The sequence below is a fragment of the Pseudomonas sp. 1L-B-1-E-C1 genome (assembly GCF_057291835.1).
Map to the genome: position 1 here is coordinate 515887 of NZ_JBXAWN010000001.1, position 230038 is coordinate 745924.

Sequence of the window (230038 nt, forward strand, 5' to 3'; positions counted from 1 at the left end):
TCCGTTCGAGAACTACGAACTGATGGCCGACTTCATGCGCCGCTGCAAAGGCAAGGTGATGGTCAGCATCAACGATCACCCTGACATCCGTCGCGTTTTCGAGAGTTTCCATTTCGAAACTTTAGGCATCTGCTACAGCAGCGCTAACACCCGTCATGGCAGATCTCAATTGAGTGGAGAGTTAGTGGTAATGAACTGGGATCCGAAATCGCTCGCCTGCCTATTTTAGTGTGGTAGCGGTATCCTGTCTGATGGCAGGATAGGACTGAAGAGACTCTCCTTAGGAGCCTATATATTTTGGGAGATATTGGTGAATTTCAAAAAAATCACGGTGAATGGCTGGCATGCCTTGGGAAAGATAGATATCGATCTGTCCCGCCGGGTCACTATTCTCACTGGTGCAAATGGAAGTGGTAAGACCTCCTTGCTCCGTATTCTAGCAATGCATGCTCAATGGGGAGGCAGTGACTTTGGAGTTCCCGGGGATAAAGTGGAGAGCGATGCGGAGCCAATTGCTTACAAAACTATAGGTCAGATTGAATATTCCAGTGGTGAAGAAACCACCGTGCTTGTTGGTGGGAAAACCATACGTAAGCATCTAGCTTTGGGAAGTGCTCAAGTTGTTGATAGTTTGTTTGTATCCTCGCATCGCCCGCCACTAAGATATGAGTCGCTATCAAAAGGTATTGATTGGAGCGTGGACTCGCACCCAAAAACTGCTTTGGATCTTTCGAGAGAAGGTCAAAAATCTGCTCTAGAAGGTACGGTGACAAACTTTTGCGGTTCAATAAAGAGGACTCTGTTTGCATGGCTTGTTGCAGGGTATGGTATTAGGACTGCAGAGAAATATTTGCTCAAGCCCTCAAGTGAGCATGTTAAGTACTTCGAAGATTTTCAGGATATTCTACGTATTGCGATTCCCGAACAGTTCAAGTTTGAATCTATTGAGGTTGAAGCTGGTGCTGAGGTGGTTTTCGTTTGTAATGGTGGGCGTGACCGGTTTATTTTAGAGAGCGCGTCCAGTGGACTTGCTGCTGTTATAGAAATTTGTTGGATGCTGTATCTTCAGCAGTTGAACGTAAAAGAAGGTGAGGATTTTACCGCGATAATTGATGAGGTTGAAAATCATCTCCATCCGAGTATACAAAGATCAATTTTGCCCTGTTTGGTCAAGGCCTTCTCACGTGCTCGCTTTGTCGTCAGTACTCATAGTCCTCTCGTTGTTTCCTCGGTTAGTAGTGCTAATGTATATGCGTTGCGTTTTGATAGCGAATCTCGTGTTAATTCAGAATTGCTTGATTTCAAAGAGAAAGCACGAACTGCAGCGCAGATACTCAATGAGGTTTTAGGAGTGTCGGTAACCCTGCCGATATGGGTGGAAGAGCAGCTGTCTAGTATTATAAAAGATTATAGTCAGCGTCCTGTTACTGAAAGCATTTTTTCAGACCTGCGCGAAGAGTTAAGGCTCCGAGGGTTGGAGGATTTTGTGCCTCAGGCTATTTCGGATGTGGTGAAGCTGAAATGATTAGAATTTCTCGCCCTGTATGTCCTCACCCCGTTGCGCTAGTGAACTTTAATTATAAACATCCATCGAATAAGCAGGCATTGTTATGTAGCTCGCATGGTAAATGTATGTACTGCGAGAGTAAAATTTTGGCAGTTGACTATGGTGACGTTGAACATATTCTACCTAAGGCAGAAGGAAGGTTTCCTCATCTTGAGTTCGAGTGGGAGAATTTGGGGGTCGCTTGTGGGAGATGTAATAACTCAAAATCGGATCGCTACAATGCAGAGCTCCCTTATGTTAATCCATATGAAGAGGATCCTGCAGAGTATCTAGTTGCTGAGTATAATTTAATATTTGCCTTTCGGGGTTGCGAGAGGGGTGTGGTGACAATTAACGATATTGAGTTGAATCGGGTCGAACTTATCGAGCGCCGGAAAACTCACGTTGATCGAATTCGAGATACAGTCACAGCTGTTTTTTCTCGACAAGATCCAAACTTGCGCAGATTGGCCCTTGCGGAGTTAGCAAAAGAAGGTAGCCCAGATAAAGAATACTCTTTTTTCGTTAAGTCTTTGCTGCGACAGCACCGAATCATTGAAGCGTGATGTCTGCGCTAACTCCGGCGATTATCTCCCCTTCTTTGGGCCGGTCGTTCCCACCGAATACCACGGTTGAAAAACGACCGCTAGTGATCGGCAAAATAACTTTATGTCAAGATAGTTGCGTAGATGGTTGGTCTGAGTATTTTCATCATCAAATTCTCATCAGTTCTGCTGAGCTAGTTCGCTCCCCTTAAGTAGTGTTGGGGGAGCGTGCGCGGCATATATCAAATGCTGCTCTGTATACCTAGGGCTGTGATGTTACTCGTATTTTTCTACTTGGTGTTTTTCAGATCCTTCGGGGTCGTTCAAGTGCTTTATAAGCTCTTCAAGGATGATAAGGTCGCAGTGCCTTGCTCCAGTTTCTAGGTCTTGAAGAACATGCGTTACGCCATGATATTGGCGTTGCGATGCATTGTCTGAAATTAGTAGCGATGTTATTGCGTATTTTTCTAGATATAGATCGCCTGTTTCCCACGCAATACACAAGTCCACATCTTTTATATTTTTATCGTTGCTTTCGAAGTCCTCAATCAACCCGTCCAGGCTGAACTTGTACTCGAGGATCATTGGGGCGGTAATCATGCCGAATAGGCCATCTACGGTTTCTTGTGAAACTCCCAAAGGATTTTTTTCTTCATCGTATACATATAACGCTTTTTTTAGATCAAAGCCTATTTTAAATAAGCCATCATAAGTGAAGCGCTCATTGGTAGACATGATGCGCAGCCCTCGGATTACACCGCCTGCGATTAATTGATGAAATAAGGCGATAACATCTTGCTCACGGGTTGGGTTGGATGTAATGGAAACCCGCTCGACCGGTAAGAAGAAGTGTTTATTAGTGAGTTCTAAAGGTTTTGCTGCTTCATGCCCTAGCATGTCATTTTTCCAGTCGTTAATCTTCATCCCACGAAGAAGATCTGGAGACACGCCTGTGTTAGGTTTCATTAGGCCGTAATATTTAGATAAATGATTTTCCATTAGCTTCTGACTTACGCTCTTGGCGAAGTCAGACAGTTCTCTGTGAAATCCTTTGCGTCCCAGGTCGGGTGTATAGTTGTCGAAGTGAATTAAAAAGTGAACTTGGTTTTGTCTGCCTGTGTAACGCTTTAATGGGACGATTAGGGTTTCGCCTTGCGGCATGTTATTTGCTGCTAGTTGTATGCCGGTGTTTAGGACTTTGTAGCCGCTTCTAAGCCCTAACGAGTCGTTAAATTGCTGCCATATTTTTGCAGTTGATCCAAATTCTACAGAAACAGAAGGTGAGTAAGTTGTGAGTACGTTGATTTCTTCTTCGTCCAATCTACCTTTGAGTATTTCGCCAAGCTCTGAGGCTGTCCATGTGTCATGCATGAAGTCAAGATTTCTGAATTTGTCTTTTAGCTTTCTATTTGCGCCAAATTTGGCAAATGTTTTATCGGCCTCATCAGCGATGTCTCGAAGTGCAGCGCTTTTACCTGAAGTGTTATGTAGCCAAAGGTAGCCGGTTCCTTTTGTTTCATGGATTGTAGTTACATTGTTTGATTTTACTGTGATGGTTGTGATAACTGTACTATCTGGTTTGACAGATCCAAGACCGGTTTTTATTGAAAGTATTTTATGCCATTGTTCAGCTGTGTCGGTTTTGATCCAATTCAATTTTTTCGGATGTGTAGTGTCATCAAAACGGACATTTATTGAAACGCCTCTCTCAAAAGTCGCGAACTCTGGATCTGAATCGGCTGCTCCTATCGGCTCTACTTTAGGGTTCGCTCCAGAAGAAACACTTTTTATCCAGTTTCGAGCATTTACGATTCTGCCGGATGCTTCGAAGTCAGGAACTTTGGTGGATATGCGCATAAAGTTAAATCCGTAGGCTACATATGTGGCCCCAACACCTTTGTGCCCCCTGGTTTTCCCCGACTTGAATGAGAAGTTCGGCGCCAAAAATTGCTGAAATTTTTCTTTGTCCAAGCCTATCCCGTTGTCAGAAACGGTTAACGTATTTTCGTCTAAGTCGATAATTATGTTTATCTTAGGCGTGTATGAGGCGATGGAACCTGAAGAGGTTTCGAGAGATGTTCTGGCCTCAACCGCGTCGAGTGAGTTTTGTATCAGCTCACAGAAAGGATCGTACCAGCCGACATATGAGCTCAGAATGTTTTCAATTTCTCGCTTGAGCGCCCCCAGGGCAGCCTCGTTCACAGCAGTGTTTTTAAATTCAAGAGGGTCAAATGATTTAAAAGTCATAGAGATCTATCCATAGTTATCGACAATCACCGCACTGGCAAGTGACCTGCTGGTGCCTATTTATAAGCGAATTCTCAGTTTTTTTCGCTGAAAATGTCCTCTTTCTGCCAGAGCTTGTAACGACGAGGGCTCCGTTTGGATGAGCCAGGTACGGTGGCCTCGTTCCATTTGACCAAACTGAGAAGTTGAACTGTTTCCGGAGCAGGCACGGATAGAGCGGATCGCTGGGGAGGCTGGAATCACGGCGAGCCAAGGCTCAAGCGGCGCCAGCAGGAATTGATCGCCGGCTCGCGGCATTCACGCTTGTGCTTGCGCGAAACGAGGACAGGGTAAAACGTTCCGCAACGGCAATGCGAAGCGATGAAAAACGTGGCCTGCAGACCGTTTAAAATCAGTAGCTTGCGGAACACGTTGTGTGCTAACCTATTGTTCTACTTAGCTTTATAGTGTGGATTGCAAATCCACCTACGCCGGTTCGATTCCGACCTCGGCCTCCACTATTGAAAACCCCGTAGATCAATGATCTACGGGGTTTTTTGTTGCCTTCGAAAAAGTGGGGTACTGCGCAGCGTTCGGATAGGGTTAATCAGTCAGGCACGATCCGGTTTTGATATGGCTGGCACCTTCCACTGTCAGATTCGAGAAAAAGATGCAGCCGATCAGCCGTGCGAACAGCGTCAGTGTTTCGGCAAGATCGGGGTTGTCAAATAAAACAGACCTGGAATCCAGAGCACATAGCGCGCCCCACAGTCGCCCATCCGGCAGGAAAACCGGCGCCCCTGCATAACTTTCGATCGAATATTGCTTCACGACAGGACGTGACGAGAGTCTGCCGTCCTGGCTGATTTGTGGAAGGAAGAGGGCTTGAGGATCTCTGCGGAATTCACTGCAAAGCGTGGTTTCCAGATCCAGCGTATCGCCGACGTTTATCCCGAGTTCGATCGGGTCGTACGCCGAGCAGACGATCCACTCGGTTTCTGTAAATTTTGCGATTCCAGCGAAGCGTGTGCCGGTCAAACGGGTGACGAGCTGAAGAATATTGGTCGTCGCTTCGATCTCGGCGATCGCCGAGCGCTCCTCGTGGCTCAAAGACGCTTTGAGAACGGTGTCACTCATTTGCATAGGGTCAAATCTCCTGGTTGCTGTTACATCCCTGAGCTGGGCTCTGGCGACGTGTTGTGGAAGTCAGCGCGTTTGTGGCGGGGTCGTGGTGAAAAGGGGCAGGCTGGTTACGACCAATCGCTGATTCCGGCGTCAACGTTTAGCGTAGACACCTCGGCGAGTTATGGGTTGCTTCTTCATAATCGCCAGCGCAGAAAAATCTCTGGTCCGTAAGGCGATCGTAGAGCTAACCTTCTGATCTTATTGAGTCCTGGCTTGGTTTTCGCGCTAGATACCTCGTTTTTTCTGCGACTTCGGCTCTACTTCAAGCAAGCTCCGTAGCTCAATGATTTAAAAGGTTTTCTGGTTCTCGGTGGTCGGCAAGATTTAGTCTTCAAATAGCCCACTGCGAACTTGCTTCACCGGGACGTGATGTATATATTCCCCGCTCGGCTTTTCAAGCGGCCATCCTGTCAGGATCGCAACCGCCAAGCTGAGCAAAGCAATACCGCGCTACCGCCCGAATGGCGAAACTGGTAGACGCATGGGACTTAAAATCCCCCGCTCGTAAGGGCGTGCCGGTTCGATTCCGGCTTCGGGCACCATCTTTCAACAAAGGCCTGCTAGCGAAAGCTACGCAGGCCTTTGTTCGTTTCCGCATTGCTGATTTTGCTTTTGCCATGTCGATGACTGGGCGATGCTCGAAATCCGGAACCACCAGCCCTCCGCCGATGCCGAAATAGCATCGACAACGAGGGCTGAGCCATGACTGACGAAAAACCTGAAGTGCCGGAAGAAGTACCCGATCAACCGACCCCTGCGCATTCCACTGAAGAAGAGCGCGAGCGCTTGAAGGACTTTAATAAGGACGGCATCCCGCCGGGCAGTTGCTGATCAACTGTCGCCGCGCTGCGTCACCAATTCCCCGCTGATCGCATCCATCATGGCCGGATGCTCTTCAGCGGCCACGCGCAAATCTTCGGTGACCCGCAACTCCGCACCCGTCGGCGAAAAAGTCGCTGCCGCTGCGAAGGGGGCAGGGTTGGCCGGAACCGGGCGTTTGCCGCGGCGCCAGAAGAAAAAACTGACCATGCACAGGTTGACCACTGCGAATACCCAGAACAGGCCGCTCGCGCCGAACGAGTTCATCACCGGCGAGATCATCATCGGGCTGATGGCCGAGCCCAGTGAGTTGATCAGCAGCAAGCCCTGAATCATCGGCACCAGCGCTTCGGCGGGGGCGCGGTCGGCGGCGTGGCTGACGGCGACCGGGTACAGCGCGAATACGCCGCCACCGAGCAGAAACAGCATCGCTGCGAGCATGGTCGAGGACAGCGGCATCAGCACGATCACCAGCGATAACGCGGTGCACGCCACCGCCAGCAGGGTCAGCACTTGCAAGCGATCCGTGCGGTCGGACCAGCGGCCGACCGGGTACTGCAGCAGCATCGCGCCGAGAATCGTCCAGGCCATCATACTGCCGACTTCACCGACATCCAGACCGCTGCGTTGCAGATACAGCGGCAACAAGGTGTAGATCGCTGCGATGGTCACCCCCGAGCCGAAACAGCCAACCAGCCCGGTCGGTGTCACGCCCAGCAGTTGCCGGGGCTTGAGCGGCTCGACCTGATCGAGCAGCGGCGACACCCGTGGCAGGATCACGATCGGCAGCACCGACAATGCAGCGAGCATGCCGGCGACCATGAACGGCGCGCTGTCGCTCATGCCGGTGATGGTTCCCAGCGTGGCCTGTCCGAGAACGCCGGCGCCATAGAGGACGATCATGTACAGCGCGAGCAAGCGTCCGCGAATCTTCTCGTCACCCGCCAGCAGCAGCCAGCTTTCGATCACCAGAAACACACCGACCGTGGCCCAGCCGTTGATCAGGCGCAGGACGAGCCAGCCCCAAGTGTCATAGAACAAGCCTTGCATCAGGATCGTCACGGCGATCAGCGAGGCGAAGCTGCCGTAGGCGCGAATGTGGCCGATGCGAAGGATCAGCCGGTCATTGAACACCGCGCCCAGCGTCAGGCCCATGAAGTAGGCCGATGAAACGATCCCGATCATGGTCGCCGAGGCACCGGCGGCGTCCAGGCGAAGGGTGGTCAGGGAGGAAAGAAAACCGTTGCCCAGAGCAATAATGAACAGCCCGAGCAGGGGCGCCAGCGCCATGGCCAGCAAACGCGGAGACATAAAAACCTCAAGAAATCGAACAGCGCAACGTGCGCCTCTGCGCATGCGGTTGCCAGGCTGGAACAGGTGTTGGGCAAGTGTCTGCCGGTCGGGCAGGGTTGGGGTGTCTGACGACATGGCCGGCCCTGCAATTCGCGTCTGCGACAAGACAGCCGTATGCAGGAGCGCGCGGGATTCTAAGGCTTGTGCAGGATTTGCCAATAGCTGAAGGCTGCGACGTTAGGACGCAGGCCTCAGAGACTGTCGATCCGCCCCAATGGTCGTCGCATCAAGCCTTGAGAAACCTCGCGGCGCAACTGACGAACAGCAACAGCAAAACCACGCCACCCAGCGCGAAGACCAGCGAACTGAAATGGGCGAGCATGCCGATGAACGCCGGCCCCATCAGAATCCCCGCGTAGCCCATGGAAATGATCGCCGGAATGGCCGTGCGCTGCGGCATGCGCTGTTGCCGACCGGCGGCGCTGAACAATACCGGGACGATGTTCGAGCATCCGGCGCCGACCAGCGCGTAGCCCAGCAATGACGCCGGCCAGCCATCGAACACCAGTGAAACCAGCATGCCGACTGCCGCGCAGATGCCGCCCAGCGTCACCACGCGGATGCCGCCCAGTCGGCTGACAATCGCGTCTCCGGTCAGCCGTCCGAGGGTCATTGCCGCGGCGAAACAGGCGTAGCCCAAACCTGCGTAGCTCGCTGGCATATCGCGCTGTGAAGCCAGAAACACCGCGCTCCAATCGAGCATTGCGCCTTCGGTGAGGAACACGATGAAGCAGAGGATCCCCAGCAGCAGGACGATTCCGCGCGGAATCGCGAAGATCGGACCGTCGCGTTCGGTGCCATAAGGCAACAGGTTTGGCGCAGCCTTGTACAGCGAGGCAACGATGATCGCCACCAGGCACAACACCGCCAACAGCGGATCGAGCCCGAGGCTGAGCATCGCCGTCATCGCCCCGGCACCGGCGATCCCGCCCACGCTGTAGAGCCCGTGAAAACCGGATTGCAGGGTTTCGCCGCTGTTCTTTTCGACGATGATCGACTGGATATTGATCGCGCAATCGAGCATGCCCATGCTCGCGCCGAACAACAGTACGGTGAGCGCCAGCCCGGGCAACCACGCCAGATGGCTCAACATCGGCAGCACCACACACAAGATCAGGGTCGACGCGATGATCACCGGGCGGCAGCCAAATCGCGCGGTCAGGTAACCGGCGAACGGCATGGCCACGATCGAGCCGATGCCAAAGCCCAGCAACAACAGGCCCAGACCACCTTCGTCCAGCCCGGTGCGAGCCTTCACCAGCGGAACCAGCGGCGCCCACGCCGACATGACGATGCCGGTGATCAGGAAGACGATCCGCGTGGACGCGCGTTCGCCGTAGTTTTCGCGAATCGCCAGGGATGATGTGCAACCGCTCATGGACTGATGCGCCAATCAACCAACCGACTTCAACGAAATCGGCCCTTTCAGCCGATCCATCATCGTCGCGCAATACCAGTCATCGAACTGACAGACGCCGGTCTCGGCGGTTTCCGAATACGGGCCCGGCTCGTAGGACGGCGAGGTCACCCCGCGCTGGGTGCCTTCGACCAGCGTGCGGTCCTGATCGTTGGTGGCGATCCACACTTTGGTCAGGCGCTCGATGTCGTAATCCACGCCTTCCACCGCCGTGTCGGGCACCAGCCATTTGGTGGTGACCAGTGTTTCGGTAGCGCTGATCGGCAGGACGCGGAAACTCAGCGCGTGGTCGCCGAGGAAGTGGTTCCAGGTCGACGGGTAGTGGAAGTACAGCAGCGCGCCGATGTCGGCTTCGGAGGTTTTGTCGAGTCGACCATTGACCGCTGGTTTGCCGTCCATGGTGTAGCTGACGGCGCCGGATGAAAGCGGGATGCGGGTCATGCGGAACTGGCCATTGATGTCCATTACCAGACGGCTGGGCATTCCGGCCTTTTCGCACTTGGCCCAATACGCCGACAGCTCGGGATCATCTTCACCGCTGATGCCGCCCACCGAAAGATTATCGACAAACGAATGCAACAACTCTGGATGAGAACCGTCGCAGTGGTAGCACTCGCGATTGTTTTCGAAAACCAGTTTCCAATTGCCTTTCTCGACGATGTTCGACTCGAACGCGACTTTGCAGTTCTCGAGGTAGTGCGGCGCGATGAAAGGGCTGACGGCTTTGCGAAAACCGTCGAAGTCCGGCGCCTTGGCGGCAACGCAGACATAAATGTAGGTGTCGACGATTTCGCAGTGCACGCTTTTCAGGTTGTATTGCGACTTGTCGAAGTCCTGGCCCATGTTGCCAGCGAACAACAGGTTGCCATCCAGCTCGTAAGTCCACTTGTGATACGGGCAGACCATCTTCGCCACTTTGCCATGGTCGGCCTCACAGATTTTCGCGCCACGGTGCCGGCAGGCGTTGTGGAAAGCCCTGACCTCACCGTCCTTGCCGCGAACGACAGCAACCGGGTAATCACCAATCTGCAGGGTGAAGTACTGCCCCGGTTTGGTGATTTCGAAGGTGTGGCCGGCGAAGATCCAGTCCTTGTGCCAGATCTGCTCAAGATCCTGACGGTAAACGTCCTCATTGCGGTAGAGCGCGCCCGGCAGCGAATGCCACGGCTTGCGTTGTGCGATCAGGTCATAAACGCTTTGTTTGTTGTGCATTGTTAGCCTCCCAGGACTTCGATCTTGAGCGGTCACCTTTAACCGTGACTTTTTAAATCAGCGAACGATAAGCCGCAGCCTATCGGGCGCAGGACAAACGCCACAACCGACATTTGCTGCGGGCAATTAATGATTTGCGGTTATCAATGGATGGCTCACGGTGACGACGGCAGCGCTTGAAAAACCGGTTCCAGGGCGGTGATCGCGCAGCGGGCCTGGGCGATGTCCCTGATGGCCGTTTTTACAGCGGTACTGCGCTCATGGCCGAGGCCCTGAGCGAACAGATCAAACTTTTGCTCAAGTTCTTCGACGCTCAAAGGCGTGTGCGGATCGCCGCGCGCAGCGGTGATCGGACTCACCAGCACTTGGCCATTCTTCAAGGTAATGCTCAGCCGCGAGAGGATTTCCTCTGGGAATCGGGCCGAGATATCGGCGGCTTCAACGATTTCGATGCGGGCGCTGAGGGCGCGAATATCCGGCGCAGAAATCGCCGAACCGGTGACTTCCTCAGGGCCGACCTTGCCTCTGACAATCAGCGCTGCCAGCGGAAATGCGAGGGCGTATTGCGCTTGATCAGCGTCCTTCGGCGAATGCCCCTGCAGGCACATCGATTCATAAAACGTCTCCACCCGAATGGTTTCGATCGAATCGGCCGCCAGCAGCGGATGTTGTCGTTGCAGCTCAAGCATCGCCGTCAGCGCCGGCTGCGCCCAGCGGCAGACCGGCCAGGGCTTGAAGTACTGGCTGTCGATTTCCCAACGCTGACCGAGGTCGCGCCAGTGTTCCGCGACTGTAAGGTCTTCAATGGTTTCCGCCGGCGCCCCGGTGATGCCTTCCATGGCCATGAACAGCGCGTTCAGACCGACGAATGCGCCCGCGCCGTGGGCATCACGCAGCATCGTCGGCGCCTGCACCACGCGCATCATCGGGCAGCGCGCGCTGAAGTATTCGGCAATGCCCAAGGCGTGGCGAAAGGTGGCCTCATCCAGATCCAACAATCGCGCCCCGGCGCAGACCACCCCCAGCGCGGAAAAGCCACCGGAAGCGTGATAGGTGGGCGAGGTCGCCATCAATGCCGAACCTGCGCGCAATGCGGTTTCGTAACCCATGCACAAAGCGCTCAGCAGCTCATGTCCAGTGATGGATCGGCCCTGATGATGCAGCGCATCGGCGAGCGCAAGCACGGCGGGTACCACGGTCGCCCCGGCGTGGCCCTTGGATTTGAAGTGACCTTCATGGGCATCGAGGCTGTCAGCGCTGAAGCCGCCGGCCCAGGCTGCGCCGAGCACATTGACGCGCTGCCCGGCAAAGATCATGCGACTGCTATAGAGGCCGGCCGGATAGTGCCGTTCGGCAAACCGGCGCATGGCGACAGTGGTGCCATTGCTCGCCGCGCCGGCCATGACACCGATGATATCCAGCAGACTGTTTTGCACGATGGCGCGGGTTTTTGGCGGAGCGTCGAGAAAATCAAAATCGCGAGAGAATTCGAAGAGTGACATGCAGCAAGCCCTTCCTGTGTGTTGAGCGCGACCGTGCGTGGTCGGCGCCGCTTAACAATGGGTCAGGCGAGGGAGCTGCTCCAGCGACATTTTCGTCGGGCTATTGATAACCAAAACGCCCGACGCTGGCGCCGCGCAGATCACCGGCGGGGAAACTTCGCCAGAATCCATTCGCGGAAACGCCGCAATTCATCTTCATTGTCGGAATTTTCGCGGCAGCTCAAGTAGTGCCAACTGTTGCGCAACTGCACCTGTTGCTCGATCGGTCGCACCAGCAGGCCCTGCTGCACCAGCGAGGTGACCAGATGATTCCAGCCCAGCGCGATGCCTTGGTGAGTCAGGACCATGCTGATCAGCAGGTTGTAGTCGTTGGCGTTGAAGATCTGCGGACTGTTGGTCGGGCGGTCGTCGATATCGATCGCCTGAAACGCCAGCCACACGCCCCAGTCGACATGTTCGGCGACTTGCGAGCGGCCGTAAGGGCTGAGGTTGAGCAACGCTGAATCGCGTACGCCCTCGATGGTGGAAATTTCCGGGTGCTGCTCCAGGTACTGCGGCGTGCACACCGGGTAGATCACGTCGTGGCACAGCGGATAGCTTCTATAGCCTTCGCGGATCCGCGAAATCTTGGTGATGAAGATGTCCGGCTGCACGCCGGGCTCCATGGTCAGGAAGTTCTGCGTGGTGATCAGATTGAGTTCGATGTCCGGGCACTGGGCGAAGAATTCCTGCAGATGATTCGACAGCCACAATGCGGAAAAGGCCGGTGAGCAGCAGACCGTGAGCACCTTCTTGCTCGACTGGCTGCTGCGGATACGTTCGGCGGCCTGGGCAATATTGACGAACGACAATTGCGCGGCATCGAAGAACACCGCGCCGGCGGCGGTCAGTTCGACTGCACGACCCACCCGGGTAAACAGTTGCGCGCCGAGATAGCTTTCCAGTTCACGGATCTGCCGGCTGATCGCTGCTTGCGAAACGCACAACGCCTCGGCGGCTCGGGTGAAACTTTCGTACTTGGCGGCCGCGACAAATGCCTTCACAGCCCGCAAGGACGGCATTTTCAACAGGATGGTGTCAGGGTCGACATGCTTGGTCATTCGTACACTCTCCTAACGATACAGCTCCCCAACGAAGCGCGAGGAGGGTAACGGAACGCTCTTCGCAGGGCCACGCCAGCGTCGCTTTGGGAATAGACCCGGTCGCTCACGGTGCGAAGCCGAAGGATCAGCCATGGCCGACCCTGCAACCGATAACCCGACGTTATCGAATTGTCCCTGTAAATGTAGTTGGATTAAGCGAGGCGATGCTAATAGATTTGCAACATCCCCTCTTTCCTGGGCACCCAAAAATAATAAAAGGAAACCCGTCGTGAAGACATTTATTGATTACCGCTGCCGTTCAAACATGGTTTCACTCAATTGCTCGTCGTTTACAGCGATCGAAGTGCGACACGAAGGAGGCATGGTATGACAAGTTCCGACGAGATCATCTGCGTAAAGAATGTTTTCAAAGTCTTCGGCAACCAGCCAGCACTGGCCATGAAGATGATTGAAGAGGGCGCCTCGAAAGCTGAAGTATTCAAAAAGACCGGTCAGGCCATTGGTGTATTCGACGCCAACCTTTCTGTTCGCCGAGGCGAAATCTTCGTGATCATGGGATTGTCCGGGTCCGGTAAATCGACCATGGTCCGCCTGTTCAACCGCTTGATCGAACCGACCTCCGGCAAGATCTTCCTTAATGGCAAGGAAATCACCGGTCTGGCCGACAAGGATCTGCTGCAAGTCCGCCGCAAGGACATGGGCATGGTCTTTCAGTCATTCGCCCTGATGCCGCACATGAGCGTGATCGACAACGTCAGTTTCGGTCTGGAAATCAGCGGCGTCAGCGAGAAAGAGCGCTACTGTCGGGCCATGGGCGCACTCGAGCAAGTCGGGCTTTCCGGCCAGGAACTGAGCTTTCCCCATCAACTTTCCGGCGGCATGCAGCAGCGCGTCGGCCTGGCCCGCGCCCTGGCCAACGACCCGGCGATTCTGCTGATGGACGAAGCGTTCTCTGCACTCGACCCGATGATCCGCAGCGAAATGCAGGGCGAGTTGATCAAGCTGCAGGCCGAGCAGGATCGCACGATCATTTTCATCTCCCACGATATCGAAGAAGCGGTGCGCATCGGCCATCGCATCGCGATCATGGAGGGCGGGCGCGTGGTGCAGATCGGCACGCCGCGTGAACTGCTGTGCAATCCGGTGAATAAATATGTGAGGGACTTCTTCAATGGTTTCGACACCAGTCGAATATTGAAGGCTGGCGATATCGCCCAGCAGGATTCCAATGTTGTTTATTTGCCAGGCAGCCAAGTAACCATCAAGGCTGAAGCCTCATTGCGCGACATCTTTCATATAGTTGCCGCGTCGGCAACTCCGATGCCGGTGGTGGATGAAGTTGGACTTTATAAAGGTTCGATTTCCCAGGGGCATTTACTGAGCTGCCTGAGTAACAGCTGAACTCCGAATACTCAGAATTGATAAAGCAGTTTCTGCGGGCGAGGTAGCACCATGTCAGATTTCAATATTCTGGATCCTTTCCAGAGCATCAATATTCCTTTCGGTTCGTGGGTCGAAACCGCGCTCAAATACTTGGTCGGTAACTTTCGCGAAGTATTCCGCTCGATTCGCTGGCCGGTCGACCAGGTTCTCGACGGCGTGCAGTGGAGCCTGCTGTCGGTGCCGCCCACGGTGTTCATCATCATTGCCGGGCTGATCAGTTGGCAGATCGGCGGCAAACGCATCGCCCTTTTCAGCGTCGCCACGCTCACCGGCCTTGGCCTGATCGGCGTGTGGAATGACGCCATGGTCACTCTGGCTCTGGTGCTGACCTCGCTGTTGTTCTGCGCGGTCATCGGCATCCCGCTGGGCATCCTCTGCGCGCGCAGTGATCGCACGGAAATGATCATCCGCCCGGTACTCGACGCCATGCAGACGCTGCCGGCGTTCGTCTATCTGGTGCCGGTGGTCATGCTCTTCGGCATCGGCAACGTCCCCGGGGTGATCGTCACCATCATCTTCTCGGTCGCGCCACTGGTGCGGTTGACCAACCTCGGTATTCGCCAGGTGCCCGCCGACAAAGTCGAAGCGGCGAGGGCCTTCGGCTGCACGGCCACGCAAATGCTGCTGAAAGTGCAATTGCCACTGGCGGCGCCAACGATGATGGCCGGGCTCAACCAGACGCTGATGTTGTCGCTGTCGATGGTGGTGGTCGCCTCGATGATTTCGGTGGGCGGTCTTGGCTTGATGGTGTTGAGCGGCATCGGTCGCCTCGACATGGGCCTGGCCAGTGTCGGCGGCGCCGGGCTGGTGTTGCTGGCGGTGTTCCTCGATCGATTGACCCAGGCCATGGGTGAACGCAGCAGCGATCTGGCCACCGGTCAGCGCTGGTATGAGAGCGGCCCGGTGGGGCTGCTGATGAAACTGAAGAAAAAGAAGACCGTTGCACGTCCCGTGACCAATTGAGTTTGCCTGCTCACCCATAAACACTTTCAAGCGTGGTGAAACATGAAACTGACAACCCTCAAGAAAAGCCTGATGGCTTCGCTGTTCGCTACATTGCTGTGCTCAGCGGTTCACGCAGCAGATGCCAACAAACCGGGCGCCGGTGTGTCGATCACGCCGATTTTCCCGAGCATCGCCGAAGAGCGTTTTCGCGGTGAGGTGGTGCTCGCCGGACTCAAGGAATTGGGCTACGACGTCAAAGCGCCGAAAGAAGTCGACTACCCGGCGATGTTCCTTGCGCTGTCCTACGGCGATGCGGATTTCACCGTGCATGAATGGGAAAACCTGCATCAGGCGTTTTATGAAAAGGCCGGCGGCGACGATGTGATGGTAAAAGTCGGGCAGGTCATGAAAGGTGTGCTACAGGGCTACATGATCGACAAGAAGACCGCTGACGCCTACCAGATCAAGGACCTCGCCGATCTGAAGAAACCGGAGATCGCCAAACTGTTCGACAGCAACGGCGATGGCAAGGCCGACCTGACCGGCTGCAACCCGGGCTGGGGCTGCGAAATCATGATCGAGCATCATATGAAAGCCTATGGTCTCGGCCCGACCGTGGTGGATAACCGCGGCTCGTATTTCGCCTTGATGGCCGACACCATCGCGCGCTATCAGCAGGGTAAACCGGTGTTGTTCTTTACCTGGGTGCCGCAGTGGATTGCCGGCGTGCTGGTGGAAGGGCGCGATGTGGTCTGGCTGCCAGTGCCGTTCACTTCGTTGCCGGATGGCAAGGAAAGCAAGGACACCTTCCATGACGGCAAGAACCTCGGGTTCCCGGTGGACACGATCAATGCCGTGATGAACAAGGAGTTCGCCGAGAAGAACCCGGTGGCGCGCAAATTCCTCTCCGAAGTCAGCATCCCTCCCAGCGCGGAAAGCGAGCAGAACCTGCGCATGCAGAAGGGTGAAAAATCCCTCGCCGACATCAAGCGCCACGCCGCGGAATGGATCAAGGCCAATCAGCAGGCTTATGACGGTTGGTTGAGCGACGCACGCGCGGCGGCGAAGTAATCGGTTCGAGCGCACTTGGCGGCGGCTCAGCCTGTCGCCCACGTTGCGGTCGCAGGTGTCAGTGAACGGCGAGTGAGTGAGCGAAGATGGAAACCTTTCAGAGTCCGTTGAAGCAGCAAAACATCGGCTTTCGCCAGTCCGCATCGGTCTCCGGAGAAGCGCGCGCGGTGCGAGTGGCGTTCGTATTGCTCGACCATTTCTCCCTGACGACCCTGTCCACGGCAATGGATGCGTTGGCCACTGGCAACCTGATTTGCGGCGAAACGCAGTACAGGATCTCGACCTGGTCGCTTCAGGGCGGACCGGTGGAAAGCGATGTCGGCGTACCGGTGTCGTCGCAACGACTGGTTGCAGAAGGCTTCAACCATGACGCGGTGATCGTGATCGGCGGTCAGCGCGTCAGGCTGGCAGCGCATCCGCTGCTGCGCCGGGTACTGAAGAAAACCGCCGGCAAGGGCATCGTTGCCGGATGCTGGAATGCGGCGTTTCATCTGGCTGATGCGGGGTTGCTCAGCGCCGAGGCGTTCGCCTGTCACAGCGACAGTTGCGGTCTGATCGGCGAGTACTTCCCGCAGTTGAAAGCGTCCAGCCGTGAGTTCATCTTCGCTCAGCGCCGAGCCACTTGCGCCAACGCTCACTCGGCTCTGGATATGACTCTGGCGATCATGCAGGAACTGGGTTCGCGCAACGATGCGACGCTGGTGGAGGAAATCAGACGGGTTCATCAGCCGGTACAGGGCAAGCCTGCGCTGACTGCCGACAGAGTCCGACCCGCAGCGATTCCCAAGCCGCTGAACATCGCCATCGACCTGATGGAAAACAACATCGAGGAGCCGATGGAAATCGATGCCATCGCCAGCCACGTAGGGGTGTCGCGCCGGCAACTGGAGCGGCGGTTCGCGCGCTATCTGAATGCCGCGCCCAATCGCTATTACCTGGAATTGCGCCTGACCCGGGCGCGGCAACTGATTGTGCAAAGTGATCGCTCGATGACCGATGTGGCACTGGCGACCGGATTTGTCAGTTATCCGCACTTCTACAAGCGCTTCAAGGATCTGTTCGGCTTACCGCCGATGACGTTCAGGGATTACTACTACGCCAGTGACCCCGCCAGCAACGGGCGTTATGCCGTAGCCGCCAACTACTGAATCAACCGCGCGAACTTGCTGTTTGCGCCAGAAATGTTTTTTGAAAGTTCCGGATCAACGCCACTGCGTGCGTTCGCTTTGTGCCGCGTGCGTTTTGCAACTTCAACGATTAACGGTTCAACACTATGAAAGTCAGTTCATTACCCGCCGATGATGACAGTTGTGGCTGGTTTCATCTGAGCAAACCGCGCAGCCCCGAGCCAGCGCACCGTGGGCAGCGTTCGGCGCGGTGGGTGATCATCGGCGCCGGCTTCACCGGACTCGCCTGCGCGCGGCAACTGGCGTTGAATTTTCCCGACGACGAAGTGGTACTGGTCGAAGCGCAGGAAGTTGGATTGGGCCCCTCGGGACGCAATGCCGGTTTTGCCATTGATCTGCCGCACGATATTGGCGCCGATGATTACATCGGTGACATCGCGCTGGCCCGGACCAGTCTGAAACTCAATCTGGCCGGCCAATCGATCCTCCGCGATCTGGTCGATCAATACCGCATCGACTGCCAGATGAAGGCGTGCGGCAAATATCAGGCGGCCGTGGAGAATCGCGGTATCGCCGTGCTCGATGCTTATCGCCGCGGCCTGGAAAAACTCGATCAGCCATTTCAGATGATCGACGCCGATGAGTTGCCGGAACATCTCGGTACGCATTTCTATCGCAAGGCGTTGTTCACGCCAGGCGCGGTGTTGCTGCAGCCATCCGGGCTGGTCAAAGGCCTGGCCGATAATCTGCCGGCCAATGTCACGCTGTATGAGCGCACGCCGATTCTGGAAGTGGAGTACGGCACGAAGACTGTGCTCAGACATGCCCACGGCAGCATCACGGCCGACAAACTGATTCTGGCGAACAACTCGTTCGGTATGCGGTTTGGTTTCCTGCAGGGACGCATGTTGCCGATCTACACCTACGCCAGCATCACCCGGCCGTTGACCGATGAAGAGCAGGCGCGCCTGGGCGGCAAACCGTTCTGGGGCGCCATTCCGGCTGACCCGTTCGGCACCACGGTGCGGCGCACGCCGGACAATCGCTTGCTGATCCGCAACAGCTTCACCTTCAACCCCGACGGCCGCAGCAACCGCAAATACAACGAGCGTTTCGTGCGTCGGCACAAAGCCTCGTTCGACCAGCGTTTCCCGATGCTGCCCGACGTCACGTTCGACTACACCTGGGGCGGCGCGCTGGCGATGTCGCGCAATCACAACGGCTTCTTCGGTGAGCTGGCGCCCAACGTCTACGGTGCGCTGGGCTGCAACGGCCTCGGCGTCACCCGCGGCACCGTCACCGGCAAGTTGCTCGCCGACTGGCTGGCCGGGCAGCGCGACGGGCTGATCGATTTCCTCTTGCAGACACCCGGCCCCAACAGCAACCCGCCCGAACCGTTCCTCTCGCTCGGGGTGAACATGAACCTCAAGTGGGGGCAGTACCGCGCCGGCAGAGAAAGCTGAATTACCTGAAGCCCGAAATCCTGAATATTGACCTGGAGAAAACGCGATGAACTTTGATGGAATCTTTACCCCGGCCATTACCCCGTTGTCCGCCGATGGCCAGATCGACTATGCGGCGTTCTCCGAGGTGATCGAATACCTGATCGAGTCCGGGGTGCACGGCATCGTGATCGGCGGGTCGACCGGCGAGTATTACGCGCACACCGCAGAAGAGCGGGTCGCTGTGGCCCGGCGCGCAAAAGAGGTGATTCGCGGGCGCCTGCCACTGGTGGTCGGTACCGGCGGCATCCGTACCGAGGATTCGGTGTACTTCGCCGAGCAGGCCAAGGCATTGCAAGCAGACGCGATCCTGGTCGGCTCACCGCCCTATGCCTTGCCGACCCAGAAGGAGATCGCCGCCCACGTCCTCGCCGTGGACAAGGCCGCCGGTCTGCCGATCATGCTTTACAACTATCCGTCGCGGATGGGCGTCGCGATGGGCGATGAATTCTTCGCTGCCATTGCCGATTGCAAAAACATCGCCGCGATCAAGGAAAGCTCGGGCGAAACCAGCCGCCTGCATCGTCTGGCTCACTCGCACCCCGATATCCAAATGTCCTGCGGCTGGGATGATCAGGCGCTGGAGTTCTTCGCCTGGGGCGCGCGCAGCTGGGTCTGCGCCGGTTCCAACTTCATCCCGCGTGAACACATTGCGCTGTACGAAGCCTGTGTTCTGGAGAAGAACTTCGACAAGGGCCGGCGGATCATGTCGGCGATGTTGCCGCTGATGGACGTCCTCGAAAGTGGCAAGTTCGTGCAGTCGATCAAGCATGGCAGCGAACTCAGCGGCCTGCGTGCCGGCGGTGTTCGCGCGCCGCTGCAAGCGCTGGAACCTGCCGAGAAAGCGCAACTTAAAATCGTGATTGAAACCCTGCAGAAGAACGTCGCACGCATTGTCGAGGAGGCTTGAAATGGCAGACCTGCTGAGTAAAGAGCAATACCGTGAACTGGCGGCGCAGCTGGAGTTTCGCCATCAGGCTTTTATCGATGGTCGCTTTACCCCGGCAAAATCCGGCAAGACCTTCACCACGAGCAATCCGGCCACCGAACAGGTGCTGAGCGAGATTGCCGCCTGTGATGCCGAAGATATCGATCAGGCCGTTGCAGCCGCGAAAGCAGCGTTCGATGACGGCCGCTGGCATTCACTCGCACCCTCGGCGCGCAAGTCGGTGTTGCTGCGCTTTGCCCAATTGCTCGAGGACAACGCCCATGAGCTGGCGGTGCTGGAAAGCCTCGACAGCGGCAAGCCGATCCGTGAATGCCAGACCATCGACGTGCCGGAGACCATCCATACCTTGCGCTGGCACGCCGAGCTGATCGACAAGATCTACGACGCCACGGCGCCAGTCGGTTCCGGCGCGGTGACCATGGTCGTGCGCGAGCCGATCGGCGTGGTCGGTCTGGTGCTGCCGTGGAATTTCCCGCTGCTGATGCTCGCCTGGAAAATCGGCCCGTCGCTGGCCGCAGGCTGTTCGATCGTGGTCAAACCGGCCAAGGAAACCACCCTGAGCACCTTGCGCGTTGCCGAACTGGCGCATCAGGCGGGGATTCCCGCCGGCGTGTTCAACGTCGTGCCCGGCGGCGGTAAAGAGGCGGGCGAGCCGTTGGGTCGCCACCCCGACGTGGCAATGGTCAGCTTCACCGGCTCGACCGATACCGGGCGGCTGTTCCTCAAATACTCCAGCGAATCCAACCTCAAGCGCATCGTGCTGGAGTGCGGCGGCAAGAACCCGGCGGTGGTGATGAATGATGTCGAAGACATCGACGTCGTCGCCCAGCATGTGGTCAATGGCGCGTTCTGGAACATGGGCGAAAACTGCTCGGCCTCGTCGCGGCTGATCGTCCACGCCGACATCAAGGAGGAACTCTTGCAGCGCGTGCAGGCGCACCTCGGCGACTGGAAAATGGGCGATCCGCTTGACCCGGAAAATCGCTTGGGTTCGATGATCAGCAAGGCGCATTTCGACAAGGTGCGCTCGTATCTCGATGTGGCTCGCGACGAAGAGCTCAACGTGCTGGTGGGCGGCCAGACCCGCAACGATATTTTCGTCGAGCCGACCATCGTCGATGGCGTCAGCCGTGACAGTCGCCTGTTCCAGGAAGAGATCTTCGGCCCGGTGCTGAGCGTCACGACCTTTCAGACAATCGATGAAGCCATCGCCCTGGCCAACGACACGGCTTATGGATTGGCCGCTTCGGCGTATACCGGCAACCTGCGCCACGCGCTGAAACTGTCGCGCGGCATTCGCGCCGGGATCGTCACGGTCAATTGCTTCGGCGAGGGGGATGCCTCGACGCCATTCGGCGGGTACAAGGAGTCGGGATTCGGCGGGCGCGACAAGTCGATCTGGGCCCACGACCAATACACTGAACTGAAAACCATCTGGATCGACGCGTCGTAATTGGCGCTGGATCTACACGAGGGCCTGCCAGCGAAAGCTGCGCAGGCCCTTGTGCGTTTGCGCACCTAGGTATGCGATATCAGCAAATCACTGATGATGCAGATCGAGCCATCCTCGGGCGGCGTGGCATCGGTGTAGTCGATCTGGTTGTAGACGCCGCCGTGGAAGTTGAACACCTGCGAGTTCCAGGTTGAGTCGAGCTGCAAATCACCCGAGGTGCCGACAACGCCGTTGTAGTCGACGGTAACTCGGGCCACGCCGGCAGCGTTGGCGCGAAGGGTCACCTTGAACTTCGCGCCCAGCGGCACGCCTTTGAGAACCGTGGTGTTGACCGGGGTCGGCTGGTTGAAGCTCTGGCGGAAGCCCATGGTGATGTTGCCTTTCTGCCAGAACACCTTGATGGCCGGGCTGTCGTCGTTTTTCACATGCATCTGCGAGATAACGACTTTCTGCGCAGAGTTGACCTTGGTCACGGTCATTTCCTGATAGTTGAGGTGGTCAGCGGCGCTGGCCAGCGACCAATAGAAGGACTCTTTCCATTCGCAGCGGGTGCGGTGGGTGCTTTTGCTTGAGGCGCCTTTGGTCGGCGCGGACAGTTGCAGCGAGCCGTCCGGCAGCACCGTGACGATACTGGGGAATTGCGCAATGGCCTCGGCGCCGTTGAGCTCCAGTGCCACGGGGTTGGTTGCCGAGACGGGAACCGGGGTGGAGAGGGTGAGATTGCTGATATTTACGGCCATGGTTTCTACTCCTGACGATAAAAATCATTGGCGCTCCAAGCCTCAGGTCATTCCTGATCCGCACATTTGCTGGCGCGGACTTTCACCACCTCTCGGGCTCAGCAGCATGGCGACGCACGCGGCCGCCGCAAAAACACACAGGGCAACGGTCACGCCAGCAGCCTCCAGCACCGCGCCGAAAATCGGCGTGCCGGCGGTTTGACCGAGGGCCAACAGCAGAAACGGTACGCCCAGTCCCAGGTCCGGGCGATCCGGCAACAGGTTGATGCCTTGCAGCAGATAAACACCTGACGAAACGATATACGCCGCGCCAAACAGGCACATCGCTGCAAGGCCCGATCCGGCTGAAACAGAAGCGGCAGCGAGGCCCAACGTGCCGAGGCCAATGCCGGCCAGCGCCAGATGCTGCATGCGTGCCACGCCAAAGCGGCCCGTGAGCACGCCGGTCATGCAGCCGCTGATTCCCGCAGCGCCCAACACTATCCATGCCCAGGCGATCGACTGATCGCTGAAACCGGCCTGGCTGCGCAGGATGTCGGCACCGAACGTCCAGACAGCCGTGCTCGCCAACCCCATCAGGAAAGCGCTGGCGCACAAGGGCAGCACCCCGGGCCGACGCAGCATGAGCAGAGAAAAACTCTGCGTGGCCTCATGCTGAACCCGGCGCGGTACGGCAAACCACAACCAGACCGTGACGCCGATGCCGATCAGGGCAAACAGCGCATAGAGCTGCCGCCATTGCCCGGCCGCCAATATCGCGGCCAGGCCGGAAAAAACGATACCGACCGCCGTCCCGGCATTGATAAAGCCATTCGCTCGCGGACGATCCGCATCATCCAGACGCGCCGCCACTGCGCTCGCCAGTGGTGGCGAGGTCAGACCCGTGCTCAATCCCGCCAGCGCCACGCCGCAGCCCAACGCCAACCCCGACGAAGCGAAAACCACCAGGCCCATCCCCAGCGTCGCAGCGGCGCCGGCCATCACGGTCAACCCGCGCGGACTGACCTTGCCGTTGCAGACAAACGTCGCAACGATGCCCACACAGTAAGCGGCAAACGCGCTGCCGCCGATCCAGCCGGCAGCGGACACGCTCAGCTCCAGATCCTGACGAATCTGCGGCAGCAACAGGCCATAAGCGAAGCGTGCCAGGCCATAGGACAACGCCGTCAGCGCGAACGCGGCCGCGACCAGATTGAGGCTGCGTCGATCAAGACTCACGGTAAAAGCGGATCGCTGGCGCGGGGGGCGTATAAACAGTCAACGCCGCACTCGCAGGTGCACACCGGGCAGGCGCAATCGGAGGTGGAAGGATCATTAGCCATGAGTGTCCTCGAGGTTGTCTGTTGCTGAAGTCGTTACCGGTTCTGATAACGGACTTGCACCTGCGTTTGATGATTTTCCGCTACACCCGATGGATGGTAGAGCAATGGGCGAGGGCAGCCCTCCATCCAGCGGCTTCAGTGCGCCAGCATGTTGTGGTGGATGCTGCCCATGATCCATAGCGAAAGCCCGACCAGCAGCAGAATGATCACCACCGAAAAGATCAGCGCCCTGAGGTTCCAGCGCTGTTCCTTGGCGGTGTCCAGGTGCAGGAAGTATTTGAGGTGAGCGAAAACCTGCACCACGCCCAGCGCAACCACCACCCACGCGGTGACGCTGCGCGGCAAGGTCGGGTACATGACCAGGCCAAAGGGAATCACCGTCAGGATCACCGAAATGATGAAACCGACCATGTACGAACGACTGGTGCCATGGCTGGTCCCGGCACTGCTATGAATCGGGCTCTGGTTATACATGTCACACCACCCCCAGCAGATAAACCACGGTAAACACACAGATCCACACCACGTCGAGGAAGTGCCAGAACAGGCTCAGGCAACTCAGCCGCGTGGTGTTGGTATTGGTCAGGCCGCGACCGCTGATCTGCGCCATCAATACCGCCATCCACACCAGACCGCTGAGCACGTGCGCGCCGTGGGTGCCGACCAGGGTGAAAAACGCGGTAAGGAAACCGCTGCGATCCGGCCCGTAGCCTTCTTCGATCAGATGATGGAATTCATTGATCTCCATGGCGATGAAGCCGCAACCCAGGACGAAAGTGACGCCGAGCCAGCGCAGCACGTGGGCTTTGTCATTGCGGTTCATCGCCAGCATCGCGTAGCCGTAAGTGATGCTGCTGAGCAGCAGCAACGCGGTTTCGGCGAGGACGTAGGGCAGTTCGAAAATGTCGACGGTCGAAGGCCCGCCAGCCACGCTGTCGCGCGACACGGCATAGCCGGCGAACAGCGTGGCGAAGAGGATGCAGTCGGTCATCAGGTAGATCCAGAAGCCGAAAATGCGCATCGACCCCGCGTCTTCGTGGCCATGTTCATGGCTGTGCGCGATGTCTTTATCCAGAACGATGTTGGACATGTTCAAGCCTCCGCCAGATTTTTGAGACGCGCTTTTTCAATCCGCGCCACTTCCTGTGCCGGGACGAAATAGTCGATGTCTTCGTCGTAGCTGCGCACCACCATCGCCACCACTGACGCGACCAGACCGAAGATCGCCAGCCACCAGATATGCCAGACCAGGGCGAAGCTGCAGATCAGCGCGAACACACTGATCACCAAGCCAGCGGAGGTATTGCGCGGCATATGAATCGCGCGATAGTCGGTGTGGCTGAGGGTGCTGACGCCACGCTCCTTCATGCCCCAGTAGGCGTCGAGGTCGTTGACTTTCGGTTGCTCGGCGAAGTTGTAGAACGGCGGCGGCGAGGCCGTGGCCCATTCCAGCGTGCGGCCATCCCAAGGGTCGCCGGTAAGGTCGCGGTACTTGGCACGGTTGCGGATGCTCACGTAGAGCTGCATCAACTGTGTCGCCACGCCGCAGAGAATAATGCCGACGCCGACCAGCTCCAGCAGCAACCACGGTTGCCACGCCGGGTTGTCGAAATGGTTGAGGCGGCGGGTCATGCCCATGAAACCGAGCACGTAGGACGGCATGAACGCGAAGTAGAAACCGACCAGCCAGCACCAGAACGAGATGCGCCCGAGGCGGTCGTTGAGGCGAAAGCCAAAGGCTTTCGGGAACCAGTAGGTCAGCCCGGCCATGTAGCCGAACACCGCGCCACCGATGATCACGTTATGGAAGTGGGCGATCAGGAACAGGCTGTTGTGCAGCAGGAAGTCGGCACCGGGCACCGCCAGCAGCACGCCGGTCATGCCGCCGATACTGAACGTGACGATAAAGCCCAGCGTCCACAGCATCGGTGTTTCGAAGCGCACGCGGCCGCGATACATGGTGAACAGCCAGGTGAAGATTTTCACCCCGGTCGGCACCGCAATGATCATCGTCATGATGCCGAAGAACGCATTGACGTTGGCCCCGGCGCCCATGGTGAAGAAGTGGTGCAGCCAGACGACGAACGAGAGGATGGTAATCGAGATGGTCGCCCACACCAGCGAGACATAACCAAACAGCCGCTTGCTGCTGAAGGTCGCGGCGATCTCCGAGAAGATCCCGAACGCCGGCAGGATCAGGATGTACACCTCCGGATGGCCCCATGCCCAGATCAGGTTGACGTACATCATCGGGTTGCCGCCGGCCTCGTTGGTAAAGAAATGCATGCCCAGGTAACGATCGAGGGTCAGCATCAGTAGGGTCGCGGTGAGAATCGGGAACGCGGCGAGAATCAGGATCGAGGTGCACAGCGCGTTCCAGGTGAACACCGGCATCTTGAACAGGGTCATGCCCTCGGTACGCATCTTCAGGATGGTCACGAAGAAGTTGACCCCGGTAAGCAACGTCCCTATGCCGGATATCTGTAATGACCAGATGTAGTAATCCACCCCGACGCCGGGGCTGTAGCCAAGTTCGGACAGGGGCGGGTAGGCGACCCAACCGGTGCGGGCGAATTCACCGACGCCGAGGGAGATATTCACCAGCGCCGCACCCACCACGAACAGCCAGAAGCTCAGCGCATTGAGGAACGGATAGGCCACATCACGTGCGCCGATCTGCAGCGGCACGACGATGTTCATCAGGCCGACCACGAACGGCATGGCCATGAAGAAAATCATGATCACGCCGTGGGCGGTGAAGATCTGGTCGTAGTGTTCCGGCGGCAGATAGCCCGGCCCGCCACTGGAGGCCATGGCCTGCTGGGTGCGCATCATGATCGCGTCGGAGAAACCACGCAGGAGCATCACCAGCGCGACGATGATGTACATGCAGCCGATTTTCTTGTGATCGACCGAGGTGAACCACTCGCGCCAGATGTAACCCCACTTGCGTTTCCAGGTGATGGTGCCGACCAGCGCGAAACCCATCAGGCCGACGATGGCCAGGGTGTACATGACGATGGGTTCGTCGAAGGGCACCGCGTCCCAAGAAAGTTTTCCGAACATGATTTAACGCTCCTCGGCCAGCAGACTCGGTTGTTGATTGACGCGTGCGTCGTCGCTGTTGCGTTGCACCTGGGTGTCCTTTTTGCGCGGTGCCTTGTTCATGCCTTCGTACTTGTCGACGATGTCGAGAAACAGTCGCTCCTGCACAGCCGAGTAATAAGTGATCTTGTGTGCCACTGAGGGCTTGGCCAATTCTGCGTAGCTGGTTTGATCCAGCTGGCGAGGAGCTGATTTGACTTTGTTGACCCAGGCTTCGTAGTCCGCGCCGCTGAGTGCCAGGGTGCTGAAGTGCATGTCGGAGAAACCGTGGCCGTTATAGTTGGCGGCGATACCGCGATACTGGCCGATTTCATTGGCGATCAAATGCAACCTGGTCTGCATGCCGGCCATGGCATAGATCTGCCCGCCGAGGGCTGGAATAAAGAACGAAGTCATCGCCGCGTCGGAGGTGACGGTAAAGCTCACCGGCGTGTTCACCGGGATCGCCAGTTCATTGACCGAGGCGATGCCGAGGTCGGGATAGATGAACAGCCATTTCCAGTCGGTCGCCACCACTTGCACTTTTACCGTTGGCACGTCCGAATCCAGCGGTTGATACGGGTCCAGTGCATGGGTGGTTTCCCAGGTCACCCAGCCCAGCACGCAGATGATCAGAAACGGCACGCCCCAGACCACGGCTTCGATTTTGTGCGAACTGGCCCAGCGCGGCGAATAGCGTGCTTTCTTGTTGGTGGCGCGATAGCGGTAAGCGAAGAGGAAGGTCATGACGATGACAGGGATGACCACCAGCAGCATCAGACCGGTGGCGAGGATGATCAGGTCGCGCTCATCACGGGCGACATCACCCTTGGGGTTGAACACCACCAGATTGCAACCGGCGAGCAGAGCGCTGCCAGCGAGATAGACCAGGCAATGGCTGATGATTCGCTTCATACATCCCCCTGTTGTATATCGATCCCTGTTTGTTCGGGCAACACTTGGCCAAGGACAGAAATCACTGTTTCTGAACCGGCTTATCACCTTCGGCTGAATAACGAGTTGTACTTGTGCTCGCCTGGGCCTCGAACTTTTTGAATAGGCATTCGGGCGATGGTTTTACAGAATGTTTCACAAGCTGACGAACGGTTGAACGAGCGAAACGGCGAGGGATTACGGGCGGGCTATGCTGAAAATGCCTTTTCGACAAACCGCGATTCGTGATGTGAGAGGGCGCATTTGAAGAGATCAAGTTCAGGAGTACGCCATGTTCAGACGCGGTGAGATCTTCGAAAAATGGCAGGCCAGGGAAAGGCCTGAGAAATGTCATACGGAAGAAGTCGAAAACGGTTGCCACATCGAAGTCAGGGCGCGGGAGGCTGATGACGGCGACGTGGAAATGTTCATCAGCGTCTACACCGCGACCGGCGAATGCGCCTACGAGCGCATCAGAAAATTGCCCGGCGTCGAGTGGGAAGTCGAAGACGCGCTCAAGCGCGGTATCGACCAGGCAGAACGAATTGCCGGCGGCGAGTCCGGACGATTGACCTGTGCCGACGCGCACGGTCACGACAATGAATGACCGTGCGCAACGTTCAATTGGCCTGGCGCACGTCAACCAGCCCGCGCTGATTGCATTGCCAGCGCCAGGCATCGGCGAGCATGCACGGCAGTGAGCGGCTCGCCTGCCAGCCCAATTCTTCGAGGGCTTTTTGCGGGTCCGCCCAGCAGCGTGCGATGTCGCCCGGACGCCGCGCTTCAATACGCAACGGGATCTTGATGCCAGTGACCTGTTCGAAAGCGCTGACCACCTCGAGCACCGAATAGCCGCGCCCGGTACCGAGGTTCCAGATGCTCATGCCATGGCGATCGCGCAGGGCATCGAGTGCGCACACATGCCCGAGCGCGAGGTCGACCACGTGCAGATAATCGCGAATGCCGGTGCCGTCCGGAGTCGGGTAATCGTTGCCGAACACTGACAGCTGCGCCCGCTGGCCACTGGCAACTTCCAGCAGATAGGGCAGCAGGTTGTTCGGCGTGCTGGTGGGCGCCTCGCCGAGCAGGCCGGAAGGGTGCGCACCGATCGGATTGAAATAGCGCAGCAGGCCGATCGACCAGCGCGGATCGGAGCTGGCGACACTCTTCATGATGTTTTCCGACATCAGTTTCGACATGCCGTAGGGATTGGTCGGCTGACCTGTGGCGCAGTTTTCGTTGATCGGCAGGGTGGCGCAGTCGCCGTAAACAGTGGCCGATGAACTGAACAACAGGTGGAACACCTTGGCCTGAGCCATGGCCTGGCACAAGGTCAGGCTGCCGCCGACATTGGTGTCGAAATAGCGCAGGGGTTCACGCACGCTTTCACCGACGGCTTTCAACCCGGCGCAGTGCACCACGGCATCGATCGGGTAATCGCGGAAAAGGTTATCGAGCAGTCGTCGATTGCGCACATCACCCTGAATGAACTCCGGCCGTTTTCCGGCCAGGGTACTGATGCGCTCGATCGCCGCGCGCTGGCTGTTGCACAAGTTGTCGAGAATCAACACGTCCTCGCCGTTGCCCAGCCATTGCAGTGCGACGTGCGCACCAATGTATCCCGCACCACCGGTAATCAAGATCATGCGCCCGCCCTCACAAGTGCTGCCATCGGCCGATGGCTTTGTGCATGGTTTCGAGGCGCCTGTGCGGCGGCAAAAACCATGTTGTCCTGGACGGTAGGGGATGGATAGTCCGGCGAGTTCAACTTCGTTTGCCGGCCGGTATGTGCAGTTCATCGGCTGCGCTCAAGGTTGGGCTGAACGACGTGTGAAGGCCGCTATTCCAACCTTCAAGAGCCTTACGGCCTCATCGAGAAATGCCCTGCACTTGCAGTGCCGACAAGTGAGACGGCCCGGTGGCTCGGCACTGTGTCGACTTGTTTTCCCCGATGAGGAATTTTCGCCATGAACCTTGCAGAACAACCCGAGGCGCTCGCACTGGCGAGTGCGCAGAATGCTCTCGAAACATCCCTCCAGGTGCGGCCCACGCTGGTGTGCCTCTCGCATCTGCGCTGGGGCTTTGTCTATCAGCGGCCGCAGCACGTGATGTCGCGACTGGCGAAACACTACGACGTGGTGTTTTTCGAAGAGCCGGTATTTATAGAAGACGCCACGCCCAGACTCGAACTGTCGAATCCGGCCGCAGGGATAGAAGTCGCGGTGCCGCAGTTGCCGATCGGCATGAGTGGCGAGGCGATTGCTCAGGCGCAGAGGCAATTGCTCGATGAGCACCTCGCCGGCCACGTTCAGGGCGATCTGCTGCTGTGGTACCTCACGCCGATGAGTCTGCTGTTTACCGAGCACCTCGACGCGCGGGTCACCGTCTATGACTGCATGGATGAACTGTCCGCCTTCATGGGCGCGCCCGCGCAATTGCTAGACATGGAACGGCAACTGCTGGCCCGGGCCGACGTGGTGTTTACCGGCGGCGTCAGTCTGTGGGAGGTCAAGCAGCGCCAGCACGGCAATGCCTATCCGGTGCCGAGCAGCGTCGACATCGCCCATTTCGCCGCGGCGCGGCAGGCATTGCCGGAACCGCCGGATCAGGCCGCGATAGCGCGGCCGCGTCTGGGCTTCTTCGGTGTGATCGACGAACGCTTCGATATCGAACTGATCGAGCGCGTCGCGACGATGCGCCCCGACTGGCAGATCGTGCTGATCGGGCCGGTGGTGAAGATCGACCCGCAAACCCTGCCGCAACGGCCGAACATTCATTATCTTGGTGGCAAGCAATACGCCGAGCTGCCGGACTACCTCGCTGGCTGGGACGTGGCGCTGATGCCGTTCGCCCTCAATGGGTCCACGCGCTACATCAGCCCGACCAAAACCCCGGAATATCTGGCCGGTGGCTGCCCGGTGGTGTCGACGCCGATTCACGACGTGGTCAGCGGCTACGGCGAGAGCGGCGCGGTGTTCATTGCCGCCACTGGCGAGGCTTTTGTCGAGGCGATCGAAAAAGCTTTGCCACTCAAAGGCACCATCGAATTTCTGCAGTGCGCCGATGCCGCCATCGCCGGCATGTCGTGGGACAGCACCAGTCGCTTCATGCAGGAGCAGATCGAATGCCTACGATAAGCCTTGAGGCGGCAAAGTCCTGCCAGTCCTACGACTACCTGATCGTCGGCGCCGGGTTCGCCGGCAGTGTCATCGCCGAGCGTCTGGCCGAAGGATTGGGTCATCGGGTATTGCTGATCGACCGGCGCCCGCACATCGCCGGCAATGCCTACGATCACTACGACGCCGCCGGTGTGCTGGTGCATCGTTATGGCCCGCACATCTTTCACACCAACGCGCAGCGCATCGTCGACTACCTGTCGCGCTTCACTGAATGGCGACCTTACGAGCATCGAGTCCTCGCCCAGGTCGACGGCCAGCTGGTGCCGATCCCGATCAATCTGACCACCCTGAACACGCTGTACGGATTGTCGATGTCCTCCGAGGAAGCCGAGGTGTTCCTTGCCGAACGCGCCGAACCGGTGGCGTCGATTCGCACCTCTGAAGACGTGGTGGTCAATCAGATCGGCCGTGAACTCTACGAGAAATTCTTCCGCGGCTACACGCGCAAGCAATGGGGGCTGGATCCCTCGCAGCTGGACAAATCGGTGACCTCGCGCATTCCGACGCGGACCAGCGAAGACGACCGCTATTTCGGCGACACCTTCCAGATCATGCCCACGGGCGGCTACACGCAAATGTTCGAACGCATGCTCGATCACCCGAACATCGATCTGTTGCTCAGTACGGATTTCAAGGCTGTGCGCGACGAGGTGAAGTACGAGCATCTGATCTACTGCGGTCCGATCGACGAATACTTCGATTTCCAGTTGGGCCGCTTGCCGTACCGGTCCTTGCGCTTCGAGCACCAAACCCTCGAGCAGGAGCACTATCAGCCGGTAGCGGTGGTGAATTATCCGCACCCGGACGTGCCGTACACCCGCATCACTGAATACAAACACCTGACCGGCCAGACGCACCCGTGCACCAGCATTACTTTCGAATACCCGTGTGACGACGGCGACCCGTATTACCCGGTGCCGCGCGCGGAAAACGCTGAGCTGTACAAACGTTATCGCGCACTCGCCGAGCAGGTTCCGAACGTCACTTTTCTCGGGCGACTGGGCACCTACAAGTACTACAACATGGACCAGGTGGTGGGGCAGGCGCTGGCTCTGTATCGGGATATTCAGGCGGCGAACGCACCCACTACTGCTGCAACCGAGACCGATGCTTCATGACCGCGCAGCCGAAAGGCGACGAACCCGAGCCCGGCGCAGGCGCTCATTCGATCTTCAGCAGCTTCGTCATGGCCGGTTTCGAATGTTCCAGTCAGCGCCGCCAGGATGGTCGACGACTTGACCTGCTGGCCGACACCGGACACGCGCGCTGGGTGGACAAGGATTACCGGCGACTGAGCGGGTTGAACATTCGTTGCGCCCGCGACGGCTTGCGCTGGCACCTGATCGAACGCAGCCCCGGTCGCTATGACTGGAGCAGCTTCGTGCCGATGCTCAAAGCCGCGCAAGCGCAGCAGGTGCAAGTGGTCTGGGATCTGTGCCATTACGGTTATCCGGATGATCTGGATTTCTGGCGCCCGGCATTCGTCGAGCGCTTCGCCCGTTTCGCCGCCGCTGCAGCGAAGGTGATGATGGACGAGGGCGTCAGCGTGCCGTTCTACTCGCCGATCAACGAGATGTCGTTCTGGAGTTGGGCGGGGGGCGAGGTCGCGTACTTCAACCCGACCGCCCGCGGGCGCGCGCAGGAACTCAAGCATCAACTGGTGCGGGCGAGCATCGCTGCGATCGAAGCGATTCGCCAACAGGCGCCCTACGCGCGTTTTGTCCAGTGCGATCCGTTGATCCACGTGATCGCCGGCTCCAGGCGCAGCGACGATATCGAAGCGGCCGAAGCCTATCGGCTGTCGCAATTTCAGGCATGGGATCTGCTCACTGGCCGTGAATGGCCCGGTCTGGGCGGGCAGGAGCATTACCTGGATATCATCGGCGCGAATTTCTATGCGCATAACCAATGGTATTACCACGGCCGGCGCATCCTTCGTGGCGAGCGCGATTTTCGACCGTTGTCGGGCATGCTCAAGGAATTGCACCAGCGTTATCAGCGGCCAATACTGATCGCCGAAACCGGCGCCGAAGATGAAGAACGCCTGCCGTGGCTGGCTTACATCCTTGAGCAGACGCTGCTGGCCCTCGAACGCGGTGTGCCGGTGCAGGGGATTTGCTGGTATCCGTTTCTCGATTATCCGGGTTGGGATAACGGCCGGTATTGCCCCACCGGCGTGTTTGGCTACCCCGATGGCGAGGGCGAGCGCGCGGCCTTTCACCCGCTGCACGTCGAGCTGGCGCAGGTGCCCGAGCGGGTTGCTGCCTGTTTGCGCAGGGTCAATGGCGGGCACATCGAGGGGCGCGGGAGATGAACTTCCAGCAAATGCGCGATGAACCCTTGCCGGCGTCAGCCGCGGCATTCTTATGGCGCTATATCAGAATTCGTCCGGCGCACTTCATCGCCATGGTCGCACTGGTGATGGGCGCGGCGTGCTGTGCGGTGGTGGTGCAATACGGCATGAAACTGCTGGTCGACGCCATGGCCGCCGGGTCGGCGGCGGATCAGGTGTGGCACGCGTTCGGCCTGTTCATGGCGTTGATCGTGATGGAAAACCTGCTGTGGCGCCTCGGCGGCTGGGTCGGCTGCCACACCATCGTCGGCAGTTGCGCCGATCTGCGCGTGGACCTGTTTCATCACCTGACCGGGCACCCGATGCGCTATTTCAAGCGGCACTTCTCCGGTTCGCTGGCCAATCGCGTCTCGGCGATCGGCGCCGCTGCCGACAAGGTCTATGGCGGGCTGACCTGGCGCATCGTGCCGCCGTGCGTGGATTTCATCGGCGCCGTGGCTTTGCTGTTGGCGGTGCACGGGGCGATGGCACTGGCCCTGGTCGGCTGCGTGATCGTGGTCGCCGCGCTGATCACCGTGTTCGGCGTGCGCGGCCGCAGCCGGCACATTGCTTTTGCTTCGCAGTCGGCGCGGGTCGGTGGCGAGATCGTCGATCTGGTGTCCAATGTCTGGACGATCAAGGCGTTCTCCGGGCGGCAACGCGAGCGTCTGCGCCTGGAGCGCGAGATCGGCATCGAAGCCGACTCGCACCGCAGCAGCTGGATGTACATGGAGAAGGCGCGGGTGCTGCACGACATCTGCCTGACCGTGATGGCGGGGGGCATGCTCGGCTGGGCGATCGTGCTCTGGCGAGCGGGGCAGGTCACGGCGGGCGATGTGGTGATGGTCAGCGCGTTGACCTTTCGCATTCTGCACGGGTCGCGCGAACTGGCGCTGGCCCTGGTGGAAACCAGCCAGCAGATGGGCGTCATCAGCGAGACACTGGGCATCGTCGCCCAGCCCCACGAACTCAGCGACACCGCGGAGGAACTGGCGCCGACCCGTGGGCACATCAAGATGCTCGACGTCAGTTACGCCTACCCGGACGGGCGTAAGGTCTTCGAGCATTTTTTCCTGGATATCCCGGCGGGACAAAGCGTCGGCATTGCCGGCACTTCGGGCTCGGGAAAATCGACGTTGCTCGGTTTGCTGCAACGCCTGGATGACGTGCGCAGCGGGGTAATTCTGATCGACGACCGCGACATCCGTTCGGTCAGCCAGGACAGTTTGCGCCGACAGATCGCCGTAGTGCCGCAAGAGCCGACGCTGTTCAATCGCAGCATTCTGGAAAACATCGGCTACGGCCAGCCGTACGCCACCGAGCAGCAGATCATCGCAGCGGCGCACCAGGCGTTTTGCGACGAATTCGTCCAGGCGCTACCACAGGGTTATCACACCCCGGTCGGTGAGCGCGGGGTGACCTTGTCCGGTGGGCAGCGCCAGCGTCTGGGGCTGGCGCGGGCGTTTCTGAAGGATGCACCGATCCTGATTCTCGACGAGGCGACCTCGGCACTGGATTCCGATTCCGAAGCGATCATCCAGCGTGCATTGAGCAACCTGATGCGCGGCCGGACCGTCCTCGCGGTGGCGCACCGGCTCTCGACCATCGCCACTTTCGACCGGGTGCTGGTGCTGGAGGACGGTGAGATAGTGCAGGACGGCACGCCGCAGGAGTTGCGCGAAAGTCAGGGACGGTTCCGCACGCTGTGGCAGATGCAGGCGATGGTGCACAACCGTTGAGCGCGGGCCTATTGCGCTGAGCGGGTCCAGACCCTGACGTAATCGATGCGAAATACCGACGGCAGGTCAGCATCGTCGACCACGCCGAACCAGTCCCACATCGCTTCGCTGTCGAAAACGATTTGCATGGGGAAGTGCCAATAGGTGTTCTTCGCCTCCCGAACCAATACGCCGTCGACGTACCAGCGCAAGGTCTCGGGTTGCCAGTCAAAGCCGTAGACATGAAAGGTATTGGCCAGGCGCCACGGTGCGATCCAGGTGCTGCCGGAACTCAGGTGTTGATCATTCTGCGGTCTGGCCCAGACATGGGCGTTCATGTTGTACCGATAGTCGAACGCTTCATTGCGGGTCTTGCCGCCGATTTCGAAGATATCGATTTCCGTGGCGTTGTCCGGCAGCCCGGTCCACGCCAGCCAGAACGCACTGGAACCGGCGGAATTCATCGGTTTTGCCCGGGCTTCGTAGTAGCCGTACATCCCCCGTTCGTTGGTGCGAACCATCGCCGAACTGTAGTCCTTGTAGCCCAAGGCCACGTATTTTTCCGGGAGGGTCTGCTTGCGGAAGGTGATGTTCAGATTACCGCCGCCGATCTTGGCGTTCTCCGGCAAAAACAGCGCCGGTTTGCGCCCGAGGGAATCAGTGCCGGTGGCGTTGTTGACGTGCCAGCGTTGGCCATCGAGCGCGCTGCCGTTGAATTCATCGGACAGCCGCGTATCGAGCTTCCAGCCACCGGCATTGGCCTGATCCGACAATGGCAGATCGGGGCTAACGTGCGTCGGGGTCGGGCCTAACGGGCCAACCCGGGTCCACGCATCGGCCTGCTGCGGAACCACGACCGCCCATTTTTGCGCCAGGTAGTCGAACACACTACGGCGTTCGTCCTGGTTGCTGAATTGACGGTCATACACCAACACTTCGGCGATGTCGCCGCGGAGGATTTCCGAGGTACCCACCACGTTGCGAGCCACCGCGAACGGACCGATCGGCACGTCACTGGTTTCCAGCAGCGCCAGCGCCGGCTCGTACGCGCTGGTCTGCTGCACGCTGATGCCGAAATTCGGCGCGACGTTGTCGTTGTCCGCCAGTTGCGGGCGGGAGCTGAACAGTCGCTGCCAGGCTTTGCCGCCGGCCTGCTCGGGCAAGCGCCGCGAGACGACGAACACCGTCACCGGGCCTTTGCTGGTGCGGATCGCCTGGCCCATGAACGCCGCCGTGCCGCTGAAACGCACCACGCCATGGCCGTTGAGCGCGTTGTCGACCCGCGTCGGCAAAATCGTCGCCGCGCGATTGTCGACGACAACGTCATTGCCCTTGCCGGACTTGTCCAGCCAGCGCACGACCTGGTTTTGCCCCTCCAGTGTCATCGAGGCCGGATCATTGCCGTCCAGCCACAACACCAGTCCTTCAGTCACTGGTCCTGGAATATTGGCGCTGACGCCAGCGCTCAGCAGAAGCCAGACAAACAGTAAATATCGTGATCTGTTCATGAGTCGTCCCTAACGTGAATTTGCGCCGGTTCAAGTACCCACGGCCAGCAGCGGCGCCGGTTGCGGGCGGTAGCCCCATGGGTTGTTGGTTTGCCAGCGCCAACTGTCGATGAGCATTTGCGTCAGCTCGCGTTGCGCGCGCCAGCCCAGCTCGCGCCCGGCCTTGCTCGCATCGGCGCGGCATTCGGCGACATCACCAGCGCGACGCGGGGCGAAGCGGTACGGAATGCGCAGACCGGTGACGTCTTCGAAGGCGCTGATGATCTGCAACACGCTGTAGCCGGTGCCAGTGCCGAGATTCCATATGTGCAGGCCATGCTCGTCGCCCTGCAAAACCTGCAGTGCCTTGAGATGACCAGCGGCCAGATCCAGCACATGGATGTAATCGCGAATACAGGTGCCGTCGACGGTCGGATAGTCGTTGCCATAAACGGTCAACGCCGCGCGCTGGCCGCTGGCAACCTCGGTCAGGCACGGCAGCAGATTGTTCGGCCGACCGTTGGGGGCCTCGCCGATCAGCCCGCTGTCGTGCGCGCCGATCGGATTGAAATAACGCAGCACAGCGATGTTCCAGCGCGCGTCGGCAAGGGTGAGGTCGCTGAGCAACTCTTCGATCACCAGCTTCGAGCGCCCGTAAGGATTGGCCGGTTTGCCGGTGCCGTGCTCTTCGACAATCGGCATCACAGCTGGCTCGCCATAGACAGTGGCCGAGGAACTGAACACCAGATTGAACACATGGGCACGGGCCATCGCCTGACACAGGTTCAACGTGCCGACCACATTGTTGGCGTAGTAATCCATCGGCCGGCGCACGCTCTGCGCAACGGCTTTGAGCCCGGCGAAATGCAGCACAGCGTCAATCGCGTAGGTGCTGAAAATCTCTTCCAGCAGCGCCGCGTCGCGGATATCGCCTTCGATGAAATCGATGTGCGAATGACTCAACAGCTCGAGCCGTGCGATGGCCTCGCGGTTGCTGTTGCACAGGTTGTCGAGGATCAGGACCGAGCGTCCGGACTCGATCAACTGCAATGCCGTGTGCGAACCGATGTAGCCGGCACCGCCCGTGATCAACGTGGTTTTGCGCATGACGACGTGCTCCATTGTGAGGAAATCCGGCTCAGCGGGCGGTGAACACCAACTTGAATTCTTGCGGCCAGCGCGGGTGCAGCAGGCTGTAGGCCAAGGCGTAGGTCAGCGTGCCGATGGCGATGTCGCCGGCCAGGTGCGCGTAACCGGACAGGCCGGTCTGCCGCGACAGCCACAGCACCACGGCGACCATCACCACAGAGGCAAGCAGGCTGCGATAGCTGGACTGGAAGAAGCTGCGCCAGTCGTAACCGATGGCGGCGTGCAGGCCGCGCACCTGCAATGGCGTGATCAGCAGCATGCGCAGCAGCAATGCCAGCGCCGCCGCCATGCCGCCGTAGCTCGCCCCGAGCAGATACACCAGCGCCAGCGCGAGCAGGGTGGTGGCGACTTCGGCCTTCAGTGTCAGATGTGTGCGATTGACCGCTACCAGCGCAGTGGTCGCATACAGCGCCAGATTGCCCAGCGCCGCCGTGCAGGCGAGCACTTGCAGCAACGGAATCGCGTCGGCCCATTTCGCGCCGAAGATCAGCAGGATGATGTCTTCGGCGGTCAGGGCGATACCGAAGAACAGCGGGGTCAGCACGAAGCCGCTGATCGCCGTTGAATCACCAATCACCCCGATCAATCGCACCGGTTCGGCACTGCGTCGGGCAAACACCGGCAGGGCATAACTCATCAAGCCGTTGTAGATCGCCGAGCGCGGCAGGTCGATGATGCGCATCGCCAGGTTGAACATGCCCACCGCGTGCGCCCCGGCAGTCAGGCCCAGAATCAGGTTGACGCCGCGTTGCAGGGTTTGCGAACTCATGACATTGACGCAGACCGGGAGGCCGGCGCGCAGCAATTCGCCCAGCACCTGGCGGTCGATCAGCAAGGGAATGCGCCGACGCTCGCTGCGCATCAGCACCAGCGTGGAGATGCCGTCCATGATCAGCGCCTGAGCGACCACCGCCCATGGGCCGAAACCCAGCAGCGCCACGGCCACACCGCCAACACCGCCCGCGACTTTGCCGAGCAGGGTGCGCGAGGCCAGCGCCTTGAAATTGCCGCTGCGGCGCATCTGCGCTACATACACCCGGGCCATCAGGGTGAAGAGGATTTTCACCGAGGCCACGGCGGTCATCCAGCGCAGCGCAGTGGAAGGCGTATACAGCACCACCGCCAACGAAATCAGCGCAATCGACAACAGACTGACCAGCACGGCAAACCAGAACACGCTGCTGATGTGTTTGTCTTCCATCCGCTGCAGGCGCACCAGCGGATCTTCGAGCATCGACGAGAACAGAATGCCGACTACTTCGACCACGGCAATGATCAGCGTGCCGATGCCCAGCTCGGTCGGCGTCAGCAAATGCGCGTAGACGACAAAGGTAATCATCGACAGGAAAATCAGGCCGAACTTCTCGGTGAAAATCCATACGAGGGTCATCAGGCGACGGTTGGCCATGGCGCGATCCCCGACATTCAGCGGCTGTTGCCCAGGCTCTTCAAGCAGGCGTAGAGGTAGCGCAGGGTCGGTTTGCCCTGGAAGAAAAACAGCGTCTGCCACGAATGCCCGAGCATCTGCCGGAATACCTCGATGACCCGCCGATGATCGCCGCGCCGGGAAAACGCATTGAGAAATTCCGCGTGGTTGGCGAGGACGAAATAGATCCGCTGCTGCTTGTTCAGCCGTGTGCCGTAGCGCGCCAGGTACAGCTGAATGAAACGCAGCTTGTGCGGGTAATACTTGTGCGGTTGCGCAGTAATGTTGGCGGCGTTGACCGCGCGCCAGTGCAGGATCTGCGGCACGCTGTGGATCTCGCTGATTTCCGCGATGCGCGTCCACAAAAGACGATCCTCGGCGAAGCGCAGGCTCTGATCGAAGCCGCCAATGGCGACGATGATTTCGCGCAGGGCGAGTACGCCGGAGGTGCCGTTGATGATGTTTTCGCGCATGAAGTCGGCAAAGTGATCGCCATGTTTGCAGCGATCCTCCAACTGGCGTTTGCCGTCGCTGAATTCGCTCATCTGAAAGCAATCGATCAGACCGACCTTGCGCCCCTGGTAGGTGAGCTCGGCGTGCAGCGCCAGTTGCTTGTGCAGTTTTTCCGGATGCCAGCGGTCGTCGGCGTCGAGGAAGGCGATAAAGGTTTCTTCGGCGCTGAACACACCGCGATTGCGCGCACTGGCCGGGCCTTGGTTGGGCTGCTGCAACAGCACGATGGGAAAGGGCGCGGCGTACTGCTTGACGATCTCTGGCCCGGCATCGCTGGAGCCGTCATCGACGACAATGACTTTGTCCGGCAGCCGGGTTTGTGCACTCACCGAATCCAGCGTGCGCTGGATGCTGGCGGCGGCGTTGTACAGCGGAATCACCACGCACACGGTGACGGCCGACGGATCATTCAGCATGGGCGTTGCTCCCGGAAAGTGGTGCGCATCGGCCGAGCGCTGGCGACTGGCAGCGGCTGCGTACGGGCGACGAGGTGGTGGCGGAAGGTCAGGCTGAGCACGCAGAAAATCAGGAACTCGCCCGAGCGGTAGTTGGGGATCACATAGGCGACGTAATTGGTGACCACGAACAGGCCGATGATCACCAGCGCACAGGCCTGATAGCGCGCCGACTGATCTGCGGTGATTGCCCGGTAGCGCTTGCTCAGGGTCTGGGCAAACATCAGCAGCAGGGCAATCAACTGGATCACGCCGCCGTTGAGCAGGGTTTCGACGTAGCCACTGTGGGCATTGCCGATGTAGCCCCAGCGGGTAATGAACGCATCGGCATCGGCACTGGCCCAGAACGCGCCGAAGCCGTAGCCCTTGAGAAATTGCGCATCGATCAGCGGCTGCAACAGCTCCCAGATCAACGTGCGGTCAGTGAGCGACGGGTCACGGCCGACCAGTTCCAGCAGCATCGCGTAGTTGGCGTAAAGCACTCCACACAAGAGGAAGAACACCAGCGTCGCTGCGGTGAAGGCCAGCAGTGAGCGGTTGATGCGCAAGCGAATCAGGGTGATGAAGTAGGCGTAACTGGCGGTGCCGGCGACGATCAGCGCAATCGCCGTGGCCGACTGCGCCAGGCCGATGGCGATCAGCGCGAACAGTCCGTAGAGGATTGCCATCGGGTTGCGCTGGCGGATCATCGGCAGCAGCAACAGGATTGCAATCGCGTTCAGGCGTGCGCCAGCGTTCTTTTCCGCGAACACCCCGCGAAAGGCACCGTCGCGGATGCCGCCGGAAATAAAGGCTATGTCCGGGCGAATCACGGCGAAGATCAAGCCGACCAACGCCGCCGCACCGATCACGCAACCGAACAGAAAAGCGATCCGCTCGATGCTGTAGCGCCAGGCAATGAAACCGGCAAAGAACACTACGCTGAGCAGCGCGACGAAACGCTTGAAGCTGAGCATCGGCTCGCTCGACCAACTGATCGACGCCGCCACGCAGCCGAGGAACAACAACAAAAACAGGTTCTGCCGGTAGAAACTCTTGCTGAGGAACACCTTGTGGCGAATGAAGAAAAACAGCGGCACCAGCAAGGTCAGCAAGCCACAGACCTGATTGGCCAGATTGCCTTCCAGATCCTGCTGCGCATCGTCCAGCGTGCTGACATTGCCCAGGCGCAGAAAGAAGCCGATCACTTGCGTATAGAACAGCACGCCAAACAGGGTGAAGGCGTCGGCCAGCGTCGAATAACGCACTTGCAGGCGGTTCATCTCAGCGCCTCCCGAGTAACGCCTTGAGGTAGGTCTGCACCGCGCGAGCGCTGACAAAGCGCGCGGCGGCATCGATGCGCCGCTGGCGATGCAGGGCGCGCGGCGCGGACATTTGTGCGCTGATCGCGGCGGCGAGAGCGTCCGGGTCGTCGACCTCGACCAAGGGCGCGACGGCGCCGTCGGCGAGAATTTCCTGCGGGCCATACGGGCAGCGCGTCGCCACCACTGGCGTGCCGGTCGACAAGGCTTCGACCAAGGCGTTGGGGCTGCCCTCGAAACGCGATGACAAGACAAAGCAATCTGCCCGAGCGATCTCGGCGATCGGATCGCTGGCGTAGCCCGGTAGATCGCAACGCTGTGCAACGCCGAGCGCTGCCGCTTGCGCAAGCAGTTCGCTGCGCAATGCGCCTTCGCCGAAGATGATCAGTCGCGCATCGCCTTGCGGCAGGCGGGCGAAGGCGTCGATCAGGGTGTCGAAGCCTTTTTGCTGCGCCAGGCGTCCTACAGCGACGATCACCGGGGTGGTTTTGTCCTTCAACCAGGGATGGCTGGGGGCGGCGGCGGGTTTGTCGCGAAAATCGTTGTCGAGCACCGGGTTGTCGGCGGTGGTCACGTCGCGCGGACGGGCGATGGTGGTGTCGACCAGATCCTCGGCGACGCCTTGCGACACGCAGATCACCGGGTTGGGAATCAGCCGGTACAACCACGGCGCCAGCCAGTAGGCGAGCTTCACCGAAAGCGCCGGGTTGACGTGCTTGTCCCGCGAGAAGGCATTGCGCTCGCTGACATGCAGCCGCGCCAGCGTGCCAGAGAGTGCGGCGGCGGCAATCGCCACGACGTTGACGTGGGTGAGGGCGGCCAGTTGCGCGTCGTACTGATTGCTGCGCAAAAAACGCGTCAGCGCCGGTACAGCCGTTGCGCTGCGCGGACTGTCGAGCAGCACTTGCCTGACCCGAGGATCGAGGGCCGGTTGATTGATGCCGGCACCGGTGAGCATCAGCAACGTGACTTCGTTGCCGGCTTCAACCAACGCCCCGGCGAGGCGCACCATCATTTTCTCCGCGCCGCCGGCGCCGAGGTCCTGGAGGATGATCAGCAGTTTTTTCATCGGTTCCACACCTGGTAATAAGCCTGAGCGGCGTACTGGCTGGTATAGGGCAGGATCGCGTCGCTGACTGAGCGTCGGGGCGGCGTCGCGGGTTCGCGGCTGGCCAGACTGTCGAGCAGCGCCTCGGCCAGGGCCGGAACATCGTTGACCTTGACCAAGCGCCCGAGGCGTCCGTCATCGAGCAACTCCCGTGGCCCGCTGCCGCAGTCAGTGGAAATCACCGCCGTGCCCAGCGCCAGCGCCTCGACCAGCACCGTCGGCAAACCTTCGTGCAATGAGCTGAGCACCAACAGCTGCGCATGGCGGATCAGCGGATAGGGATTGCGCAGATGCCCGGTGAAATGCACCAGACGTTCGATGCCCAGTCGCTGCGCCTGCGCTTCAAGCTGTGCGCGCAACGGGCCGTCGCCGGCAATCACCAGATACGGCAACGTGCGTTGTTGCGCTGCCAGCGCATAGGCTTCCAGCAGCAAATCGAAGCCCTTGGTGTGCACCAGCCGGCCAATCCCCAGCCAGTAATGATGCGGCACGCCACCGGGCAACGGCGTTTGTGCCGCACGCAACAGTTGCTCGCTGATCACCGCGTTCGGGCAATAACGGATGCGCGGCTGGCCCCACGGCATCAACCCGGCGAGCGACTGGCGCAAACCGTGGGACACCGCGACCACCTTGCCGCTGCCGCACAGGTACAGCGCGTACAACAGACGCAGGCTGGCGCGCCCGGTGTTCTGCTCGGCGCAATCCAGCGCGGCATGGCGGGTGTAAATGACTTTGCAAGGACTGCCCAAGGTGGCGAACCAGGTGCAGAGATTGGCCTGCTCCTTGGCGCCGATCAGGTGCGTCACGCCTTCGCGGCGAATCAAGCGGCGCAGCAGCACGATTGATCTCAACCAGCCAGCAATTCCGCTGCCGCCACCGGCCATACTTGGCGCGCCGTCAACGTTGGGCGAGTCGCCGTTCATGACGAAAAAACTCACCCGCCGGCCGTCCGCCAGGAACTGCTCGGCGAGGCGTTGCTGCACGCACTCGACGCCGCCGCCAGTCTGGTAATCCTTGAGCGTGAACAGAATATGCATCGGCACAATCCTCATGGGGCGGTGACATTGATCGCCACTTGCTGGCGCAGAATCAGTTCGGTCAGGCGCAGGGCATTGCTCGGGTAGTCGAGCAGGTAACGCTTGATCGTGTGCGGCTCGCGGTACATGCGGTAGAAGGCGCGCAGGTGCAGGCGGTTGATGGCGTCGGGGTAGTAACGCTCGCTGGCATTGGCCTCCTGACGAATGAAACCGCCGCAGGTGAACGCCACGCCGCTGAAGCCACCGCGCAGCGCATCGAGGACGAAGCGCTCCTGCAGCCCGGCGCCGAGGCCGACCAGCAGCAGATTGGTCCGCTGCCGACGGATGTCAGCCTGCAGCGCCGCGCCTTGCTCGGCGTCGAAGTAACCGTTGTGCGCGCCAACCAGCTGCAGGCGCGGGTACTGCGCGCCGAGCTTTTCCACGAAACGATCAAGCTCCGCCTGTCGCGCGCCGACCACGTAGACGCGCTTGCCGCGCTGCTCGGACTCGCGCAACACCGGATCGGCAATCGAGGTGAAATCGAAACTGACCCGCTCCACCGCGCGCCCGGTGATGCGCGACATGAACCCGGACATCAGCATGCCGTCGCAGAAATACGCCAGCGACGGCGGCGGCTGGCGGATGAAACTGCCGATCGAGGCGAAGTTGAGGAAGGAGAACGCCCGGTTCGATTCCAGCAGCGCCGGCGAATAACGATTCAGCAATTCCAGGCGGATCATGACGCGAGATCCTGTGCTTCGGCGGCGCAGGTCGGCCGGCCTACGCTGATGTAGGTGAAGCCGCGCGCGCTGAGGCGTTGCGGATCGAACAGGTTGCGGCCATCGAAGATCAGCGGGTTTTTCAGCTGGCGCGCGAGCAGCTCGAAATCCGGCGCGCGAAACGATTGCCACTCGGTGACGATCACCAGCGCGTCGGCATTTTTCAGCGCCGCCTCTTTGGTGCCGGCCAGGGTCAGGTCGTCGCGCGGGCCATAAAGCTGCTGCGCCTGCTCCATGGCTTTCGGGTCGAACGCCTGCACGCTGGCGCCGGCACGCCACAACGCCTCCATTAACACGCGGCTGGGGGCTTCGCGCATGTCGTCGGTGTTGGGCTTGAAACTCAGGCCCCACAGCGCGAAGGTTTTGCCTTCCAGCGCACCGTTGAAATGATCGGCGATCTTGTGGAACAGCGTGCTTTTCTGCTCGTTATTGCGCGACTCCACCGCGCGAAGCAGGCGCGCATCGATGTCGACGCCGTGGGCGGCATGGATCAGCGCCCGTACATCCTTGGGAAAACACGAACCACCGTAACCGATGCCGGGATAGATGAACTGGTAGCCGATGCGCGGATCCGAGCCGATGCCATGGCGGACCATTTCGATGTCGGCGCCGAGCTTTTCGGCGAGCCCGGCCATTTCGTTCATGAAGCTGATCTTGGTCGCCAGCATGCAGTTGGCCGCGTACTTGGTCAGCTCGGCGCTGCGCACGTCCATGACGATGATTTTTTCGCGGTTGCGATTGAACGGTTCGTACAGCTCGCGCATCAGCGCTTCGGCGCGCGGGCTGTCGGTGCCGATGATGATCCGGTCGGGGCGCATGCAATCGTCGACCGCGCAGCCTTCCTTGAGAAATTCCGGGTTGGAGACCACATCGAAGGTCAGTGCAGTGCGCCCGCTTTCGGCAAGGATCGCATTGATGCTATCGCGCACCCGGTCCGCCGTGCCCACCGGCACCGTGGATTTGTCGACGATGATCTGCTCGCCGCGCAGGTGTTCGCCGATGGTGCGGGCGACACTGAGGACATGTTTGAGATCCGCCGAGCCGTCCTCGTCCGGCGGTGTGCCGACCGCGATCAGCAACACATCGCCGTGCTTTACCGCAGCGGCCAGATCACTGCCGAATTGCAGACGGCCGCTGTGATGATTGTCCCGCACCAGGCTTTTCAGGCCCGGCTCGTAGATGGGCAGGCTGCCGTCGTTCAAGGCCTGCACCTTGGCTGCGTCGACATCCACACACAGCACGTTGTGGCCGACCTCGGCCAGCGCGGCGCCCTGGACCAGTCCGACATAACCGATACCGAATACACTCACATTCATGGGAAAACCTCATGCGCGGTGGGGTGGGCCAGAGCGCTGGCCGCAGTCAGTAGATGTTTTTCGAGAACAGGGTGAAGGGCGTCTTGAGCAGGATCTTGATGTCCAGCCACAGCGACCATTGATTGATGTAATTGAGGTCCTGGGCGACCCGGCGCTGCATCTTCTCCACGGTCTCGGTTTCGCCGCGGTGCCCGGTGATCTGCGCCAGGCCGGTGATGCCTGGCTTGAGCCGATGGCGCGCCATGTAGGCGCGGACCTTGCCGGTGTAATAGATGTTGTGGGTGACGGCGTGCGGGCGCGGCCCGACCAGCGCCATATGCCCGAACAGCACGTTGAACAGTTGCGGCAGTTCGTCGATGGAGCTGCGCCGCAGAAAGCGTCCCAGCGGTGTGACGCGGTCGTCGTCGCGGGTGGCCTGACGCACTTGCTGATCGTCGTGCACGCGCATCGAGCGAAACTTCCACACGCGAATCACTTCGCCGTCGCAGCCATGGCGGTTCTGCTTGAACAGCACCGGCCCCGGGGACGTCAGCTTGACCGCTATGGCGACGCCGAGCAGCAGCGGGCTGAGCAGAATCAGCGCCACGGCCGCCACGCTGCGTTCGAACAGGTCCTTGCAGAACAGGCTGCCGGGGTGCGAGGTGAGCAGGCTTTCGTTGAGGTAGATCGCCGGCATCCGCTCGATCTCGGAGATCGAATGATTGAGCAAGACCATGCTGCCCAGATCCGGAATCCACACCACATCGACATTCATGTCGAGCAGGTTGATGTACAACGCTTCGATGGTCGCCGCCTCGGCCATCGGCAGCACGATGTACACGCGCCGCGCCTGCAAGCGGGTGATGATTTCGCGAATGTCCTCAACCTCGCCCAGCAGCGGCAGAATGCTTGGCGCCGGGCCGCTGTCGGCCTTCGCCGCAACAAACCCGAGCAGCAACGCGCGATCCGGGTCGAGGAGTTTGCGCGCCAGCTCATGGGCGGTCGGGCAAGTGCCGATGATCACCGCGCGGCGCTCGTTGCAGATCATCTTGGTGTACATGCGCACGAACAGATGCAGTGGCAGAAACGTCGCCGCCTGAGCCAGGAAACCCACCACCGCCCAGACAATCACCACCTGCCGGGAAAACAACGCGCTGGTCTGGGTGACGAAGGCGATGCTCATCAGCAGCCCGAGCAGAATCAGCCAGCCAGCGAGCAAGCGTCCGAGCCCGACCAGCAGGCCATGACGCTTGTGATAGACCTGGACGAGGCTGTATACCGGCATCGAGCCGAGCACGGTGAGGATGATCAGCAGCCGGTATTCACTGGGCAAGGCGCCGATGCGCAACTGCACCAGCACGATCAGCAACAGGTTGACCAGGGTCATTGCACACAACCATTGCCCCCAGAAAGTGAGGCCGCGACGCTGTGCCATTTGCGCGGAATATTGCGAGGTCATCGGCGCGATCTCCGATTCGTCGAACAGGGAAGGGATGGCTGCTGCCGGGCGGCACGGCCCGGAGGATCAGCGCGGGGCGAAGTCGTAGTCGTAGAAGGAACGGGAATGGCCATGGCCGTACTTGCGCGCCTTGCGCAGATCGACTTGGTTGAGCACCACGCCGAACACCGGCGCCTGGCTCTGCTGCAACACGGCAATGCTTTTGCGCACCTGGCCGACCGGCGTGCTCTGCGCCTTGACCACGTAGATCACCGCATCGGAATGCTGGGCCAGCAACAGCGCGTCGCTGACGATTTCCGCCGGCGGCGAATCGATGATGATGTGCCGGTAGCGCGACTTGAGAATCTGCAACAACCGGCCGAGGCGTGGCGAACTGAGCAGATCCTGCGCGGGGGCCACGGCGTTGCTTGAACTGCTCGAGGCTTTCAGTCGTGGTGCGTCGAACGGATCCAGCATCGACGGCGCCAGGCAGCCGGCCGGAAGCATGTCGAGATTGCCGACGCTGCGAATGCAGTCTTCCAGCCGCGCGGTGCCGGCCATGAGGTTGGCGAGGCCGGGGCTCTCTGGCGGGAAATCGAAGTTCAGCGACAGCGTCGGCTGCCGCATGTCGGCATCAATCAGCAGCACTCGCTCCAGCGGCGCCAGCGATGAAGCGAGGTTGTTGGCGATGGTGCTCTTGCCTTCGCCGGACACCGAGGACGTGACCAGCACCACCTGCGCCGGGCGCTCGTTGTTTTGCAGCATCAACCAGGTGCGCAGGTTGCGGATGGTTTCGCAGAAGCGCGGGTGATCGTTGTCTTCGAACAGCCGCGCCAACTGCCGCCGGCTCTTTTTCATCACCAGTGGCACCACGCTGAGCAGCGGCACATTGAGCAGGCTTTCGACGGTGTCGTCGGTCTTGAAGGTGTTGCTCAGCGTATCGAAGAGGAAGGCGAGGGCGACGCCAACCACCGCAGCGACCAGCGCAACGATCGCGAGGATGAGGTTCTTGCGCGGCTTGCTCGCTTCCAGCGGCGCGATCGCCGGGTCGACGATGCGCGCCTTGGCCGAATCCATGTCCGAGGTGGCGGCGGTTTCCTTTAGGCGGGTGACGAAGGTTTCATACAGCGCGCGGGTGCTGTCGACTTCGCGCTGGAATTCGCGCAGCTGGAATTCCTTGCGCGAAATGTCCTGAATCTGCGCCTTGTTGCTGTTGAAGGACTTGCGCAATGCGTCTTCGCTGGCCACCGCCAGTTGATACTGGCGTTCGATGCCGGCGACCACTTGCTGCACCTGCAGCCGCAGGCTGTTGGCCGCCGTACGTTGTTCGGAACGGGCGGAAATCAGCGCCGGGTGCTTGGGCCCGTAGCGGCCCGACAACTCCTCGACTTTGGCCTGGGCCTTGGCCAGATCAGCCTGGAACTGCTGAATCAACGGGTTGCTCAGCACTGCCGGCACACTCGACAAGCGACTGATGTCGCCATTGCTCAAGGATTGCGCCTGACGGAACTGGCTCTCCGCTTCGGCGCGATCGCGGCGTGCATCGATCATGCGGTTGCCGGTCATTTGCAGTTCGTTGGCACTGATCGTCGCGACACCGTCGACATCGACCAGACCCTGTTCTTCGCGATACCCCTGCAGCTTGTTTTCGGCGACGCGCAGGTTGTCGCGCAACTCGACCAGGCGGGTATTCATCCAGCTGGTGTTGTTTTGCGAGGACTTGAGGCTGGTGTCCTGCTGGCTGTCGATGAAGCCTTGGGCAAGGGCGTTGGCCACCGCCGCAGCGAGGGCCGGGTCGGGCAGTTCGACGTCGATTTCCAGCAACTGACTCTTGCCGACAAACTTGACGCTGGTGTGCAGCATCAGGTTCTGCGTGACGTCGTTGAATACCTGTTCTTCAGTCGCTGGCGGCTTGGGCGGCGGCAGCAGATCCAGCCATGGCAGCCATTGGTCACGATTGAGCTCTGCCAGCCATTGGCGCGGGGTAAACCAGCTCTGCGCCTGCTGGCGTGGATCGGTGATCGGATTCGTGGTGAGACCGAGTTTGCGCACGGCGCGCTCGGCCAGTTCCCGCGATTGCAGCAGGGCTTGCTGGGTCTGCAAATAATCGGTGGTGGTGGCGCCGCCTGATTCGGCGGCTTGCTGAAAACTCATGACTGGCGGCGTCTTGTCCTTGATCAGCAACGTCGCACTGCCGACGTACTGCGGCGTGATGAACGACAACACCGCCACGGCCAGCGCGCAACTGAGCAGCACTAGCCAGGCGATGTTCCACTTCGCCGACCAGACCACCCGCCATAGGTGCAGCAGATCAAGGGTGTCCGACTCATCGGCCGCTTGCGTTTGCGAGTGGGCCTGGAGCGGACGTTCGAGGTAAGTGCTTGGGCTGTTGTCCATGATCAGAAAAAGCCTTGTGCAATGGAAATGGTGTCGCCGGGGGCGATGACGGTGGTGCGCGAGATGTTTTCAGTGACCGGCGGGCCACCGCTGCCGCGCAGAATCGTCACGCGTTTCATGGAGGCGCGTTCGGTCAGGCCGCCACCCAGGGCGATGGCTTTTTCCAGGGTCAGTCCGGGCTGGAAGGGGTAGCTGCCGGGCTTCTGCACTTCGCCATTGATGTAGAACGGGCGGTATTCGATCTGGCTGAGGCTGACTTTCGGATCGACCAGATAGCCTTGCTTGAGGCCGTCGACGATCTTCTGTTCGACCTGATTGGGCGTCAGGCCCTTGGCGACGATTTCGCCGAGAAACGGGTAGGAGAAGGTGCCGGCGTCATTGAGGCGGATCTTCTTGAAGCTCAGTTCCGGCTCGCCGAACACGATGATGCGCAAGACATCGCCAGCGGCCAGGCGGTAATTGGTGTCGGTGTCCGCCGCCTCGACCGTGGGCACTGTCCAGAGCAGCAACAACAGTAAAATCAGGCGCGTGTGCATGGCCCAATCCTCCTACAGACTGACGTCGAACGTGATCTGGAAAACATTGCGGGTGAAGCTTTCGTTGTCGGCATCGGAATCGTTGTCGCGGTGGCGGTAGGCGACTTCGACGTCCAGCCAGCGGCGCATTTCGTAATTCACGCCGAGTTTGTAGTCCTGCAAATCGTCGCTGCGGTCCTGGCCTTCGTAGACGTAATGGCCCATGCCGACTTCGGCAACGCTGGTGATGCGCTCGGTCCAGCCGTGACGCCAACCGATCTGGGTGAAGGTGGCTTTCACCGCGTCGGAGCCGTCGTCGCCTTCGGCCATGGCCTGGCGCGCGAGAAAGGTGAAGGTCGAGTAGGTGCGCGGTTTCCACGCCAGATCCACTTGCCAGGTCGGATTGCTCAGGTCGTCGGAACCGCTCTGGTCGAAATTCTTGCGCTCGTAACCGACGCGCAATTTGCCGGTGGTTTTCGCCGTCATATCCCATTCGGCCCCGGCCAGCACTGCATCGGAGCGACTGCTGCGCGGGCTGTTCGATTGCAGGTAGTCGAAGCGGGTGTGGTCGTATTCGAGCAAACCACGGGTTTTGCTGCCGAGGCGGTGATACCAGGTGCTGGTCAGGTTGCTGGTGTCGCGCTCCTTGTCATCGTTGATGCCGTCGGCGTTGTCATAGCGCAGTTGCGCGTAGCTGGCGCCGAGGTCGATCTGGTTCAGCGCACTGCGCGCACCGAAGGTGTAGACGCCGCCGACGCGCTTGCTTTCGATCTTGTCATTGATGCCGTCGACGGCGGTCGAGGTGGTGCGCTCGTATTTGCGCGCCTCGGCTTCGAGTTTCAGCCGGTGCCGATCGGTGAACTCCATGATGCTGTCGGCGCGCAGACGCTGGGCGGTGTTCGAAGCGTCCGAAGCGCTGTGATAGATGTAGCGGGTCGGCTCCCAGATCACCCGCGTGGCGCTGTTGCGATCCTCGGCCTTGAGCTCGAAGGCCGGCGCCAGGCGGGTGACCATGGTCGATTCGACATCGTGTTCGACTTCGCGAAAGTTGTCGTCGTAGCTTTCCGACAAGGCAAAAGTCGGGGTGAAATCGAAGCCGTAGACATTGATCGCTTGCGGCTCAACGCTCCAGGCGGCTTCGGGGGCGCAGCAGGCGACGACTAAAATCAGGGAACAGCGAGGCTTCAGAGCCATGGATCACGCTCCTGATAGAGGGGGTCGGTGTCAGGGCGAAGCGGATCCGGACTATTGTCGCTGGCGTTCGAGGTAGCTCAGCGGGACGCTGACGTGCTGTTGGCGGTTGAGGAAATTGAGCAGGATCATCACGCGCTCATCGCCCTGCATGGACAGGAACACACCTTCGAGCGGGGACAGTGGGCCTTGGACGATTTGCAGAGGTTCGCCGGGCTTGAGCGTCGGCTCGGGAGGAAAGCCGATCGACTCCTGACTGCGTTCTCGCAATTGTGCGATCACGTCTTCATCGACCCGGGCCGGCACGTGGTTGAATTCGACGATGCGGCTGACACCGCGGGTCGAGCGAATCGGCGCCCAATTATCGTCACGGCTCAACTGAATGAACACGTAGCCGGGGAACAGCGATTCCAGGGTTCGTTGGCGTTTGCCACGAATACTGCGCTCGCTCATCAGCTGCGGCCGAAAGGTCGAATAGTTCTGTTGCTGCAGATTGAGTTGTGCCCGTTCATCCTGGCGGGGCTTGCACTGCAATAAATACCAGTTAGAACCGTTGCGGCAAACCGTTAGCATGCTGGAGTACTCCATACATAGCGATCGTTTAAGCAAGGCGGCCGATAACGTGGGACGAGCCGTCATGCTTGCTAGTAGGTAGTAGGCTGATCAAGGCAAAGTGCCGAGCCAGATGCATCAATGTTTATTGGCAGAAGAAGTGTTTCAAAAATGAATCAACTTGGCTGAGTTATTGTTATATCCGTGGCCGTCTTGGCTATAACGAATCGGCTCGCTTTGATTCAGGCAAAGCTACCGCACGGTTCGCAGTTGCGACCTTCAGGATCCAATTACATAACTAACCCGAGAGGCGTAAAGTGCGCAGGGGCGCCGGCGCTTCGGGCAGTGATTAGTTATCGGCCAGTCTTCGCAAGCTGTCAATTAATAACAGTCAAAAAGACTGCCTTTCATCCGCTGATGATGGCCATGCTCTGTAAGTTACTGGTTTGAAAGGATGAAATTTATTCGTCGGATTTTTTAAACTTTTCGAAGTTATTGTAGTCGTCTAGCTTAGATGGCGTGCGTGATAGCAAATTAGTTTCAATCTTACATCTTTCGATTCGTAAGAAGTTCGCGTTTTAACTGCCTTGCGTCGGATGCCGCTGGCCTCGTTAACTATGGTCGTCTATGAATAGTTGCCGTATTTTCAGGTAGATGTTCTGCGGTGCGTAACCCCTTAAATGCAAATCGATGCGCCGAGGCGATCATGAGTGTTCTGGTAACGGGCGCAGCAGGATTTATCGGTTATCACACGGCCATGCGTTTAAGTCGCGAGGGGTTTTCGGTCGTTGGCGTCGACAATCTGAATCCTTACTACGACGTCAAACTTAAACAGGCGCGGTTGCACAGATTGCAAACGCTGACCAATTTCACATTCCAGCAGTTGGACATCGTCGACCAGGCGGCATTGACTGCGCTGTTCGAACAGGGGCGATTCAAACAGGTCATTCACCTCGCCGCGCAGGCCGGAGTCCGCTACTCGCTGGACAATCCCGAGGCCTACGCGCAATCGAATCTGGTCGGGTTTCTCAACGTCCTCGAAGCCTGCCGGCATCACCCGCCGGAGCACTTGGTCTACGCCTCAAGTAGTTCAGTTTATGGCGCCAACACCCGAATGCCGTTTCGCGAAGACGATCAGGTCGACCAGCCGGTGTCGTTGTACGCCGCGACCAAACGCGCCAACGAACTGCTCGCGCACAGCTACTGCCATCTCTACGGATTACAGGCTACCGGCCTGCGCTTTTTCACCGTGTACGGCCCGTGGGGTCGACCGGACATGGCGCTGTTCAAATTCACCGAGGCGATGCTGCAAGGGCGCGCCATCGACCTCTATAACCAAGGCGAAATGGCGCGGGATTTCACCCATATCGACGACATCGTCGAAGCGATTTTCCGCTTGCTCGACAAACCTCCCGCGCTCAGCGACGAGCGCGGCACCAACCGCCTGTTCAATATTGGCCGGGGCAGTCCGGTCGCGCTGATGAGCTTCGTCGAATGTCTGGAGCAGGCATTGGGCATCAAGGCGCAACGTCGCTATTTGCCGATGCAGGAGGGCGATGTGCTGAAAACCTGGGCCGACGTGTCGGCGCTGGCACGCTGCATCGACTTCAGCCCGCAGGTGCCGATCGAGCAGGGCGTGCAGGCGTTCGTGCAGTGGTATCGCGAGTTCTATCAGCTCTGATTCAGTGCAGGGTGACGGCCCTGCGACTTTCCCCGATGCGGATCCGGTCGAGGGCGCGGTTCAGCGCATCCAGTGCATCGAGCAACGCCTTGGCCTCAGCCTCACGACCGTCGCCCCACAGGCGTTCGGCCATTGTGTTCAAGGCCAGAATCGCCCGCTCGATGTCGGCTGCGCTGGCGGTGTCGTTACCGGCTGGTGGTTTCTTCGGCATTCAGGGTTCCTCGGCGGTCGGCAAACCACCATACCGCCAAGGCGCCGAGCAATATAGTCAGCACGGCCAGAATGACGATAACGCCTTGTGTGCCCAACGCTGTGGCAAACACCGCCACCAGCAAACCCGCCAGAGGCTGCGACAGATTATTCAGCAAGGTAATCACGCCAACGGTCTTGCCGAAATCCTTGGGCGGAATCACGCGTTGGCGAATGCTGCGCATGTAGATGTTGAACATCTTGTCGAAGCCGACGATCAACAGAAATCCCAGTACATAGCCACTGAGGTGCGGACTGAGGGCACTGATCAGGGCGCCGACGGCGATCATCGTATAGGCAATGCCGCCAAGCACCCTCTGCGGCAACTCGACCCGGGAGAGAAAAAACAGGATGACGATAGTGGTCACCGCGCCGGCGGCTTGCAGCCCGGCGTAAGCGTCCTTCCCCGCACTGTATTGACCCAACACCATGGCGGCGGAGGTCGCCAGTGTGACGCCGACAATCAGATTGACGCCGACCGCCAGCATGATGATTTTCCTCAGAGCCGCCAGTTCACGTATATGCCCAAACGCAATGCGTATTGGTTGGAGCCAGATGTCCTGATGTTGTTCGAAGGTTTCCAGCGTGATCCGGCTGACGCGTTGCCACACCAGCATGCCCAGGTCGGCCAGAAAAAACAGCCCTGCGACCCACAGCACCACCCAGTGCCACGCCCAGATTTCCAATAGCAGAGCAGCGACCAGCGGCCCGAGCACCAGTCCGGTCTGATCGGCGATTTGCGAATAAGACAACGTCTTGGTGTAGCTGTAGTGCTTGAAGACATATGGCAGCAGCACCTCACGGGCCATGATGCCCTGCGTGGTGAGTACCCCGCACACCGCCGAGAGGACCACCACCCAGGCAATGCCGCCGAACAAGGCATACAAAGCTACCGCCAGCAGACAGAGCACGGCTCGGTAAACCTGGCTGAGGTGAAGGATTCTGATCGGCGAAAATTTGTCGCACAGAGCACCGCAGACCGGGAATGCGAGAAAACGTGGGAGCGATTCGACGAAAAACGCCAGCCCTGCCCAGGACGCGCTGTTGGTGGTCTGGAAAACCACCAGCGGCACGATGAACAGCAGGATCTGATCGGCGAGTCGGGAGAGGAAAAGGGAGGTGAAGAAAGCCAGGTAATCCTTGCGCACGGTGAACTCCTTGTTCGGATCGCGAGCACTTGAGTACGAATTCGAGTCTACTTCGAATTCTTCCAGAACGAGTGGCGTGAATAACCGTGGAAAGTCTGCGAGGAGGCTGTAGGCGGCTTGCTTTAACGACGGACTACTCCGTCGCCAACAGCTTCTTCACCTCAGCCACAATCACCGCAATATCGAACGGCTTGGGCAGCACCACATCGAACAGATCCGAGCGCTGCATGCCGATATGCGCCTGGGCGCCACTCATCAGGATGATCGGCAAGTGCTTGACGGAGGGCTGGGCACGCACGGCTTCGGCGAATTCGAGGCCGTCCATGACCGGCATCATGAAGTCCGTGATGACCAGGGCTGGACGTTCTCTTTCCAGCACCTCGAGAGCCTTCTTGCCGTTGCTCGCGGTCACGGTCATGAAGCCCTCATCCTCAAGCGCAAAGCCAAGAATGTCAGCAATCAGATATTCGTCGTCGACTACCAGAATGGTGGTCATGTTATTTCAACCCGCTTGAAGACTTACGAAATTGAACCAGGCAATGACTCAGCTGCGACTGAAGGTTCATTTTTCAAAGCCTTTTCCAGGAACACATCTTGATCACGGATAACCACCTCGAACCGCGACGGGTTGTAGGAGCTATCACGTATCTTGAGAATGGAAAGCGTCCTGTGAAGTTCAGCGTGATTTTCAAAGAACCGCATGAGCATCAGGTTGTCGACAATACTGGACAGGTCGGAGGTCGGTGCGCTGATTTCGGAACCGAACAAATCGCGCATTTCCCAGGAGGCGAACACCGTGACGCCTCTGGATCGCAGCTCGTTCATCAGTGCACTGAAAAAGTCGGTGATGCGTTCCGGGGTGGTTGAAACCCGCGTCATGCCGCTGAGGCTATCGATGAACAGGCGCTTGATGCCTTTTTCATCGACCAGGCTCAACAGGCGTGCGCCGAGGCCGTCCAGCAAGCCTTCGGTGGTGGGCTGCCAGGCAATGCTCAGCGCACCGCTGTGTTCCATTTGTTCAATATCGATGCCCAGCGAACGGCCTTTGAGCCGCAGCCGCTGCGGGCTTTCATAGAAACCGAAATGCAGGCCCGGCGCTTCGGGCGTCGACTGCGCGATGAACTTCAGACCCAGGGTGGTCTTGCCGATCCCGGAAGGACCCATGACCAGCGTGACGCTGGAACTGTGCAAGCCGCCGCCGAGGATGTCGTCCAGCGAGGCAATGCCGCTTGGGATGCGCGTCATGTCCGCGCTGTCCGGGGCGGACGGGCGTTTGTACAGCGTTTCGAGGCGCGGATAGATCACCAGGCCGTTATCGGTGATTTCACATTCGTGGACACCGGTCAACGCGCCGCTGCCGCGGGTCTTGCGCAAATGAATGCGGCGCACCGAGCGGGTACCGAACAGCTCTTCGCCCATTTCGATGACGCCGTCGACCATGGTGTGCTCGGGGCTGCCGTCATCCAGGCGCGAGCTGGTGAGAAACAGCACGGTGCAACCGGCGAACGCTGCGTGGCCTTGCAGTTCGGAGATGAATTTTTTCGTGTCGATCGGCGAATCGGCTTTGGACCGTGCATTGAGCAGGCCGTCAACGACCATGACGGTCGCCTTCTGGCGGGTAATTTCGCGGCGAAGCAGCTTCACCACCTCATCGAGGCCTTCGTTTTCCAGCGTGTCGAATGCGCTGACAAACTGTATCTCGGCGCCAACACGCGAGGCGTCGAAGAAGCTCATGGTCGACAAAAACTGAAACAGCCGGTCGTGGGACTCGGCCAGCAACGTGGCGACCAGAACACGGCCGCCGTTTCGGGCATGATGAAACCCGAGCTGATTGGCGAGGATGGTCTTGCCGGAACCCGGGCGCCCTTGAATGATGTACGAAGCACCCGCAACCAGGCCTCCCTGAAGCAGCGCGTCGAGCCCTTCGATCCCGCTTTGAAGGCGTTTTAGCTTTTCCACAATGCGACCCTGATCTGAATAAACAGGCTTGTTCAGCCGAATGGGTGAAATGCTAACGCCATTTCCGGTTGAGGGCCATAAAGGCTGGGGAAAAGTAGCGTTTTTGCAACGTGAGCCTGACGAGCGATTGCTCGCGATCAGGGAGTAGGGACACCCGCCGCACGGGAAGATTCGATTTTCACATCCCGGAAACGACAAAGCCCCGAATAACCGGGGCTTTGTCGTTCCGCGTGCTCGATCGGGCCAAGCCTAATAGACCTGAGGCACAATGATTTCCGGTGGTGTGGGAACGCGCGAATAGTCCTCCTGCCTGACGCGTTGCGGCAGTTCGATTACCGGCATTTCCACCTCTTCGTACGGCATCTGCCCGAGCAGGTGATGGATGCAGTTGAGCCGGGCTTTCTTTTTATCGTCAGCTTGTACCACCCACCACGGTGCTTCGGCGATGTGCGTGCGTTCAAGCATGATTTCCTTGGCCTTGGTATAGGCCTCCCAACGCCTGCGGGACTCCAGATCCATGGGGCTGAGTTTCCATTGTTTGAGCGGATCATGGATGCGACTGAGAAAGCGCAGATGCTGTTCATGGTCGGAAATGGAAAACCAGTATTTGATCAACTGGATGCCGGAGCGGGCGAGCATGCGTTCGAATTCCGGTACGGTACGGAAGAATTCCTCGTACTGGTATTCATTGCAAAACCCCATGACTTGTTCCACACCCGCGCGGTTGTACCAGCTACGGTCGAACAACACGATTTCACCCGCCGCCGGCAGGTGCGAGACGTAGCGCTGGAAGTACCACTGAGTGCGTTCGCGGTCGTTGGGAGCGGGCAGGGCGGCGACCCTGCAGACCCTGGGATTCAGGCGTTGGGTGATGCGTTTGATGACACCGCCTTTACCAGCGGCGTCCCGTCCTTCGAACAGGATCACCACTTTGTGGCCGGTCTTGACCACCCAGCTTTGCAGCTTTACCAGTTCGCCCTGCAGGCGGAACAGTTCGCTGAAGTAAGTCCTTCGCGCATCCTTCTCGGAACCCTGCTGCATATGCTCATCGAACAATGCGTTGAGGTCATGGCCGTCTTCGGATAATTCAAGTTCCAGCTCTTCGTCACTGTGATCAAGCAACTCACGGTGGATGCGCTGTATCAGCGTGTCGTCTGTAGGGAACATGGCAGGGCTCGCGCGGTGAGGATGGCAAAGTGTTAGGCACAATTTGTTACGAACCCATTACATCCCCTGTGCGCCGCTGCGGCGGGGGCAGGAGGGTACCGTTTGCCACGTCGCTTTCATGAAAACGTCATAAAACTGCTGCAGAGTTCGGGAGCCCGTAATCACTAGGTGTCATTTAATGAAACGTTCGATGAAGTCTGCTGCGCTCGCCATTGCGGTATCTCTTTGTGCCACCTCGGCCTCCTTTGCAGCAGAAAATGTTCGCCTGACGGGGTCAGGAGCAAGTTTCCCGGCACCGATCTACCTCACCTGGTTCAAGGATTTCAGCAAGAAATCGGATGGCGTCACTGTGGATTACCAATCCAAGGGCAGCGGCGCGGGCGTACAGGACTTCTTGAACAAAACCGTAGATTTCGCCGCCAGTGACTCGGCAATGAAAGACGAAGACATCGCCAAGGTCGCCGAAGGCGTGCAGTTGCTGCCGATGACTGCCGGGGAAATCGTGCTGGCCTACAACCTGCCGGGCAATCCCAAGGGTCTGAAGCTGCCACGCGAGGTGTATTCCAACATTTTCCTGGGCAAGATCACGCGCTGGAACGATCCGCAGATCGTCGCTGCCAACCCGGACCTGAAACTGTCCGATACGCCGATCACGGTTGTCGTGCGTGCAGACTCCAGTGGCACGACCGCGGTATTCACCAAGCACCTGGCAACCGTCAACGCCGAGTTCAAGCAGGCGCTGGGTGAGGGCAACACCGTCAACTGGCCGGCCAGTGACAAGTTCATCAAGTCACCGAAAAACGACGGCGTAACGGCTACCGTGCGCCAGACCCCAGGAGCGATCGGTTACATCGAATATGGCTTCGCCAAGCTCGCCAAGGTCGACTTTGCCCAGTTGCAGAACAAGGCTGGCAATTACGTAGTGCCAAACGCCGAAAGCGGTGCCGAGGCCCTGGCGGCGGTGAAAATGCCAGAAAACCTCGTGGCCTGGCTGCCTGATCCGGACGGTGCCAAGTCCTATCCGATCACCTCTTATACCTGGATGATTTTTCGCAAGGACAATGGCAACCCGGCCAAGGCCAAGGCCATGCGTGAAATGGTCGAATACAGCCTGACCGAGGGGCAGAAGATTGCCGATTCGATGGGGTACATCCCGTTGCCGCAATCGGTCGTCGAACAGGTTCGCAAAGCGTCCGCCAACATTCAGTAACGCCGTGAGGTCTCTCTCGGAGTGCGCGTCCGCGCCACGCCGGGAGAGTTTCCCCCCTGTTCCGGACTTAGCCCATGAACAAACCTTTTGTCGTACCGGTTAATCCCGACTCTGCCTGCCAGCCACCCTCGACGAAGGATTTCCTGGTGGATCGCACCTTTCGCGCCCTGGCGCGAATCGGCGTGGTGCTGATTCTTGCGCTGGTATTTGCGCTGGTGTTCGAAGTCGGACGCAAGGCACTTCCCGGTATGGAGAAGCACGGCTTCGATGTGCTGCTGGGCAGCGTGTGGGACGTCAATCAAGGCAAATACGGCATCCTGCCGGCGATCTGGGGCACGCTTTACAGCGCCTTCATTGCATTGCTGATCGCCGGGATCTTTGGCGTGAGCATGGCGATTTTCCTGACTCAGGATTTCCTGCCGACCAAGCTCGCTGCGCTGTTTCGTACCATCGTCGAACTGCTGGCAGCCATTCCCAGCGTGGTCTATGGCCTGTGGGGGATCTATGTGGTGATCCCGGCGATTCGGCCGCTGACGACCTGGTTGAACAGCGAACTGGGCTGGATTCCCTTTTTCGGCACGTCCCTGAGCGGTCCGGGCCTGCTGCCCGCAGCACTGGTGCTCGCCATCATGATTCTGCCGACGATTGCCGCCGTTTCGCAGGACGCGCTGACGGCTGTGCCGATGAAAACCAAGCAGGCCGCGTACGGCATGGGCACTACCCATTGGGAAGCGATCCTCAAAGTGATGGTGCCTTCGGCCGCCACCGGTATCTTCGGCTCTCTGGTGCTGGGCCTGGGGCGCGCGCTGGGTGAAACGATGGCGCTGGCCATGCTGGTCGGCAACGCCAACAACATTTCCCTCTCGCTGTTTGCACCTGCCAACACCCTTGCCGCTCTGCTGGCGCTGAACTTCCCCGAAGCCGGGCCGAACGAGATCGAGGTGTTGATGTACGCCGCACTGGTGCTGATGCTGATTACGCTGATCGTGAACATTTTCGGTTCGATGATCATGATGTACGCCCAACGGGGTCACAAGTGATGACTGATCTGACCGCAGCAACAGATCTGACGGCGCCAACAGGCGCCATGCCCAGCTTGCAACGCAGGTTCGAAGGCCGCGCGCTGCGCAGCCTGATCCTGACCACCCTGGTCTGGGCAGGTGCTCTGCTGGCCAGCGTGCCGCTGATTTCCGTGCTCTACATGCTGATCACCCGCGGTGGCGCGCGCCTGAACCTGGAAGTCTTTACCGAACTACCACCGACCGGCTTCGAGATGGGCGGCGGTTTTGGCAACGCGATGGCAGGTACCTTTGTAATGGTCGGTATCGCGGCAGCGATCGCGGTGCCGGTCGGGATCATGGCGGCGATCTTCCTGGCGGAGCTGGGGCCGGACAGCAAACTGGGGAACGCCGCGCGTTTCGCCGCCAAAATGCTCACGGGCCTGCCGTCGATCCTGGCGGGGGTATTTGCCTATGCCCTGGTGGTGATGACGACCGGCACGTATTCGGCACCGGCGGGTGGCGTGGCACTGGCGGTTTTGATGCTGCCGATCGTGGTGCTGACCGCGGAAGAATCGATGCGGATGGTGCCCAAGATCATGAAAGATGCCGCTTATGGCATGGGCTGCACCCGCTCGCAGGTCATCTGGAAAATCATCTTGCCGACCGGCATGCCGGCGATCCTGACTGGCGTGATGCTCGCGGTGGCGCGTGCCGCAGGCGAGACGGCACCGCTGTTGTTTACCGCGCTGTTCAGCAACTACTGGATCTACCACCAGGGCAATCTCGATGTCATGAACCCGACTGCCTCGCTGGCGGTGCTGATCTACAACTTCTCCGGCATGCCTTTCGATAACCAGCTCGAGCTCGCATGGGCGGCCTCGTTGGTGCTGGTGATGATCGTGCTGTTCGTGAACATCATCAGCCGTATTTTCGGCAAGCCCAAGTATTAAGAACGGGAGCAACTGATTTTGAACGTATCCACTGCGCTAATAGCCGCTCCGTTTGTCACCCAGGCGCCTGTAGTCATGGACTGCAAACTGGACAAGATTTTCTACGGGAATTTCATGGCGGTACGTGACAGCCACGTGCCGATCGAGAAAAACAAGATCACCGGATTCATCGGGCCCTCAGGCTGCGGCAAGAGCACCGTGCTGCGTAGCCTCAACCGGATGAACGACCTGGTGAAGGGGTTTCGTTTCGAGGGCCATGTGCATTTCCTCGGGCAGGACGTCTACGGCAAGGGTGTCGATCCGGTGGTCGTGCGCCGCTACATCGGCATGGTGTTTCAACAGCCAAATCCGTTTTCGATGAGCATCTTCGACAACGTTGCGTTTGGTCTGCGCCTCAATCGCTACAAGGGCGATATCGGCGACCGCGTCAAGCATGCGCTGCAAGGCGCCGCGCTGTGGGATGAAGTCAAGGACAAGCTCAAGGTCAGCGGCCTGTCGCTCTCCGGTGGCCAGCAGCAACGCCTGTGTATCGCCCGGGCAATCGCCACCGAGCCGGAAGTCCTGCTGCTGGATGAGCCTTGTTCGGCACTCGACCCGATCGCCACCCGACGGGTCGAAGAATTGATGGTCGAGTTGAAGAAGGACTACACCATCGCACTGGTCACTCACAACATGCAGCAAGCCATCCGTGTCGCTGACACCACGGCGTTTTTCTCGGTGGATATTTCCCAGGGCACGCGCACGGGCTATCTGGTCGAGATGGGCCCGACGGCGCAGATCTTCGACAATCCGCGGGAACAGATGACCGGCGATTACATCAGCGGCAAGTTCAGCTAAGTCACAGCACCGGTCACGGCCGCCTACCTGCACAAGCCAAATGGATTTGGCGGGCACCGGCGGACATTTACCAAGCGTTTCCAAGGAGCTCCAATGCCTGCCAAGCACCGTCTTGATTTGCCTGCGATTGAACGCGCACTGCGTAACGTGCAGAGCCGTTTCGCCGAGCTCAGCCGGCACTTCACCGAGCCCCGAGACCCGTTCACTGACGAAGTCCTGAACAATGTGCTTGAAGGTTATGCGTTGGTTGACGAATATGTTGCCCGCGGCGTCGACCTGTTCGATCTGCAGCAACTGAACCTGATGCTGGAGATCAATGCCACGGTGCTGTGTGGCCGGGATCCGGCACGCCGGCTCGAATACGCCCAGCATCTGGCAGCCACCGAAGCGCACTTCTTCAACAATGTTGAGGGAGGCATCAAGGACTTGTACAACTGGTATTGCGCATATCGCAGTGAATCGGTCTGGAAGCGTGCAGCGGGTGTCTATGTGCGCATTCTGAGCAAGCCGCAGCTGTTTATCGAAGGCAATAACCGCAGTGGCTCGCTGATTGTCAGCTACCTGCTGATGCGGGCGGGGCTGCCTCCATTCGTGCTGACGCTTGAAAATGCCGAGGGCTATTTCAACCCGTCCTCGGTCATCCGCAACTCCGCCAAGCATGGCGTCAAGGCGTTGTACGAATTGCCCAAGATCAAGAAAAAATACGCAGCATTTTTAGAAGAACAGGCGCCCGAACCAATGAAGTTCTTTCTCAAAGACAAGCCTCTGCCTGTCTCCCAGGGTGGCCATTGATGAGCGGGGCTCCAGCATTGGCCAAATGCAGAACCTTCGCCAGCCGGGCAGGGCAGGCCATCCGCTGCGCTCTGCCACAGCTGTTCAGGCGTCAGCGCATACGAATTTCGTTCGATATCGATGACACGCTCGCTTGCCAGCTCCACCACTGCGCAGTCGAGAAAAGCCGACTTCCCGCCTGTATTCATCGTTGGCTGGGTGAGCCGTTGCGCATGGGCACGCGATCGCTGATCCGCGAGCTGCGCCGCCAGGACTGCAGCATCTGGGTCTACACCTCATCCGGGCGCACGCCGTCCTATATCAGGCGCTGGTTGGCGCTGTACGGTATCCGCGTCGACGGCGTGGTCAACAGCGTGCTGCACAACCGTGCCCTGACGGCGCACGGGATGTCGAATGCGCCTTCCAAGTATCCGCCAGCGTTCGATATCGACTTGCATGTCGATGATTCGGAAGGCGTGCAGATTGAAGGCAAGGATCATGGCTTCCGGGTGGTCGTGGTGCATCCCGAGGATGATCGCTGGGCGCAGAAAGTGCTGGATTCGGTGGCCAAGGTCCAGGCGCAGCTCGCTTGGCAGCAGATGTTCAGACATAAAAAGCCGGTGCCACAACGGGCGGAGACGTTCTTTGAGCCGCTTGGCTGAGCGAGTACGCGTTGGCTATCTGGACAGCAGCGCTTTTTATCGCTCTACGGCGACGCATTTGATCTCCACGAGAAGGCCAGGTCGAGCCAACTCACTGACACCAATGCAGGTCCACGTGCAAGTGCTTCTCGGAAAGACTTTATCCTTCACGCGTCTGAAAGTTGGCATGTGACGGTGCATATCGACGTGATAAGTTGTCATTTCTACGACATCTTCAAATTTACAGCCACCTGCCTCCAAGACGACCCGGAGATTGTCCCATGCAGCCAAGAACTGCTGCTCAGGGTCTTCGATAACGGATAATTCCGGCGTCCTGCCTACCTGACCCGCGCAGTAGAGAGTTTTTCCTACCTTTACTGCTGGTGCATAACCAGCACGCTCGCACATCAATCTCATGCCATCTGGAACAATGATCTGACGATCAGTCATGATTGCGGAGCCCCAATTCAGAACGGTTACGAAAGCTAACTCAGAGCCCAGAGCGCCGTCTACTGAGTTCACTTTGGCGATTTCATGCGGTTCTGCTCGTTTGTCTGATTGCTTCGATAAGTGGCGCCGGGGTCAGGCCCGAACGGCAGGGTTATTGGCGGGTGCCGGGGCATGCCTGGCGGCGATCTGCCTGTGGCGCTCGACCACTTCGCCAATGACCAACTGCATCAGCCTCTGCACGATGGCCGTATCCAGCTCGGCCTCCTGAGCAAGTGCTGCCAGACGCTGGTATTGCTGCTGCTCTCTGGCCTCGTCTACCGCAGGCAACTGATATCGGGCCTTGAGCAATCCGACCTCATCGGTACAGCGAAACCGTTCCGCGAGCAGGTGGATGAGGGCGGCGTCGATATTGTCGATGGTTTTCCTGAATGTTGAGAGTTGACGCGCGATGTCGGAGTTTTCCATGAATGACCTCGTGACAGGTGTTCGAAAGAGCTTCTCAATGATTCGTCTGCTGAGCAAAAACCGACCAGTCCTTGTCGCCATCTCCCCTGGCTACCGCCGACGTCATTTTCAATCGCACGGCATCCGCCGCTGGCAACTCCAGCCCCTTGAGACGACCCGCATCGATCGCCAGATTCATATCCTTGAGGCCAAGCGACAGTTTGAATCCCGGTTCAAAATTGCTGCTGACGATGTTCTGCCCATAACGTTGATAACTGGGGCAGGCGAACAGGGTCTGGGTCATGAGCTTGATGAAAATCGAAGGGCTCAGTCCGTGGCGTTGAACGAGTCCGCTGGCTTCGCCCAGCGACTGGATGGCTTGGGTGATCATCATGTTGCCGGCGATTTTCGCGATACAGGCCTGTTCAGGTTGGTCGCCCAGATACCAGGTTTTTTTCCCAAGCAGGTCGAACAGCGGTTGGACGGTCGAGACAGCAGCCTGCGATCCGGCCGCCAGGATATTCAACTCGCCCATGGCCGCCACGGCGGGCACGCCGAACACCGGCGCCGCGATCAATGGCATGCCGACGGCTTCATGTTCGCGCTGCAACTCCAACATCAGCGAAGGCGACAAGGTCGACATCACGACATGCACGCAAGCTTTGTCTGCAGTTTCCAGAACAGCGCTGGCGAGCAGCACTTGCCTGACAGCGGCATCATCGGCGAGAAGAGTGATGACCACCTCTTGCTGGAACGCCGAGGCCGGCGATTCGATAACGCTGATGCCTTCGAGATCCTTGATCGCCGCGTGACTGCGGTTCCATGCCGAGACGTGATGGCCTGCGCGGACGAGCAGCGGAATGATCGCTCTGCCCATGCTTCCAACTCCGATAAAACCAATCTTCATTTGCAGTCTCCGGTTGGTATTCGACGACGGTGAATGCAGACAAGTATGTCGGGCACGGGATTGCTACGGCACTGCCATTGCTGCACTCTCACTGTTCATTTTTGTACGGGGGCAGAGCATGGACTGGAGTGATGTGCGGGTCTTTCTCGCGATTGCCCGCAGCGGGTCATTGGGGGCTGCCGCCAAGCTGTTGGGGGTCAGCCATCCGACCGTGGGGCGGCGCTTGCAGGTGCTGGAACAGTTCAGTGGCCAACCCGTTTTCCTGCGTACCAACCAAGGTCTCGTGTTGACCGACAGCGGCGAGAAGCTTTTCAGCCTCGCGCAGGAAATGGAGCAAAGTGCGTTGGCCATCGAAAGGCGCCTCGCGGGGGACAGCGCACAGCCCGAAGGTGTGCTGCGCATTTCCTGCGCTGACTGGTTCGCCTGTTATGTCCTGGCCCCGGTGCTGAGTGAACTGCGCCTTCGTTATCCATTGATCGTGCCCGAGGTCATTGCCGGGCATCGATTGTTTGATCTGGCTCGCCGCGACGCCGACATCGCGTTTCGAATCGTTCCGTTCACCGAACCCGATATCGTGCACCGCAAGCTGATCTCCCTGACTTACGGGTTATACGCAGCCGTTGGATCTGCTGACCCTGAACCACAGGGCGCCGGGCTGGGTCTGATCACCATGAGTGTTGCCCAGTCTCATTATCCCGATGTGCAGTGGCTGCAGCAGCGTTACCCTCTGGCGCGTACCGTGTTTACCAGTAGCAGCCGCACAGTCCAGGCGCAAATGTGTGCGCAGGGGCAGGGCGTCGCGGTATTGCCCCGCGCTTTGGGCGACCAGTTGACGGCGCTGCGTCTGATCGATTCAGATGAACCGCCACCAGGCCGCGACATTTGGATGGGCTACCACCAGGACATGCGCCAGATGGATAGTCTGCGCGCGCTTGCCGACCTGGCCTCCGTCATGATTGGCACTCAGGCAGGCGGTTGATTCACTCTGCCGGGTGCATGGCCGCCGTTTGCAGCTCTGCAGCAGGTTGGCGCGCCAGACTCAGGCTCAGTCCTGCGCCTACGGCCAGACAGGCAGCGATGCACAGTATGGCGACGGTGAAGGCGTGGGTGATGGCCGCCGCGTCCGTGTCCTTGCCCAGAAGCGAGTAAAAAATGCCACCGATGATCGCCACGCTCAGTGCCGTGCTGATTTGCAGGGTGGAACTGGTGATGCCCGCAATCATGCCGGAATACGCCGGTGCCACGCGTCCTGTGATCATGCGCATCAATGTCGGAAGGGCCAGTCCTTGTCCGAAGCCGATCAGAAAGAGAATCACGGCAAGGGACAGCGCAGAGGGCGTGACGGCCGTCGGTGTGTGCGCCACGAGCCAGGCCAATAGCACGAACCCCAGCACTTCGAGTGACATTCCGAAGGGATTCACATAAGACCCCAGCAAACGCCGGAACAGATGGGTGGTGAGCGGCCCGAGCAAAAAACCTGCGCCGAATGGAAGGAAGACCAGACCTGCACTGAGTGGGCTCGTATGCAGCGCGCCCTGTAAATAGATGGAAAACAGCAGGAAGAACACACCGATTGCGTAGAAGGTCAGTGCGACGAGCAATGCACGGCCCAGCCCGGGCGCACGCAGTGCAGCAGGGTTCAGCAACGGCGCGCCTTGCGCTTGATACAAACTGGCTTCGTAGCGCCAGAACAGCCAGGCAAGCAGTGGCGTCGCCGCCAGCGACAGCCAGGCCCACAACGGCCAGCCCGCTTCACGTCCCTCGATCAGCGGAACGATCAGCGCCGCAAGCGTCACCATCGACAACAGCGTTCCACCCAGATCCAGCTTGCTGGTCTGGGGTGCGCGGGTTTCCTTGACCACGGGGATGGCGATCAGAATGACCAGCAACGCAATCGGTAAATTCACCAGAAATATCGTCCGCCAGCCCAGGTTCATCAGGTTGAGCGAGATCAGAATCCCGCCAAGTGCCTGGCCGACTACCGACGCCAAACCAAACACCGCACCGTACAGGCTCAACGCCAAGGGTTTTTCCGACTCAGGGAATATCGCCTGCACTGAAGCGAGTGCCTGCGGCGCCATGACGGCGGCCGTCACGCCTTGCAGCGAGCGTCCGGCGATCAACACCCAGGGTAACTCGGCGACACCGCAGATCAGTGAGGCGACGGCAAAGCCAATCAGGCCAACGAAGAACATTCTCATGCGGCCAAAGATGTCACCAAGCCGTCCGCCGGTGATCAGTGTCACGGCATACAGCGCCGCGTAAGAAGAGATGATCAACTGTTCGGCAGAGGAGGCCGTGCCTAGCGATTGCTGAATCGAAGGCAGCGCTACGTTCACGATGAAGAAATCCAGCGGCGGCAAGAATGCACCGACCAACAGGATGGCGAACATCAGCCAGCGCCGCTGTTCCGGAAGGGCTACTATTTTCTCAGGCATAAGGTCTCCTTTCTGAAACCCTTCGGCTCCAGAATATTTTCGATTGCGGGTCATGCTTTGAATCAGCTGACTTCAATCTAAACGATCAAACCCTGGCTGACGCCTCACATAAATGAACGGCCAATGTTCATTTATGGCAGTGCCGCTGTGCCTTTGCCTCCTCGCACAATGGCCGCACTGTGGTTCCAGTCGAGCCACACAACCGAAATTGAGGAGTCAGTTATGTCAGGTAAATTCGCTGATCAGGTCGCAGTCGTCACCGGCGCGTCCACCGGGATCGGATTTGCGATTGCACAGGGTTTGATTGCCGAGGGCGCCAGGCGCGTTTACATCACCGGGCGTTCTGCAGCCACGCTGGAGGCTGCGGTGGCCAAGCTTGGCGACAGGGCGGTCGCGGTCATTTCCGATGTCGCGCGCCAGGTTGATCTGGACGAGCTCAAGGCGACGATTGAGGCGCACGACGATCAACTGGACTCAGTGTTTGCCAATGCGGGTATTTGTGAAAAGAACCCGCTGGGCGAGACCACCGAGGCCGCCTATTTCAACATGTTCGACATCAACGTAAAGGGAGTCTTTTTTACTGTACAGACGTTGATGCCATTGTTGAAAAATGGCGCTTCGATCGTACTGACGGCCTCTATCTGTTCCAGCAATGGCATGGAAGGACTGAGCCTCTACAACGCGTCCAAAGCCGCGGTACGTTCCTTTGCCAGGACGTGGGCCAACGAACTCAAAGGTCGCAAGATCAGAGCGAATGTCCTGAGCCCTGGCTTCACCCGCACACCGCTGATGGATAACGGCTTGAAGATGAGCGAAACCGACGTCGCCGCGCTGCGTCAGCACGTCGAGCAGATCACGCCATTGGGGTACATGGCCGAGCCTGAGGAAATCGCCTCGTCGGCGCTGTTTCTTGCGTCTGCCGATGCGAAATATGTCAACGGTGTGGAGTTGATGGTCGACGGCGGCCTGTCGCAGATCTGACCACGTGCTCAACCGTAGCGCAGCCCTCGCGCAGGGCTGCCTTCCTCGCTTATGCGCAGCCCCTGCAGGAAACCTCATCATGAACAATGAACAACTGACAGCCCGACTGGACGCCCTGGAAAGTCGCGCCGCCATCGAGTCGCTGATCAGCGCCTACGCCAATGCTTTCGACCGCATCGACGCCTCGCTTCTTAGCTTAATCTGGCACGAAGAGTCGACACTGGATCTACCGGGTTTTGGCCAGGCTGGAAACCGTGACGAAATCTTGGCGATGGCGCAAAACAGCTGGCGCCAGATGCCCCATATGCACCACTGGATGGCCAACCCGCTGATTGAAATCGAGGGTGACAGCGCAGTGGGCACGGTAGCTGCGGATTGCCTGTTTCATGACATTGAAAAAGGCCCGGTGCAAGTCAGCGGTCTTTACCACGACAGGTTTGAACGTCGGGACGGAAAGTGGGCGTTCCTGTCACGTCGTTTTGAACTGCACTTCCTGACGCCGTTAAAAGATTGGGTACCCGCAGCGGGCGAAGAACAGTTTGCAGCGGTCGAGCAGCTCAAGGGAACGACAGCGAAAAACGAATAGTCCCGGCCCTTGGCTGTTCGACACCCACGTGGCCGCCATGCAGTTGCATGATGGCCACGACAATGGCGAGGCCAAGCCCGTAGGAGTCGGAATTCTGGTGCCGAGACGCATCGCCACGGTAAAAGCGGTCGAAGAGTTTGCCCAGGGTTTCGTCGCCCAGCACCGGCCCTTGGTTCTCCACTTCAATCCGGGCACCTCCGTGGGTTTCCAATACCCGTATCAGAATCTCGGTGCCCTCGTAAGCGTAGCGAACAGCGTTCGCCACCAGGTTGCTCAACGCTCTGCGCAGCAGCAAGGGGTCAGCGAGCACGATACCATCGCCCGTTATTTGGAAGCTCATTCGCCGCTCTTCAGCCAAGCCCTCAAAATACTCAGCGATGCGCTGTGATTCGTCATGCAGCGACAGTTGCTGGCGCTCCACTACGGCTTGCGCTTCATCGGCGCGCGCCAGAAACAGAATGCTTTCGACGATGCGCGAGATCCGTTCGAGTTCTTCAAGGTTCGAAGCGATCAGCGCTTGATATTCGTCCTCGCTACGGCGTTGGCGTAGGGCAACCTGACAATGTCCCATCAACGACCCGACCGGCGTGCGGATTTCATGGGCAAGGTCGGCGGAAAATTGCGTCAGTCGCTGATAACCCTGGGCAAGACGATCAAGCATCGCGTTATAGGCGTCACTCAGCTGTTGCAATTCAACCGGCGTATCGGCGCTGTCCATGCGGCTGTGCAGACGCTCAGGCGTTATGGCTGCGGCATGGGCGGCCATTTTGCGCAGCGGACGCAGCCCGCGACGCAATAACAGATAACCCAGCAACGCGGTTGCCAGAAAGGCAAGGGCCACGGCCAGGTAGATGCGCTCGCGATACGCTGCAAGCATCGCCATTTCCTTGCCCATAAGGTGGGCGGCCGTCAATCGGACTACACGGCCACCCGACGTCGTGACTACGGAGGCGGCGCGCAGCCTTGTTCCCGAGTCGGTCACGCCGCTGCGCAGATCACTGACGCTCAGCTTTGTGTCCTGGCCGATCACCGGCAGTTCAGGCAACGTGACGTTGAGTGGATTGACCTGGATGACCGGTGGCTGCCCCGGCTCTTCAATGATGAAGATGTCGTCTTCGCTGTCGAGCATGTTCTTGAAAATCTGCGGGCTGTCGCGCAGCTTTTCGATGGCGAGTTCGTAATGCAGGAGCTTGCGAAAATGCTCCAGACGGCCCATCACCGCGTGATCGCTGTAGACCAATACCGAGGCCTTCATCGTCTGATACAGATAGAAGCCCGCGCCGGCCACGGCCAGCATCGCGACCATGGCAAACGCCACGGTCGATCGCAGCGTCAGCGAGGGTTGGCGTCGGGACCGCATGGCCTCACCTCGCAGACATAGCCGATACCGCGAATGGTATGGATCAGCTTGATCGGGTAGGGCTGGTCGACCTTGTTGCGCAGGCGCTTGACAGCGACGTCCACCACGTTGGTATCGCTGTCGAAATTCATGTCCCAGACTTCCGAAGCGATTTGTGTCCTGGACAACACATCGCCGGCTCGACGGAGAAACAGATGGAGCAGGGCGAACTCCTTGTTGGTCAGCACGATCACCTGTTGTTGGCGGGTCACGCGGCGCCGGACCAGATCCAGTTCGAGATCGGCAAGGTGGAAATGGTCGGCTTCGCGCACGACACCGCGGCGCAGAATAGTGCGGATGCGCAACAGCAGTTCGGTAAACGAAAAAGGTTTGATCAGGTAATCATCGGCGCCCAGTTCCAGACCGCGAATGCGGTCTTGCAACTGGTCGCGCGCGGTGAGGAACAGCACGGGGACATCTTGTCTGGCGCGCAACAGCTCGATGATCTGAAACCCGTCAATCCCGGGCAACATCACGTCCAGCACGATCAGGTCATAGGTCGTATGCAAGGCCATGTGCAGGCCGTCGGCGCCATGCTGGGTCCAGTCGACGTTGTAACCGGACTCACCGAGCCCCTTTTTCAGGTACTCACCTGTTTTGGTGTCATCTTCGATCAGCAGGATATGCATCGTCAGGCGCGCTCGGGTTTCTTCATGACGGGGTTAAGTCCGCGACATCGGTATCTCGGCTGTGCAGTGTAACGGGATGAGCGGGCGCAGTCGGTTACATTTCTGTCATACATGGTCAGGGTTGGCGAATGACAAAAATGTCATTCGACGGTCATCGTGACGTCCCGGTCTGCGGTCGAGGATGGCGACACATCAACCCATGAGGAATCGTCGCCATGCAACTCAAAAACGCCCTGTCTACCACGTTCGGTTTGGTGATGCTCAGCGCTGCCGTCATTGCCACCGCCGCCGACATGCCGGTCATCAAACCACTGCGCGGTACGGTGGAAAGCGTCAGCAACAACACGCTGACCTTCACTGTCCGCTCTGGCGCCCAGCAGACGATCGGACTGACTGACAAGACCGGTATCAGCCGGGTATCGAAGGCCAATATCGACTCGATCAAATCCGACAGCTTCATCGGCTCGGCGGCCATCCCGCAGGCCAACGGAACCTTGAAGGCGCTTGAGGTCACGGTATTCGACGCCAGGCTCAAGGGCAGCGGCGAAGGTCATTACGGTTGGCAGAACGCAGACGGCAGCACTGGCACCATGACCAACGGCACCGTTGGCAAACTGTCCAAAACCGACGGCCGCACGTTGACCGTCAACTACCAGGGCGGCGAGAAACAAATCGTCGTGCCGGATGACGTGCCTATCGCCTACGTCGAGCCAGGCAAAGCCGATGAACTGGTCAAAGGCACCAAAATTGTCGTGTTCCCCGCTGCAGATGGCACCGCACGCGGCATTGCAGTCGGCAAGGATGGCTTCCAGCCACCGATGTAATCATCTGAGAAAGCTTGAGCGTTGCCGTCTCGCAACGCTCCGCTACACGGAAGGCTTGCAAGGGGAACCACGTGAGACAGAAGAAACCGCATCCCTGGCCGGTTCGCCTCACCCATTGGCTCAATGCGGCCTGCATGGTCTGCATGTTCATGAGCGGTTGGGCTATCTACAACGCCTCGCCACTGTTCAGTTTCAGGTTTCCGGTGTCATTGACCGTGGGCGGTTGGCTGGGCGGGGCACTTGCCTGGCATTTTGCGTTCATGTGGCTGCTGCTGATCAACGGCGCGATCTATGTGCTGTACGGGTTGGCCAGTCGTCATTTCAAACGTGAGCTGCTGCCCATCGGCATTGCCGCATTGAAGCATGATCTGACCGATGCCTTGCGCTTTCGGCTGGTGCATGAAAAGGGTGTCTATAACGCAGTACAGCGCCTGATGTACTGGATCGTGCTGGCGGCAGGTGTACTGATCGTGATCTCGGGTGTAGCGATCTGGAAACCGGTTCAACTTCAAGAGCTGGTCGCGTTACTGGGCGGCTATGACGTTGCTCGTTACGTACATTTTGCGGCCATGGCGACGATTGCAGCGTTTGTAGTGATTCACCTGGTCTTGGTGATTCTGGTACCAAAAACCCTGGTGCCAATGATCACGGGTGGAGTGCGGACGCCTGATAACGAGAAAAATGGGTCATGACTGAATTTAAAATAACAACGCGTCAGCGCGTCAGGATTGAACCTGCGCAACAGCTTGAACTGGAAAACATTCAGCGCCGGCATTTTCTTCGGGCCGGCCTGACGGTTGGCGCGATGTCGATGCTGACCGGTTGCAACCTGCAGGACGGCGATCAGGTCGACAAAGTGCTTTGGGCCATGTCGCGTTGGAACGACCGGGTCCAGGCGTGGCTGTTCAGTGGACGGAAACTGGCGCCGACCTTCGCCCGCGCGCAGATCACCAAGCCGTTTCCGTTCAACGCTTTCTATGGTCAGGACGATATCCCTGAAGTAGACCTGACCAGTTACTCGCTCGCCGTCTCCGGCCGGATCAGGGACAAGGCGCCGTGGACACTCGAAAGCTTGCGCAAGCTGCCGCAACGCAGCGATATCACTCGGCTGATCTGTGTTGAGGGCTGGAGCGCGATCGGGCAATGGGGAGGTGTACCGCTGAAAACCTTCCTGGAAAACATCGGCGCCGACACCACAGCGAAATTTGTCGGTTTCAAATGTGCCGATCGTTACTACTCCAGTCTGGACATGCCGACTGCCTTGCACCCGCAGACGCTGTTGGCACTGGATTACGCTGACGTGGCGCTGCCGCCCGAGTACGGCTATCCGCTGAGGGTTCGGGTCCCCACCAAACTGGGCTTCAAAAACCCCAAGCATGTTGTCGAGATTTTCGTCAGCAACGACAACCCGGGCGGGTATTGGGAAGACCAGGGCTACAACTGGTTCAGCGGGATCTGATGAAGCAAAGAACGGAACTGTCACGCCAGGAACACTGGCGAGATTCATGACACCAAGCGTGATATGAGGCATGCCGATGACCGGTATTTCTGCAGTACCGAGAGCACCATCCGTCTTGCCGACATCAGAATCCAGGATGCGGGCAACGAGTGATGGAGCAGATTTCCAATCTCTCTTGCAGGCTCAGTCCAGGCAACCTTTACAACAGTCGGATAAAGCTCGCACTCGGATGCTCTTTGATAATCTTGCCGCATGTACCTTCAATGGCGAAAAAAGAGCTATCTGCTCTGATGTTATCGGCACAGGGGGACTGAATGCGTTCGCCATTGCAGTGGCTCTCTTGCCGCTAACCGTCACCTGGGTACCGACCGAAATTGTTCGAGCGCCACTGCGTTCGCCTGGAATACGGACTTTTCGCCGCCGCAATCCCTCTTCAGCCGAGAGCTCCTTCCTCAACCGGTCAAATTCGGAGGATAGGGGTTACGATTAGACGGGTCTCGAAAGCTTGCTCGCCGTAGGCCAGTATTATTAAGGGAGAAGCAGATACCGCCAATTCTCACCTGTAGCGTTGAATGGTCTTTCGTTCGCCTAAAATAGAAAGCCCGATGGCTTCTCTATCGTGGGTGGTGTTATGAGGCAGCGTCGACTTACAGCCTATTTTTCTACCCCGCTGTCATCCCCCGTTTATTCTGAGCATCAGAGAGTTATAGCCCTCCATCAGGGCTACTTTTGGCCGAAGGTAGTCGTTCGTGAACGGCTGCTTTCGGCCATAAGCGGCCGTTTTGGAATGGCAGGAAACGACCGATAACTCCCTTCGATACGCGAGTTTCGCCCGCCAGCGGCTCGATTGTTAGAATATGGCGGAGAGCTGCAAAACCGCCTACGCTTATAGAATGATTCCTCGAACGCCTTGCCCATCTGGTGGTATAGAGCCGAGAGATCTGACTTCCTTTGACGGTCCGCTTAACACCCACCCGGACCAACCCGCGCCTGTCGCCAGCAACGGCTCCCTGAGTCCGGTCCACACGACCAGCAGTACGGCGCAACGGGTAAAAGCCAGACCCAGTCCCCCCACCTGCCGTTCAAAAGCGACCGATGCTGCAGCACCTCTGGAAACGGGGGCGCTGTTCACGTTCTGCCATGAGGTCAATCCGTATGTATCGGCCGAGCACGATTCCTTACCAGCACCATCGAGGGTTCAGCCGAACCTTCACTCAGGGGCATTTGAGCCTTGGATTATTCTTTCCCATGGAGGCGTTCGACGGGGACACTCCGAGCATGCTCAACCAGGTCACACTGGCTAAACAATCCGAGGCGCTGGGCTTCTGCGCGCTCTGGTTTCGCGACGTGCCGCTTCGCGACCCTGGCTTCGGCGATGTCGGCCAAGTCTTCGACCCCTGGGTTTACCTGGGTTATATGGCCGCCCATACCTCGGAGATTGCACTTGGCACCGCCTCCATCGCCATCCCGCTGCACCATCCCCTGCACACGGCCAAGGCGTCAGCCAGCGTCGATCAGTTGAGCACTGGTCGCTTGATTCTGGGGGTTGCTTCGGGAGATCGGCCAGTGGAGTTTTCGGCGTTTGGCGTCGATCCCGAAAGGCGTGGAGAGATCTTTCGAGAACACTACGAAGTGATTCGCCGCGCCCACAGCACCAGTTTTGAGCCCATCCACTGGAGCACTGGTGAAATGCAAGGCGCAGACCTGATTCCGAAACCTACCACCCAATTCATTCCAATGCTCGTGACCGGCAACAGTCGCCAGTCACTGGATTGGATCGCGCGTGAGAGCAACGGATGGATCAACTATCCACGCATTCCGAACATGCAGCGGCTGGTCGTGGAAGATTGGCGGCTGGAGGTCACGAAACAATGTGGTTCTGTGTATAAACCCTTTACTCAGTCGCTGTACATCGATCTCGATGAGAATCCGTCAACGCCACCCACACTTATCCATTTGGGGTTCAGACTTGGACGTTACCATCTACGATTTTTACTGGAGTCGCTTGAGGAAATCGGCGTGGACCACGTCATTCTCAATCTCAAATACGGCAAGCGCCCTGCGGTGGAAGTTATTGAGGAATTGGGTACGCACATCGTTGCGCAGTTCGGAGTGCAGCCGCGTCAGGCAGCTCATTGAACATCGGTCAGTGCTACGCCGACGAATGCTCACTTGACGAAACCATAAGGTGTCACGGCGCGGATGACCTCCGGTTCTATATCAATGATGGAGATCTTCGCGCCATGAGCGACCGGTGCCCGGCAAACAATCTACCCTACCCAGCCTAAACCCGTGATGAGCACGTTGCCTTGCAGATTCTGTGCGGCTTCCACGCCGTCCCTGGACACGATTTGCGCGCGTATCCTTTCACTTATACCGAGCGCGCAAGCATGGCATGAATCCTGGACACGGCACTTTAGCCATGACATTTATCTTCACAAGTGTTTTGATTGATCATCGCCCGGAACAGCAGCAGGCCCAGGCTATCCTGATTTTCACAAAATACATCGTGGGCCTCCCTGTACTGACTGGAGCTTCCTATTGGGTTTGCTTAGCCGGGTAGCTTGGCCGCAAGGACGTCAACCTTCTCGATTGATGGCGCTTCGGCAAATAGCTCGGCAGCGTTTGCCATAAGCGCCGCCGCGACCTTGCCCGAAAGATGAGCCTGCCGGCCCGCTTCATCCGGGAATGCGTCAAAGATGCCAAAGGTGGACGGCCCCAAGCGGATTCCAAACCAGGCTGTAGTGGCTGGCTCCTCCTCCACTAAAGGAAGGCCGCTCAAGAGAAAGCGCTCCACCTCTTTCTCTTTCCCAGGTTTTGCTTCCAGACGAACCAACAACGCTACTTTGACCATGACGTGGCTCCTGTTGTTACGATGCGGCTGGTGCTATCTGGTCGCAATAGCTAAAAGGGGGCATTCGGCTATTAACTATGGTCGACGACACCAGGATTACAAACCCAAAGAGACCAAGGGTAGCGACGCATGTCGCCCGGACACTGAGAATAACGTTGTGGGCAACGCGCAAGCCGCAGACCAGCCGCTTGATCACTTATCCCGAGCTGTGACCTGATAATCAAGACTCAACGATATCTGAAATTCAGGAGAACATAACAGATCATGGTTACTGTCAGGCCGACCAATATGTACTCGACACGCGGTAGAAATATAACTAACCCACCTAAAGAAAACACGATCAAGGTGTTTTGCAGTATGTATTTCCTTATCCGACTCACGGCTATGAAATAGCCATATTGCTTCCCCAGGAAAAATAATGCCATGCCGATGATCGACATGATCTGGAAATCGCGCATCGCAATGTCATTCAGGATCGCATGCCTGATTAAATTCGCCAGGAGTGCCAGCCCGATAAAAAGAAAAAGGTGCGAGTAGATCAAGGCGTGCCCACTCATACTGCTGTGATGTTTGCTCAGCAGGTAAAAGCTATCAAAATAGATCCACCAGATACTGCAAATCATGATGAATCCGGTGATTGCCGCCGTCACATTATAACGATCCCATTGAATGTTAGATAAACCCCCAGAAAGACTGATCACTGACTCACCCAACAAGATGATGGTGAGCAAGCCTATGCGTTCAACCAAGTGTTCTGTATGGGCTGGCAGTGACTTGAGTTTAGTCCAGAAAAATACAGGAAACAGAATGTCGAGAACAATTCCAACATAAGCGACAAGGTAACGCACAGGCGGGTCAAAAAGAACCGATGAGAGACTAATGACTGCGCTAATTAACAGGGCGAAGCCGAGCCTGGAGGAGAGCTCGCCGCGGGAATCGAATTTACTTATGGACGAAATGTACATGATACTGATGATGGCACGTATGCCAAAATAGCAGGCAATAATAAGCGGGTAGTTCACTTCCAGGTCTTCCCCGATCCGTGCCGATAGCACAATGAGCAGGAGCATTATGAATAATGTTGCCAAACGGTGAAGATTGCTGTCTGTATCAAACCTGTTGGAGTAAATCGTGTGACTGGACCAGATCCACCACAACGGTACAAAAAGCAATAAGAATGTCCATAATTGCTTATGTTCAAAGTGGCCTTCATGAACATGTCCGAGAGTGTGCGTAACCTGGCCTATCGTAACAACGAAAGTCAGGTCGAAAAACAACTCCAACCATGTGGCGTGTCGATTTTTTTCATAATACTTCAAAGATTTCATTAGCTGCCGGCTCCGAGTGCACCTCTTTAATGTAGAAGGAAGCTAACGCTGGTTTGCCCTCGGCTCTGGTGTGGGTGATGCCAGGCCGATGTGGCTATCTAGCGATTTTGTCCGCGAACTAACAGAAGCTCAATTATCTGACTCATCTCGTTGAACTCTGGGGCCCCGTCATAACGAAGCCCGTCAAAGTAAAACGCCGGAGTACCATTCACGCCGCTGCGTACACCGCCATTGAAATCGGATTGTATTTTGGGGATGTAAGTGTCCTCTCGCATGGCAACGTCGAGTTCCTCGCTGGAAAGGCCGTGTTTTAGAACAATGGCGCGATACAGCGGCAGACCCAATCGATCCTGATTTTCATACAATTCGTCGTGAGCCTCCCAGAAGAACCCTCGACTCCCGGCATACTCCGCGGTAACCGCTGCACCCAGCGCATGCGGGTGAGCGGTGGTCAGAGGAAAGTTACGGAACACGAACAGCAAATCATCGCGAAAATGCTGTTGCAGATTCTTGACCATCCAATACGCTTCACCGCAATAGGGACATTCATAGTCGCCAAATTCCACCAAGGTGACCTTGGCATGCGCACTTCCCTGGCGATGGTCGTTGGCACTTACCGGGACTTTGAGAGTGGCCATGTAATCACCTGTTAATTTTTGGTTGGCGTGCTTTGTGGCGAATTTGCCAGAGCATCCAGCGCATCCAGAATGCCGTCCGCCCCAGGGTTAATTGCCATTGGTGAGACGTAGCTCCAGGCGACCACCCCCTCCTTGTCAATCACGAACAGTGCCCTCTTACAAACTCCGAGCTGGGACTCGTACGCTCCATACTGACGTGCCACCGCCCCTTTGGGCTCAAAATCGGCCAGCAGGCTGAAGTGGAAATTTCGATCTTTGGCAAAGGCCTGATGACACCAGGCGCTGTCAACCGAGATACCCAATAGCACCGCACCGTATTCTCTGAAGGTGGGTAACAACTGGTTGTACAAGGTCAGTTGGTCACCACACACCGAAGTCCAGTCAGCGGGATAAAACGCCAGTATCACGGGGTTCCTCTTTAACTCGCGCAGCGACAACTGTTGATCAGGGGTTGCGTGAAGAGTGAAGTCGGGCGCGATAGTGCCGGCCGGCAGCGGACCCTGAACCAGGTCGCCATTGGTTTTTTGTGCATCATCGAACTCTAAAGTATTCATTGCTTGAACCTTGATAGATGGGTGGTTGGGACGTGCTCAGTGGGATGCGACGTGCCCGGCGGGATAACTCCATCCACCATCAAGGGGTTCAAAAAAAGACAACGCTGCCTCGATCTCAGCCTGAGCCTGAGTGATTTCGGCAGCGAAACGTTCACGTTCCGCATCAAGGAACACAAGAAGATCCGCCGTGTAATCGCGGAATTGGATTAGGCCAGATTGGCAGGGGAATGGTCAGATTCGCTCTGGCTCACCAATCACTATAGTCGTTGATGACGCTTACCGTAGTAGCTGAAAGATTTTTCGCTACCCTCCAGTGCCAACAACACTCACGCGCTTATCTTGCTGCCATTTCAGGCGGCGTTTTAACACGATGATTTTGGCAGCTATTTCGCCACTTCAGACAAATTTACATCTGCTTTCTGGACGACAACTGCTGCCCCTTACGACAAGCAGAAATCGACCAGAGGCAGACACTGAAACCGCCTTCAGGTCTACAGAATGAAGGTTGATATGGGAAATGCTCTGGACAAACGAGTCGTTGTCATTAGTGCCGGCATCGTGGGCGCTTCGCTGGCGTATCACCTTGCTGATAAAGGCGCGAATATCACCTTGGTTGAGGCTGAAGGTATTCAAAGATGCGGCTCGTGCAGCGATGGTGCTGTACCTAACGAATAGTCGAGATCGGTCTTCGGGAAGCTGAGCGATAGCCTTTGCGAATATTGTCACTGACCGCTTTTGGCCGGGAGCAGTAGTTCCCGGATGTCCGCTAATGGCCGATTGCTGTCTTTGGGAAGGTCCGCAGTCGACCCATAGCTGTCATTAAATTGAGGTAACGAAGCGGGTTTCGAGGCCTACACTTACTGACGGTAGCGCATTAATCAATACGACGGCATCGTCGCCCTGGTTAAGGTAGATCAACGAGTCACCGGTCTCGAACGTAACTCTGAATCCGGCCAGCCAAGGCTCTTGTCCGTTGAAAGAGTCAAGAATTCCCTCAACTGCGCAAATTTTTGTGTTCTCAAGGTGGGTTGCTGACAGATCCGCAAGCAGGTTTTCCCTCTTCCAGGAGCAGGTCACGTTTGGCTCTATCTCGAAGGGAGTCGGCGTATCAGAAGGAAACAAGTCCGCACCAACTCTCTCGCCATCACTCAAGAGATACATGGATAGAACTTCTCCTTCGCCAAAACGCCACTCTAGAGAACCTGTGTCTCCCAGATCTTTCTCGTCGTTGAAATAGTACTGGTCGTGCAGCAGCACGCTCAGCCGTTTTCCCAAAAGCGAACGTGCGTTTTGCAGGTCTAGGACAGCTCTTGTAGGGGATGGGGAGTGTCGGCTAGACATCGGCATCTCATATAGGATGGAAGAGAGACAGATACTACACAAACGCTATTACGTCCGCTTCTGGCCGATTGCTGCTGGTCGCGACCGTAGGTGATTGGTGCTAGATACGAAGAACCGCGTGAACTTGTATTAATTTCTTAGCCAGTTCAGCCAGAGCATTTCAGGGACTTCGGATCGAATGACACATTGGCCATACTTCGAATGTCAGGTACTGGTTGCCATTCAGCAGTGGTGGAGTCGATTTCGCGCAGAGTCCATTGCTGGGGGCCGGACCAGGACAGTTCTATGTAGGGGTCTTCAAGTACTTCGTTCGCTATTAACATGTCGACTTCGTCGGCAGTTCCCGGGAGCATGCCTCCGACAGCGATGGGCACGCGCTGATGCAAAAGGCTGTTGAGCATGCACAACAACTCGGCACGTGATGTGTAATGCACTCTGTAATCCCCGACTTCTGTGTAGGCAAACACCAGGCTGCCGGAAACGGAGTCGACGGAGCTGATCAAAGTGAGATGCGTCGGTGGCAGGCCTAACCCCTTTGAATACCGTAGTTTGATAACTGCGCCCCTTTATGTAGTTCGCTTTATGAGCTCGACGAGCTTCGCGGCTTCATTGCGCAATTCATCGAATCTTTCGTTTAGCACAACATGACCCAGCTTCCAGCAAAGGACGCCATTCTCATCACTTTGGCCAAGAATGAGATCATTGAATGAGCCCATTCCACCATAGGCTGACTGTAGGTACTCAATTCCGGAGTAATCAGAATCCATTAAGCGTGCTCTTGCCTTACGCATCCACAGGCTCCAGTGAGTATCTCCATCGCTCTCAAGCATTGCTGCAAGCTGATCAAGAACGCAGATCAGCTCTTCGGTTTTAGGTCCCATTTCTTGACATCGTCCAAGGTGAATCACGGTATGGGAAGGAACCCCACCGCCGAGTATTTTTCGTCAGTCTCGCTACATAAGCTACTGTTTTGCAATCAGGTTGTCCAAGGGCCGCTTTTGGCCGAAAGCAGGTGTTCGTGAGCGGCAGCTAATGGACGAAAGCGGTCTACTGAGCATTCAATGCTACCGTCGCGCTGTGCTTAGTTTTGTTGAGCACTTAACGGTGTCAGAAGGGGAGGGTTGCGGAAATGCCCGAAAAGATGCGGAAACGATCCAAAGAGAGAGGAGCAAATTTCCTGAATGCCAGAAACGACAAAGCCCTGAATAATCAGGGCTTTGTTGTACTTAAGATGGCGGAGGCGATGGGATTCGAACTCATGGACCTGTTACAGTCGACGGTTTTCAAGACCGTTGCCTTAAACCACTCGGCCACACCTCCGTTTGCGTTGCGGGCGCCATAATACCTGAATGAAACACACTGTCAAACTCTCTGCATGGCTTGTTACAGAGCGTCTGTTATGATCTTTGCGACTGAACGTTTCAAACCAACAGGAGTGTCGCCATGCGCGAACAGGATTACGCAGTTAATAACAGCGTGCAGGCTGAGCAGCTAGAGGTTAGCCGCGTCCTGCGCAACACTTATGGTCTCTTGGCTCTGACCCTCGCATTCAGCGGTGTGATGGCCTTCGTAGCCCAGCAGATGCGTGTCGGCTACCCGAACATTTTCGTGGTGCTGATCGGCTTCTACGGGCTGTTCTTCCTCACCAACAAACTCCGTGATTCCGCGTGGGGCCTGGTGTCCGCGTTTGCGTTGACCGGTTTCATGGGGTTCCTGCTCGGCCCGATCCTCAACCGTTACCTGGGCATGCAGGGCGGCGCTGAAGTGGTCAGCTCGGCATTCGCCATGACCGCACTGGTGTTCGGTGGCTTGTCGGCCTACGTGCTGATCTCGCGCAAGGACATGAGCTTCCTGAGCGGTTTCATCACCGCCGGTTTCTTCGTGTTGCTGGGTGCGGTAGTCGCCAGCTTCTTCTTCCAGATCAGCGGCCTGCAACTGGCGATCAGCGCCGGCTTCGTGCTGTTCTCGTCGGTCTGCATTCTGTTCCAGACCAGCGCGATCATCCACGGCGGCGAGCGCAACTACATCATGGCGACCATCAGCCTGTATGTATCGATCTACAACCTGTTCGTCAGCCTGCTGCAACTGTTCGGCATCATGAGCCGCGACGACTGATCTTCAAGGCTGCAATAAAAAACCCGCTTCGGCGGGTTTTTTATTGTCTGGAGAAAAGTGGAAGCTCAATTGATGACGATGCTGCCATCTACTTGTTGACGGTAGATTGTGTAGGGCAGCAGCAAGGTGTCGAGTGCGCCGGACACTACAGCGTCCACCAGCACCACGGGAATTGCCGCGTTGCGGTGATCGTCGGGATCGATGCCTGAGGCCAGCGGTGCGTTCAGTGTGCAGAAGTCGTAGGCGAGGCCGCTGTAGATTCTCGGCACCGCCCCGCAATAACTCTTTTTTTCCTTGAGCCCATCCACGGCAGCCTGATCATTGCGCGCCACCGTTTGAATCGTGCCACAGCCGCTGAGCAGCAGGGCCGCCAGCGTCATTGCCTGAATTTTCATACTGCCATTCCATAGCTGCGAAAACCCACAATCTACCCTGATCATGGGCAAAAGGCACCTATGCCATGGGCGGCAGGCGCCGTTTGACCGGGGTTTTCTTGACGATCGCCGTGTTGGTTTCCGCCAGCGTATTGAGCCGATCGAGCAAAGTATCGAGTTGCTCCATTGAACGCACGTGCAAGCGGGCGATAAAGCAGTCCTCACCGGTGACCTTGTCGCACTCGGTGAACTCCGGAATCGACATGATCTGGCGCTCCACCTCCTGCAATTGCCCCGGCAGCGGTCGCACCCGGACGATCGCCTGCAACTGATAACCGAAACATTTCGGATCGATCTCCACCGTGTAGCCTTTGAGCACGCCGCGTTCTTCCAGGCGCCGCAGTCGCTCGGCCACGCTCGGCGAAGACAGGCCACTGATCTGCGCCAGCGCTTTAAGCGAGCATCGCGAATCTTCCATCAGCGCGCCGATGAGAATCTGATCGATATCGTCAGTCATGTGCAAAGTCCCGATTAGGCGAAAGGAGCGAAACGCCCGCGATAAAAAAGGCAAAAATCGAGTTTAGCCTGCTTTATGCGCTGGAGCAGCCCGCCTTGCGATTGGCATACTTTTGCCATGCTTTCGCCACCGTCTCAGGAGATAAATATGGACAACACAACTCGTCGCGGCTCGCTGGAAATGACCGCCGCCATGCTGATATCCGGGACGATCGGCTGGTTTGTGCTGGTGTCCGGGCAACCGGTGCTGGACGTGGTGTTCTGGCGCTGCGTGTTCGGCGCCGGGACCTTGCTCTTGATCTGCGCCGCGTTCGGCTTCCTGCGCCCAGGGATTCTGACCCGCACAACGTTTCTGCTGGCGATACTGAGCGGAATGGCGATTGTCGGTAATTGGGTGTTGCTGTTCGCGTCCTATTCCCGCGCCTCGATTGCGATCGGCACGGCGGTGTATAACGTGCAGCCGTTCATGCTGGTCGGTCTTGCGGCCTTGTTTCTTGGCGAAAAAATCACCTTGCAGAAGCTGTTCTGGCTGGCAGTTTCCTTCATGGGCATGCTGGCAATCGTCAGCGCCCATGGCACTCAAGGGGAGAGCGGCAACGATTATTTGCTGGGGATTGCTCTCGCCTTGGGTGCGGCGTTTCTGTATGCGATTGCCGCACTGATCATCAAGCGCCTGACCGGCACGCCGCCACATCTGATCGCGCTGATTCAAGTCTGCACTGGCGTATTGTTGCTCGCGCCGTTCGCGCATTTCGGTGCGCTGCCGCAAGGTGCCGACGCCTGGGCCAGTCTGGTGACATTGGGTATCGTTCACACCGGTCTGATGTACGTGTTGCTCTACGGCGCCATTCAAAAGTTGCCGACAGCGCTGACCGGCGCGCTGTCGTTCATCTATCCGATTGCGGCGATTTTCGTCGACTGGTTCGCCTTCGGCCACCGCCTGGAACTGCTGCAATGGATCGGAGTGGCGGCGATTCTGCTGGCCGCTGCCGGCATGCAACAAGGCTGGGGCTGGAAAACCCGGCGGCTGGCGGCACAGTAAGGTTCAGATGTTCCAGCGCGGCGCGGTGGCCGCCAGACGTTGGCGCATTTCGCTGATATTGGCTGCCAGTTGTCGCGTCAGCATCCGATAGCCGTCCAGCGTATTGGCAACCGGCGCATCCAGGTCCGCTGCCGGCAGTTCCATCGGACGCTCCAGCCGCTGCGAGGCGCCGGTTTTCAACGCGCGGGCCATGCCGATCAGTTGCACGCGAATCTGCCGGTGTTCAGCCTTCAGTGCCGTTTGCAGATGTGCCGTAGCCTGTGGGTCGCTGACGCTGGGACGGATATTGCCAAGGATTTCCAGGGTGCTGATACACATGCGCAGGTTGCGCTGAATGGCGTCGAGCTCGGTCATGGAAATCTTCACTTCCTTGGACACCGACGGCATCAGCGAGCGCAGTTGCACCATTACCGCACTCACCTTGCTCATCAGCCGCACATGTTCGTCGGCGCTGACCGCTTCACCGTTGATGATGCGCCCGTACACCGTTGCGCAGTCGCGCAAGGCATCGGCGAGGTTGTAGCGCCACGAGTAGACCGCGTACAGCGGCAGGGCGAAGGAAAACGCCAGGGCGAGGGCGATGCCGATCAGGATGTCGACGCCGCGCCACAAGCCATCGGTGATGGGGTTATCGCCATGTCCGGCGACGATGAATACGGTGATGGCCGAGAGCAGGGCGGTGTAACCGCCCTTGCCGATCGCGTGATAAGAGAAAAAACCACAGACCACGGCCATGGAAAAGTAGGTCAGCCACGGCATGCCCAACCAGGCGTGCTGCGCCACCAACGCCAGCCCGACACCCGCGCCAATCAACGTGCCAATGGCGCGCTCGGCGGCTTTTTTGCCGATATTGCCGTGGTGCTGCAGTCCGCCGATCACCACCAGCATGGTCACCGACGCCCATTCGCCATGGGGCAGGTTGATGCCGGTGGTCAGCACAATGGTCGCCAACAACCCCAGCGCCACCCGCACGGAGTGAATCAATCGAGCGTGGCGGTAGCGCCGATACGGGTCCAGCAGCGGGCGCAGGATTCGGCGCAACAGCGGTGGCCATCGGTGGGTGCTGAATCTACTCAGTGCAAGGCCCTCGTCAGAAGATATAGTCGGTGGTCAGGAAGCTCGAATCGCGGCCGCGAATGATCTCGCTGATCAGGTCCTTGTTGCTTTCCTGGAATTTGGTCGCCACCAGGGTACGGATCGAAAACACCCGCAACGCATCGTGTACCGACAGCGTGCCTTCAGCGGAGTTCTTGCGGCCGTTGAACGGATAGGTGTCCGGGCCGCGCTGGCACTGGGCATTGAGGTTGATCCGCCCGACCTGGTTGGCGAAGGTGTCGACCAGCCGCCCGACCGCCACCGGGTTGGTACCGAAAATACTCAACTGCTGACCGAAGTCGGATTCCAGCACGTAGTCGATCACGGTATCCAGGTGACGGTACGGCACGATTGGCACCACCGGGCCGAACTGTTCTTCCTGATAGACGCGCATCTGCGGGTTCACCGGATAGAGCACTGCGGGGTAGAAGAACGAGGCATGGGATTCGCCGCCATTCGGGTTGACCACTTGCGCGCCTTTGCTCTGCGCATCCGCCACCAGACCATGCAGATAATCGACCTTGCCCGATTCCGGCAGCGGCGTCAGCGCCACGCCGCTATCCCACGGCATGCCCGGTTTCAGCGTGGCCAGCCTGGCATTGAATTTGTCGATAAAACTGTCGACCACGTCTTCATGCACGAAGAGGATTTTCAGTGCGGTGCAGCGCTGGCCGTTGAACGACAGCGAGCCGGTGAGCGCTTCGCTGACGGCATTGTCGAGATCGACTTCGGGCAAAACGATGCCCGGGTTCTTCGCATCCAGACCCAGAGCCGCGCGCAAGCGGTGCGGTTTCGGGTGCAGCTTCTTCAGGTCGCTGGCGGCCTTGTTGGTGCCGATGAACGCGAAGATGTCGATCTTGCCGCTGGCCATCAGTGCGCTGACGGTTTCGCGGCCGCTGCCATAGATTACGTTGATCACGCCGCTCGGGAAGCTGTCGCGGAAGGCTTCGAGCAACGGTCGAATCAGCAGCACGCCGAGCTTGGCCGGTTTGAACACCACGGTGTTGCCCATGATCAGCGCCGGGATCAGCGTGGTGAAGGTTTCGTTCAGCGGATAGTTGTAAGGCCCCATGCACAAGGCGACGCCGAGCGGTACGCGGCGGATCTGGCCGAGGGTGTCCTGCTCCAGCTCGAAGCGGCTGGAGCGGCGGTCGAGTTCTTTCAGGGCGTTGATGGTGTCGACGATGTAGTCGCAGGTGCGATCGAACTCTTTTTCCGAATCCTTGAGGTTTTTGCCGATCTCCCACATCAGCAGCTTGACCACGGCTTCGCGCTGCTCACGCATGCGGCCGAGGAACGCTTCGACATGCTGAATACGCTCGGCCACGCGCATGGTCGGCCAGAGGCCCTGGCCACGGTCGTAGGAGCGGACAGCGGCGTCGAGAGCGGTGAGCGCGGTTTCGGCATCGAGCAGCGGCGTGCTGCCGAGGATGACCTGTTCTTCACCGTTTTCGCCTTTCAGATAAACCGGGCTGCGAACCTGCGCGAGCGGGCCGTCCCAGCGGCGTAATTGGCCGTCGACCAGATATTCACGCTGCTCCACCTGACCGTCCAAGCGATATTTTTCCGGGATGTCGCTGGCAGAAGGGAACAGGTTGCCAAGGATATTTGCTGTGGTCATGTCACTACCCTGTGTTGATGTCTGCACGCAGATCAAAAAGTCTCAACAGGTTATACGCCTGAATGCGTCGACATTTAAACCCGCGAATGTCACGCGAATGTCACGCAACGGTGTTCCCACAGTCCACCCTGTGGGAGCGAGCCTGCTCGCGAAGGCGGCGGCACATCCAACATTCTCATTGCCTGACACAGCGCTTTCGCGAGCAGGCTCGCTCCCACGGTCGATCGTGTACATCCGTCAATCCGCCTTCGGTAATGAAGCTTTTATGACAAAAGTTCGGTAGCCCTTTGCCAGTCCGGTCATGCCTGTGTAACGCGCTTGAGGGGCCTTTCGGGGCGCACTTTGCAAGCCGAGGCGGGACGCCGGGAGTGAGGCAATGGGGACTATGGAACGCTATTCGAAAGTGGGCATGCAGGAGCTCGATCAACGTCTGTCGAAGATCGTTGAAGCCGCGCGCAAGAAGCCGGTTTCGGTGTATCGCTACGGCGCGCCGTGGGTCTGGATCGTCTCGCAGGAGGACTGGCAGGGTGCTCTGAAAGAAGTGTCCAGCTACATTCCGCCGGGCCATTCGCTGGTGTTGCTGCGCCCGCAGATCGACGATCTGCTCGACGCCCACCAGGGCCTGCTGCACGACCTCAATGCCGTACCCGGCATGCTCATTCCCGCGCAAACGGTCATGCACATCCTGCTCCTGCAACTGCTGTATTCGGTGCCCAGCGAACAGCAACTCTATGAACAGCTCAACTACAACCTGCTGTTCCGCTGGTTCGTCGGCCTCGGCCTGAACCAGAAAGTCTGGAGTTTCACCGCCCTCAGTCGCGACATCGCCACGTTGCTCAACGAGCCGCGCGCGGTGCTGCTGATTCAGAAAATCATCGGCGAAGTGTTCTGCGGCGCCTTGCTGCAAATGCCCGAGTTCTCGCTGAACTTCGCGCTGTTGCACACCTGGCTGGGCAAGCACGCCTGCGCCACAACGATCAGCAATTGACGCATCACACCGGGCGCTAACGCCCACAGGTCATCGCGAATTTCAGGGGGTAGTGTGGAACGGATTTTCACGTCACGGCTGGCGCTGTGGGGCTGGCTGCTGGTGACGGCAGGCGCGCAGCCGGCGCTGGCCGAGGAGGGCGCAGAAGCGCCCGCCGCGCAGCGTCTGGTCGACGTCAACGAATACTTCGTGCGCGGTAATACCGTGCTCGATGCGCGGGCGATCGAAGAAGCGGTCTACCCGTTTCTCGGCCCGCAGAAAGCCTTGAGCGACATCGAAGGCGCGCGCGATGCGTTGCAGAAGGCCTATCAGGAACGCGGCTATCAATCGGTGTTCGTCGAGCTGCCCGAGCAAGCCGTGGCCGATGGCATCGTCTATCTGCAAGTCAGTGAAACCAAGGTTGGCCGGGTGCGCGTGGTCGGCGCCAAACACTATTCGCCGCTGGACATTCGCGACAACGTCCCGGCGCTGAAGGAAGGCGAGGTGCCGGACTTCGCCAAGGTCCAGGGCGAACTGGCGCAGCTCAATAAAACGCCTGGCCGCCAGGTCATGCCACTGGTGCGCGAAGGTCAGCGCCCCGGCACCATGGATGTCGATCTGCAGGTCGAAGACCAGAATCCGTGGACGGCCAGCGTCGGCCTCAATAACGATTACAGCGCCGACATCGAGAAGCTGCGCAGCGTCACCAGCCTCGGCTACAACAACCTTTGGCAGCTCGGCCACAGCGTCAACCTGACGTTCTTCACCGCACCCCAGGAAACCGACAACGCCAAGGTCTGGTCCGGTTCCTACACTGCGCCGCTGAGCGAACGCTGGAGCGTGCAATTCTCCGGTTACCAGTCCGACAGCAACGTCGCCACCATCGGCGGCAGCAACGTCCTCGGCAAAGGGCATTCCTACGGTGTCGCGGCGATTTACACGCTGCCCTCGAGCGGCAACTGGTCGAACTCGCTGTCGGCCGGCATCGACTTCAAGGACTTCGACGAGCGCCTGAGCCTGTCCGGCGAAAGCGACAAGGTACCGTTGAAATACGCGCCATTCACCTTCGCCTACAACGGCTATCGCTACAGCGAAAAGAGCCAGCTCGGCCTCGGCCTGAGTCTGGTTGCCGCTACCCGCAGCGTATTCGGCTACGGCAGCGACGACGATGATTTCGACTACAAACGCTACCGCGCCAAACCGAGTTTCGCCGTGCTCAAGGGCGACACCAATTACACCTGGACCTTCGACAACGACTGGCAGAGCGCAAGCAAAGCGGCGTTCCAACTGGCCTCGGGTCCACTGGTTTCCAACGAACAATTCTCCGCCGGTGGCGCCACCTCGGTGCGCGGCTACCTCGCTGCCGAGCGCACCGCCGATGACGGCTACCTGCTCAGCCAGGAATTGCGCACGCCGTCGCTGGCGAAGTTCGCCGGCACATGGATGCAGGACTGGCGCTTCTACGCCTTCGCCGAGGGCGCGCAGTTGTACCTGCGCGACGAACTGCCGGACCAGGACGCCAACTACGCCCTGGCCAGCGTCGGCCTCGGCACCCGCGCCAGCCTGAGCAAATGGCTGTCCGGCAGCCTCGACTGGGGCTACCCGCTACTCGAAGGGCCGAACACCTCGAAACAGGAATCGCGCCTGCACTTCAACCTTCAAGCCACTTTCTAACGGAGCACGTCCATGCAACGCCTTCTCCTTTCGTTGTTGATCTGCCTGGGCTTCGTGCTCCCGGCCACGGCCCAGGCCTGGTGGCAGGACGACTGGCATTACCGCAAACAGATCGCCGTCGACACTACCCCGCAAGGCGCGGCGATCAATCAGGCCCTTGGCCGCACCGCGCTGCTGGTGCGCCTGCACACCGGCAACTTCACCTTCGACGGCGTGAAAGAGGACGGCTCGGATCTGCGCTTCGTCGCCGCCGATGACAAGACTGTGCTCAATCACCAGATCGAAAGTTTCGATGCGCTGATGGGCATGGCGCTGATCTGGGTCGATGTGCCGAATGTCGAGGGTGGCCAGCGGCAGGACATCTGGATGTACTACGGCAATCAGAAAGCCCCGGCTACCGGCAACGGCCAACTGACCTTCGATCCGAGTTACACCGCGCTGTATCACTTTGACGGCGCCACCGGCACCCCGGCGAAAGACACCACGGCGTACGGCAACACCGCGCAAAGCGCGACCGGCACAGCGATCGACGGCGTAGTGGGGCGCGCCTTGCAGTTCAGCGGTCAGCCTTTGTTGCTGCCGGCCAGTCCGTCGCTGCAACACAACGTTGGCAGCGCGTTCACCTTCAGTGCCTGGCTGCGACTGGATCAGGCCAGTGGCGAGCAACTGATTCTGGCCCGTCGCGAGGGCACGCAAAGTCTGCTGGTCGGCGTCAACCAAGGCCTGCCGTTCGTGGAGATCGACGGCCAGCGCGCCGCTGCCACCCAAGCGCTGACACCGGCGCAATGGCAACACGTTGCACTGACCGCCGAAGGTTCGAAAGTCACCCTGTACATCAACGGTCGCGAGAGCGCGGTGTTGGCTCAAGCGATGCCGGCGTTCAACTCGGTCATGGCCATCGGCGCCGATCTGCACGAAGGCGCGTTCCAGCCGTTCGCTGGCGCCATCGATGAACTGCGCCTGTCGAAAGTCGCCCGTCCGGCCGCGCTGATGCTGGCCGACGCAACCTCGCAAGGCGCCGAGTCGAAACTGGTGGCTTACGGCGTCGATGAAGAACAGTCCGGGTTCGGTTTCGGCAGTCTCGGCTTCCTGCTCAATGCCGTGCCAATCGACGCCTGGGTGATCATTGCCGTGCTGGTGCTGATGATGTTCCAGTCGTGGATCATCATGCTGCGCAAGAACCGCAGCCTCAGCCGCGTCACTGCTGCCAACGAAGACTTCCGCGTGCAATTCGCCAAGGTCGGCACGCGTCTGGAAATGTTCGCCGACGACGCGCAACTGGCCCAGCGCCTGCAGCACTCGTCGTTGTGGCGCCTGTATCTGGTGGCGGTCAAAGAGATCCGCACTCGCCGCGAGCAGGGCGCGGATACCTCGTCGGTTTCTGCCGCGACAATCGAAGCCATCCGCTGCTCGATGGACGGCGTGCGCACCCGCGAAAACCAGCAGTTGAGTTCGAAACTCTCGACCCTGTCCAACGCCATCGCCGGCGGCCCGTACATCGGCCTGCTCGGCACGGTATTGGGGATCATGGTGGTGTTCCTCGGCACGGCGATGGCCGGCGACGTCAACATCAATGCCATCGCGCCGGGCATGGCCGCCGCGTTGCTCGCCACCGCCATGGGTCTGTTCGTCGCGATCCCGGCGCTGTTTGGCTACAACCGCCTGATCACCCGCAACAAGGAAGTCAGCGCCGACATGCGCGTGTTCGTCGACGAGTTCATCACCCGTCTGGCGGAGATGCACGGCGAGAGCCAGTTCAGTGAGGCGTCGCACCAGCGCGGCCATCACGCCAACCACTCCGTACCGGCCTGAGGAGCACTGTCATGGCGTCCGTAAATGCCTCCCACGACGATGATGACGATGCTGCGGTGGACAGCATCAACATCACTCCGCTGGTCGACGTGCTGATGGTGGTGCTGGTGATGTTCATCCTCACCGCCACCGCGCAGGTCTCCGGAATCCAGATCAACCTGCCCAAGGCCAGCGCTTCGGTGTCGCTGTCGGAGGCCAAGACCAAGGCGATCTCGGTCAACGACGGCGGCCAGGTGTTTCTCGATGCCTATCCCGTGACGTTGGCGGAGCTGGAAGAACGCCTGCGCATCGAGAAAGCGCAGAGCCCGGATTTTCCGGTGATTGTGCGTGGCGATGCGACGGTGCAGTACCAGAAAGTCATCGAAGTGCTCGATCTGCTGCGCCGGCTCGAACTGTCCCAGGTCGGTCTCGTCACCGGCAAACCGAGTCAGGGCTGAGTCATGACCGCACAACTCCCGATCGAGCCGCCGCCCGTGAAAAAGTCGCCGTTGCGCTATGTGAAGTGGGGCGCCGGATTGCTCGTCGGCGCGCTCGCCGCGTGGTTCCTCTGGCAGTGGGCCAACGACATGGCCGGCGTGCGCCGCGAAGCGCCGAAGGTGCCGACGATCATTCCGTTGCCGCCACCGCCACCTCCGCCCCCGGAGAAACCGCCGGAGCCGGAAACCCCGGTGGAAGAAAAAGTCGTCGAGCCTGAGCCAACGCCGGAGCCGGAAGAGGTCAAGCCTGAGGAAGAGGCGCCGCCATCGCCGGCGGACGATCTGGCCAACCCGATGCAAATGGACGGCGACGCGCAGGCCGGCAGCGACGCTTTCAACATCGGCGCGGGCAAGGGCGGCGGCATGGCCGGGGCCGGCGGCGGGCGTTTGGGCACGGGCACGTACAGTCAGTTTCTGGCGTTCACCTTCCAGCGTCTGCTGCGTGAGAACCCGGATCTGCGCAACCTCGCGTTTTCGCTGCAGGCCGATGTCTGGCTGAGCAGCGTCGGCGAGATCACCCGTGTCGAGCTGATCAAGTCCAGCGGCAACCCGCAAATCGATACCCAGGTGCTGGCCGCTTTACGCGGTGCACCGGCCCTCAGCGAACGGCCTCCGGCCTCTATCACTTTACCTGTGCGCTTGTCCCTGCAAGGGCGGCGTCCGGGCTAACCCACTTTCAAGCTTCGGCAAAAGGAGTTGTGTGCAGATGATTTCCAATGTGAATCGATTGTCCCTGGCGGTCGGCATGGTCATTGCGACCCTGGTCGGTCAGGCCGTGGCAGCGCCTGCGCCCTCGGAGAACGCCACGATCAATCTGATCCGCTTGCTGGTCGAGCAGGGCATTCTGAAACAGGACAAGGCCGACGCGCTGATCGCCCAGGCGCAGAACGAAGCCGCGCAGGCGAAACAGGCTGCCGCGTCCACCGCAGTCGCCGCCGGGCCGGTCGCTGCGCCGGGCGATGTCCGTGTGCAATACGTCCCGGCAGCGGTGCGTGATCAGATTCGCGATCAGGTCAAGGCCGAGGTCATGGCCACCGCCAAACAGGAAAACTGGGCAGCGCCGAATACCTTCCCGGACTGGGCCTCGCGCATCAGCTTCGACGGCGACATTCGTCTGCGCGACGAGTCGCGTTACTACTCGGGCAACAACAGCAACGAAATCGTCGACTTCGCCAAGCTCAACAACAACGGCCCGTACGACGTGAACCCCAATAGCAGCACCAGCCTGCCGCCGTTGCTCAACACCCGCGAAGACCGCGAAAACCTGTTTCGCCTGCGCGCACGCCTGGGCATGAAAGCGGTGATCTCGGAGGAGTGGACCGCCGGCATTCGCATCGGCACCGGTTCGGACAACAATCCGGTATCGACCACGCAAAACCTCGGTGGCGGATTCGCCAAGAAAGACATCTGGCTGGATCAGGGATATCTGACCTGGAAGCCGCTGGATGAGCTGACGTTGACTGGCGGTCGCTTCGCCAACCCGTTCATGTCCACTGACATGCTCTATTCCAACGATCTGAATTTCGACGGTGTGGCGGCGATTTTCGATCACAAGCTCAACCGCGATTGGGGCGTGTTCGGCACCGTCGGCGCATTTCCGGTGGATTACACCAACGACACGACCAGCAGCAACGGCTTCGACAAGGAAGAGAGCGACAACAAGTGGCTGTACGGCGCGCAATTCGGCGCGAAATGGGCGATCAACAGCAACAACCGCCTCAAAGGTGCGCTGGCCTATTACCGCTTCGACGACATTCAGGGCCAGCGCTCCAGCCCTTGCGAACCGTGGGCCGGCGCGCCGGGCTGCGACAGCGACGGCACTCGCGCAGCGTTCATGCAGAAGGGCAACAGCGTGTTCCTGCTGCGTGACATCACGCCGAACCCGCTCAATCCGAGCGCCACGCCGCAGCCGCAATTCGTCGGTCTTGCGTCCGAGTTCAACCTGCTCGATCTCAACGTCGTCTGGGACGCCGATCTGCCGCAGGACTTCAAACTGCGCAGCCAGGGCAACTACATCCACAACCTCAGCTACGACGAAGGCGACATGCGCAAGCGTTCCGCCGGGCAGATCGTCAACAACCTCGACAGCAACGGCGAGATCGAAAGCGGCGCCAATGCGTGGATGGTGCAGTTCACCCTCGGCAACGCGCTGGACCTCAAGCGCAAGGGCGACTGGAACCTGTTCGCCGGCTACAAGTACATCCAGCCGGATGCCTTGCCGGACGGCTTCAACGACTCGTCATTCCATCTCGGCGGCACCAACGCCAAGGGCTATTTCATGGGCGGCAACTACGGCTTGGCGAAGAACGTTTCCGCCACCGGCCGCTGGATGAGCACCGAAGCGGTGTACGGCGCACCGTTCGACATCGACGTCTTGCAGCTTGAGATCAACACGCGCTTCTAAGGCGCCGGGAGAGCTTTATGAACACGCGTTTTCTGGCGCTGGGCCTCGGGTTGCTGATCGCCACCGGGGCGAGCGCCGAAGGTATGGAAGAGCGCTTGCGCACGCAATTGCGCAGTACCACCCAGCAACTGCAGGCCCTGCAAAGTCAGCAGGCCCAGGCCAGTGCTGCGCAACTGGCGGCGCAGAACGAAGCCAAGGCTGCGCAGGCGCAAATCAAGCAATTGACTGCCGAACTGGCCAAAGCCAAAGGCCTCGCCGAGCAACTGGCCGGGCAACAGCAGAGTCTGCACAGTCAGGCCCAGGCACAGGTGGCGGCCAGTGCCGAACAGACCGGCAAGTTCAAAAAGGCCTATGACGAATTGCTGGTTCTCGCGCGCGGCAAAGAAGCCGAACGCGCGAAGCTGCAAGCGCAACTGGCGGAACGTGACACACAAGTGCAGCAATGTTCAGCCAAGAATCAGCAAATGTACGGCGTCGCCAAACAGATCCTCACGGCCTACGAAAACATCGACGTCGCCGAAGTGATGAAGATCCGCCAGCCCTTCGCCGGCAGTGCCCGGGTCAAGTTCGAAGAACTGGCGCAGGGCTTTGGCGACGAGCTGTACAAGACCCAATTCGACGCGCCGCAAGCCGCGATCGCTCACTGATAACAAGGAAGAAAAACATGACTCAATTGATCACCCACGTTTCCCCGCAAGCGCTGACCGAGGTTTTGCAAGCCGCCGGGTATCGCGTCAACCCGAGCGAACAGAACGGCATCGTTCAATTGCTAAGCGCCAGTCAGGGCATTGGCTACGCGGTGCGTTTCGGCAACCCGGCGGTGGAGCAGGGCAGCTTTGTTGATTTCACCTTCAGCTGCGCGCTGCGCGTGCAGGGTGATTTGCCCCAGGGTATAGCAGAGCAGTGGAATGCGACGCGGCGGTTTGCGCGGCTGTCGTTGCAAGGCGAGTTTCTGGTCATGGAAATGGACGTGGTCGTGGCGGCGGGTGTGAGCAATGAGCACCTGCGCGGCAACCTCGAATTGTGGGATCGGCTGTTGCAGGAGTTCATCGTTTACCTGCGTGATTTCAGCCAGACCGCGGGTGCGCAAACCGCAAAGGCTACTGTCGCCGAAGCAGAGGAAGTCGCGCTGTGAAAAAGCCTGCCATGATGATCGGCGCCGGAGCGCTGGCGTTGTTGGTGGTGGCCGTAGCGCTGGTGCTGCGGCCGGGGAGTGACCCAGTCGCCGCCCAGCAGCCGTCGCCGGTGGCGGCGGTTGCAGCCGGGCCAGCCGTGGCGCGGTTGGGCAATCAGCAGGTTTCGCCTGAAGAATTGCAGGCGCTCCTGGCCGCCGTCCCTGCGCAAACCCGTGAACAGTTGCGCGGCAATCGTGAGGCGCTGGAGCGCTGGATTCGAACGCGTCTGGCCGAGAAAGCCGTGCTCGAGCAGGCCGATGCGCAGGGCTGGGCGCAGCGGCCCGACGTCGCCCGGCAGACCCGTGCGGCGACTGAACAGATTGTATTTCGTGATTATTTGCGTTCGGTGAGTCAGGTGCCGGGGGAGTATCCGAACGCGGCTGAGCTGCAGCAAGCGTATGACGCCGGAAAGGCCAATTGGCAGACGCCGGCGCTGTACCGGGTCAGTCAGATTTTCCTTGGTGTCAGCGATTCCGCTTCGTTGGAAACCGTGCGTAAACAGGCCGCTGAATTGAGCAAGAAGGCGCAGTCAGCGCCGGGCGATTTTGCCGCGTTGGCTACGCAGTATTCGCAGGATCGCGTCACGGCAGAGCGGGGCGGTGACATCGGCCTGCAACCGTTGCAGCAACTGGTGCCGGAAGTACGCGGCGCCGTGGCGCGGCTCAAGGTTGGCGCCGTGACCGATCCTGTGCAAAGCGCCGCCGGCTTCCACGTGATCAAACTCACCGAACAACAACCGCCGCGCACGGCGACCCTCGATGAACTGCGCGATCAATTGACCCAGGCCTTGCGTGCGCAACGCCAGGAACAAATCGCCCAGGCCTACCTCGACGGCATGCTCAACACCGCCACCCTGAGCATCGACGGTGCTGAACTGAACAAGATAATAGGCAACTGACACACATCGATCCTGTAGGAGCTGTCGAGTGCAACGAGGCTGCGATCTTTTGACCTTGCTTCTGAAGATCAAAAGATCGCAGCGTGCCGCAGCTCCTACAAAGAATTGCGTCACGACAACAACATAGATCGACAGGGAGTCATCAATGTCATTCACCGAACCCGCAGGACGCCCCACCGCCAGCGTTTACCATGCGCCGCAAAACAAACCCGAACCCTGGCTCAACCAGGCCGCCACCATCGACAGCGAAGTCGCCCGGTATTTCCTCGTCAGCGCCCGCTGCGGCTGCTTCATGCAAGCCGCGCGAAGCCTCAACGTGCGCTCGACCTTGCTGCGCAAACAACTCGCGCAACTCGAACAGCAACTGCAACACAGCCTGTTCAGTTTTCAGGGCAGCAACCTCAGCCTCACCCGCGAAGGCCAGCAACTGCAGGCCCGACTCATCACTCTGGCCCACGAACGCAAACTCCCGGTCATCGAACAACCGCTGATTCGCCTCGCCATCGCCGAGTCCATCCTCCACGACATCCTCGGCCGCGACCTCATCGCACTGCTGCGCCGCAATGCCAGCCTGCGCCTGGAAATCATCGCCCTCGACAGCGAACTGGCCCTGCGCGCCGTCAGCGCCGACATCGTTCTCTGGCTCGCCCCAGGCGAAACGCCACACCCCGGCCCAGCGTTCGCCACCGGCGAACCGCAAAGCCTCGCGCGCATCGAGTATCTGCCGCACATTGCCAAGCGCTATTCCCGGGTGACTGCGCGACCGGGAACGCCGGAAGATCTGGCGGATTTCATGCTGGTGCAGTGGCAGCATGATCGGCGCGTTGAGAGTTTTCGGTCTTGGAATGAACTGGTCGAACAACGCTTGGCCGGTGTGGTGCAGATGCAATCTTATGAATTGATGTTAGAGATGATCCGCTGTGGCGCCTGCATTGGCTTGCTGCCGGCATACATGAGCCGCTTCGACCGAGGCCTCATCGCACTGCCCGGATTATTCGCCGAGGCGATGCAGCTCCATGCTTGGCTCGCCGTCAACACCGACTCGCAAAATTCCCCCGAAGTCCAGGCCCTCACCGACCTCATCCAGCAAACCTTCAACGAACGCCACGAATGGTTCCAGCCTTGACCCGATCCCCTGTAGGAGTGAGCCTGCTCGCGAATGCAATCCACCAGTCGACGTTTCAGTGACTGACCCACCGCCTTCGCGAGCAAGCTCGCCCCACAAATTCGGCGGTGGAACCGCTGCTGCGTGAGCGACACGAATCCCCTGTGGGAGCGGGCTTGCCCGCGAAGGCGTCGGTGGCGACAGCGCCTCACTCAAAGCCTGTCACAGAGGCCCGCTACTGCGTCAACTCCAGATTATCCAGCACCCTATTCACGGCCAACTCCCCGAGCATGATCAGCTGCGCAATGCCCATCAGCGTCCGGCGTTGCGACGGTTTCACCAGCCCGGCGAATTCCTGAGCGATGGTTTTGGCCGAGGCGAGGGTTTCGCAGGCGTTGGCCAGCAGGTCTTCGTTTTTGGTGTCGGCGGTGACGGCGTACATCGCGCGGGGGCTGAAGGGCGGTGGCGTGGAGCCGGGTGGGCAGAGGTAATGGTCGAGGGCGCGGTCGGCGGCTTCGTGGAGTTTTTTTGAGTCGAGGGATTCGTAAGGGGAGGTGGGGTCGGTTTCGGGCGGGTTGGGTGTGGGTTTTATCATCGGTAAAGCCTCTAGAGTAGTGAAGCTGCCACCGTTCGCTGCTAACGAAGGAGGTGGCGGCTGTACGCGGGTTAGCAGACCAGGACTCTAGAACCCGGCGCACCGAAGTGCCCCACGCAAAGCCGCCATAACGGCAACGGACTTTGTGCGTCTAGAGAAAACCCGGGCTGCTAAACCCGATCACTGACCAATCAGCGACCGCACCACAATAGAACCCGCCCCCAAGGCGCACAAGCCGGCGGATTCTGGCTTGGCTGTAGGCAATGGCGCAAGGATTTGTAGCCTGAAAGGCGTGTCTGAAGGTGTATTTTAAACACCTCAGTTTAAAGGAGAAAAGTCGGGCGATTGTCTGGGTGAAAACGTGGGATACCCCGATAATCCTTGCGGCTATAGTCTTAAATACTGCCCAACGATTGCTGTGAATCGAGATTAAATGAAAAAAAAGCCGCACTCCCTTTTGCTAGGAGTGCGGCTTTCAAGGGGCAGGTAAATAAATGCGTCGCCTTTTTCTTTTTACACTGCCTTAACACGACATGTTCCCAATAATTAAGTGGCGTGCATTAATTAGAACGTGAGGCAAAAGTTATCAAATTCAATGCTGTCATCATATTTTAGAGCTATTTCAATTCGAGCTATGCCTTCGGCTAAGAATGAAACTTTCTTGGGTGATCCTTGTGAAGTCTCCAAGGTTTTACTTCCAAGTACAGATCCATCTTTATCATAAAAAAATACTTGGCCATTATCCTGCCAATAATTCTCCCAATGCCAAAATGTTACAGAGGAAAACCTTTGTTTAAAATCCAATATTGTTCTGTTACTGCCTACGTATAGAACCTTTCCTTCAACTTTTCCAGGCTCTATCGTGCCAGAGGTTCGAATGCGGTTAGTCTTCGCTCCTTGGTTGGTTATTTTCATGGTGGGGATGTCAATGCTTTTCCCTGGCAAGATACTGACATCCGCCACCGCTTCAAAATCCTCAATTAAAAATGCCGGCCGTACTTTTACGACATAAGTACGTAGCGGGAATTCAACTGCCGCACTTGCGGCGACCACGCCATCGAAGTTCACCGACACGTACACCCGGATGTCCGAGTCGTGAGCCAACTTGTCCAGAAAGGTGCGAGGCACTACGCCGCTCTGAGGGCCAATGGTGGTAATCGACATCCCTTGATGGATGTGCTCGGTTTGCGTCGTACCGTTGTCGTCCGTCCCTTCGCAACGCACCCAGAGTTTTTGTCCCACCGCAATCAGCGGCCAGGCGTTGACCAGTACCCGAGTATCTTCGGTGAAACTGGTCAGATCCAGGGTTTCGTCCTCTTCGTTGGCATCAGTAATAGTCGGCTTGGGCAGGTCAGCATGCTCCGCCGGTATCGTCTGCACGTTGAGGGCAAACTCACCTGACGTGTACGGCGACCCGTTACGAATAACGGTGTAGAACACAGTCACCGGCTTGCCCAGATTGAAGGCCACCACTTTATTGGGGATGGGGATCTCCTTGGCGCCCACCGTTCCGACGTCCACCGCTGTCGAGGTGTGCGAACCCTCGGCCGGGGTGCCGGCCGCGCCGGTCCAGGTTACGCTGAGCTTGTCGGTGGAGGCCATGTCGGTATAGCGCGGCACCAACACGGTCAGGCGGTCTTTGGCCGCAAACGGGTTAAGGCTGTTGCCGGAGGCTTCCTTAATGGATGGTGTGAGTGGTTTCGTGAAAGCCTTGATCGTATATGCCTTCACCGGCCCGACAATCGCGTCCGCTTCGACCTGACTCGGTGTCAGGGCCAGTTTGTAATGCAGTTCCAGAACCGAACCGTGCCGCAGATCCTTCAGATAACTGTAGGGAATGACCTGCTCATATTTTCCCGCATTGATCCAGGTCTGATTCACTGCGGAGCCCGGTACTTTCCACACCACGCGATCATGCTCATTCCCTTGAGCATTCTTGCCCTTGAGTACCAGCCACACGGGTTGACCGGTCTTCATGAACGCCCATACCCCGGCGCGGAATGTGGCGCCCGCCGAGAGTTGGGTGACATCCAGTTCATTGCCATCCGCCTGGACGATGCTGAGCTTGTCCAGCTCCGCAGCGGGCAGCGGTGTGACCGTCACCGTGAGCGGTAGCGATGGGACTTTGTTGGTTCCCTGCGTCACTTCGTATTGAAGCGTGAAGGTCTTCTTCGCATTGCCGATGTTGGCGGCAATCGCTTCGGGTGGGATCAGAAATTCAACGCTGCCACTGGCCACGCCCGGCTTGGGCGCGATGGTCGGAGAGCCGCCACCGGGCGTACCGGTCATGGTCAGTTGAATGCTGTGTGTGTCATTCATGCCGGTATAGGCCACGATGATCCGGCCACCGGTTTGGGCATTGAGCGGTGCCAGGGTCACAGTGGCGCCGCTGCCTGCGGCTTGCGGCATTTGTGGCAGTGGCAAAGGATTTTCCAGCGCCACCCCAACACTGAACGTCAGCGAATTGGAGTAACTCGTCCCGCCCGCCGCGCGTTTGATCTCGTACCTGGCCTCGACCGTTCCGCCTTCATTGCCCTTGATCACCGTGGCCGGGATCGGGAATGGTACTCGCTGACCGGCGGTGAACTCGTTCAGCTTGATCGAGTCGCGGTATTCGCCGGTGATCGAGCCGATCCAGAATATGAATACTTCGTCGTCTCTGATCGTTTCCAGATACACCACGGTCAGGGTGGTGCCAGCGGTGTTGGCTGGCAGGACGCCGTCCACCACGCCAGCCACCTCGGGTTCTGGCAGTTCCAGGCGGGGTTCGCCGATTTGCAGGATTTCAGTGTGGATCGACTCGCGGATGGCGCGGGTAGCCTCGAACGGGTCCAGCCTGGCAAGCACCGCAGCGGGGATCAATTGCTGGTAATAGAACTCCGCCTTGCCACCGTTGACCGGGGTCAGATGCGCGCCATCGATGTTGTACAACAACGGTTCCGCATCGACGACGTCGTTGTGGGTGATGGGACGTAAGGGCAGGTCAGGCAGGTAGGGACCGAGGTCGGACCTGGTGCCGAGCATGAATATCTGGAGGACCTGGCCTTCGGCAAAGGATTTGTCGAAGGGGATTTCGAGGCGAATCTGAGGCAGTGCGGGGTCCAGCGCCCCGGAGTTCTCGTCCAGCATGATGGGCGCGGCCAACCGCTGGACTTCGCCGATGGCGCGGATGAACTGGCTTTTGGAATGCAGATGGGGAGGGGAGTCGGCTTTTTTCACGCTGCAGGACAAGGAAAATCTGTTCGTTGCCAGCTGCATCAGCATCGCGTTGGGCAGTTCGAGTTCGACAACACTCGGCAGGTTGTCCAGCGGTGCGCTTTCCACTTTGAAGTCAATCGGCGCGCCCTCGGTCGGCGTGCCTTTTACCCGCACAATGATGATGTCGCCCAGCTCGAATTTCGACTTTGAGGTGGGGACTTGTGCAGTACCCGGCTTGCCCGCGAGGGCGTCCAGATCCAGCTCATTGTTTTTCGCTTCCTTGAGGATGGGGGCGTCCAGCGGGTCCGCGTTGACGCCCACGGCCACACGCTGCTCGGGGCTCCAGTCCTCGGAGCGGTTGAACACCTTGTCGTAGACCTCGAAAACCACCGCCACGCCGGGCGCTTCCGCATCACCGGCCTCGCGGATGACGGCTTCGGTAATGGTCACGATGACCGGCGCCTTGCCTTCAGCCTGTTCCTGAGTCAGCGGCTCACTGAGTACAAAGATCCCGCCCCAGCTGACGCGACAGACATCGCCTGCCGCCGCGTGCGGGTAGGGCGCTGTGCCATCGGTCTTGCCAAGGGTGATCGGCACGCCTGCGGCAACGTTGTCCTTGTGGATGCCGCCGTCAACGATGTCCTCGGGAAGGGTCATGATCAGTTTGGAATGCCCGATTTCACCATTGTCATCGTGCCCGCCCGGGCGCGTGAGCTTGACCAGCACCTGCATGACCTCGGACGGTTGATCCGTGCCGCCCAGCGGCTTGACCACATAGGACACCGCGAACGAGCCATCGACCATGTGCTGGGAAGGCACGAACATGCGCAGTTGCCTGCCGACCTCGGTGTTGTCGACGGTTTCCACCCAGGCGTTCTCCCCGGTGCCCCAAAAAATTGTCAACTTGTCGCCAACCGCCATGTTCCCCCACGGCCCCGCCTGGCACAGCAGACCGTTAAGGGGAAAATTGTCCAGCGCGGCCGCGATGCCGATGCCCCAGATAATGGGAACCGTCGACACCGGGTCTTTGCTGCGACCGGGGATGTCGAGTTCCTTGAGGAGCAGGGGGCTGTTGGGGCTGGGCATGGCGCTGACTCTGGGGGAAAGGGACAGCGTGAGTTAACGCGCGTTGAAAGGATTGCGCACCTGTCAGAGTTGACAGGTGCGCACGGGTATCCGACGAGCGGTCGCCTTCACAAGTGGGCTCGCTCCCACAGGTCCAGCTGTGTCAATGCAGCTTTGTGATCGACACCGATTCCTGTGGGAGCGAGCCTGCTCACGAAAGCGCCCGATCATCTGCTGAAAAACCTGACTGAAAGGACGCAATGTAAAGTTTCAGATCCAGCTTCAGACCCGTAACTGAATCTGTCGCCCCGGTATATCCATCACATCACAGCAATTACGCGATAGCATTGCCGCGCATTAGCCAATTGCTGCAATCAGCACCTTTGACGGATGTGATATCCAGGCTGGGCAGACTTTCCATCATCTGCGTCGCTGCCAAAAACCGACTGGCCGCGCTTCTGTGCAAGTCATCCAGCGGGGATCTGGGGGAAGCCTGCATAGAGTCGGTTTCTTGCATTTGTGTGGTGTGAACCAAGTTGTCGACTTGTGCAGGCTTCTTCAAATATTACGACTTATTGATTTTATGAACGAAATATCAGAGATCCCTTAGGGGCCGCCTCCGTTCAGCCAGGGCTTTCATTCCGGGATGGTTATAATGCAAGTGCCCAAAGTTGACGGTGAAACGCACCCGCCCCACATCGACCCATCCAAGAGAAACCATATGCGTTGTCTTGTCGAATCACGTTCACATCCATCAGGGTTAGGCTCGTATCCCACATAAAAATCATGAATGTCCTCGTATCCGTCATAATCGTCTATTGCGTTCGACGCGCGGTAGAATGGCATATATCCGGGATTTGTTTTTGCCCATGCAAAGGCCTGTGCATGGGTCATCTGCGTTTTATTCCAAAGGACCCTGTGTTTCGGGTTGTCGACTGTAATATCGATCACCTTGGTTTGACCCGCTGAATCCTGAACCGTGATCTTGGCAGTCCCTGTGATAAGTCCCCTGATCTCGCCATTGCCATTAACCGTTGCAATCTCTGGCCTGGATGATGTGTAGGTGATAGGGGGAGTTCCACCTGTAGCTTTTCTCACCGTCCGGGATAGAGAAGGTATTGCGCCGGTCGGTCTCCACGGTAATCCGGTCCCAGAGATCGACAGTGTTGTCCATTTTAATTTGATCGGGGAGACGTCCACTACGAGTTCGGGAACTCCGGTCAGCGATTTTGCTTCGGATTCTGCTCCTGAGCCATCGGCACTGGTGCCGCCTATGACAACGGCTTTTTCTGATGTGGCTTCTAGCTGGCGAACTTCGATACCGCTGGGCAAAACTTTGGTGGAGGTTAGCTTTAGTGCGACGGCAGATGTTTGCGGCTCATTGGTTGTCATGTTCAAGCTCCTGCATTGAGTGAGTGCAGGAATTATGAAAGCGCAGGTCGGAGAATTGCGCACCTGTCAGATCTGACAGGTGCGAACCGAAATCCGACGAGTGGTAGGGGAGAGGGGCGGTCACGTGTTCTTGTCTTTTAATGAACCTGCGACTAAAAAACCGCTTTCGCGAGCAGGCTCGCTCCCACCATTTTCTGCTCTCGCCAGACGGGTCATGCGCGGTTTAGAGTGATCGGCCACACATTGATCCAGGAAGGATCAGCCATGCCAGACCACAACCCCAGCATCCACCTCGAACGCTCCAGCGAGTCCCATCTGGAAGGCATCACCGCGCTCTACAACGACCCCGCCGTCGCGCGGCAGGTGTTGCAGATGCCGTTCCAGTCCACTGAGGTCTGGCGTCAGCGTTTACAGGCCGAAAACGAACGCGCACTGAAACTGGTAGCGCTGCATCAGGGCGTGGTGATCGGCCATCTTGGACTGGAGGCCTACTCAAGGATGCGCCGCGCCCACGCCGGCAGTTTCGGCATGGCCGTCGCGGTGGCGTGGCAGGGCAAGGGTGTGGGTTCGAAACTGTTGGCAGCGGCGCTCGATGTTGCCGACAACTGGATGAACCTGCACCGCGTCGAGCTCACGGTGTACGCCGATAACGAAGCGGCGATCGCTCTCTACCGCAAATTCGGTTTCGAAGCCGAAGGCCTGTTTCGCGATTACGCAGTGCGCGACGGGCAGTGGGTCGACACCCTGAGCATGGCCCGTCTGCGCAGTTCAGCGAAAACCTGAGTCAGTCGGCCAGCGCGAAAGCTACCGCCGACTGTGCATGCAGTTCTGTGGTGTCGAGCAGCGGCAGGGCGCTGTGTTCGGGTTTGATCAGCAAACCGATTTCGGTACAGCCGAGGATGATCGCCTGAGCGCCGCGCGCGGTGAGGGATTCGATCACGCGCTGATAGGCTTGCCGCGACGCTTCGCTGATCACGCCGACGCACAGTTCGTCGTAGATGATGCGGTGTACGTCCTTGCGTTCGGCTTCGTCGGGCACCAGCACGGTCAGGCCTTGGGCGATCAGACGCTGCTTGAGGAAGTCCTGTTCCATGGTGAACGCGGTACCGAGCAGCCCGACCGTGCGCGCATCGATTTCCAGTGCAGCCTGTGCGGCCGGTTCGGCAATGTGCAGAAACGGAATGCTGATCGCCGCGTGAATCTGCTCGGCGACCTTGTGCATGGTGTTGGTACACAGCACCACGCACTCCGCGCCACCGGCTTCAAGCCTGCGCGCGGCATCGACCAGAATCGCAGCGGCATCGTCCCAGCGCCCGGCGTGCTGGGCCTGTTCGACCGGGCCGAAGTCGACGCTGTACATCAACAATTGCGCAGAGCGCAGCGGGCCCAGGCGATCGCGGACCTGCTGGTTGATCAGACGATAGTATTCGGCGCTGGATTCCCAGCTCATGCCGCCAATAAGGCCGATGGTGCGCATTGGACTTCCTCAAGCAAATGACAGTGTCGAGCGTTCAGGTGTGCCCGGAGTTTCCTTCTGTTCGAGTCGCGACGCCAGCACCGGCTGACTGTACTGCCGATCTTTCACGCAACTGTGCGTCTGCAAGAACCAAACGTACGCCGCGCCCGGGATCTGCCACTATCACCCTTCGCAGGTCCTTTCCGAGGAACACAGCAATGAATGACGTACAGCAACTGGGCGAAATGCTTCGCCACTATGCCGAAAGCGAAGCGCACAAGAAGCAACTGTTCACTACGCAATCGGCCGCGTGGACCACACGGATTGGCGCGCTGTTCGATGAGATCGAGCAATGGCTTGAACCGGTCAAAGCGCCAAATCTGCTGGAGGTGAGTCGCGAGGCTTATGTCGCGTTCGGGCCGAGCGTGCCGGTGGAGACGTCGACGTTCAAGACGGAGAAGCTCAGCATCGAGATTGCCGGCAAACCGGTGGAATTCGTGCCGGATGTGATGGGCAGCGGTGGGCAGATATCCCTGGCGGTGATGGGGCTGACGGCGGCGCGGTACGGCAGTGTTTCGCTGGTCGGACTGGCGGATGGCACGTGGCAGTGGCGCAAGACCAATGGGTTGAAGGATCCAGATACCTTTGCCTTCGACGCCAACTTCCTCGCCCAGCAATTGCAAAGCCTGATTCCTCGCGATCGCACCTGACTGCACGCGGCCTTTGTAGGAGTGAGCCTGCTCGCGATAGCGGTTTGTCCGTCACCTCATTTGAACCTGACAGACCGCTATCGCGAGCAGGCTCACTCCTACAGGGGGTAAGGTGAATACCGGGGAAACCCTGAGGTTCAGCGCCGACCCGGCATTTTCCCTTGGGTCACTGATGGCCTTTTGGTAGAGTCGCCGTCGCCAGCGGGTTTTCGGCTGGACGATGGAACCAAAGAAGGGAGTCTGATCAGTGAGTCCGGGCAAAAAAATCCTCGGTCTTACGGCGTCGCTTTTGCTGCTGACGCTGTGGGCCAGTTACTTTTATGTATTCAAGGAAAACCGCGACGGCCAGCTTGGCGGTGTCGGCGAAAGCACCGCGTGGTGCGGCACGCCGCCGACCACGGAAGCGGCGTTGCTGGGCAAGGATCAACTGACCTTGCGCGTCACCAACAACCTGCGCGGCGAGTTCATGGTCGGCGGTTCGCTGGTGGTTTCCGAACGTACCTTCAACCGCTACGACCTGGGCCGCAACGAACTGCGCCTGCGTCTGGAACCGTTGCAGTGGTCTTTCGGCGTCACGCCGATCTTCCTCGAGCAGATCAAGGTGCAGCCGCTGAGCCGCAACCTCTCGTCGACCAACAAAAGCGCCTTCGCTGAACTCGAACCACGGCCGATCGGCGTGCACGCCCAGACCGCGGCGTTCCCGTTCGACACTTATCGCTACGGCTACAAACCGGTGTTGTATTACCTCAAGGGTAGCGAGCGCGTCGACTTGCGTTTCAAGAACATCACCACGCTGATGGAGATGTCCAACACCTTCACGCCGATCCAGAAGTACAACCGCGCCGATTACATCAACGAGAAAAATTCGATGATCCGCGACGAGGACTACAAGCCTTACGGCGCGCATGAGTGTGCGTTCAGCGTCGAGCGCAAAGGCTCGTTCAAGGTGGTGGTGCTGTTGCTTCTGCTGGTGCTGTGCCTGCCGCTGATGCTGGTGTTTTACCGCGATGAGCCGGGGATCGACTTTCTGGCGACGCTGGTGGGGATTGCGGTGGTGCGCACATTGCTGATCGGGCCGGTGGAAGATTTCCAGCTCTACAACATCGACTTCTTGTTTGGTGCGGCGATTCTGCTGGTGGGGACGGTGTCGCTGATCAAGGCGATGCGCGCCAATAGCCGGCGGGAGATAGCTTTGCGCAGTGGCGAAACATCGTCCTGGTAATACCGGTTGGCGAGGCACACGCGCTGTCAGACGTGAACTTTGTAATTGCCCATCGCATTTGCCGGGGTTTTGGCTATACCTGTATTTCCCCGATGCAAAATGTCTTGGCCTTCTCAAAGGAATTACAGCATGAAGCTAGCCGTCATGATGGGCACGCTGTGCATTGCCACCCTTGGCGTGGTGGGTTGTTCCAGCAAAACCGTCGAGCCTGACCAGTATTCCGGCTTTCTCAAGGATTACAGCCAGCTGAAGGAGGCGAAGTCACCTTCCGGTGCCGAGGTGATGCGCTGGATGGACCCGAAACTCGACATCAATAAATTCACCAGCGTTTACGTTGAACCGAGCCAGCTCTATCCGAAACCGCAAGCGACTGAAAAAATCCCGCAACAGACGCTCAATGGCATCACCAGTTATTACGATCAGGCGCTCAAACGTGAGCTGGGCAAATCACTGCCGTTGGCCGCAGGGCCCGGGCCGGGTGTGATTGTGGTACGTCCGGCGATTACCGCGGTCGGCAGCAAGACCGAAGGTCTGCAAGTCTATGAAGTGATCCCGATTGCACTGGTCGCCGCAGCGGTGAGCACTGCCACCGGTATTCGCGATCAGGAAACCACGTTGGCGACCGAAGCGGTGTTCATGGATGGCGCGACCAATCATGTCATCGCGCAGGTGGTGCGCAAGGGCACCGGCAAACCACTGGAAAACTCTTCCCAGGTGATGAAGGCCGATGACATGAAAGCGGTGATCGATGGCTGGGCGAGCGACCTGCATCAGTCGTATTTGAAATTGAAATCGGAAGCCAAATGATGCGTCAGGGCTGATGGCCTCTTCGTGAGCAGGCTCACTCCCACAGGGATTGGTGCCGGGGTCGGCATTACCGGTACGACACCGGACACTGTGGGAGTGAGCCTGCTCGCGAAGGCGGGTTGTCAGGCACCGACCCTTTCAGCTTTTTTTCGCCTGCTCGCGAACCCGATCTTCCTGCTCGCGCAACTCCGGCGTTAGCAGCTCGCCAAAATCCTCAGCCGAAATATAAATCCGCTTTTCTGTAGGAGTGAGCCTGCTCGCGATAGCGTCGTGTCAGTCAACCCATGGGTGTCTGAAGCACCGCGATCGCGAGCAGGCTCACTCCTACAGGGGTTGTATACAATCGTGCGGGCGAGCATCCAACAATTTCCAACGGGGCATAGGTCGTCAGCCGATTTCGTGGTTAACTTCCGCCTCTTGCATGCTTTCCAATCACAAAACAGAAGGACTCAAGTCATGGCTCAAGTCACCCTCAAAGGCAATCCGGTTCAAGTCAACGGCCAGTTGCCACAAGCCGGTTCCAAGGCGCCAGCCTTTTCCCTGGTAGCCGGCAATCTGTCCGACGTCACCCTGCAAGACTTCGCCGGCAAGCGCAAAGTCCTGAACATTTTCCCAAGCGTCGACACCCCGACCTGCGCCACCTCCGTGCGCAAGTTCAACGCCCAAGCCAACGACATCAGCAACACCGTGGTGCTGTGCATCTCCGCTGACCTGCCGTTCGCCCAGGCACGCTTCTGCGGCGCCGAAGGTCTGGAAAACGTACAGAACCTGTCGACCCTGCGCGGCCGCGAGTTCATCGAAAACTACGGTGTGGCCATTGCTGACGGCCCGCTGAAAGGCCTGACCGCTCGCGCCGTTGTGGTTCTGGACGAAAACGACAATGTCCTGCACAGCGAACTGGTCAAGGAAATCGCCGAAGAGCCTGACTACGAAGCGGCACTGTCCGTTCTCAAGTAAGGCTTTTACAATTGTTAACGGCCTGGCCCTGTCCAGGCCGTTTTCATTTGTGTATCAGGGTTTTGCCTCACACCTTGAAACGTAAGTGGAAGGTAAATTGCCGGTAAAGCTGCTTTGCTTAAATCAACCCAGTGCTTATCGTTCAGCCTCCCGTAATAGAAGCTCACGCGCCCAATGGTCAATAACTCCATGCAATCGTCCCCCCGCAAGTCCCGTCGCTGGCTGATCAGCCTGCTTGTCCTGTTGGTCATCGCCGTCCTGTGCTGGAAATTCTGGCCCGCCGGCTCTGCTGACAAGGCGGGGGGCGACAAGGCGACTGCCGGGCATACCGGGCGCTCGGGGATGGCACGCCCAGGCTTCGGCGGTGGTACCGGGCCGATTCCAGTGCGCGTGGCGCCGGCGGTGAAAGGCGACTTCCCGCTGTATTACAAGGCGCTGGGCACGGTCACTGCGCTGAATACCATCAATGTTCGCAGCCGCGTGGGCGGTGAGCTGGTCAAGATCCATTTCGAAGAAGGCCAGATGGTCAAGGCGGGCGACCTGTTGGCCGAGATCGATCCGCGTCCTTACCAGAACGCCTTGCTTCAGGCCGAAGGCACGTTGCTGCAGAACCAGGCGCAGCTGAAAAACGCCCAGGTCGATGTCGAGCGTTATCGCGGTCTGTATAAAGAAGACAGCATCGCCAAACAGACCCTCGATACCGCAGAAGCGCTGGTCGGCCAGTACCTGGGCACGGTCAAGACCAATCAGGCGGCGGTCAACGACGCCAAGCTCAACCTCGAATTCACCAAGATCCGCGCGCCGATTGCCGGCCGCGTCGGTCTGCGTCAGGTCGACGTCGGCAACCTCGTCGCCGCCAACGACACCACCTTCCTCGCAGTGATCACCCAGACGCAACCGATCAGCGTTGCCTTCACCTTGCCGGAAAACAGCCTGGACACCGTGCTCGCCCGTTACCGCAGCGGCGCCAAGCTTCCCGCCGAAGCCTGGGATCGTGGCGACACCAAGCTGCAGGCCACCGGCGTGTTGCAAAGCCTCGACAACCAGATCGACGTTGCGACCGGCACCCTCAAGTTCAAGGCTCGCTACGATAACCGCGACCAGTCACTGTTCCCCAACCAGTTCGTCAACGTCCACCTCCTCGCCGACACGCTCAAAGGTGTGGTGCTGGCACCGTCGGCAGCGATTCAGTTCGGCACCAACGGCACCTTCGTCTACGCGCTGGATGGCGACAAGAAGGTCACCATTCGCCAACTGAAAATCGGCGCCAGCGACGGTGACAACACCGTGGTCACCGAAGGCCTCGCCGCTGGCGATCGCGTGGTCCTCGAAGGCACCGATCGCCTGAAGGAGGGCAGCGAGGTCGAAGTGGTCAATGACAGCAGCGAAGTGCCGACCTCGCCGACCGAACATTTGCAAGGCAAGTCCGCCGCCAATCCGGATGCGACCACTGCTGACAAGGCCAAGAAGGGCGCATGAACATCTCGCGGCTGTTCATCCTCCGTCCGGTAGCCACCACCCTGAGCATGCTGGCCATTGTCCTGGCCGGCCTCATTGCTTATCGCTTGCTGCCGGTTTCGGCATTGCCGCAGGTCGATTACCCGACCATCCGCGTCATGACCCTGTATCCGGGCGCCAGTCCGGACGTGATGACCAGCGCCGTCACCGCACCGCTTGAACGACAATTCGGGCAGATGCCGGGCCTCACGCAAATGGCTTCGACCAGCTCCGGCGGGGCTTCGGTGCTGACCCTGCGGTTCAGCCTCGACATCAATATGGACGTCGCCGAACAGCAGGTGCAGGCCGCGATCAACGCCGCGACCAATCTGCTGCCGACCGACCTGCCGGCGCCGCCGGTGTACAACAAGGTCAACCCGGCGGACACCCCGGTGCTGACCCTGGCCATCACCTCGAAAACCATGCTGTTGCCCAAGCTCAATGATCTGGTCGATACGCGCATGGCGCAGAAAATCGCCCAGATCAGCGGCGTCGGCATGGTCAGCATTGCCGGCGGCCAGCGCCAGGCCGTGCGGATCAAGGTCAATCCCGAAGCACTGGCCGCCGCCAGTCTGAACCTGTCGGATGTGCGCACGTTGATCGGCGCCTCCAACGTCAACCAGCCGAAGGGCAACTTCGACGGCCCGACCCGGGTGTCGATGCTCGATGCCAACGACCAACTGACCTCACCCGAGGACTACGCCAACCTGATTCTGACCTACAAAAACGGCGCGCCGTTGCGGCTCAAGGACGTTGCCGAAATTGTCGATGGTGCAGAGAACGAACGGCTCGCCGCGTGGGCCAACCAGAATCAGGCGGTACTGCTGAACATCCAGCGTCAGCCCGGCGCCAACGTCATCGAAGTGGTCGACCGCATCAAGGCCTTGCTGCCGAGCATCACCGACAACCTGCCGGCCGGCCTCGATGTCACTGTGCTGACGGATCGCACGCAAACCATCCGCGCCTCGGTCACCGACGTGCAACACGAACTGCTGATCGCCATCGCGCTGGTGGTCATGGTCACGTTCCTGTTTCTGCGCCGCGCCAGTGCGACGATCATTCCGTCCGTGGCCGTGCCGCTGTCGCTGATCGGCACCTTCGGCGTCATGTACCTCGCCGGGTTTTCGGTGAACAACCTGACCCTGATGGCCCTGACCATTGCCACCGGTTTTGTGGTCGACGACGCCATCGTCATGCTCGAGAATATTTCGCGCTTCATCGAGGAGGGCGACAGTCCGATGCAGGCCGCGCTCAAGGGCGCCAAGCAGATCGGTTTCACCCTGATTTCCCTGACCCTGTCGCTGATCGCCGTACTGATTCCGCTGCTGTTCATGGCCGACGTGGTCGGGCGTTTGTTCCGTGAATTCGCTATCACCCTGGCCGTGGCGATCCTGATTTCCTTGGTGGTGTCGCTGACCCTGACGCCGATGATGTGCGCGCGCCTGCTCAAGCGTGAACCGCAGGAACACGAGCAAGGCCGTTTCTATCGCGCCAGCGGTGCGTTCATCGACTGGATGATCAACGAATACGGGCGGATGCTGCGCTGGGTGCTCAAGCACCAGCCGCTGACCTTGCTGGTCGCCATCGGCACGCTGGCGTTGACCGTATTCCTTTACGTCATCGTGCCGAAGGGCTTTTTCCCGGTGCAGGACACTGGGGTGATTCAAGGCATTTCCGAAGCGCCGCAGTCGATTTCCTTTGCGGCGATGGGCGAGCGGCAGCAGCAACTGGCGAAGATCATCCTCGAAGATCCGGCGGTGCAGAGCCTTTCGTCCTACATCGGGGTCGACGGCGACAACGCCACGCTCAACAGCGGCCGCTTGCTGATCAACCTCAAGCCCCATGGCGAGCGTGATCTGAGCGCCAGTGAAGTGATCACACGCCTGCAACCGCAACTGGACAAACTGGTCGGCATTCGGCTGTTCATGCAGCCGGTGCAGGACCTGACCATCGAGGACCGGGTCAGCCGCACCCAGTACCAATTCAGCATGTCGTCGCCGGATTCCGAACTGCTCAGCCAGTGGAGCGGCCGTCTGGTCGAGGCCCTGGCGCAACGTCCGGAGTTGACCGATGTTGCCAGCGATTTGCAGGACAAAGGCTTGCAGGTCTATCTGGTGATCGACCGCGACGCTGCATCGCGCCTTGGCGTGTCGGTGGCGAATATTACCGACGCGCTGTACGACGCGTTCGGCCAGCGGCAGATTTCGACCATTTACACCCAGGCCAGCCAGTACCGCGTGGTGCTGCAAGCCCAGGCCGGGGAGAAGATCGGCCCGCAGGCGCTGGATCAGATTCACGTCAAGACCGCTGACGACGCGCAGGTGCGCCTGTCCAGTCTGGCCCACGTCGAAGAACGTCAGGCGCAATTGGCAATCACCCACATCGGCCAGTTCCCGGCGGTGATGATGTCGTTCAACCTCGCGCCCGGCGTGGCGTTGGGGCATGCCGTGGACATCATCGAACAAGTGCAGCAAGACATCGGCATGCCGGTCGGCGTGCAAACCCAGTTCCAGGGCGCCGCGCAGGCATTCCAGGCTTCGCTGTCGAGCACCTTGCTGCTGATTCTCGCGGCGGTGGTGACCATGTACATCGTGCTTGGCGTGCTCTACGAGAGCTACATCCACCCGATCACCATTCTCTCGACCTTGCCGTCGGCAGCGGTGGGTGCCTTGCTGGCGTTGCTGCTCAGTGGCAACGATCTGGGGATGATCGCGATCATCGGCATCATCCTGCTGATCGGTATCGTCAAGAAGAACGCGATCATGATGATCGACTTCGCCCTCGACGCCGAACGCACCCAGGGCATGGCCCCGGCAGAAGCGATCTATCAGGCGGCGCTGCTGCGTTTCCGACCGATCCTGATGACCACACTGGCGGCGTTGTTCGGCGCGGTGCCACTGATGCTGGCCACGGGCTCCGGCGCGGAACTGCGTCAGCCGCTGGGTCTGGTGATGGTTGGCGGTTTGTTGGTAAGCCAGGTTTTGACGCTATTCACGACGCCAGTGATCTACCTGTACTTCGACCGCCTCGGCCGACGCTTTGGCAAAACCAAGGCTGATGGTGAAGAGGTCGCGGTATGACCTCGCAATCAGCACTTATCCCTTGTGGGAGCGAGCTTGCTCGCGAAAGCGGTGGGTCAGTCACTTTCAATGTTAAATGTAATACCGCATCCGCGAGCAAGCTCGCTCCCACAGGATTCAGCGGTAGGGACTGGAGCGAATGAACCTCTCCGGCCCTTTCATCAAGCGCCCAGTCGCAACCATGCTGCTGTCCCTGGCCATCATGTTGCTCGGCGGTGTCAGCTTCGGTCTGTTGCCAGTATCTCCGTTGCCGCAGATGGATTTCCCAGTGATCGTCGTGCAGGCCAGTCTGCCGGGCGCGAGTCCCGAGGTGATGGCTTCGACGGTGGCGACGCCGCTGGAGCGTTCGTTCGGTGCGATTGCCGGCGTCAATACCATGAGCAGCCGCTCCAGTCAGGGTTCGACGCGGGTGATTCTGCAATTTGACCTCGACCGCGACATCAACGGCGCGGCGCGGGAAGTGCAGGCGGCGATCAATGCCTCGCGCAATCTGCTGCCGAGCGGGATGCGCAGCATGCCGACCTATAAAAAGGTCAACCCGTCGCAGGCGCCGATCATGGTGCTGTCGCTGACTTCGGATGTGCTGGAAAAAGGCCAGCTCTACGATCTGGCCTCGACCATTCTTTCGCAAAGCCTTTCGCAGGTGCAGGGCGTCGGTGAAGTGCAGATCGGCGGCAGTTCGCTGCCGGCGGTGCGCATCGAACTCGAACCGCAGGCGCTGAACCAGTACGGCGTGGCCCTCGACGATGTGCGCAAGACGATCGCCGACGCCAACGTGCGCCGGCCCAAGGGGTCGGTCGAAGACGGCCAGCGTCTGTGGCAGATCCAGGCCAACGATCAACTGGAAAAAGCCAAGGATTACGAGTCGCTGATCATTCATTACGCCGACGGAGCCGCGTTGCGTCTCAAGGATGTGGCGAAAGTCAGCGATGGCGTTGAAGACCGATATAACAGCGGTTTCTTCAACGACGACGCGGCGGTATTGCTGGTGATCAACCGTCAGGCCGGCGCCAACATCATCGAGACGGTCAACGAGATCAAGGCACAGCTGCCCGCACTGCAAGCGGTGCTGCCGGCCAGCGTCAAACTCAATCTGGCCATGGATCGCTCGCCGGTGATCAAGGCCACGCTGCACGAAGCCGAGATGACCTTGCTGATCGCCGTCGCCCTGGTGGTGCTGGTGGTGTACCTGTTTCTCGGTAATTTCCGCGCCTCGCTGATCCCCACCCTGGCGGTGCCGGTGTCGCTGGTCGGCACGTTTGCAGTGATGTACCTCTATGGTTTCTCGCTGAACAACTTGTCGCTGATGGCGCTGATCCTGGCCACCGGTCTGGTGGTGGACGACGCCATCGTGGTGCTGGAGAACATTTCCCGGCACATCGACGAAGGCGTCAAACCGATGCAGGCGGCGTACCTGGGCGCCAAAGAAGTCGGGTTTACCTTGTTGTCGATGAACGTCTCGCTGGTGGCGGTGTTTCTGTCGATCCTGTTCATGGGCGGGCTGGTCGAAAGCCTGTTTCGCGAATTTTCCATCACGCTGGCGGCGGCAATCGTGGTGTCGCTGGTGGTTTCGCTGACACTGACGCCGATGCTCTGCGCGCGCTGGCTCAAGCCGCACACCCCGGGCCAGGAAAACCGCCTGCAACGCTGGAGCCAGAAGACCAACGACTGGATGGTCGGAAAATACGCCACCAGCCTCGACTGGGTGTTGCGTCATCGCCGTCTGACCCTGTTCAGCCTGCTGCTCACCGTCGGCGTCAACGTTGCGCTCTATGTCGTGGTGCCGAAAACCTTTCTGCCGCAGCAGGACACCGGCCAGTTGATCGGTTTTGTGCGGGGCGACGACGGTCTGTCGTTCAACGTCATGCAGCCGAAGATGGAGACCTTCCGCCGCGCCCTGCTCAAGGACGACGCGGTCGAAAGCGTGGCCGGCTTCATTGGCGGCAACAACGGAACCAACAACGCGTTCATGATCGTGCGCCTGAAACCGATCAAGGAACGGCAGTTGTCGGCACAGAAAGTCATCGAACGCCTGCGCAAGGAAATGCCCAAGGTGCCCGGTGCGCAGTTGATGCTGATGGCAGATCAGGATCTGCAATTCGGCGGCGGCCGCGAGCAGACCAGTTCGCAATACACCTACATCCTGCAAAGCGGCGACCTCGCCGAGCTGCGCAAGTGGTTCCCGAAAGTCGTCACCGCGTTGCGTGCCTTGCCCGAGCTGACCGCCATCGACGCCCGCGAAGGTGCCGGGGCGCAGCAGGTGACGCTGATTGTCGACCGTGACCAGGCCAAACGCCTCGGTGTCGACATGAACATGGTCACCGCCGTGCTCAACAACGCCTACAGCCAGCGGCAGATTTCGACGATCTACGACAGCCTCAACCAGTATCAGGTGGTCATGGAGGTCAATCCGAAATACGCCCAGGACCCGGTTACCCTCAAGCAGGTCGAGGTGATTACCGCTGACGGTGCGCGGGTGCCGCTGTCGACGTTCGCCCATTACGAAAACAGCCTGGAAAACGACCGGGTCAGCCACGAAGGCCAGTTTGCTTCCGAAAGCATTTCCTTTGACATGGCCGAAGGCGTGACCGTGGAGCAGGGCAGTGCTGCCATTGAGCGAGCGATCGCCAAAGTCGGCCTGCCGGAAGATGTCATTGCGAAAATGGCCGGCACTGCGGACGCTTTCGCCGCCACGCAGAAGAGCCAGCCGTTCATGATCCTCGGTGCGTTGCTCGCCGTGTATCTGGTGCTGGGTGTGCTGTATGAAAGTTACATTCACCCGCTGACCATTCTCTCAACTTTGCCCTCGGCCGGGGTTGGCGCGTTGCTGTCGATATATGCATTGGGTGGCGAGTTCAGCCTGATTTCCCTGCTGGGGATATTCCTGCTGATCGGCGTGGTGAAGAAAAACGCCATCCTGATGATCGACCTTGCGCTGCAATTGGAGCGGCATGAGGGGCTGTCGCCGCTGGAGTCGATCCGCAGCGCGTGCCTGCAACGCCTGCGGCCGATCCTGATGACTACGCTGGCGGCGATCCTCGGTGCCTTGCCGCTGCTGCTCGGCCGCGCCGAGGGGGCGGAAATGCGCCAGCCGCTGGGCCTGACCATCATTGGCGGCCTGGTGTTCAGCCAGGTCCTGACCCTTTACACCACCCCGGTGGTTTACCTTTATCTCGACAAGCTGCGCCATCGTTTCAACAAATGGCGTGGCGTGCGCACTGATGCCGCTCTGGAAACTCCGCTATGACTGACCGTTCGCTTATCCAATTGGCCACCGCGCGCGGCTCGCGCCTATTGAGCCTGTCGCTGTGTGTGGCGCTGCTCAGCGCCTGCGCCGTTGGCCCGGATTACCAGCGCCCGCAAACCGCTGAGATCGCTCAATTCAAGGAAGCCGAAGGCTGGCGTCAGGCCAACCCCAGCGACTCGCTGGCCCGTGGCGCCTGGTGGGAGTTGTACGGCGATCAGCAGCTCAACGGCCTGATCGAAAAACTCAACAGCGCCAACCAGACCGTCGCCCAGTCCGAAGCTCAGTTCCGTCAGGCGCAGGCCTTGGTACGCAGTGCTCGAGGGGCGTTTTACCCGAGTGTCGACCTGAGTCTGGACAAGACCCGCTCCAGCCGGGGCACCGGCAGCAGCAGTTCGAGCCTGAGCAGTTCTTCAAGCGGCATCCGCGACACCTATAACGCGCAGTTGGGTGTCAGTTGGGAAGCGGATATCTGGGGCAAGTTGCGACGCGGGCTGGAAGCCGATGAGGCCAACGCTCAGGCAAGTTTTGCCGATCTGGCGGCGATGCGTCTGAGTCAGCAATCGGAGTTGGTGCAGAACTACCTGCAACTGCGCGTCATCGATCAGCAGAAGCGCTTGCTTGAAGCCACCGTTGCGGCTTATGAGCGTTCGCTGAAAATGACCCAGAACCAGTACCGCGCCGGCGTTTCCGGGCGCGATGCGGTGGCGCAGGCGCAGACCCAGTTGAAAAGCACTCAGGCCGATCTGGTCGATCTGATCTGGCAGCGCGCGCAGTTCGAAAACGCCATCGCCGTGCTCACCGGTCAGGCGCCGGCGAACTTCAGCATCGCCGAAAGCCAGAGCATCCCGAACCTGCCGCAAGTGCCGTTGAGCCTGCCTTCACAACTGCTGGAACGCCGTCCGGATATCGCTTCGGCCGAGCGCTCGGTGATCGCCGCCAACGCCAATATCGGCGTGGCGAAAGCCGCGTATTACCCGGACCTGACCCTTAGCCTGAGCGGCGGCTACAGCAGCAGCACCTCGAAAAACCTGATCAGCCTGCCGAACCGTTTCTGGTCGGTCGGCCCGCAGCTGTCACTGCCGTTGTTCGACGGCGGCATCCGTTCGGCCGAGGTCGACCGCAGCGAAGCAGCCTATGACGAAACCGTCGCCCGCTACCGGCAGACCGTGCTCGACGGCTTCCGCGAAGTGGAAAACTATCTGGTCCAGCTCAAGGTGTATGAAGACGAAGCAGCGGTGCGCCAGGAAGCGCTGGATGCCGCCCGCGATTCCCTGCGCCTCACCGAAAACCAGTACAAGGCTGGTCTGATCGCCTATATCGACGTGGTAGTGGTGCAGGCGACGGCGCTGAGCAACGAACGCAGTGTGTTGAATATCCTGCAGAACCGATTGATCGCCAGCGTACAACTGATCGCCGCACTGGGCGGCGGCTGGGACGGCCAACTCGACGTCAGCGACAACCGCTGAATCTGTGGGAGTGAGCTTGCTCACGAAAGCGGTGGGTCAGGCAACCACGATGGTGGCTGTACCGGCGCCTTCGCGAGCAGGCTCGCTCCCACAGGGATTCGCGTGCAAATGATGAAGGGTGGTTGGACGCTGAAAATTGTGGGAGCGAGCTTGCTCGCGAAAGCGGTGGGTCAGGCAACCACGATGGTGGCTGTACCGGCGCCTTCGTGAGCAGGCTCGCTCCCACAAGGGATTTGTGGCCGGCGTGAGATCGCTGTTTAAAGCCCACCGCAGAGCCTTGTAGGACGATCGAACAAGCGTTTCATCGGCTTGATGGCATTTTGGTTATTTTGTCAGTGCGTTCTTCCGGGCAATCAGTACAATCGCCGCATTTGCCCAACCGAGAATGGAAGCAGTACGGTTTCGGCCCGTTACGAGAACGTCCATGCTCATCGGCAGCTACTCCTTCACCCTGGTTTTCATTTCGTTGTGCGTCGCCATTCTGGCTTCCTACACGGCGCTTGACCTGACCGGGCGCATCGCCACGACGAAAGGACGGGCCGTGCATTTCTGGACGGCGGGCGGGGCGCTGGCGATGGGGGTTGGCGTCTGGTCGATGCACTTCATCGGCATGCTCGCGTTCAAATTGCCGATCGACCTGGGTTATGACTTCGCCCTGACCGCGTTGTCGTTGCTGATCGCGGTGCTCTCTTGCGGCTTTGCCTTATGGCTGGTCAGCCAGCCGAAGCTGCCACTGGCGCAACTGGCTTTCGGCGCCTTGATCATGGGTGCGGGCATCAGCGCCATGCATTACACCGGCATGGCCGCGCTGCGCATGACCCCGGGCATCGATTACGACCCGACGCTGTTCAGTGCCTCTTTGCTGATTGCCGTCGGCGCTTCGGCAGCGGCGTTGTGGATTGCCTTTCGTTTGCGCCAGCAGTCGCCCTATGTGCGACTGATTCGCGCCGGCGCGGCGGTGATCATGGGTGTGGCAATTGTCGGCATGCATTACACCGGCATGGCCGCGGCACAATTTCCCGATGGCAGTTTCTGCGGCGCGACGCTCAATGGTTTGAAAGGCAACGGCCTCGACAGTCTGGTGGTAGTCACCACCCTGGCGGTGCTGTCGATCGCCTTGCTGACCTCGATTCTCGACGCCCGCCTCGAAGCGCGCACCGCTGATCTGGCGCACTCGCTTACCGTCGCCAACCGTGAACTCACGCAATTGGCCTTGCACGATCCGCTCACCGGACTGCCGAACCGCATGCTGCTCGATGACCGGATCAATCAGGCGATCAGAAAGGTCGAGGAACAGGGCGGCTGCTTCGCCTTGATGTTCATCGACCTCGACGGCTTCAAACCGGTCAACGACGCGTTCGGCCATCACATGGGCGACCAGTTGCTGCGCGAAGTCGGCGTGCGCCTGCGCGAAGACTTGCGCAGCCAGGACACCCTGGCGCGGATCGGTGGCGATGAATTCGTCCTGCTCGTGCGGCTGAGCGAGCGCAATGATGCTCTGGGTCTGGCCGCACGCCAGGTCGGCCTGATCGGCCGCAGTTTTCGCGTCGCCGAACACGACCTGCAGATTTCCGCCAGTGTCGGCATTGCCCTGTATCCAGGCAACGGTGACAACGCCCAGGAACTGCTGATGAATGCCGACGCGGCGATGTATCACGCCAAGGGCGGCGGCAAGAACGGCTACAGCTTCTTCGATGCGTCGATGAACACTAACGCGCGCAAACAACTGCAACTGTTGCAGGACCTGCGCGCGGCCATTGAGCACAACCAGTTCTGCCTGCATTACCAACCCAAGTTCGACGCCGCCAACGGTCGCCCGGTCGGTGCCGAGGCGCTGCTGCGTTGGGCGCATCCGCTGCATGGCCTGTTGATGCCGGACAAGTTCATCGATCTGGCGGAGAAAACCGGGCTGATCATCCCGATGGGCGAATGGGTACTCAACGAAGCCTGCCGGCAGATGCGCGAGTGGTACGTGCTCGGCTACACCGACTGGCGCATTGCGGTGAACCTCTCGGCGTTGCAGTTCTGCCATGCCGGGCTGGTGCAAAGCGTCGCCAAGGCGCTGGCGACCCACCATTTGCCGGCCAACAGCCTGACCCTGGAAATCACTGAAACCACCGCCATGAGCGACGCTGACGCGAGCATGACTGTACTGCAAGAACTGTCGGACATGGGCGTCGACCTGTCGATCGACGACTTCGGCACCGGTTATTCCAGCCTTATGTACCTCAAGCGTCTGCCGGCCAATGAGTTGAAGATCGACCGCGGTTTCGTCCGCGATCTGGAGCACGACAGCGATGATGCCGCGATTGTTTCGGCTATTGTCGCGCTCGGGCAGGCGCTGGATTTGCGGATCGTAGCCGAGGGCGTCGAAACCGGCGCGCAGCAGGATTTCCTCACCAAGTTGGGCTGTGATTCGCTGCAGGGCTATCTGCTCGGCCACCCGATGCCGGCGGAGCGCTTCATGCAGGACATCGTGCGCGGGCAGCGGCTGGCGGTGGTCTGAGAGACCGAGTCATCGTTCTTCGCGAGCAGGCTCGCTCCCACACGTGATCGCATTCCCTTGTGGGAGCGAGCCTGCTCGCGAAGGCGATTGTGCAAATCCCATAGAACTCATGCAAAAGCCATGAATGGCAGTTATTCTTGGCCCCGACTGTTACGTGTGCACGTAGGGGAAGGCCAGCATGGATAAAGTCATTGTCATCACCGGTGGCGGGCGCGGAATCGGCGCTGCCACGGCTTTGTTGGCAGCCGAACAGGGCTACCGGATCTGCATCAACTATCAGTCGGATGAACAGGCCGCACACAGCGTGCTCGAACAGGTTCGAGCCTTGGGCGCCCAGGCCGTTGCTGTTCGCGCCGATGTCAGTATCGAAGACGAAGTGATCGCAATGTTCCAGCGCGTCGACAGCGAACTGGGCCGGGTCACCGCGCTGGTCAACAACGCCGGCACCGTCGGGCAGAAGTCGCGGGTCGATGAAATGTCCGAATTCCGCATCCTCAAAATCATGAAAACCAACGTGCTGGCGCCGATCCTCTGCGCCAAGCACGCGATTCTGCGCATGTCACCCAAACACGGCGGGCAGGGCGGCAGCATCGTCAACGTGTCTTCGGTTGCGGCACGTTTGGGATCGCCGAACGAGTACGTTGATTACGCCGCCTCCAAAGGCGCACTCGACACGTTCACCATCGGCCTCTCGAAGGAAGTCGCCGGCGAGGGGATTCGGGTCAATGCGGTGCGTCCGGGTTACATCTACACCGATTTTCATGCGCTGAGCGGTGATCCGGATCGGGTCAGCAAGCTTGAGTCAGCGATCCCGATGGCCCGGGGCGGGCGGCCGGATGAAGTAGCGGAAGCGATTGTCTGGTTGCTGTCGGACAAGGCTTCGTATGCGACCGGGACGTTTGTTGATTTGGGGGGTGGGCGCTAGGGCTTAGAGCTTTTTGTCGTTAATACCGGCCTCTTCGCGAGCAAGCTCGCTCCCACAGTGGATTTGTGAATACAGAACCCATGTGGGAGCGAGCCTGCTCGCGAAGGGGCCAGCCCAAACAACATCAAATTATCAGAATGACCGCACAATCCGCCCCAACGTCTCCATGGCCTTCTCCGACTCCTCGGTCCACGGGCTGCCGTAGTTCAAGCGGATACAATTCCTGAACCGCTGGGTCGGCGAGAAAATCGGCCCCGGCGCGATGCTGATGCCTTGTGCCAGGGCCATTTGAAACAGCTTCAGCGAATCCATCTGCTCCGGCAATTCCAGCCACAGAAAGTAGCCGCCCGCCGGTTGGCTGACCCGGGTCTGCGCCGGGAAGTAACGGGCGATCGCCGCGAGCATCGCGCGCTGCTGTTCTTCCAGGGCATAACGCAGCTTGCGCAGGTGTCGGTCATAGCCGCCGTGTTGCAGATAATCGGCAATCGCCGCTTGCGCCGGCATCGAAGCGCACAGCGAGGTCATCAGCTTCAGCCGTTCGATTTTCTGTGCGAAACGCCCAGCGGCGACCCAGCCGATGCGATAGCCGGGGGCCAGGCTCTTGGCGAACGAGCCGCAATGCATGACCAATCCTTCAGTATCAAAAGCCTTGGCCGGTTTCGGCGCCTGCTGGCCGTAATAGAGTTCGGCGTAGACATCGTCCTCGATCAACGGCACCTGATGCTGACGCAGCAGTTCGACCAGTTCCTGTTTTTTTGCCTCGGGCATGCTCGCGCCCATCGGGTTCTGGAAGCTGGTCATGCACCAGCAGGCCTTGATCGGATGGCGTTCCAGGGTTTGCGCGAGCACGCCGAGGTCGATGCCGTCGCGCGGATGCACGGGGATTTCCACCGCTTTGAGTTTCAGACGCTCAAGCACCTGCAGGCTGGCGTAGAACGCCGGGGCTTCGATGGCCACCAGATCACCGGGTTCGGTCACCGCTTGCAGGCACAGGTTCAGCGCTTCGAGCGCCCCGTTGGTGATGAGCAATTCTTCCATCGGCAACATCAGCCCGCCGACCATGTAGCGCAGGGCGATCTGTCGGCGCAGTTGCGGGTTCCCCGGCGACATGTCGGTGACGACCATGCGCGGATCCATCTCCCGCGCGGCGCTGGCCAGCGAGCGCGACAGGCGTTGCAGGGGGAACAGCGTCGGGCTGGGGAATGCCGAGCCGAACGGCACGGTGTTCGGATCCTTGATCGAATCAAGCACCGAGAACACCAGTTCGCTGACGTCGACTTCGGTGGACTCGTTGACCTGGCTGCTGATCGCTGGCTCGGAGAAAGGGCTCGGCGTATGAGCGTTGACGAAATAACCGGAACGCGGCCGGGCGCGGATCAGGCCGCGACGTTCGAGCAGGTAATAGGCCTGGAACACCGTGGACGGGCTGACGCCGTAAGTCTGGCTGGCGTAACGCACTGACGGCACCCGCTGGCCAGGGCCGAGGACACCGGAACGGATCAGTTCAGCGATGTCGTCGGCGAATTTTTCGTAGCGTTTCATCGGTGGGCCTTGATGTACTCGATTTTTTGGTGTGTCAGGGAAAGAGCCCTCACCCTAGCCCTCTCCCAGAGGGAGAGGGGACTGACCGTGTTGTTTGTTCGGAATACGCCGACCTGAAATATCTCAGTCGAACGCAGGATTTGAACAACATGAAGATCGGCTCCCTCTCCCTCCGGGAGAGGGCTGGGGTGAGGGTAGCGATGCCAAATACTCAGCGATTCATCGGCGCGACAAACCGGCTCTTCGCCACGCTGTAAACCTGCGGTTCATCAATGTCTTCAATCCTGAAACCCAATGTCTGCGAACTGCTGGCCGGCCGCTCGGTAGTCATGGCCACCGACACTGGTACATCGACAATCTCTCCCGGCATCAGACTGAGCGCCGTCTTGCCCTTTAACTCGAACCCTTGGCCATCGACCAGTCTCAACCGGTAATCCTGGCGCTGCTGAGTCTTGTTGATCACTTTCAGCGAATAAATGTTCTCGATTTGCCCCTGCGCATTCTCACGAAACAGTCCGCGATCCTTGGTCACGTCCAGCGACACCATCGGCCGCTCGACCAATGCCAGCACCAACGCGCCGACCATCACCAGGAGCACTGCGGTGTAACCAATCAGACGCGGACGCAGCAGATGGGTCTTGCCGCCCTGCAGTTCGCGCTCGGAACTGTAGCGGATCAGGCCGCGCGGGTAATGCATTTTGTCCATAATCGAATCGCAGGCATCGATGCACGCTGCGCAGCCGATGCATTCCATCTGCAGGCCATCGCGAATGTCGATGCCGGTCGGGCAGACCTGCACGCACAACTGGCAGTCGATGCAATCGCCCAGGCCTGCCTCGACCGGACGCACGTCACGCTTGCGCGGGCCACGATTTTCGCCACGGGCGGAGTCGTAGGCAATGGTCAGCGTGTCCTTGTCGAACATCACACTCTGGAACCGCGCATACGGACACATGTGCATGCACACCGCTTCGCGCAGCCAACCGGCGTTGATGTAGGTGGCGGCGGCAAAAAACAGCACCCAGAACAGGCTGACGCCACCGATTTGCAGAGTGAGCAATTCTTCGGCAAGCGGGCGGATCGGGGTGAAATAGCCGACGAAGGTCAGGCCGGTCATTACGCTGATTGCCAGCCACAGCGTGTGTTTGGCCGCGCGGCGGGCCAGTTTGTTCAGGCCCCACGGCGCGGCTTGCAGTTTGATCCGCTGGTTGCGCTCGCCTTCGGTGATCTTCTCGCACCACATGAAGATCCACGTCCACGAACTTTGCGGACAGGTGTAACCGCACCAGACCCGCCCGGCGAACACGGTAATGGCGAACAGACCGAACGCGGCGATGATCAGCAGGGCCGAAAGCAGAATGAAGTCCTGCGGCCAAAAGGTCGCACCGAAAATGTGGAATTTGCTTTCCGACAAGTCCCACAACACTGCCTGGCGACCGCCCCAATTCAGCCACACGGTGCCGAAGAACAATACGAACAGAAACCCCGCACCGCTCATGCGCAAGGTGCGAAACAGACCGGTGAAACTGCGGGTATGGATCTGATTGTCGCTTGATCTGGCCGTCACCTTCGTCGGGCGCGCGGGTACGTTGTTTATCGTTGGCGATGCTTCTACGGTTCGGACGGGGATTTGCTCGCTCATGGTCGTTCGCTCATCAGCCTCCATCAGGCCGAGGCACTATGAGCGCCGATCTGTTTGCAGAACAGACTCAGGTCTGGCAATAAAAAGCGGAGCAGATGAGTGTTGGTGCAATGCCTGCGACAACTTGAAGCATCAGGCCCGATGCGGCACAAACGCCTGGCGCAGGCGTTCGCACAGCGTGTTGAGTCAGATCAATCAAACCACCGAATCACCGTCATCGGCCTTCAGATGTTTGCGTCCGTCCCTGGCCCCGGCTACGGTCAAGGCGTCGGCTTCTGCTTCGGTGATGTAGGTGCGCTTGCCATCGATTTCCACGTACGACATGGCTTTGTCGCTATCGGTCATGACTTCCAGAGTGTCGCAGGTGCGTTTCTCCTCACCATGCTCGACAGTGAAAAAACACACTTTCTGCTCGGGGTTGGACTCATCGATTCGAACGGGCATGGCGGCGGTCCTTTTGTAGTGAGGTCTGCACGTTAGGAAGCGCAGCGTGCTGATCGTTCTGCGCAACCGATTAATGGTCGCCGTTGTCCATCGCTTATCGAACCAACAACAAGGGAAGCACGATGGAAGACTGGTGGGACGAAGTGTGGGCAACTCTGCAGGCCGAATTCGCCGACGTCGGCGACGCCTCGCAACTGACGCGAATCACCGTGCGTCTGCTGATGGCGGCGATGCTCGGCGGGATTCTTGGTTTCGAGCGCGAACATAAAGGCAAGGCTGCCGGCGTGCGCACGCACATGCTGGTGGCCTTGGGTGCCGCACTGTTTGTACTGGTGCCGCAGACCTCGGGCGCGGAATCCGATGCCATGAGCCGGGTATTGCAGGGCGTGATCGCCGGGATCGGCTTTCTGGGAGCGGGCACAATCCTGAAAAATCAGCAGGGCGACGAATCCCATGTCAAAGGCCTGACCACGGCCGCCGGGTTGTGGATGACAGCGGCCATCGGCGTGGCAGTGGGGCTGGGCAAGGAAGCGACGGCAGTGCTCAGTACCCTGCTGGCACTGGCGATCTTCAGCGTGATGCCGTACGTGGTCAGGGTGTTCGAAAAGGATGTCGACAAGAACGACCACCTCTAGCTATTCGCTCGGTCCCGTGTAGGAGCTGCCGAAGGCTGCGATCTTTTGATTTGCAGCGCGGCAAAAAAAAGATCGCAGCCTTCGACAGCTCCTACAGGGATGGCCGACAGACATGCAAATGTCAGACGATCACCGGCGGCATGGTGCTCGGCGGTTCTTCCTTTGGCGGTGGCGTGGTGCCGGGCGGTTCTTGCTCGGGAACCGGTGGCGGCTCTGTCTCGGGCAGGGTGGGTGTGTCGATGTTCGGATCGGGCGTTTCCGCCGGGATCGGGATGTTCATCTTTTGACCTCCATATGGCACATGGCGTGGGACGTGCTTAAGTGAGTTGACCCGGCCACGGCAAATTCGATCCGCGTGTTTGTCTTGTTAATTTCATCTGAACTTTTCCCCGCGCCGGTTGCTCGGAACCTAAGTGAGTTCATGACAGGGCAGGCGCTTTGTCGCGAATACTGTTCAGGCACAAGAGCGTCCTTGGGGCGTTAAGGAGAGATGCTCAATGACTGCTGAAAGACCTTCAGAGCTGAGTTACAACCCGCACATGCCGCTGTCGCAGGCATTGCTACTGCCACGCATCGTCATCGAAAACACCATGCCGACCCTCGACGGCGGCCAGTTTGCTGTCAAATCGATTGCCGGTCGCGAAGTGGTGGTGACCAGCAAAGTATTTGCCGACGGCCATGACAAGCTTGCCGTACGCATCCGCTGGCGCGAAGAAGGCCAGGAAACCTGGCAGACCGAGGTCATGTCCGATCAGGGCAACAACAGCTGGCAAGGTCAGTTCCGTCCCGAGGAACAGGGCCGCTATCTATATTGCATCGAAGCGTGGATCGACCATTTCGCCAGCTTCCAGTACGAACTGGAGAAGAAACATAACGCTGCGGTGCCGGTTTCCCTGGAGCTGCAGGAAGGCCGGACCATGGTGCAACAGGCCGCCGAACGCAGCGAAGGTCAGCTCAGCGAGCAGCTCGCCGCGCTGCACCATGAATTGTCCGGCCTGCTCGAAACCGAACAGGTCGCGTTGTTTCTGCACTCGCGCAGTGCGGAGCTGATGGCCCAGGCCGATCACCGCGCGTACTTGAGCGTCAGCGCCGAGTTCCCTATGGACGTCGAGCGCGAGCTCGCCGAGTTCGCCAGTTGGTATGAACTGTTTCCGCGCTCGATCACCGACGACCCCAACCGTCACGGCACCTTCAATGACGTGCATTCGCGTCTGCCGATGATCCAGGACATGGGTTTCGACGTGTTGTATTTCACGCCGATTCACCCGATCGGCCGCGCCCACCGCAAGGGTCGCAACAATTCCCTGACCGCCGGGCCGGACGATCCCGGCAGCCCTTACGCGATCGGCAGCGAGGAGGGTGGCCACGAGGCGATTCACTCGCAGCTCGGCACCCGTGAAGACTTCCGCCGCCTGGTGGCTGCTGCCGCCGATCATGGTCTGGAAATCGCCCTCGACTTCGCCATCCAGTGTTCCCAGGATCACCCGTGGCTCAAGGAACATCCGGGCTGGTTCAACTGGCGCCCGGACGGCACGATCAAGTACGCCGAAAACCCGCCGAAGAAATACCAGGACATCGTCAACGTCGACTTCTATGCGCCGGATGCGATTCCGAGCCTGTGGGTCGAATTGCGCGACATCGTCGTCGGCTGGGTCAAGGAGGGCGTGAAGATCTTCCGCGTCGACAACCCGCACACCAAACCGCTGCCGTTCTGGCAATGGTTGATCGCCGATGTGCGCACCTTGTACCCGGAAGTGATCTTCCTCGCCGAGGCCTTCACCACGCCGGCGATGATGGCGCGGCTGGGCAAGGTCGGGTATTCGCAGAGCTATACCTACTTCACCTGGCGCAACACCAAGGCCGAGCTGGCGGAATATTTTACTGAACTGAACGAGTCGCCTTGGCGCGAATGCTACCGGCCGAATTTCTTCGTCAATACCCCGGACATCAACCCGGCGTTCCTGCATGGGTCAGGGCGTCCCGGTTTCCTTATCCGCGCCGCGCTGGCGACCATGGGCTCTGGGCTGTGGGGGATGTATTCCGGTTTTGAACTGTGCGAATCGGCGCCGGTGCCGGGCAAAGAGGAATACCTGGATTCGGAGAAATACGAAATCCGTGTCCGCGATTTCACCGCCCCGGGCAACATCATTGCCGAGATCGCCCAGCTCAACCGTATCCGCCGGCAGAACCCGGCGTTGCACACGCACCTGGGCCTGAAAATCTACAACGCCTGGAACGACAACATTCTGTACTTCGGCAAGCGCAGCGCCGATGGCAGCAATTTCATTCTGGTCGCGGTCAGCCTCGATCCTCATAACGTGCAGGAAGCGAATTTCGAACTGCCGCTGTGGGAAATGGGCCTGCCGGATGACGCCACCACCCATGGCGAGGATTTGATGAACGGCCATCGCTGGGACTGGCACGGTAAGTATCAGTTCATGCGCATCGACCCGGCGTATCAACCGTTCGGGATTTGGCGGATCAGCGCTACGTAACACATGGCGCACCTGTGGGAGCGAGCCTGCTCGCGAAAGCAATCTGGCAGACGACATTTTTGCTGAATGTCAGTCCGCATTCGCGAGCAGGCTCGCTCCCACCGGTTGTGCAGCGCTTCTGAGTCAAGTGATCGGCTCACGGTTTTTCCAGAATTCAACAGGAGTTCCACATGGCGAAGAAACCCAAGGCAGCCGCCTTCATCAAAGACCCGCTCTGGTACAAGGACGCGGTGATCTATCAGGTTCACGTCAAATCGTTTTTCGACTCCAACAATGACGGGATCGGCGACTTTCCCGGGCTTATCGCCAAACTCGATTACATTGCCGATCTCGGCGTCAACACCATCTGGTTGCTGCCGTTCTATCCCTCGCCACGCCGCGACGACGGCTACGACATCGCCGAATACCGTGGCGTACACAGCGACTACGGGACCATGGCCGACGCCAAGCGCTTCATCGCCGAAGCACACAAGCGCGGGCTGCGGGTGATCACCGAGCTGGTCATCAACCACACCTCCGACCAGCACCCGTGGTTCCAGCGTGCGCGCAAGGCCAAGCCGGGTTCGGCGGCGCGAGATTTCTATGTCTGGTCCGATGACGACCAGAAATACGACGGCACGCGGATCATTTTCCTCGACACCGAGAAGTCCAACTGGACCTGGGACCCGGTCGCCGGTCAGTACTTCTGGCACCGCTTCTATTCGCACCAGCCGGATCTGAACTTCGATAACCCGCAAGTGATGAAAGCCGTGCTGTCGGTGATGCGTTACTGGCTGGACATGGGCATCGACGGTCTGCGCCTCGACGCGATTCCGTACCTGATCGAGCGCGACGGCACCAACAACGAAAACCTGCCCGAGACCCACGACGTCCTCAAGCAGATCCGTGCCGAGATCGACGCCAACTACCCCGACCGCATGCTCCTGGCCGAGGCCAATCAATGGCCGGAAGACACCCAGCTGTATTTCGGCGACACCGACGCTGCCGGCGTCAATGGCGATGAATGCCACATGGCGTTCCACTTCCCGCTGATGCCGCGCATGTACATGGCGCTGGCTCAGGAAGATCGCTTCCCGATTACCGACATCCTCCGCCAGACCCCGGAAATCCCCGCGAACTGCCAATGGGCGATCTTCCTGCGCAACCACGATGAGCTGACCCTGGAAATGGTCACCGATCGCGAGCGCGATTATCTGTGGAATTACTACGCGGCTGACCGTCGCGCGCGGATCAACCTCGGCATTCGCCGTCGTCTCGCGCCGTTGATGGAGCGCGACCGTCGCCGTATCGAACTGCTCAACAGCCTGTTGCTGTCGATGCCCGGCACGCCGACCCTGTATTACGGCGACGAAATCGGTATGGGCGACAACATCTACCTCGGCGACCGCGACGGCGTGCGGACCCCGATGCAGTGGTCGATCGACCGCAACGGCGGGTTCTCCCGCGCCGATCCGGCCAGTCTGGTGCTGCCGCCGATCATGGACCCGCAATATGGCTACCAGTCGGTCAACGTTGAAACCCAGTCCGGCGATCCGCATTCGCTGTTGAACTGGACGCGGCGTCTGCTGGCAGTGCGCAAGCAATCGAAAGCGTTCGGCCGGGGCACCTTGAAAATGCTCTCGCCGACTAATCGTCGCGTGTTGGCCTACACCCGCGAATACACCGACGCCGACGGCAAGCACGAGATCATTCTGTGCGTGGCCAACGTCTCGCGCAGTGCGCAAGCGGTCGAACTGGATCTGTCGGCTTACGTCGGCATGGTGCCGGTGGAAATGCTTGGCGGTAACGCGTTCCCGCCGATCGGCCAATTGAATTTCCTCCTGACCCTGGCGCCGTACGGCTTCTATTGGTTTGCCCTGGCGACGGAAAACCAGATGCCAAGCTGGCACGTCGAACCGGCGCAGAGCCTGCCGGACTTCACCACGCTGGTGCTGAAAAAACGCATGGAAGAACTGCTCGAAGCGCCGTCTCGTACGACGCTGGAGCAAAGCATCCTGCCGAGCTGGCTGCAGAACCGTCGCTGGTTCGCCGGCAAGGATGCGGCGATCGAGAAGGTCAACCTGGCTTACGGCGTGCGCTTCGGCGACGCCCAGCATCCAGTGCTGCTCAGCGAGATCGAAGTCACCAGCGGTGGCCAGACCAACCGCTATCAACTGCCGTTCGGCTTCATCGCCGAGGACCACGTCGGCCCGCCGTTGCCGCAGCAATTGGCGCTGTCGCGTGTACGCCGTGTGCGTCAGGTTGGCTTGATCACTGATGCGTTCAGTCTGGAAACCTTTGTCCGCGCCGTGCTGCAAGGCATGCAGAACAACACGGTATTGGAGTCGATCGAAGGCGAAATCCGCTTCGAACAGACGCCGCATCTGGAAACGCTTGGCCTTGGCGCCGAGTCGGATGTGCGCTACCTGTCGGCCGAGCAGTCGAATAGCTCCGTGGTGATCGGCAACAGCCTGGTGCTTAAGCTGATACGCAAAGTCGCTTCTGGCGTACACCCGGAACTGGAGATGAGCGCTTACCTGACCGAGGCCGGGTTTGCCAATATCTCTCCACTGCTCGGTTCGGTGATTCGCCGTGACGCACAGGGCGAAGACAATCTGCTGATGATTGCGCAAGGCTATCTGAGCAATCAGGGCGATGCGTGGGAATGGACGCAGAACAACCTCGAACGGGCGCTGCGCGATGAACTGGCCGACGCCATGTCCGAGCAGGAACAGCATTACAACGCTTTGGGCGAGCTGAAGGACTTCGCCGGCATGCTCGGTCAGCGTCTGGGCGAGATGCATCAGGTGCTCGCTGCGCCAACCGACAACGCCGACTTCGCTCCGCAGGTGTCGTCGAGCAAGGACATGGCTGCGACAAGCAAGGACGTCACCGCGCAGGTTGAACATGCCTTGAAATTGCTCAAGCAACATCAAGGCGAGTTGAACGCAGCGGACCAGAAACTGGTCAAGCGTCTGCTCGATGAGAAGAAAACCATTCTTGCCCATGTGCAGGATCTGGCGAAGAAAGCCACCGGCGGTTTGCGCATTCGGGTGCACGGCGACTTGCATCTGGGCCAGGTACTGGTGATCAAGGGCGATGCCTACCTGATCGACTTCGAGGGCGAACCGGCGCGGCCGTTGAGCGAGCGTCGCGGCAAGCACAGCCCGTACAAGGACGTCAGCGGTGTACTGCGTTCGTTCGATTACGCAGCGGCGATGACGATCAACGTGCACAACGTTGATAACAGCACTGAAGCTGAAACAGCGCGCAAACGCGTCGCCGAGCGTTATCTGCGCGAGGCACGCGATGCATTTGTCCAGGCATATCGCGAGGCGGCAGCTAGTCTTGAGCATGCCTGGCAGGATCCTCAAGGCGCCGACGCCGCGCTGGCGTTGTTCGGCCTGGAAAAAGCCGCTTACGAGGTGGCCTACGAAGCGGAAAACCGCCCAACGTGGCTGCCCGTGCCGTTGCACGGCTTGTATGGATTATTGACTGGGCTTAAACCCTTTTCCGATCTTGGTGGAGAGTAGTCATGAGTTTCTCGAACAAGGAACAGGGTGTGGTAAAGGAAGCATTGTTACCCTCGGCGCGCGACATCGACGCCCTGGTACGCGCTGAACATCAGGACCCGTTTTCGATCCTCGGCCCGCACGGCGATGGCGCCGGCGGGCAGTTCATCCGGGCTTATCTGCCGGGCGCGCTGAGTGTCTCGGTGCTGGACAAGGACAGCGGTGAAGAAATTGGCCCGCTGCAGATGACCGAAACGCCGGGGCTATTCGTTGGCCATTTCGATCAGGCGCGGCCGTACCTGTTGCGCACGCGCTGGGCCGGTGGCGAACAGCTGGCCGAAGATCCCTACAGCTTTGGCCAGCTGCTCGGCGAGATGGATTTGTATCTGTTCGCCGAAGGCAATCACCGCGACCTCAGCGCCTGCCTCGGTGCGCAGCTGAAGACCGTTGATGGCGTGGACGGCGTGCGCTTTGCCGTGTGGGCACCGAATGCCCGCCGGGTGTCGGTGGTCGGTGATTTCAACGTCTGGGACGGGCGCCGTCACCCGATGCGCCTGCGCCATCCTTCGGGGGTTTGGGAGTTGTTCATCCCGCGCCTGCAAGCGGGTGAGTTGTACAAGTACGAAATTCTCGGTGCCCACGGCATTCTGCCGCTCAAGGCCGACCCGATGGCGCTGGCCACCAGCCTGCCGCCGGACACCGCGTCGAAAGTCGCCTCGCCGTTGCAGATCGACTGGCAGGATCACGACTGGATGAATTCCCGCCGGGATCGCCAGCAGCGCTCCAAGCCTTTGTCCATCTACGAGCTGCACGCCGGTTCCTGGCAGTGCGAACTGGATGATCTGGGTGAAGTCGCGCGTCAGTACACTTGGCCGGAACTGGCTGAGCGGCTGATTCCTTACGTCAAAGAGCTGGGCTTCACTCACATCGAATTGATGCCGATCATGGAGCACCCGTTCGGCGGTTCCTGGGGCTATCAGTTGCTCTCGCAATTCGCCCCGAGCGCACGTTATGGCACGCCGGATCAGTTCGCCGCTTTCGTCAATGCCTGCCACCAGGCGGACATCGGCGTGATTCTCGACTGGGTGCCGGCGCATTTCCCCACCGATACCCACGGTCTGGCGCAGTTCGACGGCACCGCGCTGTACGAATACGGCAATCCGCTGGAAGGCTTCCACCAGGATTGGGACACGCTGATCTACAACCTCGGTCGCACCGAAGTGCACGGCTACATGCTCGCTTCGGCGCTGCATTGGCTGAAGCACTTCCATATCGATGGTCTGCGTGTCGATGCGGTGGCGTCGATGCTGTATCGCGACTATTCGCGCAAGGCTGGCGAATGGGTGCCGAACCGCCACGGCGGGCGCGAGAACCTCGAAGCCATCGATTTCCTGCGTCATTTGAATGATGTGGTTGAGCTGGAAGCTCCGGGTGCGCTGGTGATTGCCGAAGAGTCCACCGCATGGCCTGGCGTCAGCCAAAGCACCCAGCAGGGCGGCCTCGGTTTCTCCTACAAATGGAACATGGGCTGGATGCACGATTCGCTGCACTACATCCAGCAGGATCCGGTGTACCGCGCCCATCACCATAATGAGTTGAGCTTCGGTCTGGTCTACGCCTGGTCTGAACGCTTTATCTTGCCGATCTCCCACGACGAAGTGGTGCACGGCAAGCACTCGCTGATCGACAAGATGCCCGGTGACCGCTGGCAGAAGTTTGCCAACCTGCGCGCCTATCTGAGCTTCATGTGGACTCATCCGGGCAAGAAGCTGTTGTTCATGGGCTGCGAGTTTGGTCAATGGCGCGAGTGGAACCACGATCAGCAACTGGACTGGTACCTGCTGCAGTACTCCGAGCACAAAGGCGTGCAGAAACTGGTTGGCGATCTCAATCGGCTGTATCGCGAAGAGCCGGCGCTGCACGACCAGGACGATGCGCCGCAGGGCTTCCAGTGGTTGATTGGCGATGATGCGATCAACAGCGTTTACGCTTGGTTGCGCTGGAGCAAGGATGGCTCGCCAGTGTTGGTAGTCGCCAACTTCACCCCGGTACCGCGCCAGTCGTATCGCGTCGGGGTGCCGTTCGCCGGGCGCTGGACTGAGCTGTTCAACAGCGACGCCGACATTTATGCCGGTTCCAACTATGGCAATGGTGGCGGAGCATTGACCGAAGAGGTGCCAAGCCATGGTCAATCGCTGTCACTGGAGCTGAACCTGCCACCGTTGGCGGTGTTGATCCTCAAGCCGCAGGGCTAGCACCTGTGGGAGCGAGCTTGCTCGCGAAGGCGCCATGTCAATCAACGATGATGTTGAAGGTGGCACCGCTTTCGCGAGCAAGCTCGCTCCCACAGGGTTTTCGGTAATCTGAAGCTCACCAGCGCATCCGCACGCCGAGGCTGCCGATGATGCCGTTCAGATCATTGTCGTCCACGTCGCTGCTGTAATCGGCGCTCATGTACAGGCTCACTGCTGGCGTGACTCGCGCCACCAGTCCCAAGCCCAATTCAACGGTTGAGGATTTGCGGCTGCTGCTGATCTTGTCGACCTGATCGAGCGTTACCGTGCTGCCGGTGTACACCGTGTGCCAGAGGTTGGTGCGCAGGTACGGCTCGACGGGTAAACCGTTCAGGTCGTAACTGCCTTTCAGCCGCGCCCCGACGCGGCCGCTCCATGCGGTCAAGTCCGTCGAAGAAGTGTTCGATCCAGCGTAAGGCGCGTCGAGACTGATACGCTGGTTGATCAGTTGCGCCTGCGGTTCAACCACCCAATTCTCACTCAGACCGATCGGATAGCCGCCCTCGACGGAAAAGGTCATCGCGCTGCCTTCGGTGGCCTGACGATTGCCTTGTGGTGTCCGACTGAAACCGCTGACCCGACCGCCACTGGCCGAAAGGTCAACATGCCAGCCCTGCGCGCCCACCAGGCTGTAATAGGCACCAAGGCTCTGACCTTGCAGATTGAGGCTGTCAGTGTTCGGAGCGGCGAGGGCGCGGCGGGTCAGTGCGCCGTCAGCACTCATCTGAATCTGGTTGTCACCGCCGATCAGGCCAAGGATCTGGGTGGCGCCATTGCCGCTCTTCAATGTGACCACGGCCGGGCCTTTGAACTCGCCGCCGGGCATCGCATAACCAGAGGACAGCGCATCAGTTTGTGCGCGTCGGGCGCTTCGGCCATAGAGCTCATCCCAGGCCGATGGCGCGAGATCCTCGGTGATCAGGCGCGAACTCTGCTGGCTCAACGGCAACGGCCCGGGCGTTACCACGGTAACCGGCAAAGTCATCACCGGCACATCGGCGCGATACCACATGGTTTCATCCGCCGCAGAACCCGCATGTGCCTCCATGGACGAGCACAGCAACAGCGAACCGGACACTGTGCAAAGGGTGATTTTCAATTCGTGTGAGGTCAGTGAAGTTTTCATGGAGGTCTACCTTGCAAGCGCATGCGTCATCTCGAGTTTGGCGTCTCTCCTACCCCGAACGAGGGGCGACCGAATAGAGCGGGACGAACCGCGGCTGCTCGATTTCGCGAGTGCCGGAAGGTCAGTCCCAGTAGTGATTCCGGGGGTAGTAAGGTAGAGATAAGAAGAGCGACGCCTGCGCGTCAAGAAAATGCACGATGAATGGCGTGATTAAATCAGGCTTCGCAAGCGTTTGTTTTTCTGCACATAACTAAGTGATTGTTTGCATGGAAAAACGCTTGTGGCCCGCACAGCTGACAGATTTCCGCCACCGACGAAAGGTCATGTCGGTGCGCGACCGGACGAATGACCTGTCATTTAATTGCTGTCAAAAACGCGGCTACAGGTGCACTTCAACCGCTAAAGGAAGGTGATCGGAAAGGTGCGTCCACGGTTTGTTGCCAAGAATTCTGGGGTCATGGCTGCTCGCATTGCGCAGATAAATCCGGTCCAGCCGCAGCAAGGGAAAACGCGCCGGGTAGGTTTTCGCCGGGCGCCCGTGATGACGCTCGAAGGCTTCGTGCAAATAGTCGCGCCGGGCGAGGGCGGCATTGCCCTGCAACTGCCAGTCATTGAAATCGCCGGCAATGATCACCGGCGCATCGTCGGGCAGTGATTCAAGCAACTGGCAAAGCAGCTGCAACTGCAGTTGCCGATGGCTTTCCAGGAGACTCAAATGCACACAGATCGCGTGCACCTCGGCATGCCCGGGCACATCTAGGATGCAGTGCAACAGCCCGCGCCGTTCAGGGCCTGTGATCGACACATCGAGATTGCGGTATTCGCGGATCGGGTATTTCGACAGCAGTGCATTGCCGTGGTGGCCGTCGGGGTAAACGGCGTTACGCCCGTAGGCAAAATCGCTCCACATGCTGTCGGCAAGAAATTCGTATTGCGAAGTTTGCGGCCAGTCGTTGTAGCGACTCGAATGGCGTTCGTGTTCACCCACCACTTCCTGCAGAAACACCAGATCGGCCGAGGTACTGCGCATCGCTTCGCGCAGCTCCGGGAGAACGAACCGCCGATTCAGCGCGGTGAAGCCCTTGTGGGTGTTGACCGTGAGTACCCGCAGGCGATGAATGACTGGCGCGTCGACCGCTTGACGCTTGGGATCGCTGGACACGTTCACTCCTCTGAATTGGGCCATGCCTGTTCATGCGACTGGTGTGAAGGGGTGGCAGTTCCTTCCGATGATTCACTGCTGGGCGGATGTGGGAGCGAGCCTGCTCGCGAAGACTTCATCACATTCAATACATCTGACACATGACACACCGCTTTCGCGAGCAGGCTCGCTCCTACAGGGGGGATGGTGTCTAGACGAACACGATTTCATACGGCAAGCGCATTCTTTCCAGGATCACCGGCGGCAGCAGTGGGGCGATGCCGATGGCTGGTTCGCCCTTGAGCTGGCTGGCATAGGCGTGAGTGGCGTGGCTTTTGCGCGCCACGGTCCAGGTGTCGAGGCGTAACTTGCGTGCTCGCTCCCATGGGATGTGCTGGTGATCGCGCTCGGGCCAGTGCCAGGCCCAGACCGGCACGTCATGGAAGGTTGCGCCGGCCTTTTGCGCCGCATCGAAACTGGCCCGTCCGACCGCTTCATGGTCGCTGTTGCCATCCTCGCGCCAAGTGCTGAATACCACGTCCCCCGGTCGCAGGTACCGGCCGATGAATTCAGTCAGTTGATTTTGCTGCTCATTCAGCGCGTTGTCGGTGAAACCGCCGCGTACCCACTTCAGGCTGTGCATCGGCAAGCCGAGACGGCGCAGGGCTTCGACGCTTTCCTGTGGACGGAACACGCTCAAACGTTTTTCCGACCATTGCCGCGAGCCTGGATGGCTGGCACTGCCGTCGGTGATGGAAAGCAATTGGAGTGGATGACCGAGACTGGACAGCAATTGCAGCAAGCCGCCGCAGGTGACCACTTCGTCGCCCGGATGCGGCGCGATGATCACGGCGCGGGCGCCGGCGGGCACCAGACTGTGGGTGTTGATGACGGGGATATTGTCGAGTTGCGCCGCGCTGTTCCAAATTTGCGCGGGCAGGCCATGTTCATTGAGGATTAACGGTTTCATGAGTGCGACGTCCTTGTTGTGTCTCGCCCTCAGTCGTGAACAGCAAATGCTGATCACGGCCCGTGAAGGCTAATGAATAGCAAACCTGCAGTTTTCCAACCCTTGGATGACTGCGAGCCAGAGTATTGCTCAAGACACGGGATTCGTCGCGTCACAGATCAATCTGAACCGTATTTTTTTATTCCATCTGTACCAGGTTTCGCAAATAGTCGCCAAAACCACCCTTGGCCCGACTGTCGAGTCGTGCGCTGGTATGCACTTGTGGGCGATGGCTCCAGACGATATTGGCGCCGCTGCGCTCCAGAGCGCGCACCAGATGCACATCCTCGTCGCACGTCAGGGGTTTGAAACCACCGGCAAGGCGATAGGCCTCGGCACTGACGCCAAGATTGGCACCATGAATATGCCGATGACCGTCGCGGGCCTGGTAGTGGCGGTGATAGCGAATCTGCGCTGCTTCATCGATCGACTCGGGCCAATGCTCGACGGTGACCGTTCCGCACACTGCGTCAGCTTCCAGTCCGAGCTGCGCCGCCAGCCAGTCATCGGCAACGCGGCTGTCGGCGTCGGTGCAGGCAATCCAGCGGGCACCGCGCTCCAGCAGCAGGCGCGCACCGGCGGCACGGGCTTCGCCAACGTTGCGTGCATCGATCTGCAGGCTCAGCACCGGATAAGCACTGACGATCTGCGCCGAGGCGTCGCTGCAGCTGTCGAGAACCACCAGGATTTCCACCGGCTCAGCGGCCAGTTGCGCATGTTGACTGGCGCGCAGGGCTGCACGCAGACAGTCATCGAGCAGCGCCTCTTCGTTGTGCGCGGGAATGACAATACCGATCAACGCAAGCCCTCCAATGCCGCCACCGAGCGTGGCTCGCGGCTCCACAGCTCCAGAATGAAATCCGCTTCCTGATGCAGCACCAGTCGCGGCAATGCCAATTGATCGTGGATCTGATCGTGTACCTGACGCGCATTCAGCGGGCAGCCTTCAATCGGCGGGCGCCAGTGGCAGGCCAGCAATTGGCCGTCGGCCGTCAGCGATTCACTGATTCGGCGGATGACTTCTGTCAGATCTTCCTCGTCGAGGTAGTAGCCGATTTCGCTGAATAAAATCAGGTCGAATTTCTCTTCCGGCCAGTCACCCGGAAGGCGTCCCTGGCGGACTTCGGCATGCTCGAAAATGCTCAACCGAGTGCGCGCAAGCTTCACCGCTGCGCTCGCTGTGTCGCAACACAGCAAACGGTCGCAGCGCGGTGCCAGTTCCGCACTCAGTTCGCCATTGGCGCAACCCGGCTCGAAAACCGACCTGTAGCGGGAGCGGGGTAGGGCAGCGAGGGTGATCGCGCGTTTGCGCTGCTCGTACCAGCGCTGGCGGAACGCCCACGGGTCGTCATTGCCAGCGAACAGCCCGTCGAAATAGCGGTCATCGACGCTCAAAGGAACACCACTTCAAAAGGTTGCAACAATCGATCGAGCACATAAGGCGCGAGCACTGGCCCGAGCCCGACGTCGCGATCGCCTTCCAACTGGCTGGCGAATGCATGCGCCGCGTGGCGTTTACGCGCGATGTGCGTGGGCGAAAGGAGAATCTTGCGCGCCCGTTCCCATGGCACCGAGGCATCTTCCGGAGTTGCCCAATGCCAGGTCCAGACCGGAAGTTCATGACAGGCAGCCCCGACGCGGCGCGCCGCTTCGACACTGGCGCGGCCGACGGCCTCGTGATCGCTGTGGCCATCTTCCCGCCAAGTGGTGAACACCACGTCACTGGCATGCAGATAACTGGCGATGAAATCGCTCAACCCGGTTTCCTGAGCCGCGACTTGCGTATCGGTAAAACCGCCGCGCAGCCATTTCAGGCTGTGCATCGGCAAACCGAGGCGACGCAGGGCTTCGGCCGATTCCTGCGGACGCACCACGCTCAAACGCTCGACCGGCCAGCGTTGCGAGCCGGGGTGACTGGCGCTGCCATCGGTGACCGAGATCAACTGCAAAGGACGTCCGGCTGCCGCCAGCAACTGCATGATGCCGCCGCAACCGAGCACTTCGTCATCCGGATGCGGTGCGACGATCACCGCCCGCGATCCCAGCGGTACGAGGTCAAGGATGTCGATGGCGGGCAACTCGGCCAGGCGCCGCGAACCCTGCCATTGCTGCAGCGAAGTGCCCTGGCCGACGATCGGGTTGTCCTTCATAACGCCCAGACCTCGCGGGATTGACCGGCAATCTGCTGGCCCAGCGCAGCAAGGTCGCGTTCGGCGTGACTCTGGCGCAGAAACACCGGCAAGTCGGCACTCAGCCGCGCAAAATGCCGATCCTGACAAAACGGCCCGGCACCCAGCGCACGACCGACTTCGCGCATGACCTGTTCGGCAGACTGTTCGACCACCGCGCGGGCGCGACGGGCCAGCAGTTCAGCGTCGGCCTCGGGCTGCGCATCGATTTGCAGCGCACTGAAGCGCAGCACATCGGCGGCCGCTTGCAGCGCTGTGTCTGTCGCGCCGAGGTGGGCGAGGGCATGCGGTTCATCGCGTTGCGCGCAATGCTGGCGCAGCGCTTCGGCAATCCGTCGCGATGCGCCATACCAGCAAGCGGCGATGCCGATGCCACCTTGCCAGAAACCCGGCCGTTGCAGGTAATCACCGGGATTGCCGATGGCCTGCGCTTCGGCATTGTCGAACAGCACTTCAACGCTGCCGGTGGCCGCCATGCCCACGGCTTGCCAGCCTTGATCGGTGATGGTCACGCCAGGTTGATCGAGCGCGACCGCTACCAGTTGCTGTTGATCATCAGCGTCCCACGCGGTGAGCAAGGCGTGGCTGAGCACAGCTGCGCCGGAGCACCAGGCCTTGCGCCCGTTCAACGTCACCATATGTCCGGATGGCGTGACTTTCACCCGCGCCTGCGGCGGTTCGGCAGCCCACATGCCCCACGTGCTGCCGGGCGTTGGCGTACCGCCCAATTGTTCGATGATCGCCAGCGCGTCGGTGTGGCCCTCGTAGAGTTTGCACAGCCCCAGATCGTGCCCGCCGACCTCGGAAAGACGCTGAAAACGCTCCAGCGTGTGACCGCTGCCGGGCAACGGCAAGCGGTCGAGGCCGGCCTCGACCATCGCCCGCAGGCAACGGCCGAGGGCGTTGGTGTCGGCGTAATCTGGCGGACGGCGGGCCAGATAATGTTGAAAGTCCATATCAATCTTCTTCGTCACGTTGCAGTTCGAACAACAGCAACGAGCGCCCGGTCACCGAATACTCGTGGCCGAAGTCGAAGCGTTCCTGGCCGCGAATCGACGGTTGATTGGTGTCGATCATGCAGGTCCAGAAGCCACCGTCCGGCACTTCCGGCAAAGTGAAGTTGACGATGTCGTGGTGCGCGTTGACCACCAGCAGCAGGGTCGCGTCGCCACCCTTGCGGCGAATCCCGGTTTCCTGCGCGCGGCCATCGAGGAGCATGCCGAGGCAGCGATTGTGCGCGTCGTGCCAGTGCTCGGTGGTCATCTCCGTGGCGTCCGGGGCCAGCCAGGTCACGTCCTTGACGCCGATGTCTTCGTTGTATTCGCCGACCAGGAAGCGGCCGCGACGCAGGATCGGATAAGTCAGGCGCAGCTTGATCAGGCGTTTGACGAATTTGAGCAGGGCTTTGCCGTCCTCGCTCAGGTCCCAGTTGACCCAACCGATTTCGCTGTCCTGGCAGTAGGCGTTGTTGTTGCCGTCCTGAGTGCGGGCGAACTCGTCCCCGGCAACGATCATCGGTGTGCCTTGGGCCAGCAGCAGGGTGGCGAAGAAATTGCGCATCTGCCGATGGCGCAGAGCATTGATTTCGGGATCGTCGGTCGGGCCTTCGACGCCGTGGTTCCACGACAGATTGTTGTTGCTGCCGTCCTGGTTGTTCTCGTCGTTGGCTTCGTTGTGCTTGTCGTTGTACGAGACCAGATCGTTGAGGGTGAAACCGTCGTGGGCGGTGATGAAGTTCACCGACGAATACGGCCGGCGCCCACGCTGGTTGAACATCTCTCCCGAGGCCGTCATGCGGCTGGCAAAGTCGGCGAGCTGGGCGTCATCACCTTTCCAGAAGGCGCGCACGGTGTCGCGGAACTTGTCGTTCCACTCGACCCAGCCCGGCGGGAAGTTGCCCACCTGATAGCCGCCGGGGCCGCAGTCCCAGGGCTCGGCGATCATCTTCACCTGACGCAGCACGGGGTCCTGGCGGCAGGCGACGAGGAAGCTGTGGCGTTCGTCGAAACCATCGTGGTAGCGGCCAAGGATGGTCGCCAAGTCGAAGCGGAAACCGTCGACGTGCATTTCACTGGCCCAATAGCGCAGGGAGTCGGTGACCATTTGCAGCACGCACGGGTGACTCAAATCCAGCGTGTTACCAGTGCCGGAGTCGTTGATGTAGTAGCGCTTGTCGTCCGGCATCAAGCGGTAGTACGAGGCGTTGTCGATACCGCGCATCGACAGGGTCGGGCCTTGCTCGTTGCCCTCGGCCGTGTGGTTATAGACCACGTCGAGAATGACCTCGAGGTTGGCATCGTGCAGGTGCGCGACCATCTCCTTGAATTCGGCAATCTTGCCACTGGCCAGATAACGCGGGTCCGGGGCGAAGAAGGCGATGCTGTTGTAGCCCCAATAGTTGGTCATGCCTTTTTGCAGCAGATGCTGATCGTTGACGAAGGCATGGATCGGCAGCAGTTCGACAGACGAAACACCGAGTTTGCGAATGTGCTCGAGCACGTCGTCGACCATCAAGCCGCCGAAAGTGCCGCGCAGGTTTTCCGGCACCGACGGGTGACGCATGCTGATGCCGCGCACGTGGGTTTCATAAATGATGGTCTTGTCCCAAGGCACGCTGACGCGATGGTCATTGCCCCAGGTGTGCGCCGGGTCGATGACCTTGCACTTGGGCACGAATGGCGCACTGTCGCGTTCGTCGAAACTGAGATCGGCGTCGGGGTGGCCGATGGTGTAGCCGAACAGCGCTTCCGACCATTTCAGCTCGCCCACCAACTGTTTGGCGTACGGGTCGATCAGCAGTTTGTTGTGATTGAAGCGATGGCCGTTGGCCGGGTCATAAGGACCATAAACGCGGTAGCCGTAAATCAGCCCCGGATGCGCATCGGGCAGGTAGCCGTGGTAGATCTCATCGGTGTATTCCGGCAGCTCGATGCGCTCGAGTTCGACTTCACCGGCATCGTCGAAAATGCACAGCTCGACCTTGGTGGCGTTGGCGGAAAACAGAGCAAAGTTCACCCCCAGACCATCCCAGGTCGCACCGAGCGGGAAGGGCAGGCCTTCACGGATTCTCGACGGCTCGGCGTGCGCAACGGGTTCGGCTTTCTTTGGACGGGTCATGATTGCTCCTGCAAAAAACGGGTCAGTTCAGGCAATGAGATTTCCTTGTGGGAGCGAGCTTGCTCGCGAAAGCCTCGGCACATCCGACATCTTCGCGAACTGACCCACCGCATTCGCGAGCAAGCTCGCTCCCACAGGGGATTAGATTTTTCTCCCGCAGTGGGGAGGGGCTTTCTTCAGGGCGCAAAGACCCCTTATGGCGAGCAAGCTCGCCACTCAGTTGTTCAGTTCAATAATCGGGTCTAGGTCAGTTCGCCGGAGGCTTCTTCGCAACTCGCGGCTTTTTCTCGGCAGCCTTTTCGCCAGGCGGAACCACCTTTGGCGTCGCCGCGGGCTTGGCTTTTGCTGCCGGTTTGGCTTTGGCAGCGGCCGGCGTTTTGCCGTCGAGCGCTTTGGCCTCAGTGTTCTTCGCCGCGGGCGTCTTGCCGGCCACCTTGCTGCCAGCTGCCTTCGGTGGCTTCTTCGGTGCCAGCGCTTCGGCCTCGGCCAGTTTGCGCGCCATCTCCCAATGACGTTCTTCCTGGCCTTCAGGCTTACCTTCCGACTCCCAGATCTGATAGGCGAATTCGCGAATGCGTTTATCGTCGGTGCTCATCGCAATGCTCCTGAACTGAACTCATGCTTGTGTTAAGTGTTGGATAAAGAGATTGACCGGGACATCCCCCAGCGCTTCGCTGACATTCAGCTCCCTGTTTTGTGTGACTACGCTGCTTGCAAAAAGTCCCTTCAGGTTTGCATCCTGAGCGGCAGACGGTAAAACCACCCGCGTATCGCCCCAGCGCAGCGCATCGACCTGCGGCATGGCACTGTTTTCCAGCAACGTCGCGCAGCGCACTGGCACCACCACAATGGCGCGCACGCCCTCGTGTTCCCGCGCGAATGCCAGCACGCTGTGCGCCTGACTGCCCAGCACTTCCAGTGGCTGGTAATCGCCAAGGCGGAACAGCTCGCTGTGCTCCTTGCGCAGGTTCAGCACCTCACTGATCAGCGCCTGTTTGATGCGTCCGTCACGCCAGTCCTTGAGCAGTTCTGCGTTCGGCACGGATGCCTGCAGGGATTGCTCGCGGGCGGCGTAATCCACCGGCCGACGATTGTCGGGGTCGACCAGGCTGAAGTCCCAGTATTCGTTGCCCTGATACAGATCCGGCACCCCCGGCACGGTCATGCGCAGCAAGGTTTGCGCCAGCCCGTTGAGCGCGCCGGCAGCAGCGATGCTGTTGACGGTCTTGCTCAGCGCCGCACGCAACAACTCGCCTTCCTCACCGGTCAGCAGTTTTTCCGTGAAGGCTTGCGCGGCGTTTTCATAGGCTTCGTTCGGCGCGCTCCAGCTGCTTTGCAACTTGGCTTCGCGCAGCGCTTTCTGCTGCCATTGCCAGATGCGCTTGGCGTACTCGGCGAAACCAGCCTTGTCATCGTCCTGCAGATCCAGCGGCCAACTGCCAAGCAATGCCTGATAGAGGATCAGCTCGTCGCCCGCGGACGGCGCGTCATCTTCGATACGTACCGGACGGGCGAGGGCGCGCCACAGTTCGACCTGATCGGCGTACCAATGGCTGCGTTCGCTGAGCACGGCCAACCGGGCACGGGTGTCTTCGCCGCGTTTATGATCGTGGGTCGCCGTGGCCAGCAGGTTGTCGGGGAACTCCGCCATGCGCTGCTGATTGACCTCATGGAACTCACTGACCGGCGCGCTGAATTGCTCGGTGTTGTAGCCGACATCATTGCGCGACAGCAGCACTGCCGAGCGATACAGCGCGGTGTCTTCCACGGCCTTGGCCGCTGCCGGCGAGGTCAATTGCTGGAAGCGCACGCAGGCATGCTTGAGGATCTTGCGCGAACGCCCGCGTGGCTTGCGCCGCCACGGCGTGCCGCCCAGCCAACTGGCGACCGAGTCGAGCACCGGCCAGTCAGCCTCGCTGAGGGTTTGCCGCGCACCGTCCATGGCGTGCTGGAAAATCGCTTCGTCCTGCTCGGAACGGCCCAGGGCGCTGATGTAGGTGCGATAAACCGGGAAGTGCACGATCAATGCATGCAGCACGCGGCGGATTGCGCCCAGGGTCAGATCGCGAGTCATCAAGTCATCACGGGCGACCTGGTGCAGCGCCTGGGCGACACTTTCGAAATCGCTGGCCAGCGAGCCGTTGAGGATCTGCTGACGGGCCAGTTGCGCTTCTTCAATGAACGCGGCGGGGCGCTCGGTGCGGCGCTGCCAGAGTTCGCCGAGCACATGTTCGCCGTCCGGATCATGTTGCAGCAGTGACAGCTGATTCATGAACTCGTAACCGGTGGTGCCATCAACGCTCCAGTCGCGGCGCAGGGTTTCGCCTTCACCGAGGATCTTTTCGACATAGATGGGCAGATGACGTCCAGGCGCCAGATGATCGAGACGCCGGCGTAATTTGCGGCAGTAGCCACGCGGGTCGGCGAGGCCGTCGATGTGGTCGATGCGCAACCCGTCGACCAGACCTTCTTCAACCAATTGGAAGATTTTGCCGTGGGTCGCTTCGAACACCGCCGGGCGCTCGACGCGCAGACCGCCAAGCTCGTTGATGTCGAAAAAGCGCCGCCAGTTGATGTCGTCCGCTGCGGTGCGCCAACTGGCGAGGCGGTAGCTTTGGTGCTCGAGCAGCTCGTGCAGCTTCTGGAAGCCTTCCTCGGTGGTGGAGTCGTACTGAGCGAGGTTGCTTTCGATCGTAGCCAGAACTCGCGGAACGCTGGCCAGCTCGCGCAACTCTTGCTTGAGCGGGATCGCCAGCGAGTGAGCATCGATCTGGTAACTGAGCGTACTGAAGCGATCGGCCAGGGATTTGAGCGTGTCGTCGGCCTTGAGCAGCTCGCCATAGTTGCTCGGGCAGATCGGGAAGTGATGGTCGTAATGCTCGACATGGAAACTGCCGGTCTGCGCGTGGAATTTGAGCTTCAGCGTACCCTCCTGCAACGCCACGCCATAATCGCTGCCGAGGAACGGCAACAGCAACTGGCCTTCCATCAACGGGTCTGGCGAGTGCCACTGGATGTCGAAGAATTCGCCGTACGGGCTCAGGCGTCCCCATTCCAGCAAGTCGAGCCACCACGGGTTGTCGTTGCCACCCACGGCCATGTGGTTGGAAACAATGTCGAGGATCAGCCCCATGTTGTGCTCGCGCAGGGTGTTGACCAACCGGCGCAATGCCGGCTCGCCGCCCAGCTCAGGGTTGACCTGGGTCGGGTCGACCACGTCGTAGCCGTGCATCGAACCGGCGCGCGCCGCAAGCAGAGGCGAGGCGTAGATATGGCTGATGCCGAGTCGGGCAAAGTACGGCACCAGTGGCACCGCTTGTTCGAGGGTAAAACCTTTATGAAATTGCAGGCGCAAGGTGGCGCGCAGTGGCTGGATAAACTGTTGATTCATTGGTCACGCTCAGAGGCTTGAAGGCGCGCGCAGGCCAGCAGTTCCAGGCGGCGGGCGGCATCGGGGCCGTCCAGCAACGCTTCGCTGGGACCGGGCAAACGTCGCGACCAGTTCGGATGTGAATCGGTGGTGCCAGGCAGATTCGGCTGTTCATCGATACCCAAGGCATCCTCAAGCGGCAGCAGTACCAGCGGCGCGCGGGTGTGGCCGAGGAAACGCACGCTGGCATCGACCACTTGATCGGCTTCGTGGGACTCTTCGCGAAAATTCTGCGGATCCTGACGCAGCGCATCGCGCAGGCCTTCGCGTTCACGCTCGCGATGTCGGCGCCAGTCAATTTCGCCATTGGCATCGACCAGGCCCAGGCGCGCGTTCCAGTCGATATCGCGGCCATGCCACCAGCCATTGAGCGTCGGCAAGTCATGGGTGCTGGTGGTGGCCAGTGCGTCATCCGGCCAGTCGAGAATCGGTTTGAAGCGAGTGTTGTCCTGTTCGAACAACAGTACGCGCATGCCCAGAATCGAACGCGCGGCGAGCTTCTCCCGCAAGCCTTCCGGCACGGTACCGAGGTCTTCGCCGAGCACGATGGCCTTGTGCCGATGTGACTCGAGGGTCAGCAGGCGCAGCATGTCGTCGAACGGGTAATACAGATAGGCACCGTCGGCCGGATGAGCGCCGTTGGGGATCACCCACAGACGTTGCAGACCCATGACATGGTCGATGCGCAGACCACCGGCGTGAGCGAAGTTGGCGCGCAGCATGTCGATGAAGGCGCGGAAACCGTTGCGGATCAGGCCTTCGGGCGAGAACGCGGAAATGCCCCAACCCTGGCCGCTGCGATTGAGGATATCCGGTGGCGCGCCCACGGTCAGCGAGGCGAGCAGTTCATCCTGAAAGCTCCAGGCCTGACTGCCGGCGCCGTCAGCACCGACAGCGAGGTCGGCGATCAGACCGATGCCCATGCCGGCACTGCGCGCGGCAGTTTGTGCGCGCTCGAGGCAGCGATGGATCAGCCATTGGCAGAACGCGAAATAACCGATGCGCTCGGCATATTCCTCGGCAAAAGCGCCAAGCGCCGCGCCGCGCGGGTCGTGCCAGTGCTCTGGCCATTCGCGCCAGTCGAGACTTTCGCCACGGGCGGCGCGCATTTCCTGAATCGCTTCGAAGCGACAGTGGTTTTCCAGCGCTTCGCCGCCGGCGTGGCGAAAACTGGCGAAGTCGGCGTGCAACGGATGCTCGCCAGCGACGAAACCGTCATACAAGGCTTGCAGCAGCTTCTGCTTGGCTTCGGCGGCAGCGGGCCAATCGATCAGCTTGAGATTTTCCAGCTGCTCGAACTGCGCGGCCAGGCCGCTGGCGTCGATCGCGTCACGCAAGGCGCGTTCGCCGAGAATGCTCCCCGGCGCGGCATACAGTGAGTTGAGAAACAGGCGGCTGGAGGGCGAATAAGGGCTGTAGCGACCGGTGTCGGCGCTGAACATCGCGTGCATCGGGCTGATCGCCAGGGCATCGGCACCCCGTTCGCCGGCCACACGCACCAGTTCTTCCAGTGCCTGGGTGTCGCCGAAACCACCATCGCCGGGACGACGCAAGGCATACAACTGCGCGCTCAGACCCCAGGCGCGGGGGATAGGACTATCGACGGCATCGCCGACGCTGAAGCAGCGCTCGGGCGCCACCGCCAGGGTGAAATACTGATCGCCGATGTGCACTTGCTGGTAACCGACCGGAATTAGACCGGGCAGCATCGCTTCGTTGTCCAGCTTGAGGTTCATCTGGGAGCCATCTTCAAGATGAATCTCGCAGGGCGTCTCCGGTGAGAAATAGCGACTCAGATTCAGGGCAACGCCCACGTCGCAGGTCAACAGGGGCGGCAAATGGCGGTCCTGCTGGACCTCTTGCAATTCCAGCAGGCTGGCATCGATTTCTTGCGCGGTGCTGGCCGGGTGGCCCAGTCCGATCAGGACATTGCGCAGCACAGCAGGAGCGACTTTTTGCTGACGCCCGTTGGCGTCGATCCAGTCGACGGCGAGGCCGGCTCGGCTGGCGAGTATTTCCAGTTGCGCATCGCTCATAGGCGCTCTCCATCCAGGGGGTGCAAAAGGGGTGCGGCCGTGAGGCTGACGAGCGCGGTGTACGCCGGCAGTTGGTTCGGGTCCGACAGTTCGATGGCGGCTGGCTGTTGAAACAGCCACTCGGTATCGGTCTGTGCAGGGTTGACCACTGGCGTATCACTGAGGTTCAGGTCAATTCGCAGCTCACTGCCATCCCCCAGTCGCCAGCGTGCGCTGACTGCGCCATAGCCGAGCATCTGCGCGCCCAGCGCCTGGGTTCCGGAGAGGTGGGGAATGATGTACTGGTGACGCAACTTCAGCAGTTGCCGGTAGAGCTCTTGAGTCTGCTGCTGTAACGACGTGCCGCTGCCGAGCAGTCGCGGCTGTGAAGCGCGGAAGGTTTCTTCGGCATTCGGATCGGGTATCTGCTCGCGCTTGTGCGGATCGGTAAAGGCACTGAATGCGGCGAATTCGTTGCGCCGGCCTTCACGCACCAGTTCCGCCAGTTCACCGTGGTGGCTGGTGAAAAACAGGAACGGTTGTTCGGCAGCAAATTCGTCACCCATGAAGATCAGCGGAATCATTGGCGACAGCAGCAGCAACACCGTCGCCGCTTGCACCGCGCGTGGGTCGGCGAGCTGATGCAGGCGCTCGCCAAACGCGCGGTTGCCGATCTGGTCATGGTTCTGCAGGAATAGCACGAAAGCGGTGGAGGGCAGATGTTCGCTCGGCTCTCCACGGGGTTCGCCATGACGCGTGATGTGACCCTGGAACACAAAGCCCTGACTCAGGCAGCGCACCAATTGCTCAGTGGGTTGCGCGGCATAGTCGGCGTAATAGGCGTCGGTTTCGCCGGTCAGCAGCACGTGCAGGGCATTATGACCGTCATCGTTCCATTGCGCGTCGTAGTCGGTTTCCAGCAGGCTCGACTGGTTCAGCTCGTTCTCGACGGTCAGCCAGACGTGGCGGGTCGGGTCGATCTGCTGGCGAATGCGCCGGGCCAGATCGCTGAGGAAATCCGGGTCTTCAATCGCATGCACCGCATCCAGGCGCAGGCCGTCGAAACGGTATTCGAGCAGCCACATCAGCGCGTTTTCAATAAAAAACTCGCGTACTTCCGGACGGCGGAAGTCAATCGCTGCGCCCCAGGGCGTGTGCTTGTCCTCGCGGAAAAAGCCCTTGGCGTAACGATGCAGGTAGTTGCCATCGGGACCGAAGTGGTTGTAAACCACGTCGAGAATCACCGCAAGACCATGGCCGTGGGCGGTGTCGATCAGGTGTTTGAGTTGTTCGGGTGTGCCGTAAGAGGCTTGGGGCGCATAGGGCAGCACCCCGTCGTAGCCCCAGTTGCGATCACCGGGAAATTGCGCCAGCGGCATCAGTTCGATCGCGGTAACGCCCAGCGCCACCAGCCGCGCCAGATGCTGTTCGACTTCGGCAAAACCACCGAGCGCACCGACGTGCACCTCGTAAATCACCGCTTCGCTCCACGGCCGACCATTCCATGCCGTATGCCGCCATTGATAGGCGTGCGGGTCGACCACCACGCTGTGGCGGTCGAGGTCGCCATCCTGAGCCCTGGAGGCCGGGTCCGGCACCTCCAGTTCGCCATCGATGCAGTAGCGGTAGCGACTGCCCGCCGGGCAGTTGGCCTCGATCACAAACCAACCGTCGCCCTGGGGCAGCATCGGCAGCGATTTTCCATCTTCTTCCAGTTCCACACTGACGTAGAACGCGTCAGGCGCCCACAACGCAAATTGCGTGTGCTCGGCATCCAGCATGATCGCGCCGTGGGGCCAGGTTTCTTGGGTCCTTGACGGCATTTTTTGCAACTCCCTGGTTATTTGTGGCTGGCTTTACCCAACGCCTTGGCGACCAGTTGTTCGTAAAGTTCGGCGTACGGTTCAACCGCTTTGCTCCAGTTGAACGGTGCAGCCATGGCCCGGCAACGCATGGCATTGAGCAGTTCCGGGAAGGCGAAAACCTTGAACGCGCGGCTCAGGGCCTCCTTGTAGCTATCAACGGTGGATTCATCGAAGAGGAAACCGGTGACGCCGTTTTCGATGGTGTCCGCCAGACCGCCGGTATTGCGCGCGACTGGCAACGAGCCGAAACGCTGGGCGTACATCTGGCTCAGCCCGCATGGCTCGTAACGCGATGGCATCAGCAGGAAGTCGCTGCCGGCAAACATGCGCCGGGCATCGGTTTCGTTGAAGCCGATGCGCACACCGACCTGGCCAGGGAAACGCAGGGCCAGTTCACGCATGGCTTGCTCTTCTTCCGGCTCGCCGCGACCGATGATTGCGATCTGGCCACCGTTCTGCACGATGAATTCGGACACTGCTTCGGTGAGATCGAGACCTTTCTGATACACCAGTCGCGAGACCACAGCGAACAGCGGGCCGGTGGAATCATGCAAGCCAAACAGCTCACGGACATGCGCGGCATTGACCGCTTTGCCTTCCCAATCGCCGATGGCGAACGGTGCAAACAGGTGCGGGTCAGTCGCCGAATCCCAGCTTTCATCGATGCCGTTCGGGATGCCGCTGAGCAGACCTTGCTGAGTCTTGGCTGCGAGGAAACCGTCGAGGCCACAGCCAAAGTCCGGGGTGGTGATTTCCTGGGCATACGTGGCGCTGACGGTAGTGATGTGGCTCGAATAGGCCATGCCGGCCTTGAGGAACGACATCTTGCCGTAGAACTCCATGCCTTCCTGTTGCAGCGCGTGGGTGGGAATCCCCAGCTCCGGGCAGGAACCGAGGCTGGTCACGCCCTGGTAGGCAAGGTTGTGAATGGTGAACAGCGTTGGCGTGCGCTGCCCGCGCCAGTGCATGTAAGCGGGCGCGAGGCCAGCCGGCCAGTCGTGGGCGTGCACCAGATCCGGGCGCCAGTGGATTTGCGCAAGGTTGGCGGCGATGTCGGCAGCGGCCAGGCCGAGACGGGCGAAGCGGATATGGTTGTCCGGCCAGTCGCGACCGTTGTTGGCGCCATAGGGGCCACCTTCACGTTCGTACAATTCAGGGCAGATCAACACGTAGATCACCAGGCCATCGGGCATGTCCATGCGCCCGATCTTGCAAGGTGGCAGCGCGGCGTGGCCACCCAGCTCGCCGATGATGTGAATCGGGTTTTCGCTATGCATCACTTGCGGATAACCGGGGATCAGCACACGCACATCATGCAGATGGGCCATGGCCCGGGGCAGGGCAGCGGAGACGTCACCCAGACCACCGGTCTTGACCAGATCGGCGATTTCCGAGGTCACGAACAACACTTTTTTCTTGTTGGGATTCTGGCTTGCTACCGGAGCAAGCGTCTTGGTGCCGGGTACGTTGATCTGTCGGCTGCCGGGAACACTGATGGTGCTCGATTCTCCAAGCGACTGGTGAGCACGCTCTCCCTGAATATCCAATGCCGCACTGATCATATGTATCTCCCGTGTGTGATCTGATTCTTGTCTCGAACAAGCTGTTTCGTGGCCAAGTCCTGTGGCCGGGCGCAAAGGCGCCACGCATCGGTGAGCAAATGCTGACCCAACACGCGCAAGCAGAATGGGTGGTGAGGCCGTTGCAAGGATTACACCAGTCGCTTTCGCCCAGTTGTTCTGATGACCTGTGGCGTGAAGCAAAAGTTTCGAGTTTTTTTCGTCGGTATGACCGAGTGGTTTAACCACTGAAAAATCAGTCTAGGCCAGATCCTAGAGCGGGTAAGGGCAAATGGGTAAATTGTTCGACAATCGGTTGTGTCCGGATGTGAACAAGTGTTTGGGAGGGAGAATGCTCCGACGAAGGGCATGTTTTTCGTCTGGAGTGGGCTAAAACGGTGACTGGGCAGTCACGGTTTTGTGCTAGGGGTTGGGCATGTTGCACCGTTGTGGTGCGAGCGTATTTCAGAGTGGTATCTGAGATGACCCCTTCGCGAGCAAGCTCGCTCCCACATTGGAATGCGTTCATCCTGTGGGAGCGAGCCTGCTCGCGAAGGGGCCGGTTGATGCGCTACAACTCTCGAGTTAAAGACTCAGTTCAACAGACGAGGCGGTTCTCCCTCCGCCCAAGCCTGAATATCCTCGATCATCTGCCGGAAGAACTGCTCGTAGTTCTGCCGACTGACATAACCCACATGCGGCGTGGCGAGAACATTGTCCAGCGTGCGAAACGGGTGCAGAGCCGGCAAAGGCTCCTGCTCGAAAACATCCAGCGCCACCCCGGCAATGCGCCGTTTCTGCAACGCCTTGATCAGCGCCGCTTCATCGACGATCGGCCCGCGGGCGGTGTTGACCAGCAGCGCGGTCGGTTTCATCCAGTCCAGCGCCTGGGCATCGACCAGATTGCGACTGCGCTCGCTGAGCACCAGATGCACCGACAGCACGTCAGCCTGTTCGAATAATTGCTGCTTGCTGACGTAAGTGACGCCGGCCTGTACAGCGCGTTCGGCCGTGAGGTTTTCGCTCCAGGCAATCACCCGCATGCCGAACACCTGACCGAATTGTGCGACCCGCTGGCCGATGCTGCCCAAACCGAGAATACCCAGGGTCTTGCCGTGTAGATCACCGCCCAGTCCCTGTTGCCACTGGCCGGCGCGCAGTGCATTGGCTTCCTTCACCAGATCTCGGGTTGCCGCCATGATCAGCGCCCAGGTCAACTCCGGCGCGGCGTGTTTGTAACTGTCGGTGCCGCAGACCTTGATGCCAAGCGCCGCTGCTGCAGGCATGTCCAGCGCGGCATTGCGCATGCCGCCGGTGACCAGCAATTTCAGATTGGGCAGACGCCCCAGCAGGTCGGCGTCGAAACGCGTGCGTTCGCGCATCACGCAGATCACCTCGTATTTGCCGAGGCGCTCAGCGAGCGTGGCGTTGTTCGCCGGGTAATCGTGCACAAAGGTTACTTCACCGATACCATCGAGCACCGACCAGTCGACCACGTCGCGGGCCACGTCCTGCCAATCATCGATCACTGCAATCTGCACCGTCATCGCCTTACCTCATCAAGGAACGGAAGGAGTCTTGCCCAGCCAGCCGAGCAGCGCCTGATGGAATTTTTCCGGTTCTTCCATCTGCGGCGCATGGCCCATGCCCGGGAATTCAATCAACGTCGACTGTGGAATCAGCTTGGCGACCTGTTTGCCGAGCACCTCGTAATGGCCGATTCTGGCTTTGACTTCCGGCGGCGCGAGGTCCTTGCCGATTGCGGTGGTGTCGGACGTACCGATCAACAGCAGCGTCGGCATCTTCAGGTCCTTGAACTCGTAGTACACCGGCTGGGTGAAGATCATGTCGTAGATCAGCGCCGAGTTCCACGCGACCTGGGTCTTGCCCGGGCCTTTGCTCAGGCCGGCAAGCATGTCGACCCAGCGATCGAATTCGGGCTTCCAGCGGCCGTCGTAATAGGTGGTGCGCTCATAGTCGCGAATGCCCTTGGCCGTCACCTTCAACTCGCGCTGGTACCACTGATCGACGGTGCGATACGGAACGCCGAGGGCTTTCCAGTCTTCCAGACCGATGGGGTTGACCATCGCCAGTTGATCGACCTGCTCGGGGAACAGCAGCGCATAACGGGTGGCGAGCATGCCGCCGGTGGAGTGGCCGAGCACGGTGGCTTTCTGAATGCCCAGCGCCTTTAGCAACTGCTGGGTGTTGGTGGCGAGTTGCTGGAAGCTGTACTGATAGTGCTCAGGCTTGCTTGAGGTGCAGAAACCGATCTGATCCGGCGCAATCACTCGGTAGCCCGCGTCGCTCAGCGCCTTGATCGAACTGTCCCAGGTTGCCGCGCAGAAATTCTTGCCGTGCATCAGTACCACGGTGCGACCGTTGGCCTTGCCATTGGCGGCGATGTCCATGTAGCCCATTTGCAGTTGCTGGCCCTGGGATTCGAAGGCGAAATGTTTAAGCGTGTAGGGATACTGGAAACCTTGCAGTTCCGGGCCATAGGCCGGCCCTTCGGCGGGAGCGGTTTCAGTGGCTGCGTGCGCCATTAACGGCAGGGCAGCGCTGAGGACGAGGCCGGGCAGCCAGCGGGAAAGCGTGACGGACATAAGCACAAACTCCTTGAAAATTGGCTGACTCTGAAAGGCCGGGATTACGCCGACGTTAAACAAAGGCAATCACACGGGATGTTGGTTCAACTGAGCCAGCCCAGCGTCAGCAAGGCCAGCACGCCATAGCGTGCGCCTTTGGCCAGCGTGACGATCAACAAAAAACGCCCGAGTGGTTCGCGCATGACGCCGGCAATCAAGGTCAGCGGATCGCCGATCACCGGCAGCCAGCTGAGCAGCAGCGACCAGTGCCCATAGCGCTCGTAGTGCTTGCGCGCCTTGGCCATGTGCCCCGGACTGACCGGAAACCAGCGTCGATCCTGAAACCGTTCGATGCCACGGCCCAACCACCAGTTGACCAGCGAGCCGAGCACATTGCCCAGCGTCGCCACCCCGAGCAGACCCCACAGCCAGTAACGCTCACTGACGATCAGCCCGACCAGCAGCGCCTCGGATTGCAGCGGCAACAAAGTCGCCGCGCCAAATGCCGCAAAGAACAGGCCGAAGTAAGCCGCGCCCATCAACGGGCCGGGTAGTCCGCCACCACCACGTCAGCGCCGTCCTTTTTCAGGCCGATGACCTGATACGCGTCGCTCATGCCGTCCATTTCCATGCCCGGCGAACCCATCGGCATGCCCGGTGCGGCCACGCCAAGCAGATCGTCGCGCTTGCTCAGAGCCAGCACCTGATCCGCCGGTACATGACCTTCGACGAATTTGCCATTGATGATCGCTGTGTGACAGGAGGCCAGACGCGGTGGTACGCCGTGCTGCTGTTTAAAGCTGCTCATGTCGCTTTCGACGTGGTCTTCAACTTTGAAGCCATTGGCTTCGAGATGGCTGATCCATTTTTTGCAGCAACCGCAATTGGCATCGCGGTGCACTTCGATCGGGATCAGTTCGGCGGCTTGCGCCAGGGAGGAGAGGAACAGGGTGCTCAGGGCAAGCAGACGCAGTTGGCTTCGCATGGGAATGGGCTCTCGACTCGGGTGACGGTCAAAAGAACGCATTTTGACCGGTTTTTCCGCCCTGGCATCAACTGAGTGTTTCCAGTTGCTACAAGACGCCCGAACAATGGTGGGAGCGAGCCTGCTCGCGAATGCGCTGGATCAGACGGAAATCTAGGTGACTGAAAAATCGCTTTCGCGAGCAGGCTCGCTCCCACAGTGGATTCGTGTGAAGACCAGAATCCCCACGGTCGCGGCTGGCTCAACTGACCTTGAACCGTCCCATGATCGCGCTCACGCGGCTATTGGCTTCCAGCAATTGCCGGGTATTCAACTCGCTCGCCTGGCCGCTCTGCACCAGTTCATCGACCATGTGACGGATCTGCACCATGCTGCGGTTGATCTCTTCGGTCACCGCGCTTTGCTGTTCGGCGGCGGTGGCGATCTGGGTGCTGAGGCTGTTGATGTGGCTGACCGAACCGGCCATTTCATCGAGCCCCGAGTTGACCCGCGCCGTGGCGTCCGCGGCTGACTGGCAACTGGCCTGGGTGTTTTCCATGGCGCTGACCGACGAACTCACGCCCTGGGTCAGGCGGGTCAACATTTCGTTGATTTCCGAAGTGCTGGCCTGAGTACGGGCGGCGAGGGCACGGACTTCATCCGCCACTACCGCAAAGCCGCGACCCTGTTCCCCGGCACGTGCAGCCTCGATTGCCGCGTTAAGGGCGAGCAGGTTGGTCTGCCCGGCAATCGCGCCGATCACGCCGAGGATTTCGGTGATGCGCTGGGCGTCCTGCTGCATGTTTTCAACTTTGTGTGTAGCGCTGGCCACTTCGTCGATCAGCGCGACCACGCTGTTGGTCGCCTCACCGACCACGACGCGCGAACGATCGGCGTTTTCGTTGGCACGCTGGGTGAACGCAGCGGTTTCTGCAGCATTTTGCGCGACGCTTTCGGCGGTCGAGCTCATTTCGGTAATGGCGGTAACAGTCTGGTCGGTTTCCGAGGCATGACGCAGCAAAATCTGGCTGGTGTGCGCCGAAGTGCGTTGCAGATTGTCGAGGCTCGAAGCCATGGCGCCAGTGGCCTGGGTGACTTCGCCGATCATGTTCTGCAAGTAGGCGATGAAGGTGTTGACCGAGTGGCCGATGGCGCCCAGTTCGTCTTCAGCGCGAATGGTGATGCGGCGGGTCAGGTCGGCGTCGCCGCTGGACAGCGAGTCGATGTTGGCTTTCAGCGCTTTCATGCGCTGCACCAGCTTACGAATCGCATAAACCTGCAACAGCACCAGCAGGATCACCAGCGGAATCTGGATCAGGCTCAGGCTGTTGAGCACGTCATCACGCTGGGCGGTGAGCATCTTGGTTGGCAGGGCGGTGGCGAGGAACCACGGCGTGCCCTCGATAGGGCGCATGAAGAACGTGCTGGCTTCGCCGTTGGTATCGAACTCGACGCGCTGCGCCTGATCGCGGTTCTGCAGGCCGGACTTGATCTGGTTGATGAAAGTGGAGCTGGCCGCCAGTTCGCTGATGTTCTTCAGCACAATCGGACCGCTGATGCGTGAGCTGTTGCTGATGATCTTGCCGTCAGCCTCAACGATGAGCATCTCGGCGTTGAGGTCTTTTTCCTTGCGCGCCACCAGATCGTTGAAGAAGCCCAGCGTCACGTCGATGGTCGAGACGCCCCAGGCGCTGCCGTTCTTGTAGATGGCCATGGCGCAGTTGGTGCGCGGCTCGGCACTGGCGTCGTCTTTATAGGCAGCGGCCCAGGCGCATTGGCCGCGCGGGGTGGCCATGCCGCCCTTGTGCCAGCTCTGGTCGTAGTAGTTCGGTGCGGCGTCGCTGTTCCAGAAGGTGTTGACCTTCAGCTGGCCCGAGGCGTCGCGGTGCCAGAAGGTACTGAATTTGTTGCGCCCGGCTTCACGCTGGCCCGGCAAAGGCCAGATGCCGCCGCCGAAGACTTTCAGCTCGCCGTACTGATCCACCAGCCCTGGTAGCACCACGTCGATGGCTGCGCTGTCGAGCAACGGGATGGTCTGAGTGATGCTGCGCTGCTGGGCCTGTACCTTGTTCAGTTCGCCCTGAATCTGCACGGCGACCTCGGCGATGCGATTGAGCACGACCTTTTCTTCGGTGTCGCGCAGGGTCGGCGCAACCAACTGGCTGATGCCGACTACAGTCAACACGGACAACAACAGGATGAACAGAACCAGAAACAGCGTGTAGCGAGCCTGAATAGTGCGCAGTGCGGGCATGGAACTGATCCTTGAGCGGCGTTTTTGTCGGAGGGCAGGAATAAGTCGGGCGGGTATCAAAGCGTATCGTCGTTCCGGGCGGAAGCTTTAGGTCCGCGGGTGCCGAAACAGATCCATGGCGATGACCGGTTGGTCTGCGGATCGACAAATTCGGGCAGGTCCATTCTCCCGAGCATCATTCGTTACATTGACATGACAGCTCTAGCGCAGCGTTTGCGGGGTCATCGGCCCTTCGTCGAGAATGTACGGAATTTGTAAAGCAGCTCACAAAAGTCTTGGAGCAAGCAGGAACGAGGCCGATACTTGCGCCCATTCAAATCGCTGAACAAGGACAATTCATGCCCATCGCACAAGGAAACCTCGCATGACTATCGGTTATACCGGCGCCTGGGAAAGCAAGGCTGGCGTCATGGTCCGTGACACCGGAGCGAGAAAACAGGTCGCGCAGAGCGTCAAAGTGCAGCAAATGCTGACGCTGGTCGGTAACGATCCGAACGCGCTGAATGTCGCCGAGATGGATAAACAGGGGCTGCGCAAGCAAATCAAGGGCTTCGACCCGGCCAACGTCTCCGTCAAGCAACTGGGCAACCTCAGCGAGTTCTTGCGCGGGCGCGGACTGATTTCCGAGATCACGTCGATCACCTTGCTCAATGCCGGTGACAAATTCGACCGTTTCGGCGTGCAGAAAGACCCGGACGCCAAGTTCAACGCGCTGGAGTATTTCGCCACGCAGCTCGATGCCATTCAGACCAATAGCCTCAATGGCAATTATTACGGCAAGAGCCTGATTCCCGAGTTTAAAAAAGCCATCTACATTTTGCAGAATCTCAAGACCTATGGCGAAGGCAACGCAGCTGTTCCATCCGACAAGGGTATCAAGGCCAAGGCCTGAACCCGCTCGTCATCGAACGGGTCCATGCTGGCTGCCAGTGTCCCGATCACACTGGCGTCAAATCCCGCCCTGCGATTTGCCGTTGGATCTGATCATGCAAGCTGCGGATGTGCGGGCAATGCAACGCCAATTTGCGCGCGCTGTAGCCGCGATGAAACAACGCCAGCCATCCACCCCGATTGTCCTGCGCGGGCGCAAGACCAGTGAAGGCAAAACCGATGGCGTTCAGGCTGTGCAGATCCACGGCGAAGTGTCGGGACAACTGCAGACGGATCGAAATCAGCCAATGCCCGGGTAGCGTTCTCAACTGGTTGAGCAGTTCAGGGTCGAGTTTTTCCAGCAACATTTCATGGCGATGGCCATGTTGTTCAACCTGAACCGAGGCGCCGCGCCAGCGCGGCACGTCGGCCCCGCTGCCGAACACTGTCGTCAGACGCTCCATGAAGGGACGGCAACTGGCTGGCCATACCTGCTCGGGCAAGGGCCGTTGATAGCCATCGATGGCGCGAACGCCCAAGACGATCGACTCGGGCTTCTTGCATCCGAAAGGTGAGCGGACATAGTCCGGCAGCATCCCCGTGTTATGGAAACCCAGGTGGATGGCCATGCGTTGGGTGTAAGGATGATGGGTGACCTGTTTGATCGAAACGCTGCGACAGCCCAACGCCTGTGCATGAGTCAGCAGCTGCTCGCCCAGGCGCGTGGCGATGTTTTGCCCGCGGGTATCGGGATGCACGGCGCTCAGAGCCAGTTCGGCATCGTGCGAGTTCTCCGTTTGCCGGTACAAGGTAGCGTGGCCCCGAATTCGTTCCCCCTCGACCGCAACCAGGGAATGCCAGCGTTTGTCCGCGTGGTTCTGGCTGATCAGACAGGGCAGATAGACGTCGGTTTGCACGTAAAGATCGCCGTAAACGTCGCGAAAGAGTGCGCTGACGGCAGTGGCATCGGTGTCACGGTAATTGCGCAGAATCAACGATTCCATCAGGCACCTCCCTTTCATGTTGGTCGTAGCGACGCAGATCGACCACCCGCAGGCGTTTGCCTGCGCGAGGGTGACGCGCAAGATCCTCGAATCTGCAGCTCTGAATGCGCAGTTCCATTAATTGCGCAGCCTGCAATTGCCGTATCTGCGGATACAGGTCGATCAATCGGGCTTCGAGTGTCTGGTGGGCTCCCGTCGATCGTTCGTTCACAACGCATTTCAACGTCAATACATCCGTGCAGTCGACCTGCTCAATCAACAATTGCCAGTCGTCGCTGCCAGTGACCAGCCGTACGCTTTCGCTGATTTCTTCCGCCATCAGCGACACAATCCCGACCCGCACACGCTGGCTGTTACCGCTGCGCCCCTTCAAGGCGAATTTGCGTTGCGCAGCTCCCGCCGGTTCCCGCCAGCACGCCAGGTCGCCCACGGGATAGCGAATCAGCGGCATCAAGCGGCGATGGAGGTTGGTCAGTACCAACAGGCCGGGTTGATCACAGGCCTCGATCGTTGCTCCAGTGTGCTCGTCGATTATTTCCAGCAGAACGTGTCCGTCAGGCGTGCGATGTTCTCCCTCGGCGCAGTCAGGATGACTGGCACCGATGAACCCGCCGTCGACGCTGGCGTAGCCGATGGAGGCGATCCGAGCGTTGGGCATCACCTGTTCAAGGAGCTGGCGTTGTGAGGCGAACAGGCTTTCGCCGCCATACAGCACCGTATCGACCGCGGCCAACGTGCGGTCGCTTTGCTTTAGCCAACTGGCGAAAGTCAATAACTGCGCAGGTACGCCAGCCAGAACATTGATCCGGTGCTGGGTGATGGCATCGGCCAACAGCGGAGAGTCGACTTCACCGGTAAACGGAAACTCGGTAATACCCGTTGTCACGTGAGCCAGTGCATCGTGAATGAACAGGAAGCTGGCATAGAGGTCACCGGCGAAGAACAGGTTGGCTATCCGATCGCCCGGCTTCAATTGCTTACTGACGCTGCGGCCGAAATCCTCGACCGTGCGCTGCCATTCAGCTCGGTTATAGACAGAAAGTCTGCCGCTGCCGGTTGATCCGCCGGTCTTGAAAACCAAGGCTGACACCAACGGGCCAGTCAGGACCGGCCAGTGATCGAGGTCCTCGCTGCCAGTCCAAAAGCTGGCAGGATCGAGCAGCGGCAGTTCATGCAGTTGGTCTATCGCCTCGGGACCATCGGCGAGGCATTGCTTGTAGTAAGGCGAATGCTGACGGGCGAAGCTCAGCAACTGGTTGATGGGCTGGTTTTTTTTCACGGTACATTCTTCTTGATATGGATAATCCGACTCGCGCCCGGGCGTCAGCGGCGCGAATCAATGACCAGAGGCGTCTTGCCGCTGTGTTTGTTTTGAATGAAGTTCACGGGCGAGCGTTGTTCGATCTGCAGAACCAGCAATCCGGTTTCGATGATGGTCATCAGGGTCGAATAACCGGCGAGCCGTGTTTTAACCGCGTCCGCTGCAAGTTCACAGTGCAGCTGCATACGCTCGACACCCTCGGCGGTGTGGTCCAGGCACAACTGAAATGGCACTTGCAGGCGCGTCGTCAGTTCGCTCAGAGAGATAAAGTCAGTGCCGATTCGCAGCAATTTGCCGTGGCGCTGCAACAGTTCGAAGCGTGGGGTGGCAAGCCCGCACGTACAGGTGCCGGGAAGCCAGCGTCCCGTGTCGCCAATCTCATAGCGTTGCACGCGCTGACCACCTTCGCGGGCAATCGAGGTCACCACCAGCCGACCGATTTGATCGTCGACAACCGCTGCATCCTCTTCCAGCGCGACAATTTCCAGTTGCTGGATATCGCTCACCAGATGGAACGTGCCATCCGCCGACTCCTGGCAGGCATGGCCAAGCGGGCCGGCATCGACGCTGCCATAAATGGCCGAACGGATAGTCGACACGCCGCAACTGCGCAGCAATTCGCGGTTCTGCTCGCTCGGATGTTCGCCACCGAATAAAACCTTTTCGACTCCTCCATAAGCGCGCAAACGCTCCTGCTCGTTGAGAAACAGGCGGTGCAGGGTGGCGGGCATTCCCACCAGAACGTTAACCCGTTGATCAATGATCAACCGGGCGATTTCCCGGTAGTCGTCATCTGCCGGGGCAGCCATGGGCAGATGCGTCACCGTCAGCAGTTCGAGCGCCTTGGTGAAACTTAAAAAGCCACCATAGAGTCCGCCGCAGAAAAACAGGTTCATGACCCGATCCTGCGCCGGATCAAGGCCGGCGGCGAACAGCCCGTCAGCCGTTGCGCGCATCTGGCGCTGGAAGTCGTGATAGCTGTAGCCGGCAAGGGCCGGCGTACCGCTGCTGCCTCCGGAACGGAAATACAATTGCGTCCGGTCATTGATGGGTTGAGCGTTGAACGACTCTTTGTCCATGATCGGACCGCATGGCTGTGCCGGTACTGGCGCGCCATCCAGACTGGCCCGATGCGCCAATTGCGCAGGCGCCAGACTTACCGATACCCGACGACTCAAGCGTTGCAGTGCATAGACGCCGTCATGTGGCTCGCCCTCGTAACCGTCGTGAATGCCGCTGATCGGTGCGATACGCGTTACGCCGGCGTTGATCAGCGTGGAGGTCAGCTCGACGATGCGCGGTTGCGCGCAAACCAGCGCGCAGCTTTGCAATACGTTGCGCCACGGCAGCAGGGTGGCGGTCAGCAGCGCCTGCGGCACCGGATGCAGCATTACGCTGCGAAACAGCGGTGATGGCGCGAGTTGCCGGGCATGCGTCCAGATCACCCGCCAGCCCGAACCGTCCCAGACATGCCCGGTATGGCCGGCAAAACTCTGGCCGAGACGGGCCATCTGCATTTGCGTGGTGATTTGCGACGCCTCCTGCAGCGTCGGCACCAGGGCGGGCCATTGCGCGGTGCGTCGCGCCAACGCTTGTGCCAGACCCTCGCCCACCGTGCGCAATACCTGCGGATCATCGCTATCCACCAGCAGCCATTGCGGGCTCGAACAGGCTTGTTGATCGAGCCGGCAGACCTCATCGGCCAGGGCATCGAGCGCCTGGGGCGTGGCGGCCTCGGGCGTGAGATACACGAAGCTGATGCGATGGCCCCAATCGATCCAGCGACAACCCGGCGCGAGCTGCTGCCGAATGGCTTGCAGGGCCGCTTCGCCACCCCACGCGGCGACACCATTGGCCTGTTTGCACAATGAGCCGATCTGTTCGGTGCTGGCAGGTATTACCGCCACGTAACCACCCAGTTGTCCGCTCTCGTCGCATTCGACCAATGCGCACAGCAATCGCGCCGTCAGTCCTTGATCGCTCCGGCTGGGGCGCAACCAGTTGATGTTGCCGGCAAGCAGGCTTTCGACCACCGCGCAAAAGGCCAGCAGGGGCGCATTGGCGGGGGTGATGTGCACCACCAGTCCGAGCGGGCGCCAGGCTTCGAAACGCGCGTGGCGATAATCGATGCGCCGCAACGAATCGGCGTCGCTGCCGAGTTCGCGCTGACGCTTGTACGCCAACGCTTCGGGCTGGCAGAAATCGATCAAGGCCTGTCGTTGTGCAGTGTCGAGAGGCAGATCCGTTTGCGCCCCCCGCAGACGCTCGGCAAAGCGCGCAGCTGCGTTGAATACTGTGGCGCTATCGAGCGTCGTGGCCAGGTGTTGCAGGAGCTGCGGTTGCAGATCCTGCAGCGCAGCCTCAACGCTGCAGGTCCGGTGCAGTTGTCCATTGAGCAAATACATATCAGTGACTTCCCAGTAATTCGGCGGCAGCCATCGCGCAGCTTCTACCCGCCGTGGTCCCGGCGCGGCCGTGCAGTTCAAACCAGTCGCTGGTCAATCCGCAGCCGCAACTGGCGCCGGGGTGCAGGGTGGCCAGATCGCTCATCACCACGGCGTGGGCGGGGCTGGAGGAGATATAAGGTGAAACGAAGCCGAGCAGGCCTTGCTGGCCATAGGGCAGCAGGGAAAAATCCGCCGGGTCGCGGACCAATACCCGCGAATAGACCGGTACGTGAAAGCGGTGGCGAGCGCATTCGATGTAAGGCACTGCATGCTCGACGGCGCCGTAACCGTCGCGGCAGCGGGCGGGGTCGATGCCCAGTTGCCGGTGAATGTGCGCGTAGAGCTGCTGTTTGGGAATTTCCTGTGCGGCCTGGGTTTTCCAGCCGCCGCCAAAGAACGCCAGCGAACCGGCCGGCAACTGCAGATTTTGTACGCCGGTGTCCTGCATGCGTTGCAGGGTTTGCCAGAGAAATGCCGGAAAGCCGAAAATCCGCACCGGCAAACCCTCTTCAGCGAAGGCCTGCAATGCCGCGATCACTCCGAATACATCGAATTGATGGCCGCTACCGGTGTTGCGCAAGGCGTACACCACGCGATTGACCGGGGCGAACTGACAGAGAAACTGGTCGGTGAATGACGTTCCAAGGGTGATGCGTCCCTCGGGTTCGTAGCTGAGCAGCAGGTAGTTGTATGGCGTGTCCGGCGCGTCCCAGCTGTAGTGGCGAAATATCTGCGCGACCATGAATTGCGCGCGCGCCAGGCTGCGCTCGTCGTAGCGCATGCGACTTTTCTGCCCGCTGGTGCCCGACGAAGTCAGTTCCAGAGCATCAGTGCCGGTGCTGCTGAGCAGCAGGTGTCGTTTGAAGAAATTGGCGAATATTGGCGGCAGGCGCGACCAGTCATCCAGGCTGTCGAGATCCTGCGGGGCGAGGCCATTGGCGTCGAGCCAATCGGCGTAACCCGGGGAGTGCTCGCAGTGAAAGCGGCTGATCTCAGCCATCGCCCGATCAAACAGATCGGCCGGGGCAGAATCCGCGCAATAGGGTTGCGTCAACGCGCAAAGGGCGTCGGCATAGGGTAAGTGAGTCATCAATGTTCCTTATTGAGGCGAGGCCACATCCGGCGAGGTGGTTTGCAGTAACCGGTACATCAAGGGCAGGCACATCAGCCCGCCGAACGCGGCCCAGAGCGCGAAATATTCAAGGCGGCTACCGCCACCGATGGTCGCAATCAGCGACCCGCCGAGGCCCATGACGGCAATCGAGATCATGCCGGTCAGCGCCGACACCAGGCCTTTGCTGTCATCACTGGAAAACAGCGCCAGGCGGTACACCGCCGCGTTGCTCATGCCCAGCCCGACGGCGTACAACGCCAGGCTGGCCACCACTGGACCTAGTCCCGCACCGAGCAATGCGCACGCCAACAACAGCACAAGACCCAGACAGAACGGCCACAGCGCCAGTTGAATCAATTGCTCAAGCGAATGCGTCTGCAGCAATCGGTCGAGAATCAGATTGCCAGCGATGACTGCCGAAAAAACCGGTATCTGCCACAAGCCATATTCCAGCGGCGTCATTTCCAGAACCCGTACCAGCAGCAATGGGGCGAGTCCGATCCACGCGATCAGCGGCAGGCTCATCAAGCCCAGCGCCAGACTGGCAAAGAGGAAGCGCGGATTGGCCAACAGCGCGCCATAGCGCTGAGAAACGAGGCGCCAGGAAAAGGCCACTCGGGCGTTGCGATGACCGTCGCGGCGCTCGACGCCTACCGTTTCCGGCATCCACAGCAACAGACCGAGCCAGACCAGCGCGGCGGCGCAGCCGAGAAGCAGAAAGATCTGTCGCCAGCTCAGCCATTCCAGCAGCAGAATGCCGAGTAGCGGCCCGAGCAATGGCGACAACAAGGCTACGTTGCCGAGCAGCGCCATGAGCCGTACGGCGTCGGCTTCGCAGAACACCTCCTGCAGCGCCGGATAGCTGACTGCGACGACGAAACCCAGGCCCATGCCTTGCAAAAGACGTAACAGGTTGAAGGCTTCAATACTTTGAGTCAGGAATGCCGCCGCGCACGACACACCGAACAGCGCGCTGCCGATCAATAACAGCGGTCGGCGCCCGAACTGATCGGACAAAGGCCCGAGTAACCACTGCAGGCAGACGCCACCCAACAGGTAAAGATTGAATGCATTGGGAACATGCCGCACGTGCGCCTCGAGCTCGGTTGTGACGTCGAGCATCGCTGGCATGATCACATCGCTGGCCATGTAAGTGAGCAGTTCGAAAGCGGTCAGCGCCAGACAGAAACCGGCTACCTGTCTGGGGCCGATGTTTATAAGTGTTCTCTGCATGAACGTCCCTGTTTACCAGTTGGAAAGTTCGCAGAGCCTAGGCGCAGGCGTGCGGAGGACCTAGTCGTTTGCTGCGTCAGCAAATTTCAAAAACTTACGACATGTTTAAAGGATTGGCTGAACGCAAAACATGTTTACCTGGCTTCACTGCGGCGGGAACGACAATATCCGCGACAGCGCGGGCGTTGTTGGCAATGGATCAGGCGGGCAGGGCGCGCCTCATGATTGAGCCGCCATGCAGCCAAAATGCTCCGGCGGCTGTAACATGAGGCCCCGTTTGCAGCGGCGGTTCCCGGTAATCCGGACAGCGCATGGCGTGCAGGCGGATACACACCGGATACATTCCAACGTTTCAGGAAAGCCGCAATGACCCAGAAGCAACGCTTGATTTACTCGATTCTGATCGCTCTGTCCGTACTGGCGATCATGCTGGGCCTGTCCTGGCTGCAAAACGCCGGGATGATCACGGAGAAAACCTTCCAGTACGTCGCCATCGGCGTGGCAGTCGTCGTAGTCGTGATCAACGGCGTGATGCGCCGCAAGGTCAAACCCTGACTGCGACAGCCAGGGTCTTCATTCGTTGTTGAGGACCGCTGCCGCCTGTGGGTGCAGGCTGTAACTCTTGTCGGCGTTGAAGGTGATCACGCCTTCGGCGCTCAAGCGTTTAAGCACTTCGCGGACACTGAGAAAGGACAGCGGGACATCCAGGTCGAGTAGCTGGCTATGGACGCCACGCACGCCCAGACGACGATTGCTCTGTGCCGCCACCAGCAGCGCGTCGATGACTTTCAGACGTATAAGGCTGGTGCGCAGACCGAAACTTTTCAGGAGAACCCGGATACGCTCATTACCCGGACGTTCGCCGCGCGAGGTGAAGTCGCGCGTGTGCGAGCTCCTGGAAACGCCCTGTGGCGTCTGGCTACCGTCCGTTGGTAGTTGCGAGTTGTACATGCGATTACTCCTTTTCAGAGCCAGATCGGGAATGGTTTTGTTGCGCTCTCTAAACAAGACGTTTCAGCACGACAAATCATGAAAGAAAAGATGTAGAAATTTCGTCGCTAATTCGTCCTGGCCGTGTGATGGCGGCTTCGTCTCGATGCGTAGCGAGCTAAATTTTTTTCTCCGGATTCGTTTCTTCGACAGGCTCAATGCGCGTGGACGCATGGGTAATCGATCTTTCGATCAGGAGCGAGCGTGATTATTTCCAGGCAACTCACCGGGCTGGCACTTGCCGGCACCTTATTCGGCCTGAGCCCGTCGGCTCAGGCACTCAGTCCGGCGGTACAGACCAGCGCGGACATTCGCCGTACCAGTTTCGGCGTGCCGCACATTCGCGCCGAAAACGAACGTGGTCTCGGTTTCGGCATCGGCTACGCCTACGCTCAGGACAACCTGTGTCTACTGGCCAACGAGATCGTCACGGTCAACGGTGAACGCTCCCGCTACTTTGGTCCGGAGCAGTTCACGATCGAGCAACGGGAAAACCGCGTCAGCGATGTGTTTTTTACCTGGCTCAATGCCCCCGAGGCCGTCAACACTTTCTGGCAGGCGCAACCGCTCCAGGTGCGCGACCTGGTCGAAGGCTATGCCGCCGGCTACAACCGCTATCTGGCCGAACGCCGTCAGCAAGGATTGCCGCAGCAATGTCAGGGTGAATGGGTGCGCGATATCAGCGCCGAGGATCTGGTCAAGCTGACGCGGCGCCTGCTGGTTGAAGGTGGCGTGGGCCAGTTTGCCGAAGCCTTGGCGGGCGCTATGCCGCCGCAAGACACGGCGCAGGTCGCGCGCAACGCTCAGGCTTTTCAATTGGCCGACGCACGTCAGCATCGTTTCGCCCTGGACCGCGGCAGTAACGCTGTAGCGGTGGGCAGCGAGCGCTCGTTCAATGGCCGTGGGATGTTGCTGGCCAACCCGCATTTCCCTTGGGTCGGCGGCATGCGTTTCTATCAGATGCACCTGACCATTCCCGGCAAGCTCGATGTCATGGGGGCCGCGTTGCCGGGCCTGCCGATGATCAACATCGGCTTCAATCAGCATCTTGCCTGGACTCACACCGTCGACTCGTCGAAGCACTTTACGTTGTATCGCCTGCAACTCGACCCGAAGGATCCGACCCGCTACCTGCTAGATGGCAAATCCGTGCCGCTGAACAAACAGACGGTTACCGTGCAGATCAAGCAGGCTGACGGCCAGCTCGTAGCGGTGACGCGCGATATCTATAGCTCGCAGTTCGGGCCGATCGTGCAGTGGCCGGGCAAGCTCGACTGGGACAAGCAGTACGCCTACAGCTTGCGCGATGCCAATCTCGACAATGATCGGGTACTCAAGCAGTGGTATGCGATGAATCAGGCAGGCAATCTCAAGGATCTGCAAGACGCAGTGCACAAGATTCAGGGCATTCCCTGGGTCAACACCGTGGCGGTGGATGACAAGGGCCAGACGCTGTACATGAACGTGTCAGTGGTGCCAAACGTCAGCGCCGATAAACTGGCCAAATGCAGCGACCCGCGCATCGGCCTGCGCATGATTGTGCTGGACGGCTCCAACGGCGGCTGTGCCTGGGATATCGATCCGCAAGCGGTACAAAAGGGCATTTTTGCTTCCAGCCAATTGCCGCAGCTGCTGCGCAAGGACTTTGTCCAGCACTCCAACGATTCCGCTTGGCTGGCCAACCCGGCGCAGCCGCTCACCGGCTATTCGCCTTTGATCAGTCAGGACGGACAACAACTGGGCCTGCGCTCGCGGTTCGCCCTTGATCGTCTGGGTGAGCTGAGCCAAAAAGGCCCGCTGGCGGTCAAGGATCTGCAGGCAATGGTGATGGACGATCAGGTGTATCTGGCGACGCAGATCATGCCTGATCTGCTGAAGTTCTGCGGATCCGACCTGGGCAGCGATACGGCGGCATTGCAACCTGCCTGTGCCAGCCTCAAAGCCTGGGATGGGCGCGCCAATCTGGACTCCGGGCTTGGTCTGGTGCACTTCCAGAACATCATGCAGGCGCTGCTCGAGTCGCCGGATATCTGGCGTGTCGCGTTCAACCCGGCCGACGCGCAACATACTCCGCGTGGCCTGGCGGTCGAGCGGCCGAACGTTGCGCAAGCGCTGCGCGAGGCGATGCTGGCGTCGGTCGAGTCGACCGGCAAGAAGGGGCTGAAACCGGATATGCGCTGGGGTGATATCCAGGTGGTCAGCGGTGGCGGCCAGCAAACACCGATTCACGGTGGGCCAGGGACGCTGGGCATCTACAACGCGATGCAAAGCGTGCCCCGCGATGACGGCAAACTCGAGGTGGTCAGCGGTACCAGCTATCTGCAAGTAGTGAGCTTCGATGAAAAAGGCCCGCATGCCCAAGGGCTGCTGGCATTCTCACTCTCCAGCGATCCGGCCTCGAAATACTCGCGCGATCAGACCGAAGCGTTTTCGAAGAAGCAGTGGAGTGTCCTGCCGTTCACCGAGCAGCAGATCCAGGCCGATCCGCAGTATCAGGTGCAGACGATTCGGCAGGCGCAGGATCAGGCAGGGAAGGTGGCAACGCAGTAAGTCCGCAGCTACCTGAGACAAACGAAGGCCGCCTCCCGCAAGGGACGCGGCCTTCAGCTTCTAGGCGGGCGTTGCGGCATCGAGTTGATGACAGGGTTGCCTTCCTTGTTGCGGGTCAGGTAGACCGGCAGCACTTTGGGCAGGCTGTTCGCCAGGTTGTTCAGTTCTTTGATGTTGTAGATACCGCCGACCCGGATCGCGCCGGTGCTGGTATCGGCCAGCATCAACGGTTTGTCGAGGTAGCGATTGATCAGTGGCAAGGCGTCGTGAAGTGCCAGGTTGTCCAGCACCAGCCTGCCGCTGCGCCAGGCCAGTGACGTGTCGCCGGGGTAAGTCTGGCTGATTTGTGGTGCGTAATCGCCATGCCGGTAGCGCGCCTGCATCGACGGCCCGAGGCGCAGGCCTTCGCCCGGCAAGTCGCGATTGCTGGTGACCAGCACCGAACCCTCGACCAGGTTGACGCGCACCTGATCTGCATACATCCACACGTTGAAGCGGGTGCCGGTGACCCGGATCCGGCCTTCGCCGGCGCGAACCACGAACGGATGAGACGTGTCATGGCTGACCGTGAAGAACGCCTCGCCCTTGTTCAGCGTTACACGACGTTCATGCCGGTAATTGCTGAAGCTCAGGTCGGTGTTCAGGTTGAGTTCAAGCTGGCTGCCGTCACTCAAGGTGACCTGACGCACACTGTCGGTGGCGGCGTAATGCTGATAACTGTCGGGCAACCAGCCCAGACTCCAGCCGCTATAAGCGGCGAGCGGCAAGGCGAGGGCGCAGGCTGCGGCGATGACCGCGAACTTGCGCCACGACCGCGAAGGCTTGCCATGCGCGGCGAGTGCATCTGGCCCGGTTCGAGGCAGATCGCCGGCCACTTCCCAGATTTCCTGCATTGCTTCGTATTCAAAGGCATGCAGCGGATGCGCATCGTGCCAGTCCTGGAATGCGCGACGTTCCTCGTCCGTGCAGTCAGCGGCGTGCAGACGCATGCACCAATGCGCGGCGGCATCGGTGATCGCATCGTATTCGGCTTCCGAGAGAGTGTCTTGGGTCATCGACTCGTCCTGATTTCGCCCATTCTAACCTCGACGGGACATCGCCGAGAACCTGCGTCATGGCATTTACCCATCAACGTGGAACTTTATTTTCCTGGTGGCGCCCAAAAAACAGGACGTTCCTGCCTACTATCCATAAATGGAGTGAAAAAATGATCAAAAACACATTCGCAGCCCTGATTGCCACCGCCGGTTTGCTCAGTGCCGGCGCCGCCCTGGCGGACAAGCCGGGCGCAGGCTGGATCACCATCGAAAAAGCCATCGAGACCGCGAAGACCAAGGCCGGTTATGTCGAGGTCTACGAGATCGGTGCCGACAATGATGGTTACTGGGAAGGTGAGGGCCGCAAGGCCGATGGCAGCGTCTATGAATTCCGTATCGACGGTGCATCGGGCAACGTGTTGCGCGATCAGAAGGATTGACGCCACCGTAACAAACGAAGTGTTCTGTAAAAATGCGCTGGCATCGAGCCAGCGCATTTTTTTGTAACCGTGTTTAAGAGGATGACGCCAGAGTCGACCCGGGTGCCGGCAAGGGAATCGGTTGCGGGAGCGGGTCCAGAACCCGGCCGAGCTCGCTGATGAGTAAAGCAATGGAGTCGGCGTTGAGCAGCAGCACTTCTATACGTGCCTCTGACGCAAGCGGATTGCGAAACGCTTTGCGTGCGTCGGCCATGTTTCCGGTTTTTGTCAGCTTGAGAATTTTTTCGTACTCAATGGCGCGCAGTGGCAACCGATCCAGATCCAACCATGTTCCGTTCGGTCTTTTCTCGGTGAACAAGCGCGAAGCCGTTGTGAATCGGGACAGGGGCCTGCGCATGGCGTCGAGATTGGCTTTGAGCAGTTGCCCTTGTGCCGTGGTTGTATCGATCAGATGCGGGTAAGGCGCCATCGCTTCCACGCAGACTACATCCTCGCTGTCGCAAACCAAATGCGAGATCTCGTGGATCAGGGCGACAGCACGCGCATGGGAATCCACATTGAATCTGGCAGGCAAGTGAGCCGTGTAGGCATCCAGGTCAGGATTGAAAAAGTGTTCGGTCAGGTGGACTATCCTTTGCTTGTCCTGTTTAAAGACAAAGGCAACAGTGTCGTCGCGGTAGCGCGTGTTCAGGCCGGCAAAGAAGCGATCGGTATAGAGCAGATCGTCCTTTGGATCGGTCAGCTCGCGACAGATCGGGAGGATCACCTGTTCGATTTTGCGCAGCATGAAGGGGGTCACTTGCGGCACTTCGAAAAAATCCCTGAGCACCGTCTCAAGGCGAGTGCCACCCGGATTGTCGCGATTGACGACGAAGTTATGCAGGCAATTGAGCGCGTAAGTTCGCGCCCGGGCGACTGCCTGCTGAATGACGAAGGCCCTGGCCGGATAGAGACGATGGATTTCCGCCATGCCCTGTGCCTGGACGTACATCAATGTGGAACGGCTGAGCTCGACCTCGTCCTGCGTATCCCTGCGGCGTCCTGATCGGCAGCGCTGGACGGTATGGTCGGGGCGGGCGAGAACAAGCCTGGCGTTTTTCTCTTCCAGCGCCGGTCCCTCGCTGCCATCCGGTTTGCGCAGATACCAGGCCTTTTCTGCCTTGACTACCGGGTAAACCTTGCCGGCAATCGCCGCATATTTCTGTGTTGTCGACGTATCTCCATAGACCAGTTTGCTGTTTTCAAGCTTGAGGTTCTCCAGTGCCGTACTGGTTTCAAAGGACTGCAAGTCAACTCGAGCGGGCCTAAGGGGCGACACTTTTGCCCAACGCGGTACTGCTTCCACCGTCGTGTCGGTTTGCGCAGGTGAGTGCGCCTGAGCGGCGAATTCGGAGGTTGCCTTTTCTGCTTCGGTTTCCCAGGACAGACGCCCCAGACTGCACAGCGAGATAGCCCCCGAGATAAAGCTTTTCAGGGCGTTGGCCCAGTGGTGGTCCTGAAGGCCCTCGGCGGACGCCTTGAAGTCCTGGTAGCTCTGCCAAAGGAACAACGGCGAGGCGAGTTTCCCCGGCAACAAGTGAGGCACCAGACGGACGCCGCGGCTGAACAGACTCTTCGCCGCTTCCCAATCCGATTGGGCATTGATGTGCGGCTGACTACGGAGCATTTGCGGCAGAAGGCGCAGAGTATCCTTGTGAAACTGCTCGAGCACATAGCCATTGATGGCTGTGCAGTGAAGTGTGATTTCACTGTGTTTGCCTATCGTGGTTTTCCACAGATTCTTGAATACGGCCTGCTGGCCTTCAGGCAAACGCCGGATGATCAAATCCTGAAAATGCCCTGGAATGTTCACTGCATCGATCAATTGCGCTTCATTTTCGAACTCGCGAAATACGTATCTGGAGTAGGGCGCGTAGAGCACCCGCGGTCCTGTTTGCCCCGCACGCGGCCCGATTACATAGAGTCCAAGCGCATCCACGGCATGAGCGCCGGCAGTCTTGATCAACGATAGCGGGCAGGCGATGGCATCGGCACCCTCGACCATGGCGCGCGCTACCCCGTCCGGCATATCCAACACCTGGCAAATGTAGTCGTAACCGGTATCCGAGAGTTGTTGCTGCAACTTCATCGAGTGGGCGTGCTGCATCAATTGCCAGGGCAACTGGCGAAAAAACCGTTCTTTGCTGGTGCGCGCGGGTGCGCTGTCAGCTGACAGCGCTTCGGTCACTTTCCCCGTGTAGGTGGTGGCGACGTCGAGCGATTGCAGCAGTTGCCGTACGGCGATCTGGTCGAAATTTTCCGGTAACGCCGTGGCTGTTTTCGAAGCCACTTTGAAACCGCTGCCCTGCACGACATTGTAGTGATGCAGAGCAAACTCCAGCAGGTCGCAGGCGGGGCCGGCCAGGGTCAGGTTGGGAGTGATCTGGATGTCCTGTGGTCTTAGCCCATTGCCAGGGTATCTGGCATCGAGCAGTTTTTTCAGCCTGTGCTCGATATGAGTAGCCAGGGCCGGGGCGTCATCGAGGAAATCCTTGCCATCGATGAACGCGTGCCGAAGTTCATCCAGCAGTGCCAGTTGCGTGCGCTGTTCCGTCACCGGCGCGACGCGTAACCAGTCGGGAAAATCCAGATGACGCGCAAGGGTTCGCGCGAGATCGCCGGCACGTTGCAGGTTGGTATCGATGACCGCGTTTTTCTTGTGTTCGAGGAAGTCCTTGAGCGTGCCTTCGTCGTTGATACAAACGCGCAGCACTTCACACTCAGCAAGAAAGTGTTCGATAGCCGATTGCATGCGATCGCTGGCTACATGGCCTTCAATCAGTTGAAAACTGCCCAGTGTGTATTGCTGGTCCAGTCGACGCTGGGCTTTTACCAGATTCTCCAGCAAGGTCTGGCTCTGATTGTTGTCGTCGAGTCGTTGCTGTAATTGCCTTTGCGCGATAGCCAGATTGTCAAACAATTCCAGGCCGAGCGCCGGTGTCCACAGGACGGCGCGCCCCGAATGCTCGACGTCCATGCCGCCGCGCTCGGTCATGAGCACACAGTAAGCGAGCGGCAGCACGTCTTTTTGCCCCGCACAGGTAAGGGAGAGCGACCAGGCATCCGGGCGAAAACCACTGAGTGACTGGCGATCCCTGCGGGTGGCACGCCTGGCATCGAACACGGTATCGACGATTTTACGTCCCGCCTCCAGCCATCTTCCGCTGAGACTTTGCATATACGCCTCACCGCGTATTCCATCCTCGAATGCCTGCGCCAGTTTCCAGCGAATGCCTTCTAGAAACGTGCGCTGTCCGGCGCTATTCGTGGTCGGTTGTTCTTTGAAGTTGCTCGCGAGGTTTTCCAGGGTTCGTTCGAGACTTGTCGCCAGACGTGCAGCCTTCTCGGCTTGCACGAGTGACGACGGCGGAGCGCTGGTAAACAACGGTCGGGTACTCCAGCGCTCATTGACGTCGAGCTTGAGCAAGCGCTCATGAATCATCGAGCGAATATCCAGGGCCTTATCGAAGAGTGCATTAACGTCGGTACTGCGCTCGCTCTGGCAGAAGCGCAGCAGAACGAACTCGATGTTCTGTCGTTGTTTGGTGAGGATCGCCTCCAATAGCGTCGGCATGATCTCACCACTGATGTTTTCTCCAGATACCTGGGCATCGGTGAAACCCACGTAGCGATTGCGTTCCTCAAGACTCATCAGCCCGTACAGTTCGTCTTCGTGTCCAACAGCCTGGAGTTTCGCCTTTAACGTTTGCTGAAGATCGGCGTAGTTCGTGAGCACCTGCAGACCCTGGCTGGGGGTGTAGAGATAGGCGTGGTCATGATTGATCATCAGCGAACCGGCCAGCTCGACACAGGCTGTCTCTTGGCTCAAACACACGGTTTCGAAGGTGGGACGCCGCACGGCCACACTGGGCTCGCGGATCAAACTGTGCAGGGCGTCAAACTCGCTGGCGGAGAGGATTTGCGTTTCGCGCTTGATCATCAGGTCGGCGCGGGCCTGATCCTGTAGCGTCTGGCTGAACAGGGTGCGTCTTGGTGAGCCCTCGAATGAGGCTGCAGTCCAATAGGCCTCAAGCTGACGAAACAACAGCATGGCCAGTTTGCTCGACACGGACTTGATGGCATTGGCCCAGGCTGTCTGATCGTTCTCGTGCGGGGAACGGCCTGGATGAGAAAATTCGACGCTTTGTCCGTGCGGCCAGCCCTGACGACGAAAGTGCAGCAGCAGCGCCTCACTCAGTGACAGCGAATCGACCCATTGCCTGACCTGGGAGGACGTCGCAGCGTAGAAACCGACCCGGGTGAGTGACTGTTGCAAATTGCCAAAATGAGGTGCCAGCTGCTCGTCGAAGATCTTTTCCAGCAGGCTGGTGAGTGATGGCAGGCGTTTGAGCTCATCCAGCAGGTCGCGTGCGCACCGATCCTGGGCGTCGCTGATCGCCGACTGTTGATCCTCGAACACGTCACCTTCGATCGTTTCACGGGTCATGGTAATTCCGCGTTTTTCCACCAGCTCTTTGCGCATCGATGCCGTAAGGAAGGCCAGCAAATCATCTGACTCGTCGACGTTGTCGAGGCGCGCTTGCAAGGCGTCCGTCAGCGCTCTGTCATCGCTGTATTTCTTCAGGCCGTCGTAGGGGGTGTACAAAAACACGCCGTTGTCATCCGGTCCGCAGCCGAGAACGAAACTGCCGGCCAGAGGCACGGCCAGCTGTTTGTCGGCGTTGAGCAGAATACGTTCGGCCAGCATTGGCGGGGTTTGCTTGCTACGCAGGGCGTGGGTCGCCAGTTGCACATGCGCAAGCCAACTGAAGTCTTTGCTGTTGAAACCGTGGGCTTTCGCCAGAACGGTGTGCAGGCCGGGGGATTTCAGAAAATCGGCAAATAGAAGTGGTGCAGTCGAACTGGACATCATCGGAGCTCTGAACAGGACGCCATCGGGCAGAGGCTCAACAATAGGTCCGCAGGCCGGCGCACTTGCGGTACAGGGTTACCGCACGCGCCGGATTGAGTTGTGCAGTCGCGCAGGCCCGTCATCGCCGATCAATCCAAGGGTTGACAGCTGACAGCTGTGGCGGGGTTAATCGGTGGGCTAATCGACCGTACGCTGTTGTTCCCTCCAATAATCATTCTGGAGCTTCAGATGTCTGCGCCACACGATCATGACTTGTCATCGTTATCCCTCGACGCACTCACGCAATTGCTTGAAACGATTTTTCTGCGCCATGGCACTTCCAGCGAAGTGGCCCGGGTGTTGGCGGCCAACTGTGCCAGCGCCGAACGCGACGGTGCTCACAGCCATGGTGTGTTCCGCATGCCCGGCTACGTCTCGACCCTGAAAAGCGGCTGGGTCAATGGCCATGCCGTGCCCCAGGTTGAAGACGTCGCGCCCGGGTTTATCCGCGTTGACGCCGGCAATGGTTTTGCCCAACCCGCATTGGCTGCCGCCCGATCACTGCTGGTGGAAAAGGCGCGTCATGCCGGCATCGCCGTATTGGCAATCCGCAATTCCCACCATTTCGCCGCGTTGTGGCCGGATGTCGAGCCGTTTGCCGACGAGGGTCTGGTCGCGCTAAGCGTGGTCAATAGCATGACGTGCGTTGTACCCCATGGCGCGGATCGACCGCTATTCGGCACCAATCCGATTGCCTTCGCCGCGCCACGGGCCAATGCCGCACCGATCGTTTTTGATCTGGCCACCAGTGCCATTGCCCATGGCGACGTGCAGATTGCGGCGCGCAAAGGCGAAAAGCTGCCGCCCGGTATGGGCGTCGACAGCCTCGGCCAGGCGACGCAGGACCCCAAAGCGATTCTCGAAGGCGGGGCGTTGCTGCCATTTGGCGGCCATAAAGGTTCGGCACTGTCGATGATGGTTGAGTTACTCGCGGCGGCGTTGACCGGCGGCAATTTTTCGTTCGAGTTTGACTGGTCAAATCATCCGGGAGCAAAAACGCCCTGGACCGGGCAGCTATTGATTGTGATCGACCCGAGCAAGGCCGCGGGGCAGAGTTTTGCCCAACGCAGCGAGGAGTTGGTGCGGCAGATGCACGGGGTCGGGCTCAAGCGTTTGCCAGGGGATCGCCGGCATTTGCAGCGCAGCCAATCGATGGCCGAGGGGATTGCACTGGATGAGCAGACATTAAGGCAGTTACGGGAGTTGGCAGGGGATTGAGGCTGTGCGCAGGCATAAAAAAAGCGAACCGTCAGGTTCGCCTTTTTTTTGTGGTGCCTGGACTCAGCGACGGCCGAGCAGCAGCCCCACCACCAGACCGAAACCGGCGGAGATCGCCACGGTCTGCCATGGGTGACCACCGATGTAATTTTCAGTGGCTTCGACCGCAGGTTTGGTGCGTTCGCGTACGCTGGACACTGAATCCAGCGCCTGCTGCAGTTTCAGAGCGATTTGTGCGCGCAGCGTTTCCGCTTCTTCGCCAACCAGAGAAGCGCCGCTTTTGAGCAGTTTGTCCGATTCTTCGATCAAAGCCTGAAGCTCGCTGAAGGCTTGATCCTTGATTTGCTCTTCGGCAGCTTGCGAGGCGGTTTTACGGGCCATTGGGTGACTCCTTGCAGGTGAATGGACACTGACCAATGGAGTGTAGCGACAGGTGAAAAGTTGCACGTGATTCGCGTAGAAGGGGAAAACCTGCAACGAAGGTTTCCCTCGAGCGTGTAAGATGTCGCCATTTTACGCAGCAGGATAATTCCCCATGAGTTTCAATCTGGCCGACAAATCCCTCGCAGAGCGCGCAGCGCTGGAAGACGAGAAATCCCGTCTGTTCGAACTCTGGCAGAACAATCTGGGTAAAGCCAAAGGCGAAGCCGCGCGTCTGTTTGGCGAGCGCTCCAAGCGCAAGGGCAAATGGGCCGAGTGGGTCCGCGCCGAGCTGGACGGCATGTCGCCGCCGGAGTTCGCCAACATGGTGCGCAGCGAAGTCAACCGCCTGATGGCGGCGAACAAGTAAACCGCGTCACGCTTGGCCGAACGTGGCGGCAATCGCTTCGCGAACCTTGACCAGCACCGGATCGATCTGCGTGCCGGTGCGCCAGCCCAGTTCGACCGGATAGCGCGGCAAAGCCACAGGGCAGGGCAGCAATGCCAGTCCGCTCAGCGCGGCAATACTTGCGGCGGCGTGGGCCGGAATGGTCGCCACCGCCTGACTGCCCTTGAGCAGGAAGGGTAGCGCGGCAAAATGTGTGGTTGACGCGCAGACCCGGCGGCTCAATCCCACGGCCGCCAATCCCTCGTCGGTGATGCCGATAAAGCCGCCCGACGACACCAGAATGTGCTCGCGGGCGACAAACTCTTGCAACTCGATCTGCTGCTGGCCCGGCGCAAGACTGGCCGGATCGACCAGACACGCATAGCCCCCTTCACCCAATACCTGACGACTGAGCAAACGCTCGGCGAAGCCGCCAGCGGTGATCGCCAGATCGATGCTGCGCTCCATCAGCGCACGAGCAACGATCTGGCTGTGGGTCTGGCGAAAGATCAGCCGCAGCTTTGGCGCGTGGCGGGCGATTTCTTCGATCAAGGCGCGACCGTAGGCAATTTCAAAATCATCTGACAGACCAATCGCTACCGAACGCCCGTCGTACTGATTGGCTGTCGGATCGAGCATGGCCAGACTTTGCCGGCATTTGTTCAGCGCATCGCTGATCACCGGTTTCAGCTGGTTGGCCTGCAGGGTCGGCGCCAGGCCACGCCCGGTGCGCACAAACAATTGGTCGCCGTAAACCTCGCGCAGGCGCCGCAATGCCGCGCTGACCGCCGATTGCGTCACGCCCAGGCGCAAGGCGGCGCGGCTGGCGCTGGATTCCTCGTGCAGTGCTTCGAAAACTTTCAGCAAGTTGAGATCGATGTTGGCGATATTCATTTGGCTCATATCATTCAGCAGTGTTTGGGGCTTTATTCATGATCGCGTGGCGCTGGAGAATCGGCAACACCTGAACCTGATGGAGTAAACACGATGCCAAAATCCATTGTTGCTGCACTACAGATCGGCGCCTTGCCCGGTGGCAAAGACGAAACCCTCGATCAGATCCTCGGCTGGGAAAGCGCGATCATCGAATCCGGCGCAGCGCTGGTGGTGATGCCGGAGGCCTTGCTTGGCGGCTATCCGAAAGGCGAGGGCTTCGGCACGCAGCTGGGCTATCGCCTGCCTGAAGGGCGTGAGGCCTTCGCGCGTTATTTTGCCAACGCCATCGATGTGCCCGGCGCCGAAACCGAGGCGCTCTGCGGATTGTCGGCGCGCACCGGGGCCAATCTGGTGATCGGCGTCATCGAGCGCGCGGGCAGCACTTTGTATTGCACAGCGCTGTACTTCGATCCGCAGGCCGGACTCATCGGCAAACACCGCAAGCTCATGCCCACCGGCACCGAGCGATTGATCTGGGGCAAGGGTGACGGCTCGACTTTGCCGGTGTTCGACACTCAGGTGGGCAAGCTCGGCGCGGTAGTCTGCTGGGAAAACATGATGCCGCTGCTGCGCACGGCGATGTACGCCAAAGGCGTTGAAGTCTGGTGCGCGCCGACCGTGGATGAGCGCGAGATGTGGCAAGTCAGCATGCGTCACATCGCCCATGAAGGCCGCTGCTTTGTGGTCAGCGCTTGTCAGGTGCAGGCCTCGCCTAATGAGTTGGGTGTGGACATTGCCAACTGGCCGGGCGATCGGCCGTTGATCGCTGGCGGCAGCGTGATCGTCGGGCCGATGGGCGATGTGCTGGCTGGACCGTTGCGTGGCGAGGCGGGGTTGCTCACGGCGCAGATCGACACCGATGAACTGATCCGTGCGCGCTATGACTACGATGTGGTCGGCCACTACGCGCGGCCGGATGTCTTCGAGTTGAGCGTGGATGAGCGGGCGAAGCCGGGGGTGCGGTTCAACTCCTGACCTTGAAACTTGCAGAGAACCTGTGGGAGCGAGCCTGCTCGCGAAGACGTAGGCAACATGAGCGTCGTAGTCGCCTGAATGACCGCCTTCGCGAGCAGGCTCGCTCCCACAGGGGTTGTGTGGCGTTCTCCCGATTGGAACCGCTGACTACCAGGTCGCCGCACTCGCCTTGGGCAAACTCAACTTGCCGCTGTCGCTAAAGCGCATGGTGCCAAACAACCCGCCCGCCAGTTTGCCGCGCAGTACGTAGGGCAGGTTATCGAGGCTTTGCGTCTGGCTCAGGCCCAAGGTCTGGCGCAGGAACGAGAACGCCGAGACACTGACCGGCACCGTGACAATAGCTTCGGAGAAACGCGGTATCGAGCCGCTCTGATCGCTCACACCGGACGCCAGCGAATGACCGTTGACCTCCAGATCCAACGCGATGCCGTTGTAGTCGATCGCTGTCTCATTGGGGTTTTGTACGCGCAGCTTGATGGCGAAACGTACTTCCAGATCCTGGCTCGGCAACGGTTCGAGGCCGACCACGTTGATGTTTACCGGGTCACGGTTGGGGAACAGCGCACAAGCACTGAGGGACAGCAGCAGTAACGACAGAATGACGGCGTGCAAGCGGCGCATAAACGGTCTCTCAAAAAAAAGGGCTGAACCGTCATCGGCTCAGCCCTTCCTTTTTAAAGGCCAGACGTTAGCGGTTCAACTGTGCGACAGCCGCCGCTGGGGCAGGTTCACCTTTGGCCGGCATGTCCGGGTTTTCCATGACCTGCAGAATAGAAGCTTCCGGGTCGAAATCGTCTTCTTCCAGTTCGATGAACTCTTCGGGCAGGAAGATGTTCAGCACGATAGCGCACAACGCGCCGACGGTGATTGGCGATTCGAAGATGTTGCGCAGCGCTTGCGGCAATTCCCGCAACACTTCCGGCACCGCCGCGATGCCCAGGCCCATCCCTAAGGAAATCGCCACGATCAGCATGTTGCGCCGATGCAGCCCGGCTTCGGCGAGGATCTTGATCCCGGCCACGGCGACGGTACCGAACATCACCAGCTCGGCGCCGCCCAGCACCGGTTTCGGCATCAGTTGCAGCACCGCGCCGATCATCGGGAACAAACCGAGCAATACCAGCAGGCCCGCGATAAAAAACGCCACGTAGCGGCTGGCCACGCCGGTCAGCTGGATCACGCCGTTGTTTTGCGCGAAGGTCACCATCGGCATGCTGTTGAACACCGCCGCCATCGCCGAGTTGAGACCATCGGCGAGCAGGCCGGATTTGATTCGGCGGATGTACAGCGGGCCCTTGACCGGTTGCCGCGAGATCATCGAGTTCGCGGTCAGGTCACCGGCCGCTTCCAGCGGCGACACCAGAAAGATCACCGCCACCGGCACGAACGCCACCCAATCGAAGTTGAAACCGTACTTGAAAGGCACCGGCACGCTGATCAGCGGTACTTCCGGGATCGAAGCAAAATCCACCGTGCCCATCAGCCAGGCCACCACATAACCCAAGGTCAGGCCGATGACAATCGCGCCCAGCCGCAGGAACGGCACGTCGACGCGGTTCAGCACCACGATCGTGCCGATCACCAGCGCCGCGAGAAACACGTGACTGGCTGCGCCCAGGTCAGGCGCACCGAAGCCGCCGGCGATGTCGGTCATCGCCACTTTGATCAGCGACAGGCCCATCAGCGTAATGATGGTGCCGGTGACCACCGGGGTGATCAGCATGCGCAGTTTGCCGATGAACTGGCTGAGCACCACTTCGATGAAGGCAGCGAAAAAACACACGCCGAAGATCGTCGAGAGGATTTCATCGGTGCCGCCACCGCGCGCCTTGACCATGAACCCGGCGCTGAGAATGACACTGATAAAGGAAAAACTGGTGCCTTGCAGGCACAGCAGACCTGAACCCACCGGGCCGAAGCGCTTGGCCTGCACAAACGTGCCGAGGCCGGAGACGAACAGCGCCATGCTGATCAAGTAAGGGATTTCACTTTGCAGGCCCAGCGCGCCGCCCATGATCAGGGTCGGGGTGATGATGCCGACGAAACTTGCCAGCACATGTTGCAGCGCGGCGAACACGGTGGCAGTCAGGTGCGGACGGTCGTTCAGGCCGTAAATCAGGTCGTTGTTGCGCGAGGCTTTTTCAGAGGCGGTCATGGTGATGTGCGCGCCGCGAGGCGGGGCCGGGTCAGAAAATGGGTGCGCAGGATGCCGCAAGAGGGCGGCGAGGGCAACGAGCAATAACTGCCTGAAAGGTCAGGTTTTGCTGGGCGCAATGCCCCCTGTGGGAGCGAGCCTGCTCGCGAAAGCGGTGTATCAGTGAATATTTGTATCGGCTGACACGACGCCTTCGCGAGCAGGCTCGCTCCCACATGCGGATCATTCACGTGCCTCGACCAGCAATGGAAAATCCGCCGTGGCATACTCCCGCGCATGACTTTCGACTCTCCCCTCAGTGCCTGGCAATACGCCGTTGAACACAAGGGCTTCATCCAGGATGAAGCCCAGGAACACGCGGTCTGGGCCTTGCAAAAATGCCATGAAGCCTTGCACGCCGGTAGCCGTTCGATCAGCGGCGTGTACCTGTGGGGGCCGGTCGGGCGCGGCAAGACCTGGCTGATGGATCAGTTCTATCAGAGCCTGCGGGTGCCAGCGCGGCGTCAGCACTTTCATCACTTCATGGGCTGGGTGCATCAGCGCTCCTTCCAACTGAGCGGCATCGCCGATCCACTGCGCGCACTGGCCAAGGAGCTGGCCGGCGAAGTGCGCGTGTTGTGCTTCGATGAGCTGTTCGTCAATGACATCGGTGACGCGATCATTCTCGGGCGACTTTTCCAGGTCATGTTCGACGAAGGCGTGGTGATTGTTTGCACATCCAACCTGCCGCCCGATGATCTGTACGCGGACGGCTTCAACCGCGACCGCTTTACTCCGGCGATTACGGCGATCAAAGCGCAGATGCAAGTGGTCGCGGTGAATGGCGCCGAGGATCATCGCCTGCATCCGGGGGCGATCGAACAACGCTATTTTGTCCGTACCGCCGATAAACCGAGTGCGCTGGATGGTGTGTTCAAATCGCTGGTTTCGGCTGAGAGCCCAAGTGACGAACCCGTCGCCGTGGGCCATCGAATGCTCAACGTGGTGCAGGCCAGCGAATCCGTGCTGTGGTGCCGTTACCGTGATCTGTGCGAACAACCTTTCGCCGCCATGGACTTCATCGCGCTGTGTGATCGCTACCGGGCTATCCTGTTGAGCGAAGTGCCAAGTCTGAGCGCACAGAAACGTGAGGGACGCATCGCACGCGGCACTGAAGATGGCGCGCAACGCGTGGTCGCCGGCGACCGCGAACTGCCGCAGCTGTCGGTGCATGACGACGGCGTGCGCCGCTTCATCGCGCTGGTCGACGAATGCTACGACCGCAAGGTGCCGCTGTACGTCGAGGCAAGCGTGTCAATGGACGCGCTGTACACCGAGGGTTATCTGCAATTCCCGTTCCGCCGCACCCTCAGTCGTTTGCAGGAGATGCAATTGCAGCGTTTCGCCGAAGCCTGAAAAGAGGAGGGCGCCGACATGAGCCAACCGTTGTCCCATCATCTGCTGACCATGGCCTATCAGAATGCCTGGGCCAATCATCGCCTGGCCAAGGCCTGGACCCAGCTCGATGCCGCCGAATTGACCGCGCCACGGGTGAGCTTCTTCCCGAGCATCCGCCTCACGCTCAATCACATCCTCACCTGCGACTGGTTCTACGTCGACGCGCTCGAACGGGAATTGCGCGGTGACGAGCCGCACCCTGACTGCTATGTGTTCTTCAATGCGGACGAGCCGTTTACCGACGCCGCCGCGCTGCGTGAAGAACAGGCACATGTCGACCGTCGTCTGATCGCCTATTGCGAACAACTGCGCGATGCCGATCTGCCGAGAATCGTCACCATCGCCCGCGAAACACCACAACACGACAGCCGCTTGCGCATGCTCTCGCATCTGTTCGAACACCAGATCCACCATCGCGGCCAGGTGCATGCGATGCTCAGCGGCACGACGGTCAAGCCACCGCAGCTGGATGAGTTCTTCTGTGTCGGCGAAAGGGCATTGCGCGCCGAAGATTTTGCCGAACTGGGCTGGACTGAAGAACTCATCTGGGGCCACTGACCGCAAAAGATCGCAGCCTCGTTGCACTCGTCAGCTCCTACAAATAACGCTGTGCAGGTTCTGGATAAAGGCTTTGCAAGCCTGAAAAGCCCCTCACCCTAACCCTCTCCCAGAGGGAGAGGGGACTGACCGCAGTGACCGATCCAGATACGCCGACCTGAAATATCGAGCCGAACTCAGGTTTTGCAGAGCAAAAAGATCGGCTCCCTCTCCCTCGGGAGAGGGCGGGGTGAGGGGCGAATTCAGCGCTGATCACGAGCCGGATACATATCCGCCTGACCATAAAAAAAGGCGCCCCAGGCAGGGCGCCTCAACTGTCATCTCCCGGGCCAGAGCGGAGCCACGGAAGGTCCATCGGTTGCTCGATAAAGCTCAGTCGCGATAAGTCTCGGTCACCTGCGCCGTCTGGTCGGCAGGGACACGAATTTCTTTCGCATTGGCGTCGGCCCTTTGCTCGCTCTGCGCGTGCGCGACCGGGAAGTTGTCGTAGTAATAACGCATGCGTTCGGCGCCGCCCTCAGCGAACACGCTGGTGGAGCCGACGGCGAGCAGGGTGGTGAGGATGATGGTGGTGGTTTTCATGGTGCCTCCTACTGAACAAGTGGGAGTCGGTTCGTCCGTGAAGCAGATCTCGGGGGAGAGTCTGCGTCGCGGCCATTAACAATGGGTTAACGCTCGTTCATCGCAAATATTGCGGCGTATTACAGGGTCGTTGACAGGAAGAAGCGTCACGGCCGGCGGGCACAAAAAAGGGCCCTTGCAGGCCCTTTGTCGTTTTACTTCTGCGCCACTTCTGCGGGTGCCGGTGGCTTGGGCTTCATCAAGCTGAAATCAATCAACGCGCGTTTCGCCGTCTGGTACGGATCGCCGATCAACAGCTTGCGCGGTACGAAGCTGTCGCTGACCAGACTCTTGCTGCGGTCCAGCTCATCCGAACTCAACCCCGCCAGATCCGCCCAGGTATGGATGAACTGCGAGCTGCTGTACGGGCGGCTGAGGTCGCCGGCGAAGTTCCAGTCGTGGTTTTCCTTCCATTTTGGCGAGGCCCAGGCCATGAACGGGATGGTGTACATCGGTGCGGTCGGTTTGTTTTCGTTACGGCCCAAAGTGCTGTGGCCGGCCGAGTCGAAGACATCTTCGCCGTGATCGGACAGGTACAGCAAAAAGCCGTTCGGGTCGGATTTGGCGTAGTCCTTGATCAGGCTCGAAACCACGAAGTCGTTGTACAGCACGGCATTGTCGTAGCTGTTGTAGGTCGGCAACTGGTCATCGCGCACGCCGGCCGGTACGCCCTGGCGATCCTGAAACTTGTCGAACGTCGGAGGATAGCGGTACTGGTAACTCATGTGCGTGCCGAGCAGGTGCACGACGATCAGTTTGCGTTCAGCAGGATCGGTCAGAGCCTTGTTGAACGGTTCGATGACGTCGCCATCGTACTGTGCGGCGTTCTGGTTGCGGTTATTGTTCAGGTACACCTGCTCGTCGGCCTGTTCGGAGAAGGTCGTGAGCATGGTGTTGCGCTTGGTCATGGTCTGTTGGTTGGTAATCCAGAACGTCTTGTAGCCGGCCTGTTTCATCACGCTGACCAGCGACGGCGTGGACAGGTACAGATCCGGATTCTGCTCATCGGCGAAGGTCAGCACTTGCTGCAACGCCTCGATGGTGTAGGGGCGCGGAGTGATGACGTTGTCGAAGATCGCCAGTTGATCCTTGAGCTTGTCCAGTTCCGGTGTGGTGTTGCGCGGATAACCGTAAAGGCTCATGCGCTGACGGTTGGTCGATTCACCGATGACCAGCACCAGGGTCGCCGGTTGGCCGGCCGAGGCGTCCTTGAGGTTTTTCAGCGGCGGGATCTTGCTCGCGCTGTCGAGCATGCCCTGCATGTCGGCGAGGGTTTCCTGATAGCGGTGATAGGCCACGGCCATCTGCCATGGCACTGCTGGCTCGATGCGGGTTTCGAATTTCTCGAAGCCTTGGGCAAAGGTGCCCATGCGCAGGGTTTGCTTGACCAGCGGGTAGCCAACCACGGCAACCACGATCGCCGTCGCAGCAACCAGGGCGCGGCCGCGCGGCATGTACACCGGGCGCAGGCGCGTCCACAGGAAGTATGCGAACGCAGTATGCGCAAGGAATGCCGGAACCATCCACCAGGCGAAGTACTGGGTCATGTACTCGCCAGCTTCAGACACGTTCGATTCGAACATGATGAAGATGACGCTCTGGGAAAACTCCTGCTGATAAATGAAGAAGTAGCCGAGGCTGGCCATCGAGCAGGCCCATAGCACTACGCCGATAATCGCCGCGATTACGCGGGTCTGCTTGGGAAACAACAGCATCGGCGCCAGCCACAATGCGCTCATCACGAACGCCTGACGGAATCCGGTAAAGCCGGATGTGCCGGTCAGCTGGATCAGCAGTTGGGTGATACCCGAGAAGTACCAGAAGAAAACGAACAGCCAGATAAATCCGGCCCAGTCGAAACCAGCCGCAGTCGTTTTGCTGCGTTTGAACAATGCCATTCAGCGCTCCAGCTCAATCATCAAACCCACGCCGGAACGCTTCCATGACACCGACGAACAGAGGCCGTACGCGCAGGTACGGCCAGAATGGGGCGGAGTATCCCCAAGGGTATGTGAAAGATTTGTTAAACGCCGCTTTTATGTGGCATCAGGCGGTCAGAGGTGCAACGTGTCGGGAACGACGACGGTCGTTCCCGAAGCCGCGGGGGATCAGGCGTGGGGCGCGCGCTGCACAACCGGACGCGGTTGCGGCTGCGAGCCTTGAGTCAATGCGCGCAATTGCGCCAATTCGTGCTTCAACTGGTCGCGCTCGTCTTTCAACTGGCGCAATTCATCGCGACGGATCGTAACGTAGAGGGTTTGTGGCGGCATTGCTGTGTGTACTGTGCCCATTGCTCACCTCGCAAATGGCGTGCATCAACTGTAAGTCACTCCTCGTTCCGAGGCGCTTGACTTACTATCGGCGCCAATTTTGATTTCTTTTGCCCTGGAAGGGAACTTTTTTATTTTTCATGGTCGGTGTGTCTTCGGCAGGATTCGGGGCGTTATCACTCTGAATCGGGCACAATGCCCGGAAACTTCATCGCAACGCTCTGGACTAACCTCCATCAGTCGCGTTGGGCTATAACCAATGACACATATTTATTTGTAGTAAGGAGCATCAGCACATGCAACTCGGGATTATTGGACTGGGCCGCATGGGCGGCAATATTGCGCGACGTCTGATGCTCAACGGTCACACCACCGTTGTTTATGACCGCAATACCGCTTTCATCGATAACCTGGTCGCCGAGGGCTCCACGGGCGTCGCCGATTTGCCGGGCCTGGTCGCTGGCCTCGACAAGCCACGTGCCGTTTGGGTCATGCTGCCGGCCGGCGCACCGACCGAAGACACCATCAACACCCTGAGCGAACTGCTCGAACCCGGCGATACCATCATCGACGGCGGCAACACCAACTATAAGGATGACATTCGCCGGGCCAAGACGCTGAACGCGAAGGGTCTGCACTACATCGACGTTGGCACCTCCGGCGGCGTCTGGGGCCTGGAACGCGGCTATTGCATGATGATCGGCGGCGACGCCGAAACCGTGCAGCGTCTGGATCCGCTGTTCGCGGCACTGGCGCCGGGGATGGGCGACATCCCGCGTACCAAGGATCGCAAGTCCGATGACCATCGCGCCGAGCACGGTTACATTCATGCCGGCCCAGCCGGTGCCGGGCACTTCGTGAAGATGATTCACAACGGCATCGAGTACGGCATGATGGCCGCGTTCGCCGAGGGCTTCGACATTCTCAAGACCAAATCCAGCGAACGTCTCCCGGAAGATCAGCGTTTCGACCTCAACGTGGCCGACATCGCGGAAGTCTGGCGTCGTGGCAGCGTGGTGTCGTCGTGGCTGCTGGACCTGACTGCCGATGCACTGGCCAGCGATCCGAAGCTCGACGGTTTCTCCGGCTCGGTAGCCGACAGCGGCGAAGGTCAATGGACCATCGAGGCGGCCATGGAGCAAGCGGTGCCGGTACCGGTGCTGTCCAACTCGCTGTTCTCCCGTTACCGCTCGCGCGGACAGGGCACCTTTGGTGACAAGATCCTGTCGGCACAACGCTTCGGCTTCGGCGGCCACGTGGAGACCGCGAAAAAATGACCCGTACGATCCGCAAAAAATCCAAGGCAGAACCCGCACCACCGACCACGCTGTTCCTGTTCGGTGCCCACGGCGACCTGGTCAAGCGCTTGCTCATGCCGGCGCTGTACAACCTCAGTCGCGACGGCCTGCTCGACGAGAATCTGCGGATCGTTGGCGTTGATCACAACGCCATTACCGATGAAGCCTTCGCGCAGAAGCTCGAAGATTTCATTCGTACCGAAGTGGCGGCGAAGGTCGGCAAGGGCGATCAGATGCTTGATCCGCTCTTGTGGGCCAAGCTCGCCAAAGGTATCAGCTACGTCCAGGGCGACTTCCTCGACGACAGCACCTATTCAGCCCTGGCGGCGAAAATCGCCGACAGCGGCACCGGCAATGCGGTGTTCTACCTGGCCACCGCGCCGCGTTTCTTTAGTGAAGTGGTGCGCCGCCTCGGCAGCGCCGGTTTGCTTGAAGAAACTCCCGAAGCGTTCAGAAGGGTGGTGATCGAGAAGCCGTTCGGCTCCGATCTGCAGACGGCCGAGGCGTTGAACGCTTGCTTGCTCAAGGTCATGAGCGAGAAGCAGATCTACCGGATCGACCATTACCTGGGCAAGGAAACCGTGCAGAACATTCTGGTCAGCCGGTTTTCCAACAGCCTGTTCGAAGCATTCTGGAACAACCATTACATCGACCACGTGCAAATCACCGCGGCGGAAACCGTCGGCGTCGAAACCCGTGGCAGTTTTTACGAACACACCGGCGCACTGCGCGACATGGTGCCCAATCACCTGTTCCAGTTGCTGGCCATGGTCGCCATGGAACCGCCGGCGGCGTTCGGCGCCGATGCGGTGCGTGGCGAGAAGGCCAAGGTCGTCGGGGCGATTCGGCCCTGGTCGACGGAAGAGGCGCGGGCCAACTCGGTGCGTGGTCAGTACAGCGCCGGAAAGCGCGACGGCCAGCCGTTGAACGGTTATCGGGAAGAAGCCAACGTCGCGCCCGACAGCACCACGGAAACCTATGTGGCACTGAAGGTGATGATCGACAACTGGCGTTGGGTCGGTGTGCCATTCTATCTGCGCACCGGCAAACGCATGAGCGTGCGCGATACCGAGATCGTCATCTGCTTCAAACCGGCGCCTTATGCGCAGTTCCGCGACACCGAAGTCGACGAATTGCAACCGACCTACCTGCGTATCCAGATCCAGCCGAACGAAGGCATGTGGTTCGACCTGCTGGCCAAGCGGCCGGGACCGGCGTTGAACATGGCCAACATCGAGCTGGGTTTTGCCTACAAGGACTTCTTCGAGATGCAGCCTTCGACCGGCTATGAAACCTTGATCTACGACTGTTTGACGGGCGACCAGACTCTGTTCCAGCGCGCCGACAATATCGAGAACGGCTGGAGAGCAGTGCAGCCATTCCTCGATGCCTGGCAGCAGGATGCGAGCGTCGAGTTGTATGCGGCCGGCGAAGATGGTCCGCAAGCAGCCGAAGATCTCCTGACTCGCGATGGTCGCGTCTGGCATGGCCTCGGATGAGTGACCTGGCGAAACAACCCATCGGTTTTTTGCTCAGCGACATGGATGGCACGCTGTTGCTGCCGGATCACACGCTGAACCAACGCACCATCGACGCGGTTCGTTCGCTGCGCGAGGCCGGCGTGCTGTTCAGCCTCGCCAGCGGACGCCCGCCGAAAGCGATGTTGCAGCAAATCGAGGCGCTCGGCGTTGATCTGCCGACAGCGGCATTCAATGGCGGCACCATCGTCAAGCCGGACGGCACGCTGTTGGCCGCGCATTATTTGCCGGCAACCACGGCGCTGATCGCACTGGCACTGTTTGCCGATCAACCTGACGTGGAAATCTGGGTGTTCAGCGGCGGTGACTGGCTGCTCAAGGACCCGCACGGGCCGATGGTCCCACGAGAGCAGAGCGGCCTCGGCTATCCGCCGGTGGTGGTCGAGAGCTTTGAGCCCTACCTGGAACGGATCGACAAGATCGTCGCCACCAGCAACAACACTGACTTGTTGATCGAACTGGAGGCACAGCTGTTGCCGAAGGTTAACGGCATGGCGCAAGTGTCGCGTTCGCAGCCGGTGTACCTCGACGTCACCGCGCTGGAAGCCAACAAAGGCACTGCCCTGACGACGATCGCCGAATACCTCGGAGTGCCGCTGGAGCAAACGGCGGTCATCGGCGACGGCGGCAATGACCCGGCGATGTTCAAATGCGCCGGCTTGTCGATTGCCATGGGCCAGGCGGAAGAGGCGGTGAAGCGCCAGGCTGATGTCGTCACCGCATCCAATACTGAAGACGGTGTGGCACAGGCGATCGAGAAATACATCCTCCCGCGCTGACCCAACACAAAAAGCCAATGTGGGAGCGAGCTTGCTCGCGAAAGCGGTGTGTCATTCAACGAATCTGTTGTCTGACCCTCCCTTTTCGCGAGCAAGCTCGCTCCCACAGGGTTATTCAGCGTTGCCTAGAGCCAGTAGCTCACCGCATACCAGCCCAGCAGGCCCATCACCACGGTGTACGGCAGCGCCATCCACACCATGCGCCCGTACGACAAACGCACCAGCGGCGCAATTGCCGAGGTCAGCAGGAACAAAAACGCTGCCTGTCCATTGGGCGTTGCCACACTTGGCAGATTCGTGCCGGTATTGATCGCAATTGCCAACGTCTCGAAATGCTCCCGACTCATGTGCCCGGCGAGGAACGCCTGTTTCACCTCGGTGATGTATATGGTCGCGACAAACACGTTGTCACTGATCGCCGAGAGCAGGCCATTGGCGATGAACAACATGCCCGGCTGTTGATCGACCGGCAACGCCAGTACCCACTGAATCAACGGCGCGAACAGCTGTTGATCATGAATCACCGCCACCACGGCAAAAAACACCACCAGCAGCGCGGTAAACGGCATGGCGTCCTTGAACGCATTGCCCAGGCGATGCTCGTCGGTGATCCCGCTGAACGCGGTGATCAACACAATCACCATCAAACCGATCAGGCCGACTTCGGCGAGGTGAAACGCCAGGCATCCAATCAGAATCAGCGCCGCCGCGCCTTGCACCAGCAGCGCAGCGGTTTGCCGCGACGTACGCTCGGCGTTGTCTTCAGTCGCATAGTTGGCCAACACCGCGCGCACGTTATCCGGCAGGAGAGTGCCGTAACCGAACCAGCGCAGTTTCTCCAGCAGCACGCAGGTCACCAGACCCGCCACCAGCACCGGCAGCGACACCGGGGCGACTTTCTGGAAAAACTCGCCGAAATGCCAGCCCATCTCATGACCGATCAACAGGTTCTGCGGTTCGCCCACCAAGGTGCAGACGCCGCCCAACGCGGTGCCGACAGCGCCGTGCATCAACAGACTGCGCAGGAAAGCGCGAAACTGATTCAGGTCATCATGGTGCAACCCGGGCAACTGCTGGTCGTCGCTGAAGTCGCTGTCCTTGCGCGGATCGTTGCCCGATGCAACCCGGTGATACACCGAATAAAAACCCACTGCCGCACTGATGATTACCGCCGTCACTGTCAACGCATCGAGAAAGGCCGAGAGGAACGCCGACAAAAAGCAGAACATCAGCGCCAAAACGGCTTTCGAACGCACCCCCAACAGCAGCCGCGAAAACAGAAACAGCAGCAGATCCTTCATGAAGTAGATGCCGGCAACCATGAACATCAGCAGCAGGATGACCGGGAAGTTGTGCAGCAACTCGTCATAGAGCGCTTGCGGGGTGGTCATCTTCAGCAGCAGCGCTTCAATCAACAACAAGCCGCCGGGCATCAACGGATAGCACTTGAGTGCCATAGCCAGGGTGAAGATGAATTCGATCACCAGCAACCAGCCGGCTGCGACCGGGCCAATAGTGAACAGCACCACGGCATTGAGGATGAGAAAACCGACGATGGTCGCCTTGTACCAGCGTGGCGATTGCCCGAGGAAGTTGTGCGCGAACGCCTGGGCGATTGAACCGGACATCGGCTGCTCCTTTTATTAAGAAGCGCGAAAGTTGCCGGATGTTTCAAGGAAGATCAAGGTGTTCGTGGTTGATCCCGATTACGGTGTTTGAAAGACGGTACGTTTGATTCGATTGGCAACACTGACCCGCCGAGTTTTAACTCGGCGGGCGCCAGCGCCTTGATACAGAATTACAATGGCGGCAGTTTCGAAGAGGCTACCTTGATTGTCCATGGGGCCGACTGCCGGTCCGAGTAGGATCGGCAAACGAACGTATAGCTCAAGTCAGGGAGAAGGTTTTCAACGAGGGCGTTGAAAATTCCATACTCATTCGCGATGAACTCGACCCCTTCCTGGGCATCGCTGAGGATCAGTCCACTCTCGTGCGGCGTGGCTGTACCCACCAGAACTACTGCAGTCTGCGTCGTGGTTTCGCCATCTTCGATGGGTTGATGATTGCCCTGACCAAATCCGAACTGAATGCTCAGCAACGCCGGTTTTTCGATCTCGACACTCCAAGGGGCTGACTCCTTGCCGTTTAACGCGCGAACGACGAATTTATGCGCGCCTGGCTTAAGACCTTGGATCCGGGCGCTCCAGTGCCCTGTTGGATCGACGTTGAGCAGCCGGCTCACGATGCCGTTATCTACGAGTTCCACCACTTGGTTTAACGGGCCGTTGCCAACAAAGCTCAGGTCGGTATGTGCGGTACTTGAGCCGTTTTCGATCAATTGGCCGTCAGGTCCTTTGACAGATTCGATCAATAGCTGACCCAGTGCGATAGTAACCACCCACGGTGATGACTCTTGTCCAAACTCATCTCGCACGGTGTAGACATGGGTACCCACAGACTGGTGGGAAAGGAGTGTTGTAACATGGCCAGTCTCGTCAAATTTTACAGGGGCGATCGGTCTTCCGCCGTCCAGAAAGTCCGCCGTGCTACGCTCAGTGCCCCCGGCTGTGATAAAGAACTCGCTAACTTCAACGACGCTATCGGGTGGTATGTACTTACCATCCAGTTCTTTGAGTTCGAGGATCCGCGGTTCGACCTCGCTTGCACGCTTGCTTGAAGCGCCAACTTGCGTCAGTCGCCCGGACAATTTCTCTTGATCAGTCATTTCAAAATTCCTTTTTTCAGGTGAAGCACGCAGCTATCTGCGTGTACCTCCATCTGATCCCTGATTCAAAGAGGCGTCTACTGTCAGAAATTACAGGTAGAGCTATGTAGCCGACGGACGGTAAGGTCCGCTTGCATGCCGATTATCTATTCAGATAACGCGCAACCAATGCCCGGTAGTTGCCATCCAGCGAATAGCCACCGACCACAAAGTCGCCGTCAGCTTGCACGGCCAGCGAATTGGCCGTATCGAGACTTCGGCCCAGACGCGTGCGCAACCAACCGTGGCCCTGGCCGAACGCTGGGTCGAGGCTGCCATCGCATCGATACCGGGCGACCATGAAGTCTGCTTCGACCCCGCCGATGGTTGTCCCGACAGCGATGATCCGACCGTCGCTCATCAACTGGGCGGCATTCCACTGGCACCCGCTGGGACCGATGTCCAGCACCTGTGGCTGGCCATGGTGACAGTGCAAGTCCGGTCGACCGTTCCCGTGCAGAACAAACGTGAGACAGCGGATCGGATCGCGACTGCTGCCAAAACAATAAAGCCTGTCGTTGCAATCGATGACCTGACTGACCTGAGCGCTTTTCCCGTGAGTTTTAAAGGCCATGAAACCGTCCACGGCGAAGCGCTCGTCCAAACGCCCATCGGGCAGATAAATCGCCAGCAGGCCTTCCTGAGGAAAGTCGATGGAACCTGCCACCACGATCCGGCCATCCTTCTTCAACAGGAGGGTGCTCAGCCACGTATTGAGTAACAGGTGGCGGACCATCACGAACCCGCGCCCGTTGAAAGACTCGTCCAGGCGGCCATCGGGCTGCAGGCGAATCAGCATCCCGGCGTGATCGGCGAGGCTGAAATGATGGTTGGCGATCAGCAGAATGCGGCCGTCTTCCTGCACCGCAAAATCACAGGCTTCAACCCCCGGCACGCCCGGAGGCAGCCAGTTGTCACGGGTGCCCATGGACAGCTCGCCGGGCAGCCGCACGACCTGGAAGCCGTTGTCGCCGAAGGATCGGTCCCGCTGGCCGTTGGTATCAAACAGGGCGAGGGCGGGCAGGGTGCGATGGGTATTTTCATAATGCAGGCCCGCCAGCAGAATCCTCCCGTCGGACAGTACCTGAACCTTGCCCGCCCTGGCTTCGAACCCCTCAACGAAGCTTCCGATCACGCTGCCCTGAGCGCCAAACGACAAATCAGCCGAACCATCGGCCAGCAGCCGCGCCAGGCCAAAACGACTTCCTTTCGGCGTACCGACCTTGGCAGCGACCAGAATCCGGCCCTGCGCATCGAGCGCGACATGCTGTGTCTGGCTGGACAGACTGCCGGCAAAATACACCTGCGCAATACCGCCAATGGCGAATGTCGAATCGAGCGAACCGGGGTTGTTCCATGCAGTGGGCAGCGCAAAAGTGTTCAGGGTAGACATGCACGCGTCTCCTTGCCAGTAGACCGATACCCAGTGGTTGGGCGGCTGACTGCACGAGCGAAACATTCAATCCCTGAACCGCGAGAAGTACAACTGGGAGAATCAACAGAAGGACGGTCGCACTGTGCCAGAACAGTGTCTTGTTGAACCAGTTGCAAGCGAGCCAAGCATTCAAGCAAGACCCGACTCGGCAAGTAACGGTTTTTCTGTAAGAAAAAAGGGCGGATGACTTTATGTCATCCGCCCTTGTTCGGTTATCAGTGTGGCATCGACCACGATTGCAACTTATGGCCGTCTTCGCTCAGCTCGGCGCGCGCCTGTTGCAGTAGTTGTTCGAGTTGCGCCGGGTCAGAGTAGGCGCTGCTCGGAATCTGTTTGCGACCGATGTGTGAATTGGTGCGGTCGACGACGGTCAGGCTCAGCTCGCCATTACCGTCCTGTGGCGCCCAGGCCACGCACTGGAAAGGTTTGAACGCGTGGTTGGCAATCAAAAGAGCTTCGTTGATACGGAGCGGGGCAGTCATGGGATCTCTCTCTAATTAGTGCCCAATCAAGTGATGTGCCGTCGGTTGGGCTTACCGTGCGGCGGGTTACTTGTATGTACTGATGCACGCAACCGGGGGACGGGTCACACTTGAAACAAAGAAATTTCAGGTTCTTTACATAACCCCGGCTAGTTTCGTTAATCCTGCACATGTCCGAACACCGCGCCGAATTCACCCCTCACCCCAGCCCTCTCCCCGAGGAGAGGGAGCCGGCCTGTGGGGACTTCGGTACTTGAGTTCGGCTCGGCATCTCAGGTCGGTATAACTCGAGCAAACACCTCGGTCAGTCCCCTCTACCTCTGGGAGAGGGTGAGGGTGAGGGTGAGGGCTGCTGTTTGACACACTGCGAATAGTCGATAGCTAACTAACAACCAGCTTTCTTATAACTCTTTTAATAAGCCCCCTATAAGCAATCGATACAAGCACCCGTCAAAATCTTGCTAGTGTTACAACCGGGTCTGCCAAATGACTGTTTTTACAATCATTTATTAAGTTTGGCGCCAAGGAACAGTCATGAGCGAAGCGCCTGCATCGAGACGTTTACTGGTGGTCGATCCCTGTGACGATTGCCATCGCCTGTTGCCCGGATTGCGCGCCGTGGGCTGGGACGTCGACAGTTGTAATCTGGAAAATGCCGGCGACCGCGCCTGTGATGTCGGCCTCCTGCGTTTGCAGCCCTTCCATCTGGAGCGCCCCGAGGCCGTCAAAGAGTTGATCAGCCGCAGCGGTACGGAGTGGATCGCCGTGCTCAATCAGGAAGTTCTGCGCTTGCAGAACGTCGGCGACTTCGTCTGTGAATGGTTTTTCGATTTCCACACCTTGCCCTTCGACGTCTCACGCGTACAGGTCACCCTCGGGCGCGCCTTCGGCATGGCCCGACTGCGCGGGCAGGGCACAATTCATGTCGACCAGCCGGAACACGAACTGCTCGGCGACAGCAAACCGATCCGCGAACTGCGCAAACTGCTGAGCAAACTCGCACCGACCGAATCGCCTGTGCTGATTCGCGGCGAGAGTGGTACCGGTAAGGAACTGGTCGCGCGGACCCTGCACCGGCAATCCCAGCGCCACAACAAACCGTTTGTAGCGATCAACTGCGGGGCGATTCCCGAGCATCTGATTCAGTCCGAACTGTTTGGTCACGAGAAAGGCGCGTTCACTGGCGCGCACCAACGCAAGATCGGACGCATTGAAGCGGCTAACGGCGGCACGTTATTCCTTGATGAAATCGGCGATCTGCCGCTGGAGTTGCAGGCCAATCTGCTGCGCTTTCTCCAGGAAAAACACATCGAGCGCGTCGGTGGCAGTCAACCGATCCCCGTGGATGTTCGCGTGCTGGCAGCGACTCACGTTGACCTCGAGGCGGCGATCGAGAAAAAGCGCTTTCGTGAAGATCTCTATTACCGCCTCAACGTTCTGCAAGTGGTCACCGCACCGTTGCGTGAACGCCATGGCGACTTGTCGATGCTGGCCAATCACTTCTCGCATTTCTATAGCCATGAAACCGGACGCCGGCCAAGAAGCTTCAGCGAGGATGCGCTGATCGCCATGGGCAAGCATGACTGGCCCGGCAACGTACGCGAACTGGCCAACCGGGTACGCCGCGGGTTGGTGCTGGCCGAGGGCCGGCAGATCGAAGCACGGGATCTGGGCTTGATCAGTCAGCACTCGATTGCCACGCCGATGGGCACGCTGGAGGATTACAAGACCCGGGCGGAACGGCAGGCGTTGTGTGATGTGTTGAATCGTCACAGTGACAACCTCAGCGTCGCGGCCAAGGTGCTCGGTGTATCAAGGCCGACGTTCTACCGGTTACTGCATAAGCATCAGATTCGTTAACTAGCTGTAGATCAAAAGATCGCAGCCTTCGGCAGCTCCTACAGGGATTACGCAATCCGAATGCAGGAGCTGCCGAAGGCCGCGATCTTTTGCTTTGCTTTAGAAGTAATACGGGAATTTCAGACTGAACGAGAAGTCCGGCGCATCGTCAGTCATGCCGATCGACAAGTTCGGCACGATGGTCAAGTTGTCGGTGGCCGCGATGGTCATGCCGACGTTGAAATAACCGGCGTTGGCGTCACTCGACACCACCGATTCCCAATCGCCGCCGTCCTGTTTCAGCTTGCTCTTGCGCTGTACCAGGTCGGAAACGGAGAACGACATACTCATCTTCTCGTTGAGTGCGAAGGCGATACCGGCACCGATCTGGAAGCTGTCGCCGATGCGCACTTTGCCTGGGGTTTTCTGGTTGACGGTGGAGCTGATGTCGTCGAACGACTCCTCAAGGTTATGGGTGTAGGAAAGGCTGCCGAACAGCACCGCCGGATCAAACGTCTTGACCAGCGAGATGCCCGGGGTGATCGACCAGACGCCGTTGCCGGTGGGCAGGGTGTCGGGGACGAACAGGTTGGAGTTGGCGTCGGTCTGGCGCAGCTTGATGCCGAACGGGTCTTTGCCGGTTGGCGCCTTCACGCGCAGGGTGACGACGGCGTCCGGGGTGTTGACCGACTCGTCGAGGAACTTGTAGGCGATACCGAAGTTGACGTCGCCAATGGTTGGATCCTTGGTCACGGTTTCTTCGGTGGTGACACCGGCCGCGCCCTGGTTGCCGCCGCCCGACTGATAAGTCGACTCGCGGTAAACCACCGGCACGTTCAGGTCGAACTGCCAGCGATTGTCGAAGTTGTAGCGGCCGGTGAGGTCGAGGGTCCAGGTGTCGGCCTTGATTCGGTCGAGGTTGATGTTGCCGAGGAAGATCGAATCCAGCGCAAGGAAACCGTTGAGGATCAACTGGCGGGTGTCGTAGCGCGAATAGGTCAGGCCGGTTTCGACGCTGAACTTGCCGCCGCCAAAGAAACCGCTGGCTTCGTCATACAGGTTGGAAACACTCTGCGCCGGTTGCGAATCATCGGCCAGTGACTGACCGTAAGAAGCGCCGCTGCCCCCGGCGGCGCCTCCCGATGCGGCGGCCGCACCGGTGCCCGTGGCGGCTCCGGTAGCGACGCGATTGCCTTTCATGTCGGACGGCGATTTGGCCAGCCGTTTTGGCGGTGGGGCGGCGGGGGTTTCTTCTACCTGGCGGACCCGTTGTTCAAGTACCGCCAGCGCTTGTTGTTGTTGTTCGTATCGTTGTTTCAGTTCCAGAAGTTCCCGTTTCAGGGCTTCTACATCGGCGTCGGGTGCTGCTTGCAGCATTGCCGCCGGAAGAAGGGTACTCAAACACACTGCGGCACGCAGTGATACTGATCGATACATGAATAAGCCGTCCCTTTAAGCCCAATGATCGAGACTCAGCGTAGTTCAATATCCGATATTGCGTAGGGCCCCGAGTTGGGTCAGGTTGCAATCCAGTGCACCGGCGCTTCTGCCGTTATTGTTCAGTACGACGTTGAGTTGCGTGAGGTTGTTGACCACGTTGGCGCTACCCAGCAGACGGGTGTTCTGCAGCAGCCCGCCCTGGGCCACCTGTTGCAGCGCGGCGCCCTGATTGCCGCTGGCCTGAATCGCCATTTGCACGCCACCGCCGTTGGCCGAAACCGCGACACTGCCGGCGCCGTTGCTGCCGCTGATGGTCTGCCCGGCGACCAGGGCCTGGCCCTGCGACGGCACCAGAGCGGGCGCCTGACTGGCTTCGCTGACGTTGATCGCGACGTTGTTGTTGGCGGTGTTGCCATCGCCGGCGGCGCGCACGCTTTGCGTCACGCCCTGGCTGCTGTTGAGGCCGGCGCCACCGATGACAGTGCCGGTGCCCAATGTGGGAGTGCTGCCGTTGCCCGACTCCTTGATGGTCGAGACGTAAAATTCCGGTTTGACCGTTGCGGCCTGGATCTGCATCGAGGTGGCGGCCCCGATCAGGTCGCCGCTGGCGTTGCGCCAGGTGCTGCTCATGACAATGCCGAAGCTGATGATCCGCCCCGGCATGACGTAACGACCGCGCAGCTCGGCGAGCTCCTGGTCCTTGATTTCGATGGGTTTGAATCCGGCATGGGCTAAACCTGACGCACTCGCTGCCAGGCAGGCGGCGGCCAGCCAGTATGAGCTTTTCATCTGCTGCTCCCGGGACATCCAGTCCCATTCTCTAACTCGGCGATTAAAAGAAGTCGCTCTGAATGAACCCGAAATCCATCAATTCCGCATCTTTGACCGGGTTGAAACTGTCCAGCGAGTTCTTCGCCGTCAGCGGCACCGGAGGGCTGCGCAAGGCGTTGGCCTTGTCGTAACCGGGGCCGACGATGGCAAAGACAATACCGTTCCAACCTTTGACAAAGTCGTCGTGCTTGTAGCGCTTGTGGCCGAGAACCGGGTCACCGATGTAGACCCAATCCTTGTCCGAACGCTGCAGGACGACGAAGTGCTTGTAGCCGCGAATGTCCATCAGGACCACCACCGGAATGGTCACCGCTTCGAGTTTCTCGGGCGGGATCCGGTAGCCACGGGCACGCATGCCGATGCTTTCTACGTAGCGCTTCATGTCGAGCATGGAGAAACCCTGGGTTCGCACCAGGTCCTGGTCAGCGTTGACCAGCATGCCTTTGATGATGTGCTCTTCATCGACGTCGAGCCAATAGGCCTGGCGCAGGACCGTTGCCAGTGCAGCAGCGCCGCAGCTGAAATCGGTTTTCTGTTCGACGATGTCGGCAAACTTGCGCTCGCGAATGCTTTGCACGTCCTTGTAGACCAGCACGCCGCCCGGCAGGGCAGCGACGGGCATCTGCGCTGCCTGAGTCAGGCCGCACAGACAAAGCAGAGCGAAGAGGGCAGGAGTCCGCATGATCGAATACGCCTTGTGGAACCTGGGAAAAAGCCCCGTTGCCGGGGCTTTCGTTTCGATCGCGATTACATGCAGGCTTTGCAACCTGCGGCGATGGACAGCGAGTTGCTTTGTTGGTTGCCCACACCAGCCGAGACGTTGGCTCCACCGTTGCCGGAGAAGTTGTTCATCGAGTTGGTCATGTTGGCGTTGTTGACGACTGGGGTTTTCCAGCCATCTTTGGTCAACACTTGTTGGGTGGTGACGCCAGCGAGACCAAAACTGCCCACGGCTTCGAACTTGGCTTTCTGATCATCGTTGCCGCCGTGGCCGCCGCCACGGTTACCCCAACCGCCATGGTTGTCGTCTTCGATGGTCGCGGTGCCTTTGGCTTTGAATGTACCGGCAGCTGCATAAGTACCGGTAAGGGTGTCGGTTTTGTACGCCTGCACGCCTTTGTTTTCCACGACCAGGCCAGTCGAGGACTGGTTGGCAGAGGCAGCGGCGGTGGCTACGCGACCGCCGGAAACGGCGATGGCGAGGTTGTTTTTCTGTTGGTTGAAGTTGCCCGAGCTCACGTTGATACCGATGTTGCCAGAACCGTTGTTGCCGGCATTGTTGAGCGTGGCGTTGTTGAAAGTGGACGAGTTTTTAACATAGTTGTTGTTGTTCACCTGAGTCGCGCTCGAGGCTGCAACAGCGTTGCCGAAGATGAAGCTTTCGTCAGCGGTGGCCAGTGCAGCCGCGTTGTCCTGCTGGTTGCCGTCGCCGGCCGCAACGTTGGCGCCCATGTTGCCGTTGGAGCCGTTGAGCGAGTCGCTGGCATTGGCGTTGTTCAGGGTGCCCTGGTTTTTCACCACGTTGCCGTCGCTGTTTTGCGCGTCGAGTACAGCGGCGCCGGCGCCTGCGGTGATCTGCAGCAGTTGTTCAAGATTCGGACCTTGTGGCTGGCCGTGACCATTGCCGTGCCCGTTACCATGACCGTTGTTGTCACCACGGCCGCCAGCCTGTGCTGCCATTGCCATCACTGCTGCGAGTGCGAAAACCAGTGGTTTGAGAGCCATTGTAGGTTTCATGGTTGTTTCTCCGTCGTGCTTATTAGTTGGGTTAAGTGTTGTTACTTTTCCAATTGCACTTTGTTTGGGTCAGTCAGCGACCCGGATGCTCAGGGTGTTAGCCATGCGGTTCCCCACCCCGGCACTCTGGTTCACCTGGATTACCCCGCGGCTGCCGGTGAAGGCCTGATCACTTGTCGTGACCTGGCGACTGCCGGGTGAGGTACCAGTTGCTCCTGAGCTCGGTAAAAACGCCACGTTCTGTTGCGACAGGGCGCTGTCGTCAACGCTCTGCGGGCCGGCACTGATGCTGACGCGCGTGACGTTGGCCATTTGATTGTTGGCACCGGCGCCCTGGTTCACACCGAGGATGCCGTTGCCATTGCTGAAAGAGTTGCCGCCGATGTTCGCGCTGGCGTCGATGGCGCGGCTGGCGGGCGTGTCGATGTTCTGCCTGACGCTGGTGGTGGCGTGGGACTCGGTGCCGATGGCGATCGCTTTGGTGTTGGCTTGCTGCATCTGGTCACCGGCGGCCTGGTTGACGTTGAAGTTGCCGCGATACTGGGCACCGGAATTCTGGATATTCGCCTGGTTGACTGAAGCCGGATCGGCCATGGCGCTGGTGCAGCCGAGCAGGGCGAGAAGCAGCAGGGTGCGATTCATGTCATTGGCCTCCGGCCATGCGAGTCAGAGGCGCCAGCCCGGTGCTCATCGCCCGGTTGACGGTGTTGGAAATCGAAGCGCCAGAGCCACCGCCGCTGCCAGTGCGCATACCGGGCAGGCCGTTCTGGTTGGTCAGGGTGTTCATGCCAGGCAGGTTGGAACTCGGCGCGGTCATGTTGCCGCGAATCGACGAGCCGCTGGCGACATTGGCGAAGTCGCCGTCGCTGAGTTCAGTGCTGCTGAGGGTCTGGTTGATCCGCGCCGAAGGGTTGGCGTTGACCGTGGTCGGGTAGGGGTCTTTGCCGCCATTGCGGCCGATCGGGATGGGCTGAACGTCGCGGTTGAGGACGATCACGCCATTGCCTTCGGCCTGCACGCTGACGCTGATCAATGCGCTGACGGCTGATCCGATCAGCAGGAGGCAGGTCAGGCTTTTATTGAAATTCCCCACGGCTGCAATTCCTTCTTCAGTGGGCTGGGTTGTTCAGCGTTGTGAAGGAGAGAGCGAAAGCTGTGCCGTATTTGGATTGTCTTGTTATTTCAATTGTTTAGCTGTTCTGAAGGATTGGGTGTCAGCGCGCACTGTTTCACCGCTGAGACACACTAAGGGATGCAGGACTGGCGACTGGCATTACATAGCTCTGGCACAGGGGTTTGCGCCGATGTGTTTCATCGGCGTAACAGGTCACGTGACGGAGTGATGAACAGCGTTTGGACGGGGGCTTTGCGCGGTCAGGAGTGTTTCAAAAACGGACAGATTTGACCTGTATGCCCAGCGTAAGGGGCTCAGTTGGACAGCAAACGCTCGACCGCCGCAAAGGCTTGCGTCTGGCGCTCGGCCCAATTGCCTTCGATAACTTGCAGCGGCTGTTTATGCTGGATCAGCCAGACGCGGGTTGCTTCGAAGAAGGTCATGCGATCTTCCAGAGCCGGTTGGCAGCGCTGGCCGTCTTCGGCCCAGTCGACCTGTTGCGGCGACAGCAAAAGGTGCAGGTCGTAGTGGCGCGCGAGCAATGCCTTTTCCAGCCAGACCGGGCAGTCGCCAAACAGGGTCTGACTCCAGAGGATGTTGCTCAGCAGATGAGTGTCGAGGATCAGCAGCGCGGGCTGTTTCGCCCGCGCCTGATCTTCCCATTGCAACTGGCCTCGGGCGATATCAGGAATATCCGCCAAGCAAGTGTCGCGGGGATTTTCCTCGATGAACCGGCGCACATATTCGTCAACGCGCACGCCGCCGAAACGCTGCTCCAACCCCGCCGCCAGCCAGCTCTTGCCGGTGGATTCCGGGCCGGTAAGGACAACGACTTTCATGTGCGCAACGCCGGATCGGCGCGCCACTCGCGCCAGCCTTGCACGGCGAGCAGGGTAAACAGCGCATAGAGCCCGGCAGTCAGGTACAGGCCCTTATAGATGAACAGGCCAACAAAAATCACATCCAGGACAAACCACAGCGCCCAGCATTGCAGGCGTTTTTGCGCCATCCATAGTTGCGCGACCAGACTGAAGCCGGTGAGCGCCGCGTCGAGCCACGGCTGGGCGGCATCGGTCCAGTGTGCCATCGCCGCGCCCAGCAACACGCTGCCAATCGCACCGACAGCGAGCCCGAGTACGATCGACCTCGTGTCGAGGCGGGTGACTTCGCGACCGTCATGCATCGTCCCGGCGCGGGTCCATTGCCACCAGCCATAGATTTGCAGCGCCGCGTAGATCACCTGCAGCAACATGTCCGAATACAGCTTCACCTCAAAGAAGATCCAACTGTAGAGCAACACCATGACCAGCCCGATCGGCCAGCACCAGGGATTCTGTTTGACCGTCAGCCACACGGCGATGACACCGAGGGCAGCGGCGAACAGTTCAAGCCCGGACATGGGGGATCCTTGGGGGAATGAAAGAAGGGGGCGGATTGTACTGCATTAGTCAGATCAAAAGCCCCTCACACTAACCCTCTCCCAGAGGGAGAGGGGACTGACCGAGGTGTTTGGTCGAGGTACGCCGACGTGGAATATCGCGTCGAACGCAGAGACGACGAAGATCAACAGCCCCTCGCCCTAACCCTCTCCCGGAGGGAGAGGGGACTGATTGGGGGATGCTTTGGAGCTGCGCCGGTTTGAACGATCTTCGTTGAATCCATAATCGACTTGATTGCTCAGGTCGATGTATGACGCCAGACACCTCGGTCGGCTCCCTCTCCTGGGGGAGAGGGCTGGGGTGAGGGGTGGGCTCACCGCGGTGATGGGTCAGACCCGGAACTGGCGCAGCAACCCGTTGAGCTGTTCGCTCAGCTGCCCAAGGCGCAAGCTTGCCGCGCTCGACTGCTCAGCCGCCAACGCGGTGCTATGTGAAAGCCCGGCCGCCTGGGTGACGTTCTGGTTGATGTCCTCAACCACATGCGCCTGTTGCAACGTGGCGCTGGCGATCGAGGCATTCAGTCCGTTCAGATTGCGCAACGCCTGGCCGATCGCATTAAGACTTGCACCCGCCAGTCCCGCCTGTTCAATGGTCAGTTGCGACGCCTTGCTGCTGTCACCGATCACCTTCACCGCAGCCTCCGAATGATTCTGCAGGCGCTCGATCATCGACTGAATTTCCGCCGTCGACTTCTGCGTACGCTGGGCCAGCAAGCGCACCTCATCGGCCACCACGGCAAACCCGCGACCCTGTTCGCCCGCGCGCGCCGCTTCAATTGCCGCGTTGAGCGCCAACAGGTTGGTCTGCTCGGCAATCGAGCGAATCACTTCCAGCACGCTGCCGATCTGCGTGCTCTCCGCCGCCAGGGTGCGAATCACTTCGACCGCCTGGTCGATCGTGCCGGAGAGTTTGTCGATCTGTTGCAGGCTGCCGTCAATGTTGATCTGCCCCTGTTGCGCCTGCGCTTCGGCATCGCGCATTTCCGCGGCGGCGTGTTCGGCATTTTTCGCGACGTCCTGCACGCCGTAGGTGACTTCATTGATCGCCGTGGCCACCAATTCCATCTGCTGCGATTGCTGCTGACTGCGCTGCTGTGCCTGCGAGGCATCGTTGCCCAGTTCACTGGAAGACTGGCCCAGAGCGCTCGCCGACACCTGCAAGTCCCCAATCACCCGGCGCAACTTGGCGGTGAAGGCATTGAAGTGATGCGCCAGTTCAGTGACCTCATCCTTGCCATGGGTATCGAGGCTGCGGGTCAGGTCGCTTTCGCCACTGGCAATGTTGGCCATGGCGTTCACGGTTTCCTGCAACGGACGGACGATACTGCGGGCGATCAGAATCACCAGCAGCGCCATGATCAGCGCAATCGCCAGACCGATTACCGAAGCCTTGATCATCTGTTCCTGGAATTCGGCCTGCACATCGTCTACGTAGACGCCGGAACCAATCACCCAGCCCCACGGTTCAAACAGTTTCACATAAGAAGTCTTGGCAACGGGATCAGTCGCGCCCGGTTTCGGCCAACGATAATTGACCATGCCCGCGCCTTTGGCCTTGGCGATGGCAACCATCTCGTTGAACACCGCAAAGCCGTCCGGGTCACGGATCGCCGAGAGGTTCTGGCCTTCGAGTTTGGGGTTGGTCGGGTGCATGACCATCACAGGCGTGAGGTCGTTGATCCAGAAGTAATCGTTCTGGTCATAGCGCAGACCACGGATCGCGGTCAGCGCCTGCTTTTGCGCCGCGTCCCTGGTCAGGGTGCCGGCGGTCTCCAGACCTTGGTAATACGTGAGCAGGCCGCTGGCGGTCTGCACCACATGCTGGGTTTTCTGCGCCTTGGCGTGGTAGAGGTCGTCGTGAATCTGCTTGAGCATCAGCACGCCCAAGGTCAGCAACATGACCACCGCCACAATCAAGATGAGCCACAAGCGTCGGCTGATCGACACACTGCGCAAGCTGTTCATAACGCTGTCACTCCGGATTCTTGTTCTTGTAATAAACGATCGCCAGCATCCAGCCACAGCTGAGTGCTCGGGACTGCGCCAGGCAAAGCCATCCAACGCGCTGCGCGCTATTGAGGCTTGTCTGTTAGGATTTCGGCCCCGCGCGCGAAAACCTGAATCCGGTTTTGAAATTTCACGGAATTTTTACCGTTTCGTGTGGATCCTGTGCGCGCGCAATCGCTACAGCTTTTACCGGCTACGCTGAACGCAGTGAACGAAAAAATACTATCGGGGCATGCCCGCGTGCATCGCTCTCTGGGGGATTGATGGATCTTTGGACTGCCTTGCAGGCACTGATACTAGGAGTTGTAGAAGGGCTGACGGAGTTTTTGCCCATTTCGAGTACCGGACACCAGATCATCGTTGCCGACTTGCTGAACTTCGGCGGCGAACGGGCCATGGCATTCAACATTATCATCCAGCTCGGCGCGATCCTCGCGGTAGTCTGGGAGTTTCGCCGCAAGATTCTCGACGTGGTGATCGGCCTGCCAACCCAGCCGAGCGCACGGCGTTTTACCGTCAACCTGCTGATCGCGTTTTTGCCAGCGGTGGTGCTCGGGGTGATCTTTGCCGACCTGATTCACGAATACCTGTTCAACCCGATTACCGTGGCCGCTGCGCTGGTAATTGGCGGGATCATCATGTTGTGGGCCGAACGGCGCCAGCACGAAGTGCATGCCGAAACCGTTGACGAGATCCGCTGGACCGATGCCCTGAAAATCGGCTTCGCACAGTGCCTGGCAATGATTCCCGGAACCTCGCGCTCCGGCTCGACCATCATTGGCGGGCTGCTGTTCGGCCTGTCACGCAAGACCGCCACGGAATTTTCGTTCTTCCTCGCCATGCCCACCATGGTCGGTGCGGCAGTGTATTCCGGCTACAAATACCGCGACCTGTTCGTGCCGGCGGATTTCCCGGTGTTCGCCATCGGCTTCGTCACAGCGTTTATCTTCGCCATGATCGCCGTACGCGGTTTGCTCAAGTTCATCGGCAGCCACAGCTACGCAGCGTTTGCCTGGTACCGGATCGCGTTCGGTCTGTTCATTCTGGCGACCTGGCAGTTCGGCTGGGTGGACTGGTCGGCGGCGAAGGCATGAATGATTCGCGCGCGCACCGCCCGCAAGGACGGCCTTCGGGCGGTCGCCTTCAGCATGTGAAGTTGAAACTGCTGGTGCTGCTGATCGTCTGCGCGCTGCCGTTGTTCGGCTCCATGTCGATGTGGCTGACTGGCATTTCGCGGGTGCCGTTGGCGGCGTACGGGATTGTCAGTGTGTTGGCGTTCTTCCTGTACTGGGCAGACAAACGCAAGGCCCGCGCCGATGCCTGGCGCACCCCGGAAAACATCCTGCATGCGGTGGAACTGGCGGGCGGCTGGCCGGGCGCCTTGGTCGCCCAGCAGGTATTTCGACACAAGACGCGCAAGGTCTCGTTTCAGATCCTGTTCTGGGTGATCGTGCTGCTGCATCAGGTGTTCTGGATTGACCAGATTTTCCTCGGATCGAACCTGCTAACCGTGTTCTAAAGAACACACATCCCCCTGTAGGAGCTGCCGAAGGCTGCGATCTTTTGATCTTGATCGTTCCAACGCTCTGCGGGGGAATGCAGCCGGGGACGCTCTGCGTCCCAAAAGATCGCAGCCTTCGGCAGCTCCTACACGGGATCGGTTTACAGCTTCAGGCCGATTTGGGTCTTCTTCGGCAACTTGCTCACCACCAGTTGATGCGATCGCCGCAACAGCCCCTGCAACTCCTCGGCGCCCAGCGGGTAGGGCGGGTGCATGATGATCCACTGCGCCCGCGCCAGATACGGCGCCGGATGAATGCCGGGGCGGTCGCAATGGCCGAGGAACAGATCCTTGTCGACCTTGAACGCCAGCGAATCACCACGCAGCCCCTGCAAGGCAAACATCTTGTTGCCGGCAATCAAGAACACCCGCACGCCGCCCCATTTGTAATCTTCCCGCGCGCCCGGCAGGGCCAGACAAAACCCGGCAACCTCGGCTTCGCTCATTTTTCCTTGTTTCATAGAAATCTATCCCCGCAGGCATTGAACGATTCGACCAAGTGATCGATCCATGCGCGCACCGCTGGCATCACCCCGCGGCGGTGCGGATACACCGCCTGCAACCAGCCGCCAGGCAACGACCATTCCGGCAGCACCTGCACCAGCGTGCCGTTGCGCAATTCGGTTTCGCAGAACATCATCGGCAACACGGTAAATCCCTTACCGGCCAGCACGCAGGCTTTGCGCACGACAAAGTCATCGATGCCCAACCGCGCTTCCATGCTCAGATCGACACTTTTACCCTGCTGATCAAGCAGACGCACATGCACCATGCGATCGGCTTCCAGCGCGCCGAGCACCGGCAGGTTCTTCAGGTCCTGCGGATGATTGATGGTCTTGCCCTGCATGAAAGCCGGGCTGGCTATGACCACCGCCTGGGCCTGACGCAAGCGCCGGGTGACCAGCAACGGATCTTCATCGCCGTGATCGCGCACGCGCAAAGCGACATCGATGCCTTCGGTGACCAGATCCACTCGGCGGTTAAGCAGCACGACCTCCAACTGCACCTGCGGAAACTTGCCGAGAAAGTCGCTAATTACCGTCGGCAGCATTTCATGGGCAAGCCCGGTGGGGCACGACACTCGCAAGCGCCCGCGCGGCTCGCTGGACATGCTCGCCACGGCTTCATCAGCCATTTCCGCTTCCAGCAACATTGCCTGACAGTGGCGCAAATAGCGTTCGCCGACGGCAGTGAGGTTCAGTTGACGAGTGGTGCGTTGCAGCAGACGCGCGCCAAGACGTTCTTCCAGTTCGGCAATGCGTCGTGACAACCGCGACTTGGGAATGCCGAGCAGGCGCCCGGCGGCGGCAAATCCACCGGCTTCGACCACTTTGGCGAAATAGTAGAGATCGTTGAGGTCCTGCATGTGGGTTTCCGGTTGTTCTATCAGTGGGACGAACTATCGCATTGTCGGCGACTAATCAGCTATTGGTTTGTTGCGTAGGATTGTCTCCATTCCGTCGCCACCGGCGATTCTTTCCAGGAGCACCCACATGAAACTGTTGCACATCGATTCGAGCATTCTCGGCGACAACTCGGCTTCCCGTCAGTTGAGCCGTCAGGTCGTCGACGCCTGGCAAGCCGCCGAGCCGAGCGCCGTGGTCACCTACCGCGACCTGGCCGCTGACGCGATCAGCCACTTCTCGTCGACCACACTGGTTGCCGCCGGCACCACTGCCGAACTGCGCGATGCAGCGCAACAGCACGAAGCCGAATTGAGCGCTTCGACCCTGGCCGAATTCATCGCTGCCGATGCCGTGGTCATCGCCGCGCCGATGTACAACTTCACCGTGCCGACCCAGCTCAAAGCGTGGATCGACCGCGTTGCCGTGGCCGGCCAGACGTTCCGCTACACCGAAGCAGGCCCGGAAGGTCTGTGCGGTGGCAAGAAAGTGGTGATCGTATCGACTTCCGGCGGCATCCACGCCGGTCAGGCCAGCGGCATCGCTCACGAAGAATATCTGAAGCTGGTATTGGGCTTCCTCGGCATCACCGACATTGAAATTGTTCGCGCTGAAGGTCTGGCCTATGGCGAAGAAGTGCGTAACAACGCCATGAGCGCTGCACAAGCAAAAATCAGCGAGCAACTGTTCGCCGCCGCGTAAGGCGTGCGTAAAGAACAGCTGATGTTCAGGTAATACCCGAAAAACTCTGTATTCTGGTTCCGCAAGGGCCGAATACGGAGTTTTTTGTTTCAGGCTGTTACATAATCTGGCCCGGGTTATGCAGTTTCAGCACATCCGACGATGTAGTCCAACAGGGTGGGGCATCCATGAGGCATCTTTGTGCAATGTTGCTGATTTGCCTGCTGAGCGGCCTGAATTCAGTGCAGGCTGCACCGGGCCGCCACCCTGTCTGGAGCGTCGGTTATCACGAGATGACCTTCCTCGACCCGCTTGATCTGCAACCGATGCGCGCCATCGCTTTTTACCCTTCCGGTGATCGCGAGCACATGAGTTTGCTCGAGGGTTATTCGGTGGAGGCCGGTGAAGACACCAAAGTTGCGATCGGCCGCTTTCCGATGCTGATGCTCTCCCACGGCAATACCGGCACGCCGCTGGCGCTGCATGATCTGGCGACGTCGCTGGCGCGCAAGGGTTTTGTCGTGGTGGCGGTGATTCATCCCGGCGATAACTGGCGCGACCACAGCCGTCTTGGCACGTTGAGCAATCTTTACGGGCGACCGATCCAGATTTCCCAAGCGATCACCGCGACCCTCGGCGACAGCATGCTGGCGCCGTTCGTCAACGCTGATCAGGTCGGAGTCATCGGTTATTCGGCGGGTGGCGAGACCGCGTTGATTCTATCCGGGGCGCAACCGGATCTCGATCGCCTGCGCCGCTATTGCCAAGAGCGCCCGGATGATCATGACGCCTGCAACACTCAGGGCGAGCTGATTGTCGATCGCGATGATCTGCAGCCGGTGGCCGATCCCCGCGTGCATGCGTTATTGCTGATGGCGCCGCTGAGCCTGAAATTCGGCCGCCATACTCTTGCTGATGTGCACGTGCCGGTGCTGCTCTACAGCGGCGACGGCGACAAACTGGTCGCTTTCGACAAAAACGCCGCCGCCCTGGCGCGCAAACTGCCCACTGCGCCGGACTTCAAACTGTTGGCCGGGGCAGGGCACTTCGTGTTCATGGCGCCATGCACCGAAGAGCAGATCCGCGCCATGCCGGCGTTGTGTACCGATGCTGACGGGGTGGATCGCGAGGATATTCACCGCAACCTGATTTCAGAGGCCGGACGGTTTTTCGCCCATGCGCTGGGCAAATCGACCAGGGCGGGGATGCAGACGGCGGATCAATGATCTGTGTGCCTCCACATATCCCTGTAGGAGCTGACGAGTGCAACGAGGCTGCGATCTTTTGATCTTGATCTTGAAAGCAAAATCAACAGATCGCAGCCTCGTTTCACTCGTCAGCTCCTACAAGGGATGGGTGGTTTCAGGAGGTCGTGCGGCGCTTGAGGACCAGGGTCAGGCCCAACCCGGTCACCGACAACAGCGCCGCGCTAAAGAAAATCCACGAATACCCCAGATTCAACGCCACCGCGCCCATCAGTGGCCCGGCGATCGCCAAGGCCAGATCGAAGAACACCGCATAAGCCCCCAGTCCTGAGCCGCGACTGGAGCTCGGCACTTGCTTGATCGCTTCAACGCCCAGCGCTGGATACACCAGCGACAGCCCAAACCCTGCCAGCCCGGCGCCAATCAGCGCGTACGCGGTGGACGGCGCCAGCCACAACATTACCAGCCCCACGGTTTCAACCGTCATGCAGGCGATGGCCGAGGCGAACCCGCCAAACCGGGCGATCGCCGAGATAAACAGCAGCCGCGACAGAATGAAACACACGCCAAACACGGTCAGGCAATAGGCCGCGCCGGTCCAGCCGCGGTTGAGGTAATACAACGTGATGAAGGTGGTCAGCGTGCCGTAGCCGATCGACGCGAGGGTCAGGCTGGTGCCGTACGGCGCGATCTTGCCGAACACGGCCCAGAACGACAGACGCTCACCACGAATCACCGGCACCGAAGGCTTGTTGCGGATCAACCACAACGCACCCGCGGCCAACGCCGACAGTGCGATACCCAGGCTGACAAAGCCATATTCAGCAACCATCACCACGCCCAGCGGAGCGCCAATGGCAATCGCACCATAGGAAGCGATGCCGTTCCAGCCGATGGATTTGGCCGTGTGCTCGACACCGACCTGGCCCATGCACCAACTGATGGTGCCGACACCGATCAAGCCTTGAGCGATACCCAGCAGCAGGCGCCCGGCGATCAGGATCAACAGGCTGGTCAGCGGAAAGCTCTGCAGCAAGGTCGACAGCAACGTCAGCGCGCCACTGAGGACAATCCCCCACAAGCCATAAATGATCGCCCGCTTGGTGCCGAGCGTGTCCGACATGCGCCCGGCCATTGGCCGGCTCAGCAGCGTGGCCAGATACTGCGAACCGATCACCAGGCCGGCGATGATCGCGCTGAAACCCAGTTGCTCGTGGACATAACCGGGCAACACCGCGATCGGCAACCCGATGCAGAGAAAGGCGATGAAGGTATAGAACACGATGGAGACGATCTGCAGGGTGATCGCCAGGGAGCTTTGCGGTGGCAGTGGCTGCGCAGACATGAGCACTCGTTCGCGGGCGGCGGTGGGAGAGTTGCCGACATCATGGCGCGGGGCTGGGATAAAAGAAAGCAGGCTAACGATCAAAACATCGCAGCCTTCGGCAGCTCCTACAGGGATTGATGGCGTTGCTCACGGCCCCTTCGCGAGCAGGCTCGCTCCCACATTTGAAATGCATTCCCCTGTGGGAGCGAGCTTGCTCGCGAATATCTGCGCAACAACAATTCCCAAACGCCGAATGCAAAAAGCCCCGTCACATGGACAGGGCTTCTATCTTGCAGCTTGTAGCTAGAAACTCGCAGCTGCTTTAAAACACTACGCCTTGGCTACGCAGGTAGTCGTCGTAAGTGCCGCTGAAGTCGGTCACGCCGTTCGGGCTCAGCTCGATGATGCGGGTGGCCAGGGACGATACGAACTCACGGTCGTGGCTGACGAAGATCAGCGTGCCCGGGTAGTTTTCCAGCGCCAGGTTCAGCGCCTCGATCGACTCCATGTCCAGGTGGTTGGTCGGTTCGTCCATGATCAGCACGTTCGGCTTTTGCAGGATCAGCTTGCCGAACAGCATGCGACCTTGCTCACCACCGGAGATGACCTTGACCGACTTGAGGATCTCGTCGTTGGAGAACAGCATGCGGCCCAGGGTGCCACGAATCATCTGCTCGCCCTGGGTCCACTGACCCATCCAGTCGAACAGCGTGACGTCGTCTTCAAAATCGTGAGCGTGATCCTGAGCGTAGTAGCCCAGTTCAGCGGCGTCGGTCCATTTCACGCTACCGGCGTCCGGGGTCAGTTCGTTGACCAGGGTGCGCAGCAGGGTGGTCTTGCCGATACCGTTCGGACCGATGATCGCAACGCGCTCGCCGGCTTCAACCTGGAAGCTGAAGTCCTTGAACAGTGGCTTGCCATCGAAACCCTTGGCCATTTTCTCGACCATGACCGCCTGACGGTGCAGCTTCTTGTTCTGTTCGAAACGAATGAACGGGCTGACACGGCTCGAAGGCTTGACCTCGGCCAGCTGGATCTTGTCGATCGCTTTGGCGCGGGAGGTGGCCTGCTTGGCTTTCGAGGCGTTGGCCGAGAAGCGGCTGACGAACGATTGCAGTTCGGAAATCTGCGCTTTCTTCTTGGCGTTGTCCGACAGCAGTTGCTCGCGGGACTGGGTCGCCACGGTCATGTACTCGTCATAGTTGCCCGGGAACAGACGCAGCTCGCCGTAATCCAGGTCAGCCATGTGCGTGCACACGCTGTTCAGGAAGTGACGGTCGTGGGAGATGATGATCATCAGGCTGTTGCGCTGGGTCAGGATGTTTTCCAACCAGCGAATAGTGTTGATGTCCAGGTGGTTGGTCGGTTCGTCGAGCAACAGCACTTCCGGATCGGAGAACAGTGCCTGCGCCAGCAACACGCGCAGTTTCCAGCCTGGCGAAACTTCGCTCATCGGGCCGAAATGCTGTTCCAGCGGAATGCCCAGACCCAGCAACAATTCGCCGGCACGGGATTCGGCGGTGTAGCCGTCCATCTCGGCGAACTCGGTTTCCAGCTCGGCGACGGCCATGCCGTCTTCTTCGGACATTTCAGCCAGCGAGTAGATGCGATCGCGCTCGGCCTTGACCTTCCACAGCTCTTCGTGACCCATGATCACGGTGTCGATCACGGTGAATTCTTCGTAGGCGAACTGATCCTGGCGCAGCTTACCCAGACGCACGTTCGGCTCGAGCATGACCTGGCCACCGGACGGATCGAGATCGCCGCCGAGGATTTTCATGAAGGTCGACTTGCCGCAACCGTTGGCACCGATCAGGCCGTAGCGATTGCCTGCGCCGAATTTGACCGAAACGTTTTCGAACAGCGGCTTGGCGCCAAACTGCATCGTGATGTTAGCTGTGGAGATCAATTACCTTACCTATCAATGGGTTAGAGCTGGCCTGTGGTGCCTGGTACAAACTTGAGTACCAATCTGGAGCTTTTCCAGCTCCCCCCAGTCTGTGCTTGAGTTGAGCCAACGCGCATAAGCCGTCCGCAACTGGGGCCTTCGAAGGCAAGCTGCTGAGCGACGAGTACGGGGTTCTTGTTGGACATTGGCGCGCATTGTCGCATAACTCAGACGGCAGTTATATGGCAGGCAAACCGGGATCTGCGTCGGCTCGTCAGGCGGACGCGGAATATCCGCTGATCAAAATCTCGAAAACCCGAATGAACTCACGCGGCCATTTGCTCTTCGGAAAGTGGAGCAGCAGCCATTTCGTTCAATCGAGTGAGGACCAAGCCATGCGAGCAATGACCTATCACGGCGCTCATGATGTGCGCGTCGAAACCGTACCGGACCCGAAACTTGAAGCCGCCGACGACATCATCCTGCGCGTCACCGCCACCGCCATCTGCGGGTCGGATCTGCACCTGTACCGAGGCAAGATACCCACCGTCGAACACGGCGATATCTTCGGCCACGAGTTCATGGGTATCGTCGAAGAAACCGGTTCTGCCGTCACGGCCGTGCAGCGCGGCGATCGTGTAGTAATTCCGTTCGTGATCGCCTGTGGCGATTGCTTCTTCTGCCAGCAGGAGCTTTACGCCGCTTGCGAGACGACCAACGAGGGCCCTGGCGCGGCGCTGAACAAGAAAATGATTCCACCACCGGCAGCGCTGTTCGGCTATAGCCGTCTGTATGGCGGGATTCCCGGCGGCCAGGCGGAACTGGTGCGCGTACCGAAAGCCAATACCGGGCCGTTCAAGGTGCCGGGCACGCTATCGGATGAAAAAGTGCTGTTTCTCTCCGACATCCTGCCGACCGCCTGGCAAGCAGTGATCAATGCCGGCGTCGTCCAGGGTTCGAGTCTGGCGATCTACGGTGCCGGACCGGTCGGTCTGCTCACCGCCGCCTGCGCCAGAATGCTTGGTGCGGAGCAGATCTTCATGGTCGATCACCACCAGTACCGCCTCGATTATGCCCAGCGCACCTATGGCGTGATTCCGATCAACTTCGATGAGGACGACGACCCGGCCGACACCATCATCAGTCAGACTGCGGGCCATCGCGGCGTGGATGCGGTGGTCGATGCCGTGGGCCTTGAAGCCAAGGGCAGCACCACCGAAACCGTCATGGCTACACTCAAGCTCGAAGGCAGCAGTGGCAAGGCCTTGCGCCAGTGCATCGCCGCCGTACGGCGTGGCGGTGTGGTCAGTGTTCCGGGCGTTTATGCCGGGTTCATCCATGGCTTCATGTTCGGCGATGCCTTCGACAAGGGCCTGACCTTCAAAATGGGCCAGACTCACGTGCAGCGCTTTCTGCCCGAGCTGCTCGGCTACATCGAAACCGGCAAGTTGCAGCCCGAAGCGATCATCACCCACAGGCTGTCGCTGGAACAGGCGGCCGAGGGCTACAAGATCTTCAATAAGAAACAGGAAGAATGCCGCAAGGTGATTCTGACCCCGGGTGGCAGCGATGTTCCGCTGGCGCAGCTGGATGAAACCACGCCGTTCGCACCGGCCACCTGAACCTGAGGAATTTACATGGCGCTACCGTCATCTTCGTTCGCTGCCCCCGTACGCGCCTGGTTCGTAAGCCTGTCGCGTACGGGCTGGGGAGGACGCATTTTCTGGCTGACGCTGGTCGGTGTCACCGTGTTGCTGCTGATCAGCGGCTACACCGGTCTGGTCAGCACAGGCCGCGATACCTTGCGCCTCGCCAGCCTTGGCGGGCTGTCGGGTTTTGCCGCTACGGCAGTCGGTGCATTGCTGGCATTGGCGTTGCGCGCGATTACCTCGCGAACCCAAGACACCATGCTGGGATTCGCGGCGGGGATGATGTTGGCGGCCAGTTCCTTTTCACTGATCCTGCCGGGGATCGCGGCGGCGAAGGAGGCGGTGAGCAGTCCCATGCTCGCCGCAGCCGTCGTGGTTGCCGGCATGGCTTTGGGCGTTGCATTGATGGTCGGCCTCGACCGCTTCGTCCCGCACGAACATGAAAAGAGCGGGCGGCGCGGCCCTGAGGCGAAGCGCTTCAATCGGGTCTGGTTGTTTGTTCTGGCGATCACTTTGCACAACTTGCCCGAAGGCATGGCGATCGGCGTCAGCTTCGCCACCGGCGACATGAAAATCGGCCTGCCACTGACCACCGCCATCGCCATTCAGGACATTCCCGAAGGTCTGGCCGTGGCTTTGGCGTTGCGGGTGACCGGCATTTCCGCAGTGCGCGCAGCGTTGATTGCCGCCGCTTCGGGATTGATGGAGCCGTTAGGCGCGATCATCGGTTTGGGCATCACTAATAGTTTCGCCTTGGGTTTTCCCGTCGCGATGGGCCTGGCGGCGGGCGCGATGATTTTCGTGGTTTCCCACGAAGTGATTCCCGAAACGCACCGCAACGGCCATGAAACCCCTGCCACGCTTGGCTTGATGCTTGGGTTCGGCGTGATGATGTTTCTCGATACGGCTTTGGGTTAGCCAATCGACGCGCGCCACTGAGCGCATCGCTTCGCACAAAAAAGGAATTTTTTTCAGCGCCAATCACTCTTTCGTTTACAGGCAATGCCAATAACGCAGGGGAATGAGTCATGTCGCTGATCGAAATCCCGACCAGGAAGTCTTCGGGTAAAACATCCAGGCCGGCGGATACCGAGCGCCGGCTCTACGACCGATTGTTGGCAGAAGACTCCACGGCCGATCGCGCGGCGCTGGACTTTCTGCGTCGACAATTGAACACGGCGGCCGCACTGCCTGACGACTTGCCGGGCAGCGCTGAAGAGTTGCTGCAATGGTCGGAAACCCGTTGCGCCAAAGTCGCTGGCGAATATGCGGATTACCTGGAACAACGTCAGCAGGGCGCGCCACGCCGCTATTTCCGCAACAAATCCCACGCGTTGTATTTCATCTTGCATGTGGCACCGACCAAAGAGGTCGATGGCGCCTGGCTGGCCGGGCTGCTGCCGCAGTGGCAGGATCCGCGTTTCGACGATTTGCTCGACACCTACCTGGAAGAACTGGGCGAAGGCGTGCCACGGCAGAACCATGTGGTGATCTATCGCAAGCTCCTTGCCGAGCATGATTGCTCGGATCTGAGCGGCCTTGCCGACGAGTATTTCTTGCAGGGCGCGGTGCAACTGGCGCTGGGGCGCTTCGGCGCGCAGTTTCTGCCGGAAGTCATCGGCTTCAACCTCGGCTACGAACAACTGCCGCTGCATTTGTTGATCACTGCCTATGAGCTGGCGGAGCTGGGCATCGACCCGCATTATTTCCGCCTGCATGTGACCATCGACAACGCCAGCACCGGTCATGCGCGCAAGGCTGTGCAATCGATGCTCGAGCTGATGCCGCTGGGTGAAGAGCGCGATGAGTTCTACCGGCGCATGGCGATCGGTTATCGCCTCAACGACGTCGGCAAGGGCACCACCGCGGTGATCAAGGAATTTGATTTGCAGCACGAAGTCGTCGCCATGCTTGAGCGCAAAGCGGTATTCGGCCGGCACATGCATTCCGATTACTGCCGCATCGAGAACCGCACCATCAACCAATGGTTGGCCACGCCGGGGCAGATGGGCGAATTCCTCGCCGCGTTGGAGCGCAAGAGCTGGATCAAGCGCGGTGAGGCGGTTGAAGAGAGTCGCTTCTGGCGCCTGATCGATGGCAGCGATGCGGCCATGTTCGGGGTGTTCAATGGCTATGAAAAACAGCTCATGCGCGACTGGATCACTGAGGATTGCCCGGCTTCACGGCCTCGGCCTTACGTGCGCCGCGAAGCCGCCGTCGAGGAAACCTTTGACGATGACGCTGATCTGCTCAACCTCGAAGCCGCGCTGGCTGACAAGCCTTCCGCCGAGCAAATGGAAATTCTGCTGCCGTGGTTGCAACCCCAGCGACACTGGCGTCCGGCCGGACTTTTCGCGACGCGTCGCTTCATGCAACTGCGCGCCCGCTTGCGTTGAAACAAGGAGCTTTCATGTCGGCACAAGAAACATCGGACAGAGCGCTGTTCGAGTTGGGCAAGCGCCTGCTCGACAGCGGTTATCACTTCATCACCCCAACGCCATTGACCCACGAACGCTTTGTGCAGCGCTTTGCCACACCTTTGGCCAAGGATTTGCGCGACGTGTTCGGTTGGTCGATGCCGTTTCCTGCCGAGCTGTTCAGCGCAGACGAACTGGCCAGCCTGGAGCAGGCTGGCATAGTCGAACGCGATGGCGCCGTATGGCGCAGCCAGGTGCGCTGGTCGACGCTGAATGACCGGTTATTCGCTCACTCTGCGTTTCCGACGACGGCGAGCGACGCAGTGTTCTTCGGTCCGGATACCTACCGCTTCGCCCAGGCCATCGAAGCGCAGTTACAGCAACGCTTCTCGCCGATAAGACGTGCGGTGGATATCGGCTGCGGCAGTGGCGCCGGGGCGGTGCTTATCGCCAAGGCGCGGCCGGATGCCGAGGTGTGGGCCGTGGACATCAACCCGCAGGCGTTGCGCATGAGTGCGGTCAACGCCGAGCTGGCCGGGGCCAGCAATGTGTCGGTGTATCACAGCGATCTGCTCGCCAGCGTCGAAGGGCAGTTCGATCTGATCATCGCCAACCCCCCATACATGAACGACCAGCAACAGCGCGCCTATCGTCACGGCGGCGGGGCACTGGGCGAGGGCTTGTCGGTGCGTATCGTGCGCGAGGCGTTGCCGCGTCTGGAAGTCGGCGGCACGTTGCTGGTGTATACCGGCGTCGCGATTGTTGCCGGCAAGGATCCGTTCCGCGAGGCGGTTGCGCCGCTGCTCAAGGGCGAGCGTTTCGGCTGGACCTATCGCGAGCTCGATCCGGATGTGTTCAGCGAGGAATTGCTCAAGCCTGAATATGAGCGCGCCGAGCGAATCGCGGTGGTCGCGCTGACGGTAACCCGCGAGCAGTGACCGACGATTGGGCCACTGCTCGTGCCGGTGGCCTTATCGATTTCTGATGCGCGAGAGTGTCAGCAGGCAAACCCCAACCAGCATCGCAGCCCCGGCCACCAGCAGTGGCGAAGGGCGAATTGGCTGCCGCGAAATTCGCTCGACCCGCCCGGCGAGGGATGCGCGCACCGGCGCAGCAGCTTCCGCCAGATAGGGCGTTTCTTCGATTTCCAGGCGTAAGCCGTCCGCCATTACCAACGTCAGCCCCTCAATCGTGCCGGCAATCCGGTCCGGATACACCGGCTCACCGGTCGGGTCGAGCTGGTCGTAATAGAAAGTCTGCCCTTCAAGCCAGCCGACGGCGGTCTGCAGTTCAGGTCCCAGGTAATACTTTCCATCGAGAAAAAAGCCAGAGAATTGCGGTGCGCGCTCGACGCTCTCAATGCGATAGCGCTGACCTGGTTTCATACCGGTTTCTGGGGCGATCATGGGGGTTCCTCCATTATTGGTAAGCGATAGAGGAGCGCATGTGAAGCGTGGTTCCATCGAAATGAGCAGCGGGCGCTTCGCCTGCTTTGGCAATCGCGCAGGCATTACACAAAAGTAGTGCAAGACAGTTTTTCACAGTTGAGGGTTCACTATCGGTTACAAAGTGTGGCTAAAATGCCACCCTTTCACCGAGCGCCCGGAAACGGCGCGGGCCAAGGACGCGCCCTGTGCATCAAGACCGCTGCATAAGACGCTGGGCCCAAGGCCGCCACGCGCGCAGTTCGTTCACTTTTGACGTGTGACCCTTTTCCGTGAAACTCATCATTGCCGCTGTTTATGTCATCTCCATTGCTTACGTTCACCTGCGTGGACGCGTGCGCCACAAGCTGGGGCGGCAATTGAGTGACCACTCGACGTTTCTCGCGCCGATCAACTGCTTCCTGTACCTCTTTTCGAAGATGCCGAACAAGCCGTATCTGAACCCGGCGGATTTTCCCGATCTGAGCCCGTTGCAGGCCCATTGGCAAGAGATTCGCGAGGAAGGCCAGAACCTGCTGCGTGCCGGCGAAATCAAGCGTTCGAACCAGTATGACGATGTCGGCTTCAACTCCTTCTTCAAGACTGGCTGGAAGCGCTTTTATCTGAAGTGGTACGGCGACAGTCATCCGTCGGCAATGAAGCTGTGCCCGCGCACCACCGAGCTGGTGCAGAGCATCGGCTCGATCAAGGCGGCGATGTTTGCCGAGTTGCCGCCGGGCTCGAAGCTGGTGCGCCATCGCGACCCTTACGCCGGTTCCTATCGCTATCACCTGGGCCTGGATACGCCGAACGACCCTGGCTGCTACATCAACGTCGATGGCGAGAACTATCACTGGCGCGATGGCGAAGCGGTGATGTTCGACGAGACGTTTATTCATTACGCGGAAAACACCACTGAGCAGAACCGGATCATTCTGTTCTGCGATATCGAGCGGCCGCTGAAATACCGCTGGGCGGCGGCGTTCAATCGCTGGTTCAGTCGCACGGTGATGTCGGCGGCGGGCGCGCCGAATGATGCTGGGGACAAGACCGGTGGCATCAACCGTTTGTTTACCAAAATCTACAAGATCCGTTTGCGCGGCAAAGAGCTGAAGAAGCGCAACCGCACCCGGTATTACCTGGAGAAGTGGGCGATTTTTGCGGCGCTGTTGGCGATCTTTATTCTGATCTGAAGATTTGCGGTGTCAGTACCGGCCTCTTCGCGAGCAGGCTCGCTCCCACATTTGATTTGGGTGAATGCTAATATTTCATCCAACCTAAACCCTCTGTGGGAGCGAGCCTGCTCGCGAAGGGGCCTTCAGCTGCAAATCATTTAGATCTGATTCAACACTTACTCCCCAGACGCCTTCCGAGTCTTCTTCGCCGGCGCCGCCTTGCTGGTTGATTTGGCCTTGGGCTTGGCCGGTGCCTTGCCGCCGAGGCTGCGTTTGAGCAGCTCGGTCAGGTCGATAACATCGGCCGTCTTGCGCTCTTCCTCGCCAGTGGCGGTCTCGACATCCTCGATCTTGCCTTCGTGGGCCTTCTTCTCAACCAGGGCCATGATCTTGTCTTCGAATTCGTCCTTGTAATCCTCCGGCGTCCACTCCGCGGTCATGTCTTCAACCAGACGTTTAGCCATGTCCAGCTCGCCCTTGGCCAGTTGCGGCTTGGTCACTTCACTGCCCAGCGCCAATTCATCGAGGCTGCGTACTTCCTGCGGCCAGCGCAGCTTCACCAGAACCAGCGCCGACTCCAGCGGCATCAGCGCCGCCAGGTATTGGCGGGTGTGCAGGACGACGCGGGCGAGGGCGACCTTGTTGGTTTTGCTCAAGGTTTCGCGCAGCAACGCGTACACCTTGCCGCCGCGTTTGTCCGGCGCCAGGTAGTAGGGCGTGTCGATGTTCTGCAGCGGGATCTGTTCGGCGTCGACGAAAGAGAAAATGTCGATGGTCTGCGTGGAGACCGGGTGCGCCGAGCGGATTTCTTCCTCGCTGAGCACCACGTAGCGGCCTTTTTCGTAAGCCACGCCTTTGACGATATTTTCTTTGGTGACTTCCTTGCCGGTGACCTTGTTGATGCGTTTGTAGCCCACCGGGTCCATGCTGCGGCTGTCGAGCCAGTCGAAGTCCACGCCTTGGGACGACGTCGCTGAAACCAGCGCCACGGGGATGTGTACCAGTCCAAAACTGATTGCGCCTTTCCAGATTGCCCGAGCCATGACCTGTCCTCCGAGTGATGATCAGGTGACCCGTGGCGCGGCGAGAAAGTTTCCAATGATTGCGGGGGCTTCCGGCGACACGGTCAAGCCGTGTTACATGTTGTTTAAGGGGCGAGGGTTAACAAATCCGAACCCACGGCGTAGCGTGGGCTCCAAGGCTCTAGTCCATGCACATCGAGAGGCATTTCTCATGAACCGGTTTCTGATTGGCATCGCCGTCCTGACCCTCAGTGGCGGTCTGGTTCATGCCGACATCGTGCTGGCACAAAGCCCGACCGGCAATGGCAACAATCCCTACAACAGTCCGATCCGCCGGGCCAATCCCAACAGCATGCAGGGCACCCAGCCCAGCGCGCCGCCCCTTCGCGGGCCGAACACCGTTCCCGTGCCACGTCAGCCGACCGTGGAAAATCGCGGCATCGGCAATGGTCAACCGATTCGCTCGGTGCCGAGCAATCCGCCGACCTTCATTCCCAACCCGCCCTCACGGGGCACCGGCAGCAACCGTTGAACGGCAGTACTAAAGTTCTGTCAGCCCTTCAATCGAACAAAAGGAATCGTGCATGTTGCGTAAAACCCTTCTAGCCACTTGCTGCGCCGCCGCGCTGATCAGCGCCCCGGCATTCGCCGCCGCGCCCAAAGAGCTGAAAAGCGAACAGGGCATTCTTGAAGTCACCACCATCGCCCAAGGCCTGGAACATCCGTGGGCGCTGGCGTTCCTGCCTGATCAGAAAGGCATGCTGGTCACCGAGCGGCCGGGCCGTCTGCGCGTCGTGAGCAAGGACGGCAAGTTGTCGGAGCCGATCAGCGGCGTGCCACAAGTCTGGGCCAAAGGGCAGGGCGGTTTGCTCGATGTAGTGCTGTCACCGGACTTCAAGCAGGACCGTATGGTTTACCTTTCGTATGCCGAGGGCGGTGGCGTGGGTGGCAAGGCTGGCACAGCGGTAGGGCGCGGACGACTTTCCGAGGACCTGAAGACGCTTAAGGACTTCAACGTAATCTTCCGTCAGGAACCGAAACTTTCGGTGAGCAACCATTTTGGGTCGCGGCTGGTTTTCGATCGTGACGGGTATCTGTTCATCACGCTCGGCGAAAACAACGATCGGCCGACAGCGCAGGATCTCGACAAGCTGCAAGGTAAAGTCGTGCGCATCTACCCCGACGGTAAAGTGCCGGACGATAACCCTTTCGTTGGCCAATCTGGCGTTCGGCCGGAAATCTGGTCCTACGGTCTGCGCAATCCGCAGGGCGCGGCGCTCAATCCGTGGACCGGCACGTTGTGGGAGAACGAACACGGGCCCCGTGGCGGCGATGAAGTGAACATCATCGAGCGCGGTAAAAACTACGGCTGGCCGTTGGCAACCCACGGTATCAATTACTCGATGCAGCCGATTCCGGAGGCGCAGGGTAAAACTGCCGAAGGCACTGTGGCACCGCATCACGTCTGGGAGAAGTCACCGGGTGTCACTGGCATGGCGTTTTACGATGCCGATCGCTTCAAGCCTTGGCAGCACAACGCATTCATCGGCGCGCTGGTGTCCCAGGAACTGATTCGCCTGCAGTTCGATGGCGACAAGGTCGTGCATGAAGAGCGTCTGCTGGGTGAGTTGAATCAACGCATCCGTGATGTGCGGCAGGGACCGGATGGCTATTTGTATGTGCTGACGGATGACGAGAATGGCTCGTTGTACAAAATCGGTCTGAAACCCTCAATCTGACGCGCACTCCGTGTAGGAGCTGCCGAAGGCTGCGATCTTTTGATCTTGACTGTTCCCACGCTCTGCGTGGGAATGCAGCCCGGGACGCTCTGCGTCCCAAAAGATCGCAGCCTTCGGCAGCTCCTACAGAATCAGTGCGCCAGGCAGTCCCGCATTTGGCCGAACCGCCACCCCATTGCCTTGTTATAGTTCGGGCCTTATTTTCCAGCCCGGTAAAGGACCACTGCCATGACTCAATACTCCGCCTTCAGCGTCGAACTGGCCGATAACATCGCCCATGTGCAGATCAATCGCCCGGAAAAGATCAATGCGATGAACGCTGCGTTCTGGAGTGAGATTGTCGAGATCTTTCAATGGATCGACGACACCGACGAAGTCCGCGTGGTGGTTCTCAGCGGAAATGGCAAACATTTTTCCTCCGGCATCGACCTGATGATGCTCGCCGGCGTCGCCAATGAACTGGGCAAGGATGTGGGCCGCAATGCACGCCTGTTGCGGCGCAAGATCCTCAACCTGCAGGCTTCGTTCAACGCCGTCGACAATTGCCGCAAACCGGTGCTTGCCGCCATTCAGGGCTATTGCCTGGGCGGGGCCATCGATCTGATCGCAGCGTGTGACATGCGCTACGCCGCCGAGGACGCGCAGTTCTCGATCAAGGAAATCGATATCGGCATGGCCGCCGACGTCGGCACGTTGCAACGGTTGCCGCGAATCATCGGAGACGGCATGCTGCGCGAACTGGCTTACACCGGTCGTACCTTCGGTGCCGAAGAAGCGCGCAGCATGGGCCTGGTCAATCGCGTCTACAGCGACAAGGACACGTTGCTCGAAGGCGTGTTCGACATTGCCCGTGACATCGCTGCCAAGTCGCCGATTGCCGTGACCGGCACCAAGGAAATGATCAGCTACATGCGCGACCATCGCATCGACGACGGTCTCGAATACGTTGCCACCTGGAACGCCGCCATGTTGCAATCCACCGATCTGCGCGTGGCCATGGCCGCCCATATGAGCAAACAGAAACCCGAATTTCTGGATTGAGTTAACCATGATCTCTCGCTGGACCACTGCAGTACTCGACACCGATCAACCCGGCGGCTGGGCCGTGGCGCGTAGCCCGGAAGGCTTTCTGTGCGATGACAACGGCGCACTGTTCCCGCGCGAATGGCTCAAGCGCCAGGACCTTGCGGTTCTTGCCGAGCACGGCATTGGTCATCTCGATGGCGAACCGGTCTATCTGCTGGAGTTGCGCAGTGTCAGCGAAGTGCCCGGTTGCGGCTGGAAAGGCTTGCGCGCGTTCATGCTGGAGGGTGATCACACGCTGTACAAGGTGCTCGGTTATGCCGCGCAGATTGGCACTTGGGCGCGCGAGCATCGCTTCTGCGGTAACTGCGGCCAGCCGATGACGCAGGTGCCGCGCGAGCGCGCGATGTATTGCCAGCCGTGCGATCTGCGCAGTTATCCGCGAATCTCACCGAGCATGATCGTGCTGATCACCCGTGGCGACGAGATCCTGCTGGCGCGCTCGCCGCGCTTCGTCACCGGGGTTTACAGCACCTTGGCCGGTTTCGCGGAGCCGGGGGAATCGGCCGAGGATTGTCTGATTCGCGAAGTGCGCGAAGAAGTGCAGATCGAGGTGAAGAACATCCAGTACATCGGCAGCCAGTGCTGGCCGTTCCCGCATTCGATGATGCTCGGCTTCCATGCCGAATACGCCGGTGGCGAGATTGTCTGTCAGGAAGACGAGATCGAAGACGCGCAGTGGTTCAACGTGCATGAACTGCCGCCGCTGCCGGCGTCGCGTTCGATTGCCCGGTACCTGATCGATGTCTACGTGGCGCGGCGCTTAGGCCACGCTGAACCAGTGCTGCCAGGCTAGGCGCACGGTCAGGCCAAGCACGACGGTGATGAACACCGGACGAATGAACTTGGCGCCGCCGCTGATCGCGGTGCGCGCGCCGAAGAAAGCCCCAACCATCACCGACAGGCCCATGCACAGGCCGATGATCCAGTCGACCTGGCCGGAAAAGATGAACACCGACAACGCTGCGATGTTGCTGACAAAGTTCATGCTCCGCGCCACGCCGCTGGCCTTGACCAGATCGATCGGGTACAGCAGCAGACTGCTCACTGTCCAGAACGCGCCCGTGCCGGGTCCGGCCACGCCATCGTAGAAGCCGAGGCTGAAGCCCTGGGTCGATTGCCATTTCTTTTTGATCGGCGCGTCGCTGTCCAGCGGCGCCTTCGGCGTCCCGCCAAACAGTAGATACAAACCGCAAGCGAAAACGATCACCGGCAGCATCTTGTTCAGCCATTCGGCGGGCAAGTAATGTGCGACCACCGCACCCGTGAGCGCGCCGACCAGAGTGCCGACGATCGCGTGGGTCCATTGTCGCGGATGAAACAGTTTGCGTCTGTAGAAGGTGAAACTGGCGGTTGCCGAACCAAAGGTCGAACTCAGCTTGTTGGTGCCCAGCACCAGATGCGGCGGCAGGCCTGCCGTCAGCAGCGCCGGCGTGGTCAACAGACCGCCACCACCAGCAATGGCATCGATGAAACCGGCAAGGAAGGCAACGGCAGCCAGAATGGCCAGGGTGGTGAGGTCAACGCTGAGTTCGAAAGGCATGGAGTCGGCTTATTCGGCAAGGCGCAGGACGTGAGCTGCGGGGAGGGCGGTTATGTTACCTGTATCGAACTGATGCGGCGAGCCGCAGGGCCTATTCGCGAGCAGGCTCGCTCCCACAAGGTCCCATGCTTAACATTATTCTGAGGTGAGCCGGCCAACTTGTGGGAGCGAGCTTGCTCGCGAAAGCGATATCACAGTGACATTTGTATCGACTGAAGAAGCGCCTTCGCGAGCAAGCTCGCTCCCACATGGGAACCCATTGACATTAGAGACCGAGGTCAGACAGCCCCGGATGGTCATCCGGCCGGCGGCCCAGCGGCCAGTGGAATTTGCGTTCGCTTTCCTTGATCGGCATGTCATTGATGCAGGCATAACGCTGGAACATCAGGCCGTTGTCATCGAACTCCCAGTTCTCGTTGCCGTACGAGCGGAACCAGTTGCCCGAATCATCGTGCCATTCATAGGCATAACGCACGGCGATACGGGTGTCGGAGTAGGCCCACAGTTCTTTGATCAAGCGATAATCCAGTTCTTTCGCCCATTTGCGCGTGAGGAAGGCCTTGGCTTCTTCGCGGTTGTTGGCGAACTCGGCGCGGTTGCGCCATTTGGTATCGAGGGTGTAGGCGAGCGAGACCTTTTCCGGATCGCGGGTGTTCCAGCCATCTTCAGCGAGGCGCACTTTTTCGATGGCCGATTCACGATTGAACGGTGGCAATGGCGGACGTACCTGGGCTGCAGCAGACATATTCAATCTCCTGATTCATTTGATGAACTAACAACGGGTCAGGCTTATTTAGAGTTACAGGCCCAATAACTTACGCGCCATGCATTGCGCATTATCGGCGGCACTGTGATCACCCATCACAAGCGCTACGGTAATGGCGCCTTCAATCAGAATCAGCAACTGTCTGGCCAGTAGTTGCGGATCCTCGGCGCCATATTCGGTACACAGCTCGCACACGTAGTCGAGCAGCTTCTGTTTGTGTTCTTTGGCCACCAGCCGCACCGGGTCCTGGGGATCGCCGGTTTCGCCGCTGGTGTTGATAAAGGCGCAGCCGCGAAAGCCTTCCGAGCCGAACCAGCCCTTGAGCACGGTAAACAGGTTGAGCAGGCGATCAGCCGGGGTTTCAGCCTGCTCGACAGCGCCTCTGTACCAGTGCATCCAGCGGATATCGCGTCGTTGCAGGGCTGCGACGACCAGCGCGTCCTTGTCGGCAAAGTAGCGGTAAATGCTTTTTCTGGAGACGCCGGCGGTCTTCACCAGAAGATCCATGCTGGTGGCAGCGATGCCACTTTTGTAGATCAACTTTTCGGTGACATCCAGAATGATGTCGCGTGTGTCATTGCTGATTGGTTCGTTCATGCGACGAACAGTAGAACGGATGTTCTCCTTGGTCAAGCGGATATGTATTGCGTCTGTGAAATCGCTTTCGCGAGCAGGCTCGCTCCCACAGGGGACTGCATTTCAACCGACACTGAGAAGACCCGGCGCAGACGATGGTGTAAGCTCTCAAACTCTTCGGAATCGAACCTTGCGAGCCTTATGCCGTTGCTTTTCAAACGTTCTCTGCTGCCCAAACTGCGCAGCTTCGCGCTGACCGCCGAGGCGGTGAGCATTCTGTCCAGTGCTGCCGAATTCCGACGCTGCCTGCTCGAGCAAATCGCCGCAGCGACCCAGCGCATCTACATCGTCGCGCTGTATCTGCAGCAGGATGAAGCCGGTCAGGAAATCCTCGATGCCCTGCACGCTGCCAAACTCAAGCGTCCCGAGCTGGAAATTGCCGTGGTGGTTGACTGGTTGCGCGCCCAGCGCGGTCTGATCGGCGCGGGCAAGCAGCCCGGCAACGCCGCCTGGTATCAGGACATGACCCGCGCGCATCAAAGCGAAGTGCCGATCTACGGCGTGCCGGTGCAGACCCGCGAGCTGTTCGGCGTGCTGCACCTCAAAGGCTTCGTCATCGACGACAATGTGGTCTACAGCGGCGCCAGCCTGAACAACGTTTACCTGCACAAACTCGACAAATATCGCTTCGACCGTTACCACGTGCTGCACAGTCGTGAGTTGGCGGATTCGATGCATCACCTGGTCAAGCATGGCCTGATCGAATCGAAAGCCGTGCATCGCCTCGACCTGCCGAACCTGCCGAGCACGCGCAGCCTGCGCAACGACATCGGTGACCTGCGCAGCCGCCTCAAATACGCGACCTACGACACCAGCGCCGGTAGCACCAGCAGAGAAGGGCTGTCGGTCACGCCGCTGCTCGGCGTCGGCAAGAACAACCCGCTGAACCGGGCGATCCTCGAACTGATCGCCAGCGCGCAAAAGCAGCTGACCATCTGCACGCCGTACTTCAACCTGCCACTGGGCGTGATCCGCGAGATCAACCGTGCGCTGGCTCGTGGCGTGAAGATCGATATCGTGGTCGGTGACAAGACCGCCAACGATTTCTACATTCCGCCGAGCGAGCCGTTCAAGGTGATCGCCGCGCTGCCGTATCTGTACGAGATCAGCCTGCGCCGCTTCGCCAAACGCCATCAGCACAGCATCGACAGCGGCCAGCTGAACCTGCACCTGTGGCGCGACGGCGACAACACTTATCACCTCAAGGGCATGTGGATCGATCAGCGCTACACCTTGCTGACCGGCAACAACCTCAACCCGCGGGCGTTCCGTCTGGATCTGGAAAACGCGCTGCTGATCGACGACCCGCAAGGCGAATGGCTGGAGCCACGGGCGAAAGAGCTGGAGAACATCTTCCGCCATACCACGCGGATCGACAGCTTCCAGACCCTGGAGACACTGCCGGATTACCCGGCGGGGGTGGCGAAGTTTCTCAAGCGGGTGAGTCGGGTGAGGATTGAGCGGTTGCTGTACCGGATTCTTTGATCGTTAAAAGCAGAAGATCGCAGCCTTCGGCAGCTCCTACAGGGTGTACGCCGCCCAATGTAGGAGCTGCCGAAGGCTGCGATCTTTGCTCCTGACAAATCAAATCTGTCAGTTCAGACCCAGCTTCCCGCGCATCATCGACAAATCCTCCGCCAGCGTATTCACCGGCCCGACCAGCGCTTTGCGGTCGTTGTCCTTCACTTTGTCATAGGTTTCAAAGCCGCCATCCGCGGTCTTGTACTTGGCGAGAATCTTGTCGACCGTGGCGAAGTTCTTGTCGACTTTCGCTACAAATGCCTTGTCCTGCTGTTCGACCTGCGAACGGAACAGATCGACGATTTTCTTCGCCCCGTCGATGTTGCCCTGGAAGTCGTACAGGTCGGTGTGGCTGTAGCGGTCTTCCTCGCCGGAAATCTTTGTCGCCGCGACTTCTTCCAACAGCGCAGCAGCGCCGCCGACGACTTTCTCGGGCGGGAAGGTCAGGCCGGCGACACGGGTTTGCAGGTCTTGCACGTCCTTGTTCAAACCGTCGGCCAGTGCATCCAGACCCTGGGTGGATTTCTCCGCGAACAGCGAATATTCAATCCGGTGGAAGCCAGTGAAATCTTCAGCTTTCACGCCTTTCTCGTGGTCGTCGACCCGTGAGTCGATGGACGCATCGAGATCACTGAACAGCTCGGCAATCGGCTCGATCGACTCGTAATAAACCCGCGTCGGCGCGTAGAGCTTCTGCGCGGTGGCCAGATCGCCTTTCTTCACCGCGTCGGTGAACTGCTGAGTGTGGCTGGCCAGCTCATCGAGCTTCTCGGTGACGTAAATCTTGTAGTCCGACACCGGCCCCACCAGATCCAGCGGCGCGGTCGCGGCGAACGCCGACAGCGGGGTATTGAGCAAACCAAGGGTCAGTAATAACGCGAGTGGCGTCTTTTTCATGGGGCGGCTCCAGTGTCGGTTGGGTGTCATGCGGTTTTGTTGTGGGAGGTGGCAGCCAGTAACGAGCGGCCGATGAAATCGTCATCGCCGGTTACGCCGGGCAGGGTGAAGAAATAACCGCCGCCGACCGGTTTGAGGTATTCCTCAAGCGGTTCGCCGTTGAGGCGGGTCTGCACGGTGATAAAGCCTTGTTCCAGATCGGCCTGGTAGCAGATGAACAGCAGGCCCATGTCGAGCTGACCATTCTTGTTGACACCGTTGGAATAGTTGAAGGGCCGACGCAGGATCAGATTGGCCTGGGTCGCGGCGGTGCGCGGGTTGGCCAGACGAATGTGCGCATCGAGCTTGGTCAGCTTGCCGGCCGGGTCCTGGCTGTAATCCGGCACTTGGCTTTCGCTGTGTCCACCCATGGGCGCGCCGCTGCTCTTGACCCGGCCGAGAATGCTTTCCTGCTCCTGCAAGGGCGTGCGATCCCAGCGCTCGACGAAGTTGCGGATGATCCGTACCGCTTGATAACTGCCATGGGCAGCCCAGGCCGGCTCGTCACTGCCCGGTTGCACCCAGACAATCCGCTCCATGGCCTTGGCGTCGTTGGAATCGGGGTTGGCCGAACCGTCGCGAAAGCCGAGAAAGTTGCGCGCCGACTGTGCCGGTGCACCGGGTTTGGCCGGCGCTTGCGGCGGTACGCTGCCTTCCTGCTTCCAGCGCACCAGCAGCAGGTCGGGCAGGTTCTTTACGATGTCGCGCAGGGCATGAATGTTGGTATCAGCGGTGTTGGCGCAGAACTGCAGGCTCAAGTCGCCATGGCAGCAATCCGCATCCAGCGCGTCATTAGGGAAACCGACCATGCGTTGCAGACGCTTGGGCTTTGCCGCCGCGAGACCGAAGCGCTCGTCGAACAGCGAGTCCCCCACGGAAACAGTGATGGTCAGGTTGTCCGGGGTGACCACCGGGCCGAGGATACCGGAGTCCGGCGGCGGCAGTTTCGGATCGATCTGCGCGACCGGGCCGCCCTTCATCAAAAACGCGATGCGTTCGTTGAGAGTGCGGAACAGTCGCTCGAGATCTTCGCGATCGGTCGCCAGCACATCGAACGCCACCAGCATGCCCGAGGCCGGGCGCGGGGTGACGATGCCAGTCTGGTGCACGCCGTGGAAATCGTGACGGTCTTCGGTCTTGTCGCTGCTCGGTGCTTCGGTGACTTGTGCCGGTGCGGCGGCCATGGCCGGGCAGCTCAGGGCCGATCCGGCGAGGGCAACACCGGCGGCGCCCATGCCCATCAGCACGCGGCGCCGTTGCAGGTTGAGAGGTTCTGAATCGTTCATCGGGTGGTCTTCTGCTTACAGGCCGGAAAGGCCGAGGGCGGGGTCGATGCCATCCAGCGCGGTGGCCAGGGCCTTGGCTTTGGCGGCGATCTGCTGGCGTTGTGCGGCGGTTACGGCGTCGTAGCTGACATAGCCGTCGGCCGATTTGAACGCGTCGAGCTGGCTGTC

At 59.5% G+C, this 230038-nt stretch carries 199 protein-coding genes, 2 tRNA genes and 4 pseudogenes (2 of these 205 running past the window's edge); 88 read left to right on the forward strand and 117 right to left on the reverse strand.

From position 1 onward, the window contains the following. The 3 genes from AC0Z4S_RS02205 to AC0Z4S_RS02215 form a co-directional block, all read left to right on the forward strand. Positions 1-229: the 3' end of a DNA adenine methylase gene (locus AC0Z4S_RS02205; protein ID WP_485621868.1), read on the forward strand. 566 nt of this gene lie to the left of the window's left edge; only the last 229 of its 795 coding nucleotides appear in the window; its start codon lies off the left edge, out of view; it ends in the stop codon at positions 227-229. 81 nt (positions 230-310) lie between these two features. Beyond that, positions 311-1525: an AAA family ATPase gene (locus tag AC0Z4S_RS02210; RefSeq protein ID WP_485621869.1), complete on the forward strand. Its 1215-nt coding sequence runs from the start codon at positions 311-313 to the stop codon at positions 1523-1525. 107 nt (positions 1526-1632) lie between these two features. Then, on the forward strand, positions 1633-2112 hold the full coding sequence (locus AC0Z4S_RS02215) for an HNH endonuclease (protein ID WP_485622100.1): 480 nt from the start codon (positions 1633-1635) through the stop codon (positions 2110-2112). A 255-nt stretch (positions 2113-2367) separates the two neighbouring features. On the opposite strand, the gene AC0Z4S_RS02220 is transcribed toward AC0Z4S_RS02215, so the two are convergent. After that, positions 2368-4338, reverse strand: a complete 1971-nt coding sequence (locus tag AC0Z4S_RS02220) for a hypothetical protein (RefSeq protein WP_485621870.1) — start codon at positions 4336-4338, stop codon at positions 2368-2370. Between the two features lie 582 nt (positions 4339-4920). Then, positions 4921-5454 carry a GAF domain-containing protein gene (locus AC0Z4S_RS02225; RefSeq protein ID WP_429462341.1) on the reverse strand — a complete coding sequence of 178 codons (534 nt, stop codon included), beginning with the start codon at positions 5452-5454 and terminating at the stop codon, positions 4921-4923. 503 nt (positions 5455-5957) lie between these two features. Between AC0Z4S_RS02225 and AC0Z4S_RS02230 the strand changes: the two genes are divergently transcribed. Continuing rightward, a tRNA-Leu gene (locus AC0Z4S_RS02230) sits at positions 5958-6044 on the forward strand. Positions 6045-6204: 160 nt separating this feature from the next. Continuing rightward, the gene (locus AC0Z4S_RS02235) at positions 6205-6333 is read left to right on the forward strand and encodes a hypothetical protein (protein WP_301291667.1); all 129 of its coding nucleotides are present in this window, start codon (positions 6205-6207) and stop codon (positions 6331-6333) included. On the opposite strand, the gene AC0Z4S_RS02240 is transcribed toward AC0Z4S_RS02235, so the two are convergent. The 5 genes from AC0Z4S_RS02240 to AC0Z4S_RS02260 form a co-directional block, all read right to left on the reverse strand. Continuing rightward, on the reverse strand, positions 6334-7677 hold the full coding sequence (locus tag AC0Z4S_RS02240; protein WP_485622101.1) for an MFS transporter: 1344 nt from the start codon (positions 7675-7677) through the stop codon (positions 6334-6336). A gap of 223 nt (positions 7678-7900) precedes the next feature. Beyond that, entirely contained in the window at positions 7901-9052 is a 1152-nt protein-coding gene (locus tag AC0Z4S_RS02245) for an MFS transporter (protein ID WP_485621871.1), read from the reverse strand. 15 nt (positions 9053-9067) lie between these two features. After that, positions 9068-10303, reverse strand: a complete 1236-nt coding sequence (locus AC0Z4S_RS02250) for an aromatic ring-hydroxylating oxygenase subunit alpha (RefSeq protein WP_485621872.1) — start codon at positions 10301-10303, stop codon at positions 9068-9070. A gap of 155 nt (positions 10304-10458) precedes the next feature. Then, entirely contained in the window at positions 10459-11805 is a 1347-nt protein-coding gene (locus AC0Z4S_RS02255) for an MmgE/PrpD family protein (RefSeq protein WP_485621873.1), read from the reverse strand. A gap of 140 nt (positions 11806-11945) precedes the next feature. After that, on the reverse strand, positions 11946-12905 hold the full coding sequence (locus AC0Z4S_RS02260; RefSeq protein ID WP_042610383.1) for a LysR family transcriptional regulator: 960 nt from the start codon (positions 12903-12905) through the stop codon (positions 11946-11948). 369 nt (positions 12906-13274) lie between these two features. Here AC0Z4S_RS02260 and AC0Z4S_RS02265 point away from each other — a divergent pair, with 369 nt between their 5' ends. From AC0Z4S_RS02265 to AC0Z4S_RS02295, 7 genes are all read left to right on the forward strand, one after another. Further along, on the forward strand, positions 13275-14309 hold the full coding sequence (locus AC0Z4S_RS02265) for a quaternary amine ABC transporter ATP-binding protein (protein WP_485621874.1): 1035 nt from the start codon (positions 13275-13277) through the stop codon (positions 14307-14309). A 51-nt stretch (positions 14310-14360) separates the two neighbouring features. After that, a complete protein-coding gene (proW, locus tag AC0Z4S_RS02270) occupies positions 14361-15314 on the forward strand; it encodes a glycine betaine/L-proline ABC transporter permease ProW (RefSeq protein ID WP_485621875.1) in 954 nt (317 codons plus the stop codon). A gap of 42 nt (positions 15315-15356) precedes the next feature. After that, complete coding sequence (gene proX / locus AC0Z4S_RS02275; RefSeq protein ID WP_042610386.1) at positions 15357-16367, forward strand: glycine betaine/L-proline ABC transporter substrate-binding protein ProX; 1011 nt, start codon at positions 15357-15359, stop codon at positions 16365-16367. Positions 16368-16453: 86 nt separating this feature from the next. After that, positions 16454-17515: a GlxA family transcriptional regulator gene (locus AC0Z4S_RS02280; protein WP_485621876.1), complete on the forward strand. Its 1062-nt coding sequence runs from the start codon at positions 16454-16456 to the stop codon at positions 17513-17515. 125 nt (positions 17516-17640) lie between these two features. Then, the gene (locus AC0Z4S_RS02285) at positions 17641-18957 is read left to right on the forward strand and encodes an NAD(P)/FAD-dependent oxidoreductase (protein ID WP_485621877.1); all 1317 of its coding nucleotides are present in this window, start codon (positions 17641-17643) and stop codon (positions 18955-18957) included. A gap of 46 nt (positions 18958-19003) precedes the next feature. Then, positions 19004-19906, forward strand: coding sequence for a dihydrodipicolinate synthase family protein (locus tag AC0Z4S_RS02290; RefSeq protein WP_485621878.1), 903 nt, complete (start codon positions 19004-19006; stop codon positions 19904-19906). Between the two features lies 1 nt (position 19907). Continuing rightward, the gene (locus AC0Z4S_RS02295; RefSeq protein WP_485621879.1) at positions 19908-21398 is read left to right on the forward strand and encodes an aldehyde dehydrogenase; all 1491 of its coding nucleotides are present in this window, start codon (positions 19908-19910) and stop codon (positions 21396-21398) included. Between the two features lie 65 nt (positions 21399-21463). On the opposite strand, the gene AC0Z4S_RS02300 is transcribed toward AC0Z4S_RS02295, so the two are convergent. The 6 genes from AC0Z4S_RS02300 to cyoA form a co-directional block, all read right to left on the reverse strand. Next, entirely contained in the window at positions 21464-22138 is a 675-nt protein-coding gene (locus AC0Z4S_RS02300; protein WP_485621880.1) for a polysaccharide lyase family 7 protein, read from the reverse strand. 42 nt (positions 22139-22180) lie between these two features. Next, positions 22181-23356, reverse strand: coding sequence for an MFS transporter (locus tag AC0Z4S_RS02305; RefSeq protein WP_485621881.1), 1176 nt, complete (start codon positions 23354-23356; stop codon positions 22181-22183). Between the two features lie 239 nt (positions 23357-23595). Next, a complete protein-coding gene (gene cyoD / locus AC0Z4S_RS02310; protein WP_485621882.1) occupies positions 23596-23934 on the reverse strand; it encodes a cytochrome o ubiquinol oxidase subunit IV in 339 nt (112 codons plus the stop codon). Between the two features lies 1 nt (position 23935). After that, positions 23936-24550, reverse strand: coding sequence for a cytochrome o ubiquinol oxidase subunit III (locus tag AC0Z4S_RS02315; protein WP_485621883.1), 615 nt, complete (start codon positions 24548-24550; stop codon positions 23936-23938). 2 nt (positions 24551-24552) lie between these two features. After that, positions 24553-26526: a cytochrome o ubiquinol oxidase subunit I gene (cyoB, locus tag AC0Z4S_RS02320; RefSeq protein WP_485621884.1), complete on the reverse strand. Its 1974-nt coding sequence runs from the start codon at positions 26524-26526 to the stop codon at positions 24553-24555. A gap of 3 nt (positions 26527-26529) precedes the next feature. Next, the gene (gene cyoA, locus AC0Z4S_RS02325) at positions 26530-27459 is read right to left on the reverse strand and encodes a ubiquinol oxidase subunit II (RefSeq protein WP_485621885.1); all 930 of its coding nucleotides are present in this window, start codon (positions 27457-27459) and stop codon (positions 26530-26532) included. Positions 27460-27769: 310 nt separating this feature from the next. Between cyoA and AC0Z4S_RS02330 the strand changes: the two genes are divergently transcribed. Continuing rightward, positions 27770-28084, forward strand: coding sequence for a hypothetical protein (locus tag AC0Z4S_RS02330; RefSeq protein WP_485621886.1), 315 nt, complete (start codon positions 27770-27772; stop codon positions 28082-28084). A 13-nt stretch (positions 28085-28097) separates the two neighbouring features. Here the strand turns inward: AC0Z4S_RS02330 and galE (AC0Z4S_RS02335) are convergent, their stop codons facing one another. Next, positions 28098-29123: a UDP-glucose 4-epimerase GalE gene (gene galE, locus AC0Z4S_RS02335; RefSeq protein WP_485621887.1), complete on the reverse strand. Its 1026-nt coding sequence runs from the start codon at positions 29121-29123 to the stop codon at positions 28098-28100. Between the two features lie 321 nt (positions 29124-29444). On the opposite strand from galE (AC0Z4S_RS02335), the gene AC0Z4S_RS02340 reads away from it, so the two are divergent. Genes AC0Z4S_RS02340 through AC0Z4S_RS02355 form a run of 4 tightly spaced genes read left to right on the forward strand, consistent with a single transcriptional unit; the run spans position 29445 to position 34727 of the window. Beyond that, a complete protein-coding gene (locus AC0Z4S_RS02340) occupies positions 29445-30614 on the forward strand; it encodes a glycosyltransferase family 1 protein (protein WP_485621888.1) in 1170 nt (389 codons plus the stop codon). Next, on the forward strand, positions 30602-31774 hold the full coding sequence (gene glf / locus AC0Z4S_RS02345; protein WP_485621889.1) for a UDP-galactopyranose mutase: 1173 nt from the start codon (positions 30602-30604) through the stop codon (positions 31772-31774). The genes AC0Z4S_RS02340 and glf overlap by 13 nt, the downstream gene beginning before the upstream one ends. Beyond that, positions 31771-32970 carry a glycoside hydrolase family 1 protein gene (locus AC0Z4S_RS02350; protein WP_485621890.1) on the forward strand — a complete coding sequence of 400 codons (1200 nt, stop codon included), beginning with the start codon at positions 31771-31773 and terminating at the stop codon, positions 32968-32970. The genes glf and AC0Z4S_RS02350 overlap by 4 nt, the downstream gene beginning before the upstream one ends. Then, positions 32967-34727: an ABC transporter ATP-binding protein gene (locus AC0Z4S_RS02355; RefSeq protein ID WP_485621891.1), complete on the forward strand. Its 1761-nt coding sequence runs from the start codon at positions 32967-32969 to the stop codon at positions 34725-34727. The genes AC0Z4S_RS02350 and AC0Z4S_RS02355 overlap by 4 nt, the downstream gene beginning before the upstream one ends. A gap of 8 nt (positions 34728-34735) precedes the next feature. Here the strand turns inward: AC0Z4S_RS02355 and AC0Z4S_RS02360 are convergent, their stop codons facing one another. The 14 genes from AC0Z4S_RS02360 to rfaH form a co-directional block, all read right to left on the reverse strand. Next, positions 34736-36214, reverse strand: a complete 1479-nt coding sequence (locus AC0Z4S_RS02360; protein ID WP_485621892.1) for a family 16 glycosylhydrolase — start codon at positions 36212-36214, stop codon at positions 34736-34738. A 30-nt stretch (positions 36215-36244) separates the two neighbouring features. Beyond that, positions 36245-37300 carry a UDP-glucose 4-epimerase GalE gene (gene galE, locus AC0Z4S_RS02365; protein WP_485621893.1) on the reverse strand — a complete coding sequence of 352 codons (1056 nt, stop codon included), beginning with the start codon at positions 37298-37300 and terminating at the stop codon, positions 36245-36247. A 31-nt stretch (positions 37301-37331) separates the two neighbouring features. After that, on the reverse strand, positions 37332-38750 hold the full coding sequence (locus tag AC0Z4S_RS02370) for an oligosaccharide flippase family protein (protein ID WP_485621894.1): 1419 nt from the start codon (positions 38748-38750) through the stop codon (positions 37332-37334). Between the two features lie 17 nt (positions 38751-38767). Next, positions 38768-39697 carry a glycosyltransferase family 2 protein gene (locus AC0Z4S_RS02375; protein WP_485621895.1) on the reverse strand — a complete coding sequence of 310 codons (930 nt, stop codon included), beginning with the start codon at positions 39695-39697 and terminating at the stop codon, positions 38768-38770. Next, positions 39691-40998, reverse strand: coding sequence for an O-antigen ligase family protein (locus AC0Z4S_RS02380; protein ID WP_485621896.1), 1308 nt, complete (start codon positions 40996-40998; stop codon positions 39691-39693). Before AC0Z4S_RS02380 ends, AC0Z4S_RS02375 begins: the two co-directional genes overlap by 7 nt. Before the next feature lies 1 nt (position 40999). Then, positions 41000-42106, reverse strand: coding sequence for a glycosyltransferase (locus AC0Z4S_RS02385; protein ID WP_485621897.1), 1107 nt, complete (start codon positions 42104-42106; stop codon positions 41000-41002). Continuing rightward, a complete protein-coding gene (locus AC0Z4S_RS02390; protein WP_485621898.1) occupies positions 42103-43182 on the reverse strand; it encodes a glycosyltransferase in 1080 nt (359 codons plus the stop codon). The genes AC0Z4S_RS02385 and AC0Z4S_RS02390 overlap by 4 nt, the downstream gene beginning before the upstream one ends. An 11-nt stretch (positions 43183-43193) precedes the next feature. Next, positions 43194-43901: a WecB/TagA/CpsF family glycosyltransferase gene (locus AC0Z4S_RS02395; protein WP_485621899.1), complete on the reverse strand. Its 708-nt coding sequence runs from the start codon at positions 43899-43901 to the stop codon at positions 43194-43196. Continuing rightward, entirely contained in the window at positions 43898-45256 is a 1359-nt protein-coding gene (locus AC0Z4S_RS02400) for a UDP-glucose dehydrogenase family protein (RefSeq protein ID WP_485621900.1), read from the reverse strand. Before AC0Z4S_RS02400 ends, AC0Z4S_RS02395 begins: the two co-directional genes overlap by 4 nt. Positions 45257-45302: 46 nt before the next feature. Beyond that, positions 45303-46694, reverse strand: coding sequence for an undecaprenyl-phosphate glucose phosphotransferase (locus AC0Z4S_RS02405; RefSeq protein WP_485621901.1), 1392 nt, complete (start codon positions 46692-46694; stop codon positions 45303-45305). A 66-nt stretch (positions 46695-46760) separates the two neighbouring features. After that, complete coding sequence (locus AC0Z4S_RS02410; RefSeq protein WP_485621902.1) at positions 46761-49070, reverse strand: GumC family protein; 2310 nt, start codon at positions 49068-49070, stop codon at positions 46761-46763. A 2-nt stretch (positions 49071-49072) separates the two neighbouring features. After that, the gene (locus AC0Z4S_RS02415; RefSeq protein WP_130909790.1) at positions 49073-49606 is read right to left on the reverse strand and encodes a polysaccharide biosynthesis/export family protein; all 534 of its coding nucleotides are present in this window, start codon (positions 49604-49606) and stop codon (positions 49073-49075) included. 12 nt (positions 49607-49618) lie between these two features. Further along, entirely contained in the window at positions 49619-50779 is a 1161-nt protein-coding gene (locus tag AC0Z4S_RS02420; protein ID WP_485621903.1) for an outer membrane beta-barrel protein, read from the reverse strand. A 51-nt stretch (positions 50780-50830) separates the two neighbouring features. After that, positions 50831-51349, reverse strand: a complete 519-nt coding sequence (gene rfaH, locus AC0Z4S_RS02425) for a transcription/translation regulatory transformer protein RfaH (RefSeq protein ID WP_485621904.1) — start codon at positions 51347-51349, stop codon at positions 50831-50833. Between the two features lie 685 nt (positions 51350-52034). On the opposite strand from rfaH, the gene AC0Z4S_RS02430 reads away from it, so the two are divergent. Then, on the forward strand, positions 52035-53009 hold the full coding sequence (locus AC0Z4S_RS02430; protein WP_485621905.1) for an NAD-dependent epimerase: 975 nt from the start codon (positions 52035-52037) through the stop codon (positions 53007-53009). Between the two features lies 1 nt (position 53010). On the opposite strand, the gene AC0Z4S_RS02435 is transcribed toward AC0Z4S_RS02430, so the two are convergent. The 5 genes from AC0Z4S_RS02435 to ppk2 form a co-directional block, all read right to left on the reverse strand. Beyond that, positions 53011-53220 (reverse strand): hypothetical protein, encoded by a 210-nt coding sequence (locus AC0Z4S_RS02435; RefSeq protein WP_485621906.1) that lies wholly within the window; start codon positions 53218-53220, stop codon positions 53011-53013. Continuing rightward, positions 53195-54406, reverse strand: coding sequence for an MFS transporter (locus AC0Z4S_RS02440; protein ID WP_485621907.1), 1212 nt, complete (start codon positions 54404-54406; stop codon positions 53195-53197). The genes AC0Z4S_RS02435 and AC0Z4S_RS02440 overlap by 26 nt, the downstream gene beginning before the upstream one ends. 133 nt (positions 54407-54539) lie before the next feature. Further along, entirely contained in the window at positions 54540-54902 is a 363-nt protein-coding gene (locus tag AC0Z4S_RS02445) for a response regulator (protein ID WP_485621908.1), read from the reverse strand. Positions 54903-54925: 23 nt separating this feature from the next. Continuing rightward, a complete protein-coding gene (locus AC0Z4S_RS02450) occupies positions 54926-56365 on the reverse strand; it encodes an ATPase domain-containing protein (protein WP_471879009.1) in 1440 nt (479 codons plus the stop codon). A 249-nt stretch (positions 56366-56614) separates the two neighbouring features. Further along, positions 56615-57532: a polyphosphate kinase 2 gene (ppk2, locus tag AC0Z4S_RS02455; RefSeq protein WP_485621909.1), complete on the reverse strand. Its 918-nt coding sequence runs from the start codon at positions 57530-57532 to the stop codon at positions 56615-56617. Between the two features lie 178 nt (positions 57533-57710). On the opposite strand from ppk2, the gene pstS reads away from it, so the two are divergent. The 6 genes from pstS (at position 57711) to AC0Z4S_RS02485 (ending at position 62963) form a co-directional block, all read left to right on the forward strand. Beyond that, positions 57711-58742, forward strand: a complete 1032-nt coding sequence (pstS, locus tag AC0Z4S_RS02460; protein WP_064361713.1) for a phosphate ABC transporter substrate-binding protein PstS — start codon at positions 57711-57713, stop codon at positions 58740-58742. Between the two features lie 74 nt (positions 58743-58816). After that, positions 58817-59782, forward strand: a complete 966-nt coding sequence (gene pstC, locus AC0Z4S_RS02465; protein ID WP_485621910.1) for a phosphate ABC transporter permease subunit PstC — start codon at positions 58817-58819, stop codon at positions 59780-59782. Next, positions 59782-60693, forward strand: coding sequence for a phosphate ABC transporter permease PstA (pstA, locus tag AC0Z4S_RS02470; protein WP_016774590.1), 912 nt, complete (start codon positions 59782-59784; stop codon positions 60691-60693). Before pstC ends, pstA begins: the two co-directional genes overlap by 1 nt. Positions 60694-60768: 75 nt before the next feature. Next, the gene (gene pstB, locus AC0Z4S_RS02475) at positions 60769-61530 is read left to right on the forward strand and encodes a phosphate ABC transporter ATP-binding protein PstB (RefSeq protein WP_016774591.1); all 762 of its coding nucleotides are present in this window, start codon (positions 60769-60771) and stop codon (positions 61528-61530) included. 93 nt (positions 61531-61623) lie between these two features. After that, positions 61624-62322, forward strand: a complete 699-nt coding sequence (locus AC0Z4S_RS02480) for a hypothetical protein (protein WP_064361710.1) — start codon at positions 61624-61626, stop codon at positions 62320-62322. Beyond that, complete coding sequence (locus AC0Z4S_RS02485) at positions 62322-62963, forward strand: hypothetical protein (protein ID WP_485621911.1); 642 nt, start codon at positions 62322-62324, stop codon at positions 62961-62963. Before AC0Z4S_RS02480 ends, AC0Z4S_RS02485 begins: the two co-directional genes overlap by 1 nt. A 36-nt stretch (positions 62964-62999) precedes the next feature. Here the strand turns inward: AC0Z4S_RS02485 and AC0Z4S_RS02490 are convergent, their stop codons facing one another. From AC0Z4S_RS02490 to AC0Z4S_RS02500, 3 genes are all read right to left on the reverse strand, one after another. Beyond that, positions 63000-63392: a RidA family protein gene (locus AC0Z4S_RS02490; RefSeq protein WP_485621912.1), complete on the reverse strand. Its 393-nt coding sequence runs from the start codon at positions 63390-63392 to the stop codon at positions 63000-63002. Between the two features lie 132 nt (positions 63393-63524). Further along, the gene (locus AC0Z4S_RS02495; RefSeq protein WP_485621913.1) at positions 63525-63857 is read right to left on the reverse strand and encodes a chorismate mutase; all 333 of its coding nucleotides are present in this window, start codon (positions 63855-63857) and stop codon (positions 63525-63527) included. A 34-nt stretch (positions 63858-63891) separates the two neighbouring features. Next, on the reverse strand, positions 63892-64743 hold the full coding sequence (locus tag AC0Z4S_RS02500) for an NAD(P)-dependent oxidoreductase (protein WP_485621914.1): 852 nt from the start codon (positions 64741-64743) through the stop codon (positions 63892-63894). Between the two features lie 118 nt (positions 64744-64861). On the opposite strand from AC0Z4S_RS02500, the gene AC0Z4S_RS02505 reads away from it, so the two are divergent. Further along, positions 64862-65722 (forward strand): LysR family transcriptional regulator, encoded by an 861-nt coding sequence (locus AC0Z4S_RS02505; protein WP_460161525.1) that lies wholly within the window; start codon positions 64862-64864, stop codon positions 65720-65722. Position 65723: 1 nt separating this feature from the next. Here AC0Z4S_RS02505 and AC0Z4S_RS02510 read toward each other — a convergent pair whose 3' ends face one another. Next, positions 65724-67235, reverse strand: a complete 1512-nt coding sequence (locus AC0Z4S_RS02510) for an MFS transporter (RefSeq protein ID WP_485621915.1) — start codon at positions 67233-67235, stop codon at positions 65724-65726. Between the two features lie 168 nt (positions 67236-67403). Here AC0Z4S_RS02510 and AC0Z4S_RS02515 point away from each other — a divergent pair, with 168 nt between their 5' ends. Then, on the forward strand, positions 67404-68162 hold the full coding sequence (locus AC0Z4S_RS02515; RefSeq protein WP_485621916.1) for an SDR family oxidoreductase: 759 nt from the start codon (positions 67404-67406) through the stop codon (positions 68160-68162). 79 nt (positions 68163-68241) lie between these two features. After that, positions 68242-68748: a nuclear transport factor 2 family protein gene (locus tag AC0Z4S_RS02520; protein WP_485621917.1), complete on the forward strand. Its 507-nt coding sequence runs from the start codon at positions 68242-68244 to the stop codon at positions 68746-68748. On the opposite strand, the gene AC0Z4S_RS02525 is transcribed toward AC0Z4S_RS02520, so the two are convergent. Further along, the gene (locus AC0Z4S_RS02525) at positions 68720-70108 is read right to left on the reverse strand and encodes a heavy metal sensor histidine kinase (RefSeq protein WP_262138109.1); all 1389 of its coding nucleotides are present in this window, start codon (positions 70106-70108) and stop codon (positions 68720-68722) included. The two genes, AC0Z4S_RS02520 and AC0Z4S_RS02525, sit on opposite strands and share 29 nt — an antisense overlap. After that, complete coding sequence (locus AC0Z4S_RS02530) at positions 70081-70776, reverse strand: heavy metal response regulator transcription factor (protein ID WP_039760267.1); 696 nt, start codon at positions 70774-70776, stop codon at positions 70081-70083. The genes AC0Z4S_RS02525 and AC0Z4S_RS02530 overlap by 28 nt, the downstream gene beginning before the upstream one ends. A 215-nt stretch (positions 70777-70991) precedes the next feature. Here AC0Z4S_RS02530 and AC0Z4S_RS02535 point away from each other — a divergent pair, with 215 nt between their 5' ends. The 4 genes from AC0Z4S_RS02535 to AC0Z4S_RS02550 all read left to right on the forward strand — a co-directional run bounded on the left by AC0Z4S_RS02535 (position 70992) and on the right by AC0Z4S_RS02550 (position 75198). Continuing rightward, a complete protein-coding gene (locus AC0Z4S_RS02535; RefSeq protein WP_042609816.1) occupies positions 70992-71600 on the forward strand; it encodes a hypothetical protein in 609 nt (202 codons plus the stop codon). A gap of 71 nt (positions 71601-71671) precedes the next feature. Beyond that, complete coding sequence (locus AC0Z4S_RS02540) at positions 71672-72292, forward strand: cytochrome b/b6 domain-containing protein (protein ID WP_485621918.1); 621 nt, start codon at positions 71672-71674, stop codon at positions 72290-72292. After that, positions 72289-73059 carry a molybdopterin-dependent oxidoreductase gene (locus AC0Z4S_RS02545; RefSeq protein ID WP_485621919.1) on the forward strand — a complete coding sequence of 257 codons (771 nt, stop codon included), beginning with the start codon at positions 72289-72291 and terminating at the stop codon, positions 73057-73059. Before AC0Z4S_RS02540 ends, AC0Z4S_RS02545 begins: the two co-directional genes overlap by 4 nt. A gap of 1155 nt (positions 73060-74214) precedes the next feature. Beyond that, positions 74215-75198, forward strand: a complete 984-nt coding sequence (locus AC0Z4S_RS02550; RefSeq protein ID WP_485621920.1) for an LLM class oxidoreductase — start codon at positions 74215-74217, stop codon at positions 75196-75198. Between the two features lie 412 nt (positions 75199-75610). Here AC0Z4S_RS02550 and AC0Z4S_RS02555 read toward each other — a convergent pair whose 3' ends face one another. The 4 genes from AC0Z4S_RS02555 to AC0Z4S_RS02570 form a co-directional block, all read right to left on the reverse strand. Then, complete coding sequence (locus AC0Z4S_RS02555; protein WP_414869407.1) at positions 75611-75913, reverse strand: putative quinol monooxygenase; 303 nt, start codon at positions 75911-75913, stop codon at positions 75611-75613. A 227-nt stretch (positions 75914-76140) separates the two neighbouring features. Continuing rightward, the gene (locus AC0Z4S_RS02560) at positions 76141-77241 is read right to left on the reverse strand and encodes a low temperature requirement protein A (RefSeq protein WP_414869406.1); all 1101 of its coding nucleotides are present in this window, start codon (positions 77239-77241) and stop codon (positions 76141-76143) included. A 98-nt stretch (positions 77242-77339) separates the two neighbouring features. Next, the gene (locus tag AC0Z4S_RS02565; RefSeq protein WP_485621921.1) at positions 77340-77879 is read right to left on the reverse strand and encodes a DsbA family protein; all 540 of its coding nucleotides are present in this window, start codon (positions 77877-77879) and stop codon (positions 77340-77342) included. An 11-nt stretch (positions 77880-77890) separates the two neighbouring features. Then, on the reverse strand, positions 77891-78433 hold the full coding sequence (locus AC0Z4S_RS02570; protein ID WP_485621922.1) for a redoxin domain-containing protein: 543 nt from the start codon (positions 78431-78433) through the stop codon (positions 77891-77893). Between the two features lie 510 nt (positions 78434-78943). Between AC0Z4S_RS02570 and AC0Z4S_RS02575 the strand changes: the two are divergent. Beyond that, positions 78944-79063: pseudogene (locus tag AC0Z4S_RS02575) on the forward strand (FAD-dependent oxidoreductase); the annotation flags it as partial. Between the two features lie 189 nt (positions 79064-79252). Here AC0Z4S_RS02575 and AC0Z4S_RS02580 read toward each other — a convergent pair. The 3 genes from AC0Z4S_RS02580 to AC0Z4S_RS02590 all read right to left on the reverse strand — a co-directional run bounded on the left by AC0Z4S_RS02580 (position 79253) and on the right by AC0Z4S_RS02590 (position 81094). Next, on the reverse strand, positions 79253-79690 hold the full coding sequence (locus AC0Z4S_RS02580; protein ID WP_224793204.1) for a hypothetical protein: 438 nt from the start codon (positions 79688-79690) through the stop codon (positions 79253-79255). A gap of 650 nt (positions 79691-80340) precedes the next feature. Beyond that, on the reverse strand, positions 80341-80655 hold the full coding sequence (locus AC0Z4S_RS02585) for a DUF6966 domain-containing protein (RefSeq protein WP_150776685.1): 315 nt from the start codon (positions 80653-80655) through the stop codon (positions 80341-80343). 351 nt (positions 80656-81006) lie between these two features. Next, a tRNA-Ser gene (locus AC0Z4S_RS02590) sits at positions 81007-81094 on the reverse strand. A 123-nt stretch (positions 81095-81217) separates the two neighbouring features. On the opposite strand from AC0Z4S_RS02590, the gene AC0Z4S_RS02595 reads away from it, so the two are divergent. Continuing rightward, a complete protein-coding gene (locus tag AC0Z4S_RS02595; RefSeq protein ID WP_042609827.1) occupies positions 81218-81889 on the forward strand; it encodes a Bax inhibitor-1/YccA family protein in 672 nt (223 codons plus the stop codon). 65 nt (positions 81890-81954) lie between these two features. Here the strand turns inward: AC0Z4S_RS02595 and AC0Z4S_RS02600 are convergent, their stop codons facing one another. Next, positions 81955-82284 carry a YceK/YidQ family lipoprotein gene (locus AC0Z4S_RS02600; protein WP_485621923.1) on the reverse strand — a complete coding sequence of 110 codons (330 nt, stop codon included), beginning with the start codon at positions 82282-82284 and terminating at the stop codon, positions 81955-81957. Positions 82285-82342: 58 nt separating this feature from the next. Next, positions 82343-82780, reverse strand: coding sequence for an Lrp/AsnC family transcriptional regulator (locus tag AC0Z4S_RS02605; protein ID WP_485621924.1), 438 nt, complete (start codon positions 82778-82780; stop codon positions 82343-82345). 147 nt (positions 82781-82927) lie between these two features. Between AC0Z4S_RS02605 and AC0Z4S_RS02610 the strand changes: the two genes are divergently transcribed. Further along, positions 82928-83821 carry a DMT family transporter gene (locus AC0Z4S_RS02610; protein ID WP_485621925.1) on the forward strand — a complete coding sequence of 298 codons (894 nt, stop codon included), beginning with the start codon at positions 82928-82930 and terminating at the stop codon, positions 83819-83821. A gap of 3 nt (positions 83822-83824) precedes the next feature. On the opposite strand, the gene AC0Z4S_RS02615 is transcribed toward AC0Z4S_RS02610, so the two are convergent. Both AC0Z4S_RS02615 and AC0Z4S_RS02620 read right to left on the reverse strand, forming a co-directional pair. Next, complete coding sequence (locus tag AC0Z4S_RS02615; RefSeq protein WP_485622102.1) at positions 83825-84865, reverse strand: FUSC family protein; 1041 nt, start codon at positions 84863-84865, stop codon at positions 83825-83827. A gap of 46 nt (positions 84866-84911) precedes the next feature. Further along, complete coding sequence (locus tag AC0Z4S_RS02620; protein ID WP_485621926.1) at positions 84912-86537, reverse strand: NADP-dependent glyceraldehyde-3-phosphate dehydrogenase; 1626 nt, start codon at positions 86535-86537, stop codon at positions 84912-84914. Between the two features lie 409 nt (positions 86538-86946). Between AC0Z4S_RS02620 and AC0Z4S_RS02625 the strand changes: the two are divergent. From AC0Z4S_RS02625 to AC0Z4S_RS02670, 10 genes and pseudogenes are all read left to right on the forward strand, one after another. Further along, positions 86947-87328, forward strand: a pseudogene (locus AC0Z4S_RS02625) (transposase); the annotation flags it as partial. A 251-nt stretch (positions 87329-87579) separates the two neighbouring features. After that, positions 87580-89178 (forward strand): ShlB/FhaC/HecB family hemolysin secretion/activation protein, encoded by a 1599-nt coding sequence (locus AC0Z4S_RS02630; RefSeq protein ID WP_485621927.1) that lies wholly within the window; start codon positions 87580-87582, stop codon positions 89176-89178. A 12-nt stretch (positions 89179-89190) separates the two neighbouring features. After that, positions 89191-90990, forward strand: a complete 1800-nt coding sequence (locus AC0Z4S_RS02635) for a DUF2341 domain-containing protein (protein WP_485621928.1) — start codon at positions 89191-89193, stop codon at positions 90988-90990. A gap of 11 nt (positions 90991-91001) precedes the next feature. Continuing rightward, a complete protein-coding gene (locus tag AC0Z4S_RS02640; RefSeq protein ID WP_003201710.1) occupies positions 91002-91427 on the forward strand; it encodes an ExbD/TolR family protein in 426 nt (141 codons plus the stop codon). A 3-nt stretch (positions 91428-91430) separates the two neighbouring features. Further along, positions 91431-92135, forward strand: a complete 705-nt coding sequence (locus tag AC0Z4S_RS02645; RefSeq protein ID WP_064361688.1) for an energy transducer TonB family protein — start codon at positions 91431-91433, stop codon at positions 92133-92135. Between the two features lie 37 nt (positions 92136-92172). Further along, positions 92173-93870 (forward strand): putative porin, encoded by a 1698-nt coding sequence (locus AC0Z4S_RS02650; RefSeq protein WP_485621929.1) that lies wholly within the window; start codon positions 92173-92175, stop codon positions 93868-93870. Positions 93871-93887: 17 nt separating this feature from the next. Next, positions 93888-94517, forward strand: coding sequence for a DNA repair protein (locus AC0Z4S_RS02655; RefSeq protein WP_485621930.1), 630 nt, complete (start codon positions 93888-93890; stop codon positions 94515-94517). Between the two features lie 17 nt (positions 94518-94534). Then, positions 94535-95005 (forward strand): YbjN domain-containing protein, encoded by a 471-nt coding sequence (locus AC0Z4S_RS02660; RefSeq protein WP_485621931.1) that lies wholly within the window; start codon positions 94535-94537, stop codon positions 95003-95005. Beyond that, entirely contained in the window at positions 95002-95943 is a 942-nt protein-coding gene (locus AC0Z4S_RS02665; protein WP_485621932.1) for a peptidylprolyl isomerase, read from the forward strand. Before AC0Z4S_RS02660 ends, AC0Z4S_RS02665 begins: the two co-directional genes overlap by 4 nt. A 145-nt stretch (positions 95944-96088) precedes the next feature. Next, a complete protein-coding gene (locus tag AC0Z4S_RS02670) occupies positions 96089-97069 on the forward strand; it encodes a substrate-binding domain-containing protein (RefSeq protein WP_485621933.1) in 981 nt (326 codons plus the stop codon). Between the two features lie 214 nt (positions 97070-97283). Here AC0Z4S_RS02670 and AC0Z4S_RS02675 read toward each other — a convergent pair whose 3' ends face one another. The 3 genes from AC0Z4S_RS02675 to AC0Z4S_RS02685 form a co-directional block, all read right to left on the reverse strand. Further along, a complete protein-coding gene (locus AC0Z4S_RS02675) occupies positions 97284-97643 on the reverse strand; it encodes a DUF6124 family protein (RefSeq protein ID WP_485621934.1) in 360 nt (119 codons plus the stop codon). A gap of 564 nt (positions 97644-98207) precedes the next feature. Beyond that, on the reverse strand, positions 98208-101927 hold the full coding sequence (locus tag AC0Z4S_RS02680; protein ID WP_485621935.1) for a hypothetical protein: 3720 nt from the start codon (positions 101925-101927) through the stop codon (positions 98208-98210). 615 nt (positions 101928-102542) lie between these two features. Then, a complete protein-coding gene (locus AC0Z4S_RS02685) occupies positions 102543-103298 on the reverse strand; it encodes an Ig-like domain-containing protein (protein ID WP_485621936.1) in 756 nt (251 codons plus the stop codon). Positions 103299-103562: 264 nt separating this feature from the next. On the opposite strand from AC0Z4S_RS02685, the gene AC0Z4S_RS02690 reads away from it, so the two are divergent. Continuing rightward, positions 103563-104081, forward strand: a complete 519-nt coding sequence (locus AC0Z4S_RS02690; RefSeq protein WP_485621937.1) for a GNAT family N-acetyltransferase — start codon at positions 103563-103565, stop codon at positions 104079-104081. Between the two features lies 1 nt (position 104082). On the opposite strand, the gene AC0Z4S_RS02695 is transcribed toward AC0Z4S_RS02690, so the two are convergent. Beyond that, a complete protein-coding gene (locus AC0Z4S_RS02695) occupies positions 104083-104775 on the reverse strand; it encodes an aspartate/glutamate racemase family protein (protein ID WP_485621938.1) in 693 nt (230 codons plus the stop codon). A 197-nt stretch (positions 104776-104972) separates the two neighbouring features. On the opposite strand from AC0Z4S_RS02695, the gene AC0Z4S_RS02700 reads away from it, so the two are divergent. The 10 genes from AC0Z4S_RS02700 (at position 104973) to AC0Z4S_RS02745 (ending at position 121171) form a co-directional block, all read left to right on the forward strand. Further along, positions 104973-105464, forward strand: a complete 492-nt coding sequence (locus tag AC0Z4S_RS02700) for a hypothetical protein (RefSeq protein WP_485621939.1) — start codon at positions 104973-104975, stop codon at positions 105462-105464. Positions 105465-105711: 247 nt separating this feature from the next. Further along, entirely contained in the window at positions 105712-106686 is a 975-nt protein-coding gene (locus tag AC0Z4S_RS02705) for a hypothetical protein (RefSeq protein ID WP_485621940.1), read from the forward strand. A gap of 129 nt (positions 106687-106815) precedes the next feature. After that, complete coding sequence (locus tag AC0Z4S_RS02710) at positions 106816-107493, forward strand: DUF3313 domain-containing protein (protein WP_485621941.1); 678 nt, start codon at positions 106816-106818, stop codon at positions 107491-107493. Positions 107494-107949: 456 nt separating this feature from the next. Further along, positions 107950-108450: a thiol peroxidase gene (tpx, locus tag AC0Z4S_RS02715; protein ID WP_253501524.1), complete on the forward strand. Its 501-nt coding sequence runs from the start codon at positions 107950-107952 to the stop codon at positions 108448-108450. A gap of 174 nt (positions 108451-108624) precedes the next feature. Next, complete coding sequence (locus tag AC0Z4S_RS02720) at positions 108625-109929, forward strand: MdtA/MuxA family multidrug efflux RND transporter periplasmic adaptor subunit (protein WP_253501528.1); 1305 nt, start codon at positions 108625-108627, stop codon at positions 109927-109929. Beyond that, a complete protein-coding gene (locus AC0Z4S_RS02725; protein ID WP_485621942.1) occupies positions 109926-113027 on the forward strand; it encodes an MdtB/MuxB family multidrug efflux RND transporter permease subunit in 3102 nt (1033 codons plus the stop codon). The genes AC0Z4S_RS02720 and AC0Z4S_RS02725 overlap by 4 nt, the downstream gene beginning before the upstream one ends. Before the next feature lie 139 nt (positions 113028-113166). Continuing rightward, positions 113167-116274 carry an efflux RND transporter permease subunit gene (locus AC0Z4S_RS02730; RefSeq protein ID WP_485621943.1) on the forward strand — a complete coding sequence of 1036 codons (3108 nt, stop codon included), beginning with the start codon at positions 113167-113169 and terminating at the stop codon, positions 116272-116274. Beyond that, positions 116271-117740: an efflux transporter outer membrane subunit gene (locus AC0Z4S_RS02735; protein WP_485621944.1), complete on the forward strand. Its 1470-nt coding sequence runs from the start codon at positions 116271-116273 to the stop codon at positions 117738-117740. The genes AC0Z4S_RS02730 and AC0Z4S_RS02735 overlap by 4 nt, the downstream gene beginning before the upstream one ends. Before the next feature lie 424 nt (positions 117741-118164). Beyond that, complete coding sequence (locus tag AC0Z4S_RS02740) at positions 118165-120246, forward strand: putative bifunctional diguanylate cyclase/phosphodiesterase (protein ID WP_485621945.1); 2082 nt, start codon at positions 118165-118167, stop codon at positions 120244-120246. A 178-nt stretch (positions 120247-120424) separates the two neighbouring features. Then, the gene (locus tag AC0Z4S_RS02745) at positions 120425-121171 is read left to right on the forward strand and encodes an SDR family oxidoreductase (RefSeq protein WP_485621946.1); all 747 of its coding nucleotides are present in this window, start codon (positions 120425-120427) and stop codon (positions 121169-121171) included. A 132-nt stretch (positions 121172-121303) separates the two neighbouring features. On the opposite strand, the gene mapR is transcribed toward AC0Z4S_RS02745, so the two are convergent. The 3 genes from mapR to AC0Z4S_RS02760 form a co-directional block, all read right to left on the reverse strand. Continuing rightward, positions 121304-122713, reverse strand: a complete 1410-nt coding sequence (gene mapR, locus AC0Z4S_RS02750; RefSeq protein WP_485621947.1) for a GntR family transcriptional regulator MpaR — start codon at positions 122711-122713, stop codon at positions 121304-121306. 211 nt (positions 122714-122924) lie between these two features. Continuing rightward, entirely contained in the window at positions 122925-124355 is a 1431-nt protein-coding gene (gene ccoG, locus AC0Z4S_RS02755) for a cytochrome c oxidase accessory protein CcoG (protein WP_485621948.1), read from the reverse strand. A 195-nt stretch (positions 124356-124550) separates the two neighbouring features. Further along, on the reverse strand, positions 124551-124799 hold the full coding sequence (locus tag AC0Z4S_RS02760) for a DUF3203 family protein (protein ID WP_485621949.1): 249 nt from the start codon (positions 124797-124799) through the stop codon (positions 124551-124553). A 122-nt stretch (positions 124800-124921) separates the two neighbouring features. Between AC0Z4S_RS02760 and AC0Z4S_RS02765 the strand changes: the two genes are divergently transcribed. Beyond that, positions 124922-125434: an MgtC/SapB family protein gene (locus tag AC0Z4S_RS02765; RefSeq protein WP_253501555.1), complete on the forward strand. Its 513-nt coding sequence runs from the start codon at positions 124922-124924 to the stop codon at positions 125432-125434. A gap of 121 nt (positions 125435-125555) precedes the next feature. Here AC0Z4S_RS02765 and AC0Z4S_RS02770 read toward each other — a convergent pair whose 3' ends face one another. After that, on the reverse strand, positions 125556-125714 hold the full coding sequence (locus AC0Z4S_RS02770) for a hypothetical protein (protein WP_471878961.1): 159 nt from the start codon (positions 125712-125714) through the stop codon (positions 125556-125558). Positions 125715-125931: 217 nt separating this feature from the next. Between AC0Z4S_RS02770 and AC0Z4S_RS02775 the strand changes: the two genes are divergently transcribed. The 3 genes from AC0Z4S_RS02775 to glgB all read left to right on the forward strand — a co-directional run bounded on the left by AC0Z4S_RS02775 (position 125932) and on the right by glgB (position 133675). After that, positions 125932-127929, forward strand: a complete 1998-nt coding sequence (locus tag AC0Z4S_RS02775; RefSeq protein WP_485621950.1) for an alpha-1,4-glucan--maltose-1-phosphate maltosyltransferase — start codon at positions 125932-125934, stop codon at positions 127927-127929. A gap of 170 nt (positions 127930-128099) precedes the next feature. Further along, positions 128100-131441 (forward strand): maltose alpha-D-glucosyltransferase, encoded by a 3342-nt coding sequence (gene treS / locus AC0Z4S_RS02780; RefSeq protein WP_485621951.1) that lies wholly within the window; start codon positions 128100-128102, stop codon positions 131439-131441. 2 nt (positions 131442-131443) lie between these two features. After that, positions 131444-133675, forward strand: coding sequence for a 1,4-alpha-glucan branching protein GlgB (gene glgB, locus AC0Z4S_RS02785; protein ID WP_485621952.1), 2232 nt, complete (start codon positions 131444-131446; stop codon positions 133673-133675). A 115-nt stretch (positions 133676-133790) separates the two neighbouring features. On the opposite strand, the gene AC0Z4S_RS02790 is transcribed toward glgB, so the two are convergent. The 19 genes and pseudogenes from AC0Z4S_RS02790 to AC0Z4S_RS02880 form a co-directional block, all read right to left on the reverse strand. Next, the gene (locus AC0Z4S_RS02790) at positions 133791-134840 is read right to left on the reverse strand and encodes an autotransporter outer membrane beta-barrel domain-containing protein (protein WP_485621953.1); all 1050 of its coding nucleotides are present in this window, start codon (positions 134838-134840) and stop codon (positions 133791-133793) included. Positions 134841-135219: 379 nt separating this feature from the next. Continuing rightward, on the reverse strand, positions 135220-136002 hold the full coding sequence (locus tag AC0Z4S_RS02795; RefSeq protein WP_016774637.1) for an endonuclease/exonuclease/phosphatase family protein: 783 nt from the start codon (positions 136000-136002) through the stop codon (positions 135220-135222). A 190-nt stretch (positions 136003-136192) separates the two neighbouring features. Further along, the gene (locus tag AC0Z4S_RS02800; RefSeq protein WP_471877925.1) at positions 136193-136951 is read right to left on the reverse strand and encodes a PIG-L deacetylase family protein; all 759 of its coding nucleotides are present in this window, start codon (positions 136949-136951) and stop codon (positions 136193-136195) included. A gap of 178 nt (positions 136952-137129) precedes the next feature. After that, a complete protein-coding gene (locus tag AC0Z4S_RS02805; protein ID WP_485621954.1) occupies positions 137130-137789 on the reverse strand; it encodes a glycosyltransferase family 2 protein in 660 nt (219 codons plus the stop codon). Further along, on the reverse strand, positions 137786-138385 hold the full coding sequence (locus AC0Z4S_RS02810) for an SAM-dependent methyltransferase (RefSeq protein WP_485621955.1): 600 nt from the start codon (positions 138383-138385) through the stop codon (positions 137786-137788). Before AC0Z4S_RS02810 ends, AC0Z4S_RS02805 begins: the two co-directional genes overlap by 4 nt. Then, positions 138382-139140, reverse strand: a complete 759-nt coding sequence (locus tag AC0Z4S_RS02815; RefSeq protein ID WP_253501580.1) for a PIG-L deacetylase family protein — start codon at positions 139138-139140, stop codon at positions 138382-138384. The genes AC0Z4S_RS02810 and AC0Z4S_RS02815 overlap by 4 nt, the downstream gene beginning before the upstream one ends. Further along, entirely contained in the window at positions 139137-140135 is a 999-nt protein-coding gene (locus AC0Z4S_RS02820; RefSeq protein WP_485621956.1) for an acyl-CoA dehydrogenase family protein, read from the reverse strand. Before AC0Z4S_RS02820 ends, AC0Z4S_RS02815 begins: the two co-directional genes overlap by 4 nt. A 1-nt stretch (position 140136) precedes the next feature. Beyond that, a complete protein-coding gene (gene glgX / locus AC0Z4S_RS02825; protein WP_253501584.1) occupies positions 140137-142296 on the reverse strand; it encodes a glycogen debranching protein GlgX in 2160 nt (719 codons plus the stop codon). Positions 142297-142543: 247 nt separating this feature from the next. Continuing rightward, positions 142544-142891 (reverse strand): DUF2934 domain-containing protein, encoded by a 348-nt coding sequence (locus AC0Z4S_RS02830; protein ID WP_042609870.1) that lies wholly within the window; start codon positions 142889-142891, stop codon positions 142544-142546. Between the two features lie 21 nt (positions 142892-142912). Further along, a complete protein-coding gene (locus AC0Z4S_RS02835; protein ID WP_485621957.1) occupies positions 142913-145687 on the reverse strand; it encodes a malto-oligosyltrehalose synthase in 2775 nt (924 codons plus the stop codon). Then, positions 145684-147762 (reverse strand): 4-alpha-glucanotransferase, encoded by a 2079-nt coding sequence (malQ, locus tag AC0Z4S_RS02840; protein ID WP_485621958.1) that lies wholly within the window; start codon positions 147760-147762, stop codon positions 145684-145686. Before malQ ends, AC0Z4S_RS02835 begins: the two co-directional genes overlap by 4 nt. After that, positions 147759-149564, reverse strand: a complete 1806-nt coding sequence (treZ, locus tag AC0Z4S_RS02845) for a malto-oligosyltrehalose trehalohydrolase (protein ID WP_471877919.1) — start codon at positions 149562-149564, stop codon at positions 147759-147761. The genes malQ and treZ overlap by 4 nt, the downstream gene beginning before the upstream one ends. A 17-nt stretch (positions 149565-149581) precedes the next feature. Continuing rightward, on the reverse strand, positions 149582-151168 hold the full coding sequence (gene glgA, locus AC0Z4S_RS02850) for a glycogen synthase GlgA (RefSeq protein ID WP_471877918.1): 1587 nt from the start codon (positions 151166-151168) through the stop codon (positions 149582-149584). A 590-nt stretch (positions 151169-151758) separates the two neighbouring features. Next, positions 151759-152712, reverse strand: coding sequence for a D-2-hydroxyacid dehydrogenase family protein (locus tag AC0Z4S_RS02855; protein ID WP_485621959.1), 954 nt, complete (start codon positions 152710-152712; stop codon positions 151759-151761). A 12-nt stretch (positions 152713-152724) separates the two neighbouring features. Beyond that, positions 152725-153771, reverse strand: a complete 1047-nt coding sequence (locus AC0Z4S_RS02860) for an alpha/beta fold hydrolase (protein ID WP_485621960.1) — start codon at positions 153769-153771, stop codon at positions 152725-152727. An 86-nt stretch (positions 153772-153857) separates the two neighbouring features. Beyond that, on the reverse strand, positions 153858-154292 hold the full coding sequence (locus tag AC0Z4S_RS02865; RefSeq protein ID WP_485621961.1) for a YqaA family protein: 435 nt from the start codon (positions 154290-154292) through the stop codon (positions 153858-153860). Beyond that, the gene (locus AC0Z4S_RS02870; RefSeq protein WP_471877914.1) at positions 154292-154738 is read right to left on the reverse strand and encodes a DUF411 domain-containing protein; all 447 of its coding nucleotides are present in this window, start codon (positions 154736-154738) and stop codon (positions 154292-154294) included. The genes AC0Z4S_RS02865 and AC0Z4S_RS02870 overlap by 1 nt, the downstream gene beginning before the upstream one ends. Before the next feature lie 241 nt (positions 154739-154979). After that, positions 154980-155507 (reverse strand): annotated as a pseudogene (locus tag AC0Z4S_RS02875) (methyl-accepting chemotaxis protein); the annotation flags it as partial. A gap of 333 nt (positions 155508-155840) precedes the next feature. Beyond that, positions 155841-156971, reverse strand: a pseudogene (locus tag AC0Z4S_RS02880) (HAMP domain-containing protein); the annotation flags it as partial. 364 nt (positions 156972-157335) lie between these two features. On the opposite strand from AC0Z4S_RS02880, the gene AC0Z4S_RS02885 reads away from it, so the two are divergent. Next, positions 157336-157863: a hypothetical protein gene (locus AC0Z4S_RS02885; RefSeq protein ID WP_471877913.1), complete on the forward strand. Its 528-nt coding sequence runs from the start codon at positions 157336-157338 to the stop codon at positions 157861-157863. A 46-nt stretch (positions 157864-157909) separates the two neighbouring features. Here AC0Z4S_RS02885 and AC0Z4S_RS02890 read toward each other — a convergent pair whose 3' ends face one another. From AC0Z4S_RS02890 to AC0Z4S_RS02910, 5 genes are read right to left on the reverse strand one after another with little or no spacing between them, the layout of a single operon-like run. Beyond that, entirely contained in the window at positions 157910-158845 is a 936-nt protein-coding gene (locus tag AC0Z4S_RS02890) for a GNAT family N-acetyltransferase (protein WP_485621962.1), read from the reverse strand. Beyond that, entirely contained in the window at positions 158814-160124 is a 1311-nt protein-coding gene (locus tag AC0Z4S_RS02895) for a phenylacetate--CoA ligase family protein (protein WP_485621963.1), read from the reverse strand. Before AC0Z4S_RS02895 ends, AC0Z4S_RS02890 begins: the two co-directional genes overlap by 32 nt. Positions 160125-160168: 44 nt before the next feature. Beyond that, a complete protein-coding gene (locus AC0Z4S_RS02900; RefSeq protein WP_485621964.1) occupies positions 160169-162571 on the reverse strand; it encodes an aldehyde dehydrogenase family protein in 2403 nt (800 codons plus the stop codon). Between the two features lies 1 nt (position 162572). After that, positions 162573-163703, reverse strand: coding sequence for a LuxE/PaaK family acyltransferase (locus AC0Z4S_RS02905; RefSeq protein ID WP_485621965.1), 1131 nt, complete (start codon positions 163701-163703; stop codon positions 162573-162575). Between the two features lie 9 nt (positions 163704-163712). Beyond that, positions 163713-164960: an MFS transporter gene (locus AC0Z4S_RS02910; protein WP_485621966.1), complete on the reverse strand. Its 1248-nt coding sequence runs from the start codon at positions 164958-164960 to the stop codon at positions 163713-163715. Positions 164961-165028: 68 nt separating this feature from the next. On the opposite strand from AC0Z4S_RS02910, the gene AC0Z4S_RS02915 reads away from it, so the two are divergent. Both AC0Z4S_RS02915 and AC0Z4S_RS02920 read left to right on the forward strand, forming a co-directional pair. Further along, positions 165029-165229 (forward strand): hypothetical protein, encoded by a 201-nt coding sequence (locus AC0Z4S_RS02915; RefSeq protein ID WP_485621967.1) that lies wholly within the window; start codon positions 165029-165031, stop codon positions 165227-165229. Positions 165230-165326: 97 nt separating this feature from the next. Beyond that, a complete protein-coding gene (locus AC0Z4S_RS02920; RefSeq protein ID WP_016770563.1) occupies positions 165327-165515 on the forward strand; it encodes a hypothetical protein in 189 nt (62 codons plus the stop codon). 18 nt (positions 165516-165533) lie between these two features. Here AC0Z4S_RS02920 and AC0Z4S_RS02925 read toward each other — a convergent pair whose 3' ends face one another. Next, the gene (locus tag AC0Z4S_RS02925; RefSeq protein WP_485621968.1) at positions 165534-165911 is read right to left on the reverse strand and encodes a fe2+ zn2+ uptake regulation protein; all 378 of its coding nucleotides are present in this window, start codon (positions 165909-165911) and stop codon (positions 165534-165536) included. A gap of 243 nt (positions 165912-166154) precedes the next feature. On the opposite strand from AC0Z4S_RS02925, the gene pvdQ reads away from it, so the two are divergent. Further along, complete coding sequence (gene pvdQ / locus AC0Z4S_RS02930) at positions 166155-168500, forward strand: bifunctional acylase PvdQ (protein ID WP_485621969.1); 2346 nt, start codon at positions 166155-166157, stop codon at positions 168498-168500. A 53-nt stretch (positions 168501-168553) separates the two neighbouring features. Here the strand turns inward: pvdQ and AC0Z4S_RS02935 are convergent, their stop codons facing one another. Next, positions 168554-169555, reverse strand: coding sequence for a FecR family protein (locus AC0Z4S_RS02935; protein ID WP_485621970.1), 1002 nt, complete (start codon positions 169553-169555; stop codon positions 168554-168556). Positions 169556-169707: 152 nt separating this feature from the next. Here AC0Z4S_RS02935 and AC0Z4S_RS02940 point away from each other — a divergent pair, with 152 nt between their 5' ends. Further along, positions 169708-169977 (forward strand): PepSY domain-containing protein, encoded by a 270-nt coding sequence (locus AC0Z4S_RS02940; protein ID WP_253501633.1) that lies wholly within the window; start codon positions 169708-169710, stop codon positions 169975-169977. A gap of 73 nt (positions 169978-170050) precedes the next feature. On the opposite strand, the gene AC0Z4S_RS02945 is transcribed toward AC0Z4S_RS02940, so the two are convergent. Then, positions 170051-174724, reverse strand: coding sequence for a dermonecrotic toxin domain-containing protein (locus AC0Z4S_RS02945; RefSeq protein ID WP_485621971.1), 4674 nt, complete (start codon positions 174722-174724; stop codon positions 170051-170053). A 393-nt stretch (positions 174725-175117) separates the two neighbouring features. On the opposite strand from AC0Z4S_RS02945, the gene AC0Z4S_RS02950 reads away from it, so the two are divergent. Continuing rightward, positions 175118-176146: an Ldh family oxidoreductase gene (locus tag AC0Z4S_RS02950; protein ID WP_485621972.1), complete on the forward strand. Its 1029-nt coding sequence runs from the start codon at positions 175118-175120 to the stop codon at positions 176144-176146. Between the two features lie 63 nt (positions 176147-176209). Here AC0Z4S_RS02950 and AC0Z4S_RS02955 read toward each other — a convergent pair whose 3' ends face one another. Next, the gene (locus AC0Z4S_RS02955) at positions 176210-176527 is read right to left on the reverse strand and encodes an ElaB/YgaM/YqjD family protein (protein ID WP_471877901.1); all 318 of its coding nucleotides are present in this window, start codon (positions 176525-176527) and stop codon (positions 176210-176212) included. A 154-nt stretch (positions 176528-176681) separates the two neighbouring features. Between AC0Z4S_RS02955 and AC0Z4S_RS02960 the strand changes: the two genes are divergently transcribed. Continuing rightward, positions 176682-176936, forward strand: a complete 255-nt coding sequence (locus AC0Z4S_RS02960; RefSeq protein ID WP_003224595.1) for a hypothetical protein — start codon at positions 176682-176684, stop codon at positions 176934-176936. A 6-nt stretch (positions 176937-176942) separates the two neighbouring features. Here the strand turns inward: AC0Z4S_RS02960 and AC0Z4S_RS02965 are convergent, their stop codons facing one another. Next, a complete protein-coding gene (locus AC0Z4S_RS02965) occupies positions 176943-177857 on the reverse strand; it encodes a LysR family transcriptional regulator (RefSeq protein WP_485621973.1) in 915 nt (304 codons plus the stop codon). 84 nt (positions 177858-177941) lie between these two features. Between AC0Z4S_RS02965 and AC0Z4S_RS02970 the strand changes: the two genes are divergently transcribed. After that, positions 177942-178865, forward strand: coding sequence for a carbon-nitrogen hydrolase family protein (locus tag AC0Z4S_RS02970; protein ID WP_485621974.1), 924 nt, complete (start codon positions 177942-177944; stop codon positions 178863-178865). 147 nt (positions 178866-179012) lie between these two features. Here AC0Z4S_RS02970 and AC0Z4S_RS02975 read toward each other — a convergent pair whose 3' ends face one another. Together AC0Z4S_RS02975 and AC0Z4S_RS02980 are read right to left on the reverse strand one after the other, a co-directional pair. Continuing rightward, positions 179013-179486, reverse strand: coding sequence for an LEA/WHy family protein (locus AC0Z4S_RS02975; RefSeq protein WP_485621975.1), 474 nt, complete (start codon positions 179484-179486; stop codon positions 179013-179015). 67 nt (positions 179487-179553) lie between these two features. Further along, positions 179554-181020, reverse strand: coding sequence for a nucleobase:cation symporter-2 family protein (locus AC0Z4S_RS02980; protein ID WP_485621976.1), 1467 nt, complete (start codon positions 181018-181020; stop codon positions 179554-179556). Positions 181021-181296: 276 nt separating this feature from the next. On the opposite strand from AC0Z4S_RS02980, the gene zapE reads away from it, so the two are divergent. Next, complete coding sequence (gene zapE / locus AC0Z4S_RS02985) at positions 181297-182415, forward strand: cell division protein ZapE (RefSeq protein ID WP_485621977.1); 1119 nt, start codon at positions 181297-181299, stop codon at positions 182413-182415. Positions 182416-182433: 18 nt separating this feature from the next. Next, entirely contained in the window at positions 182434-183015 is a 582-nt protein-coding gene (locus AC0Z4S_RS02990; RefSeq protein ID WP_471877895.1) for a DinB family protein, read from the forward strand. A 372-nt stretch (positions 183016-183387) separates the two neighbouring features. On the opposite strand, the gene AC0Z4S_RS02995 is transcribed toward AC0Z4S_RS02990, so the two are convergent. The 3 genes from AC0Z4S_RS02995 to AC0Z4S_RS03005 form a co-directional block, all read right to left on the reverse strand. Beyond that, positions 183388-183597 (reverse strand): hypothetical protein, encoded by a 210-nt coding sequence (locus AC0Z4S_RS02995; RefSeq protein ID WP_485621978.1) that lies wholly within the window; start codon positions 183595-183597, stop codon positions 183388-183390. Between the two features lie 194 nt (positions 183598-183791). Further along, entirely contained in the window at positions 183792-185534 is a 1743-nt protein-coding gene (locus AC0Z4S_RS03000; RefSeq protein WP_485621979.1) for a phosphoethanolamine transferase CptA, read from the reverse strand. Positions 185535-185744: 210 nt separating this feature from the next. Continuing rightward, complete coding sequence (locus AC0Z4S_RS03005; protein WP_016774671.1) at positions 185745-185927, reverse strand: DUF6026 family protein; 183 nt, start codon at positions 185925-185927, stop codon at positions 185745-185747. A 275-nt stretch (positions 185928-186202) separates the two neighbouring features. Here AC0Z4S_RS03005 and gnd point away from each other — a divergent pair, with 275 nt between their 5' ends. Genes gnd through AC0Z4S_RS03020 form a run of 3 tightly spaced genes read left to right on the forward strand, consistent with a single transcriptional unit; the run spans position 186203 to position 189521 of the window. After that, positions 186203-187183: a phosphogluconate dehydrogenase (NAD(+)-dependent, decarboxylating) gene (gene gnd / locus AC0Z4S_RS03010; RefSeq protein ID WP_485621980.1), complete on the forward strand. Its 981-nt coding sequence runs from the start codon at positions 186203-186205 to the stop codon at positions 187181-187183. Further along, positions 187180-188703, forward strand: a complete 1524-nt coding sequence (gene zwf, locus AC0Z4S_RS03015; protein ID WP_485621981.1) for a glucose-6-phosphate dehydrogenase — start codon at positions 187180-187182, stop codon at positions 188701-188703. Before gnd ends, zwf begins: the two co-directional genes overlap by 4 nt. Continuing rightward, entirely contained in the window at positions 188700-189521 is an 822-nt protein-coding gene (locus tag AC0Z4S_RS03020; protein WP_485621982.1) for an HAD family hydrolase, read from the forward strand. Before zwf ends, AC0Z4S_RS03020 begins: the two co-directional genes overlap by 4 nt. Before the next feature lie 125 nt (positions 189522-189646). Here the strand turns inward: AC0Z4S_RS03020 and nhaB are convergent, their stop codons facing one another. From nhaB to AC0Z4S_RS03040, 4 genes are all read right to left on the reverse strand, one after another. After that, complete coding sequence (gene nhaB / locus AC0Z4S_RS03025; RefSeq protein WP_485621983.1) at positions 189647-191149, reverse strand: sodium/proton antiporter NhaB; 1503 nt, start codon at positions 191147-191149, stop codon at positions 189647-189649. Positions 191150-191319: 170 nt separating this feature from the next. Then, a complete protein-coding gene (locus AC0Z4S_RS03030) occupies positions 191320-192246 on the reverse strand; it encodes a hypothetical protein (RefSeq protein ID WP_485621984.1) in 927 nt (308 codons plus the stop codon). Between the two features lie 142 nt (positions 192247-192388). Beyond that, the gene (locus AC0Z4S_RS03035; protein ID WP_485621985.1) at positions 192389-193678 is read right to left on the reverse strand and encodes a hypothetical protein; all 1290 of its coding nucleotides are present in this window, start codon (positions 193676-193678) and stop codon (positions 192389-192391) included. Positions 193679-193935: 257 nt separating this feature from the next. Further along, positions 193936-194202, reverse strand: coding sequence for a hypothetical protein (locus tag AC0Z4S_RS03040; RefSeq protein ID WP_016774677.1), 267 nt, complete (start codon positions 194200-194202; stop codon positions 193936-193938). 534 nt (positions 194203-194736) lie between these two features. Between AC0Z4S_RS03040 and AC0Z4S_RS03045 the strand changes: the two genes are divergently transcribed. Then, positions 194737-196062: a sigma-54 dependent transcriptional regulator gene (locus AC0Z4S_RS03045; RefSeq protein WP_485621986.1), complete on the forward strand. Its 1326-nt coding sequence runs from the start codon at positions 194737-194739 to the stop codon at positions 196060-196062. Positions 196063-196161: 99 nt separating this feature from the next. On the opposite strand, the gene AC0Z4S_RS03050 is transcribed toward AC0Z4S_RS03045, so the two are convergent. From AC0Z4S_RS03050 to AC0Z4S_RS03090, 9 genes are all read right to left on the reverse strand, one after another. After that, on the reverse strand, positions 196162-197478 hold the full coding sequence (locus AC0Z4S_RS03050) for a hypothetical protein (protein ID WP_471877889.1): 1317 nt from the start codon (positions 197476-197478) through the stop codon (positions 196162-196164). A gap of 45 nt (positions 197479-197523) precedes the next feature. Then, positions 197524-198270, reverse strand: coding sequence for a hypothetical protein (locus tag AC0Z4S_RS03055; protein ID WP_485621987.1), 747 nt, complete (start codon positions 198268-198270; stop codon positions 197524-197526). A 43-nt stretch (positions 198271-198313) separates the two neighbouring features. After that, positions 198314-198994, reverse strand: coding sequence for a C39 family peptidase (locus tag AC0Z4S_RS03060; protein ID WP_485621988.1), 681 nt, complete (start codon positions 198992-198994; stop codon positions 198314-198316). A gap of 65 nt (positions 198995-199059) precedes the next feature. After that, complete coding sequence (locus tag AC0Z4S_RS03065; protein WP_253501694.1) at positions 199060-200049, reverse strand: heme utilization protein; 990 nt, start codon at positions 200047-200049, stop codon at positions 199060-199062. Positions 200050-200118: 69 nt separating this feature from the next. Next, positions 200119-200691 (reverse strand): adhesin, encoded by a 573-nt coding sequence (locus AC0Z4S_RS03070; protein ID WP_253501697.1) that lies wholly within the window; start codon positions 200689-200691, stop codon positions 200119-200121. A 1-nt stretch (position 200692) separates the two neighbouring features. After that, complete coding sequence (locus tag AC0Z4S_RS03075) at positions 200693-201142, reverse strand: hypothetical protein (protein WP_253501700.1); 450 nt, start codon at positions 201140-201142, stop codon at positions 200693-200695. A 335-nt stretch (positions 201143-201477) separates the two neighbouring features. Further along, positions 201478-202002 (reverse strand): AAA family ATPase, encoded by a 525-nt coding sequence (locus tag AC0Z4S_RS03080; protein WP_485621989.1) that lies wholly within the window; start codon positions 202000-202002, stop codon positions 201478-201480. Further along, complete coding sequence (gene pnuC, locus AC0Z4S_RS03085; protein WP_485621990.1) at positions 201999-202562, reverse strand: nicotinamide riboside transporter PnuC; 564 nt, start codon at positions 202560-202562, stop codon at positions 201999-202001. The genes AC0Z4S_RS03080 and pnuC overlap by 4 nt, the downstream gene beginning before the upstream one ends. A gap of 369 nt (positions 202563-202931) precedes the next feature. Then, positions 202932-204566, reverse strand: coding sequence for a methyl-accepting chemotaxis protein (locus tag AC0Z4S_RS03090; protein ID WP_064362263.1), 1635 nt, complete (start codon positions 204564-204566; stop codon positions 202932-202934). Here AC0Z4S_RS03090 and AC0Z4S_RS03095 point away from each other — a divergent pair. The 3 genes from AC0Z4S_RS03095 (at position 204499) to AC0Z4S_RS03105 (ending at position 206127) form a co-directional block, all read left to right on the forward strand. Continuing rightward, the gene (locus AC0Z4S_RS03095; RefSeq protein ID WP_253505360.1) at positions 204499-204810 is read left to right on the forward strand and encodes a hypothetical protein; all 312 of its coding nucleotides are present in this window, start codon (positions 204499-204501) and stop codon (positions 204808-204810) included. The two genes, AC0Z4S_RS03090 and AC0Z4S_RS03095, sit on opposite strands and share 68 nt — an antisense overlap. Before the next feature lie 61 nt (positions 204811-204871). Continuing rightward, entirely contained in the window at positions 204872-205702 is an 831-nt protein-coding gene (locus AC0Z4S_RS03100) for an undecaprenyl-diphosphate phosphatase (protein ID WP_253501712.1), read from the forward strand. Beyond that, on the forward strand, positions 205699-206127 hold the full coding sequence (locus tag AC0Z4S_RS03105; RefSeq protein WP_485621991.1) for a DUF1294 domain-containing protein: 429 nt from the start codon (positions 205699-205701) through the stop codon (positions 206125-206127). The genes AC0Z4S_RS03100 and AC0Z4S_RS03105 overlap by 4 nt, the downstream gene beginning before the upstream one ends. A 143-nt stretch (positions 206128-206270) precedes the next feature. Here the strand turns inward: AC0Z4S_RS03105 and AC0Z4S_RS03110 are convergent, their stop codons facing one another. After that, positions 206271-206630, reverse strand: coding sequence for an MmcQ/YjbR family DNA-binding protein (locus AC0Z4S_RS03110; protein WP_485621992.1), 360 nt, complete (start codon positions 206628-206630; stop codon positions 206271-206273). Beyond that, positions 206627-207535: a LysR substrate-binding domain-containing protein gene (locus AC0Z4S_RS03115; RefSeq protein WP_485621993.1), complete on the reverse strand. Its 909-nt coding sequence runs from the start codon at positions 207533-207535 to the stop codon at positions 206627-206629. The genes AC0Z4S_RS03110 and AC0Z4S_RS03115 overlap by 4 nt, the downstream gene beginning before the upstream one ends. A 127-nt stretch (positions 207536-207662) precedes the next feature. On the opposite strand from AC0Z4S_RS03115, the gene AC0Z4S_RS03120 reads away from it, so the two are divergent. Beyond that, positions 207663-208274, forward strand: coding sequence for an FMN-dependent NADH-azoreductase (locus AC0Z4S_RS03120; protein WP_016774691.1), 612 nt, complete (start codon positions 207663-207665; stop codon positions 208272-208274). Positions 208275-208441: 167 nt separating this feature from the next. Next, positions 208442-209479, forward strand: coding sequence for an alpha/beta hydrolase family protein (locus tag AC0Z4S_RS03125; protein ID WP_485621994.1), 1038 nt, complete (start codon positions 208442-208444; stop codon positions 209477-209479). 136 nt (positions 209480-209615) lie between these two features. Here the strand turns inward: AC0Z4S_RS03125 and AC0Z4S_RS03130 are convergent, their stop codons facing one another. Both AC0Z4S_RS03130 and AC0Z4S_RS03135 read right to left on the reverse strand, forming a co-directional pair. Next, positions 209616-210803, reverse strand: coding sequence for an MFS transporter (locus tag AC0Z4S_RS03130; RefSeq protein WP_485621995.1), 1188 nt, complete (start codon positions 210801-210803; stop codon positions 209616-209618). Between the two features lie 304 nt (positions 210804-211107). Beyond that, the gene (locus AC0Z4S_RS03135) at positions 211108-212694 is read right to left on the reverse strand and encodes an ABC-F family ATPase (protein WP_016774693.1); all 1587 of its coding nucleotides are present in this window, start codon (positions 212692-212694) and stop codon (positions 211108-211110) included. 374 nt (positions 212695-213068) lie between these two features. Here AC0Z4S_RS03135 and AC0Z4S_RS03140 point away from each other — a divergent pair, with 374 nt between their 5' ends. From AC0Z4S_RS03140 to AC0Z4S_RS03155, 4 genes are all read left to right on the forward strand, one after another. Continuing rightward, positions 213069-214295: a zinc-dependent alcohol dehydrogenase gene (locus AC0Z4S_RS03140; protein WP_329514423.1), complete on the forward strand. Its 1227-nt coding sequence runs from the start codon at positions 213069-213071 to the stop codon at positions 214293-214295. 15 nt (positions 214296-214310) lie between these two features. Continuing rightward, complete coding sequence (locus tag AC0Z4S_RS03145; RefSeq protein ID WP_212616307.1) at positions 214311-215240, forward strand: ZIP family metal transporter; 930 nt, start codon at positions 214311-214313, stop codon at positions 215238-215240. A 110-nt stretch (positions 215241-215350) separates the two neighbouring features. Then, complete coding sequence (locus AC0Z4S_RS03150) at positions 215351-216718, forward strand: iron-containing redox enzyme family protein (RefSeq protein ID WP_485621996.1); 1368 nt, start codon at positions 215351-215353, stop codon at positions 216716-216718. 14 nt (positions 216719-216732) lie between these two features. Further along, positions 216733-217677, forward strand: coding sequence for a methyltransferase (locus tag AC0Z4S_RS03155; protein ID WP_485621997.1), 945 nt, complete (start codon positions 216733-216735; stop codon positions 217675-217677). A 33-nt stretch (positions 217678-217710) separates the two neighbouring features. Here AC0Z4S_RS03155 and AC0Z4S_RS03160 read toward each other — a convergent pair whose 3' ends face one another. Further along, on the reverse strand, positions 217711-218145 hold the full coding sequence (locus AC0Z4S_RS03160; RefSeq protein ID WP_253501742.1) for a short chain dehydrogenase: 435 nt from the start codon (positions 218143-218145) through the stop codon (positions 217711-217713). Positions 218146-218456: 311 nt separating this feature from the next. On the opposite strand from AC0Z4S_RS03160, the gene lpxO reads away from it, so the two are divergent. Next, positions 218457-219356 carry a lipid A hydroxylase LpxO gene (lpxO, locus tag AC0Z4S_RS03165; protein ID WP_485621998.1) on the forward strand — a complete coding sequence of 300 codons (900 nt, stop codon included), beginning with the start codon at positions 218457-218459 and terminating at the stop codon, positions 219354-219356. A 158-nt stretch (positions 219357-219514) separates the two neighbouring features. Here the strand turns inward: lpxO and ku are convergent, their stop codons facing one another. Then, on the reverse strand, positions 219515-220381 hold the full coding sequence (gene ku, locus AC0Z4S_RS03170) for a non-homologous end joining protein Ku (RefSeq protein ID WP_471877875.1): 867 nt from the start codon (positions 220379-220381) through the stop codon (positions 219515-219517). A gap of 190 nt (positions 220382-220571) precedes the next feature. On the opposite strand from ku, the gene AC0Z4S_RS03175 reads away from it, so the two are divergent. The 4 genes from AC0Z4S_RS03175 (at position 220572) to nudC (ending at position 223978) form a co-directional block, all read left to right on the forward strand. Beyond that, positions 220572-220892 carry a hypothetical protein gene (locus AC0Z4S_RS03175; protein WP_485621999.1) on the forward strand — a complete coding sequence of 107 codons (321 nt, stop codon included), beginning with the start codon at positions 220572-220574 and terminating at the stop codon, positions 220890-220892. A gap of 52 nt (positions 220893-220944) precedes the next feature. Continuing rightward, complete coding sequence (locus AC0Z4S_RS03180) at positions 220945-222099, forward strand: PQQ-dependent sugar dehydrogenase (RefSeq protein ID WP_485622000.1); 1155 nt, start codon at positions 220945-220947, stop codon at positions 222097-222099. A 228-nt stretch (positions 222100-222327) separates the two neighbouring features. After that, positions 222328-223140, forward strand: coding sequence for a crotonase/enoyl-CoA hydratase family protein (locus tag AC0Z4S_RS03185; RefSeq protein WP_471877872.1), 813 nt, complete (start codon positions 222328-222330; stop codon positions 223138-223140). Positions 223141-223147: 7 nt separating this feature from the next. Next, entirely contained in the window at positions 223148-223978 is an 831-nt protein-coding gene (nudC, locus tag AC0Z4S_RS03190) for an NAD(+) diphosphatase (RefSeq protein WP_485622001.1), read from the forward strand. Here the strand turns inward: nudC and AC0Z4S_RS03195 are convergent. The 3 genes from AC0Z4S_RS03195 to AC0Z4S_RS03205 form a co-directional block, all read right to left on the reverse strand. Further along, positions 223946-224725 (reverse strand): TSUP family transporter, encoded by a 780-nt coding sequence (locus AC0Z4S_RS03195; protein ID WP_133337817.1) that lies wholly within the window; start codon positions 224723-224725, stop codon positions 223946-223948. The two genes, nudC and AC0Z4S_RS03195, sit on opposite strands and share 33 nt — an antisense overlap. A 265-nt stretch (positions 224726-224990) precedes the next feature. Next, positions 224991-225470, reverse strand: coding sequence for a nuclear transport factor 2 family protein (locus tag AC0Z4S_RS03200; protein WP_485622002.1), 480 nt, complete (start codon positions 225468-225470; stop codon positions 224991-224993). 54 nt (positions 225471-225524) lie between these two features. Next, the gene (locus AC0Z4S_RS03205; protein WP_485622003.1) at positions 225525-226088 is read right to left on the reverse strand and encodes a TetR/AcrR family transcriptional regulator; all 564 of its coding nucleotides are present in this window, start codon (positions 226086-226088) and stop codon (positions 225525-225527) included. A 180-nt stretch (positions 226089-226268) separates the two neighbouring features. On the opposite strand from AC0Z4S_RS03205, the gene pssA reads away from it, so the two are divergent. Continuing rightward, positions 226269-227612 (forward strand): CDP-diacylglycerol--serine O-phosphatidyltransferase, encoded by a 1344-nt coding sequence (gene pssA / locus AC0Z4S_RS03210; protein WP_485622004.1) that lies wholly within the window; start codon positions 226269-226271, stop codon positions 227610-227612. A gap of 108 nt (positions 227613-227720) precedes the next feature. On the opposite strand, the gene efeO (AC0Z4S_RS03215) is transcribed toward pssA, so the two are convergent. The 3 genes in view from efeO (AC0Z4S_RS03215) to efeO (AC0Z4S_RS03225) are tightly spaced (at most 26 nt apart) and all read right to left on the reverse strand, a layout consistent with a single transcriptional unit that may run on beyond the window. Continuing rightward, positions 227721-228545 carry an iron uptake system protein EfeO gene (gene efeO / locus AC0Z4S_RS03215; RefSeq protein ID WP_083352772.1) on the reverse strand — a complete coding sequence of 275 codons (825 nt, stop codon included), beginning with the start codon at positions 228543-228545 and terminating at the stop codon, positions 227721-227723. 26 nt (positions 228546-228571) lie between these two features. Then, on the reverse strand, positions 228572-229870 hold the full coding sequence (efeB, locus tag AC0Z4S_RS03220) for an iron uptake transporter deferrochelatase/peroxidase subunit (RefSeq protein WP_485622005.1): 1299 nt from the start codon (positions 229868-229870) through the stop codon (positions 228572-228574). A gap of 15 nt (positions 229871-229885) precedes the next feature. Continuing rightward, positions 229886-230038: the end of an iron uptake system protein EfeO gene (gene efeO, locus AC0Z4S_RS03225; protein ID WP_485622006.1), read on the reverse strand. The gene runs 1032 nt beyond the window's last position; only the last 153 of its 1185 coding nucleotides appear in the window; the start codon falls outside the window, past its right edge; it ends in the stop codon at positions 229886-229888.

Bases quoted from the DNA above. Each gene is read 5' to 3' on its own strand.
- AC0Z4S_RS02215 (WP_485622100.1), top strand. From the start codon at position 1,633: ATGTACTGCGAGAGTAAAATTTTGGCAGTTGACTATGGTGACGTTGAA.
- AC0Z4S_RS02220 (WP_485621870.1), bottom strand. From the start codon at position 4,338: ATGACTTTTAAATCATTTGACCCTCTTGAATTTAAAAACACTGCTGTG.
- AC0Z4S_RS02225 (WP_429462341.1), bottom strand. From the start codon at position 5,454: ATGAGTGACACCGTTCTCAAAGCGTCTTTGAGCCACGAGGAGCGCTCG.
- AC0Z4S_RS02235 (WP_301291667.1), top strand. From the start codon at position 6,205: ATGACTGACGAAAAACCTGAAGTGCCGGAAGAAGTACCCGATCAACCG.
- AC0Z4S_RS02240 (WP_485622101.1), bottom strand. From the start codon at position 7,677: ATGCGCAGAGGCGCACGTTGCGCTGTTCGATTTCTTGAGGTTTTTATG.
- AC0Z4S_RS02245 (WP_485621871.1), bottom strand. From the start codon at position 9,052: ATGAGCGGTTGCACATCATCCCTGGCGATTCGCGAAAACTACGGCGAA.
- AC0Z4S_RS02250 (WP_485621872.1), bottom strand. From the start codon at position 10,303: ATGCACAACAAACAAAGCGTTTATGACCTGATCGCACAACGCAAGCCG.
- AC0Z4S_RS02255 (WP_485621873.1), bottom strand. From the start codon at position 11,805: ATGTCACTCTTCGAATTCTCTCGCGATTTTGATTTTCTCGACGCTCCG.
- AC0Z4S_RS02260 (WP_042610383.1), bottom strand. From the start codon at position 12,905: ATGACCAAGCATGTCGACCCTGACACCATCCTGTTGAAAATGCCGTCC.
- AC0Z4S_RS02265 (WP_485621874.1), top strand. From the start codon at position 13,275: ATGACAAGTTCCGACGAGATCATCTGCGTAAAGAATGTTTTCAAAGTC.
- proW (WP_485621875.1), top strand. From the start codon at position 14,361: ATGTCAGATTTCAATATTCTGGATCCTTTCCAGAGCATCAATATTCCT.
- proX (WP_042610386.1), top strand. From the start codon at position 15,357: ATGAAACTGACAACCCTCAAGAAAAGCCTGATGGCTTCGCTGTTCGCT.
- AC0Z4S_RS02280 (WP_485621876.1), top strand. From the start codon at position 16,454: ATGGAAACCTTTCAGAGTCCGTTGAAGCAGCAAAACATCGGCTTTCGC.
- AC0Z4S_RS02285 (WP_485621877.1), top strand. From the start codon at position 17,641: ATGAAAGTCAGTTCATTACCCGCCGATGATGACAGTTGTGGCTGGTTT.
- AC0Z4S_RS02290 (WP_485621878.1), top strand. From the start codon at position 19,004: ATGAACTTTGATGGAATCTTTACCCCGGCCATTACCCCGTTGTCCGCC.
- AC0Z4S_RS02295 (WP_485621879.1), top strand. From the start codon at position 19,908: ATGGCAGACCTGCTGAGTAAAGAGCAATACCGTGAACTGGCGGCGCAG.
- AC0Z4S_RS02300 (WP_485621880.1), bottom strand. From the start codon at position 22,138: ATGGCCGTAAATATCAGCAATCTCACCCTCTCCACCCCGGTTCCCGTC.
- cyoD (WP_485621882.1), bottom strand. From the start codon at position 23,934: ATGTATAACCAGAGCCCGATTCATAGCAGTGCCGGGACCAGCCATGGC.
- AC0Z4S_RS02315 (WP_485621883.1), bottom strand. From the start codon at position 24,550: ATGTCCAACATCGTTCTGGATAAAGACATCGCGCACAGCCATGAACAT.
- cyoB (WP_485621884.1), bottom strand. From the start codon at position 26,526: ATGTTCGGAAAACTTTCTTGGGACGCGGTGCCCTTCGACGAACCCATC.
- cyoA (WP_485621885.1), bottom strand. From the start codon at position 27,459: ATGAAGCGAATCATCAGCCATTGCCTGGTCTATCTCGCTGGCAGCGCT.
- AC0Z4S_RS02330 (WP_485621886.1), top strand. From the start codon at position 27,770: ATGTTCAGACGCGGTGAGATCTTCGAAAAATGGCAGGCCAGGGAAAGG.
- galE (WP_485621887.1), bottom strand. From the start codon at position 29,123: ATGATCTTGATTACCGGTGGTGCGGGATACATTGGTGCGCACGTCGCA.
- AC0Z4S_RS02340 (WP_485621888.1), top strand. From the start codon at position 29,445: ATGAACCTTGCAGAACAACCCGAGGCGCTCGCACTGGCGAGTGCGCAG.
- glf (WP_485621889.1), top strand. From the start codon at position 30,602: ATGCCTACGATAAGCCTTGAGGCGGCAAAGTCCTGCCAGTCCTACGAC.
- AC0Z4S_RS02350 (WP_485621890.1), top strand. From the start codon at position 31,771: ATGACCGCGCAGCCGAAAGGCGACGAACCCGAGCCCGGCGCAGGCGCT.
- AC0Z4S_RS02355 (WP_485621891.1), top strand. From the start codon at position 32,967: ATGAACTTCCAGCAAATGCGCGATGAACCCTTGCCGGCGTCAGCCGCG.
- AC0Z4S_RS02360 (WP_485621892.1), bottom strand. From the start codon at position 36,214: ATGAACAGATCACGATATTTACTGTTTGTCTGGCTTCTGCTGAGCGCT.
- galE (WP_485621893.1), bottom strand. From the start codon at position 37,300: ATGCGCAAAACCACGTTGATCACGGGCGGTGCCGGCTACATCGGTTCG.
- AC0Z4S_RS02370 (WP_485621894.1), bottom strand. From the start codon at position 38,750: ATGGCCAACCGTCGCCTGATGACCCTCGTATGGATTTTCACCGAGAAG.
- AC0Z4S_RS02375 (WP_485621895.1), bottom strand. From the start codon at position 39,697: ATGCTGAATGATCCGTCGGCCGTCACCGTGTGCGTGGTGATTCCGCTG.
- AC0Z4S_RS02380 (WP_485621896.1), bottom strand. From the start codon at position 40,998: ATGAACCGCCTGCAAGTGCGTTATTCGACGCTGGCCGACGCCTTCACC.
- AC0Z4S_RS02385 (WP_485621897.1), bottom strand. From the start codon at position 42,106: ATGAAAAAACTGCTGATCATCCTCCAGGACCTCGGCGCCGGCGGCGCG.
- AC0Z4S_RS02390 (WP_485621898.1), bottom strand. From the start codon at position 43,182: ATGCATATTCTGTTCACGCTCAAGGATTACCAGACTGGCGGCGGCGTC.
- AC0Z4S_RS02395 (WP_485621899.1), bottom strand. From the start codon at position 43,901: ATGATCCGCCTGGAATTGCTGAATCGTTATTCGCCGGCGCTGCTGGAA.
- AC0Z4S_RS02400 (WP_485621900.1), bottom strand. From the start codon at position 45,256: ATGAATGTGAGTGTATTCGGTATCGGTTATGTCGGACTGGTCCAGGGC.
- AC0Z4S_RS02405 (WP_485621901.1), bottom strand. From the start codon at position 46,694: ATGACCTCGCAATATTCCGCGCAAATGGCACAGCGTCGCGGCCTCACT.
- AC0Z4S_RS02410 (WP_485621902.1), bottom strand. From the start codon at position 49,070: ATGGACAACAGCCCAAGCACTTACCTCGAACGTCCGCTCCAGGCCCAC.
- AC0Z4S_RS02415 (WP_130909790.1), bottom strand. From the start codon at position 49,606: ATGCACACGCGCCTGATTTTACTGTTGTTGCTGCTCTGGACAGTGCCC.
- AC0Z4S_RS02420 (WP_485621903.1), bottom strand. From the start codon at position 50,779: ATGGCTCTGAAGCCTCGCTGTTCCCTGATTTTAGTCGTCGCCTGCTGC.
- rfaH (WP_485621904.1), bottom strand. From the start codon at position 51,349: ATGCTAACGGTTTGCCGCAACGGTTCTAACTGGTATTTATTGCAGTGC.
- AC0Z4S_RS02430 (WP_485621905.1), top strand. From the start codon at position 52,035: ATGAGTGTTCTGGTAACGGGCGCAGCAGGATTTATCGGTTATCACACG.
- AC0Z4S_RS02435 (WP_485621906.1), bottom strand. From the start codon at position 53,220: ATGCCGAAGAAACCACCAGCCGGTAACGACACCGCCAGCGCAGCCGAC.
- AC0Z4S_RS02445 (WP_485621908.1), bottom strand. From the start codon at position 54,902: ATGACCACCATTCTGGTAGTCGACGACGAATATCTGATTGCTGACATT.
- ppk2 (WP_485621909.1), bottom strand. From the start codon at position 57,532: ATGTTCCCTACAGACGACACGCTGATACAGCGCATCCACCGTGAGTTG.
- pstS (WP_064361713.1), top strand. From the start codon at position 57,711: ATGAAACGTTCGATGAAGTCTGCTGCGCTCGCCATTGCGGTATCTCTT.
- pstC (WP_485621910.1), top strand. From the start codon at position 58,817: ATGAACAAACCTTTTGTCGTACCGGTTAATCCCGACTCTGCCTGCCAG.
- pstA (WP_016774590.1), top strand. From the start codon at position 59,782: ATGACTGATCTGACCGCAGCAACAGATCTGACGGCGCCAACAGGCGCC.
- pstB (WP_016774591.1), top strand. From the start codon at position 60,769: ATGGACTGCAAACTGGACAAGATTTTCTACGGGAATTTCATGGCGGTA.
- AC0Z4S_RS02480 (WP_064361710.1), top strand. From the start codon at position 61,624: ATGCCTGCCAAGCACCGTCTTGATTTGCCTGCGATTGAACGCGCACTG.
- AC0Z4S_RS02485 (WP_485621911.1), top strand. From the start codon at position 62,322: ATGAGCGGGGCTCCAGCATTGGCCAAATGCAGAACCTTCGCCAGCCGG.
- AC0Z4S_RS02490 (WP_485621912.1), bottom strand. From the start codon at position 63,392: ATGACTGATCGTCAGATCATTGTTCCAGATGGCATGAGATTGATGTGC.
- AC0Z4S_RS02495 (WP_485621913.1), bottom strand. From the start codon at position 63,857: ATGGAAAACTCCGACATCGCGCGTCAACTCTCAACATTCAGGAAAACC.
- AC0Z4S_RS02500 (WP_485621914.1), bottom strand. From the start codon at position 64,743: ATGAAGATTGGTTTTATCGGAGTTGGAAGCATGGGCAGAGCGATCATT.
- AC0Z4S_RS02505 (WP_460161525.1), top strand. From the start codon at position 64,862: ATGGACTGGAGTGATGTGCGGGTCTTTCTCGCGATTGCCCGCAGCGGG.
- AC0Z4S_RS02510 (WP_485621915.1), bottom strand. From the start codon at position 67,235: ATGACCCGCAATCGAAAATATTCTGGAGCCGAAGGGTTTCAGAAAGGA.
- AC0Z4S_RS02515 (WP_485621916.1), top strand. From the start codon at position 67,404: ATGTCAGGTAAATTCGCTGATCAGGTCGCAGTCGTCACCGGCGCGTCC.
- AC0Z4S_RS02520 (WP_485621917.1), top strand. From the start codon at position 68,242: ATGAACAATGAACAACTGACAGCCCGACTGGACGCCCTGGAAAGTCGC.
- AC0Z4S_RS02525 (WP_262138109.1), bottom strand. From the start codon at position 70,108: ATGCGGTCCCGACGCCAACCCTCGCTGACGCTGCGATCGACCGTGGCG.
- AC0Z4S_RS02530 (WP_039760267.1), bottom strand. From the start codon at position 70,776: ATGCATATCCTGCTGATCGAAGATGACACCAAAACAGGTGAGTACCTG.
- AC0Z4S_RS02535 (WP_042609816.1), top strand. From the start codon at position 70,992: ATGCAACTCAAAAACGCCCTGTCTACCACGTTCGGTTTGGTGATGCTC.
- AC0Z4S_RS02545 (WP_485621919.1), top strand. From the start codon at position 72,289: ATGACTGAATTTAAAATAACAACGCGTCAGCGCGTCAGGATTGAACCT.
- AC0Z4S_RS02550 (WP_485621920.1), top strand. From the start codon at position 74,215: ATGTATCGGCCGAGCACGATTCCTTACCAGCACCATCGAGGGTTCAGC.
- AC0Z4S_RS02555 (WP_414869407.1), bottom strand. From the start codon at position 75,913: ATGGTCAAAGTAGCGTTGTTGGTTCGTCTGGAAGCAAAACCTGGGAAA.
- AC0Z4S_RS02560 (WP_414869406.1), bottom strand. From the start codon at position 77,241: ATGAAATCTTTGAAGTATTATGAAAAAAATCGACACGCCACATGGTTG.
- AC0Z4S_RS02565 (WP_485621921.1), bottom strand. From the start codon at position 77,879: ATGGCCACTCTCAAAGTCCCGGTAAGTGCCAACGACCATCGCCAGGGA.
- AC0Z4S_RS02570 (WP_485621922.1), bottom strand. From the start codon at position 78,433: ATGAATACTTTAGAGTTCGATGATGCACAAAAAACCAATGGCGACCTG.
- AC0Z4S_RS02585 (WP_150776685.1), bottom strand. From the start codon at position 80,655: ATGGGACCTAAAACCGAAGAGCTGATCTGCGTTCTTGATCAGCTTGCA.
- AC0Z4S_RS02595 (WP_042609827.1), top strand. From the start codon at position 81,218: ATGCGCGAACAGGATTACGCAGTTAATAACAGCGTGCAGGCTGAGCAG.
- AC0Z4S_RS02600 (WP_485621923.1), bottom strand. From the start codon at position 82,284: ATGAAAATTCAGGCAATGACGCTGGCGGCCCTGCTGCTCAGCGGCTGT.
- AC0Z4S_RS02605 (WP_485621924.1), bottom strand. From the start codon at position 82,780: ATGACTGACGATATCGATCAGATTCTCATCGGCGCGCTGATGGAAGAT.
- AC0Z4S_RS02610 (WP_485621925.1), top strand. From the start codon at position 82,928: ATGGACAACACAACTCGTCGCGGCTCGCTGGAAATGACCGCCGCCATG.
- AC0Z4S_RS02620 (WP_485621926.1), bottom strand. From the start codon at position 86,537: ATGACCACAGCAAATATCCTTGGCAACCTGTTCCCTTCTGCCAGCGAC.
- AC0Z4S_RS02635 (WP_485621928.1), top strand. From the start codon at position 89,191: ATGCAACGCCTTCTCCTTTCGTTGTTGATCTGCCTGGGCTTCGTGCTC.
- AC0Z4S_RS02640 (WP_003201710.1), top strand. From the start codon at position 91,002: ATGGCGTCCGTAAATGCCTCCCACGACGATGATGACGATGCTGCGGTG.
- AC0Z4S_RS02645 (WP_064361688.1), top strand. From the start codon at position 91,431: ATGACCGCACAACTCCCGATCGAGCCGCCGCCCGTGAAAAAGTCGCCG.
- AC0Z4S_RS02650 (WP_485621929.1), top strand. From the start codon at position 92,173: ATGATTTCCAATGTGAATCGATTGTCCCTGGCGGTCGGCATGGTCATT.
- AC0Z4S_RS02655 (WP_485621930.1), top strand. From the start codon at position 93,888: ATGAACACGCGTTTTCTGGCGCTGGGCCTCGGGTTGCTGATCGCCACC.
- AC0Z4S_RS02660 (WP_485621931.1), top strand. From the start codon at position 94,535: ATGACTCAATTGATCACCCACGTTTCCCCGCAAGCGCTGACCGAGGTT.
- AC0Z4S_RS02670 (WP_485621933.1), top strand. From the start codon at position 96,089: ATGTCATTCACCGAACCCGCAGGACGCCCCACCGCCAGCGTTTACCAT.
- AC0Z4S_RS02675 (WP_485621934.1), bottom strand. From the start codon at position 97,643: ATGATAAAACCCACACCCAACCCGCCCGAAACCGACCCCACCTCCCCT.
- AC0Z4S_RS02680 (WP_485621935.1), bottom strand. From the start codon at position 101,927: ATGCCCAGCCCCAACAGCCCCCTGCTCCTCAAGGAACTCGACATCCCC.
- AC0Z4S_RS02685 (WP_485621936.1), bottom strand. From the start codon at position 103,298: ATGACAACCAATGAGCCGCAAACATCTGCCGTCGCACTAAAGCTAACC.
- AC0Z4S_RS02690 (WP_485621937.1), top strand. From the start codon at position 103,563: ATGCCAGACCACAACCCCAGCATCCACCTCGAACGCTCCAGCGAGTCC.
- AC0Z4S_RS02695 (WP_485621938.1), bottom strand. From the start codon at position 104,775: ATGCGCACCATCGGCCTTATTGGCGGCATGAGCTGGGAATCCAGCGCC.
- AC0Z4S_RS02700 (WP_485621939.1), top strand. From the start codon at position 104,973: ATGAATGACGTACAGCAACTGGGCGAAATGCTTCGCCACTATGCCGAA.
- AC0Z4S_RS02710 (WP_485621941.1), top strand. From the start codon at position 106,816: ATGAAGCTAGCCGTCATGATGGGCACGCTGTGCATTGCCACCCTTGGC.
- tpx (WP_253501524.1), top strand. From the start codon at position 107,950: ATGGCTCAAGTCACCCTCAAAGGCAATCCGGTTCAAGTCAACGGCCAG.
- AC0Z4S_RS02720 (WP_253501528.1), top strand. From the start codon at position 108,625: ATGGTCAATAACTCCATGCAATCGTCCCCCCGCAAGTCCCGTCGCTGG.
- AC0Z4S_RS02725 (WP_485621942.1), top strand. From the start codon at position 109,926: ATGAACATCTCGCGGCTGTTCATCCTCCGTCCGGTAGCCACCACCCTG.
- AC0Z4S_RS02730 (WP_485621943.1), top strand. From the start codon at position 113,167: ATGAACCTCTCCGGCCCTTTCATCAAGCGCCCAGTCGCAACCATGCTG.
- AC0Z4S_RS02735 (WP_485621944.1), top strand. From the start codon at position 116,271: ATGACTGACCGTTCGCTTATCCAATTGGCCACCGCGCGCGGCTCGCGC.
- AC0Z4S_RS02740 (WP_485621945.1), top strand. From the start codon at position 118,165: ATGCTCATCGGCAGCTACTCCTTCACCCTGGTTTTCATTTCGTTGTGC.
- AC0Z4S_RS02745 (WP_485621946.1), top strand. From the start codon at position 120,425: ATGGATAAAGTCATTGTCATCACCGGTGGCGGGCGCGGAATCGGCGCT.
- mapR (WP_485621947.1), bottom strand. From the start codon at position 122,713: ATGAAACGCTACGAAAAATTCGCCGACGACATCGCTGAACTGATCCGT.
- ccoG (WP_485621948.1), bottom strand. From the start codon at position 124,355: ATGAGCGAGCAAATCCCCGTCCGAACCGTAGAAGCATCGCCAACGATA.
- AC0Z4S_RS02760 (WP_485621949.1), bottom strand. From the start codon at position 124,799: ATGCCCGTTCGAATCGATGAGTCCAACCCCGAGCAGAAAGTGTGTTTT.
- AC0Z4S_RS02765 (WP_253501555.1), top strand. From the start codon at position 124,922: ATGGAAGACTGGTGGGACGAAGTGTGGGCAACTCTGCAGGCCGAATTC.
- AC0Z4S_RS02770 (WP_471878961.1), bottom strand. From the start codon at position 125,714: ATGAACATCCCGATCCCGGCGGAAACGCCCGATCCGAACATCGACACA.
- AC0Z4S_RS02775 (WP_485621950.1), top strand. From the start codon at position 125,932: ATGACTGCTGAAAGACCTTCAGAGCTGAGTTACAACCCGCACATGCCG.
- treS (WP_485621951.1), top strand. From the start codon at position 128,100: ATGGCGAAGAAACCCAAGGCAGCCGCCTTCATCAAAGACCCGCTCTGG.
- glgB (WP_485621952.1), top strand. From the start codon at position 131,444: ATGAGTTTCTCGAACAAGGAACAGGGTGTGGTAAAGGAAGCATTGTTA.
- AC0Z4S_RS02790 (WP_485621953.1), bottom strand. From the start codon at position 134,840: ATGAAAACTTCACTGACCTCACACGAATTGAAAATCACCCTTTGCACA.
- AC0Z4S_RS02800 (WP_471877925.1), bottom strand. From the start codon at position 136,951: ATGAAACCGTTAATCCTCAATGAACATGGCCTGCCCGCGCAAATTTGG.
- AC0Z4S_RS02815 (WP_253501580.1), bottom strand. From the start codon at position 139,140: ATGAAGGACAACCCGATCGTCGGCCAGGGCACTTCGCTGCAGCAATGG.
- AC0Z4S_RS02820 (WP_485621956.1), bottom strand. From the start codon at position 140,135: ATGGACTTTCAACATTATCTGGCCCGCCGTCCGCCAGATTACGCCGAC.
- glgX (WP_253501584.1), bottom strand. From the start codon at position 142,296: ATGACCCGTCCAAAGAAAGCCGAACCCGTTGCGCACGCCGAGCCGTCG.
- AC0Z4S_RS02830 (WP_042609870.1), bottom strand. From the start codon at position 142,891: ATGAGCACCGACGATAAACGCATTCGCGAATTCGCCTATCAGATCTGG.
- AC0Z4S_RS02835 (WP_485621957.1), bottom strand. From the start codon at position 145,687: ATGAATCAACAGTTTATCCAGCCACTGCGCGCCACCTTGCGCCTGCAA.
- malQ (WP_485621958.1), bottom strand. From the start codon at position 147,762: ATGAGCGATGCGCAACTGGAAATACTCGCCAGCCGAGCCGGCCTCGCC.
- treZ (WP_471877919.1), bottom strand. From the start codon at position 149,564: ATGCCGTCAAGGACCCAAGAAACCTGGCCCCACGGCGCGATCATGCTG.
- glgA (WP_471877918.1), bottom strand. From the start codon at position 151,168: ATGATCAGTGCGGCATTGGATATTCAGGGAGAGCGTGCTCACCAGTCG.
- AC0Z4S_RS02855 (WP_485621959.1), bottom strand. From the start codon at position 152,712: ATGACGGTGCAGATTGCAGTGATCGATGATTGGCAGGACGTGGCCCGC.
- AC0Z4S_RS02860 (WP_485621960.1), bottom strand. From the start codon at position 153,771: ATGTCCGTCACGCTTTCCCGCTGGCTGCCCGGCCTCGTCCTCAGCGCT.
- AC0Z4S_RS02865 (WP_485621961.1), bottom strand. From the start codon at position 154,292: ATGGGCGCGGCTTACTTCGGCCTGTTCTTTGCGGCATTTGGCGCGGCG.
- AC0Z4S_RS02870 (WP_471877914.1), bottom strand. From the start codon at position 154,738: ATGCGAAGCCAACTGCGTCTGCTTGCCCTGAGCACCCTGTTCCTCTCC.
- AC0Z4S_RS02885 (WP_471877913.1), top strand. From the start codon at position 157,336: ATGACTATCGGTTATACCGGCGCCTGGGAAAGCAAGGCTGGCGTCATG.
- AC0Z4S_RS02890 (WP_485621962.1), bottom strand. From the start codon at position 158,845: ATGGAATCGTTGATTCTGCGCAATTACCGTGACACCGATGCCACTGCC.
- AC0Z4S_RS02900 (WP_485621964.1), bottom strand. From the start codon at position 162,571: ATGTATTTGCTCAATGGACAACTGCACCGGACCTGCAGCGTTGAGGCT.
- AC0Z4S_RS02905 (WP_485621965.1), bottom strand. From the start codon at position 163,703: ATGACTCACTTACCCTATGCCGACGCCCTTTGCGCGTTGACGCAACCC.
- AC0Z4S_RS02910 (WP_485621966.1), bottom strand. From the start codon at position 164,960: ATGCAGAGAACACTTATAAACATCGGCCCCAGACAGGTAGCCGGTTTC.
- AC0Z4S_RS02920 (WP_016770563.1), top strand. From the start codon at position 165,327: ATGACCCAGAAGCAACGCTTGATTTACTCGATTCTGATCGCTCTGTCC.
- AC0Z4S_RS02925 (WP_485621968.1), bottom strand. From the start codon at position 165,911: ATGTACAACTCGCAACTACCAACGGACGGTAGCCAGACGCCACAGGGC.
- AC0Z4S_RS02935 (WP_485621970.1), bottom strand. From the start codon at position 169,555: ATGACCCAAGACACTCTCTCGGAAGCCGAATACGATGCGATCACCGAT.
- AC0Z4S_RS02940 (WP_253501633.1), top strand. From the start codon at position 169,708: ATGATCAAAAACACATTCGCAGCCCTGATTGCCACCGCCGGTTTGCTC.
- AC0Z4S_RS02945 (WP_485621971.1), bottom strand. From the start codon at position 174,724: ATGCTGGCCGAACGTATTCTGCTCAACGCCGACAAACAGCTGGCCGTG.
- AC0Z4S_RS02950 (WP_485621972.1), top strand. From the start codon at position 175,118: ATGTCTGCGCCACACGATCATGACTTGTCATCGTTATCCCTCGACGCA.
- AC0Z4S_RS02955 (WP_471877901.1), bottom strand. From the start codon at position 176,527: ATGGCCCGTAAAACCGCCTCGCAAGCTGCCGAAGAGCAAATCAAGGAT.
- AC0Z4S_RS02960 (WP_003224595.1), top strand. From the start codon at position 176,682: ATGAGTTTCAATCTGGCCGACAAATCCCTCGCAGAGCGCGCAGCGCTG.
- AC0Z4S_RS02965 (WP_485621973.1), bottom strand. From the start codon at position 177,857: ATGAGCCAAATGAATATCGCCAACATCGATCTCAACTTGCTGAAAGTT.
- AC0Z4S_RS02970 (WP_485621974.1), top strand. From the start codon at position 177,942: ATGCCAAAATCCATTGTTGCTGCACTACAGATCGGCGCCTTGCCCGGT.
- AC0Z4S_RS02975 (WP_485621975.1), bottom strand. From the start codon at position 179,486: ATGCGCCGCTTGCACGCCGTCATTCTGTCGTTACTGCTGCTGTCCCTC.
- AC0Z4S_RS02980 (WP_485621976.1), bottom strand. From the start codon at position 181,020: ATGACCGCCTCTGAAAAAGCCTCGCGCAACAACGACCTGATTTACGGC.
- zapE (WP_485621977.1), top strand. From the start codon at position 181,297: ATGACTTTCGACTCTCCCCTCAGTGCCTGGCAATACGCCGTTGAACAC.
- AC0Z4S_RS02990 (WP_471877895.1), top strand. From the start codon at position 182,434: ATGAGCCAACCGTTGTCCCATCATCTGCTGACCATGGCCTATCAGAAT.
- AC0Z4S_RS02995 (WP_485621978.1), bottom strand. From the start codon at position 183,597: ATGAAAACCACCACCATCATCCTCACCACCCTGCTCGCCGTCGGCTCC.
- AC0Z4S_RS03000 (WP_485621979.1), bottom strand. From the start codon at position 185,534: ATGGCATTGTTCAAACGCAGCAAAACGACTGCGGCTGGTTTCGACTGG.
- AC0Z4S_RS03005 (WP_016774671.1), bottom strand. From the start codon at position 185,927: ATGGGCACAGTACACACAGCAATGCCGCCACAAACCCTCTACGTTACG.
- gnd (WP_485621980.1), top strand. From the start codon at position 186,203: ATGCAACTCGGGATTATTGGACTGGGCCGCATGGGCGGCAATATTGCG.
- zwf (WP_485621981.1), top strand. From the start codon at position 187,180: ATGACCCGTACGATCCGCAAAAAATCCAAGGCAGAACCCGCACCACCG.
- AC0Z4S_RS03020 (WP_485621982.1), top strand. From the start codon at position 188,700: ATGAGTGACCTGGCGAAACAACCCATCGGTTTTTTGCTCAGCGACATG.
- nhaB (WP_485621983.1), bottom strand. From the start codon at position 191,149: ATGTCCGGTTCAATCGCCCAGGCGTTCGCGCACAACTTCCTCGGGCAA.
- AC0Z4S_RS03030 (WP_485621984.1), bottom strand. From the start codon at position 192,246: ATGACTGATCAAGAGAAATTGTCCGGGCGACTGACGCAAGTTGGCGCT.
- AC0Z4S_RS03035 (WP_485621985.1), bottom strand. From the start codon at position 193,678: ATGTCTACCCTGAACACTTTTGCGCTGCCCACTGCATGGAACAACCCC.
- AC0Z4S_RS03040 (WP_016774677.1), bottom strand. From the start codon at position 194,202: ATGACTGCCCCGCTCCGTATCAACGAAGCTCTTTTGATTGCCAACCAC.
- AC0Z4S_RS03045 (WP_485621986.1), top strand. From the start codon at position 194,737: ATGAGCGAAGCGCCTGCATCGAGACGTTTACTGGTGGTCGATCCCTGT.
- AC0Z4S_RS03050 (WP_471877889.1), bottom strand. From the start codon at position 197,478: ATGTATCGATCAGTATCACTGCGTGCCGCAGTGTGTTTGAGTACCCTT.
- AC0Z4S_RS03055 (WP_485621987.1), bottom strand. From the start codon at position 198,270: ATGAAAAGCTCATACTGGCTGGCCGCCGCCTGCCTGGCAGCGAGTGCG.
- AC0Z4S_RS03060 (WP_485621988.1), bottom strand. From the start codon at position 198,994: ATGCGGACTCCTGCCCTCTTCGCTCTGCTTTGTCTGTGCGGCCTGACT.
- AC0Z4S_RS03065 (WP_253501694.1), bottom strand. From the start codon at position 200,049: ATGAAACCTACAATGGCTCTCAAACCACTGGTTTTCGCACTCGCAGCA.
- AC0Z4S_RS03070 (WP_253501697.1), bottom strand. From the start codon at position 200,691: ATGAATCGCACCCTGCTGCTTCTCGCCCTGCTCGGCTGCACCAGCGCC.
- AC0Z4S_RS03080 (WP_485621989.1), bottom strand. From the start codon at position 202,002: ATGAAAGTCGTTGTCCTTACCGGCCCGGAATCCACCGGCAAGAGCTGG.
- pnuC (WP_485621990.1), bottom strand. From the start codon at position 202,562: ATGTCCGGGCTTGAACTGTTCGCCGCTGCCCTCGGTGTCATCGCCGTG.
- AC0Z4S_RS03095 (WP_253505360.1), top strand. From the start codon at position 204,499: ATGACCACCGCCACAATCAAGATGAGCCACAAGCGTCGGCTGATCGAC.
- AC0Z4S_RS03090 (WP_064362263.1), bottom strand. From the start codon at position 204,566: ATGAACAGCTTGCGCAGTGTGTCGATCAGCCGACGCTTGTGGCTCATC.
- AC0Z4S_RS03100 (WP_253501712.1), top strand. From the start codon at position 204,872: ATGGATCTTTGGACTGCCTTGCAGGCACTGATACTAGGAGTTGTAGAA.
- AC0Z4S_RS03105 (WP_485621991.1), top strand. From the start codon at position 205,699: ATGAATGATTCGCGCGCGCACCGCCCGCAAGGACGGCCTTCGGGCGGT.
- AC0Z4S_RS03110 (WP_485621992.1), bottom strand. From the start codon at position 206,630: ATGAAACAAGGAAAAATGAGCGAAGCCGAGGTTGCCGGGTTTTGTCTG.
- AC0Z4S_RS03115 (WP_485621993.1), bottom strand. From the start codon at position 207,535: ATGCAGGACCTCAACGATCTCTACTATTTCGCCAAAGTGGTCGAAGCC.
- AC0Z4S_RS03120 (WP_016774691.1), top strand. From the start codon at position 207,663: ATGAAACTGTTGCACATCGATTCGAGCATTCTCGGCGACAACTCGGCT.
- AC0Z4S_RS03125 (WP_485621994.1), top strand. From the start codon at position 208,442: ATGAGGCATCTTTGTGCAATGTTGCTGATTTGCCTGCTGAGCGGCCTG.
- AC0Z4S_RS03130 (WP_485621995.1), bottom strand. From the start codon at position 210,803: ATGTCTGCGCAGCCACTGCCACCGCAAAGCTCCCTGGCGATCACCCTG.
- AC0Z4S_RS03140 (WP_329514423.1), top strand. From the start codon at position 213,069: ATGCGAGCAATGACCTATCACGGCGCTCATGATGTGCGCGTCGAAACC.
- AC0Z4S_RS03145 (WP_212616307.1), top strand. From the start codon at position 214,311: ATGGCGCTACCGTCATCTTCGTTCGCTGCCCCCGTACGCGCCTGGTTC.
- AC0Z4S_RS03150 (WP_485621996.1), top strand. From the start codon at position 215,351: ATGTCGCTGATCGAAATCCCGACCAGGAAGTCTTCGGGTAAAACATCC.
- AC0Z4S_RS03155 (WP_485621997.1), top strand. From the start codon at position 216,733: ATGTCGGCACAAGAAACATCGGACAGAGCGCTGTTCGAGTTGGGCAAG.
- AC0Z4S_RS03160 (WP_253501742.1), bottom strand. From the start codon at position 218,145: ATGATCGCCCCAGAAACCGGTATGAAACCAGGTCAGCGCTATCGCATT.
- ku (WP_471877875.1), bottom strand. From the start codon at position 220,381: ATGGCTCGGGCAATCTGGAAAGGCGCAATCAGTTTTGGACTGGTACAC.
- AC0Z4S_RS03175 (WP_485621999.1), top strand. From the start codon at position 220,572: ATGAACCGGTTTCTGATTGGCATCGCCGTCCTGACCCTCAGTGGCGGT.
- AC0Z4S_RS03180 (WP_485622000.1), top strand. From the start codon at position 220,945: ATGTTGCGTAAAACCCTTCTAGCCACTTGCTGCGCCGCCGCGCTGATC.
- AC0Z4S_RS03185 (WP_471877872.1), top strand. From the start codon at position 222,328: ATGACTCAATACTCCGCCTTCAGCGTCGAACTGGCCGATAACATCGCC.
- nudC (WP_485622001.1), top strand. From the start codon at position 223,148: ATGATCTCTCGCTGGACCACTGCAGTACTCGACACCGATCAACCCGGC.
- AC0Z4S_RS03195 (WP_133337817.1), bottom strand. From the start codon at position 224,725: ATGCCTTTCGAACTCAGCGTTGACCTCACCACCCTGGCCATTCTGGCT.
- AC0Z4S_RS03200 (WP_485622002.1), bottom strand. From the start codon at position 225,470: ATGTCTGCTGCAGCCCAGGTACGTCCGCCATTGCCACCGTTCAATCGT.
- AC0Z4S_RS03205 (WP_485622003.1), bottom strand. From the start codon at position 226,088: ATGAACGAACCAATCAGCAATGACACACGCGACATCATTCTGGATGTC.
- pssA (WP_485622004.1), top strand. From the start codon at position 226,269: ATGCCGTTGCTTTTCAAACGTTCTCTGCTGCCCAAACTGCGCAGCTTC.
- efeO (WP_083352772.1), bottom strand. From the start codon at position 228,545: ATGAAAAAGACGCCACTCGCGTTATTACTGACCCTTGGTTTGCTCAAT.
- efeB (WP_485622005.1), bottom strand. From the start codon at position 229,870: ATGAACGATTCAGAACCTCTCAACCTGCAACGGCGCCGCGTGCTGATG.